Origin of the sequence: Flavobacterium ovatum, from assembly GCF_040703125.1 — a bacterium.
Classification (GTDB): Bacteria; Bacteroidota; Bacteroidia; order Flavobacteriales; family Flavobacteriaceae; genus Flavobacterium; species Flavobacterium ovatum.
Genome location: NZ_CP160035.1, coordinates 3,844,385 through 4,075,070 on the forward strand (window position 1 = coordinate 3,844,385; position 230,686 = coordinate 4,075,070).

The following is a 230,686-nucleotide window of genomic DNA, read 5'->3' on the forward strand; positions in this document are numbered from 1 at the left end:
ATCCAAATAGACACCCGTAATCTTTTATCTTTCTCATCAGTGCTGAGACACACAGGATGATCACTACCTATTATTGGAATCCCTTGAGAGGTTCCTGTTCCTAAAAAATATACTTTCAAATCTCTTTATTTTTTTTACAAAAATAACATTAAATCTCTTTCATTAGTTATCAAATTCATTAACTTTGTGACATATTCGCCAATTTTACACAAAAAAAATGGGTACTGACATTAAATTAAAAGGTGACAAAGTCATCGAACAAATACCTTCCATCAAGGACAAGGCTCTTCGCATCAACTTAAACGAAAACATTTACGGAACTTTTGCCGAAATTGGTGCCGGACAAGAAACAGTGCGTCACTTTTTTAGAGCTGGAGGCTCCTCTGGAACGATTGCAAAAGCGATGTCCGCTTACGACAAAGACTTTAGTGATGCCGTTTATGGAGATGAAAAGGATGGCCGTTATGTAACTGAAAGTCGCCTTAAGAAAATGCTTTCTCACGAAGTAAGCTTAATAGAACATAGACTAAACCGTGACAAACATCCAAATAAAATGTTCTTTAGCTATGCGAATACTGTTGCTACTATTGATTTTGCTAAACAATTCAAAGGTCACGGCTGGGTAGGTATCAGCTATCAAATAGAACCTGATGAAGCGTATAATGAAATCATACTTCACATTCGTTTTAAGGAAACAGATGTTCGATTGCAACAAGAAACGCTAGGTACTCTGGGCGTAAATTTAATTTATGGTGCCTATTATAAATACAATGACCCTAAAAAATTATTGCGTTATTTGTATGACCATCTGGACAAAGACCAACTAGAAATTGATACTATCAATTTTTCTGGTCCTCGATTTGCAGATGTTGACAACCGCTTAATGAGTTTACAACTCGTTAAAAACGGAATGACAGATGCCGTTATCTTTAATCCTAATGGTAAAAACATACTACCCGCTGCCATCTTATACAAGAAAAACATCCTTGCTTTAAGGGGAAGTTTCCGTCCCGTTACTAAAGTGAATATGGACATGTACAAGAAATCATTGAATATGTTCCTTAAGGAAAAAAAAGTAGACGAAAAAAACACCTTGGTGATTTTTGAAATCACACTTTCTAACTTGCGTTCTGATGGTGAAATTGACGAACGTGACTTTATGGATCGTGCCGAATTGCTTTGCTCCCTAGGACAAACAGTAATGATTTCCAATTTCCAAGAATATTACAAAGTCGTAGAATATTTCTCTAATTATACCAAAGCTCGTATGGGACTTGCTATGGGAGTAAACAATCTAATCGATATTTTTGACGAGAAATACTACCGCCATTTGAGTGGTGGAATTCTCGAGGCCTTCGGGAAATTATTCTTCCGTGATATGAAAGTATTTTTATACCCTATGCTGGATGAAAATGGAGAAATAGGTACATCACAAAACCTAAAAGTACACCCCAGAATGAAAGAACTGTACAAGTTCTTTAAATTCAACGGAAAAGTAATCGATATTGAAGATTATGATCCCGAAAACCTTACTGTTTTTTCTAGAGAAGTTTTAAAAATGATTCACACCGGAAAACCAGGTTGGGAACAAATGTTACCTGAAGGGGTAGCTGAACTAATCAAAAAAGATCATTTATTTGGATATCAATCAAGTAAATTCTTAGAAGAAAACCACTAATAGACTCCTAAAAGCAAGAATATATTAAATTCTTGCTTTTATATTTAGTTACCTTTTTGGATAAAAATTAATTTAAATATCCAAAACCAAAAATAATCGTTCTGAAAACCTACAGCATAACACATTTTTCAATAATTACCATTACCCTATTGATGTCTTCCTTGCACACTCCTGCAATAAGCAAGTCATTTTCTTACGATAGTCGCTCTATAAACACTCTAAACTCAAGCAAATTATTGATTGAATTAGCAGATATTGAAATCGACACCATTTTTAGTACAAAGAGGGACACTATTAAATCCAAGATAAAAAACAAAATCGATCCACTAAAAAGCAATACTGTTGTTACTTACCAAATTCATCATAATGGAAAAATTGAAAAAATAATTCCTAAAAAAATAACTAAAGAATTCAAAAATAAATACAGGTATATTTACTTTGATAAAAAAGGCAAGAAATATAATTTAGGAGATTTTACGATCTACAAAACGCACAAATTTAAAGGTACTGAAGGAGAAACGGTAAATCTTGTCAACCTTGAAGAAGTCCCTAAAACTTATAAAAAAGGAAAACTTCAATATCATTTTAACATCGACTCGCCAAGATCTTATGTCAACGAAAAAACGTTAGCCAGTTTTTTTGGAGCGATGCTAGAGGTCAACTATTTGGACATTGGTTGCAATGGGTTTAGCCACAAAGATGGCTCATCCAAACCTAGTAAAAGTCACATCAATGGTAATAACGGAGATTTTAAGTACCTTAGAAAGAATAAATCTTTAGAATGTGGAGCAGGAACAAGCTTAAACATCAGTAGTTCCCCGGATTCATTAGACTACCCTAGGCAAAATAAATGGAATGATGCCTTATATAAATTTGGATGGAAAAACATGCTAGGTTGGACTTATACAGTCCGAAAAAAGACAAAATACCTCCATCATATTACACACAAGACGACCAATCATCACCACCATCTACATGTTCAAAATTATGAACCTCAATTTAAAGAAATAAAAGAATGAAAAAAATAACCTTCCTTATTTTGATACTAGTATTTTTTTCATGTAAAAAAGATGCTAAAAATCCTGATAGCGTAACCACTAAAGCTATTATTACTGACTCTACTATTTATAGCTCTACGGCTATACAAAACTATTTAAAACTCAATCCTAAGTTTAGCGAATACCAAATAATTGGCCTTCATAACCCCAAAGAATTTACAGTAAAAGAACTCACCTTTCCTGTGAAAGAAAATGACTTTGATTACAATAAATCAGCTGATTTTAAATATTTTATTGCTACCACTTTTGACTTAAACAAAACAAACTACAAAGTAATTACTTATATCTCTTATGGCGAAAATGGATCTAAAGTATTGAACATCCAGTTAAACAGTTATCTGTCTGGAGCTCAGGTTGACGCTTTACTACTCGATTGTAGGTTTACCTTTGAAACTGAATATTACCGTAATTTTTCAATAAATAGCAATGGTACTATTACCTTGAAAAAATCAGCAATAGACAGCCTACTGTTTAACGAAGAGGGTGATATTATTGGTCAAAAAGCCGTAAAAGACACTACTACTGAAGTAGTTCTATACAAAATGAATAGTATGGGACATTTTATAAAATCTTAGCCCTTAATTGACAGTGATACTTCTAAAAAGTCAAAAATAATGAAGTATAAAAAAAGTTCTAAAATCTATTTTAGAACTTTTTTTATACTTCATACGCTACAACACTTATTTCAAAATTTGAGCGGCGTGTTCTTTCGTTTTTACTTTTTCAATAACTTCATCTATTATTCCTCCTTCGTTGATTATAAAAGTAGTTCTATAAATTCCATCATACTCTTTACCCATGAATTTTTTTGGCCCCCAAACTCCAAAAGCCTCAATAACCGATTTCGATTCATCAGCCAACAACGGAAAAGGAAGGTTGTATTTTTCCTTGAATTTAGTTTGCCTACCCGCTGAATCAGGACTTACCCCCAAAAGCGCATAATTATTAGCCTGAAAACGTTCAAAGTTATCTCTTAAGTCGCAAGCTTCTGCCGTACAACCTGGGGTACTAGCTTTTGGATAAAAGAAAACTACCAATTTTTTACCTGCGTAATCAGATAGTGTATGTGTTTTTCCATCTTGATCCATTCCTGAAAAGGCTGGAGCTTTATCTCCTTGTTTTAATGTCGTCATTTTTATGAGTTATGAATTAATGAATTATGAGTTATGAATTATAAGGTATTAGCTATGACTTATAGGTTTTCCAATTCAATTTTGACTTTTGATTTTTGTCTTTCTTCTTTTCTCTTTTACTTTGCCCCAGATGGTAATGAAAAGCCCGGACTGAAAAAACTTATTTTTTTCTTGTTTATAAAGAGCGACCAGCAGGAAGCTCCTTTATAAACTTAGAAAAAAAGTTTTTGAAGGAGGACTTGTAATGGACAGCTGGATTAGGCACAAAGTAAAATTTATATTATTTTTACAAAATATAAATTTACAATAATGAATAAGCAAGAGCGAGTAACATTTGTTATAAATACGTTAAAAGAATTATATCCTACGATTCCTATTCCGTTAGACCATAAAGATCCATATACACTACTGATTGCAGTTTTGCTCTCAGCTCAATGTACAGATGTACGTGTAAACAAAATCACACCTTTATTATTTGCTAAAGCTGATAATCCATATGATATGATTAAAATGACTGTGGAAGAAATTAAGGAAATCATTCGTCCTTGTGGGCTTTCGCCGATGAAATCAAAAGGAATTCATGGATTGTCTCACATTTTGATTGATAAACATAGTGGTGAAGTTCCACAAAGTTTTGAATATCTAGAAGAATTACCTGCCGTAGGGCACAAAACCGCTAGTGTGGTCATGTCACAGGCTTTTGGAGTTCCTGCTTTTCCTGTAGATACCCATATTCATCGATTGATGTACCGCTGGAATTTGACAAACGGAAAGAATGTACAACAAACAGAAAAAGATGCCAAACGAATTTTCCCTGAGGACACTTGGAACGACTTGCATTTGCAAATGATATGGTATGGTAGAGAATATTCTCCTGCACGTGGTTGGCATTTAGAGAAGGACATTATTACCAAAACAATCGGTAGAAAAACAGTACTTGAAAATTATTATAAAAAATAAAGACTCACTTAGTTTAATCATCAAACAAGTGAATATCAATAGTTTAAAGAAAATTAAAATACTTAGTTTGAAATAATTTCAAAATATTTATTGTCAATCTTGATTACATTCATCGCTTTAGAATAATTCAACAAAAAAGAAATGACTTCTTTTTTAGGTTTTATTGCTTTTGGGGCAACATTTTGTTTAGAGTAAATTTTTGCCATATCAGGGTATAATTATTTTATACTAGAACGGAGTATTTATCTAAATATTGTTAATTCGTTAGTACAATTTGATGTTTGTCTATCACTTTTCGCAAATTCATAAGCGCATATCGCATTCTACCTAAAGATGTATTGATACTTACTCCTGTAATTTCGGATATTTCCTTGAAACTCATGTCCTGATACATACGCATCATCAATACCTCTTTTTGATCATCAGGAAGTTCTTCTAGCAACTTACGGACGTCATTTTCTACTTGGTCAGTGATAATTTGTGTTTCAATATTAGGCGATTCATCGGACATAATCGAAAAGATAGAGAAAGCTTCAGTTTCACGAAACATCGGCATTTTTTTATTTCTTCTAAAATGATCGATCATTAAATTGTGAGCAATACGCATCACCCATGGAAGAAATTTACCTTCTTCATTATAGGAATTAGATTTCAATGTTTTTATTACCTTGATGAAAGTATCTTGAAAAATATCATTAGAGATATCCCTATCTGAAATCTTTGAGAAGATAAAACCGTATATTCTGGATTGGTGTCGCTTAATTAATATTTCCAAGGCTTTTTCATTCCCTGTCACATAATCCTTAACCAATAAAGCATCTGAGAGTTCTGTAGTAGCCATAATTTACCTTTTAGTTTTGTTAAAATTTTGGAGTAATTTTTCTAAAAAAGTAATTTTATCAAATAGGCTTTGGTTGTTCAGTGTTAATAGATTTAACAAATTTAACAAATATTAATTTTAATATGCAAATTAATGACAATAAATATTTGTTTCACTCATTAATACCTCCTGAAAAACAATAACATAGGTTGATATTATACCAAAATAAAATACGAACTTCTCGAAAAAATATTTTTCACAGATACAATCCTATGAATACTTTTTATTAGAAGTAAAAAAAAGAGAAACATTCAGATGCTTCTCTTTTTCTTATTTTATTGATAAACCTTGATGTAATCAATTATAAACTCTTGAGGAAAAATCATATCATTGACTTTTGGACCTCCAAAGTCACCTCCTATTGCCATATTGACTAAAAAAAAGAAAGGTTGGTTATAAGGCCAAATATCCTCGGTTTTGGTCACTGGACTAAAGGTGTAAACCAATTTATTGTCTACAAAAAAATCGATTTTATCCTTTGTCCAATCTATGGCATACAGATGAAAACCTTGTTCGATAGTTTCAATTTTTGTTTTCTTGGTGTTAATCGTATTTCCGTGACTGTCTTGAGTATGTAATGACGTAAAAACAACATGAGGTTCTTTACCTACATATTCAAGTATATCAATTTCTCCACATTTGGGCCAACCTACTTTGTCAATATTTGCCCCGAGCATCCAGAAAGCAGGCCAAACACCATAACCAACAGGTAATTTAGCTTTAGTTTCAAAATAGCCATATTGAAATTCTTTTTTCCCTTTTGTGTTGATTCGGGTAGAAGTGTATTTGTCAGCTTCTTTTTTGGCGGTAATAACCAATTTACCATCTATTAATTGATGATTGTCATTGGTGTACAACTGGCGTTCATTATTGCCCCAACCACAGTTGGGGCATCCATCTCCTAGTTCAACGTTCCAATTATTTTTGTTTAATTCTTTTCCCTTAAACTGTTCTTCCCATACTAATTTCTTTCCTTTTGGTTGTGCAAAAGAAAGCGTACTAATGAGTAGTAATACTAAAAATTTATGCATCTTTTAGTTATTTTGATATTGAAAATCAGCTGTCAAAGTCTTGTCCGAACTTCCACCAACAAAAACTTTGAAATCTCCAGCTTCGGCTTCCCATTTAGAATTAGCTGTGAAAAATTCAATCGTTTTTTTATTGATTATAAAAGTCACTTTTTTAGATTCATTAGGTTGTAATTCAATCATTTCAAATCCTTTTAGCTCTTTTACGGGACGAGTTATAGAGGCAAATAAATCTCTAACATACAACTGAACGACTTCTTTACCTGCATATTTTCCTGTATTCTTTAGGGTTACAGAAACTTCAATTTGCCCATTGTCTGCAAATGATTTTTGGTTTAAAACCAAGTTCGAATATTCGAATTTAGTATAGCTTAATCCATATCCAAAAGGATACAAAGGCGTGTTTTTTTCATCACTATAATGGGACCAAAAAACACTTTCTGGCTCATTCATCTCTGGACGACCCGTATTTTTGTAATTGTAATAAATAGGTACTTGACCTACATTTCTAGGGAATGTCATTGGTAATTTCCCACTTGGATTATAATCGCCATACAATACTTGCGCAATGGCATTACCACTTTGTGTTCCTAGTTGCCAAGCTTCAACAATCGCTGGAATATGAGCATCGGCCCAAGGAATTGCGAGAGGTCTTCCGTTGTTTAAAACCAAAACAATATTTGGATTCACTTTATACACTTCTTCCAATAATTCTTGTTGTACTCCAGGCAAACCAATATCTGTTCTACTCCTACCCTCACCAGATTGTAAACCGTGCTCTCCTAAGGACATAATCACTACATCAGCTCCTTTGGCAGCTTTGATTGCTTCAGCAAAACCACTTTTGTCGGTAGTATTAATTTTGGTTTCCCAAACAAATTGTGTACGCCCTACAGAAACATCAGCTCCTTTTACATAAGACAGGTTATTTCCTTTATATTTTTGCAATCCTTCCAACAATGAAACTGCAGTTTCATCATCAGCGGCAATACGCCAGCTACCTAAAGGACTCGTTTTATCATTGGCCAAAGCACCAATAACAACAATTTTTTGTCCTGATTTTTTAAGTGGCAAAAGCTCTCTTTCATTTTTCAACAATACGATTGATTTTTTGGCCATTTCCAAAACGGCTTCCTGAAACGCTGGTTTTCCTACTGTTTCTTTCTCATAGTTTTCGTCGCAGTACAAATAAGGATTATCAAATAGACCTAGTTCAAATTTTACTTTCAAAATTCTTCTAGCAGCATCATCAATCAAGCTTTCTTTGACCTTTCCTTCTTTAACCAATTCGGATAAATGAGCAACATAAGCACTGGATTCCATATCCATGTCTGAACCTGCATTGATCGCAATTTCGGCAGCATGTTTATTGTCTTTTGCATAACCATGTGCAATCATTTCGTTAATTGAACCCCAATCAGAAACTACAAAACCATCAAATTTCCATTCGTCTTTTAAGATTTGTCTTTGCAAGTATTTGTTTCCGGTTGCTGGAATTCCGTTCAGTTCATTAAAAGAATTCATAAACGTGCGCACACCTGCATCCAAAGCAGCTTTAAACGGAGGGAAAACAATATTTTGCAAAGTAGATTCCCCTACATCAACGGTATTATAATCACGCCCTGATTCGGCAAAAGCATACCCTGCAAAATGTTTGGCGCAAGCCAAAATAGTATTTTTTGCTTTTAAATTATCGCCTTGAAAACCTTGTACACGAGCAATTGCGATTTGACTACCTAGATAAGGATCTTCTCCGGCTCCTTCCATCACACGGCCCCAACGGGCATCACGAGCAATATCTACCATGGGTGCAAATGTCCAGTTGAGTCCAACTGAAGCAGCTTCTTCAGCCGCCACAGCTGCAGATTTTTTGATTTCAATCATATCCCAACTCGCCGCTTCGGCTAATGGAATGGGGCTTATCGTTTTATACCCATGAATAACGTCAAACCCAAAGAGTAATGGGATTCCCATACGGGTTTCTTCCACCGCAATTTTTTGCAATGCTCTAACGTCTTTTACACCTTTAACATTTAACATCGAACCTACCAATCCGTTTTTTAAATCGGCATATTTTTTAGCAGCTTGTCCTTCCTTTGGAGTTGGTCCGGTAATTTCCCAAAAACCATTGTATTGATTGAGTTGTCCTATTTTCTCTTCTAATGTCATCAACTTCAAAACTGAATCTACTTTGGTCTCCAAACTATTCATTGGAGAAAAAGCAACTTTTGGCTGAATGATTTTTTGGCTACAACTGATTACAACAATAGTAGAAAAGACAAATGATACTATTTTTAATTTTCTCATTTTCTATTTTTTTAATTTAAAAGGCCGAAATAAATCCGACCTTTTGATTTCATTTTTAATTCGATTATTGATACACTCTTACATAATCAATCTCCATAGAAGATTGAGTGAAAGCAGTATCAATAGTACCACCAAAACTTCCTCCCATGGCTACATTTAGAATCATAAAAAAGTCTTTATTGAATGGTAAGCTATTGTTATTTGCAACGGTATGAAACAACACATCATCTACATAAATTTTTACTGATGCTGGACTCCAAATGGTTTTATACACATGAAATTCAGTCGAAGCATTTGCAATAGTCGTTGTTTTACCATTACCATTCCCTCCAGAATTCCCTGGATAATGTAAGGTTCCGTGAATAACATTTTGTTCATTTCCTTTGTGTTCCATTATATCAATTTCTCCACAACCTGGCCATGTATTGGTTGCATAATCTGAACCTAACATCCAGATTGCTGGCCAAGTACCTCCACCAGAAGGTAATTTAGCTCTTACCTCTACTTTACCATAAGTGAACTTGTATTTTCCTTCGGATTTTAAACGAGCCGAAGTATAATCACTACCTGATTTTTTGGCAGTAATTTTTAAATTTCCACCAGAAACAACCACATTCTCTGAATTACTAGTATACGTTTGTTTTTCGTTGTTTCCCCAACCATTATTACCTGTTCCTAAATCATAGGTCCATTTTGCAGTATCTGGAGCACCATCAGTATTGAACTCGTCAGACCATACTAAATTAGTGTAATCAACAGCAGCCACAACTTGTGTTGGTTTTGTAGTCGTAAAAGTATGGTACCAAGCAACACCAGCATTTCCTCCCATTACTGCTCTTACGACCATTCTGTTATCAGTAATAGATAATATTTCATAGCTGCTTTGTCCAATATAATACCCCATAAATCCACCACCAGAGAAAGTCATTAAAGTACCTCTTGTTTGAGTTGCAGCATCTGGATTTTTCGTCACTACTGACTCCGAAGGACTTAAAACAACCGATTTAGTACCTGAAACAGCATAATCTAGACAGGCGTCTTCTGTACCTGATCCACCACCAACACTTAAATAGTCAGCATTAAAGAAAGTTCTTCCTCCATTGTCTAAACTATATTTTAATTGATCCCCTACCATTGAGAAGGTAAGTACATTGTCATACAAACAACTACTGCTTGATGCACCCGCTTTTTCAAAAGCAGTTGCTTGGTACCAATGTGGATAGTAATTTTCAGCAGTATTAGCACTATTCGGTCCAACTCCTAAATGTCCTTTTTCGGAAGCAGAAAAATACCATTTTTTGGAAGTTCCACCTGATAAAAAAGCCACTGCTTGATCGTCACTGAAGGTACTTAATACAGTAACTTCCGCAGTTGTAGTAGAGGTAATACCACCTTTACCTGATGCTATCACAGTAACAGTATACGTATTCAATCCAACTTTTGTAAATAGTTTTTGATAAATACCACTTGGAGCATTTTCTGACGAACCATCAGGGAAAATCAATTTATATGAAATAGCATCATCAGCTTTCACAATAAGTTTTACTTTTCCTGAACCGTCACCATTAGGCGTCTCTGTCGTTTTTCCTATTATTTCATAAGTTACCGATAAGTTACTAGGGGCAGCTATAGATCCAAAAGAATAATCATCTTTGGAACAATTAACCATCAACAGCAATGTTAAAATGGCAATTGTATTTATAAATATATTTTTCATCTTGTATGTTTTAGTTAGATTGTTTGATATCATCAAAATAGTAGATCGCTCCTGTACCGTTTACGCCAAAATCAGGAAACAAAATCACTGTATCGTATTTATTAGCTGTGCTAAATGTACCAGCAGTTGGATTTGTAAGATCAAAAGTGAGTACTTGCCAAGAATTGGCAACTGTAGTAGTTGCTTCGACCTCAACAAAAACGGTTGGGTTACCATTTCCATCTTTTGGTGAACCTGATACTTCGGTTTTAAACAAAATCTTAGCGCCTACTTTTGGTGACCAAACAGTAACTTTAACTTTGGTCCCTTTACTGAAATCAATTGTTGAATCAAGACCTAAACTAGCTCCAGCCCAAACTTGTGCTCCAGATGGTTTTTCAATTTTTACTACTTTATTCGATGTGTTATTTCCTGTTTTATCAGGATTAGCAACTACAGATACAGGAATCCCACTAAAATCAGCCGCTCCAAAACCTGACCACGGATAAGTAAGTGTCGTGCTTTCAAAATCAAGTGGCAATGCAACTAACGCAGAAGGCGTTTTATAAAAATAAATATTATCTATAAATACACTTCCAGTTGCCCAGGGAGTTCCAACAAATTTCAATTGAAAAATATCAGCAACAGTTAAACCTTGGCTTGTGAAAGCTGCCATTGGAATGTCAATTGATGTCCATTGATTAGCCACTAAACTTTTGATAACAGGCTTTTCACCACTTGTTTTACTGATTAAAAACGTCTCTATTTTCTCTAAATCAGCAGTCCAAACATCCATGTGAATGAATTCCATTCCCGATACATCAATTGAAGTATTATCAGCTAAGGCAATACCTTGGTAACTTAATTTGATATAATTCAACATTTTGTCTCCATTCAAATCAAATTCTGCCCAACTACTACCTTGACCACCTTGTCCCCAATCTGGGAAGAAATTTGTACCTGCGACATTGGTGTATTTTGAACTATAAATAGAAATCACATCTGCTGATTGTCTGTTAGGAGGTGTTGGTGCTGAAGCAAATGGTTTATTTACTACAGTAACAGTAAACTGTTTTGTAAATTCAGTTGTTTTAATTGCTGCACTTTTAGAAACAACTCTAATAGTGTACACCCCTGCATTTTGGTATGTATAGGAAACTGATTCACCATTATTAGCGCTTACTGGATCTGGTTTCCCAGCTTCTCCAAAATAAACATCATAAAACAACGCAAAATCAGCAGTAGCTTTTACATTTACTTTTTTAGAAACTTGCAAATCATTTTCGATAGTCACAACTAAATTTTCTGGTGCTTTAAAAGAGACCATTACGCGTTGAATGGTTTCTGTTTTTTTACCATTCAGGGTAGTTCCTATGATTTTGGCATCATAAACACCTTCTTTGTAAGTATGATCTATTGTGCCTCCTGGACCTACATATACAGGAGCCGTAGTATCATCTCCAAAATAAATCTCAAATTGAGCAACTCCTTCTCCTAGTGGTGAAAAAGTTACTTTTCCAGTATTATCTTGTGTTACAGTGGTCAAAGCCGAAATATTAGTTGGAGCTCCTAGTGCATCTAAATTAATTAGATCGTTCTCTGTAGAGCAACTAAAAATAATAGCCGCCACAATAAGACTTGTTATATATTTTATGTTTTTTATATTTTTCATAGTACTAATTATTATAGTTAGGATTTTGTTTCCAGTTTCCTTTAGCAAACTGTATTTCTTCTATTGGAATTGGAAACAATTCGTTTTTGCCAACAGTAAAGCCTGGTATTTCTTGACCTGCTTTACCCGTACGAACTAAATCAAAGAAACGAATACCTTCACCTGCTAGCTCTACTCTTCTTTCCTCTAAAATCTTATCATATAAAGCGGGACCTGAAGATGTAATTTCATGATTATTATCACCAAAAGCCCTTGCTCTAACTTCGTTTAAATAGATCCTAGCTTTAGCATCATTCACTATTTTACTTTTATTATGAGCCTCTGCAGCCATCAACAGTACATCAGCATAACGAATCGCTCTATAGTTATTTGGACTCGTCAATTTAACATCTCCAGCAGCTTCTGCTCTTCTAGTTCTAGGGATGTATTTCCTATTAAAAAACCCTGTATCTTGATTTTGCTTAGTATACTTAGTCCCTGGGTTTTGAGCTATCCATGCTACCATATCCAAAATTGTGACTGGTTTTCTAGAATCACCTACTTCAAATGCATTCACTATTTTAGGAGTTGGAAGATTAAAATTGTTACCATCAGCAAAAACAGGGCCTTCGTATCCAAAAGGACCGGCAAAACCAACAGCTACATTCCCTTCAATGGCTTGCATGTAGCCATAAGAACCACCTTCAACATCAGTGTACTGAATTTCAAAAACAGATTCAGGTCCATTTTCACCTTCCGCTTCAAAAATGCTTCCGTAAGGAGTTAATCCTGCCGTTATTTGTTGTGTTGTTAAATCTGTAGTTTTTACAAGATGATAATTTCCTGTTAGTATCAATTTATCAAATGTAGCAGCTGCTTCATCGTATTTTTTATCATACAAATAAGCTTTTCCAAGCAAAGCTAGAGCTGATCCACTTGTCGCTCTCCCTTTTTGAGAGGGAACAGCCGATAAATTATCTGCTGCATAAATTAAATCTTTCTGAATTTCAGCATACACTTCAGCCGTTGTAGCACGAGGAACTGACTTTTCATCACCAGGAACAAATCGAACATCTCCGTTCAATGGAATTCCTCCAAACCATTTAACTAATTCAAAATGATAATAAGCTCTTAAAAAACGGGCTTCAGCAATAATTTGTTCTTTACCTACAAAATTAGTTTTGTCTTTAAATTCGAGAATGTAATTGCATCTTTGAACACCTGCAAACATCCACTCCCATATTTTTTTGGTTTCAGCATTTACGGGTGAATGTATCATCTGATCTATCTGTTGGTATCCAATTACATCGGTTGGACTGTTTCCTCCAGCAAAGGTGTTGTCAGAGGCTATTTCTCCCAAAAGCACATTTACAAAAGTGGTTTGTAGAGCGTCATAAGCTCCAATTAAAGCATTGTCATAATCTGTTTTAGAATTAAAATAATTCTCAGAATCTATAGAATAAGCTACAGGACGATCAACAAAATCATCGCTACATGAAGTGACCACTGTTGAGAAAAGTGCTACGCTTGCGATTGTAATAAATATATATATTTTCATTTTATTTCAAATTAAAAATTAATGTTTAAACCCACCAAATAGGTTCTTGGAATAGGATAGAAACCATCATCGATTCCACCACCTATTGGAGCACCACTAGAGGCACCTGGATCAAATCCTTTGTATTTTGTGAACGTATAAAGATTATTTACACCTGCATACAATCTTAATTTAGTGATACCCGCTTTTTCTGAAAAACGAGAGTTCAAAGTGTATCCTAATTGCAAACTTTGGATTCTCACATAAGAAGCATCTTCAACAAAATAATCAGAAAACAATTTATTGGTAGTTGCAGCGGTAGTCACTCTTGGTACTGAATTACTAGTCCCTTCACCAGTCCATCTATCCAAAACATAAGTCAAACGATTGGCATCAGGTGAAATACTTTCGTAGTTGCGCACCATATTGTTTCCTATTGAAGCAAAAGTGTACATTGAAAAATCAAGTGCTTTGTAGTTTAATTGAAGATTGAATCCCATTGTTGCCTCTGGTATTGGATCACCAATATTCGTTCTATCATCAGTAGTAATTTTACCATCCCCATTTGTATCCACAAAACGAATATCTCCAGGAGATGCTTTTGTTCCTAAATCAGTTTGATCTGGAGCATCATCTATTTCTTTTTGGTTTTGAAATATCCCATTAGTTTTCAAACCATAAAAATAACCTATTGGCTGACCTGCCTGCATTCTTGATGGCGCCAATTGACCAACACCAAAAGTACCGCCTTCGATAAAATCAGCTCCAATAATTTCGGTCACATTGTTCTTAAGAAAAGTAACGTTGTATCCAAGACTCATTTTAAAATTATCTGAAAACTTATTACTATAGTTTACAGCAAATTCAAGACCTGTATTCTTTACTGTTCCAGCATTAATAGTAGGATTAGAAGCTCCAGGAGCTTGCCCACCTAATATTCCTGAAACAGGGATCCCTGGAATCAATAAATCAGCTCTTGTGTCAATAAAATAATCCGCTACAATTGTTATTTTATTGTTGAATAAATTCATGTCCAAACCAACATCAAATTTCTTAGCCTCTTCCCATTTAAGATTTGGATTTAGAATTTGACCTGTAGCACGACCATTTACTAAAGCTCCATCAAACACATAAGTAGCTTCACCAGTTAGTTGAGAAAGATACCCATTCGTTGGGATTGCATCATTACCTACTACGCCATAACTTCCTCTTAATTTCAAGAAATTTACTCTAGCGGACTCTCCAAAAAATCCTTCGTCCGAAATTATCCAACCTGCAGTAAGAGAAGGAAAATAACCTACTTTATTACCAGGTCCAAATTTAGTTGACGCATCACGACGCATCATTGCTGACAAAAGGTATTTCCCTTTGTAATCATATTGTAATCTTCCAAAATAAGAAAGTCTTCTTTCATCATAAACATACGACCCTACTGGAATTGTACCCGCAGCAGGCGCTCCATTTGCCAAAGCGATATCTGCAAAATCCCATGAATTATTAGGAACGTCATAACCTGTTGCAAACAATCCGTTTCCGTATTCTTTATAAATTGTATTACCAACAACCCCTACTAACTTGTGATTTTCGGCAATTGTTTTGGTATAAGTTGCGTATAAATCGAAAGAATAATTATTATCATTCACCGCATTTTGTGAAACAGAACTTCTTGTCGTATTGAATACTTTACCACTTCCGTAATTAAGTAATTTTGAAAATGACTTAGACTCACTATTAGCAGATTTAAATCCAATGGTACTACTTACAACAAAGGCTGGTGTGAATTTGTAGTCCAATCCAAAGTTTCCACTGATTTGTTTGAAATTAAAATCATTGTATGAATTGGCAATTTGAGCCAATGGGTTAATCATTTCGTTACCCAAAGAACCTCCTGGAAAAACAGTAAAGTCCCCATTGGTATCATAAGGAGTAAGAGTAGACGGTGAATTTACCGCATTCAAAAGAACAGAAGCATTACCGTTTTCTGGTAAAGTCTTTCTATTGAAATAAGTATAAATGACATTCGTTTTTAATTTTAATTTATCCGTAACATCAGCTCCTAAGGATACTCTAGCAGTGTTTCTTAAAAATCCTGATTTAGCACCACCAACGATACCTTCTTGGTCCAAATGCGATCCACTTACAGAATAAGTAATTTTGTCTGATCCACCAGAAAAGTTAATATCATGACTAATAAGCGGCACCCCTTTAGTAAGGATTTGATCTTGCCATTTGGTCCCTTTACTAAGACCGCTTAAATTTGTAAATGGTAATGCATTTCCACTGTTTGCATAACTCTCATTAAGTAGTAAAGCGTATTCTGTAGCATTAAGAGTTGGTAAAGTGCGAGATGCTTCTTGAAAACCAACATACGAATTGAAAGTGATTTTTGCCTTAGAATTCTTTTTACCCATTTTGGTAGTTACTAAAATAACTCCATTTGCAGCAGCAGAACCATAAATAGCCGCTTGTGCATCTTTCAATACAGTAATTGTTTCTACATCATTTGGATTTAATAATCCCAATTCACCAATGTATCCGTCTATAATAGTCAATGGTGCATTGTTACCATTAGTAGCAATACCCCTGATACGGATATCTAATCCTGCACCAGGTGATCCAGAAGTAGTAGTTACATTTACTCCCGAAACAGTTCCTTGTAAGGCTTGCTCAATTTTAACAGGTTTTAAAATTTCCAATGTTTTACTATCTACTACAGATACTGCACCGGTAATTTCCTTTTTTTTCTGAGCACCATACCCAATTACAATAACCTCCTCTAAACTTTTTGCGTCTTCTTGTAATGACACAGTCATGCTTTTATTAGAAGAAGTAACTTTATATTCAAAAGTTTTATACCCAATAAAACTAAAGATAACAACTGATCCTGATGGAATTCCTTTTAAAGTATACTTCCCATCAAAATCGGTCGAGGTACCTATATTGGTATTCTTTATTTGAATGTTAACTCCAGGTATTGATAAACCCGAACTTTTTTCTTTTACAACCCCTCCGATGTCAAAGCCTTGAGAAAAACCCAAAACAGAAAACATTAGAAAGACAATTAATAGATAATTTGATTTCATAATTAGTTAAGTTTTTGTGAATTATAAAATTAGTCAAGCAAAGTCCTAAATCCTTAAAAATAACCTTTACAAAAAACATACAGTGTAAAAAAAACAATAATTCACTAACAATATCACAACAAAAGAGCTAAAACACTAGACAAACAGAACTTTTTACAGTTGTTAATGAAAATAAAAAAACCACAACGTTTTGTTAATGTTGTGGTGATGTATAGTTTTTTATGTCTTTTTTGTACTACCTATACAGTCAAAACATACTCTACGAGTCCTTGTTCATGCGATAAATCCATTTTTTTACGCAAACGGTACCTTTTTATCTCCACAGATCGAACGGAAATATTTAACAAAGGGGCAATTTCTTTTGATGATAAATTCAATCGCAGGTACGCACATAATCGCAAATCATTAGCCGTTAATGAAGGATGAGCTTCCTTCATTTTTTTCAAAAAATCTTTGTCCGTATTATCAAAAGCTTCTTGGAAAACACTCCAGGAATCTTTGCCTGTTATGTTTTTATTAATAGTAGAAATTACCGACTTGATACTTCTACTTTCACTTTCAGTGGTGTTCTTTAAATCTTCTTGTATAAACGCTAGCAATTCATTTTTGCTATTCAAACTCATCGTGGAAGCAGCTAATTCTTTATTGATATCATCAACATCTTGAGACAACTGTTCGTTTTTAATACGCATTAATTGTTGTTCGTTTTCTAATTCTTTTATTTCTAACAATACATTATTCTCTTCAATTAGCTTTTCTTTTTGCCTTTGATAATACTGGTTGTATTCTTTATGAAACAATCGAACTAGTATAACACTCAATAGAAAATAGATTATAATGGCTAAATTAGTACCATACCATGGTTTTAAAATCTTAAAAGCATACACGACAGCATTGTCTAAATTAGAATTGGCAAATTTTGCTTTAACCTTAAAGATATAATCTCCAGAGGGCAAGTTCTTAAAATTAACAGATGATTTCACATTCCAATCACTCCATTTGTCTTGATATCCTTCAAGGATATACTGGTATTCTGCATTTATGTATTTATCATATTCTGGAACAGTATAAAACAAAGAAATATTATTTTCATCATGAGAAAACCTACCTTCCACTTTTATTGCATTGGTATTCATGGGTTCATTCAATGCATAGCTACTAATATTAGTAATCGATACTTTATAATTCTCAAAAGCCAATTCATTAATATTCATTGTATAATACCCATCGGTAGTACCAAAAAAATAAGTCGATGGCGACAATTGCGTAATATTTTCATACCCCAACATCGAATTAGTCAGTGATACTGGAATAGGAATACTATTTTGTTTGAGCTGATTACTCAATTTATTTTCCGTATAATAATTAATATAATTCTTAGAAAACAACCATATTTTATTAGAACGATCTACAATCATTTTACCAGAAGTATATTCGTCTTTTTCAAAAACCGAACTCAACAAAGGTTCTTTTTCGAATTCTTTTGTTTTGTTATTGAGTTTAAAAACCCCCTCTTTATAAGCGTAATAGATCGTATTATTGAATTGTACCAAACTAGCATTTTTACCTTTTGTTGGATTTTCATAAGTGATTGTCTTCTTTATTTTTTGAAGTTTTTCATCTGTTTCCAACCTAAAAACACCTTTGTATTCATGGCTTACGTAAATCTCAAAGTTTTTGGTAATCTCAAAATACTTAGTCGAATAATCAAAACCAGCGATTTTATTTCGAAAATGCCACTGATTATTCTGTTTTTCTAAAACAGTCAAACCATAATAATTCCCTTGTATCAAAAGATTTTTATTTCCTGGAACGGGTGCAAACTTCCAAGTACCCGATTTAGAAAAAATATATTGTGCAAGTCCGTTTTCTAATATAAAAGTTCCTCTATCATGTCCACAAAACAAAGTATTATCGTTTATAAACAAGCTCCAAACCTGTCCTTTAGTCCCTTTTATAAACTGAAATTCTTCGTTACTTTGATAGGTTTTATAGAATAATCCTTGATTCGTACCCACATATAGCTTTCCTTTATATAATTGTGACGCATAAACGGTACCCAAAACTCCCGAATCATCTACAAAACTTTGAATAGGCGATTTTAAATTAATACAATTGATTCCGTTATCAAGACCCACCCAAAGATCTTTCCCACTATCTTCAAATAATGACAAAGCAGTATTATTGCTTAATCCTTTGCGTTGTGAAATATGGTATTTCAACTTCCCTTCATTCGATAAAATAAAAATCCCGTTGGATACCGTTCCTACTGCGATACCGCTTGAAAGTAACTCACAGCTATATACACTACCTTGATCTAAACTAACATCAATATCAGTTGTATATTTGGATAAAACGGAGCCCGATAATTTATAAAAACCATTCGTTTGGGTAGCTAATAAAAGTCCGTTTTCTTTTGAGAAAATATTGATGATCATATTATTTTTCAAGCGTGATTGACTGGCTATTAACTTGCTTTTACCTGCTTCTATTTCATACAATCCTTCGTTATGTGTTTGATAATAAATAGCAGAATCTGTTCGAAATGATTTAATTATATTTGAACTTGGAGCTATAATCTTGAAACTTCCTTTTTTTGTATCGAAAATATAAATCCTGTTCAAGGATTGAAAAATCACCCAGTGATCATAATTTAAGATATTCCAGAACTGTTCATCATCTAATATTTTTGATTTTATATACTTACTCAAAGAATAATATTGTAATAAACCATCTGTTTTTCGTGTCCAAAAACCAAATTCCATATAGCTACCAGTATAAATTTTATCACCAATAACTTTTACAGATCTAATGATGGTTTCATTCGGTGATGGATACAATCGCCAATTGGCACCATTAAATTCTAATAATCCTTCATTATTAGCAAAAAAAACAAATTGGTTTTGATCTTGGGAAATCATCCAATTTTGGTTTCCTGCTCCATAACTATTAGGAGCGTACTGTACAATTGGTGGTAAGTCTTGAGAGAAAACCGTTGAAAAAAGGATAAAAAATAAAAGTGTGATTTTTGTTTTCAAAGGATCATATTTTTGGGTTAGTGTAAATTTATAACTTAATCATATTAGTTGATAAAAATCCCGAACATAAAAACTATACAAAACCAAAGTCGCCATAATATAGTCAAAAACTGTGAATTTTAACCAAATTTAGGATTTGTTCAACCCTCATTCTCTGTTCAAAAATGCTTACTTTTGTGAAAATTTCCTTTTTTTATGCAAGTTGACCTTTCTACATTAGACCCAAAGAAAAATATCATTATCAAAGGTGCTCAAGTACACAACCTTAAAAATGTTGATGTGGCCATTCCACGGAACAAATTGGTGGTGATTACAGGGCTTTCAGGTTCTGGGAAATCCAGTTTGGCTTTTGATACTTTGTATGCCGAAGGACAACGTCGTTATGTAGAAAGTCTGTCGTCTTATGCACGTCAATTTTTGGGACGATTAGACAAACCCAAAGTTGAATATATTAAAGGTATCGCACCTGCTATTGCCATTGAGCAAAAAGTAAACACGACAAATGCACGTTCTACCGTAGGAACCTCAACTGAAATTTACGATTATATCAAATTATTGTTTGCCCGTATTGGACGTACCTACTCTCCTGTTTCTGGGCTGGAAGTGAAGAAAAATACCGTGACCGATGTGGTCAATGCCGTAAAAAATTTTGAACCCAATAGCAAATGGTTACTCGTTGCTCCAATTTTTCTAGAAAAAAATCGAAAATTAGAAGATAAGCTAAATGCCTTGTTGCAACAAGGTTTTGCTCGTGTTTTGATTGATAACGAAATGGTGCGTTTGGACGAATTACCAGCTAAATTAGCCAAAAAAGAAATTCTACTGATTATTGATAGAATTGTTGTCAAGGACGAAGAAGAATTCTACAATCGACTATCTGACGCGGTGCAAACGGCATTTTTTGAAGGGAAAGGCTTTTGTTATTTACAAGAAGTGAAAACTAAAGAACGATTTAGTTATTCTAATAATTTCGAGCTAGATGGTATCCCATTTCTAGAACCTAATGTTCATTTATTCAGTTTCAATAACCCATACGGAGCTTGTCCTGTATGCGAAGGCTACGGAAACATCATCGGGATTGATGCTGATTTGGTTGTTCCTAATACTTCATTATCTGTTTACGAAAGTGCCATTTATCCTTGGAGAGGAGAAAGCATGAGTTGGTACAAAGATGAACTAGTCAAACACGCTTATAAATTTGATTTCCCGATTCACAAGCCTCATTTTGAACTTTCAAACGAACAAAAAGAACTGATTTGGACCGGAAATAGCTTTTTTCAAGGGCTAAACGATTTCTTTAAAGAATTAGAAGCCAAAAATTATAAAATCCAAAATCGTGTGATGCTTTCGCGTTACCGTGGCAAAACAAAATGTACGGCCTGCAAAGGGAAACGTTTAAGAGAAGAAGCCAATTATGTCAAAATAAACGGTAAAACAGTATCAGAGTTAGTGGATTTACCGATTAAGCATTTGGTTGCTTTTTTCGAAAAAATAGACCTTGATATTTACGAAAAACAAATCGCCAAACGATTACTTATCGAAATAAACAATCGCTTGTCCTTCTTGACCGAAGTAGGATTGAGTTACCTAACATTAAACCGAAATTCAGCTACCCTTTCCGGTGGAGAATCACAACGTATCAACTTGGCCACTTCATTAGGAAGTAGTTTAGTAGGTTCGATGTATATTTTGGATGAACCTAGTATTGGTTTACACCCAAAAGATTCGGAACGATTGATTAAGGTGTTGTTGTCTCTACGAGATTTGGGGAATACGGTTATTGTCGTAGAGCACGACGAGGATATTATGAAAGCCGCTGATATGATTATCGACATTGGTCCTGAAGCGGGAACTTTTGGTGGACATTTAGTGGCTCAAGGCACTTATGATGAAATATTAAAATCGACTTCACTTACGGCTAAATACCTCAACGGTGATTTAGCGATTGAAATTCCAAAAAAACGTCGTCCATTTAAGAATTTTATCGAAATTATTGGTGCTCGTGAAAATAATTTGCAAAATATTAATGTCAAATTCCCACTCGATGTTTTAACCGTGATTACGGGAGTTTCAGGAAGTGGAAAAAGTACGTTAGTAAAGAAAATTCTTTTTCCAGCGATGCAAAAGAAACTGGATAACGCAGGCGAAAAAGCAGGACAATTTACCGATATTACTGGTTCTTTTTCACATATCAAACATATTGAATACGTAGATCAAAACCCTATTGGACGGAGTTCCCGTTCCAATCCAGTGACCTATATCAAAGCGTATGATGATATTCGGGATTTGTATTCCAAGGAAAAGTTATCCAAATTAAGAGGGTATTTGCCTAAACATTTCTCTTTTAACGTAGATGCTGGTCGTTGTGAAACTTGTAGCGGTGAAGGTTCGATTAATGTCGAAATGGTTTTTATGGCCGATGTACAATTGCCATGTGAAACATGCAGTGGAAAACGTTTTAAGAAAGAGGTCTTAGAAGTGCAATTTGAAGGTAAGAACATTCATGATATTTTGACCCTAACAATCGACGATGCAGTTGCTTTTTTTGAAAAAAACAAACAAGCAAAAATCACTCAAAAACTAAAACCACTTCAAGATGTGGGATTAGGTTATGTGCAATTAGGACAATCCTCTTCTACTTTATCTGGTGGTGAAGCTCAACGAATCAAACTCGCTTCTTTCTTGGTTAAAGGCGCCACAAAAGAGAAAGCACTATTCGTGTTTGACGAACCTACAACAGGTCTGCATTTTCATGATATTAAGAAACTCATGGCTTCTTTTGATGCCTTAATCGAAAAAGGACATTCGATTTTAGTGATTGAACATAACCTCGACCTAATCAAATGTGCCGATTATATTATTGATTTAGGCCCTGAAGGTGGTGAAAACGGTGGTCAATTATTGGCTGAAGGAACTCCAGAAGAAATCATAAAAAATAAAAAATCAGTCACTGCAAAGTATTTGAAAGAAAAATTAATATCGAAATAATGAACTACAAAGCAGTAATTTTTGACTTGGACGGAACCTTAGTTAATTCTCTAGAAGATATCGGTAATGCGGCCAACATCGTATTAAAAAATAGTAATTACCCTACCCATGATTACGAGGCTTATAATTTTTTCATTGGCAGTGGACTAAGAACTACCGTTGCTAGAGCACTGCCCGAACTTGCCAAAAATGAGGCCGAGATTGATCGTTGCTATAACGAAATGATGGCTATTTATAGTCGTGATTGCACGCTGTCAACAAAGCCATTTGACGGAATTACTCAAATGCTTGACCAATTGAAAGCCCGCGGTTTAAAGTTGGCAGTGCTTTCAAATAAATCAGATGATTTGACAAAAAAAATTGCAACTGCTATATTCCCGAACTACTTTGAAATTATTCAAGGACTAAGCGTAGAAGAATTTAAAAAACCAAACCCAACAGTAGCCTTACAAATGGCTGAAAAACTGGGTGCTCATCCAAACGAAGTTGTGTATGTTGGCGATAGCGGAGTTGATATGGAAACGGCGGTCAATGCACAATTCTATGCCGTGGGAGTGCTTTGGGGATTTAGACCTAAAGAAGAATTAGTGGCGACTGGAGCGCAATCACTGATTGAACATCCACAAGAATTAATGAAGTTGTTCTAATCCTATAGTACCTTAAAAACATTTATTTTTTTCTAACTAAACCTCGTTACTCTTATAGTGCAGGGATTTGTTGTACTAGGAACTGACAGTCTGGATGGATCAATTGCGAATAAAACTGCCATTGATTAAATTCTTCAAAATCATCTTAATCTAGCAACAAACTCTTTGAGGTGCAACCGAAATCCAAATAGAGTCCCTAGTCTATAACTCTATTGGAGTTCAACAAAGTACTTTTTACCACTTACTACTTTAGCTACAAAATATCTTTCAAAAAACTACAAAATTGGTTCATCACTACAAATCAAAATAATATTTATTTTTTTAATAAAGAAAAAAGAATACTTTAGTACGAATAATCATAAAATATTTTAATTCATCATTTCCTTTATTATGAAAAAATGGTTTGTTTTAAGCTTTTCACTACTCTTCGCTACTCATCTTCAATCACAAGTCCTTCTTGAAAATCAAGATGTAGAAGAAATAAAAGAAGAAGAAAATAATTCTTCATTTTATACCGCCGGAGAATTATCAAAATTTAAAGTTATCGATATCCAAGGAACACCATTACTTTCTAAAAAAACCAGCCATATAGAATCTTTTTATCCTACGGGAGAAAAAAAAACAGATTGTTCTTATAAAAATGGTGTTTTAGATGGTATTTCAAGACAATTTTATAAAAGTGGAAAAACAGAAGTAGAATGGGTTAACAAAAATGGCGTTTTATTAAGTAACACTGGTTTTTATGAAAGTGGTGAATTAAAATATGATAGTAAGTACGTAAATGGTATCACCGATGGTTTTTCTAATCAATACTACGTAAATGGTCAAATAGAGATGGAACGCCTTTTCGAAAAAGGCAAACAAGTAAATGCAATTAGCTATTATGATACAGGGGAGAAGAAAAATGAATACTTGTTTGAAAATGGAAAAAAAAATGGCCTAACAAGAAAATATTATAAAAGCGGAAAAATCGAACAAGAATGGCTCTATGAAAATGATTTGATTGTAAATTTCAAAGCATATTATGAAACTGGAGAAAAGAAAACTGAATACTTCTACAAAAACGGACGTGTTAACGGAATTGCAAAACAATATAACCAAACCGGAAAAACAACCTACAATTCAATCTATGACAATGGTATACTAATTTCCACAAATGGTTTTTACGATACTGGTGAAATTAAAATCCAACATCCATATAGCGAGGGAAAAAGACACGGCACCAGTAAGCAATTTTATAAAAATGGAAAAAAAGAATATGAGTGGACCTATGAAAATGGAATTTTAATTTCTGGAATAGGCCTTTATGATACTGGTGAAAAAAGAATTCAGCATGCATATACTGACGGAAAAAGAAATGGAAGCAGTAAGCAATATTATAAAAGTGGAAAATTAGAATATGATTGGATGTACCAAACCGGCATAATAGTCGGGTTAAAAACTTATTATGAAACAGGAGAACTAAAATGCAAATACCCCTATCAAAATGGTATAAAAGAAGGTGTTGCTGAACAGTATTATAAAAATGGGAAACTAGAATTAGAGAAAAACTATTCTAAAGGAAAATTAGAAAGAACCATCGGTTTTTATGAAACTGGAGAAAAAAAGCTAGAATCTAATAATGAGGAAGGAATCGGCAAACGTTTTAGTAAAAGCGGTCGATTAGAAAGCGAATTATTTATTGTAGATGCTCAAACTCAAATTGTAAAATCATACTACGAAAATGGGAAAGTAAATTATTTACATAATTTAGAAGACCATAAAAAAAACGGACTATCGTATAAATATTATCGAAACGGAAAAAAAGAAACGGATTTACTTTATGAAAAAGGAGTTTTACTACGTTCAACTGATTTTTACGAAACAGGTCAAAAAAGTTCTCAAAAAATATATAAAAACAATAAATTAATTGATGTTACATTTTTCTATCAAAATGGAACAAAAATCATGACGAAATAACAAGATAACATTACTTATTAGCTTCAAATCAATCCTGTCCTAAATAAAATTGAAGCATACTAAAGCCGACCATTTCATTGAGTTTAGGTAATGAAATCGTAGTTTTTTAAAACAGAACCCCTTGTATGTAATCAGGAGGAGGTTCTATATGCTCTTCAAATGGTTTATCTAACCATTTTTGCAAGTCAATTTTAACAAAAAGATTCAATCTGATGAAAGCTACTAGATTGGACAAGTACCAATCAAATTTTGATTGTGCTTTTAAAGCTTTTAGAATTAAAATGGTAATCAAAGCTGTCCATATTTGAATCATAACTGCATTTTCAGATGTTCCTATAAATGATTTGATATGCAGTAACTGTTTAATGTCTCTAAAAAAGATTTCCACTTGCCATCTACTCTTGTATAATTCACCAATAGTATTGGGGGACCAATGAAATTGATTAGTAATCAGCTCGATTACTTGTCCATTTTCATCATTCCATACAGATACTCTTCTTAACTTATTTGGGGCTTTTAATTTTGAAGGGGCTTTTTTTAATTCGATAATTTCATCTTTGATAATATGGTGATGACGATTTTCGGGTAACTCATTTTCTTTGACTGTTGTGAATTGCAAATTTTCCTTATGTCTAATTACAAAAAACACCTCATTGCTGTCCCAAATATTTAATAGTGAGAAATCATTATAAAATCTATCAGCAACAATCACACTGCCCTTTAATAGAAGAATCTCGTAAGCCCCTTTGTTATCTGTCGTTTTACCATTAGTGATGTTAATATAAGCTGGGAGATTACCATCAAAATCAAGTAGTGTGTGCATTTTTACAGCTCCTTTGGCTCTCTTATATTTTGCCCAATCAAACAAACTTAGACACAAACTTATTGTAGTTGAATCTAGTAAAAAAATCTTTGACTTAATTCTAAATTTAACTTGCTTAAATCTAGGATGCTGTCCTAAACTTTGCAGCAGTTCAAAATAATAATCTCTAAAAAGTTCGTGAGAGCGATTTTTGTTTTGATAACTTATCGAAGACTTTGATGGAGCTTTATTTATTCCAAGATGATTTAGGTTCCCTGATGCCGATCGAAGTCCATTGCTAATATCTCGAACAGACTGACTCTTTGCAAATTGACAAAAAAGCATGGAAACTAAGTGATTCCAGCTGTTGAATCCTTTATTATGCTTGTCTGTTTCTTTCTTGGAAACTATTTTATTGAATTTCGAACGGTCTAACTTTGAGATTATTTGAGAAAACAGCGTTATATTTGCCATAAGAGGGCGGGTTTTTGTTGTGCAACTCAAAGATAATTTGAGGTACAAAATTCAACCCTCTTTTTTGTACTTATTTTTTAAACGTTTAGGACGCTATTGATATTTTATCTAGAAAAACCCATTTCCTGCTCTTGATTGCTTAAATTTATAAGTCTCACTATTCTAAATGCAATAATCTATGAAGATACTACTAACTGGAGCCACGGGATACATTGGAAAAAGAATATTACCCACATTGATTGAAGCAGGTCATGAAGTGGTTTGCTGTGTGCGTGACACTAAAAGGTTTCATCCTCCAACTTCTATTCAGGATAAAATTACTATTATAGAAATCGACCTTTTAGACAAAAAATCATTAGAACGAATTCCAACAGACATAGATGGAGCTTATTATCTAGTACATTCTATGGCTGCTTCTTCAGATTATGAAGAAATGGAGCAGGAATCAGCAATCAACTTCCGCAATGCTTTAGCCAATACTAATGTTCAACATTTGGTTTATTTGAGTGGTATTGTAAACGAATCCGAATTGTCTTCTCATTTAACTTCTCGAAAAAATGTGGAGGAATTACTTTCTAAAGGAAATTATCATTTTACCGCTTTACGAGCAGGTATAATTATTGGTTCTGGAAGTGCTTCATTTGAAATTATCCGTGATTTGGTAGAAAAACTTCCAATAATGATTGCTCCAAAATGGTTAAAAACTAAATGCCAACCCATTGGTGTAACTGATGTAATCTCATTTTTGACCCAAACTATATTCCATCCTAAAACCTTCGACAAAAATTTTGATATCGGTGGACCTGATATTCTTACGTACAAAGAGATGTTATTGGAATTTGCCCATGTTCGCCATTTAAAACGAACTATTATAATTGTCCCTGTAATGACGCCTAAGCTTTCGTCCTATTGGCTGTATTTTGTAACCTCTACAACTTATAAATTAGCTGCCGCCTTAGTGGATAGTATGAAAGTGGAAGTAATTTGCCGAAATCACGACCTCAATACCATTTTAGAAATAAAACCACTTGGCTATCGAGAATCTTTAGAGAAAGCATTCCTTAAAATTGATAGCAACTCCATTGTTTCTAGTTGGAAAGATGCTTATATCAGTAGTGGAATTAACATTACAATTTCCGATTTCATCAATGTTCCTTCTCATGGATGTTTTATAGATAACCGAGAAAAAGTAATTAAAAACAGAGACGCCTGCATTGAAAAGATCTGGAGTATCGGCGGCACAAACGGCTGGTATTATGGTAATTGGCTCTGGAAATCAAGAGGTTTTATGGATAAATTAGTTGGAGGTGTAGGACTGCGCCGTGGTCGTACCAATAAAAACTCACTCAATGTAGGAGATGCATTGGACTTTTGGCGAATATTATATGCCAATAAGACTGAAGGTCGACTATTGCTATATGCCGAAATGAAATTACCTGGTGAAGCTTGGCTTGAATTCAAAATCAAAGAAAACAAACTGGTTCAAACAGCTACTTTCAGACCTTTAGGACTGTTGGGAAGATTGTATTGGTACGCTGTTCTTCCCTTTCATGGATTTATTTTCAAAGGCATGCTCGATGCACTTACAGAAGACGTTTAAATACTATGTAAGATCCTTAATTACAGGATATTACAAAAAAAAACTTAATCCAATAACTACTATTTTTTGATTTTTTTCAAAAGTCCATCAATCACCCCATTAATTTCGGGTGAAATGGTGAATTTATAGTTAAGATAAAGATAAACCACGGTTACAATCATAGATTTCAATGCAATTGCAATCAATGGATACATTGGGAATTCCCAAAAATAAAACGCCATAAAAACCATTGTTGTTAATACAATTGAATAAATAGTTTGTTTTGTAAAAGGATACAAATGCATGCGTTTGACCACAAATAATAATTTAGCCAAACTATATAACGTAATTGATAATAAGGTCGCAAAAGCAGATCCAATGATCCCATAACGTGGAATAAAAAACATATTAAGTGCTATTGTCAAGAATACTAAGAGCAATCCTAAAAACAACACCATGCGGTAATATTTAGAATTGAAAATAATAGCATTATTATTCCCTAAAATCAAATCAAAATACTTAGAAAGTCCAATCATAAATACTACGATTATACCTCCACTATATTCTTTAGGTACCAACTCATATAGTTGATCGATATTGACAAAAATGCATAGCATCACAAAACCACCAACTACCTGAAGGTTTATCGACGTTTTTTTATACAAATCATTTAACTGATCATGTTTGTCTTCGTGCATTAATTTGGCCGTAATGGGATATACAATTTGGTGCATCGCACGGCTAGGAACTGAGATAACTAAAGCAATATAAGTCGCGACAGAGTAATAAGCAATGTTATCAATCAGCATGTATTGATTCAACATAATTTTGTCTCCATCCAAAAGTAGATTAGCCACACTCCCCGACAGAATAATATAAAACGTATATTCTAAAATTTCTTTTACATTTTGAGGAATAGAAAACTGAAAATTAGGCTGTTTGATTCGGAAGGCATACCACATGGTTACAATTAGTGCAAGAAAATAAATAGCACCTGTAATATAAACAAAGTCAACCACCGTCAACCAATTAAAATAAACGCCAATCAATGCTAAAAGCGAAAAAATACGCAAACCTACTTCTTTGATAAAATTCCCAAAAACCGAATGCATATGCACTCTTGCCCAAGCATAAAAAATTTCGAAATAAGCCATACAAAGACCTATAAATGGAATTAACCAGATGAATTCTTTGACTACTGGATTTTTCTTGGAAACAAAATAAATAATATCATCATAATAATACAAGCCTATTAGCCCTAGTGGAATACATAATAGTATGGGGAATAAAACAGTAAAGGACAAAAATCGTTCTCTCTCTTCTTCTGTTTTATATTGTGAATAATATTTAACAAGGGTGTTTTGCATCCCAATGGCAAATAACGGCATAATCACATTCGCCGCCGAAAGAATATAATTAGCAACAGCATAATAAGTAGCACCCAGAAAAACCGGGTACAAATACAAAGTATTAATAGCGCCTACACCAAAACCTAAATAGGTAATTACAGTGTTCTTTAATGATTGATTTAATACTATTCCCATTCTTTATTGTTACGAGACACGAAACTATCTCTTTATATTATTGATTTAGAATTGCAACCAAATCCTTGGTTAGATTCTTCCTAGAATACTTTTGTAATCCAATACCGTGTGATTGTAGCTTCCCTTCTAAAAACTGATTATAATAGGCTGAAATTTGGTTTTTCAACTTTTCTTTTTCGGTATAGGTAAAGAATACTCCAGTATTAGTTCCGGTAATAATTTCTGAAAAATCAGAATCATGAGGGCCTATTGCAAGTATCGGACGATTAGAAACCATGTACTCAAACAATTTTCCTGGAATAATACTTTTGGTATCTTCTGAGTCAATTTCGACGAGCAACAAAACTTGTGATTTTTTTTGATGAGCAATTGCTTCTTCATGAGAAACATAGCCTAAATTATTCAAATAATTATTCAATCCAAATTGCGAAATGGTTTCCAAAACTTCTTGACTAACCGCACCAATCAACTTGATTTCAAGGTTCTCTTTAAAACTTGAAATTTCTGTAATCAGTTCCACCAAACTTTCCCATAAAATAGCTGGATTCCTTTCTGATAAAAAAGAACCAATGTGCGCCAAACTAAATTTGTTATCTAAAACTTGATTCCCAACTGGTTCCACATCATAGCCATTTGTAATTACTTGAATTGGTTTTGAAGTAATGGCTTGAAATTCGATTTTAGTCGTTTTACTGGTTACAATAATTGTATCGGCCGAGTTCAAAACTTTATATTCTAATTTTTTGTGCTTATTTGCAGCAAAATCAGACAATCGTAGGGATTTATGATATCCTATGGTTGTCCAAGGATCACGGAAATCAGCAAACCATTTTACGCTTAATTTTTGCTTCAAAGCCAAACCTATTAAATGCAAACTATGTGGTGGCCCCGAAGTGATTATTATATCAATATTATTTTCCTGAATATATTTTTCTAAATAAGCCACAGAAGGTTTAACCCAATATTTACGAGCATCAGGAATGAAAAGATTCCCGCGAATCCAAAGAAATACTTTATCTAAAGTACTTTGTTTCTTCTTATTAGGAATAATTCCCGAACTGATCTTTTTGGTTTTGTTTTTAGAAAAAAAAGAAGCCAATTGATAAGGTTCAAAAATAGGTTGTTTTAAGACTATAGCCTTTTCTGAAACTTCGTTAACTAACTTTTGGTCAACAATAGGATACGTTGGGTTTTCAGGAACATACACAACAGGCTGTATTCCAAATTCCGGTAAATACTTCACAAACTTTAACCAACGTTGTACGCCTGGTCCTCCCGCTGGTGGCCAATAATAAGTAATGATAAGTACCTTTTTAAGTCCATTATCCTCCAAAATTATTTTATCCAAAGAGGTGTTTTCCATCTTATTCATTTCCCTCTTTCGGAGTTATGAGTCGTTTTCGTTCCAAATAAATTCCGCCAATCAATAACCCAAAAATAAACACATAACTAATTAAGGTAATAACACTTCCTGTTTTGATGACTTGCGGCTCAAATTTAAATTCGATAGTATGTTTTCCTGGTGGAACCATCATTGCTCTAAGCACATAATTCACTGGAAAATGCTCGGTTAATTCACCATCAACATATGCATTCCAGCCTTTTTCATAATATATTTCAGAGAAAACAGCTAAACCTTCTTTTTTTGTATCCGTAGTATATTTTAAATAATTGGGTTTATAGATATTCAATTGAATAGTTCCCGTGGTATCCAAATTTCTTTTTAAACGAGCATTTTTAAATTTATCCCCGTAGATTTGAATATTAAAAATAGCAGCCGATTTGGTGTTAAACTTCTCTAATGATTTCATTTCGTCATTTGCTTTATTCACTAGTATCACATCGTGAACAAACCAGGCGTTTCCATTGGCATTAGGGTTAATCGTTGGAAATTCCTTCCCTTCTTTATCGGTTTGAATAATGTATTTTACATTCAACATATCCAAAACCTCCATATTATTTTTGGAAATTTGGTAGTCAAATAATTGCTGTACCCTTCTTGGTTTAGCAGCATGATACCCGCCAATCGATTTATGAAAATAGGACGCTCTAGCGCTAGAGAAATTCCCATTAACTTCAAACACTCTGAAGTGTGTAGTATCTTTTAGAATTTCAGTATCCGAAGGCGTTTCTTGAAAAGGAACAGCCACTTCTCTACCGCTAACGAAATCATTTCCATCGACATATCTTTTGTCTACAAAAAACAAATCAGAGACCATAAATAGACCTACTAAAATAATAGCGGTATTTTGAGCTAATTTGTTTTTGATAAAGAACCACAAAACAGCTGAAACTGCCACGATAAAGAAACCTGAACGCAATAAATCAGCACTATACATACTCATTCTGTCCGCTTTTAAGGCATCCACAAATTCGGGTCCATAAGATTGCATAAAATAAGCATCGCTACCTCCTGAAAAATGGAACATCTCTTTGCATAAAAACAAAATAACAACAAGGCCTAATGACAAAGCTCCCGCCTTAATCAATGCTTTTTGTTGTTCCGGTTTTTCCAAACCAAAAAACGATTGTAATCCCATAATAGCTAAAACAGGAAAACACAATTCTAAAATTACTTGAATAGAAGATACGGCTCTAAATTTATTGTACATAGGTACAAAGTCAATAAAAAAGTCCGTTAAAAGGGGGAAGTTTTTACCCCAAGAAAGTATCAAAGCTACTATAGCTCCAGAGAGGAAAACGTATTTAATTTTTCGTTCATCAATAAATAAAGCTAAAATAGCCAAAAAGAAAACCACTATTCCAATATATGCTGGAGCAGCCACAATCGGTTGATCTCCCCAATAAGTAGGCATACCTGAAACAAAATCAGCTGCTTGATTTTCAGGAACTCCTTTAGAAAGCATAAAATCATACATCTTGCTAGATGTCCCTACGTTTTCATTATTAGAACCTCCAAAAAGGCGTGGTGCAATCAAGTTAAAACTTTCTGACAAACCATAACTGTATTCTGTAATGTATTCTCTTGTAAGTGCACTTGAACCTGTATGAGCTGAACCGTCAGGATTGTACGTCAATTCGCTTTTTCCTCTAGTACTAAAACTTGCATATTCAGCTGTAGCTAACAAATTCGTGGCATTAGCCCCAATTCCTAAAACACCTGCAATTAACAATATTCCAAAGGATTGAAACAAGGTATTGGTTTCTTTATTTTTAATAGCCTGATAAGTAAAATAGCCTGACAATATCAGTAAGAAAATTAGAAGATAATAGGTCATTTGGAAGTGATTCGCATTAATTTCTAATGCGGTCGCAAACAAAGTAAGCAATCCACCAACAATATATTTATGACGGTAAACCAATAAAACCCCAGCAATAACTAGCGGCATATAGCCTATTGCATGTGCTTTAGCATTGTGTCCAACGCCCAAAATAATAATCAGGTAAGTTGAAAAACCAAAAGCTATGGATCCTATAAAAGCTTTTAACGGGTCTATTTTTAAAACTAATAACAAGCCATAAAAACCTAAAAAGTATAGAAATAAATAATCCGCAGGACGCGGTAAAAAACGAATTGCATCGTCAAGAGCTCCTATGTAGTCATGGGGGTATTTAGCCCCTAATTGATAGGTAGGCATCCCACCAAAAGCTGCGTCAGTCCAATAAGGTTCATGATGTTCTATTGCTCTAAAATCATTTTGCTCCTTGGCCATACCAGTATATTGAGCAATATCCGATTGAAAAATTTGTTTGCCTTGTAAAACAGGGTAAAAGTAAATGAGTGAAACAAGGACAAAACCAAAAACAGCAAGAGCGTGAGGGTAAAACTTATTAATAACTTTCAATTTTTAAGCGTTTTATAAAGGGTTAAATAGGACGTATTTGAGAGCAAATTTAATCTATTTCTTCATAATCCACATAATCCCCTACTTTTTTAGTTTCTTTAGGTTTTTTTGAGTCAGTAGGTTGATAGTAAATATCGCCACTAGATTGTGTTTTATTCCAAGAAGAGTCCTGCGCTTTTTGTTGGTTTTGTTCAAAGTTAGCACCTGCTTTTTCTACTACTTTTTTTAATACTAAAGGCAAAAATAATTTTACCAAAAATTTAAAAACATAGTAAAAAGCTATTATATAAAATAGTGTTCTTATAAAACCTATAAAAGAAGCTGTTTCCATAATCGATTATTTTTTTACAAAATTAACAAATCCTACGGTCAAAATTAAACTATGATTCTTAAATTAATAATAAAATATAGTACATTTGAAAAGCACAACGCTTGTAAATCCTAAAAAACAACATTATGTACCATTTCAAAACTGCAATCCTGATTGCTTTTCTACTGGCTCCATTTGTTCAGTACGCACAACATACTGATGAAATAAACTCCAATAGACCGGGTGAAACCATGTCCGCTTTTGCTGTTGGGAAGTCTGTCTTTCAAGTAGAATCTGGAATTTTCGGTATAAAAGAAAACCATAGTTTACTCAACTATGACACCAATGGTTTTGGACTAGACTTGACTTTTCGAATGGGTCTGTTTCACGAACAACTTGAATTCATTGCTGATTTACAATACCAATACCAAAATGTTGTAGATCATACCATTCAGTATAATAAATCTGCTTTAAAGCAAACTATTTTGGGAGCTAAGTTCTTAATTTATGATCCTTTCAAGGGGTATGATGAGAAAGTCAATGTATATAGCTGGAAAGCCAATCATTCTTTTAATTGGCACCAATTAATTCCGGCAGTCTCCCTTTTTGCAGGAGCCAATATTATATCTTCCAATAATCCCTATTATTTTTCACCTGATGCAGCCATTTCACCTAAAATAATGCTGATTACCCAAAACCATTTAGGAGACGGAAGATGGGTTTTAGTATCTAATATTATTTCTGATTATATTTTGACCGATTATCCTAGTTATGGTTATGTTTTAACGCTAACTAGAGGATTTAACGAAAAATGGTCGGGATTTATTGAAAATCAAGGCTACAAAAGCGACTTTTATAGTGACGCTATCGTACGTGGTGGAGCAGCTTATCTAGTTAATAAAAGCCTGCAAATCGATGCTTCCATAAGCAGCAGTTTAAAAACAACTCCTTCCATTTTATACGGCGGAATTGGTTTTTCTTGGAGATATGATGCCAACTATAAAGATGTTATAATTGATTTAGACAACGGCGATTCAAAAAAAGCAGTTCGAAAAGCAAAAAAAGTTAAGAAAGGATAATTCAAAATTTACTACATATACCAATGATTACCATACAAGAAGCAAAAACTAAAAAAGAATTAACCGCTTATATTAAATTTCCGTTTGAACTTTACAAAGACAATGATTTTTGGGTTCCGCCCATCATTGCAGACGAATTAGATACTTTTGACAAAACCACAAACCCCGCATTTGATAATGCCGAGGCTTATTTTTATGTGGCATATCAAAATAACAAAATAGTTGGTCGTATTGCAGCCATCATCAATTGGGAAGAAGTCAACAACCAACAAAAAAAGAAAGTCCGTTTTGGTTGGTTTGACGTCATTGATGATATCGAAATCACCAAAGCTTTACTCGAAAAGGTGTATGAACTCGGTCGCAAAAACGATCTAGAATACGCTGAAGGCCCAATGGGATTTTCTAACCTTGACAAAGTAGGCGTACTTACCGAAGGTTTTGACCAATTGGGAACCATGGTTACTTGGTACAATCACCCTTACTACCCTACTCATTTTGAAAAATTGGGCTACGTAATGGAAAAGGAATATATAGAAAGTAAATTCCCTTTCAAAAACGTAAAACTAGAGTATTTTGACAAAGCACAAGAATTAATCAAAAGAAGGTACCAACTCAAAGAGTTGAATTTTAAGAGAACCAAAGATGTCTTACCGTATGTCGATAAGATGTTTGATTTATTCAATGCTTCTTACGCTAATTTGTCTTCTTTTGTTCCCATCACTGATGTTCAAAAAGAATATTTCAAGAAAAAATACCTCAACTTCATTAATCCAGAATACATCAAATTTGTAGAAGATAAAGACCAGAATTTAGTAGCCTTTGCAATTGTGATGCCCAGCTTTTCTAAAGCTTTACAGAAAGCCAATGGTAAACTATTCCCTTTTGGATTTTATCATTTATTGAATGCGAGAAACAACAGTAAAGACGTGACTTTTTACTTGATTGGCGTACATCCAGATTATCAAAGTAAAGGAGCACACGCAATTATTTTCAAAGAATACCATACCACTTTTACAGAAAAAGGCATTCAAAACTGCATCCGAACTCCTGAATTAGCAGACAATCACGCCATTCACGCTATTTGGAAAAACTTCGACCCAAAAATCACTTGCCGAAGAAAAACCTTTAGAAAAGACCTTTAGAAAAGGTAGCAGTGTTCCGTTTTTAGCATTAAGTATAAAAAAATCCATTAGCAAAAGCTAATGGATTTTCTATTTACGTTTATTTTGAAAATTATTCTTTGCAATCAATTTTAGTGTAAATTACATTTCCGTCAAACTTAAGTTTGCTTTTATCTTTAAACGCTACTTTTCCGTTCATTTCTACAAAATCACCGTGACCTTCAACAAGCGTATTCGAATCTTTTTTAAGAAAAGCCAATTCTCTTATTGAAGTTTTCCCTTCGGACTGAAAAGTATAATCAGCAAAAATAGTATCGCCTTTTACATTTCCTAAAATAGTTCCAAAACTTTTATCTTTTTGAGCATAAGAATAATCTAATTCACCCGTAAATTCGTTTATGCTATTCACATCAACTGTTAGCGTAATGGTGTCTTTTTCTATTATAGCTTGGTAACATTCTTTGGTGGTTGTTTCCATGGGAGCTGCTACTACAGGAACAACTACATCCTCTTTTTTATTTTTCATACAAGAGGACAAAACAGCTATTATAATAACATTACAAAACAAGTATACAGTTTTCATAGTTCTTTTATTTATGATTTATATACTGGCAAAGTTATTTATAAACTACAAAAGCCATTCATACAATGAATGGCTTTTGTTATAAAATTCCCATTAAGAGAATCTAAGATCTTAGAATACTAAGCGTCTAAATCAACTTTAGTTTTGCTAGCAATCTCTTTATAAGTACCGTTTACTAATTTCTCACGAATCGCTTCAAAAGCAGTCAATGTTTCGTCAATATCAGACAAAGAGTGAGATGATGTTGGAATAACACGCAATAAGATAATTCCTTTTGGAATCACTGGATAGATTACAATCGAAAGAAAGATACCGTAGTTCTCTCTCAAATCATTCACCATTACCATTGCTTCAGGAACACTACCTTCAAGGTAAACTGGTGTAACACAAGTGTTAGTATCACCAATATTGAATCCTTTAGTTTTCAATCCGTTTTGCAAAGCATTTACGTTTTCCCAAAGTTTGTCTTTCAATTCTGGGTGGTTACGCAATAACTCCAAACGTTTCAAAGAACCGATTGTTTGAATCATTGGCAAAGCTTTTGCAAACATTTGCGAACGCAAATTGTATTTTAGGTAATCAATAATTTCTTTATCGGCAGCAACAAAAGCACCAATATTAGCCATCGATTTTGCAAACGTAGAGAAGTAAACATCAATTTCATCTTGAACACCTTGCTCCTCACCTGCTCCAGCACCTGTTTCACCAAGTGTACCAAAACCGTGTGCATCATCAACCAATAAACGGAAATTGTATTTTTGCTTCATCGCAACAATTTCTTTCAACTTTCCTTGTTGACCACGCATTCCAAAAACACCTTCCGTAATAAAAAGAATTCCACCACCTGTTTCCTTGGCTATTTTAGTAGCACGTTGCAAGTTTTTCTCCATACTTTCAATGTCATTGTGTTTGTATGTAAAACGTTTTCCGCTATGTAAACGAACCCCATCAATAATACAAGCATGACCATCAACATCATACACAATTACGTCATTTCTAGTCACCAAAGCGTCAATAATAGACACCATTCCTTGGTACCCAAAATTCAACAAATAAGCCGATTCTTTCATTACAAAAGCAGCCAATTCATTCTCCAATTGCTCATGATATTTAGTGTGACCACTCATCATACGAGCTCCCATTGGGGCAGCTGCACCATATTCCAAAGCTGCATCTGCATCCGCTTTACGAACTTCAGGATGATTTGCAAGACCTAAATAGTCATTCAAACTCCAGTTCAAAACCTCTTTCCCTTGAAACTTCATTCTCGGTCCTAAATCACCTTCTAATTTTGGAAATACAAAGTAACCCTCTGCTTGAGAAGCCCATTTTCCTAAAGGACCTTTATTGTTTTGAATTCTTTCGAATAAATCTTTTACCATAATATATCTAGTAATAATTTTAATTTTAAGCGTTTGCAAAAATAATTATTTATATTTTATAAAGGTATCCAAATCAAAATTATTTTTCAGGAGCTATTCCCAGCTATCCGCTCTATCTTTTATTATCCTGAATTTAGTTCAAAATCCTGAACTAAATTCAGGATAAAAAAGGATGCCACTCCTATCTGGGCTAGGGCTTTTTGGGGCTGAAAGATGAGTTGTTATAAAAAAGACCTCATAAAATAATTTTGAGTATTTATCAGCTGTACTTTACTAGTAACACAATTCAATGTATTAAGGAAAGGACTTAAAAACTCTAGAATTTTACAATTTTTTACTTAACAGTAATGACTTCACATCTGAACTTGGAAAAAAATCCATGTTAGCAGGTCGATTAGAAACTGAATTAATTAGTTATCTTATTCGGCAAAATGTTCGAAGAAATTTTTCATTCTCTTCTTAGGCACCCTTATTAAGATTGGGAGACGAAATAGCTTATTTTACAACAATCTGTAAATATCGTTTATGATGATTTACAAACAAAGGAATTAATTAACTCATAATTTATATGCTCTATTTGTAGATAAGATAAATAAAACTATTCTTCCTAATATATAATTTATTAGACACTGACTTAATTACACATTGTGATTATGCATATCAATTAAATACAAATCTGATCAATATAGCTAATATAATAAAAGTAAAAACTTGACTCGATCTAGTGCTTACTTCGTATCAATCTACCTGGTGCTCGCTTGCATCGAGTACCTGCTTACCTATAAAAAAAAGAGCATAAAACACAACTCATTTACAAATAAGTAATGATGTAGCTTGTGTGATTGCTTCGTTCCTCGCAAAGACTTTATCGATTTTGCTTGCATACAACTTATTATGAGTTTACATTTCTTACTATGGATTAAAAAAATCAGTTACAGAATTTCTTTTGTGACTTTGTAAGCAATCACAAGTTTTTGTACCTTTTGTGTTAAAAATATTCAGTGTATTTCCGTAAAAAAACTAACTCTACTTTTATTTACCAAACATATATATGCCTTAAATGTTTAAAACACTCAGGAATATCTACAAAACCAAATCATCAAACAATCGCTGAGCCGTTTGTTCCAAATCATCACATAAACCAGGATGTGGTCTTGATGTTTGAATTACAGAACTACGCAAAGCCGTCAACCAACGAAAGCGCGACGGAATATCCATCAAAGCAATTGGCCCACCATCTTTGGTTCCTTGTCCTACTTTTTCAAAGGCAAAAATATTTGCTTGAATTTGATCCACATCAGCTTCTGCAGATAAGGACAGAATTTTTTCAACAGGAACTTTGTGCAACACTTTTATAAATTTGGCTTTTTTACAAAAAAGAATAATCCCTACATTGAGGAATTCTTCGCGTTCTACCCTAGGCACAACCCGAATTACGGCGTACTCATATAAGTTTTTCTCTTGCATCTTGGGCTTCCTTAATAAAAATTTCTGAGTGTTTTAATCGGATCAATAAGAACTTTAAATATACAGCACGTAATTCCTCGGGGGTAGCATCTACATCTTCCCACTGCAACCATTCCAGCGGAATAAGGTTTACAATTTCTATCAATACTTCATCTGTCAATATTGCTTTGAAAGCAACATCAACTTCTGTCAATTGACTTGCTTGAGGCAGCAGTACATGATCTTTGATAAGTGCAAACGGACTCTGAGCATGTTTTTCCCAATTGGTCCAAGAATGATGAAAATACAAACAAGCCCCGTGATCGATCAACCACAATTCTTTATGCCAAATCAACATATTGGTATTGCGAAATGTGCGATCTACATTGGTTATAAAAGCATCTAACCAAACAATTTGAGAGGAAGCAACAGAATCAACTGTAGTGACTACAGGGTCAAAATTAATAGCACCTGATAAAAAATGTAAAGCAAGATTCATTCCCTGGCTACCTTGAAGTAAGTCCTGAATTTCTTCATCTCCTTCTGATCGTCCAAAAGCTTCATCAAGATTAGCATACACCAACTCGGGCATTCTAAGTTTTAAAGCACGCGCTATTTCGCCACCAATCAATTCGGCAATCAAGGCTTTCACACCATGACCAGCGCCTTTAAATTTGAGAACATATTTAAAATCATCATCGGCTTCTGCCAAAGCTGGCAAGGAACCGCCTTCCCGCAAAGGTGTGATGTACCGCGTTACATTTACGGTGCGAAGATTGAATTTGCTTTTCATATTCGGAATTTACTGAGCTACAAACTTACAAATAAGAAAGATGTTTTTTTAGACTTCTTTCTTCATTTTTTTACATTAAAAAATCATTATGATTGATGAAATGCAAAACAAAATCGCTGATTTACTAAGAAATAATTAACTTTTATACTAGAAAATATTCCTTTATCTTTGGTCAACATACTATAATTTAAACAATGTCACAAAACGTCCCAGAATTAAAACTAGCAGTACTTATTGATGCCGATAACGTTCCTTACAGCAATGTAAAAGGAATGATGGAAGAAATCACCAAATTTGGCACACCTACAACCAAACGTATTTATGCCGATTGGACTAAACCAAATGCCAATGGATGGAAAAGTGTTTTACTAGAACACGCCATCACCCCCATTCAGCAATACAGTTATACGGTGGGAAAAAACTCTTCGGATTCGGCAATGATTATCGATGCCATGGATTTATTGTATTCCGATAAAGTGGATGGTTTTTGTATTGTTTCTAGCGATAGTGATTTCACCAGATTGGCTATTAGATTAAGAGAATCCGGAATGAAAGTCATTGGAATTGGAGAGAAAAAAACACCTAATTCTTTCATTGTAGCCTGCGACAGGTTTATCTACATTGAAGTATTGGATGGCGCCATCAAAAAGAAAATAAAGAAACCAAGTACTACCACTAATACCACATCCGTTGGCACCAAAAAGCAAGCTCCTAAAACGTTAAATACAATTGACGTTCAGACCATCGACCTTATTGAAGATACGATTGAAGATATTGCAGATGATAGTGGCTGGGCATTTTTGGGCGATGTAGGGAATCTCATTGTGAAGAAAAAACCAGAATTCGACCCTAGAAATTATGGTTTTATAAAACTAACACCTATGCTTAAATCGCTAACCGATATTCTAGAAATAGACGAAAGAGACTCCGACAAAAAAGGAATTAAACACGTGTATGTACGACTAAAAATGAATTAAGTTTCGTTTACCACAAAATCCCACCTTAATCATGAGAAAGCAATTTTTTATTTACGGTACGATACTTTTCGTACTCACCGCTCTTGTTTATTATTATTTAAAACTTGGTTTTTTACTACTTATTTTATTACCCGTCATTCTGCTTATTGGTTGCTATAATACGTTCCAAAAAAAACATTCTATATTAAGAAACTTTCCTGTAATAGGTTATGCTCGATATTTGTTTGAAATGATTGCACCTGAAATTCAACAATACTTTATTGAACGTTCTACGGATGGAAAACCATTTTCTAGAAATCAACGTTCTCTAGTGTACCAAAGAGCCAAAAACATTGATGCAAATACTCCTTTTGGCACACAATTGGATTTAAACCAAAATAATTATGAGGGTATCAAACATTCCATTTTTCCAGCAAAAGTAAATACTGATTTGCCTCGCGTATGGGTTGGTGGTGCTGATTGTAAGCAACGCTATCATGCCTCTTTATTAAATATTTCGGCAATGAGCTTTGGTTCTTTGAGCGAAAATGCCATTTGTGCCCTAAATAAAGGAGCACATAAAGGACAGTTTTACCACAACACGGGAGAAGGTGGATTAACCGAATTTCATCTACAAGGAGGAGATGTTACTTGGCAAATTGGTACCGGTTATTTTGGATGTAGAACTCCTGAAGGTAATTTTGATGCTGAAAAATTCAAAGAAAAATCAAATTTACCTACTGTAAAAATGATTGAAATTAAATTATCTCAAGGGGCAAAACCAGGTCACGGTGGCGTATTACCCGCGGCTAAAAATACCGAGCAAATCGCTAAGATTAGAGGTGTATTACCACATACTACTATTTACTCACCACCTTCACATACCGCATTTACAGATGCAAAAGGACTGGTGTCATTTATAGCTGAACTACGAGAATTATCCAATGAAAAACCAATAGGCTTTAAATTATGTATTGGTAACCCGACAGAATTTGAAGATCTTTGCCATGAAATGATTGTAGCAGATTGCTTTCCCGACTTTATTACAGTAGACGGCGCCGAAGGCGGTACTGGAGCGGCTCCTCTCGAATTTTCTGACGGCGTAGGAATGCCTTTTGAACCTGCTTTAATTTTTGTCAATAGAACTTTAATCGATTTAAATATTCGAGAAAAAATTCGAATTATAGGCAGTGGAAAAATAATTTCAGGATACTCAATTTTACACGCTTTAGCTTTAGGAGCTGATATTTGTAACAGCGCTAGGGGCTTCTTGTTTTCTTTGGGTTGTATTCAGGCATTACGTTGCCATACCAACCAGTGTCCGACTGGAGTAGCGACTCAAGATAAAATGCTTATGAAAGGGCTTGTTATTACAGACAAATCCGAAAGAGTTTATCATTTTCATAAAAACACACTTCATGCCGCTAATGAACTACTAGCTGCAACTGGGAAAACCAGCTTTGATGATGTTGACATTAGTATCTTCATGCGTGGGGATGAATTTGCACATTTGTCTGATTTGTATTTCCCAAATAACTTAACGAAATATACAAACTAATAAAATTACCCGAATTAATTTTTTCTTACTTAGTTGAGATTTCAAAATGAAACTTCTCTTGATGGATAATAAGTACTAAACGGACATTTCAAAAAGAGTACCCGACAAAAAAGGGTGCTAAACAACTGTGTTTTCAATTAAAGATGAATTAAAACATTTTTGAACCGTTTGGTATAGCAGTTCTTTTTTCACAGGTTTAGTCAAGTAATCATTCATTCCTATTTCAAATACGCGTTCCTTAGTTGTTTCCATGACATCTGCTGTTACTGCGATGATTGGAACATTAGCGTTCTCTAGTCCTGCTTCTCCATTTCGGATAGCAATGGTGGCTTCATATCCATCCATGACCGGCATTTGTAAATCCATCAAAACAATATCAATAGCATGACTTTTGAAAGCATCTAAACCTTCTTGACCGTCATTGGCGAAAATAATTTGGGTGTTTTTCCACTTTTTCAAAATCATTTTAATCACCATCTGGTTAATAGAATTATCTTCGACAACTAAAATAGTTTTCCCTTTTAAATCATAAACTTCTGGTAACAAAGCCACCACTTCCACTTTGTGTTGCTCAACAATTTCATAATCTAAGGTAATTACGCAACTTGTACCTTTATTAGGATAACTATTCATTACAATAGTTCCATCTTGCATATCTACTAATGTTTTCACTATATATAATCCTAATCCTAACCCCCCAAATTTTCTTTTGTTATCAATATTGTGCTGGCTAAAAGAATCAAAAATACTATCTATTTTATCCTTGGAAATCCCAACACCTGAATCAGAAACAGTTACAACCAAGCTCCTCACAGTATCAGATCTCACAATTGACTCGATTTCAAATTTCACAAATCCTTCCGAAGTAAATTTAATTGCATTACTCACTACATTATTAATAACTTGAACCAAACGCATTTCGTCACCTGAAACCATATCAGGAAACACCCCTCTTTTAGTATATATAAATTCTAAACCTTTATCTAAAACTCTTATTTCACTATTGTTTTTCACCTCTTCAATAACGGACAAAAGATTAAAATTCACTTTATCTAGTTTTATTTCTTTTTTTTCAATTTTTGAAAAATCTAAAATATCATTTACAGAACTCAATAAACTGTGGGAAGAATATTTAATAACTTGACAATTCTTTTTAATCTTTTCATCTTCTACTTCACTAGAAACCGCATCAATCAAATTCATAATCGCATTCAATGGTGTTCTTAACTCGTGACTGATATTGGATAAAAAATAAGATTTCAAATCATTCATTTCTTCAGACCGAATTAAAGCCAAACGGTTCAATTCATTTTTCTCGTTTTTAAGATTTCTAATCAAATTTGCCATTGAAAGTGAAAGAAATATAATTTCTAAACCTGTCCCCAATTTGGAACTATTTTGCACTAAAAAAGTATTAGGTAATAATCCAAAATTATTAAGTATAAACACTCCAAAACCCAATATTAAAAATAAAATACCCGTTACAAAGAAAGCATCTACTTTTACACTTTTACGAATTAAAGACACAATCATACTTATAATTAATGATAAAATTATTAGTCCTAAAATATTGGCGATTGGGTAACAATAAGGCAAGGCGACTGGTACAAAAAGGATACATAGAATTAGCACAAAAGCTAAAAAATAAGTAAACTGAAAAATTTTACAAATCAACTTATTATAATAATTTACCCTTAAAAACACCTCACTATATTTCCCTAACATAACACCCGTTATCATGGCGAAAATCAAAACAGCATGTTGGGATACCCATCCTCCACTAGGATCAACGTATTTATAAAAATAGCCATCTAAAGATAATTGCATCATTCCCACAAAGAAAACGTAAATACTATAATATAAAAAAGTACGTTCTTTGAGCGCAAAAAAGAAAAAGAAATAAATAATAGCTGCAATGGTCAATATCCCATAAAAAATTCCAAAAATAAACTGCTCAAATGACTCTGAATCATTAAAGCTGTCTGATGAACTTAACAACAAAGGCATTTTTATTACTTCACCATCACTTTTAAGATGTAAAAATATATCAACACTAGAATTCGGCTGGATATTTAGTTTAAAAATTGTTTTTCTACTGGTATAAGCTCTTTCGTGAAATGGCATTTTATCACCACTCACCGACTTTATGATTTTCCCAGTACTTTTATTCACTATATATAGTTCGACTCTATCCGTAATAGGACGAGCGGTTTCAAGATAATACTGCAAATTTAGATCCGAAGTATTTTGAAGTGCTATTTTCCCCCACCAATAATGATCGGTGAATCCTAAATCATCGGTATTAAACTTTAAGCTTACAGGATTCAAAGATTCGTAGTTCTTAATCACCTGCTGAATATTTAACTTTTGTTGGTCTACATCAGCTACTGAAGCATAAGGTTGTAACGAAATCTGTTCAGGGATTGACTCTTTTTGAAACACATATTGTCCATGAGAGGAAGTAAAAAACATCATCACAATAAACAGTAGGATAGTATTACAATTAGTCTTGGGGCTAAGTAATTGCATATTTATATTTTTGGATTAATTAAATATACGAAAAACGAGTACTTATGGTTTTAAAAAAACTCGATTTATCCAAAAAAAGGATTACTTAATAATAAAAGGGTTCTTGATCCAATAAAAGCACTACCTAAATTAAAGTAAGGCACAAAAAAAAAGGAGCGTTTTTACACGCTCCCATTTTAGGTTTTGGTTTACCATCTTCAACTTATACTTCCAAAAATATTCCATCTTATAGTTGAACATTGAGTCATCAACCTTATGTGAAGTTTGACAGAAACAAAATAATTAATCAAAACCTTATATCAAATATACAACGAATAAAAACATAAAACACTACAAAACAATCAATTAACTATAAATTAACAGCAATACATAATGGATTTATTGAATAGTCAGCGGAAAGTGCCAATCAACAATTATTAATCAATAAGATTTTGTTCCAAAAAAAGCACTAACAGAATACAATGAACTCATTTTGAATATATTACATTATATACATTTTGGATTTACGTGAGAAACAACAGTGGTAAGTCCACTAAATTGGTTTTTAAAAATAATGTACCTTTGAATCCTTATCACTTTAAAACTTAGAATATGCAACTTGTTTTTGCCTCCAATAATAAAAATAAAATCAGAGAAATTCAGCAACTACTTCCTGAAAACATTCAGATTCTCAGCTTAACCGATATAGGTTGCCACGAAGAAATTCCAGAAACTGCAGAAACAATTGAAGGCAATGCAATTCTAAAAGCTAACTACGTGACCGACAAATATGGCTACGATTGTTTTGCTGACGATACTGGCCTTGAAGTAACCGCTCTTGATGGCGCGCCAGGAGTTTATTCGGCTCGTTATGCAGGCGAACCTTCCGATTCGAATGCTAATATGGACAAATTACTTGATGCTTTGAATGAAGAGACGAATAGATCTGCCCAATTTAAAACGGTAATCACTCTCAATCTAAAAGGAAAACAACAGCTTTTTACAGGAATTGCTAAAGGTGTTATTTCTTCCAAAAAAATTGGAAAGGAAGGATTTGGTTACGATCCAATCTTTCAACCAGAAAGCTATTCAGAAACCTTTGCGGATATGTCTTCTGAGCTTAAAAACAAAATTAGTCACCGAGGAAAAGCAACCCGACTATTGATTGCCTTTTTAAACAGTTTGAAATAATTGATTAATTAGACAACATTTAGCAAAAGTTTTAGCTCACACGACTATTTTAATCATCCAAAAAAAGAAAAACATCTAAAAAACCCTCCTAACAAATGATAACTTTCTGATTATCAAATACCAATAAATTATCAAAACTTAATCCTTCATTAGTTTATATCAATTATTAACGGTACTTTTGCACCCTATTTAAAATTACATATGAATAAATTTGAACAATTAGGATTGAGTGAATCGTTACTGAAGGCGATTTTAGATCTAGGATTTGAAAATCCGACGGACGTACAGGAGAAAGCGATTCCCCTATTATTGGAAAAAGACACAGATTTAGTTGCGTTGGCTCAGACAGGGACAGGGAAAACGGCAGCTTTTGGTTTTCCAGTTATTCAGAAAATTGATGCCGACAATAGAAATACACAGGCGTTAATTTTATCTCCAACACGCGAATTGTGTTTACAGATTACCAACGAACTTAAAAACTACTCTAAATACGAAAAAGGTATTAATGTGGTAGCAGTTTACGGCGGGGCTAGTATTACAGAACAAGCAAGAGACATCAAAAGAGGAGCGCAAATTATTGTAGCAACTCCAGGTAGAATGCAAGACATGATTAATAGAGGATTGGTTAACATTACTCAAATTAACTATTGTATTCTTGACGAAGCAGATGAAATGTTGAACATGGGTTTCTACGAAGATATCGTAAACATCTTATCAACTACACCTGATAGTAAAAGTACATGGTTGTTCTCTGCAACTATGCCAGCTGAGGTAGCTAGAATTGGTAAACAATTTATGACTGACCCAGTTGAAATTACAGTAGGAGCCAAAAACTCTGGTTCTGCAACGGTTTCTCACGAATTTTACCTAGTAAATGCACGTGACCGTTACGAAGCGTTGAAACGTTTAGCGGATGCTAACCCTGACATTTTCTCTGTAGTTTTTTGTAGAACAAAACGTGATACTCAAGCTGTAGCTGAAAAATTAGTAGAAGATGGATACAGTGCTGCTGCATTGCACGGAGATTTATCTCAAGCGCAACGTGATGGGGTAATGAAATCTTTTAGAGGAAGACAAATCCAAATGCTTGTTGCGACTGATGTTGCTGCTCGTGGAATTGACGTTGATAACATTACTCACGTAGTAAACTACCAATTACCTGACGAAATTGAAACTTACAATCACCGTTCTGGCCGTACTGGTCGTGCAGGTAAATTAGGTACTTCTATCGTTATTGTAACTAAAAGTGAATTGCGTAAAATTTCGTCTATCGAAAGAATCATCAAACAAAAGTTTGAAGAAAAAACTATTCCTTCTGGAATCGAGATCTGCGAAATTCAATTGTTGCACTTAGCAAACAAAATTAAAGACACTGAAGTTGATCACGAAATTGACAACTACTTGCCAGCGATTAACAATGTTCTTGAAGATTTATCTAAAGAAGAATTGATTAAGAAAATGGTTTCAGTAGAATTCAACCGTTTCATCAACTACTACAAGAAAAATAGAGATATTTCTTCTCAATCTGGCGACAGACGTGAAAGAGATAGCGCTCCAAGAGAAAACAATAATGATGGTGGCGGTGCTACTAGATATTTTGTAAACATTGGATCTAGAGATAACTTTGACTGGATGTCATTAAAAGATTACTTGAAAGAAACATTGGACTTAGGTCGTGATGATGTTTTCAAAGTAGATGTAAAAGAAGGTTTCTCTTTCTTTAACACTGATCCAGAACATACTGATAAAGTAATGGAAGTATTGAACAACGTACAATTAGAAGGACGTCGTATCAATGTTGAAATTTCTAAAAATGATGGTGGCGGAAGACGTGACCATAATGGCAGAAGTTCAGGTGGTGGTTTTGGTGGTGGAAGAAGTTCTGCACCAAGAAGAGAAGGAAGTTTTGCGCCAAGACGTGAAGGTTCTGGTGGTGGCGGATTCAGATCTGACAGAAATTCAGCTCCTAGAGAAGGTGGTTTTGGAGGTAGAAGTTCTGCTCCAAGAGAAGGTGGATTTGGAGGAAGAAGCTCTTCAAGAGGAGAAGGTTCTTCAGACAGAGCACCAAGACGTTCTGAAAACTCAGGTGATTCACCAAGACCAAGAAGACCAAGAAGAGACTAATACTCTTTTCTGTTAATTTTCTTGTAATTATACAATGAAACTACAAAATATTTAAAGCTGATTTATTACTTTTAAAGTCTTAAAACAGTTTATGAAATATTTTGTAGTTTTCTTTTTTTTAACCCTATCCATGGCGACCCGTGCTCAGGAAGCTCTCATTTCTCAAAAAGTTACAGGTTACATCTATAACGACAATACTAAACTCCCCCTGAATGACGCTAATGTCATCAATATCAATAAAGTTAGAGGTGCACAAACCGATCCTAAAGGTTATTTTGAAATTGATGTGCATCCCAATGATACCCTACATATTTCTCTTTTAGGTTTTCAATCCCTTCGTGTGAAGGTTACTAATGACTGGTTAAAAAACAAAGTAGCAAAAATATTCTTGACCGAAAGAGCCATAGCCCTTGAGGAAGTTGTAATCAAACCATTTAACTTAACAGGCTATCTTGAAGTCGATTCTAAAACTATTCCACTTAAAGAAAACTATCGCTATAGTATCTCCGGATTAACCAGTGGTTATGAAACAGGGGAATATGCTCCTAATGCTTTCAATAAAATCTTAGGTTCTATTTTCAATCCTGCAGACATGCTCTACAACACCTTTAGCAATAAGGCAAAAGAGTTCCGAAAACTGAAGGACATGAAAAAAGATGATACCGTTCGAAACCTATTAGCATCTAAATTTGACCGTGAAACACTAGCAATACTTTTAGGTCTTGACAAAAAAGACATTCCTGAAATCTTACAACGTTGCAACTATTCGGAATCGTTTATACAAACCGCCAATGACCTTCAAATCATGGACGCCATCAGTGGTTGTTATGAAGAATATAAAATTCTAAAAAAGGTTAAGTAACTTTTTAACAGTATAAAACGAATCCTCAATTTGCCATTTACTTTGATGCTTTTTTTGGTAACTGAATAAAAGGATTAAATCTGTGGTTAATTATTGTAACATATACCGTAGTAAAAATATCATCTAAAACAGTAGTTATTTATCATTATTAATTACTTTTACATAAAACCCACTAATCCAACCATTATTATGTCAAAAGGTCAAGACACGAAAAAAACAGTCAAAAAAGAGCCCGCTAAAACAGCTAAAGAAAAAAAGGAAGAGAAACGCGATAAAAAGAATGCTCCTAAAAGAGACTAAGTATTAGTGTTCATTCGCAGTTTTCAGTTTGGAAACACGAATCTCTACAAATTAATTCTATAAAAAAACTCGCTTATTGCTAAGCGAGTTTTTTGTTGCTTTATAATTTTAAAAATATTCAAAGTCGAATCACTATATTCATTTACTAAACACTGAAAGTGAATACTCCCACTGATTCCTGAGGCAGCAAACTGCGACTGTAAACTGACTACTTTTTCACTGGGATTTCCGCCAAAACAGCCACCAAAAACTTCCAGAATTTCTGTGATGACGAAATACTCGCTCTCTCATCAGGGCTATGCGCTCCTAAAATCGTAGGACCAAACGAAATCATGTCCATATCAGGGTAGTTAACTCCTAGAATCCCACATTCTAAGCCAGCATGGCAAGCAGCAACATTAGGCTTATCATCGTGCAATCTTTCATAAATCGGCAACAAAACCGCAAGAATTGCTGATTCTGGATTAGGTGTCCATCCTGGATAAGCACCACCCACTTCCACTTCACAACCCATCAACTCAAAAGCCGACTGTAAGCTCATTCCCAAATCATATTTAGCCGTTTCTACCGAAGAACGTGTCAAGCATTTAACTTCCAGTTTTCCCTCACCTACGGTGACAATCGCAATATTATTCGATGTTTCTACCAAGTTATCAAAATCGGCACTCATGCTATACACACCATTGTGCGCTGCGTACATTGAACGAACAAAATAATGTTGCGCCATAGATGGCATCACGCTTTTTGGCGTTTTCTTCATTTTCTCGAAAACCACTTCTAGGTTTGGCTCCATGGTTTTCAACTCATTTTTCACCTCGTTCACCACCTGTTGCATGTCAAACACAAAAGCCTCATCATAAACCGAAGCAATAATCACCTCCGCCACACTCTCTCTCGGAATTGCATTGCGTAAACTCCCCCCTTTTATCGTAGCTATTTGCAAACCAAAATCATCAAAAGCGTCAAACAATATGCGGTTCATAATCTTATTGGCATTCCCCAAACCTCTATGAATGTCCATACCAGAATGCCCACCTTTCAAACCTTTTACCGTAATCGTATATCCTACAGAACCTTCTGAAGTAGGCTCCTCATCGTATTCCGCAATAGCCGTAACATCGATTCCACCTGCGCATCCAATTCCGATTTCGTTATCTTCCTCTGTATCCAAATTCAACAAAATTTCACCTTGCAAAATATCCGCTTCCAAATGAAAAGCACCCGTCATTCCGGTTTCCTCATCAATCGTAAACAAAGCCTCAATTGCAGGATGCGGAATATCGGTACTTTCCAAAATCGCCATAATCGCTGCAACCCCAAGACCATTGTCAGCGCCTAGAGTCGTCCCTTTCGCACGCACCCAGTCACCATCCACATACATATCGATTCCCTGCGTATCAAAATCAAATACCGTATCATTATTCTTTTGGTGCACCATATCAAGATGTCCTTGCAATGTCACCATTTTGCGATTTTCCATCCCCGCAGTAGCAGGCTTACGAATAATCACATTTCTAATTTCGTCTTCAAAAGTTTCCAGACCCAATTTCGATCCAAAATCTTTCATGAAAGCAATCACTCGATCCTCTTTTTTAGACGGACGAGGAACGGCATTCAAATCAGCAAATTTATTCCACAAAGCCTGTGGTTCTAGGTTTCTTATTTCTTGACTCATAGTATAGTTTCGTTTAAAAAACCAAAGTTACAAAGTTCAAAAAACAATGCCTCGAATAATATCAATTATTTGGGCGCCCCGACGCTTCGGGGCCAGTATAAAAAGGGGCTAAAGTTTCATTGCGCATACAAAGCCCCTTTCTATACTGCTGTCAGGTGATCCGCGTCCGCCGCGGCGGACTAGCTCCTCCCCTTCACGCAAACGAGACAATTGACGTACTAAAGCATATCAACTAAATCCTTGACCTGATGCAGTAGCCGTGATTACTTCCTTAGTCGCAATGACTTTGTTGAGCCTGTTTGCGCAACAGCTGTTATAAAAAATTTCATCCTTATATGCTCTAGATAAAAAACTTAGCGAATCTTTGTATCTGCTCTGCGTATCTTTGCGTAACCTAGCAACTTAATCGTAACTCTAATGATAACTACCAAATCATCCTTTGCACCAATCTCAAATCCGGATATAGAAATTTTAATTCTAGGTTCTTTACCGGGAGACAAATCCATTGAAGTCAACGAATATTATGGTCACCCGCAAAATCGCTTTTGGAAAATAATTGCTGCAATTTCTAATAATGAACTACCGCAAAACTATAAGGATAAAGTAGCCCTTTTGCAGAAACTCAAAATTGGCGTTTGGGATGTGGCTCAAAAAGCCCTTAGAAGCGGAAGCCTTGACAGCGCCATAAAATCTGAAGAACCCAACGATATTGAAACCTTTATATCCAACCATCCCAAGTTAAAAATTATCGCTTTCAACGGAAAAACGGCTGAAGCGCTCTTCAACAAGTATTTCGATAAAAAAAGTAACATCAAATACGTTTCGCTACCCAGCACCAGTCCTGCCAACGCTCGTTTCGACTTTGACACATTACGAGAATCATGGCAACAACTCTTAAATTAATGATTGAAAAAATTATCGCATTACTTTATCTTTCTTCTGTACCTTTCTACACTATCTACTGCTTTTGTATTTTAACAACCGCTACAACAAACCAAAACTTATACACGCTTATAGTTTCTTATATGTTTAAGAAAAGACTCTGTGTGTCTCTGTGTTTTCCCTTTGCGAATCTCTGCGAAACAACAAATATTTAATCTCTTTCATATTAAAAAAAAGATTAGTTTTATTTCCTTAGAAAAATCCAAAATAATGAAGGTTAAAATAATTGATCGTTATATTGAAGTCATTAATCAAGAAGTCCCGTTATGGCTAAAATTAATGAATGGAATTATTTTACTTCCCATAATCGCTTGGCCATTGGTTTGTCTGTTTTCGATTTTTCTTTTAACCGTCCCTAATATTCTAATTGGTGTAGGTGCTTTTTTTCTAGCAATCCATTACCCTTGGCCTTTAGTAGAATCTGTAAATCTGAGTTTTAATCTTTACCTAAAAAATAAAACCCTCTTGGCGATATTAGTACCAATAAGCATAGCTTCGATATTAATTACTTTTTTGGTCCATAACTGGCCTCAATTGGCGTAGATTATACCTGCTTCTTAAATAACGCTATTATAACAACATCCAAGACTCAAACTTTGCGGCATGTATGATTTCACTTACTTGATGTCTCGAAATGACGATTTTTGTATTTTTTTTTGTAAACTTAATATATATCTTCAAACCTTATATGTCCCTCTATTTTTTCTATGATTTAAAAAACTTGACCGGTAGTATTTACGATATTTTTGAGACAACCTACAAATCAATTCTTCCCGCATAGTTTCTATCCATTTCTCAAAAGTTAAATAAATAACAAAGTATTTAGTCTGTCAAATATTACAATTCAAATTTCATTAGATTTGAGATAGGCAATTAAACATTCTTTATACAATGTAAAATGGCTTAAAACAGTACAATACCCTATTGTTAAAAGAATTACAATACAGTTTATTATATGGAAAAGCTAAACAAAGTAGCCCAAGTAACATTGATTTTTTGGGTTATGAAAATCGTTGCCACAACTCTGGGGGAAACCCTAGGCGATTTTATTTCTATGACATTAAATTTAGGATATACGATAGGAATTGGGATTACACTTTTATTTTTCCTCATAATACTAGCTGCCCAATTATCTGCAAAAAAATATATTCCTTCAGTCTATTGGCTTGTTATTATTGGAACCACAACCCTAGGAACTGAAATTTCGGATTTTATAGACCGTACTTTGCACTTAGGCTACACTTGGGGAAGTTTGTTATTAGTAAGCTGTTTGATTGTGACCTTAATTCTTTGGTATAGAAAATATAAAAACCTTGAAGTATTCCCTATTACAGAAAAATCAAAAGAAATGTATTATTGGGTGGCTATTTTATTTTCGAACAGTCTAGGAACGGCGTTTGGTGACTATTTAAGTGATAACATCGGATTGAGTTATTTACATGGAGCAATGATTACAGGAGCAATTATTTTAATGGTAATTGCGTTACATTATTATACAAAAATTAACCACATTCTGCTATTTTGGATTGCATTTGTATTCACTAGACCCTTTGGAGCCACTTTTGGAGATTTCCTTACCAAGCCACTTTCTAAAGGAGGCTTAGACTTAGGTACATTACCTGCATCACTGGTATCAATAGTTTTGATGGGAATTCTAATTTATATCTCACATAATCAGCACAAGAAAATGTTGTTAAAAGCATAAAGAACAGCAATAGCCGTCAACTACAAGAAAAACTCTTTAGTCACTTGCACTAACTCTTTAGTGTGTTCTGGTAATTCTGCTCCCAAATAAGGATGCGAACCTCCAAAAACATGATTAGCATCAGTTATAATATGATTTTTGGCTTTGGTAAAATATTTCTTTAACAAATTGAATTCCTCCATTTTTACCGCTGCATCATTTGTTCCTTGAATGATCAAATACGGAATTTGGAGTTTCTGACCTGCATTAACCAGACTGTATTTTTCATTATTAGCTTCCATATCCTCCAAAACTTCCAAGTTCAAAGGCATCATCTGATTAGTTCTCGCATTTTTAATATACTGAACCCCATCAGTTCTCCATTTATCAATAAATTTTGAATTCCAACTGCGATGAAAATCAAACGGGCTCGCCCAAGTAGCTATTTTTTCAATTTTAGTTTGATAATGAGTACAATACAATAAAGCAGAAACACCTCCTTTGCTATGACCTATGATTAAAATTTTATCCGTGTTGATTATTGGTAAAATAGTAGGAATTTCATTCAATAAAAATTGTTCCACACTCTGAATATCTTCCATTTCCTTGTTCAAAGTGTTGGTCGAAAATTTATCTAAAGCCGTAAATTCAACGGAATCGTCCAATCCCATTCCGTTATGTGAAAAATTAAGTTTCAAGAACGCAAAACCATTTTCGACAAAATAATTAGCTATCATTTGCCAACATCCCCAGTCTTTAAAACCTTTAAAACCATGACAAAAGATAATGGTTCCCTTCGAATTATTCGAGTCAGAATAACGGATATCAATAGCAAATTTTTGATTGGAAGCACCTTGTAATATGAAATTTTTATTTTGTATCATTACTTTAAATAATTTAGAACATGAATTATCAGCAAAAATTTACTGGCTTAAAATTACACTTTTAAAAAAGAAAAAGAAATGACTTTGAACAATAAGACTTAGAAAAAAATAAGTCTTCGTACCTATAAATCTAACTATTTTACTAGATTTGTTTCACTACCTAAACTTTATCAAATGAAAAAACTGTACTTTCTTATACTAATGGTACTACTCGCAATTCTACCTGTCTCCTCTCAAAACAGCACCACTCAAATTACCACACAAAATCAAAATCACTTGCTTACCACTACTATAGGCTTCCCTATAAATGGCACCTATTTATATGACGGACTTGCAGAACCTATAGTCTTGTTAAATCCCAATGGAACTGGAATATTTCAATCAAAGGATTTGTCTAAACAGAATATAAGCTGGGGAATAGAAACCACCTCCGAAGGAAAACCGAAATTTGAAGAGGGCTTTAATAGCGCCGCCTACACACTTTGGTACAAAGATGATTTAGATTCCGATGAAAAATGGACTTCAGTACAATTGTCTATTCATTATGACAAAAAGAAAATATTTATTGCTGGTGAACGAAGCAAAGAATATGTATCAGATGTGAAGTAATTATTATTAGAATATATTAATCAAAATCAAAAAAGAATCACTTTTTTTTTCTAATTTGCAGTACAATCCACCAACTCTATGACAACCATAACCAGACTTTTCGACTTTCCCTATTACCAACAAGATAAGTTCAAAAACATTCCAGACGCACTTGTTAGCAAACAGAATGGAACTTGGGTCAAAACCTCAACTCAGGAATACATAGCGCAAGCCAATGCTATTTCGAGGGCTTTGTTGCGCATGGGAATTCAAAAAGACGATAAAATTGCTGTGATCTCTTCTAGCAATAGAACAGAATGGAATATAATGGATATTGGAATTCTACAAACTGGAGCCCAAAATGTTCCTGTCTATCCTACTATTTCGGCAGAAGATTATGAATATATTTTAAATCATTCTGGAGCTAGTTATTGTTTCATTTCGGATGCAGAATTATTTGATAAACTAGATAAAATTAAAGGAAATGTTCCATTATTAAAAGATATCTATTCTTTTGAGACTATTCCGAATTGTAAAAACTGGAATGAACTCTTGGATTTAGGCGCAGACACCAGCAACCAAGACGAAGTAGAAGCAAGGAAAAACAATGTCAAAGCAGATGATTTGGCTACTATTATTTATACATCGGGAACTACTGGAAGGCCAAAAGGCGTGATGTTGTCTCATAACAATATTGTTTCGAATGTATTAGATAGCGCTCCTAGAATTCCTTTTGCTGAAGGAAAAAGTCGTTCTTTAAGCTTCTTGCCTGTTTGTCATATTTTTGAGCGAATGCTACTGTACCTATACCAATATTATGGTGTATCAATCTATTTTGGAGAATCTATTGAAAAAATAAGCGATAACATAAAGGAAGTTCAACCAACTGTTATGACCGTTGTTCCAAGACTTGTGGAAAAAGTATATGATAAAATATATGCCAAAGGAAACGATCTTACTGGTATCAAACGAAAATTATTTTTTTGGGCCAATGACTTAGGGTTACGTTATGAACCTTATGGAGCCAACGGATGGTGGTATGAATTTCAACTTAAAATTGCACAGAAACTTATTTTCAGCAAATGGAAAGAAGGATTAGGAGGCAAAATTGAATTAATGGTTTCTGGTAGTGCGGCTTTACAACCAAGACTATCCCGTGTTTTTGCAGCTGCCCAAATTCCGATAATGGAAGGCTACGGATTATCCGAGACTTCGCCTGTGATTTCGGTAAACGATACGAGAAACAAAGGTTTTAAAGTAGGAACTGTAGGGAAACCTATTCGAAACGTAGAAATAAAAATCGCAGCCGATGGCGAAATTCTTTGCAAAGGTCCAAACGTTATGTTGGGCTATTACAAAGACGATGCAAAAACTGCCGAAGTTATTGAGAATGGTTATTTCCATACGGGCGATATCGGTGAAATTGACACCGAAGGCTTTCTTAAAATTACCGATCGTAAAAAAGAGATGTTCAAAACCTCAGGGGGGAAATACATTGCTCCTCAAATCCTTGAAAATGCGATGAAACAATCTCGTTTCATTGACCAAATTATGGTGATAGGTGACGGACAAAAAATGCCAGCTGCTTTTATTCAGCCTAATTTTGAATTTGTAAAAGAATGGGCAGTTATTCATAAAATTGATATTGGATCAACTAATGAATCTCTTGTTAGTAACCCAAAAGTGATAGAACGCATTCAAGAAGAAATCAACGAAATCAATTCCAAATTTGGACATTGGGAACAAATCAAACGTTTTGAATTGACACCTGAAATTTGGTCTGCAGATAGCGGACACCTTACTCCTACTATGAAACTTAAACGTAAAGTTGTAATGGAGAAGCACAAGGATTTATTTGATAAAATTTATAAATGATTTTTTATGCTAATGTCTAAGCTATTGGAATTAGTACTTTAATTATAAAGGCAGTACGAGTACAAAGTGTTTAAATTAAGATTTGTACTGTACTTATTTAAGTTTTTTGATTAACTATTTCTGATTGAAGAATACCTCTAAGGGAAAATTTATAGTAATAGTATCGTTTTAATAACTGCGTGCAATTAGTTTTACTCTCAATAACCTTATAACTAAATTCCTTTGAATAAGTAGAAAAGAATACGGTAAGTTATGACAAACGATTAAATTGACTATACGGTTATTCCCCCTACTATTCATGTTTTTATAAGTTTTGACTTTTGAGAAAATTGTAGTTCTTAATCGAATTTATGCGAAGGTGGTAGCGACATCCTGCCTCGTCCCCGATAGCTATCGGGGTTACGGAGGGACACTCCAAAAAAACACAGAACAAAGCCATTTCATCTCTACTCGATGACTTACTATAATTTACAAATAGCCTTAGTTGTGATTACTTCATTCACGGAATCAAAGTCACTTTTTAATTTTTCTTTATAAAAAGTATATCCATTTTAAACATTCGGCTGTTTTAACAAAAAAATAATACCAATTTATTATGCGTGCATAGTATTTTTTTCTTATATTTGAAAGACTTACTACCCTTATGAAAGATAAAACGATAGATTATATCCTTAGAGCCACCTGGCAGGCCATTTCTAGAATGTACAATGAAGAGGCTTTAAAGTATGGTGGCACCATGGCAACAGGGTTTGCCTTGTTAAGCATGGATAAAGAAAAAGGAACTCCCTCAACTTCCTTGGGGCCTAAAATGGGTATGGAAGCAACAAGCTTAACCCGAACGCTAAAATCCATGCAAGAAAAAGGACTCATCGAGCGAAAAAAAAATCCTGATGATGGTCGTGGCGTACTGATTTTTCTAACCGAAGATGGAAAAGAAAAAAGAGCTATTTCAAGGGAAAACGTAATGAAATTTAACGATACAATAAGACAACATATTCCAGCAGAAAAACTTCAACATTTTATTGAAGTGGCGGAAACTATCAACGAATTAATTCAAAATAAAACTATTTTTAATCAAACCGAAAAAACTGAAAATGAAACGCACAATTAAAAAAGTTGCAGTAATAGGATCAGGAATTATGGGTTCTGGCATTGCCTGTCATTTTGCCAACATTGGTATCGAAGTCTTACTTCTGGACATCCTTCCTAGAGAACTTACTGAAAGTGAAACAAAAAAAGGACTAACATTAGAGTCGCAATCAGTACGCAATCGCGTGGTCAATGAACATTTGGCAAACGCATTGAAATCTAAACCGTCTCCTATTTATAGTTCAAAATTTGCAAGTCGCATTACCACTGGAAATACCACCGACGATATGGCTAAAATTGCCAAAGTCGACTGGATTATTGAAGTGGTGGTTGAACGATTGGACATCAAGAAATTAGTTTTTGAACAAATTGAAAAATTTAGAAAACCTGGAACTTTGGTAACATCCAATACGTCTGGGATTCCGATTCACTTTATGAGTGAAGGACGTTCAGACGATTTTCAAAAGCATTTCTGTGGAACTCACTTTTTTAACCCAGCGCGTTATTTAAAGTTATTCGAAATCATTCCTGGACCGCTAACGTCTCCAGAAGTTTTGGACTTCCTTACTATATATGGAGAGAAATTCTTGGGAAAAACTTCGGTTTTGGCTAAAGACACTCCTGCTTTTATTGGAAACCGAATTGGAATATTCGGAATTCAGAGTTTATTCCATTTGGTAAAAGAAATGGATTTGACGGTAGAAGAAATTGATAAACTAACAGGTCCTGTGATTGGTCGTCCTAAGTCGGCTACTTTTAGAACCGTAGATGTTGTTGGACTAGATACTTTGGTACACGTTGCCAACGGAATCTACGAAAACTGCCCTGATGACGAGCAACACGCTTTGTTTCAACTGCCAGATTTCATCAATACCATGATGGAAAAAAAATGGTTGGGAAGCAAAACAGGACAAGGATTTTACAAAAAAGAAGGGAAAGAGATTTTAACACTTGACCTTAACACTTTAGAATACAGAGCTGCCAAAAGAGCTTCTTTTGCGACACTCGAATTGACAAAAACAATTGACAAACCTATAAATCGCTTCAAAGTACTTGTAAAAGGTACAGACAAAGCAGGAACTTTTTACCGCAAAAGTTTTGCGGGCCTTTTTGCCTATGTTTCTAATCGTGTCCCGGAAATTTCAAACGAACTATTTAAAATCGACGATGCTATGAAGGCTGGTTTCGGTTGGGAAAATGGTCCTTTTGAGATTTGGGACACCATTGGAGTAGAAAAAGGAATCGAAATGATGAAAGCCGAAGGTCTTGAACCTGCAGCTTGGGTTACAGATATGATTGCATCTGGAAACACAAGTTTTTATACTATTAAAGAAGGAGCCACTTATTTTTACAACCTTCCGACTAAAAAACAAGAAAAAGTACCTGGACAAGATGCATTTATCATCCTGAATAACATTCGCGAAAGCAAAAAAGTTTGGAGCAATAGCGGTGCCATCATCCAAGATTTGGGTGACGGAATCTTAAATATTGAGTTCCAATCGAAAATGAATACCATTGGCGGTGATGTTTTACAAGCCATCAATAAAGGAATTGACCTTGCCGAAAAAGAATATTCTGGCTTAGTTATCGGAAACCAAGCCGCTAATTTCTCTGTAGGTGCGAATATCGGAATGATATTTATGATGGCAGTTGAACAAGAATACGAAGAATTGAATATGGCAATCAAAACGTTCCAAGATACGATGATGCGAGTGCGTTATTCTAGTATTCCTGTTGTAGTAGCACCACACGGAATGACGTTTGGTGGTGGATGCGAAATGAGTTTACACGCTGACAAGGTGGTAGCGGCAGCTGAAACCTATATGGGATTGGTTGAATTTGGTGTTGGAGTCCTTCCTGGTGGAGGTGGTTCGAAAGAAATGGCGTTGCGAGCATCTGATTTATTTCATAAAAATGATGTGGAGTTGAATGTATTGCAAGAATATTTCTTGACGATTGCTATGGCAAAAGTTTCGACTTCTGGATATGAAGCTTTTGATACTGGATTGCTGCAAAAAGGAAAAGATAGTATTGTAGTTAACAAAGACCGTCAAATTGCAGAAGCTAAAAAACACGCCTTAATCATGGCGGAAGCAGGTTACACACAACCGATTCGCCGTACAGATGTAAAAGTTTTAGGTAAACAAGCTTTAGGAATGTTCTTAGTTGGAACAGACCAAATGGCAGCCGGAAGTTACATCTCTGAACACGATAAAAAAATTGCTAATAAACTTGCCTATGTTATGGCGGGTGGTGATTTATCTGAAGCTACAATGGTATCCGAACAATATCTTTTGGATTTAGAAAGAGAAGCGTTCCTTTCCCTATGTACCGAAAGAAAAACATTGGAACGTATACAGCATATGTTGAAAACAGGGAAACCGTTGCGTAATTAAAAAAAGAACCAAGAAGCTAGAGCAAAGAACCAAGATTTAGTCAAACTAAACTCTTTTTTCTTTATTCTTTCCTCTATTATCTAAAATCAAATGAAAACAGCCTATATAGTAAAAGCATACAGAACCGCAGTGGGGAAAGCTCCAAAGGGCGTGTTCCGATTTAAAAGACCAGATGAGCTGGCAGCAGAAACCATCGAGTACATGATGAATGAGTTGCCTGATTTTGACAAAACTCGTATTGACGATGTCATGGTAGGAAATGCCATGCCTGAAGCAGAACAAGGATTGAATGTTGCACGTTTAATTTCGTTAATGGCATTGAAAATTGAGGATGTTCCTGGTGTAACCGTAAACAGATATTGCGCCTCTGGAATTGAAACTATCGGAATGGCGACTGCCAAAATCCAATCGGGAATGGCAGATTGCATAATTGCAGGTGGTGCCGAAAGCATGAGTTACATTCCAATGGGAGGTTACAAACCAACTCCAGATTACGCAGTTGCCAAAGCAGGAAACGAAGATTACTACTGGGGAATGGGATTAACAGCCGAAGCGGTAGCCAAACAATTCAATGTATCACGAGAAGACCAAGATTTATTTGCCTTTAATTCCCACCAAAAAGCTCTAAAAGCACAGGCTGAGGGAAAATTTGACAAACAGATCGTTCCTATTACTGTTGATGAAACGTTTATTAATGGGAATGGAAAAAAAGAAACTAGATCTTATACTGTTACTAAAGACGAAGGACCAAGAGCCGATACTTCGGTTGAAGCACTAGCAAGATTAAGACCTGTTTTTGCTGCTGATGGTAGCGTAACCGCAGGAACCTCATCACAAATGAGTGATGGTGCCGCTTTTGTCTTAATCATGAGCGAAGAAATGGTCAAAGAATTAAATCTTGAACCGATAGCTCGATTAGTAAGCTATGCCTCGGCAGGTGTAGAACCTAAAATCATGGGAATCGGACCTGTAAAAGCGATTCCAAAAGCCTTGAAGCAAGCTGGATTACAACAGAAAGATATTGATTTAATTGAACTAAACGAAGCATTTGCTTCACAGTCATTGGCCGTAATTCGCGAATTAGGATTGAATCCAGACATCGTCAATGTCAACGGAGGTGCGATTGCGCTTGGACATCCACTTGGTTGTACAGGAGCTAAACTTTCTGTTCAATTGTTTGACGAAATGAAACGCCGTGGTAACAAGTACGGAATGGTAACCATGTGCGTAGGAACAGGACAAGGAGCTGCAGGGATTTATGAGTTGTTGTAGAATAAGAAAATAGAGAAGAGAAAATAGAGAAGAGATTAGACAGAATAGTAAATAGACATCAAAACATGACTCGACATAATTATAAAAACTTAAAAATATGGCAATTGGGAATCCAAATTGCAAATGATATTTCGGATGTATTATTAGAATTTCCAGTTCATGAAAGATATGATTTGAGTTCCCAAATTAGCCGTTGTTCAGTTTCTGTACCGAGTAATATTGCAGAAGGTTCTTCTAGAACTGACAAATCATTTAGTCACTTTATTGACATTTCTCTTGGTTCTTCTTTTGAATTAAACACACAACTTATCATAGCTAAGTATAGACAATATATTAACGAAATAACCTTTAACCATTTAGAAACTAAAATAGAAGAATTCCAAAGAATGACCATGTCATTTCAAAATAACCTCAAGTAGGCTCTATTTTCTATTCTCTTTATTCTATTTTCTTTAATAAAAAATTACCCAATGAGCGACATAACCAGAGGAGGACAATTTATTGTAAAAGAAACCAAGTGTGAATCTATTTTTACACCCGAAGATTTTAATGAAGAGCAAATTATGATGCGGGACACCGTAAAAGAGTTTGTTGACAAAGAACTATGGGCACACAAAGCCCGTTTTGAACAAAAAGATTACGCCTATACCGAAGAATGTATGAAAAAAGCGGGAGACTTAGGTTTCTTGAGTATTTCGGTGCCTGAAGCCTATGGTGGAATGGGAATGTCATTTGTGAATACCGTTTTGGTATGTGATTATATTTCTGGAGCAACAGGTTCGTTTTCTACTGCTTTTGGAGCACATACAGGAATTGGAACGATGCCAATCACCCTTTACGGAACCGAAGAACAAAAGCAAAAATACGTTCCTAAACTAGCTACTGGAGAATGGTTTGGCGCTTACTGCTTAACTGAACCAGGCGCAGGATCGGATGCAAATTCAGGAAAAACAAAGGCTGTTCTTTCTGAGGACGGTACCCATTATAAAATCACAGGACAAAAAATGTGGATTTCCAATGCGGGATTCTGTAGCTTGTTTATTCTTTTTGCTCGAATAGGAGATGATAAAAACATTACTGGTTTTATTGTCGAAAATGATGCATCCAATGGTATTACGATGAATGAAGAAGAACATAAATTGGGAATTCGTGCCTCTTCTACTCGACAAGTTTTCTTTAATGAAACAGTAGTACCTGTGGGAAATATGTTATCTGAAAGAGGAAACGGTTTTAAAATTGCCATGAATGCACTGAATGTAGGACGTATCAAACTGGCTGCCGCTTGCTTGGATGCGCAACGAAGAGTGATTTCGGGTTCTGTAAAATATTCAAATGAAAGAGAACAGTTTAATACTCCTATTTCTAAGTTTGGGGCTATTCGATATAAACTAGCCGAAATTGCAACCTCTTGTTATGCGGGAGAAAGTGCCACTTATAGAGCTGCCAAAGACATTGAAGATCGTATTGCTGCTCGTGAAGCCGAAGGTATATCGCATCAAGAAGCCGAATTGAAAGGGGTTGAGGAATATGCAATTGAATGTTCCATCTTGAAAGTAGCCGTTTCTGAAGACATTCAAAATTGTGCTGATGAGGGAATCCAAATCTTTGGTGGAATGGGATTTTCTGAAGATACCCCAATGGAATCTGCTTGGCGTGATGCTCGCATTGCTCGTATCTATGAAGGGACAAACGAAATCAACCGAATGCTGTCTGTAGGTATGTTGATCAAAAAAGCCATGAAAGGTCACGTTGACTTACTAGGTCCTGCTACCAAAGTAGGAGAAGAATTACTGGGAATTCCATCCTTTGATGCTCCAGACTATTCAGAGTTATTCTCGGAAGAGAAAGAAATGATTGCCAAATTGAAAAAAGTATTCTTAATGGTCGCTGGTAGTGCCGTTCAAAAATACGGACCCGATTTAGATTCTCATCAACAACTTTTAATGGCTGCTGCTGATATCTTGATCGAAGTCTATATGGCTGAAAGTACTATTTTGAGAACAGAAAAAATGGCTAAAAAAGAAGGTAACGACAAAGTCAAAGAACAAATCGCTATGGCGCAGTTGTACTTGTACAAAGCCGTAGATATTATTGCTCAAAGAGGTAAGGAAAGTATCATTTCGTTTGCTGAAGGCGATGAACAACGCATGATGCTTATGGGATTGAAACGATTTACAAAATACACTAATATGCCTAATATTGTAGCATTAAGACACACTATTGCATCTAAGCTAATTGACGAAAACCAATATTGTTTTTAGGCAAATATATTCGCTAAAATAAGTTATAAAAAAACCGCAATCATTAAGTTGATTGCGGTTTTCAATTTTATATCTTGTCCCGTCCTGAAATAGCGATACACAAAAAGTATCCTTATGGAAAAACATGAAGAAACACGCTATGTTAAGCGAACGCAAAAAGATTACTCAATGTCTGTCCCATCCTGAAATAGCGATACACAAAAGCAACTTTTAAAAGATACCTCAAAATCTTTTAAATCCTTACTTTACAATCCATAAAGGCACTTCTAGATCCTGATTGAAAAGCTCATCTGTAACACTTCCAACAAGCAATGAAGAGAAGGTATTTCTTCCTTTATCTCCAATGATAATAAGATCTACTTTCGCTGACTGTGCTTTGTTTCTCAATTTTTCGGCTATCCCAGTATCTCTTCCGGGAATAATTTCTGTTGTTAACTCTCCTTTGTATCCGATCTTTTTTATGAATTTCACATATTTTTCCTTTAAATGATTTTCTATTTTCAAATCAAGATGTTCTTTCGGAATATAAATAGAAAATTGTAACGGCACATTATAGACATGGACTGCTTTTACTTTGGCATTTGTAACGTTCTGTAGATTTTCAGCTACTCTAAAAACCTTATTGGAAGCACTTGAAAAGTCTGTTCCGGCCCAAATATTGCTAATAACTGGTTTCGCATTTTTAGGGATCGATAAAATATTACATTTAAGCATGTGGAGTAATTTTCCGCTAACAACTCCTGTCCCTTTAATTTTGTTTTTATTCCCTAATAAGGCAAGCTGAATCTCATATTTATTGACAATATAATCAATCAGTGACTCTGAATAAGGATCTTCTGAAATAAGCACTTCCCATTCTGTTGAAGATGTAAATTTTTCTTCCACCTTTTCATTTAACTCATCACCAATTATTTCGTCAAGATTGATATCTTTCAGCTGCTCTTCAAATAATTCAGAGATCTCATATTTTTTGATATTATGTACAAAGTACACTTTTTTGACCTTTAGTGTTTCAGCAATAAATGATGCATACTCAATTAAAGTGTTGTCTATATCCGAAAGGTCTAAGGCGACCAATATGTTTTTTATTTCAGCCATTATTATTTAATTTTATTTAACTGATTACTATTTTGTTTTTTAACGATGTCTGAAACTATTTCCTCATAATTTTCGAGTTCTTTTTGAGATTCCCGTTTTTGTAATTTCCTAAGATCCTCGCTTAACCCCTTATAAAGCGAAAAGCACATCACTATTAAAATTATAGCAAAAGGTAATCCCGTGACAATCGTAGCTGTTTGAAGAGCCTGCAGTCCCCCTCCTATTAAAAGAACAGCAGCAACACCACCTTCGGCAAGGGCCCAAAAAATTCTTTGACCTACTGGCGCATCTATTTTACCACCCGAAGTTAAATTATCAACCACTAAAGATCCTGAATCTGAGGAAGTAATAAAGAATCCTGCAATTAAAATTATAGCTATAATATTAAGGTAAAATGACAAAGGATAATCTTCTAAAAATACAAATAAAGCAGTGGCAACATTATCATTCACCGCTTTTACAATAGTATCATCTCCAAGAAGTGCTTGATGTAAAGCAGTACTTCCAAAAGCAGTAATCCAGAAAAAAGTCACAATAGAAGGTACCAATAAAACGCCCAAAATAAACTCGCGCACCGTACGTCCTTTAGAAATTCGGGCAATAAACATCCCTACAAATGGTGACCATGCAATCCACCATCCCCAGTAAAAAACAGTCCAAGCATTTTGCCAGTTCGAACCCGTGTAGCTTTCTGTCCAAGTTGCAATTTCAAGAAAACCAGATAAGTAATTCCCTGTATTTTGAACAAAAGATTTAAAAATAAAGATGGTTGGTCCAAGTATCAAAACGATTAAGAGAAATAACACTGCTATTCGCATGTTCCACTCACTCAATACTCTAACTCCTTTATCGACTCCTAATACAACTGAAACAGTAGCAATAGAGGTTACGACGGCAATTAGAATAATTTGAGTTTGCACACCGCTGTCGATTCCGAAAAGGTGATTTAAGCCCGCTGCAATTTGTTGCACTCCCATTCCTAAAGAAGTAGCAAGACCAAACAAAGTAGCCAAAACCGCAAAAATATCTATAGCATCACCGATTTTTCCATAAATTCTATCTCCTAAATAAGGATAAAAAATCGACCGAATAGTTAATGGTAAACCTCTTGAATAAGTAAAATACGCTAACGATAATCCTACCAACGCATACACCGCCCAAGCGTGAAAACCCCAGTGTAAAAAAGTGAATTTCATTGCTTCTTTGGCTGCCTCAGCAGTTCCGCCTTCGGCCATTGGTGGACTCAGAAAATGGAAAATAGGTTCTGAAATGCTCCAGAACAACAACCCTATTCCCATTCCTGCACTAAAAAGCATTGCAAACCAAGAAAGGGTTTTAAATTCGGGTTTTGCATTTTGTCCCCCAATCCGTAAGTGTCCAAATTTGCTGAATGCCAGATAAATCATGAATATTAGAAAAATATTTACGCTTAATATAAAAAACCAACCTGCTTTATTTGCAACAAACTCTTGGGTTTCTGTAAAAAATTGTTCTGCCCCATCTTTAAACATCAGGGTTAATGTGATGATCAGGATGATCGTAATCGCTGAGGTAAAAAACACAGGTCCATTCACTTCCAATCCAAAAATGGATTTCCTCTCATCACTTCTTATAATTTTCTTAGCCATAAATCATTTTATTTTTATTGTAATTTAAATCCTTCAACCTTATCAAATCCTCTATATTAAACCAAAAGTCTAAAAATAGTAACCAATATTAATATTAAACCTAGCTTCCCATTTGGCATCGGGATTCCCTTTAGAGAAATCGTCTACAAAATTTCCGCCTAACCAAGAATGATTGTATCCTGCCGCATAATCAACATACGTATATACATTTCCGGCAGTAATTAAAAACCCAGTCACATTCATATAAGAATCTGTAAATCCAGCTGTTTTTTTCTGCATGAAGCCAAAATCGTTGTAAAACTGTAAGTTGGTTACAGGTCCCCAGGTTACAGGAACATTTCTGGAGATCCCCAAAGTATACATATTAAAATCGGCAGCCACTTCATAAGGCGCTCCATAAGCAGCCATGGTTACAACATCATTAGATTCACCAATAGCGTTTTCAGTATTATTTGTTGCAGCGATAAATTGTGCTTTTCCATTCCATTTCCCTTTCGTTATTTCATAATGAGCGGCAAAAGCAGCATGATTCCCTATTTCTTGAGTATCCAGATTATACAAACCACCATATTCTACAGAAACACCTAACTTACTACTAGACTCTTTTCCGAATTTGTAAATGATTTTTCCGTTGAACTGATTGACTTCTTTGTTTCTACCCGTGACATCATAAGAATAACGGCTTGCAGAATTTTCAGAATTGTTACCAAATCTCATTTCTTCCGAATTTTTAAAAAATGCCAGTTGATATTCAAATTTTTCTCCAGCATGCATGTATTTTATTCCCATATCATGGTCATCCTCTAACCCAACATAATATGCTAAGTTGAAAAACCAGTTATGAGAGTTATATTGTTGAATACCAAAGGGAACTTGAGTCAAACCAACCTGGATTTGATCTTGTTCATTAAAATTATATCCCAACCAACCCTGTTTCAGCATTCCTCCGCCAAAACCATCAGAATACAGTCTGTATTCGGCATTCATTAATATTCCTTTATAAGCACCCTTAGCATTTATTCTGAATACATCATATCCAAAATCTCCTCCACGCTTTTTCTGACCTTCTTTCCATGACGATAAATTATAATTGTAACGCAAAGCTCCCCCAATGCTGAGTTCTGGTTTATCTTGAGCCATTATGGGTATTGTCATTAGAAAGCCTAGGAATAGGAGGTAATTTTTCTTTGAGAACTGTAAACGAGTAATTTTTTCTAACATATATTGATTCTAAAATTAATTTGTGATTAAAATAAAAGATCCCTGAAGATTATTAATTGTTATTTCAGTAGTCCAGTAGGCAATTTGAATACCTCTTACTATGTTTCTTTTACAAATACATAGTATGCAATTGCATAGTTCTTATCTATGGCAAAATGCCAGAGTAAGGAATTCAAAAAAAACTTAAATGAGTAAATGATTTATAATCAATGTCAACCTGTTTGAATAGAAACAGTCTTAAGAAAGTAAAATATTGGACTGCAAATTTAGTCAAAAAAGAGGGCTAACCAGTCACAAATACAGGATTAAGCGGTATTACAGAGAATATGATAATGATAAGTACTTTATTTTACATCATCCGCAATTATAATATTAAATAAAGATATGAAAAATGGTCTGAAAAATTAAACAATAGGCATTCTTGCTAAAAAATCTGTTCTCTAATTTTAGTATTACATGATAATTAGGCTTAAAACTGGTTGTTACTTGCTATTTGTTTATTCTGTTCCAAGAAAGCCCCATACCTCTATGACCATACAAATCAGAAAGTAAAATCACTACATCATCACATGTAAATTTATGTAAGATTTTAAATTATTTATTACTTCGTGTAGTAGATTTAATTTGTAATTTTATGCATCATTAAAAAACACTTAAAATCATGAAAAAAATAATATTTACAACTCTAATTATCTTAGCCATTGTAATAGGATGCAAAACCAATAGTAATTCAAATAATGCTAAAAAGTTGAATTTGACTTTTGAAGCCAAAAGCAATAGTAATGTCGCTGGGACAGCTACTTTTGTTGAAAAAGACGGGAAAGTTACACTAGAAGCACATTTTACAGGACTTACTCCTGGAATCCATGCCATACATATACACGAAAAATCAGATTGTTCCTCTCCAGACGGAAAATCTACTGGAGGGCACTGGAATCCAACTTTTAAAAATCACGGAAAATGGGGTGTTGGCCAATACCACAAAGGAGATATTGGGAATTTTACAGCTGATAAAAACGGAAATGGTTCTGTCAAATTCACTACAGACGAGTGGAATATTGGTTCCGGAGATCCAACTAAAGATATTCTTGACCACGCCATCATCGTACACCAAGGAACAGACGATTTCAAAACGCAACCTACAGGTGATGCCGGTGGACGCGTAGCTTGTACTGCAATTATTAAACAATAATTAGCTTTGAAAGAACCCTTAGAATTATATTTTAAAAATACTACTGAATGGCGTGAATGGTTGCATAACCATCACGCCATTTCGGTTGGGGTGAACTTGATACTTTACAAAGTAAGCAGCGAACACGAAAGCATGCGTTGGGAAGAAGCTGTTCAAGTAGCACTTTGTTATGGTTGGATTGACTCAACGGCTAAAAGAATTGATGATGTTAAACGTCGTCAAAAGTTCACCCCGCGAAAACCCAAAAGCGTTTGGAGTAAAGTCAATAAAACCCACCTCATTCAACTGGAAAAAGACAATCTTATTCACGAAAGTGGCTACGCAACCATTAAAAGTGCCAAAGAAAACGGTTCTTGGGAAGCTTTGGATGCAGTAGAAGCATATGAAATTCCAACTGACTTGGAGAAAGCTTTTATCGAAAATCCAATTGCGTTTACCAATTACCAAGCCTTTGCTCCTTCTTATCGAAAAGCCTACCTCCATTGGCTCAACCAAGCCAAACGGGAAGCCACTAGAACGGCTAGAATTGCAGAAATTATTAGTTTGTGTGTGCAGAATAAGAAGTCTAGGTGATTTTTGACATCTAATTTTAATAGCTTTTCAGCCTTAACAGCAAAATGGAGCACTCTCGTACGGATTGTAATTTTATCAAGTAAAAATTTTCAATCAAGATATTTTCATTTTATAGCTTGTGCTCCTACTTCCTTTATCTTCCTTGTGTAGAATGTCTTTCAGAATCAAATCATTAATATCTCTTAAAGCGGTATCATCGGAACATTTGGTGATTTTAGCCCACTTCTTTGTAGTCAGATTACCTTCAAAATCATTCCAAAGTAGTTGAATCATTTTTAGTTGACGGTCATTCAAAATCGTCTTTTGATGTGTCTTCCAAAATTCGGCCTTTTGTAAACTTCGGCTAATCACTGTTTCTGAGTGGATTATTGCTTTTTTCAAAATATCAATAAACCACAGCAACCAATTAGTACAATCTAAATTCCCTTTTTGAGCTGCCTCTAATAAATCATAATAGCTTTTTCTATTACTTAAAATCTGAGACGACAAGCTATAACAGCGCATCGCATTATTTTCTGATTTTGCCAAAAGGCTTTCTGAAATTGAACGAGCGATTCGACCATTTCCATCATCAAAAGGATGAATTGTCAAAAACCATAAATGTGCAACCGCTGCTTTTATAACTAAATCTTGACCAGTATCTTCAGCAAGCCATTTCATAAAGTCATCCATTAAAGTCGGAACTAAAGCAGCAGCTGGCGCTTCAAAATGTATATTTTCGTTTCCAATTCCACCCGAAACCACTTGCATCGGCCCTCGTTTATCTTGCCGCCAATCCCCTACTGTTATAGGATACAATCCACTATTACCAGTTGGGAACAGAGCAGCGTGCCAACTGAAAATACGCTCTGTAGTTAGTTCGTCCTTGTAGTTTTGGAAAGCATCCAGCAATAACGCCACAAAGCCATCAATATTTTGATTTGTAGGTTGGTTGTCGTAAAATGGATCTCCGATCTGTTTTGCGATAGAGGAACGTACCGCTGCTGGTTTATAAATTTCGCCCTCTATCTCGCCCGAAGAAAGTACTTCTGTTTCTAACAATAACAAATTGGACTCATATTGCGTACTAAAACCCAATGACTCCATTTTGCCCAGAATGCGTCCTTGCAAAAAACGTACTTCGCTTAAAGGAGTCAATAATTGCTCATTATCCCAATAAAACTGAGGGAAATCTGGTCGTTCGTGGATGTATTTTGTCATTGTCCTTAAATTATGCGGTAAATATACAATTATTTACCGCATAATTTGCAGAGAATATTAAGTTATTCACCGCAGGATTGATTACTTTATACTTAGAACAAGCTTAGTTTTTGGTACTTTTCGTCATTGCGACGGAGAGCAGGTCCCGTTTTCGGGAAAGCAATCACGTACTGCATATAACAGCCTAATCATCCACTACGACAATTCAAGTTTCATTGTACGATGGATCGTTAATCGCGGAGATAAGATAGAGACTACTACTTTTTTGGCACGCAGATTTATTTGATTTTAGCAGATTTTTGTCACTATTCGTCATTGCGACGAAGGAAGCAATCACGTACTGCTCTTAAAAGCTTGATTAGTTAACAGCATCAGTATTTTTATCATGTACATCCTAATTATTTTCTACTCTGCGGTCGGCACTTTAATTAATTCATCAAGAGATATTACATTTTTTTCTCCAAACCATTCTTTCGCTTTGTCAATTACATTTTGACTAGGGTTGCTATAATAAACTGCTAAGTTTTCTTTTGCTCGTGTGCAACAAACGTAGAATATTTTTTGAGTTCGAGGTAAAGTTTTATAAAATGATTCTAATTTAGATTTTGTTTTAGATTTTCCATCTTTCAAAATTTCTTCTTGATTGATACTATCAAAAAGATATTCAAAATTATAATCATTCCAATTACCATTATCTAGTACAACAAGCACATTATCAAATTCATCACCTTTAACTTTATGTTGAGTTGAAAAAGGGGTTTTTCCTTCTAAATAATCGTATAAGAATTGGAATTCTTTATATTTAACAGCTTTTACTCGATCATAAATATATTCATTTTCAATCATAAATTTATTTAGATTACTATCTATCAGACATATTCTTGAATCATTTGCAAGATTAATAATATCTTCTATTGACTTATCACCAACATTAATTAAATCTTGAATACTTTCACTTAATATTTTTTTATCGCTTAGTCTTGTTATTTTGTATTCGGTATGTTTTAGAAATTCATTATAAAGATTACTTTGATATAAATAAATATTTGTTTGGATTTTAAATAGATGTTTAATTAATTTATCTCTTTTTGAACCTTTCTTACTTTCTTCTTCATTATCCTGTTTTTTGTCATCAATTAAAGAGTCTTTATCTAAGTATATCTTTCTAATCTCGGAAAAAGGTTTGTCTTTTAAGTTGTTATATAAAAGTAAATTATTTGAATCTCTTAGTACAATGTTTATTTTAGAAACTTTTGTAGTGAAATTTAAAGCTTCAACAAAATCCTCAAATGAAGAATATAGATTGTAATTTTTTTTGGGAATTTTCTTTTGTACTCTAACTTTGTCTAATAATTCAATCATTAATGGAGTGTTAACTTTTGAACTAATAGCTTTTTCTATTGAATGTCCTTTAATTGCATTGAATGAGGATAACTCTTCTTCATTTAATTCAATCTCCCTTATTAAATATGGTGTTGAGTTTAAGTCAAATTTACCTATAACATTTTCAAAAGTATCTTCAACGGAAATTTCTACTTCAGGTTTATTGTATTTTTGATTATCTTTAATTTTTTCAAGTATATTATTCTTAAATCCAATAATTTGATCCTTATCATAAATGTCCATAAGGCTTTGAAAACCCGCTTTAGTTGCAATTAGATTATGTGTAAGGTTTAACTCTTTGGTTTCTTTGGTGTTGTCGAAATCCCAATAAAGATTCAATTTCAAATAATCTTTAACGCTATCGGTTTCTTCGTCAGTTGAATATAAAAAAAGTATTTTCCCTAATTTTACTGCTCCACATGGATTCATATTAGGAGCAGTAATATCGTTCGACTGTTCTTGTGTTATTCCATCTGTTCTAAGTCTATTTGCTAAGTCTATAACAAACTTTGGATTTCTTCTATTTTGAACTTTTAATACTTCATGAACAATACCACTTTCTGTATATTGGTTTAAATCACCAATACCCTTATTATAAATTGATTGCATTGAATCTCCAAAACAACCAATAATGTTTTTTTTATTACTTTTAGTTAAATATTCTAAGAAAATTTCAACTACATCAGGATGAGAATCTTGATATTCATCAATAAATATAAAATTAAACTTATCTTTTACTATATCACATAATAATTTATGATTTTTAAACATTCTATTAGATATAATGAGTAACTCATCATGCGAAATAATCCCTTTAAATAATTGTGTTCGCTGATAAGAGTATTTAATTTCTTCTACTTCATTAAAAAAGTTAAAATCAACTTTTTCATTATTTATAAGTTTGATTTTATCAATTTCATCGTCATTAATTAACTCGATTAAAACGTTTTTAAGTTCCTTTTGATAATTCTTTATGTTGTCCCATAAAAAATCATGTATAGTTGTAACCTTTAGGTTTTCATGATTTACTCTTTCTTCAATTTCTTTAACAGCAGAATTTGTATAAGTCATACAAGCCACTTTTGCAGTAGGAAACTCGTCAATTACTTTTTTAATTACTTGAACTAATGAATATGTTTTTCCGCTACCAGCACCCCCACTCAAAAGGAAATTATTTCCTTTTCTAATGAGTTCCATTATTTGCTGAAACTCATCTTTTTCTTCAATTGTATTTAATCCTGCTTCAACCATAACAATCCTTCTTTTATGTAGGCAGGTATTTGCCAATTACTAAATTCATTATCATTATCATCAGTCTTACTATTCATTAGGATTTCTATTGCTAATGAAGGTTTGCTTCCTACTCCATGCTCAGCTAATTCAAACGGATTATTATTTATTTTAAATTTTTTAAGCCATTTCTTTGTTATAGATTTAAATGAATTTTCTTCATCGGAAATAAAATCTTGATTGATATGAAAGAAAGCATCTTCAAAACTCCTAGCGTGATAATCTAATTCTTTCGTTTGATATGTTATTAACAAATTACCTATTTCATCAGTTTTCCATTTCCTGTTTTCATCTTTAATTAAAGTTTTAGATTCTAATAAAAGCTCTTTAAAATAACTTAATTCATCTCTGGTCTTATCGTAGAAAAACAGTAATGAATTATTCGATGTTCTACTAGCTTTCTCATCACTTGCAGGACATTTTTCTTCTTTTAATTCAGGTGTTCCGTCATCTTTTAACTTAGGAGTAATTTTATCTTTTTTCATGACGGGAGCTAAATAACAACTGTCTATATCGGTTATAATTAAGGATTTCATTCCTATAAAATCAATAAATTTTTCAAATATCTGTGAATACGCTCCTACTTCAACAATCGATATATTTTGTGATAATAATTTATTTTCTTGAAATTCATTGTCAATTTTTTTCATCATTGCTGGTAGCAAAATCCTTTCAGTATCTCCTTCAATGAAAATAGCCTTATCTGTAAAAAATAATTCTGCTCTGTTTAATGTTAGATATTGTTTAAGGAATCTATAATTTTGGTCTTCCCCATTATCAATATATTCTTTTTCAAGGTCTTTCATATTTTTAGAAATGACTTGATTTTTATTTAACTTTTTAAGGTACTTAATATCGTCAAATTTACTTTCAGCCACAATATGAGATGAATGTGTGCTTACAATATATTGCAATTCTCTACTTACTACAATATCATTTCCTTCGTCATTTTTTAATTTCTTTTTAATTCCATCCTTTAGTAAATCTTTAATATTTTTTATAAAAACATATTGCATTTGCGGATGCGTATGAGCTTCAGGCTCTTCAATGAAAAGCAAATTAATATCAGATGGTCTTTCTAATTTTCCTTTTTTAAACTCTTCAACTTGTATTTTTATTTCAAAGATTAAACTAATCAAATTCATGTATCCTAAGCCATTGTGATGCTCAGGAAGTTTATCGTTATTTTCATGTGTGTACATTACTGTTGTATTACCTTCCAACAACTCACGATGCTGTAAAGTTGAAAATATTTCGATATTAGTTTCTTCTTGTTTTAAACCTCCAAACTTTTTTACGTCATCAATGACTCCTTTAAAAAGGTCAGCATAAATTTCGCTTAAAGTGTTGTCCGTACTCGAAAGTTCATCAGTAAATTTTTCAATCTTTTCTTTTTGTTCATCACTTGTTTCTTCTTTTTTATATATTTCAGAAGTTTGTCTAGATAATGTTTTATCGGTTTCTTTATTATTTACGTCCCGTTTTGCTTTTATCGATTTAAAATTAATTATCTCCTTAAAGTTTTCATTTCCAACGACAGTTGATTCAATAACACAGTGATCAATAATACTCCATTCTAGAGGAGCTTTAAACAGTTTAAAATATTCTGCGAAATTTTGCTTGAAAAATTCATTAAAATCACGTTCTACATAAGTACTTTTGATTTCTTCTGATGCTTCTGTTTCTTCTTCATTTTCAATAGGTTTTATTATACCCTTATCAAATTTTGTTTTTTCTTTTGATTTAAATTCAGAATAATCTTTTCTAATTTTTTTGTACCTATCATAATTAATTACAAAATCAAAACCTAAAACAACAAAATTATTATCTGGATCTAAATTCATCATTACATTACAAATATTTGATAAATCGTCTTTTTCAAAATATTCAATAACTATTCGTAATTTAATTCCTATATCTTTCCCTAAATTCTCAAACTCCTTTTCTGTTTTTTGATTAGTATCTTCAATAAGTTGATTTAATTGATTTTTAAAAAATAAATTAAAATCTTCAGAAGTAAATTTGCTTTTTTCAGAATTAATAAACTTGTCTAAAACTGCTAAAATTGATGTTTTACCAGAATTATTTTTCCCTAGAACTAAAGATAATTCATCTTCTAAATCAAGTTTAAAATCTTGTAGAAGTCTAAAGTTCTTAATTTGTATTTGTTTTATTTTCATATTAAGTTGATATGGCTTAGTTGTATACTTTACAAATATCTTTTAAATAAATAGAAAAACCTTACGGTTTCCCGTACCAACTTTAATATAATAACTATTTATAAAGATACTAAGCCAAATTTACCAATTAAACTTCCCCAGCCGCTAAAAACCACTCAGATCTTATCAACAATATCTTACACTTATGTACAAATACCAATATATACTCTCTCTCCCCAACTCCCCGCATTAGGGATCGCAGCGGCATCCTTTTTTGGGGCTTTTTCTGCCCCAAAAAAGATACAGCGTAGAGCCCGACCGTAGGGAATGCCCAAATAATTATTCTGACTAGTCGAACATTCTATAAAATGTCGTTAAAAACCATTTTTAAACCTGCTTGGATGCCCGCTAAATGATAACAAATAAATATCTTTGCACCACTTAAAATGTAAAGATGGATATCAATCAGGAAATACTGAATGCTTACGAGGTGATTAAGGAGGGCGGAATTATTCTATACCCTACCGATACGGTTTGGGGAATTGGCTGTGATGCCTCGAATCCTGAGGCGGTGGCCAAGATTTATAAACTGAAACAACGTGCCGAAACGCAGTCGATGATTTGCTTGATGAATGGCGAGAAGATGATGTATAATGTCTTTAAGGAGATTCCAGAAGTGGCATGGCAAATTTTAGATTTGTCTGAGAACCCAACGACTTTGATTTTGGATAATCCGAGAAATGTGGCTGCAAACATCATTGCAACTGATAAAACACTCGGAATAAGACTGGTTAAGGAACCGTTTTGTTTTAAGTTGATGGAGCGCATGAAGAAGCCTTTGGTGTCGACTTCGGCAAATATTTCAGGACAACCTACTCCTAAAAGTTTTAAGGAAATTAGTCCTGCAATTATTAATGGTGTGGACTATGTGGTGAATCTGAACAAGGATAAGGTTTCGGGTAAGCCGTCTACGATTATTAAGTTGGGGAATGACCACCAAGTGAAGATAATTAGAAAGTAAAAAAAGTTTAAGCGCTTGATTGTCTAAGCGTTTAATCCTAAACACAAAATGTTTAAAAGTTTAAGGTTTTAAAGTGGTTTAAGTCGACTTAGAATCTTAAATCTGAAATAACAATATGAATTATACCAAAGCATTAGAGAATCCTATTTTTAAAATTGTGGCGCAAGCGAGTGCCGAACTGCAAATTGACAGCTATGTTATTGGCGGGTTTGTACGCGATTACTTACTAGAGAGACCGTTGAAGAAAGATATTGATATTGTAGCTGTGGGTAGCGGTATTGAACTGGCATTGAAGGTGTCGGAACTACTGCCTAACAAGCCCAAAGTGCAGGTTTTTAAAAATTACGGAACAGCAATGTTGCGTTATAAGGATACCGATATTGAGTTTGTGGGCGCTCGTAAAGAGAGCTACCAAACGGAAAGCCGTAATCCAAAAGTCGAAATCGGCACGTTGCAAGACGACCAAGATCGCAGGGATTTTACGATTAATGCGTTGGCTTTTTCATTGAACGAAAGCAATTACGGGGATTTAATTGACCCTTTTGGTGGCGTGGCAGCTTTGGAGGCTAAGTCCATCAAAACACCTTTGAACCCTGATATTACCTACTCTGACGATCCTTTGCGCATGATGCGTGCCATCAGATTTGCAACCCAATTGGGGTTTGAAATTGAGGCTGAGTCCTTGGAAGCGATTTCGAGAAACAAAGACCGCATCAATATTATCTCTGGTGAGCGTATTGTGGACGAGTTGAATAAGATACTATCGACACCCAAACCTTCTATAGGCTTTTTGTTGCTATACAAAACAGGTTTATTAGACATTATCTTACCCGAATTGACGGCTTTGAATAATGTGGAAGAAATTGAAGGTCAGACGCATAAAAACAACTTTTACCACTCGCTTGAAGTGGTGGATAATATATGCCCTAATACTGATGATGTGTGGTTGCGTTGGTCGGCTTTGCTACACGATATTGGTAAAGCACCAACTAAGAGATTCAACAAAAAACAAGGTTGGACGTTTCACGGACATGAGTTTTTGGGTGGAAAAATGGTCAAGCGAATCTTTGAGCGTTTGCACATGCCATTGAACCAGAAAATGAAATTTGTACAGAAAATGGTGGTGATGAGTTCACGCCCAATCGTGCTTTCGCAAGATTTGGTGACCGATTCGGCCGTACGTAGATTGGTTTTTGATGCGGGTGAGGAAGTGGAAGATTTGATGACCCTTTGCGAAGCGGATATTACGACCAAAAACCCTGGGAAGTTCAAGAAATACCATAATAATTTTGTGATTGTACGTCAGAAAATTGTGGAAGTAGAGGAGAAAGATTCTGTTCGAAATTTTCAGCCTCCGATTACAGGAGAACAAATTATGGAAATTTTTGATTTGAAGCCTTCGAGAGAAATCGGTACCCTAAAAGAAGCGGTTAAAGAAGCTATTTTGGAAGGTGAGATTCCGAATGAATACCAAGCTGCTTATGATTTTGTTTTGAAAAGAGCCGAAAAAATGGGTTTGAAGGCAATAAAATAGAATATTCTAGTTATAAACTAGGATGACAAGTGTTTGAATAAAACTAACCGTTATGAAATTAAGAATCATTGAGACTTAAGTTCATAATGGTTCAAACTATAATATTAGAATGAATAAAGCAGATAAATCAGTAATTTACTGGTTACTTACAGGATGTTTTCTTTTGTTTTTGATGGTTACCATAGGTGGTATCACACGTTTAACCAATAGTGGTTTATCAATGACCGACTGGCATTTGGTAACCGATACCTTCCCTCCTTTGACGGATGAAAAGTGGAATACGGCTTTTGAAGAATACAAGAAATTCCCAGAGTACCAGAAAATCAATATTCATAACGACTTTCAACTGTCAGACTATAAATTCATTTATTTCTGGGAATGGTTTCACCGTTTTATTGGACGTATTATTGGGTTGGTATTCATCGTCCCGTTTGCTTATTTTTTAATCAAAAATAAATTAAGTCGTGCCACCATCAAAAAATGCTTTGTATTACTCTTTATGGGTGGTTTTCAAGGTTTTTTGGGCTGGTTTATGGTTCGAAGCGGACTAATTGACAATCCAGATGTGAGTCATTTTAGACTTTCCTTACACCTTACTTTTGCCTTTACCACCTTTGCTTATACTTTATGGGTAGCGCTAGATTTGATTTATCCGCACCGCAATCCTGTGCAAATAGAATTGCGAAAAATTGCTCGCTATGCCCTGGCTTTTTTACTCCTTCAAATCATTTATGGTGGTTTTGTAGCAGGATTGAATGCCGGATTGATTCACAACCACTGGCCGTTGATGAGTGATGGACAATTTATACACGATAGCGTTTTTATCGAACAACCAAGTTTACTACTAAACTTAACCGAAGGAAAAAGTGGAGTTCAATTTGTACACCGAACACTCGCCTATGTTGTGGTTTTCTTTATAGGTTGGTTGTTTTTCAAAAGTAAAAAAAGCATGTTACTCCAAGATCAGAAGAAAGGCATCAACGGTTTGATGTTCTTAGTATTGGTACAATTTGCTTTAGGAGTATTTACGTTGTTATTGGCCGTTCCTTTATGGTTGGGGTTGGCACATCAAATCAACGCTTTCTTTTTGTTGGCGACCATGACGTATACCTTGCATAGGCTTTCTAAATAAGCTCTAAAAGTTATGAATTATGAGTTATAAATTAACGAATTGATATTACGAAAAGTCAACTTACATAAATACTAATTCTCTAAAACTTAATTTTTTTAATTTATTTATCCTCAATTCCTTAAATTTACATTTGACTATATTGTCACATTTCTTTGTATTCCTACAAAAATGTCAAAACTTACTACTCAAGACCAGTTCCTCGATTTATCAGATTACGGCAGACCTTTTGGGAGGTGGCTAGCAAATTCCTTAAAAAATACCCGCTTTACACCTATAGACGTCACTTTATTATTCGGTTTCTCTGGACTCACAGCTATTTATTGCATCTTAGAAGGTTACTTGTATTGGGCGGCTTTCTTTATCATTCTAAAATCTATAATTGATGCGGCTGATGGGGAACTAGCCCGAATTAAAAACACACCCTCATACACAGGACGTTATCTGGACAGTGTATTTGACATTATATTGAATTTCTTGATATTATCAGCTATTTGTTATGTTTCCAACACGTCATTTTGGGTCACATTGATTGCTTTTGCAGCGATCCAAATACAAGGAACTTTATACAATTATTACTATGTGATCTTGCGTCACAAATCTACTGGTGGAGATGCTACTAGCAAGATATTTGAATACAAAGCACCTCGTGCATTGCCTGGCGAAAAACAGAAAACCGTAAACATTATGTTCCAAATTTATACGATTGTTTACGGGAAGTTTGACACCATCATACACGCATTAGATCCAAATGCTTACAAAGTTAAAACCTTCCCTAACTGGTTTATGACTATGGTTTCTTTGTACGGATTAGGCTTTCAATTATTATTAATTGCCATTATGCTTCCGCTCGGTTGGATGGAGTGGATTGTACCTTTTTTTATTGGATATTCGTTTTTGATTGGGGTGTTAATTCCGGTTAGACGTATGTATATTGTGTAAAATGACACGCGAATAAAACGGATTTTTACATAAAAAAAAGAGCAAAAACTAAGTGTTTTGCTCTTTTTTTTATGATTCTAAACCAGATAGCATTGAAAAAATTAGTGAAATTCTATTTCAAAAACCTACAATTAGTGCGATTCGGGTTAAATAAAACTATCTCTTTACCTTAATTCCACAGCCAATTGCTTTGGTTGTTTCTGGTGAAGGTATTTTTCCGCTTTCTACTGCAGCGATTGCATTTTCTAGGTATTTTTCTTTTACTTCTGTCGCACTGTCTACGTTATCATCAATAGCTCCAATGTATTTTACCACTTTATTTTTGTCCAACAAGAATACGTGTGGTGTTTTTGTTGCTCCATATTGAGGAAATATTTTTTGCCCATCATCAAACAAATACGGGAAAACAAATCCTTTTTCCTTAGCTCTTACTTTCATCAATTCAAAGCTATCCTCTGGTTGTGCTTCAGGATCATTAGGATTGATTGCTAATAAAATATAGCCTTTAGACTTATACTTTTTTGCCAAATCATTAATTCGGTCTTCATACTTTTTAGCAAAGGGACAGTGGTTGCAAGTGAACACAATAATGAAGCCTTTTGCGCTCTTATAATCAGCCATACTATACATTTTTTCATCTACAGATTTTAGACTAAAATCAGTGGCCGTATCACCTATTTTATAGCCAGCTGGAGGAATTGGATTGGCTACGCCAATAAAAAAAGTAAATAGCAATAATAAAGAAGTGATGATTTTCATAGGATAATGTGTTAGTTAATATTAGAATTTACGTATTGATTAAGCTCTTCAAAAGTCGCAAAATCACGTTCTGCAAATACCCTTTTTTCACCTTTAATAATCAAAGTAGCGGGTATAGATCCAGACCAACTTTTGTCCACTTTGGAGAGCCAATTATTATAGTTTTTATCGGTCAAAACCACTACCTCAGACTGGATGTTTTTTCGCTTCAAAAACGGAATCAATTTCGCCTGAATCTGGTCTTTAAAATCCAAACTTATTAAGACCAATTTCACCTTTTTATTCTCTGCATTTAGCTTTTCAAAATAAGGTAATTCTTTGACACATGGAGCACACCAAGTCGCCCAAAAGTTGACAACATAAGTGGTGTTTTTATCACTCAAAATCACTTTCTCCAAAGCCGTATAATTATCAAAAACAACTGGAGTTTGTGCGTTCATTTGGAAGGAGAAAAAACCACATAAAATCAAAAAAGAAATATACTTCATATTGACGGGAATTATTTTTAAAAGAGTCACGAATTTACAATCTAAATCTGGTTATCTGATTCCACTTAACAAAACATTATCATTAAAAAGTCATTCTTTTTTTCAGTCAAAAAAAACAGTCAAAATGTCTCAAAACGGAGTCTAAACAAGCTTTATTTTGAACTAAAAAAAGTAGTTATTTTTTAATCTTAAGCCAAATATTCCTCTTACTTAAATAAGAAACAATCAATCAGGTTTTCACTTAAACTTTTACTTTATATAAAATAGAACAATATAAAACATTAAACCATCTACAAAACTCCTAATTAGACAGATAAAAAACACTTATACTTGTCATTAATAAAAAATAAAGAAACTCATTACTACATAGTACAGCGCAACAAATTGTCAAAGTAAAATAGTAAGTAGCATATAAAAAACCTACGAAAACTCAATATAGACAAAATCTATACCTGTTGTTTAAACACTTATTTACCAAATACATATGCCAATCAACTTAAACTATTAAATAATATAAACTAAAAAACAGTTCAAAACACATATTCTAAGTGAATCCTCGACCAAAGTACTCTGTTTTTCCCAATAAAACAGCATTATAACTTGATATTTTTCCTTTTCGAAATTTCGCAAAATACTACTTATTTTTCCTGACTACGAAATACATTAAGAAAAACAAAACTCCCCTCCTACTTCTTCCTTCCCTGATTCTAAAATACCCAAAACCGAAGACTAAAAAAAACTTGAAATTGACCTCAAAAAAAAGAGCTTTTTAAACTTTAAAAACAGAGCTCCCACAACCCTATTATTCAAACACAAAAAGCCAACAAATAAAGGTCCGTTACTTGTGTTTTTCCTTGAATAAAAAACAAAAAAAGTATGGATTGTAATTAGATTTCCATGAAAATTTTTGGGGAAATTATTTAAAAAAAATAATATCTCTAAAAAATTAAGAGTTCAAAAACGACAACTTAATTTCCAAAAAGCTCCTATTTAGACTTGCAATTTGTCCGTTAAAAATGACTATTTTAGCCAATAGAAAAAACCTTCTATTTTATGAAAACAGAGAAAGAAAAAATGATTGACGGCGAGTATTATTTGGCTGGAGATTTCACCTTAGTAAAAGACCGAAGAAGAGCCAAAAATTTATTACATCGATTAAATATCACGGAATATAGAATAACTAAAAAAGCGCGAGAAATCATCGCAGAACTCATTCCAAATTCCGGTAAAAATTTATACATCGAACCACCATTTTTTTGTGACTACGGATACAATATTTTCTGTGGTGATAATGTGTTTTTCAATGTCAATTGTGTGGTGCTTGATGGCGCCAAAGTTTCTATTGGTTCCAACGTTCTTTTTGCACCCGGAGTTCAATTATACACCGCGGCTCACCCACTTGATGCCGAAGCTCGAAAAACAGTAGAGTTCTCAAAACCGATTACCATTGGTGACGATTGTTGGATCGGTGGTAATGCTATCATTTGTCCAGGCATCACCATAGGAAACGGTTGCGTTATTGGAGCAGGTTCTGTCGTTACCAAAGACATTCCAGATAACAGCATGGCGGTTGGCAACCCAGCGAAAATCATTAAGAAATTAAACACAGACAATACCCCAACTCAATAAGGTTCATCGTATCGCCATTATTTGTTCTGATTTCCAAAAGTAAAAACATTTCTATACTCAAATCCCAGGACTAAAAGTTATTCGCGAATAATATCGTGAGCAGCGGGATTAATACAAACTTGATTTAGGCTTGAATGGAAATTACATTATCGAACTTTTTTCGTTTCCAAACCCGCCAAAGCAAACTTCTCGTCCAGAGAGATCTGGTTTGCTTCATTTAGCTTTCAAAGTCAATCATAGAAAAAACTAGAGTACACTTGACTTTTAAAAATATAAATTGTGAAACGATTCGGGTAGATGACTTTACAGGAAACTGTTTTTTCTTCATTGCTGATCCTGACGAACTACCGATTGAATTTTACGAGAAATAACACAAAATGTTAAAAAAACAATATTTTCGTATTTGATTTATACCTTTGCACTCCTTAAAAAAGAGAATCTCGATGACAAAAACGGCTAAAATCAAGAAAAATCATCCTTATATCATTTTTAGAAAACTAGTTCTAGTTTCTATTTTAATTGGACTTCTTTCTGGTTTTTTAGGAATTTTATTAAAAAAAGTAACAGAATATTACGAACAAATATTCTTTGAAAGAGCAAACACTAATACCCTATTCTACCTGCTCTTTCCATTTATTGGCTTGTCCTTAATTTATTTTTTACGACAGTATTTATTCAAAAAAAAGGAAAACAAAGGCATCAAAGAAGTTTTTGAAAGTACTGAGTCCAAAACCAAGAATCTTCCTAATTACAAAATTCCATCCCACTTTATCAACGGATTCTTGACTGTGATTTTTGGAGGTTCTACGGGAATCGAAATTTCGACTGTGGTGGCTGCCGCGACTATTGGCTCGGTAGCACAACAAAAGAAAAACATTTTTAGACAATACAAAACCGAATTGATTTGCGCTGGAGTTGCGGCTGGTGTTACAGCATTGTTCGGTAGCCCAATTGCAGGATTATTATTTTCTTACGAAGTCATTTCGAAAAAGATATCTCAAGCATTCATTCTAACCACTGGGATCGCTGTAGGAATCGTTTATGCGTTATTACTTTTAATTAACGAACCTCCGCTGTTTGCCATCAACATCAGCACTTGGAATTTTAGAGCTATTCCTTATTTTATCCTACTTGGAATTTTAGGAGGACTGAATGCAGTATATCTAACCAAAATGGTGCTTTTTATCAAAAGTCAATTTGTAAAAATAAATACTCATTTTTACAAAATCATCTTAGGTTCTATAATCCTAAGTGCTTCCTTGATTTTATTTCCTCAATTGTACGGCGAAGGATATCATTCGATAAAAACCATTATCAACGAACCGAACCAAAATTTACTCACCATTTCAATTGGACTAAGTCTTCTTGCAATTTTGATTTTAAAACCAATTGTCACTTCCATCACACTAGCCTCTGGCGGTGACGGTGGCGTTTTTGCACCAAGCTTGTTTATTGGAGCTTTTTTAGGATTGCTTACCGCTTTGAGTTTGAATCATTTTTTCAACAGCGATGTGATCGTTTTGAACTTTATGGTTCTTGGAATGGCAGCCGTTTTGAGCGCTAGCATCAATGCCCCTTTCACAGCGTTGTTTTTAACACTTGGTTTGACCGATAATTACATTTTGTTTATTCCTGTTCTCATTGTGTGTTTTGTTTCTAAATACACCGCTAAAATGATCTTCCCACATACCGTTTACACTTTTATCCCTAATACTTCTAAATAAAATGCCTACTAAATATATCAAACAAGGTTTCCATAAGACAAAATACATCATTTACAAAGAAACCTTAATTGATTTCCGAGAACAGTTTTGGTCGTTTATTGGTTCTTTTATTGGGATTGCTTTTATTGCTTATTTTCATGCAGAACATTTCCCTGGTTCAGACGGAATATACTTGATTGGTTCATTTGGTGCATCTAGCGTATTGATTTATGGGATTATCCAAAGTCCGTTTTCACAACCTCGTAACCTTATTGGCGGTCACGTTATTTCGGCTATAATTGGAGTTACTATTCAGATATTGCTACCAGAGCCTATTTGGTTATCGGCACCATTGGCCGTTTCCTTGTCTACTATAGCCATGCAGATTACTAAAACATTGCATCCTCCAGGAGGTGCAACCGCTTTGATTGCCATCATTGGAACCGAAAAGATAAAAACTTTAGGGTATTGGTACGTCCTCTCTCCTGTTCTTGCGGGATCTTTGATCTTACTTGTAATTGCACTTATTGTAAACAATGTCACCGAGAATAGAAGTTATCCTACCGACAATAGATTCCACAGGAACTACCACACTTTTAGAAAACGAATGATCAAAAAGGATTAAAGATTACAGAAGATACATTTTGTAAATTTTATTAACAATTCACGATTCGTAAAATGTATTCTAAAATTTAATTTTACCTTTGACCTTTCATTAAAACAAAGATTATGGTTTACAAATTCAGAGCAATTCTAGATGCAGAAGAAGATATCTTTAGAGATATTGCAATATTGGAAGATGATACTTTAGAGGATTTACACAATGCTATTTTTAACTCCTTTGGGTTTGATGGTTTGGAAGTCGCTTCTTTTTACACTTGTGACGAAACATGGAATCAAGAAGATGAAATCCCTCTTTTTGACACTGGAGATATTCCTGGTGAACAAAAAACCATGAGCGATTATAAACTCTCAGACCTCCTAGACGATGAGAATACCAAAATCATCTATGTGTATGATTTTATCAATATGTGGACATTCTTAGTAGAGCTTGCTGCCATCGAAGAACAAGAAGCGGGTACTCATTATCCTGAAACCTTATTCTCTCATGGCGAAATGCCTGATGAAGCTATTGAAAAAAACTTTGAAGCAGATAATGCCGATGATTATGCAAATGATTATGAAGACGGTTTAGACGAAGACGATTTAGACATGTTTGAAGGAGATAGTAATTTTGAAGATTTTGGATTTGAAGAGAATTGGAATTAAGTCTTTTTGAGTTACTAAGTTGCAGAGATTCTAAGTAGCTAAGTTTTTTTCTGTGTTTTCATTTTTTATAATTTGTGTACTTAAAAACATACAAATTAAAAATAATGAGCAACTTTAGAAAACTACTCGTTTGGCAAAAAGCCATGTCCTTAACAACTAAGATTTATACTAGTACAAAGAATTTCCCAAAAGAAGAGATTTTTGGATTAACGTCACAATTAAGGCTATGTGCAATTTCAATCCCTAGTAATATTGCAGAAGGCCTTGGAAGAGACAGCAACAACGAACTCATCAGATTTATTAATATTGCAGTAGGCTCTTTATTCGAACTACAAACACAGTTAGAAATTGCAAAAAACATTTGCTATTTAAATACCGAAGAATTTAACAACTTATACGAGGATAATCGAGAAGTAGAAAGAATGTTAATTGCTTTCCTTAAAAAGTTAAAGGAAGACAAGTAACATGTCAGAAACTTAGAAACTTAGCCTCTAAGAAACTCTAAAACAAAATGATCAACTTATTTAACACGCACATCGACTCCCTTTCTATTCACCGTGTAGGAAACAAAAGTCGTAACGAAGCTCTCTTTTTATCGGAACAACCTTTTAACCTTTCGGATGAGATTGTACCACTTATTAAAGAGTTTTTCTTAAAGCCTTTTAGAGAAAAAGAAGAAAACTATTATCAGTTTGCTCATGAAGTTGATTTAGATTACAACGACATGTACAAATTAGCTTGTGAAATTTTTGACAATCCTGCCAATATACATGAATGTTCAAAAAAAATAACAACACATTTATTTGAACAGTCCAATCATCCACACATTAAAAACGGAGAAGTTTATGTGACGTATTTGACTAATGTAAATATTGACAATACGCCCGTAGATGCTATTGGAATTTTTAAGAGTGAATTGCAAGCGGACTTTTTACAGTTTGAGGAAAAAGGAACACACTTAGAGATGATTCTACAACACGGAATCAATTTGAATAAATTAGACAAAGGTTGCATCATCTTTAACCACAAAAAAGAAGAAGGCTTCAAAATATTGACTGTGGATAGCAACCGCTATGACGCACGTTACTGGCTAGAGCATTTCTTATCTGTAGATGCATTTGAAGATGAAAACTTTATCACAAAAAAATATTTGAAGTTTTGCCAAGGTTTTGCTAAAGACGTAGTCTTCCCTGCAGAGGACAAAAAAGAAGAAGTCATGTTCATGAACCGTTCTGTGAATTATTTTGCTAAAAACGATCAATTTGAAGAAACTAATTTCCTGAATGAAGTCCTTGACAACCCAGATTTGATTCCTGAATTCAAAAACTATAAAGTTGACAAAGGCGAAAAATACAGCATAGAAGATGTTACTTCTTTCCCAATTGCAAATGCTGCAGTTAGTGATGCTCGTAAATCAATCAAAAATGTCATTAACTTGGATACCAATATCCAAATCAAAATGGACTTTATCAATCCTGAAAGTGCTGAGAAGTATGTAGAAAAAGGTTGGGACGAAGAAAAACAAATGTATTATTACCTAGTTTACTTCAACAAAGAACAAAAATCATAAGTAGCTTTTATTACTATCACAAAAATATCCTTAGCGCTCTTTTCTGTTAAGGATATTTTTTTAAAAAAACCCTGTAAAAAAAAATAAAAAACCTACATAAACACATATAACATGTATTTAAACGGTTTTTTTAACCATTTTAAAAACTTGTGTCTTATATTTATAATCCCAAATCTACCATAAATTAAATTTCTAATTTATACGACTAAAACACCTGAAAAATTTTCAACTATAATAGTTTTAAGTTTCCTAATTCAAAAACAAAATACCATCCTAGAACAATTCTAATCTCCAGTTACTATCGTAATTGGAGATTTTTTTTTACTTTTATATGAACTACTCGTATCTGCAATAAATACCATTATTTAGTGCCTTTTACTAAAGAAAATAAAAATGAATCATCCTATATTTACTGAAAGTCCATTTAAAACTCAAATTTCATTTCACAAATTAATTGAGTCCTTAGAAGAAATTGCATTGACCGATGTAGATTACCGTTCTAATTATGCCAAAGCTTTACTCAAAGAAATTGAGCAAGTTCCCGAATTAAGAACTGGAATTGAACATTACAATATCATTAAAAAAAATGAAAAGTTAATCAAAAACCTATTAGCTGATTTATTCCCAACTGCATTATCTAAAAACGAAATTAAGGCGATAACAGTTCCTTTCCAGAACTTAACTTTTAATTATACGGAACGTTTCACGAAAATTTTAGCCAATGCGGGAACTACGTTTGACATGACTATTCGAAATTATGATGACAACCAACTCTACATCATGAGTTGCATCTTAATTCTCAATAGTTATTATAGTCAAAAATTAGATTACAACAAACCACTATTTTATGACATTCCTGATGTAAACGGAATTTTGAAACATTATCGTATTTTGTATAATGCCGATTTTATTGAAATACTCCCTACTTCAAATTCCGTACTTTTAAGTCCAGAAGACATTGACTTATTAATGGACAACTATGAAGATCTTAATTTATGGAAAAGTAAATTCCCAGCAAATAGTTGGATTTTAAAAGGATTTGGAATTGTATCTTTATTTGATGCTTCTGTAGAAAGTGCCATCTCGAACTTAAAAACTAGTTTACTAAAATCAGATACTCAAGAAAATAAAAACGATGAGGAAATTCAAACCATTTTCAGGACTATTTTCAAAATTCCTGATTTGAAATTAGGATTCGTATTATTTAACGAAGAAGAGAATAAATTCACCACACCTCCTTTCAGCAGTAATACCGAAAAAAACAGCTATATTCTTTTAGAAAAGGAAGAAGAAGAATTGTGTAAAAACTCCATATTTGGCTGTACTTTAAAATCATTAATAGAAGAAAAAAAACCTTTCATTATATCTGACGTTGATCGTTTTTCGACAACAAATACACTATTTGCAAATCATTTATCCAAACAAAACATCAAGAGCTGTATTCTAGCTCCTGTTATAAAAAACGATAAATTATTAGGCGTTATTGAACTCATATCTTCTCAGCCAAAAATACTCAATAGCATCAATGCCAACAATCTTGATTTATTGTTGCCTTATGTTGTTGAAACTATAGAACGCTATAATATTGACTTGCAAAACCAAATTGAAGCCATTATCCAGAGGGAATATACTTCTATTCACCCAAGTGTATATTGGAAATTCAGAAAAGAAGCTCAGAAATATTTTCAGATTCAAGCTCCCAACAAAGACTATATTTTTAAAGCAATTGTTTTCAAAGAAGTATATCCTTTGTACGGTCAGATTGATATCAAAAGCTCTTCGAATCACAGAAACGAAACAGTAAAACAGGATTTAAAAAACCAAATTAGTCATTTGATTAGGATTTTGGATCATTTGACAACTAACAGCAAATTAGAATTATTAGAACAACGCAAGTTTGAGCTCCATTCTTTTTCGAAAGAGCTATTGATTGAACTCAAAGCCGATACCGAACAGCAAATTCAATTATACATTCAAAAGGAGATTCACCCTATTTTGACCAATTCTAAAAATAATGCTGAACTACAGCTGTTAATTGACAATTACTTTAGTGAATTAGATGAAAAAACAGAACTCTTTTACCATGCCCGAAGAAAGTTTGACGAAGCAATGTCTATCATCAATAAAAAAATGGCTTCGGTATTAGATAAAGAACAAATAGAAGCTCAGAATAATTATCCACATTACTTTGAACGTTTTAAAACTGACGGTGTCGAACATAATTTATATATAGGACAAAGCATCAATCCAAACTTACCGTTTGACATGATGTATCTTAATAATCTACGTTTATGGCAATTGCAAACTTTGTGTAAAATGGAACTAGAGCACCACCGTTTGAAGCCGTTATTACCTTATGAATTGGATGTTACGTCTTTGATTCTCGTATTTAGTTCGCCACTTTCTATTCGATTTAGAATGGATGAAAAACGTTTTGACGTAGATGGCACTTACAATGCCCGCTACGAAGTAGTCAAAAAGCGAATCGATAAAGCGAATATCAAAGGGACGCAAGAACGCATTACACAAAAAGAAAAAATCACTATTGTATATTCACATCAAAGTGAAGAAACAGAATACCTAAAATACATTCAGTATTTACAATTCAAAAAAATAATTGAACCTGAAATAGAACAGTTTGATGTAGAAGAGCTACAAGGTGTTTCAGGTTTAAAAGCGTTGCGCATCAAAGTCATAAACACTGATATAAATCAACCTAACGATTATACCTATCAAGAATTACTAGACGAATTAAACTAAAACTGAATTAAAAGCAATTACAAAAGCAATAACCGAAACAATAATTCCGATCATAAAAATATTATAGGTAATCCTAAGTAATCTATATTTTTTTTCAAGTACGATTCCTAAAAAATACAAATCTTTAATCATCGAATTATACAAATAATCTCGGTCTTTCATTAATTCATTTACTGCCCATTGGTATTCGTCGAGGGGCATTTTATAAAAATTACCAAAAAACAGTAAGTTTACTTTTTGTGCTTCAATATCTTCTCGAGTAAAAGTTCCTGTAGTTACTTTTGGTCGAGTAGATAAAATTGCAAAAATAATAGACACCACACTAAACATTAGCAGTACAAAGGTCGGCATGATTAAATGAGCATTTCCAGGACTATCTAGTTTGGGAATTATTGAAGACAGCGCTATCGAAATAATAATTGCATTTACAGACAGTAATATATTTGCCTTACTATCTGCAATGCCGCTTAATCGTGTATGATTACTTAAAGTGATTCGGAATAAGGTATCAATACCACGATCTGGTTTTTCTTTTTTACTTTTTGTTTTTTTTACTTTTTTAAGAACCTCACCTTCTTGCATATCCTTTTCAATCATTTCTTTAATCCTTTTTATATTTTTCTCTTTTATGGGTTGCCAGTTTTGAAGTGCATAATCCGTTTGATACTGATGCCATTGTTCCATAATATAAATATTCTCCCTGGCCCATTCTACATTGGTATAAACTTTTTTCATAGTTATTTCCCACTCATCTCTTAATTGCTCACAAATTGTCGGATAATTAGAATTCCCAAAATGAGAATAATCAGCATCTCTTATTATATTTTCTAAACTGTTTTTTGGTTGGTAGTCATAGACTGTTGCTTCAATAAGCGCACTTACTTTGGCTATAAAATCTTGAGATTGCTGTTGCGCTATCAAAAAATCAGTAGCTATTTCAACACTCGAAAGCTCATGTTTTTGGCATCCTCTAATATATCCCGTATCGTGAAACCAGGCTGCCATCAATAGCGCTTCGGTATCCTTAGTACTAACATTTTCATGCTTTACAATATCGCCCACCGCTTTTACCACATCCTTAGTATGTCCTAAATTATGGTAAGTAAATGATTTAGAAAGTTTATCTTTGAGTAATTCTGAGACAAAAGCTTCGGCTTGCTGGAGGATATTCATAATAAAAAAATTATACTACTAAAATATGAAATTGTTTTTGGAAAAACGGTTGATTCTTGTTTTTATATCAGTTCTTTTATACGCTTGCGCTACAAAAAAAGAACAATACGGTTCTAATGTAAATGATTCAAATCTTTCAAACGAGAAAGACAGCTCAAAAATTGCACATACTTTTTATTTAATTGGTGATGCTGGAAATATTTCAGAAGAAAACCCTAAGTCTATTTTATTTGCTTTAAGCGAAAAACTGAAAACCGCCGATAAAAACTCGACTCTACTATTTTTGGGGGACAATGTTTATCCCAAAGGAATCCCGAGTAAAAAATCAGCCCCTTCATACCGATCTGCAGAACAGAAATTACTCAATCAATTAGAAATTACAAAAAACTTCAAAGGACAAACCATTTTTATCCCCGGAAATCACGACTGGTACAGTGGAATTAAAGGGTTAAAAGAACAAGAAGACTTAGTCCAAGCATATCTTAAGGACAAAAAAGCTTTCTCTCCTAGAAAAGGTTGTGCGATTGATGACGTAAAAATCAACGACAAGGTACTATTGATCACTATTGATAGCCAGTGGTATTTGGAAGACTGGAACAAAACACCAACTATTAATGAAGATTGTGACATCAAAACCCGTGACGCTTTTTTTGAAGAAATAGAAAATCTTTTGAATAAAAACAAAGATAAGACGATTATTCTTGCCATGCACCATCCTTTAATAACTAATGGCAGTCATGGCGGACAGTTTTCGTGGAAAAAACAACTTTTCCCATTGGAGCAAAAAATCCCATTGCCTATTATTGGTTCATTCCTAAATCTAATTCGCAAAACATCAGGCGTTAGTCCGCAAGACATTCAAAACAAGCAATATTCAAAACTCGTAAACCGAATCAAAACTTTGATTCAGGGACAAGATAACATGGTTGTGGTTTCTGGACACGATCACAATTTGCAATACATTGATCACCAAAACATCAAGCAAATTATCAGTGGTGCAGGATCCAAAGAAGAAGCTGCAAAAGCAGTTTACCCCAATGATTTTTCATATGGTCAAAAAGGATTTGCAATTCTTACCGTTTACACGAATGGAAAAACAACTGTTTCTTTTTATGACGAAAGTAAAATACTTTTTAACCAAACTATTCTGAACGTTACATCCAATTCTAATTCTCAATTCCCAACAACGTTTGCTCCAACAACTTCTGCTTCTGTCTATACCAAAGAGCGAACTCAAAAATCAGGAACTTATAATTTTATTTTAGGAAAACATTATAGACCCTATTACAGTATTCCAGTACAAGCTCAAACTGTAAATCTAGATAGTTTATATGGTGGTTTATCACCAAAAAGAGCAGGTGGTGGTCATCAATCCAAATCGCTTCGATTGGTCGATACCAAAGGAAAAGAATATGCCATGCGTGCCTTAAAAAAGAGTGCTTCTCGATTTTTACAGTCCGTTGCCTTTAAGGATCAATTTGTTGAAGATGCTTTTAAAAACACGTATGCTGAAGATTTTTTACTGGATTTCTATACTAGTTCTCATCCTTATATATCCCTTGCCGTAGGACATCTGGCAGACCAAATTAGGGTGAGTCATACCAATCCAAAATTATTTTATGTCCCAAAGCAAAATGGATTGAAGGAATTCAATGCAGACTTTGGTGACGAATTATATTTTATCGAAGAACATGTTTCTGAGGGGCAAAAGGATTTAGCAAGTTTTGATACCCCAGAAGATATTATTAGTACTGAAGAAGTTTTAGAAAAAATTCACAAAGACGAAAAATATAGTATTGATGAAAAGGCTTACATCAAAGCACGATTGTTTGATATGTTTCTTGGCGACTGGGACAGACATCACGACCAATGGCGTTGGGGGGAACATCATGAAGGAGAAAAAATCATCTTCAAACCAATCCCGAGAGATCGTGATCAGGCTTTCACTAAATACGACGGTGCTTTATTGTCTATCCTGATGAATATTCCTGACTTGCGACATATGCAAACTTTCAAGAACGAAATAAAAAATGTGAAATGGTTTAATAGAGAACCTTATCCTCTTGATTTGGCAGTTTTGAAAACGGCTACCACAAACGACTGGATTGCTCAAGCAAAATTTATTCAAGAAAATTTATCTGACAAAGCCATTGAAGAAGCTTTTCTATCTTTACCGAAAGAAGTACAGAACGAAACGATCCAATCCATTCAAGACAAATTAAAGTCACGAAAAAAGCAACTTGTACAATATGCTATTGATTATGCTAAAACCCTAGAAAAAAGAGTTCTGGTTGTGGGTACGAATAAAAAAGACCAATTTATCATCGAGAAAAAATCAGGTGATATTCTTCAAGTTACGGTCAATCGAATTAAAAAAGATGGAATCGAATTGTCCTACACCAAAGAGATTTTTGGTAAAAAAACAAAACATCTGTGGGTTTATGGATTGGATGATGATGATGTTTTTGAAGTGAAAGGCAATGCTAAAACAAGTGTCAAAATTATCTTATTAGGCGGTCTAAACCATGACAATTATACAGTTGAAAACGGAAAAGGAATTCGTATTATTGATTTTAATTCTAAGAACAATAGTTATAGTTTAGATTCCAAAACCTCCAAAAAACTAACTGACGATTACACGGTCAACAATTACAATTATTCGTTACCTAAATACAATGCCTTTTCGGGCTTGCCTATTATTGGCTTCAACCCTGATGATGGGGTAAAACTTGGGATTATTGCAAATTACACAGTTAATAATTTCAAGCAAAATCCGTATTCGAGCAAACATATCCTAAAAGCCAATTACTATTTTGCCACTAGTGGTTTTGAATTGCTTTACACCTTTAGAGCGCCAAAAATAACGAATAACTGGGATTTCAATCTCGAAACTCGTTTTACCAGTCCTAATTTTTCAATTAACTTTTTTGGTTATGGAAACCAAACTATCAATACGGACGAACTTTATGGAATGAATAACAATAGGGTAAAAATCAGTATTTTTAAGATCGCACCACAATTTGAAAAATCAGGAAGAAATGGTAGCAGTTTACAATTACAGCCAACATTTGAAAACATAGAAGTTGAAAAAACAACGGGACGTTTTATTGCAACTCCTTCCATTGTAGATCCGATTATTTTTGACAACCAACAATTTGCAGGTTTGACGGTAGGATATCATTTTGAGAATTATAATAACCCTTCCTTACCTACACTCGGAATGGGGTTTTCATTAATCGGGAGTTGGAAAACAAATCTAAATGAAACTCGTAAAAACTTTCCAACTATTGAATCGAAGCTAAATTTTAATCATAAAATTGATGCTGAAGGTAAATGGGTTCTTGCATCACTAGTGAAAGCCAAAGCTATTTTGAATAACAATTATGAGTTTTATCAAGGAGCTGTTTTGGGTGGCGATGCGAGTTTAAGAGGTTTTAGAAATGAACGTTTTTTGGGTAAAAGTTCGTTTTATCAAAGTAGTGATTTACGATTCAGCATTGGTAAGATCAAAGAAAGTATTATTCCTATGACTTATGGTATTCTGGGTGGTTTTGATTATGGTCGTGTTTGGCTCGATGGTGAAAACAGTTCCAAATGGCATCAAGCTGTTGGAGGCGGTTTGTGGTTGAACGGTATTAATACGCTTACTGCAAGGCTAACTTATTTTAAAAGCAAAGCAGAAGAAGCTCGAATTAGTTTTGGTTTGGGTTTTGGATTTTAAACTCATAGAGTTTACCGCCTGATTTTTTCACTTTTTCATCGGCGATAAATAGGGTCGTATTATCTTTGAAACAAACACCTTCTTTCTGTGAAAAATGCTCCAAGTCAATTTCCGTCCTTTTTCCGGAAAGGAAATCATCGGCTTTGAAATTTTCGAAAAGGATAATTTTACTGTGTGTCAGAATGGCTAACTTCTTTTGGTCAGGGCTTAATGCTACGCTGGTTATGGCATAATTCTCATAGTCTGGGCCGGTTTTGAATTCCCCTATTTTTTTGGCTGGATGGTTCCCGGGTGCATTGGGTACTTTGTAAATAAAAGCGGTTCCGTTAAAATTGGAAGAACGGTTTTTGGTAAACAAGTAAAAATTATTTTGAAAAGCAATAAAACCTTCTACATCAAAATACCTGCTTTTCTTTTTGGATGGAAAATCTTTTTGCTCTGGGTATGCAAACTGAATAATGGATGTAGGTTTAGTTTCGGAACTTGAAAGTTTGTTTTTATCAATTTTGTAAATGGCTAAATCTTTTCGATCATTATCATTATTACCAAAATCCCCTATGTACAAATTGCCATGGATATCTTTGGTGATGTCTTCCCAATCGTTGTTTTCGACTTGGTTAATTTTAATGGTATTTTGAATTTTACCTTTAGAATCCAGAAGATAGATTTCATTTTTATTGCCACTATCTTCGATACATGCTATTAGCTTTGAATCTTGTACTGTGATAATTCCTGAAACTTCTTTTAAGGATTTTGGGAAAGAAAACAATTCGACTAGATTACTTGACTTTTGCTGGCAAGCCAAAACAAAAAATATAACTATGATATTAAAATACTTTTTCATTTTTCTTTTTTTTGATTCTAATACAAATTGAGCTGGGTTTTATTTCTAGTCGCAAAGACTCTAAGCCACTAAGTTATAATTAGATTTTGTGGGTAATTAAAACTTTCTGTTTTTCATCTCATACAATTCCGTAGTGTTTTTTTTTGAGGAATTGCCTAGTCTGCTATTTGAGTCTTGTCGTGATTTTGTGTGAGGGATAGTCCCGAAGTTTCGGGAGAAAAGCCCACAAACAAGTGTAGCGATAGCGGAACCAGCTAAGGACTTCAATGTCCCGACCCTTCAGGATTTCAGCGGGGTGCGCTCAAAAAAGAAGCATTGCTATTTAAATACTAAAAGCCTGATTTGAAAATATTGGCATTTTTATAATTTCTAGAAACAAAACCGAAAGCAGCTTCTAAAACTTTTCCCATTGAAGTTGCTTTTTTGAAATTCAAATCATGGGTATAACGGTATAATTCTAGTTTTAACTTTTTGACATGTTCTGGTGGTGCAATTGTGTCTCTGCGCATAATTTGCAACAATTTACTCACTCGTTTAGCGGCAGAATGTAACCTTTTGGCTAATGCAGCTCGCTCTTCATTTTTATATTGTTCTATAGATGATTCTTGCAATTTATTTTTGACTAATTGAACCATTGGTCCATTTTCTTTAAAAAACTGGGGTCTATAAATTTTAAAATTCCCTTCATAACATTGCTGATCAAAATCGATTGGTCTAATTCTATACACTACTTGATCAAAATCGTGAATGGGTAGTACTACATAGTTATAGGCTCTCATATCTCCCAAAAGTCGAATCATGCAACGTTCATTGAATTTCACAAACTCTTTTGCAATTTGAGATTTCTCAGTTTCGGTACAGTTTTTCAATAAGGTCTCCATGAAAACATCGCCTGGAATTCCAATAATATGTTCTTCAATTAAGGTGTCTTTATAAACCAGAAAATTAATCTTATCTGGAGAAAGAATATCTTCTAATTCTAAACCATAGATTCTAGAAGCATCTGCTTTTTTGATATAAAAATGTACATAATTATCATTGAGAATGTTTCTTACTTTGATACGGAAAGGCTTTGAGTTTCCAAACGTACAATAATCAATAGCATCAATATTCAAAAACTTAACAATCTCTACATTTCCGTCTGAGTGAAGGAGTGTATATATTTTCTTTAAATTTAAATCAATTTCGTTTCTTTCAAATTCATTGTAATAGACACGTGCCCATAAAGTATCTTGATCATTTTTGTCAAATACACATATAGATCCTGAAAAACGCAGTAAATCATCATAACAGATGGAAACACTAGAGATACGATCAAACCGTTCTAAATATCCGAACAAAGCATCATTAATAGGGTAAGTAGGTTTTTTAAATAAAACAGAAGAATCACTCATAGTTTTGGTGGCTTTAATGCAAATTTACATCAAATTATTATCTATAAGTTACTCTTTAATTCTAAAAAAAACTAAATAAGTATTATTTTTAACAAACTAACAAAATTTTAACTAATTATATTGTGTTTTGTTATTATTTTTAGCAAATGAAAAACACTTTATTGGCATTATTTATATTAATCACATTTAACGGTTTTGCACAATTTAGTAGGACTCATTACATACCACCTATTGCTTGTAGTAATGGTATGGCAAATGATCATTATTTTTATATATCGACACCCAGTACAACCAATGTAAATTTCAAAATAATAGAAATTGGTGGCAATATAGTAAATGGAGTAGTAAGCAATACAGCGCCTTATGTTTACTACATAGGAACAGGAACTTCTACTCAATTAGTGACACTTAAAACTACTATTGGAAAATTATCCAACAAAGGCTATATCATTGAAGCTGAAGATCAAGTCTATGTGAGTATGAGAATTAATTCGGCTCAAAACACCAACGGAACTTTCAATCATGCAGGAGGGATTGTCTCCAAAGGAAATAGTGCCTTAGGAACAACCTTTAGATTAGGAGCTATGCTTAATCCTGTTAATACAGATGGCTCATTACTGAATTTCGGTTCCATTTTGGCTACTGAAAATAATACTACTGCTACAATTTCTAATATTCCGGTGGGAACTATACTTACTGACGGAACGATCATAAACGGTCCCATTGTTGTTACTTTAAATAAAAATGAAAGCTATGTTTTATCTCTAGAAAATAGTACGAGCACTATATCAAACAGTTCAAAAATGATTGGGGCATTAGTACAAACAGACAAACCAGTTGCTGTAAATTCAGGTTCTTTTGGAGGGAGCAACAGTACCATTACAACTGCAAGGGATGTTGGTTTTGACCAAATTGTATCGTATGAAAAAACAGGAAAAGAGTATATTTTTGTAAAAGGACTAGGAACCAATGAGATTGAGAGAATCCAATTAATAGCTCATGTAAACAACACTATTGTCTATCTTAACGGTAGTACAACTCCATCTTTCACACTTGCCGCCGGACAATATGCAGATATTGATGGTAGTTCTTTCACCAATGGTAATTTATATGTTACTACTTCAGAACCCGTTTTTGCTTATCAAAGCATCGGAGGTGCTACAAGTGCAGCCAATCAAAATATGTTTTTTGTTCCGCCATTAAACTGTACAACTCCTAGAGTCGTTGACAACATACCACTTGTTGAGTCGATTGGAAGCACCTCTTTTTCTGCAAATTTTTTAAATATCGTAACAGAAAAAGGTGCAACTGTATCTATCAACAATAGCGCTTTAACTTCAAGCCCAGTTGCCATTGCCGGAAATCTTGGATTTGAAAGATATACCGTCAACAATCTCTCTGGAAACATTTCTATAAAATCAACCAAGCAAGTATATGTTTCCTATTTTGGTAAAAATGGGGCCGCTACTTACGGTGGCTATTATTCTGGATTTGATACCAAACCAGAAGTAATTTCTAGTAAAATTGCAACTACAACTTCGGCATGCATTCCTAATGTTGTACTAAAAGTAAGCACCATTTCCTCCTATGATGCTTTTCAGTGGTTTTTTAATGGAGGTGCTTTAGCAGGAGAGACAACTAATAGCTACACTCCTACCGCACCAGGATATTACAATGTAAGAGGTACCATCTCTGGTTGTCCAACTGCTATTCCTTTATTTTCAGATAAAACTCCAGTAAGTGAATGTCCTACGGATCTAGATGGTGATGGAGTCAATGACAATATAGACATTGACAACGACAATGATGGAATAACAAACTGCACAGAATCTTATGGTAATCAATCTATAAACATTTCTAACAGCAATAGCGGGACAGTATATTCTAATTCATTTACAGGAGTAACAACCACTTCTACCACAGCCAGCACAAACCCTTTTATAGGTAATGCAGATGGTAGTTTTGTAACTGAAATCCCCGCAGGAACAGAAAGCTTTGTCACGCAGAAACTAACTTTCGCACAATCTATTTCGATTGCCATGGAATACGTTTCTACTGCCAATAGCAACGATTTACTAAATGCAAGCGCAGAATACATTGTCAATTCAGACACCAATAAAACAATTACAGTAACTAATCCTTCAAACCAATTATTAATAGACACAGACTATGATGGCATTTATGAAAGTGGGGTGACTCAATATTCTTCTTTTGAAATTCGATTTAGATTAAACAACGTCGTTCCCTTAGCTGCAGGTACAGGAGATTTTAAATTCTCGACTTACCTAACCAATAGTGTTAGCATCACCCACAAAAATCTATCTGAAACTAACGGCAACAAATCAACTTTTAAACTTATTGCTACTTGCGTTCCTAAAGATACTGATGGAGATGGTAAAGCTGACCAAATTGATGATGATAGCGACAATGATGGAATTCTAGACCGTATAGAAGCCCAAGGAAATACAGCCTTAGTACTTACCAATACTGACACTAACAAAGACGGAATTGACAATGCCTTTGGAACTGGTTTAACCCCTATAGATACAGATAGCGATGGCATTCCAGACTATATAGACTGGGATAGTGATAACGATGGAATCAATGACATCGATGAATCTGGAACTAATGCTACCAATACAGATATTGACAATGATGGCATTAAAAATTATCGTGAATTAGATAGTGACAATGATCTGTGTTTAGACGTTATTGAAGCTGGATTTCTAGACCCAAATAATGACGGTATCTTAGGGAATAGTCCAATAACTGTAAACTCAAAAGGACAAGTTACAAGTGCAGCAGGTTATACATCCCCAAGCAACAATTACATAATCGCTGCTCCAATTGTAATTACAAATCAACCCATTGTACCGCCCACCTGCGAATTACAACCTGCAACAATAACAGTTACAGATAATGGAGAAAGTTACCAATGGCAGATATCGACCAATGGAAGCACTTGGAATCCTATTACAAATAATGCTACTTATAATGGGGCAACTACAAACAGTTTGCTTATTTCGGCTGTTACTAATAGTATGAACAACTATAAATATCAAGTTTTTATAAATAAAACAGGAAATAGCTGTGGTTTACTTTCATCAGAGACCATATTGAAAGTTTATATATTACCAACGGTAAGCAACATTACAATTGTACAATGTGATGATGATTTAGATGGATTCACTACCTTTAACCTGACTGTAAAAAATGATAACATTTCTGCGAATGCATCAAATGAAACTTTTAGCTACTATACTTCACTATCAGGCGCTAATACTGCCAATACCACAGAATTAATATCAAATCCAATACGATTCACCAATACGATTCCTAATACTATGTCTGTTTGGGCAAGAGTTGTTAACTCTAATAATTGTTACCGAGTATCACAATTAACCCTTAAAGTAGTAGCGACTCAAATACCTTTAACTTTCAATAGAACATTTGAGGCCTGTGATGATTTACTAGATATAAATGGCAATAACAATATAAACAATAACAAAAGAGATGGAATTGCTACATTTGATTTTAGCAGTGCTGAAACAGATATAAAAGCACTTTTACTAGCTGGTAATTACACTGTACGTTTTTACAAAAATCAAAATGATGCATTAGCTGAAATTAATAATATTACAAACATTAACAATTATAGAAATATTGGCTACCCTAACTCACAACAAATATGGGGACGCGTTGATAGTGACTCAGACAATGCTTGTTTTGGACTTGGTCCCTATGTCACATTAAACGTAGAAAAACTACCTTTTGCAAATACAGTAACAATACCTAGACAATGTGACGACAATCAAGATGGTGTTTTAAATTTCAATACCTCTACATTACAATCTACTTTATTGAATGGACAAACTAATGTAAGCGTTTCTTATTTTGATAATTTAAACAACCCTCTTAAAGATTCTAACGGAACTTTGATTACAAGTCCCTTTCCTACTGCTTTTTCAACAAAATCACAAATCATTAAAGCAATTGTCACAAATAATTCAACTCTAAAATGTCTCGAAGAAACGAATATTGAATTTATCGTTGACAAATTACCCCAAGTATTTCCTATTCCAAATTCTCTAACAACAGTTTGTGATGACGAAGCTGACCCACTTAATCAAGATGGTAAATTTCCATTTAACAGTTCAACATTTGAATCAACATTACTAGGTTCACAAACTGGAATGACGGTAACATATTATGATCAAATTGGAAATATGCTACCAAGTCCACTTCCAAACCCATTCCTCACTAGTACTCAAAGTATAACCGTAAAAATTGAAAATCCAATAAACAATAGTTGTCCTGCAACTACCACAATTCCATTTACCATTAATCCGTTGCCTTATATTAACATCAATAAAGACGGTAATGAGAATGAGTTAATTTGCTCTAATATCCCCACCTTTTATATTCAACTTAACGCGGGTATTAAAGATAATTCTCCATCTTCGGATTACAGCTATAAATGGTTTAAAAATAGCTCACTAATTACAAATCAAACAAATCCTACTTTGGACGTGAATTCAGAAGGAATATACACTGTTGATGTCACAACAAAAACAACGGGATGTAGTAGAACTCGTAGTATCTCAGTTACTCCATCAGACATTGCTAAAATATCTTACATTGAAATTAATGATTTAGCAGATACAAATTCAATAACAGTTGACGCAATTGGTTTAGGTGATTACGAATATAGTATTGACGACCCTAACAACTCTTTCCAAGACTCAAATATTTTCAACGATATTTCATCGGGAATACACACCGTTTATGTTCGAGACACTAATGGATGTGGTACCGTTTCCCAAGTTATTTCAGTAATTGGAGCTCCTAAATTTTTCACACCAAATGGAGATGGGCACAATGACTATTGGAATTTAAAAGGAATAAGTACTTCTTTTAATTCTAAATCTATTGTTTACATATACGATCGTTACGGAAAACTATTAAGTCAAATAAATCCATTAGGTCAAGGCTGGGACGGTACCTATAACAACAACCAACTTCCCGCAGACGATTATTGGTTCACCGTAAAGCTTGAAGATGGTAGAGAAACAAAAGGACATTTTAGTTTAAAGAGATAGAAAGTAAAAATTTATTATTTTGGGCGTGACCCGCAGAAATCCCGAAGTGTCGGGAGCGGGTTGGGCTCCCAACGCTTCGGGAGGTTTCAATCTTTTATTCTATTCCGCTATCGCTCCATTCAATAAAAGGATTTCCACTTCTATCCCTCACGCAAAACAGAACCAATCACATAAATTATAACAAACGAAAGTATATTTAGTACTAAGCTTGCTTGTATAATACTGATACCCGTGCCGCTTTTTTAGCATAATAGAACGCCAAGTATCTATATTGAATACATCCACAATAAAAATAATTTCCGCTACTAGTAGAACCAAAAAAAGCCATTTCTTTCGAAATGGCTTTTTAATATACTTGTGATAGTATTAGATTTTAAATCTTTTTCTATCAGTTTCTGTCAAATAAATTTTTCTTAAACGAATAGATTTAGGTGTAACCTCTACATATTCATCTTTTTGAATATACTCTAACGCTTCCTCTAAAGAGAAAATGATTGGAGGAATAATTCTTGCTTTCTCATCATTTCCAGAAGAACGAACGTTAGACTGTTTTTTAGCCTTAGTTACGTTAACACACATATCATCGCTACGTGAGTTTTCTCCAATTACTTGACCTTCATAAATTTCATCATTAGGATTAACGAAGAATTTACCACGATCTTGTAATTTATCGATAGAATAAGGAATTGCTTTTCCATTTTCCATAGAGATCAAAGAACCATTGTTACGTCCAGGAATAGCACCTTTGAAAGGCTCATATCCAATATAACGGTGTGACATAATTGCCTCACCTGCAGTAGCAGTCAACAATTGATTACGCAATCCAATAATTCCACGAGATGGAATATTAAATTTAACTATCATACGCTCTCCTTTACCTTCCATAGAAAGCATTTCACCTTTACGAATAGAAACAAACTCTACCGCTCTACCAGAAAGATTTTCAGGTAAGTCGATTGTTAATTCCTCAATTGGCTCACATTTTTTACCATCAATTTCTTTGATAATAACTTGTGGTTGACCGATTTGTAATTCGTATCCTTCTCTTCTCATTGTTTCAATAAGAACAGATAAGTGAAGTACACCACGACCAAAAACCATAAACTTATCAGCTGAATCAGTTTCACCCAATTTCATTGCTAAGTTTTTCTCAAGCTCTTTTGTCAAACGATCTCTAATATGACGAGAAGTTACAAATTTACCCTCTTTTCCAAAGAAAGGAGAATCATTAATTGTAAACAACATACTCATAGTAGGCTCATCAATAGCAATAGAAGCAAGTCCTTCAGGATTTTCAAAATCAGCAATAGTATCACCAATTTCAAAACCTTCAACACCTACAATTGCACAAATATCTCCAGCAATTACTTCTTGTACTTTTTTACGTCCTAGACCTTCAAAAGTATGTAATTCTTTAATACGTGATTTAGATATAGTACCATCTCTTTTTACTAATGAGATTGGCATACCTTCTCTCAATACTCCTCTTTCAAGACGACCAATAGCGATACGACCTGTAAAAGCAGAAAAATCTAAAGAAGTAATCAACATTTGTGGAGTTCCTTCAGAAACTCTTGGAGCTGGTACATTTTCGATAACCATATCCAATAATGCTTCTACATTATCAGTTACGTTTTCCCAATGGTCAGACATCCAGTTATTCTTAGCAGAACCATAAACTGTTGGAAAATCCAACTGCTCTTCTGTACCTCCTAATTCAAACATTAAGTCAAAAACTTTCTCATGAACTTCTTCAGGAGTACAGTTTTCTTTATCAACTTTATTAATAACAACGCAAGGTTTCAAACCAAGGTCTAATGCTTTTTGTAATACAAAACGCGTTTGAGGCATAGGGCCTTCAAAAGCATCTACCAATAAACAAACTCCATCAGCCATATTCAATACACGCTCTACCTCACCACCAAAATCGGCGTGACCAGGAGTGTCAATAATGTTGATTTTTGTTCCTTTGTATTGAACAGAAACATTTTTAGAAGTAATAGTAATACCTCTTTCACGCTCTAAGTCGTTGTTATCAAGGATTAAGTCACCTGTGTTTTCGTTGTCACGAAATAACTGACAGTGATACATAATTTTATCAACCAAAGTTGTTTTACCGTGATCGACGTGGGCAATAATTGCAATATTTCTAATAGATTCCATCTGTGATTTTTAATGGGTGCAAAGGTACACTTTATTTTGAAATAAAAAACATTTTGCCAATAGTTTACGTTGACATAACTCTAAATAACAATTAAAAATCTTTTAAACAAACTTTTAAATTAATTTATTAGAAATTTTCTAATTGACAATAATTAATTACATTTGGGTAATGAAAAACAAAATAAACCAAATAACCGTAGTATATCTGCTGATTGCATTGTTTGCAGTTATTGTTTTTCACAAACTCTCCCTACGCTATTTATTAGACGGAAACTACCCCATTTTCAACTTTTCCAAAGATATTCTATTAGTAACCTTTACAGGACTAATATTCAGGTATATTCTAACTGAAAATGAAAATAAAAGCAAAGCTATTTTTGAAAAATTAAAAAAAACAAATAACGAAATAAAAGAATCTAACGAAAAATACGATATCGTTGCAAAAGCTACTAGTGACACTATTTGGGATTGGAACATTGCAGAAGATAAACTATACTGGAACAAAGGAATCAAAGGTATTTATGGCTACAATCAAGAAGAAGTAGGAGAAAGCTCAAATTGGTGGTTTCAAAACATTCACCCAGAAGACAGCATAAAGATGTCAATTAAACTCTATTCTTTCATCGAACAAAAGACAGAAAACTGGCAAGACGAATACCGCTTCAAATGCGCAGATAACACTTATAAATATGTTCTTGACAGAGGATTTCTTTTAAAAGATGAAAACGGCAAAGCCATACGAATGATTGGAGCAATACAAGACATCACCAAAAGAAAAGAAGAAGAACTAAGACTTAAATTACTTGAAACAGTAATTCTACAAACAAAAGATTCCATAATCATCACCGAAGCCCATTTCAACAAAACAAAACTCCCCAAAATAGTTTACGTAAACCCTGCATTCACAACAATGACTGGTTATGAATCAGATGAAATCCTTCATAAATCTCCCGACTTTTTAAGCGGCCCAAATACTAATTTCAAAATCATTAAAAAAGTCATTTTAGCAATTAAAAATTACGAAGAATGCGTAATCGAAATGATTAGCTACAAGAAAAACGGAGAAGAGTTTTGGCTTCACTTTTCAATGATACCTATTTATAACTCTGAAAAAGAAATCTCTCACTGGATTTCAATACAGCGAGACATTACAGAAGAAAAAAGACAAGAAAAAGAAAGAGAACAATTAATCCTTGAACTAACAAGAAACAACAAAGATCTCAAACAGTTTTCATACATTACCTCCCATAACTTAAGAGCTCCAATCTCAAACCTAACCGGACTTTTAACACTAATTGAAGACATTACAATTGAAGATATTGAATTAAAAGAAATATTATACGGATTTAACAAATCTACACATTTACTAAATGAAACTATCAATGACTTAACAAAAGTCATGATTATCAAAGACAATACTTCCATCTTAAAAGAATCAATTTCTTTAAAAGACGTATTTGAAAATGTTTTCAATCAATTATCTTTCCAAATCGACCTACAAAGACCTATATTAAAAATAGATTTTGACAAAGTCCCTACTCTGATAGCCAACAAATCATACATTGAAAGTATACTACTCAATTTACTTTCCAATGCATTAAAATATAAATCGGACAACAGAAATTTAAAAATCACCATTACTGCAGATCAAACCAATGACCTTGTAACCTTACAGTTCAAAGACAACGGAATCGGAATTGACCTAAACAGAAACAGAGACAAAATTTTTGGCCTCTACCAACGATTTCATGATTATCCTGACAGCAAAGGTTTAGGCCTCTACCTTGTAAAATCACAAGTTAATGCCATGGAAGGAACTATAAGCGTAAATAGCGAAGTTGACAAAGGAACAACATTCACTTTAACTTTTAAAAACAAATAATAATGTTAAATAAAATATTGTGCATTGATGATGATCCAATCACACTAATGTTGTGCAAAAAAGTAATTTCAAAAACTGGTTTTTCAAAAGAAACTGCTACAGCACAGAATGGAGAAGAAGCACTTAAATATTTTAACCACATCAAAAAAACTGGGATAGAAAACCAAATACTTCCTCAATTAATTTTCCTAGACCTAAACATGCCTGTAATGGGAGGATGGGAATTCCTAGACTGCTTTAGCTCCAACGATTTCAATGACTTTAATCAAACTAAAATAGTCGTACTCTCTTCCACTATAGACCCAGAAGACTTAGAAAAAACAAAAAAATACCCAATGGTAATTGACTTTCTACCAAAGCCAATATCAACCTCAATGCTTGAATACCTAGCTGCTAAATTATAACATACTCACACAATGACTATCCAAAAAGAATCTAGAGACACCTTATTCTAACCAATACAAAACCAACCAACAAGCTAATCTAGATAAAATCAAATATATCGCTCAAGATTTCACTAATAGAGACACAGCTAAACAATCACTAACAAGAAGACGTTTTTCACCTTACAAAAGCCAATATAAACGGAGTGAAAGCCAAAAAGAAAGAACTTCAATTCTCTTTAATAAATATCCAAAAACACAGGAAGCATAATTACTAAGCCAAGAATCAAGAAACATCTACAATAAAAATACAGACAAATCAGGGGTCAATCTCAAATGTTGGGGAGGAATCGAAGATTTCATAACTTAGCGCCAAAAAAATCAAGCTTCCTGAATTAATAGTAGAACACTTTGATTTAGTAAGTACTAAAATCGAACAAGAGAAAATGCACTTGTTTTTTGAAGAGAAAAATACTCCTCCCAAAGAGTTTAACAATCGTCAACTAGTCTCTAAAGGATTCTTAAACGAGATCACCATCCAAGATTTCCCTTTGAGAGGTAAGTTGGTTTATTTATATATTAAACGACGAAGATGGACAGATAAAGAATCTCAAGCAATAATTCAACGTGATTGGAATATTATAGCACAAGGAACCCGCATGACTCAAGAGTTTGCGGATTTTTTAAAAGAGATTAATAGATACTAAAGCAAATGATTGTCACACTATAGGCTTCTTCTTTGGAGTCGACGGAAAGAAACTACAACGACAATATAAAAAACATCTCAGTAATTTTACTACCTGGAACCAAAGAGAGCACTCTAGTGAATGGTTATTGTTTCCCGAAAATATGGGACAATATTTATCTATTGATGAAGTTAATTTATCAATGGGCGAACTCTATACTGTGGTAACAAATAAAGCTGCCAAAGGTAAAAAAGGAGCAATAGTAGCTATTATAGCAGGGACAAAAGCCGAAATAGTGATTAATCACCTCCAAAAGATAAGTCCTGTTAAACGTAACCAAGTTGTAGAAATTACACTTGACATGGCCAATAGCATGAAGTTAATTGCTAAAAAATCCTTTCCAAAAGCCAAGCAAGTAACTGATAGGTTCCATGTTCAAAAGCTAGCATTAGAAGCTGTGCAAGAAGTTCGAATTAGGCTAAAATGGGAAGCATTAGATAAAGAAAATTTAGAAATAGCTGAAGCTAAGCTCAACAAAACACCTTTTGTTTCCAAAGAATTCTATAACGGAGATACAGCTAAACAATTACTTACCAGAAGTAGATTTCTACTATATAAAAGTCCAAATAAATGGAGTGAGAGTCAAAAAGAAAGAGCTAAAATACTATTTCAAGAATATCCCAAAATTGAAACTGTTTATTACCTAAGTCTAAAATTACGTAATATTTACAATAAAAACACAGACAAATCAGTTGCTATTACAAAATTAGCGCACTGGTATAATGATGTAGAAAAATTAGAAATCAAAAGCTTTAATACAATTATGAATACCATTAAAATCAACTATGATTCGATTTTAAACTACTTTGATAATAGAAGTACAAATGCTTCGGCAGAATCTTTTAATGCTAAAATAAAAGCATTCAGAAATCAATTTAGAGGAGTACGAAAAGTGGATTTCTTTCTCTTTAGATTAACTAAATTATTTGCCTAATCCCCAGCTTTTGTTCTTGATCCGATTCCTTTCTCTTTAGATTAACTAAATTATTTACCTAGCCCCCAAGTTTTACTCTTGATCCATTTATACCCTATAGATATATGGCATGCGTAGCGCACACAAAAAAAGCCTCTTTAAAAAAAGAGGCTTTTTGTATAAGATGTAAAAAAACAATTATTACAATTTCGCAACAAATTTAGTTAACTTAGATTTTAAGTTTGACGCTTTATTGTCATGAATAATATTCTTTTTAGCCAATTTATCAATCATAGAAATAACGTTTGATAACTTAGAAGAGGCATCAACTTTATCAGTAGCTATTCTTAATGCTTTGATCGCATTACGAGTAGTTTTGTGCTGATATCTGTTTAACACTCTTTTCTTTTCGTTGCTTCTAATTCTTTTTAATGCTGACTTATGATTTGCCATTTTATTATATTTTTATCTTTTATTATTTCTTTTATTGTAGTCCGTAAGGGAATCGAACCCCTGTTACCAAGACGAAATCTTGGCGTCCTAACCCCTAGACGAACGGACCATTATCACCTAGTTAGTTTATTAATCTAAAAGATTAATTTTGTAGCCCGTAGCGGAATCGAACCGCTCTTACATGGATGAAAACCATGCGTCCTAACCGATAGACGAACGGGCCATTTTTCCTTTTTAAGTCAAGGAAAACTTTCTTTGCAAAATAAAAATAGTAGCCCGTAGCGGAATCGAACCGCTCTTACATGGATGAAAACCATGCGTCCTAACCGATAGACGAACGGGCCTTACTTCTTTATTGCGGTTGCAAAGATACACCTATTTTTCAAACGTACAATAGCACAAGTAAAAAAAAATAAAAAAATTAATAAGCTTTTGCAAAAAGCACTCTCTTTGAAGACGGATTCCCTGTAAACACACAGGCTCCCAGCTCCTCTTTACCATCCAAAGGAATACATCTAATGGTTGCTTTTGTTAAATCTTTTATCTTCTCTTCTGTCTCTATTGTTCCGTCCCAATGAGCTGATAAAAAGCCTCCTTTTTCTTCTAAAACTTGCTTAAATTCTTCAAAATCATTCACTTCAGTAATATGTGTATTTCTATATTTCAAAGATTTCTCAAATAAATCGATCTGAATTTGCTCTAAAAGCTCTTTAATATAAATTGCAATTCCATCTTTAGATTTTGTCTCTTTTGTCAAGGTATCACGTCTTGCTACCTCAAAAGTTCCATTTCCCAAATCTTTTGGACCAACAGCAATTCGAACCGGAACCCCTTTTAATTCCCACTCGGCAAATTTAAACCCTGGTTTCTGAGTCGTTCTATCATCAAACTTAACCGTAACACCCAATTTCCTCAAATCAGCTGTTAAAACTGCAACAGTACCTGATATCGCAGTCAATTGTTCGTCTGTTTTGTAAATAGGCACAATCACAACATGTATTGGTGCCAAATTAGGAGGCAATACCAATCCTTGATCGTCGGAATGCGTCATCACTAAGGCTCCCATTAACCGTGTAGAAACTCCCCAAGAGGTACCCCACACATATTCTTGTTTTCCTTCGGCATTCGCAAACTTCACATCAAACGCTTCTGCAAAATTTTGCCCTAAGAAATGCGATGTTCCCGCTTGCAATGCTTTTCCATCTTGCATCAAAGCTTCGATACAATAAGTTTCTACAGCACCTGCAAAACGTTCTGATTCTGTTTTCAACCCTTTCACAACTGGAATTGCCATGAAATTTTGAGCAAAATCAGCATATACATTCATCATTTTTTCTGACTCTTCAATAGCTTCTTGGCGAGTCGCATGAGCAGTATGACCTTCCTGCCATAAGAACTCTGCTGTTCTTAAAAATAAACGGGTACGCATTTCCCAACGAACGACATTTGCCCATTGATTAATTAACAATGGCAAGTCTCTATACGATTGCACCCATCCTTTATAGGTTGACCAAATAATAGCTTCAGATGTTGGACGAACAATTAGCTCTTCCTCTAACTTTGCATTTGGATCAACCATTAATTTCCCAGGTCTATCGGGATCATTTTTCAATCTATAGTGCGTCACTACAGCACATTCTTTCGCAAATCCTTCTGCATTTTTCTCCTCAGCCTCAAACATGCTTTTGGGTACAAACAAAGGAAAATAAGCATTTTGATGTCCTGTTTCTTTAAACATTCGGTCTAATTCTGCTTGCATTTTTTCCCAGATCGCGTAACCATATGGTTTGATAACCATACAGCCTCTAACTCCTGAATTTTCAGCTAAATCAGCTTTTACAACCAGCTCGTTATACCATTTTGAATAATCTTCGGCTCGTGTAGTAAGGTTCTTGCTCATATTGAATAGTTTGGCACAAATATTGTTTTATTATTTTAACTAAATAGTTCCGCAAAACTAACTATTTTTGTAATGTGCAACAATAAAAAACCATACAGATATGAAAACTTCTATTTTTTCACTTAAAAAAACTTCACTATATATGCTATTTGGCCTAGGTAGCGTTTTATTATCATCTTGTGGTTCTTACCAAAACAGCTCCTATTATGACAATGACGGTATATATGGAGACTCTAACGTACAACGAACTGAAGCAACTCAGAGAGCCAATCAAAATAATCCCTATAAAGAGTATTTCAATTCACTACAAACCGAACCACAGTCTGACCAAGTATTTACTGATGTTGAAAGCTACAACAGTTACGACAACACACAAAACTCAAACAATCAATATGCTGGTTGGGGTAATAACCATCCAACTACCGATATTAATGTTTACTCCAACAATTGGGGATTAGGAATGTATGGTGGTGGATGGGGATATGGTGGCTACAGCGGTTACGGCTGGAATTCACCTTACTATGGATACAATAATTTTGGATGGAATTCACCTTATTCTAATTGGGGTTATGGAGGTTATGGATATGGTTATAACAATTTTGGATGGAACTCCCCTTATTATGGCTGGGGATACGGAGGTTATGGATACGGTTACAACACCCCTTATTACTACAATAACAACAACTCTTATAACAGAGTACGATCAAGTAGTTACAATGGAAGAGACACTTACAACTCTGTAAACTCTAGAAATTACGGCAATGACACTTACTCAAGAAGCTCGTCAAATAGTAGCACAAGCAGACGAACTTACGACTCAAATACCGCACCTGTGTTTTCTAGAAATAGTAGCTCAACATCTAATCGAACCTACACTCCATCTACCAACAGTAGAGAAAGCAGCGCACCAAGCCGTACCTATAACTCTGAAAGCAATAACAATTCTAGAAGAGAGTACAGCACCCCTTCCCCTACTTATAACAACGACACTTACTCAAGACCGAGTAGTTCTGGTTCCTCAAGCGGAGGTAGTAGCAGCGGTAGAAGTTCTGGTGGAAGTAGCGGAGGTAGAGGTAGATAAAACCTTTATTTATCCCAAAAAACTTTAAAACGATATTAAAATGAAAAAAATCATATACCTTATAATTGCAGGATTATCCTTTGGGACTATCCAGTCTCAAGAAGTGAGAGACGCAGTTCGTTACGCGCAAGACAACATTAATGGAACAGCTCGCTACAAAGCTATGAGCGGTGCGTTTGGAGCATTGGGAGGTGACTTATCTTCTTTAAATGTAAATCCTGCCGGTTCTTCTGTCTTTTCAAATAATCAAATGACATTAACATTTAGTAATTTAACTACTAATAATGCCTCGGAATATTTTGGGACTAAACACAACGAGAAATTAAGTGATTTTAATTTGAATCAAGCTGGTGCTGTTTTTGTTTTCAGAAATGGAGATCAAAAATCGAAATGGACAAAGTTTGCTATTGGGATTAACTACGAAAACACCAACAATTTCAATAATACTATTGGTGCTTATGGAACAAATCCAACCAATTCTGTTGGAGATTATTTTTTGAGTTATGCTAATGCTAATCCGATTAAACAGCAAGCTGGAATACCGTTAGGTGTAATTTTGGACAATTCTTATTCCAAACTAAACTACGCTGACCAACAAGCATATTTAGGGTATTGGGGGTTTTTGATTAATCCGAATAATGATGTTGACAGTAATACCATCTATAACAGCAATGTACCTGCTGGCGGAAAATATTATCAAGAAAACACGATAACATCTACTGGTTACAATGGAAAACTAGCCTTTAATGCCTCTGCGGATTACAATGATAAAATTCATTTTGGATTGAATTTAAATTCTCATTTTACTGATTTTAGACAAAAAACGCTTTTTTATGAAGATAATAAAAATGCAAACTCAAATACAATAGACTTAGTTAACACTTCTTTTGAAAATGAGATTTACACTTATGGTTCAGGATTCTCATTCCAACTAGGAACTATCATTAAAGCTACAAAAGAATTCAGAATTGGACTTGCCTATGAATCTTCAACTTGGTATCAACTTAATGACGAATTAAGGCAAAAGCTAACTTCAGGTATTTATGATTATAGAAACAATGCTTCTCCTTCTTTCGAAAACAAAACACCAGATTCAAACAAATTTGTTGTTTATGATACTTACAAACTGAAAACGCCAAGCAAAATCACAGGTAGTTTGGCTTATATTTTTGGCAAAAAAGGTTTAATTAGTTTTGACTACAGCCGTAAAGATTATAGCAAAACAGAATATTCTATTATAAGAGATACTAGAGACACTAACATTAACACCGAAATTGGACAGACATTGAAAGCTAGTTCTGAATTTAGAGTTGGTGGTGAATACAAAATTCAAGCGTTGAGTCTGCGTGCTGGATATCGTTTTGAAGAAAGCCCATACAAAGACAATACGACTATTGGTGATTTAACAGGTTATTCTGCAGGTATTGGTTATAATTTTGGTTCTACCAAATTGGATATATCTTATGCTAATGCACAAAGAACGACACAACAAGGTTTTTTCTCCCAAGGATTTACTGATGGAGCAAAAAACAACACTAAGACTGATACGGTTTCGTTAACTTTATTATTCGAATTGTAATATTTTAAGTATATCATTTAGAATCCGTTTCATGAATTTGAGGCGGATTTTTTTTAGCCCTGATGGAAGCGACATCCTCTTGTGAAGCGATAGCGGAACAAGAGATATAGCGGACAGCAGGAAATAGCTCCTAAAAAACATCCTAAAACATAGCAAAATTAATGCGGTTTGGATAAAAAAGCGTAATTTTGCACTCCAATTTACAAAACTATGAGAACCAAGTCTTTAAAAAAGAATAAAATCAACGTAATCACATTAGGATGTTCAAAAAACATATACGATAGTGAAGTCCTAATGGGCCAACTCCGTGCTAATGGAAAAGAGGTAGAACACGAAGCTCCTGCTGAAAGCGAAGGAAATATTATCGTGATTAACACTTGTGGTTTTATTGATAATGCTAAAGCAGAATCTGTAAACATGATTCTTGAATATGCTGATAAGAAAGAAAAAGGTTTGGTAGACAAGGTTTTTGTAACTGGATGTTTGTCTGAGCGTTACAGACCTGATTTGGAGAAGGAAATTCCGAATGTAGATCAGTTTTTTGGAACGACCGAATTGCCTCAATTGTTGAAAGCTTTGGGAGCCGATTACAAACACGAATTACTAGGAGAGCGTTTGACGACTACTCCAAAAAACTACGCATACTTGAAAATTGCTGAAGGTTGTGATAGACCTTGTAGTTTTTGTGCTATTCCAATCATGAGAGGAAAACACGTTTCACAACCTATTGAAAAACTGGTAAAAGAAGCGCAAGGATTAGCAAGAGATGGTGTAAAAGAATTGATTTTGATTGCTCAAGATTTGACTTATTATGGTCTTGATATTTATAAAAAACGAAATCTTGCTGAATTACTAGAAGCTTTGGCAGCTGTAGAAGGAATCGAATGGATTCGTTTGCACTACGCCTTCCCTACTGGTTTCCCGATGGATGTTTTGGACTTAATGAAACGTGAACCTAAGATTTGTAATTATATTGATATTCCGTTGCAACACATTTCGGATTCTATTTTGAAATCGATGCGTCGCGGAACTACACAAGCAAAAACGACTCAATTATTAAAAGACTTTAGAGCGGCTGTTCCTGGAATGGCAATTCGTACGACTTTGATTGTTGGCTACCCTGGAGAAACTCAAGAAGATTTCAACATCTTAAAAGACTGGGTTCAAGAAATGAAATTTGACAGAATGGGATGTTTTGCTTATTCTCACGAAGAAAATACGCATGCTTACCTATTGGAAGATGATGTTCCTGATAACGTTAAACAAGACCGTGCCAATGAAATCATGGAATTGCAATCACAAATTTCATGGGATTTGAATCAAGTAAAAATTGGCCAAGTATTCAAATGTATTATTGATCGAAAAGAAGGACAGCATTTTGTAGGTAGAACTGAATTTGACAGTCCGGATGTTGATAACGAAGTATTGATTGATGCTTCACTGCATTATTTAAAAACAGGGGATTTTGCTATGATTAAAATTACGGATGCAACCGAATTTGATCTTTACGGAGAGCCTGCCTAATTATTCTTTATTTTTTTGGATAACTTTATTTAAAAAACATCATGATAAAACTAAATCTCATAGTATTTTTTATAATTTTCTTTTTAACCATTAGTACAGCACATGCTCAGTACGGAAATGGTTACGGAAATAACAGTGGTTATGGAAGTAGTCGAATGGACAGATCTAATCAAGTTCAAGATACTCCTGAAAAACCAAAAGAAATCCCTGTAGAAGTTACTGTGGGGGAAATCATGAAAAAAATGACTCCCGAGCTAAAATTGGATGTACTACAGGAAATTGCTATTGGGAATGTATTAAAAGAAAGTATCCGTGAGCAAGGAATCATTATCAAGGATGAAAAAGTAGGTCAAGAACAAAAAGGTAAAGAGATTCAAGCTTTGTCAGAAACAACAACTCGAAAAATCAATGAATTTTTGAATCCTGACCAAAAAGAGCTCTATAAAAAATGGATTGAACAAAAGCCTGACCACAAAAAAAAATCAAAACGCAATAAATAATCAATACTTTAGTTCTATTTAAGAAGTCCCTAAAAAAAAATGAAAAACTACTTTTATTTATTGATTACAGCGCTCATAATTTCATCATGCGCACCAAAACCTTATAAGACGTCTGAAAAAATTTATAATGAAAAATTAAAAACGTTCAAAGAAGACATTTCCATTAAGGAGCCTAAACCATTACCTGTAGTCACTACAACTACATTAATAATAGATTCATCCTATACCCACCGATTATATAAATTTAGTGATGCTATTACAAAAATAGAGGAAAAATCATTAAATAACGGGATTCAAACTGAATGGATAGGAACGGTTAATTTTAACTTACGCAAACCCAACTTTATAATTCTTCACCATACGGCTCAAGATTCTATTGAACAAACTATTAGAACATTCACACTCACCAGAACACAAGTAAGCGCCCATTATGTAATAGGTGACGATGGTAGAGTGGTACAAATGCTGAATGACTATTTACGCGCATGGCATGCTGGCAGTGGTTCATGGGGAAAAAATAAAGACATCAACTCCTGCTCTATTGGAATTGAACTTGACAACAACGGGAACGAACCTTTTTCAGAAGCGCAATTAACAAGTTTAATGGCATTATTGAACAAACTCAAAAAAGACTACGACATCCCAAAGGAAAATATTATAGGCCATGCCGATATTGCCCCTTCACGAAAAAAAGACCCAAGCCCTCTATTCCCATGGAAAACCTTGGCTGAAAATGGTTTTGGTTTATGGAAAGACGATATATTAGCATCTGCTCCGGCTAACTTCAATGTAGAACAGGCTTTGCGCATCATAGGTTATGACACCAAAAACCTTAATGCTGCCATCACTGCTTTTAAACTACACTTTATTCAAACTGAAGTTGATAGTGTATTAGATGAAAAAACTATTAATACCATCTACAATATCTACAAAAAGAGCTAATTCAAAGATCAATTTCAAGAATTAATGACCGTTTTCAAAGGTCAATTTGTATTACAATATCAAAACTTTGTGAACTTAGCGACTTTAATTAAACCAACTTAAAGGTCAACTATCCAATTAAATATTTCAAAATCTTGAGTCTCATTATCTTTTTGACTCAACTTATAAAGTCTATAACTTATTTTAAAACATTAGGAACCTTATACCTTCTTGGTGTCTTTGCGGTTAAACCATTTACAAAGAGCAATTGTAAAATCATTATTCGTTAATTTACAATCATTAATCAAAAAACTTAGAAAACCTTGTGCTTTCTTTGTGGATCTTTTCGGTTAAACTTCTTTTAAACAAAAAACTGTCAAAACATCTATTGAAGAATGTCTTGACAGTAAAAAAATGTTTTTATATAAATTCTAGCAAATGAATACCAAACTATTTATTTGATTTAGAATCCGTAAACGCAAGCTAAAGAAAATTGAGAAGCCGATTTAGTATTTGGTATAGAAGTAAGAGCTGCTGCTGGTGAATCATAAAATATGTTATTTTTACCACTATCTAATCTAAACTCAGGGATAAATGTCAATCCTCCAGCTTTTAAATTAGCCGATAATGTTAACGCTGTTACTGAATCTCCACCAGAACCAGATTTAAACTTGAAGTATTCTCCACGTAAACCTAGACCAAAGTTTTCAGATACAGCTACAGCTGGATATAAAGCTGCTCCTGTATATCCTGTACTACCTGTGTTTGAAAAATCAGCCGTATTTAATCCTAACGTGAATTTTTCAGATAATTGGAATGACGCTGTTAAGTCGATAATAGTTCCACTAACTGAACCATCCATGAAGTTAATATAAGCACTAACTCCTTCAGCAGGTGTCAATGATAATTGAGCTCCAACCGCATTCAATCCTTTGATTGGATCTGCACTATATGAATTCCAAGTATCATTAAAAGCCCCTACCATAAATCCAACTTTATCAGATATTGCATAGTTTGCTTTAATTCCAGCATTTTGAAATGGACCATTCGTAAACAAATAAGAAGTAGAATAATGGAAGTTTGCCAAAGGCGAAATTACCTCATACCCTACAAATGTTCCCATATAACCTGCTGTTAAAGTCAATTTATCAGTTGCAGCATAAGCTACATATAAATTTTGAATATGAAAAGATTGACCAGCTACATCTGGAATAGATTGTTTTTCTCCTCTAGGTCCAAAAGAAATCTCACCTACAAATGAAGTTTTACCAGTTGTTTTCTTCAAAGCAATATCTAACATCCCTAATGATACAGAGTTTTGATCAGTTGCAAAACTTGTTGGTATATTAGCTGTTTTAGAAAAATCATACTTGTAGTATGCATCTGCAGAACCAGAAATTTCTAGTGGTGTGTCTTGAGCAAATGTCATGTTTCCTGTTAGCGCTAATGCTAAAATAATAATTACTTTCTTCATGTTTAATCTTGTTTTGGTTTAATAATTAATTAATGCATTTGGTTTTTTCCTATTCTTTATTATTAAAGTTCAATAGAACTCTAACTTTTATTTTGTTTCAAAAAACACAAATGCACTTCATTTTTTCATTGTTCTACGGCGAATATATTAAGTTAATATTAACTAAAATAAGAATAACTTTGTTTTTTGACCATTTTTTGGTCGTTTTATTAATACAATAAATCAAATTCAAATAAATAGACTATCCTCATAAATAATGAATAAAAAATACAGTATTCATAATCTGTATTTTCACATAAACCCCTATTATTTTAGATTAAAAATAAAAAATATTATAAAAATAACACATAAAGAACCAAAAAATCACATTTAAAAACACAAACCCCTATAAAAATAGGGGTCGTAAATAACTGAATACTATTTTCAAAACAACCAAATAACAGCTTTATAATAATTCGCTTCAAACAAAACCTTATTTCTAAACATAAAAAAGGCCTCAAAATATATTTTGAGACCTTTTTAACCATTACCAATAATATGTTAATTCGAACTTTTCAATATTTTTTCAATAGTATTAATTTCGTCTTTCGTAAAATCTACATTTTGCAAACTATCTAGATTATTATTCAATTGTCCCACAGAACTCGCACCAATCAAAACAGAAGTAATTCTATTATCCTTCATTAACCAGGTCAATGCCATTTGTGCCAAAGATTGATTTCTGTTTTTGGCAATCTCGTTCAGTTGAATAAGTTTTTGAACTTTCTCTTCCGTTACCTCGTCAAGTCTCAAATGCCCATTTGGATTAGATGCTCTTGAATTTTCTGGAATCCCTTTCAAATACTTGTCGGTTAACAATCCTTGTGCCAAAGGCGAAAAAGCAATACAACCTACTCCTTTTTCTTCTAACACATCTAGCAAACCATCTTCAACCCAACGTTGCAACATAGAATACTTAGCTTGATGAATTAAACAAGGCGTTCCTAATTCTTTCAAGACCTCCACCGCTACCTTTGTTTGCTCTGCAGAGTAATTACTAATCCCTACATATAATGCTTTCCCGCTACGAACTGCATAATCCAAAGCCATCATCGTTTCTTCAATAGGTGTATCTGGATCTGGTCGATGCGAATAGAATATATCCACATAATCCAAATTCATTCGTTTCAAACTTTGATCTAAACTGGACAACAAATATTTTCTAGAACCCCAATCTCCATAAGGTCCATCCCACATAGTATAGCCAGCTTTTGTCGAAATTACCATTTGGTCACGTAGATCTCCTTGAAAATTATTTTTTAGAATTTTTCCAAAATTAGTTTCGGCCGATCCTGGGACTGGCCCGTAATTATTAGCCAAATCAAAATGAGTGATTCCTTTATCAAAAGCTTCTTTGACAATGTTTTCTCCATTTTCAAAATTATCGACAGAACCAAAGTTGTGCCATAAACCTAAAGAAATTTGCGGCAATAACAATCCACTCTTTCCACATCTATTATATTTCATATCCTTTTATAATGTTAATAATCCATAATTCCTTAATATATGTATCGGTTTTGAATACCAAAATAACTCAAAATCTTCGAGCTGGCTTTCAAAATCATTTTTTAATTCTTGAAAAGTGTATACCTTATTATTAATGACTGCTAATTTAGTTAAAATAGCGACCAACCATTCCCCTTGCTCTTTACTAGTTTGAACATCAAAACTTTCTTGTTTATCATGAAAAGTCAAACGCATCATTTCCCAACTATTGCCTTTTTTCGATTTTGTAAAATGCTCCACTTCTGGCTTTCCACCCAACCAAACTATTTTTGCCGTAGGCTTAGTAGTCAAAATAGCATCCTTTTCCAATGCCTTTTGAATAAAATTAGCTGGAATTTTGGTTTTAGGGATTTTAAAATCAAACCAATCTTGCAATTCGTAATCAAAACATATTCCATGCATAAAATTGAACAAGGATTTTTTCAATCCAAAACTAAATTGTTCGTGATCAATTCCTGTCTTATCTTTAAAATCAACATCATTATTAGCAAAAAGCCCTTTCTCAAAACCTTTCAAAAGTGGAGATACGGGAATAACACCAAATGCTTCTGGGTCTAATCCTACTGGACTATGTGCTGTCATTGCAAATTGATGCCAAAAACCAGATTGCAACACACCTACTTCAAACAATTGACGCACCATTTCTAAACTATCAACTGTTTCTTGAATCGTTTGCGTCGGATAACCATACATCAAATAAGAATGTACCATGATCCCAGCTTGGGTAAAATGCTGAGTCACGTTGGCAACTTGCTCAACCGTTACACCTTTGTCTATCAGTTTTAATAATCGATCTGAAGCTACTTCCAGCCCTCCCGAAATGGCTATACAACCTGATGCTTTCAATAACAAACACAAATCAGCTGTAAAACTTTTTTCGAATCGAATATTCGTCCACCAAGTGATTGAAATTTTTCTTCTCAAAATTTCGAGTGCCAAAGCACGCATCAATGCCGGCGGTGCAGCTTCATCTACAAAATGAAAACCAGTTTGCCCAGTTTGAATCACTAATTCTTCAATACGATCACAAAGTAAGTTGGCAGCAACGGGTTCATAAATCTTAATATAATCTAAAGAAATATCACAAAAGGTACATTTCCCCCAATAGCAACCATGCGCCATAGTGAGTTTATTCCAGCGTCCGTCACTCCACATACGGTGCATGGGATTGACAATCTCGATAACCGAAATGTATTTATCCAATAACAAATCTGAATAGTCAGGTGTTCCTACTTGTGCTTGCTTATAATCCGGCTTAGTAGAATTATTTTTGTAAACGACTTTTCCGTTTTCTAGAAGAAAAGTTCGCTTTAAAGACAGCTCTACTTCGCTCGATCTGACAGCTTCAATCAACAACTCTACAGGAGCTTCTCCATCATCCAAAGTTATAAAATCAAAAAACTCAAAAACACGAGCGTCTGATAAGGAACGTAATTCGGTATTAGGGAAACCACCACCCATTGAAATTTTAATTTCGGGATAATTCCTTTTCACCCATTGTGCAGATCGAAAAGCACTGTATAAATTCCCTGGAAAAGGAACAGATATTAAAAACAAATCGGGTTGAACAGTTTCAATTCTTTCTTTTAAAATTGAAAGTAAAACTCCATCAATATAAGTCGGTTCTTGCTGTAAAGCTTCGTATAGCTCATCAAACGAATTCGCAGAACGACCTAAACGTTCTGCATACCGACTGAAACCAAAATTGGCATCCACACATTCGACAATAAAATCGGAAATATCTTCAAGATATAAAGTCGCCAAATGTTTACCTTTATCCTGAGTACCCATGGAACCAAAAGCCCAATCTAATTCTTCCAATTGCGCAAAACGAGACGCTTCTGGCAAATAACCTTCTTGGCAAATTTGAAGAGCCAATGTTGGATTCTTACCTTGTAAAAATGAAATTACGGAGTCAATTGTTTTTATGTATTCGTCTTGAAGCGCAATAATTCGTTTCGAATTACCTGAAACTTCTCCAACTTGAAACTTTGAACTTTGAACCTGAAACAAATTTAAAAGTCCTTCTTTCGAAAATAATTCCAAAATAACTTCAATCCCTAAATCTGCTTGAACGGACGATACATTTATGGTATTCAAAAAACCTTTGATGTATGCCGTTGCTGGATAGGGCGTATTCAGTTGCGTGAAAGGCGGGGTAATGAGTAAGAGTTTTGATTTCAAAGTCTGTCGTTTTATGCAAAAATAAGTGATAAATAATTAATAGTTCAATTGAGACCGTATATCATTTCCTAAACATTTCTTAATCACTAAAAATATCATTTTAGTTTTCTTATTTTAGCAGTAAATTTAGACCTTCAAACATGCCTACCGACTGTATTAGCTATCAAGAATCAGGATATTTCAGCCCTTTGATGAAAGATTATTTGAACCAGGAATCAAATCTTCAATCATTGTACAATCATTTTCCTGTTTTAGAAAATTTCGAGAAGCAACTAGTCGAAAAACAGGCTAGTTATGACTCAAATTCGAGAGCCACTTTAGTTTCCGTTTTACACCAACAATATAAAAAAAGTACTATTTCAAGCCTAACACATCAAAACATTGAAGCGTTAGGCACCTCCAATACATTCACTGTTACTACAGGACATCAACTCAATTTATTTAGTGGGCCATTATATTTTTTATACAAAATCATCTCGACCATTAATTTGACTAACGAATTAAAAGCCAACTATCCTGCTTACAACTTTGTTCCTATTTATTGGATGGCAACGGAAGATCATGATTTTGACGAAATCAACTATTTTAATTTTAAAGGAAAAAAGTTCCGCTGGAATACCGAAAGCACTGGACCCGTTGGAAGATTAAGTACGAATGGACTTGATGAGTTTTTTGAAATATTTAAACTAGAATTAGGACACACAACTAATGCCGACAAATTAAAAATATATTTCCAAGATGCTTATTTACAACATTCGAACTTAGCCGATGCCACAAGACATTTAGCCAATGCTTTATTTGGCGAATATGGTCTAGTTATTATTGATGCGGATAATAAAGATTTAAAGCAACTTTTTACTTCATTTATCAAAGAAGAACTAACGCAGCAAACTGCCCATAAAGCAGTTTCTGAAACGATAAAAAAAATAAGCGATTATAATATTCAGGTGAATCCTCGTGAAATTAATCTATTTTATATTGAAGACAATTTACGAGAACGCATCGTTTTCGAAAACGGAAAATACCTTGTTAACAATACCACTATTGAATTTTCAGAAAAAGAAATACTAGCTTTAGTCGATGCTAATCCAGAGAAATTCAGCCCTAATGTGATTATGCGTCCGCTGTATCAAGAAGTAATTTTACCTAATCTTTGTTATATTGGTGGTGGTGGTGAAATTGCGTATTGGCTTGAACTTAAATCTTTTTTTGACACTGTAAAAGTTACTTTTCCAATGTTATTAGTTCGTAATTCTGTACTATTAGCAACTAGAAAGCAAGTTTCCAAAGCCGAAAAACTAGGCCTTTCCTGGTCCGATCTATTTGCAAATCAAACTTATTTAGAAAATCAGCTTACGCAAAAGTTATCTTCATTTTCAATTGATTTAACCCCACAAAAAGAACAACTACAAAAACAATTCAAAGCGCTTTTTGAGATCGCTTTACAAACTGACAAATCTTTTGTAGGAGCTGTAAAAGCACAAGAAACCAAGCAAATAAAAGGACTAGAAAACCTTGAAAAACGTTTACTGAAAGCTCAAAAAAGAAAATTAAAAGACGAATTGGAACGAACAACAGATTTACAAAATGAATTATTTCCAAACAAAAGCTTACAAGAACGACAAAATAATTTTTCTGAATTTTACCTCGATCAAGGACAACAGTTGATTCCAAAATTAATAGACAGCTTAAAGCCTCTAGAGCAGCAATTCAATATCGTTATTTTATAAAACCCATGAAAAATTAACACTATTCCGCTTTTTTTAACAAAATAGACTTTCAATAAGTTTAAAAAAAAGCTAAGTTTGCAAAAAAATAAAAAAAATGACTACTAACAGAACTTTCACCATGATCAAGCCAGATGCAGTGGCTAATGGTCATATCGGGAACATGCTCGCTATGATTACCAATGCAGGTTTCAAGATCGTATCTTTAAAACTAACACAACTTACTGTAGCAGATGCACAAGCATTTTATGCAGTTCACGCTGAAAGACCTTTTTACGGAGAGTTAGTTAACTTTATGTCTAGTGGCCCAATTGTAGCTGCAATTCTAGAAAAAGACAACGCTGTTTCAGATTTCAGAACTTTAATTGGAGCTACAAATCCTGCTGAAGCTGCCGAAGGAACCATCCGCAAAGCATATGCTACTTCACTAGGAGAAAATGCAATACATGGTTCTGACAGTGATGAAAATGCTTTTATCGAAGGTACTTTTCATTTTCCTGGAAGAGAAATTTTCTAGCACACAGTATTCAGTCACAGTACTTAAAAACAAAAAAATCCATTTGCTTACACAAATGGATTTTTTTGTTTTAATACTTACTCACTAGTTACTTTATTACCGTAAACTGAGACTAAAAACTGAATACTGCGACTCTTTAACTAAAAACTACCGTAGCACAACATTAGTAACCACTTCACGTCCCAGTTCTTCATTAATCATTTTAATGATTTTAGATTTCCCAAGACTCAATTCTTCCCTCAATACTGACGAAGTAAGCTCAACATACAATGTACTGTTTTTCAATGCTACATTTTGCGTATAACTGTTCACACCATTCCCCATCAAACTCGCCCAAGCCTCTTTCACATTAACCTGGTCCATCCCTGGCTGCAACTTATTTCCTTGAATAATCTGCTTCAATACATCCCCAACCGTACTTTGATTATTTAATCTTTTCGCCATTTCCTGTTAAGTTTATCGGTCCCGTTCTTTTATAATGATACTCTTTTTTCTCTTCATTCTTCACCACCAACTCATCATCCGTCAATGTTATCAACTCCTCAGTCCATTTAGCAAAATCCGTTGAATAGTCCAAATATGCTTTTTCATCCTCAAAACGCACTAGCACATTTTCATAGCTATCATTTACAATAAAAGTACCGTCCAATTGTGGCATCACTTTTTTACGAATTCCTTCGTTATTTTTCATTGCAAAAAAATCATAACTTTCGTTTATTTTGAAATTTTTATCCTCACCATCTGGCAAATCCACTTTTTCAATTTCCCAATAACCGTTTAATTTAGCCACATCAGCAGGCTCAATCTTGTTCTTGCACCCCACAATCAATAAGGCAATTAATGCCATTTTAAAAACATTCTTCATACAATATTAGTTTTTTGGAGCTATATCCTGCTGTCCGCTATATCTTTTTATTTTGCCCAAAAAAAAGGCAAAATAAAAAGGATACCGCTTCCATCAGGGCTAGGCCATCAGGAAAAAATAGCTTTTCTATTCCCTACAAAGTTACTCTTTAATAATCCATTCAAAAGAAAAAAACCAAAACAGATTAAACTTTTTAGATTACTTTTAGTCAAAACTACCTCAAACAATTCTGCTCCAAATGAGTAAACTTAGTATTAAAAACTTAAAACTATTTCAAATGAAAACCTTACAAAAAAGTTTAATAATACTACTTATCACCATCCTAGCAAGTTGTAACAAAGACGATCCAAAAATCACCGAAATCATTTATTTTCCACCACTTATAGGAAACACTTGGGAAACAAAACCAATAACCAACTTAGGTTGGAACCCAGCAGCAGCAAAACCATTATTAGATTATTTAGCCCTCAAAAACTCCAAATCCTTTATTATTCTGGTCGATGGGCGTATTGTAATGGAAAATTATTTCAACGGACATGATGCCTCAAAAGGTTGGTATTGGGCAAGCGCCGGAAAAACCTTAACCACAACAGTTACTGGAATTGCAGAACAAGAAGGCTCAATAAACATCAACAATAAAGTATCTGATTATTTAGGAACAGGATGGACCAGTTTACCACTTATTAAAGAAAACCTCATTACCAACAAACACCTACTTACCATGACATCAGGATTAGATGATACTGCTGATTGCGTCATGCCAAATTGCCTAACCTACAAAGCCGATGCTGGAACTAGATGGGCGTATCATAATGTGTATGTAAAATTACAAGATGTAGTAGCTAAAGCCAGTAAACAAACATGGAGCAACTATTTCAACAGCAAACTAAGAGACAAAATAGGAATGGAAGGCACTTGGTTCCAAGTTGACAATAATTCTGTTTATTACAGTACTACTAGAAGCATGGCGCGTTTTGGCTTGCTTATTTCTAACAAAGGAAAATGGGATCACAATCAAGTTCTCAATGAAAACTACTGCAATAGCGCCACCAATACTTCGCAAAACATCAACCTTAGTTACGGATATTTGTGGTGGCTTAATGGTAAAAGCAGTTATCATTTGCCACAATCACAATTACAAGTCCCCGGAAGTCTTATTCCTTCTGCCCCAAATGATATGTATATGGCATTGGGCAAAAATGACCAAAAAATTTACATTATTCCAAGCAAGAAAATGGTCGTAATCCGTATGGGAGATCCAGCTGATGAAACTAATTTCGCTCTATCTGATTTTGACGATGCACTTTGGAAAAAGATTAATGCTTTGTACCAATAAATCATCTTCATTTCAACCCAACAAAAAAACCGTTAACAAAATCAACTGAATACATCAAACTAAATTTCTTAACGGTTTTAAAATATTGATTACTGATTTACTGTTTTTTAATCCTTTTGGTCAGGCCAAAAACAAAAAGCATAACTCCTAAAACTAACAAAGTATAATAAATGGCAATACTTTGACTTCTTAGTACATTAGCACCTACAAAACAAAGAACACTGATTAAATACAGGTTCAATGAACTTAACTTTTTAAAAAAATCCATTATTTTTATTTAAAGAAACTATCTACAAATTCATACTTATTAAAGACTTGTAAATCTTCGATACCTTCACCTACCCCAATATACTTAACTGGAATCTGGAACTGGTCTGAGATACCTATCACAACGCCACCTTTGGCAGTTCCATCAAGTTTGGTTACCGCAAGCGAAGTTACTTCAGTAGCTGCTGTAAACTGTTTGGCTTGCTCAAAAGCATTTTGACCAGTTGAACCATCCAAAACTAATAATACATCATGAGGTGCATCAGCAACCACTTTTTGCATTACACGTTTTACTTTAGAAAGCTCGTTCATTAAATTCACTTTATTATGCAAACGTCCGGCTGTATCAATAATAACTATATCAGCATTTTGAGCTACTGCAGATTGTAAAGTATCAAAAGCTACTGAGGCTGGATCACTCCCCATATCTTGACGTACAATGGGAACTCCCACTCTATCCGCCCAAATTTGCAATTGGTCAATAGCAGCTGCTCTAAAAGTATCTGCAGCTCCTAAAACCACATTGTATCCTGCTTTCTTAAATTGATACGCTAATTTACCTATCGTTGTAGTTTTACCTACTCCATTCACTCCTACCACCATCAAAACATAAGGCTTGGCTTGAACAGGAACCACAAACTCTGTTGCTTCACCAGAATTAGTTTCAGACAACAAACCTGCAATTTCTTCTTGTAAAATGCGGTTCAATTCATCCGTTCCTAAATATTTATCTTCTGCTACTCGCTTTTCAATTCGAGTAATAATTTTCAAAGTAGTATTAACTCCCACATCCGAAGAAACTAAAATTTCTTCTAAATTATCCAATACATCATCATCCACTTTTGCTTTACCCGCAACAGCTTTGGTCAACTTTGTAAAAAAAGATGCTTTTGACTTTTCTAAGCCTTTGTCTAACACCCCTTTTTCTTGCTCGGTAAGACTCTGTTCTTTTTTGTCAGATGAAAATATTTTTTTAAAAAAACTCATAATCGGAATTGTGCTAAATTCGTACGTAATAACAGGATAAAGATAAAAATAAAAAAGCTACTTCCGTTAGAAAGTAGCTTTTTTATATAATGTCTTTTAATTACTTCTTTTTCAAGAATTCATCAACTAACTCAGGAGCTAAAATAGTTTCTACGAAAGTATAAGCGCCAGTTTTTGGAGATTTCACCATTTTGATGGCTTTTGATAATCTCTTAGAAGCTGTTTGCAATGATGCTACTGTTTTCTTTGCCATGTCTAATTATTTGTTTATTTGAAATTTTTATAAAACTCTAATGGAAAACCATTTGAGATTTTATAAATCTCTAATTATTACTTAATTTCTTTGTGAACAGTTACTCTTTTCAAAACTGGATTAAATTTCTTAATCTCTAATCTGTCTGGAGTATTTTTTTTGTTCTTAGTTGTAATATATCTTGAAGTTCCTGCAACACCTGTTGTTTTGTGCTCAGTACACTCTAATATCACTTGAATTCTATTACCTTTCTTTGCCATCTTGCTCTATGTTTAGTATTGGAAAAAGATTATTTGATAAATCCTTGTGCCTGTGCTTTTTTCAAAACAGCAGAAATTCCATTTTTATTAATTGTTTTTACCGTAGATGCTGCTACTCTAAGAGTAATCCATCTATCTTCTTCTGGAAGATAAAAACGCTTCTTAACTAAGTTTACAGAAAATTTTCTCTTAGTTTTATTCATAGCGTGAGAAACGTTATTTCCTACCATCGCTCTTTTACCTGTAAGGTCACAAACTCTTGACATTATATATATCTTTTAATCGTTATTCAAAATCAGGGTGCAAAGAAAAGAAAAATAAACGTATCAAACAAAATTTTACTACACAAATTTCATAATTTCTTTTTGCAATATCTCTAAACTTTTATATACAGCTCTATCTATCACTTTCTCACGGGGTTGACCAAAATTAAACTCTTCAACAATGACTTCATTAGGAGTTGCCAAAGCAATAAAAACGGATCCAATTTCAGCATCACCCTCGCCTTTTGTTGGTCCAGCGTTCCCAGTTGTCGCTATCGCATAATCAGTTTTCATTAACTTTTTCACGTTCAAAGCCATTGCAGAAGCAACCTCGGCACTCACCACCGAAAACTCCTCGATTAAGGCGTTTGGAATCGACAATACCTCTATTTTGGCTAGTGTTGCATAAGAAACTACACTTCCTTTAAAATAATTTGAAGCACCCGCAACTGACGTTAACAAAGAAGCAATAGAGCCTCCTGTACAACTTTCGGCTGTAGCAATTGTAGCATTTTGTTTTTCCAACAGTCTCCCTACAATTACCTCAATAGTTTCATCTTCCTCATAACCAACGATAATATCATTGATAATTGCCTTCAACAATACTACTTGATTTGCAATCTCTTTTTCTAATTTTCCTTTATCAATACCTCTAGCAGTCAATCGCAAACGTACTCTTCCCGGACTTGGTAAATACGCCAATTTCACAAATTCTGGCAAATTATCTTCCCATTCCTCAAGACGTTCTGCCACCATACTTTCTCCTTGTCCGTATGTAAGTATTGTTTTATGTAAAATATACGGACGTTTATACTCTTTAACAACTTTTGGGATGATTTCGTTTTCTACCAAATACTTCATTTCATAGGGCACTCCTGGCAAGGAAACAAAAACAGTATTTTCTTTTTTCATCCACATCCCTGGAGCCGTACCTACTTGATTATGAAGTACTATACAACGAGAAGGAACCAAGGCTTGATCTTTATTTATCTGTGTTATAGCTCGCTTATAAAAACCTTCAATCAATTCCGTTACATGAGCCAGAACAGTAGCATCCACCACCAATTCATCATCAAAATAATCACAAAATGTCTTTTTAGTTACATCATCTTTTGTAGGCCCTAAACCCCCCGTTACAATAACCAAATCAACCTTGTTTTGAAGCTTTTTGAACGTATCCAAAATGTGTTGTTTATCATCACTTATAGACAACATTTCGTGCGTCTCAACTCCTATCCTATCCAAAGATTTAGAGATAAACGCCGAATTTGTATCCACAATTTGACCAATTAAAATTTCATCTCCAATAGTAACTATAGTCGCTTTCATGCTGTTTTATTTATTTGACTTCATTATATACAGAAAATTCAACACCTAATTTTTAATTAAATGTTGAATTTCTTTATTTATTTATCTGTTTTAGGCTCCCCTTATGACAAATCAAAATCTTTATTAATTTCCTTAATAGCGTCTTCCACTTGTTTTCTAACGCTTTTAAAAGTATCAATAATATCTTTTTTCTTTCCTTCCGTTTTGGTCCATGCTTCGATCTGAAGAATTTCCTCAAATGCTACATTTAAACCTAGTAAATCTAAGGTTGGCTTGATTTTATGCGCATAAGCATACGCATGCTTATGATCTTTCTTTTTTATTCCTTCTTTAATTTGGGATAAATCCTCAGGAACTTCGCTCACAAACAATGTCAACACATCGTTCACAAAATCTTGATCGTTATCTGAAAGTTCGTAAACTTTGGAAAGGTTGTAATGTAGTGCCATTATTTTACTTGTATTCTAAATAGTTTCTGTCCTTCTAAAAATCCTTCTAATATATCTTCTGACTTCACAGCCGCTACTCCTTCTGGAGTTCCTGTAAAAATAATATCTCCTATTTTTAAAGTGAAAAATTGTGATACATAAGCAATGATTTCATCAATTTTCCACAACATAAAAGCCGAATTCCCTTTTTGAACTGAACTATTATTGTTAGTTAATTCAAATGTAATATTTTCTAGTGAACTAAATTTACTTTTGGGTAAAAATTCTCCAATGACTGCAGAACCGTCAAATGCCTTGGCAATCTCCCAAGGCAATCCTTTTTCTTTTAATTTAGATTGTAAATCTCTAGCCGTAAAATCTATACCTACACTAATTTCGTCATAATACTTATGCGCAAACTTGGCGTCTATATATTTCCCTACTTTATTAATCTTTACAATTAACTCTACTTCATGGTGAATTTCTTCAGAAAACTCTGGAAGCACAAAAGGATGTTGCTTTAACAAAACTGCTGAATCTGGTTTCATAAAAATCACCGGCTCTGACGGTCGTTCATTTTGCAACTCCTCAATGTGTTTGGCATAATTACGGCCAATACAGATTATCTTCATGTTTATAGTATTCAGTTTTCGATCTCAATTTTCAGTTGGATACTGCTAACTGAGACTGAAAACTTATTTAGTATTTAACTTCCTAAGCTTAATTGCTGTCAAAACTTTCTTGGTATATAAAGGAAAATCAGCGTTCTGAATCCAACTAAAATAACCAGGTTCTGTTTCTAAAATTTTATCAACTTTTACTCCTTTATGTTTTCCAAAAGAAAAAACCTCTTCACCGTCTTTATCGAAAGCAATCATTCCAGCAAAATCGGCTATTTTCTTTCTAGTTGAAAACTCAGATAATGATTTGATATCGTTCTCTAAATCCTCGTAACGCTCTAGTTGTGCTTTTAGTATTTCGTAAGTTGCCATCGTGTCTGCTTCTGCCGAATGGGCATTTTCTAGACTTTGACCACAATAAAATTTGTACGCAGCACTCAACGTACGTTCCTCTTTTTTATGAAAAATAGTTTGAACATCTACTGACACTCGGTTTTTCATATCAAAGTCAACTCCAGCTCGTAACAACTCTTCGGCTAATAAAGGAATATCAAAACGGTCGGAATTAAATCCACCCAAATCGCTGTCCTTTATCATTGTATAAACTTGCAATGCTAGCTCGTTGAAAGTAGGTTCGTTCGCTACCTTCTCATCTGTAATTCCATGAACTGCTGTTGTTTCAGCGGGAATTGGAATAGTTGGATTAACCAACCAAGTTTTACTTTCTTTATTTCCGTTTGGAAATACTTTAAAAATTGAAATTTCTACTATTCTATCTTTTCCTATATCTATTCCTGTAGTTTCAAGGTCGAAAAAGCAAATTGGTCTATTGAGTTTTAATTCCATTATAATTTTTTGTATGAACTACAAATATAATTTTTTAAGTCTAAAATAGAAACCTTAAAGCCGTGTTTAATTATTTTATTCTTGAAAGGGTAAAAAATTAAGGCTCGATTTTGAAAGATATTTCAGAATGTGATGAAATGTATTTTACGGAGTTATGATCGGAATTGCGTAAGGGATAGCAGTGGAAATCCTTTTTTGGGGCTTTTTCTGCCCCAAAAAAGATTGTAACGTATAGCCCGACCGGCTTTTTCTGCCGGTTACGCCCAAAAAACAGCTAAAGACTTAACACAAAAAAACCCTCAAAATCAAAATGGTTTTGAGGGTTTGTATATTGCTCTAAAGTCTTTTAAAAATCTCTACTCACATCAAAAGACTCTAGATATTCAGCCACTCTTTTGACGAACATTCCGCCCAGTGCACCGTCAATAATACGATGGTCATAACTGTGGGTCAAGAACATTTTTTGTCGAATGCCGATAAAGTCACCTTCGGGAGTTTCAATAACCGCAGGTACTTTACGAATCGCACCAAGAGCTAAAATCCCTACTTCGGGTTGGTTGATAATTGGAGTACCAAAAATACTTCCAAATGAACCTACGTTCGTCACTGTGTAAGTTCCACCTTTAGTATCATCTGGCTTTAGTTTACCTTGTTTTGCACGGTTTCCTAAATCGTTTACCGCTTTGGCCATACCAACTAAGTTCAATTGGTCTGCGTTTTTAATCACAGGCACAATTAAATTTCCATTTGGCAAAGCTGCTGCCATACCTAAGTTGATATTTTTCTTTTTAATGATATAATCACCATCAATTGAAATATTCATCCCTGGATAATCTTTCAATGCTTTGGCAACCGCCTCCATAAAAATAGGGGTAAAAGTTAATTTCGCACCTTCTCTTCTTTCAAATTCCGTTTTATGTTGGTCACGCCATTTTACAATATTGGTTACATCCACCTCAATGAAGGACTGTACGTGAACAGACGTTTGGATAGAAGCTTTCATATAACCCGAAATCAATTTGCGCATTCTGTCCATCTCTACTATTTCATCGCCTCCATTAATGGAAACGGGAACTATTTGAGGTGTGATTATAGGAGTTGCAATTGGAGCGGCTTTTGAAATTACAGTTGCTGCCACTGGCATTACACCATTGGAACTACGATTTTGAACATAGGTCAAAATATCATCTTTAGTAACACGATTGTCTTTTCCTGTTCCTACTATTAAATCCAATTCCTGAAGAGAAACCCCTTCAGTAGAGGCTATATTTTTTACTAATGGAGAATAAAATTTATCCGAGCTAGAAAAATCAACTGGAGCAGCAACCATCTCTTTGGCTACTTCCACTGCCTTGGCTATCTGATCAATAACTTCAGAATCAATAATTTCTTCCTCTTTGACATCTGTAACATCACTAGTCTCAATGATTGCAATAGTTTGACCTACTTGCACCAAATCGTCTTTAGAAAAAAGTTGTTCTACCAAAACTCCAGATACTTCACTAGGAACTTCATTATCTACTTTGTCTGTCGCAACTTCAACTATGACATCATCAGCATTGATAGTATCACCAACGGATTTTAACCAGTTTGTAATAGTTGCTTCTGCGACGCTTTCTCCCATTCTTGGAAGTTTTAATTCAAATCTTGCCATATCATTTACCCTAAAAAGGTGTCGTTTTATTATCTGTTTGCGAAATTAGTGATTTTTTGAAACATTCATTTCATATGTAGCTATTTATTGCTTTTTTTATCTGAGATATGTAATTTATACTCCAATTTTTATAACAGTTCCTCTTTCAATAGAATTATCACTCCCAATTAAGAAATCGGTGTTTTTGGGTATAATTTTAAAGGTACAATTGTTGTTTTTTTGTAATTCCATAAAACCGATACATTCTTTAAAGGTAACAAAATGAGCATCTAATATAATTTCAACTGGAGAATTATTCGCATTAGACTCCAAAAAAACTAATTTTTCGGCATTCAAATCTCGAAAATCTAAATTCTTTTTAATAACTGTGTTTAACCTATTCGCTAAGTTTTTGTCTTTTGAAAAAAGGACAAAATGCTCTATCTCATTTTTAATTTTACTTTTTCCTTGAAACATTTTCACGAAAGAAAAAAATAAGATTCCAAGCTTCATAAAGATAGAAAACAGCATCGAAACTTTGAAATGTTTTTTATAAAAAAAGTTCATCGCTTCCTGAAAACGTTTCATATAAGTTTCATCCTTAATGGTACTTTCTCCTTTAAAATGAATCACGGTAGTTTCGTGGAAATAAAAATTGTTTTTCCCTTTTTTTAAAGCCATAAAGGACAAATCAATATCATCTGAATACATGAAACAATCCTCGTCAAATCCGCCAATATCCTTATATAATTGTCGTTGCACAACCATAAAAGCCCCAACTAGGATTTCGACTTGACCGGTTTGATTTTTAGTCAAATGACTAGCATAATATTTCCCAAAACAGACGACTTTTGGAAACAGTTTATACAAAGCTGTGATTTTTGTAAAAGCTACCCAAGGCGTTGGAACGCCACGTTTGCTTTCGGGCAAAAAGTTTCCTGCTCCATCAATCAGTTTGACACCAATAATCCCGAGGTTTTTTTGTTTTTTGGCGAAAGCCAAAACTTTAATAAATGTATCTTCTGCAACTACTGTATCAGGATTTAAAATACAGATATATTCACCTATAGCTTCAGCAACTCCGATATTATTGCCTTTGGGAAAACCTGAGTTTTGTTTGTTTTCGATGAGTTTTACATGTGGAAAACGCTCTCTGACCATGGCGCAACTCCCATCTGGCGAATTGTTATCGACTACAATAATCTCAGCGTCTATATTCTCTACAGCGCTTTGCACACTTAATAGGCAAAGCTCTAGAAAGTATTGAACGTTATAATTGAGTATGATTACGGATAACTGCATGACGCAAATATACAGTGTTAAACCTTCTGCGGAAATATTTTTGAATTACTTTTGGTATCTAAACCCATAAAATTGAAAGTCACTTTTTTCTTTTTCCTAATTTTCACGATTACGACTTGGAGTCAAATTTCGGGTTGTACAGATCCTTTGTCTAAAAAATTCAACCCTAAAGCAACCGTAAACGATGGCAGTTGCTGTTATAAAAAAGTAAAGATTAAACCTGATTTTTCTGTTCAATTGAGTGACTCTTTGACTGAGACTTCCAGTTTACTTTACTTTGATTCTCTTTTATGGACTATCAATGATGATACTGATGCTACAATTTACGGCATGAACACAAAAGGAATAATTGAGAAAAAGATAAACATCAACGGATTAAAAAACAAAGAATGGGAAGAAATAAGCCAAGACAATGACTATCTATATTTAGGTGACTTTGGTAATAATTATCAAGGAAATCGGACCGATTTACGTATTTTGAGATTGGCTAAAAATGAGTACTACAACAATTTAGCAAAAATTGATACTATTGCATTTTCCTACGATGACCAAACGGACTTAAGCGCTCAAAAACCTAACAAAACGAATTTTGATTGTGAAGCGTTTGTCGTTTTGCAAGACAGTATTTATTTATTTACCAAACGTTTTAAAGATTTAAAAACCACAGTTTATTCTTTACCCAAACAGCCTGGAAAATATATAGCAAAGGCCAAAGAAACTTTTAAGACAAAAGGATTGGTTACAGGAGCCACTTATTTTGAAGCCACAAAAACTATTGCTTTAACAGGTTATTCTAAACTTTTGAAACCATTTATTTATTTGTTATCTGATTTCAATGGTACTGATTTTTTCTCGGGCAATAAACGTAAAATCAAACTCAAATTGCCTTTTCACCAGGTGGAAGGAATCGCTACACCTGATGGATTTAATTATTATATTACCAATGAGAAAATGGTTCGAAAGCCTATCTTCAATGTACATCAGCAATTGCATCGTGTTGATTTGAGTCCTTTTTAAAATAGAAATAAAAACCTCTGATTATCAGCTCACTAATTTAAAAAAATTAAGGATAAAATTCAGTTAGTAAAAGATAAAAAAAACTCATTTTAGAAATTTAGTTAGTTCTACATTGTACTGTTATTTTAGAGTCAGAAAAACACTTCTTCAAGACTTCTAAAAAACCAACCAAACAGAACTAAAATGAAACTAACTTTTAAAAACCAATTGGCCTTATTAGCGGTTTTTACGCTTATTCTTGGACAATTAAAAACCTGGAGTCAAACACGCCCTAATATTATTGTTATCCTAACGGATGACATGGGCTATGCTGATATAGGCTTCAATAATGGTGCTGCTGACATTGCAAGTCCAAACATTGATGCCTTGGCTAATGCGGGAACTATATTTACTTCTGCTTATGTAGCACATCCTTTTTGTGGCCCTAGCCGAACAGCTTTACTTACCGGTCGTTATCCTCACAAAATAGGCGCGCAATACAATTTAAGCGATACCGAATACAATAAAGGAGTGGACTTAAACGAAACCTTTTTCTCCAATGTAATAAAAACATCTGGTTATAAAACTGGAGCGTTTGGAAAATGGCATTTAGGACAATCGACAGCACACCAACCCAATTCCCGTGGCTTTGATTATTTCTACGGAATGTTAACCGGAGGACATAATTATTTTACAACTTCAGGGGGAACTGCCGCTTATGCACTTCCGTTACGAAAAAATTATGGTCTTGCCAATGAAGCCATAGGAGCTTACATCACCGACTTATTTTCGGACGAAGCGGTTACCTTTATTCAGAATGCTGAGAGCAATGATGGAGCTCCATTTTTTATGTATGTAGCTTACAATGCGCCTCATGAACCTATGCAAGCTTTACAATCCGACATGGATATATTAGCAGCAGCCCCATATAACTTCACCTATACAACTTCCAATCGTCAAAAATATGCCGCTATGGTTTATTCCGTTGACAGAGGAGTAAAAAAAATTGTGGATGCATTAAAAGCTAATGGTGAATATAATGATACCTTAATTGTATTTTTGAGTGATAATGGCGGAATAGTCAGTGGTGGAAATGCAAATAACGGCCCTCTTAAAGGAAACAAAGGTGACACATACGAAGGTGGTTATCGAGTTCCTATGATGATGCATTGGCCTAACCACATACCAGCCGGTGTAAAATACGATTATGTAGTTTCCTCTTTAGACTTCTACCCTACTTTTGTAAATCTTGCAGGGGCTACGATTCCCACAGGTAAAAAACTGGACGGTAAAGACATTTACAACAACATCGTTAACAATACCAACCCAAGAGCAGGAGAATCTATTTTTGTGTTGAGACACCGAGCGCTCAATAATGTAGGTATCCGAAGAGATCAATGGAAGGCGTATTCTTCTGGTGATGGCACTTGGCAACTATACAACCTAAACACTGACATTGGTGAAACAACTAACTTGGCAGACTCTAACCAATCACTACTCAATACTATGGTAAGCGGCGGTTATCAATGGTCCAGAACCAATATTGACGCACTGTTTTTTGATAGTACAGCCGCAGAGAACACATGGAATAGCAACAATTTACCAGATTACCCTAAAACTTTTACAGGGTACACTGTAGATTTGTCTGTACCTAAATTTTTGTCAAACCAATTGCCTTTTGTATATCTATATCCCAATCCTGCAGCTTACTCTAATTTGAGCATTGGATTGAATTTTGAACCAACAGATGCCATTGATATTTATATCTATGATGTTTTAGGTCGTCCCGTTCAAATTCACAACAACGCCAAGATTGAAGTCAATAATGAAGTACAATTGCAACTAAATTCTAATATTCAAAACGGAACCTATTTTGTTCGGGTTGTTTCTGGCGAAAATTCCTTTAGCCAAACATTGATTGTTAAAAGATAAAAAGTACTCTAAATAAAAACATTCTATACCCTAGTATACAAAAAAAAAGCACAGAGTAGTAGGAGGGCACTGAAAAAGTCCCTCTTTTCAAAAAATCATTAAAATATCGATTAAATAAGGGGTTGATTTTATTTGATTTCTTTTTTTTTACACAAATTTGATTTTCTGACATCACAGGGGTTTACAATAATGAAAAAGAGCATAAACACTACTGTTTATGCTCTTTTTTAGTTTTTATCGTTTTTTACTTTTAAAGGACTTTTTCAGTGCCCTCGAGTAGTAGTCTCTGCTTTTTTTTTATGGTTTATAGCTAAAGGTCAACGAAAACAAAACAATAGAATCTGCAATCAAATAATTTATACCGATGATGTATTACTTCGCTTGTTTGCACTTTTAGGCTTAGGTCAATATAGTCCAATTACCCCAATCTCTTCCCGAAGCGTTGTACAGGCATGGCAGTACTATTATATACTTTATCGGCATTATACCACTTTATATTTGAAAAAACAGGAATAGGATGGGCATGAAATATTCGAAATTGACAGAATTTTTAAAAAATTCAAGCAATGCACATTCTACCTAAGCAAAAAAAACTCGCAAATTGCGAGTTTTTAAAGTATTACATAAATTGAAATTTATTGTTTTACTATTTTCTTAGTAGTAGAACCTTTAGCAGTCTCAATCTTTAAAAAGTAAACACCCGCTGAAAGCGATGATAAATCAATAGTAGTTGCACTTGAAGAAAGAACAATTGCACCTGAAACATTAGTCAAACTAGCTTTTGTTAATTCATTACCACCTAAATTAATAGAAACATAATTTGCAGTAGGATTAGGATATACGCTAATTGCATTGTCCAATTCAAAATTCCTAACAGCTAAAGTACCTGATTTACCAATTTGTCCGAAATCGGTACCATTTGTTTCTGCATAACTCCAAAGTTTATATACACCTGATAATGTTCCAGAATTATCAAGATTAGTAGTCCAGTTAGCTGCTAAATTAGTCTTTGCTCTAATATTTGAGGCGCTACCTAAAATCTCACCATTGTAAGCACCATTATTAGCATCACCAATATATAAATTGAATCCAGCCCCGCTCAAAGCAGTAGGTAAAGCACTAAATGAATTTGCTGTACCCGATACAATAGCTCCCCATGGAATACCAGTTTTCAACCCAGCAATCCAAGCAGTAGAATCTCCAGAGGTAGGGTAAGCAAAAGTCCCACCAGAATATTGAAAAATCAATACAGAATCCCCAGCCTTAGTAATTCCAGGAGCATTACTAGCATCGTTTATAGTAGTATTACTTGACACCAAGTTAAATCCAGCTGTTGCTCCAGTACCAGTCTCAGCTACAGTAGTCCCTACAGTTGTTGCAGCTCCTCCAGTCACTAATTTTACTGTATTATCTGATTCTAACCTAAGAATAGTACCTTTAGCAAAAGCACCTCCAGCAGTCCAAGTATAGGTATCATCTACACCGTAAGCCCCAGTAAATCCAGTTTGGTCACTCAACCAAGAACGATTGGTAATAGTGATTTTTGTACCAGATGTAATATCTTTCAACAATATAAAAGCTACGGCTCCAACATTAGTATTAACTTCTTTGAATCCCACAATAGCGATATCGCCAGCAGTTAAAGTAGTTTGTGCAGATAATTGCGAAGTACACAATCCTAAAACGGCTATTAATAGCCCTGTTTTTTTAAGTAATTTTTTTTTCATTGTTTTTATTTTATAAATAATATTTTAAATAAAATTACCTCATTACCAACCATCTACATAAGCATTAATTATCCTAATTCAGTACAATTTTACCCCAAAAATAAGGGACTTGAATGCTCATTAATGTAATTCTGCACTAACCGATTATCAATCATTAGACTAACAAATACCTTATCGCTTTGCTCTAAACCCTCCTTTTTATCTCTTTCCATAGTCATCTACTCTCTCTATTCCTCATTCCATTCTCTTATTACAACTGAATAGCTTACTTTTGCAAAAAAAATTACTCTAGTGAACTACTTATCAGTTGAAAATATCTCGAAATCTTTTGGAGAGAGAACGCTTTTTGAAAATATTTCTTTTGGGATTAACAAAGACCAAAAAATTGCCTTTATAGCCAAAAACGGCTCCGGAAAAACAACCATTATGAGCATCATCAATGGTCTTGATGAACCGGATACTGGACAAGTAGTTTTGAGAAAAGGTATCAAAATGGCTTTCTTGTCGCAAAACAATAATTTACAGGAAGAATTAACTATCGAAGAAAGCATTTTTGCTTCGGATAACGAAACTTTGAAAGTTATTGAAGCTTACGAAAAAGCATTGGAAAACCCAGAAGACGAAGAAGCCTACCAAAAAGCTTTTGACGGAATGGACCAACACAATGCTTGGGATTTTGAAACCCAATACAAGCAAATTTTGTTCAAACTGAAATTGGAAGACTTCAAATTGAAAGTAAAAAATCTTTCAGGTGGACAGAAAAAACGTTTGTCTCTTGCCATTATTTTGATTAATCGTCCCGATTTATTGATTCTGGATGAACCTACAAATCACTTGGATTTGGAGATGATCGAATGGTTGGAAACTTATTTTGCCAAAGAAAACATTACCTTGTTTATGGTGACGCACGACCGCTTCTTTCTAGAACGTGTTTGTAATGAAATCATCGAATTGGACAATGGAAAATTATACTCTTATAAAGGAAATTACTCCTATTATTTAGAGAAAAAAGAAGAACGCATTGCCTCTGAAAATTCGAGTGTGGACAAAGCACAGAATCTTTTTGTAAAAGAATTAGAATGGATGCGTCGTCAGCCTAAAGCGAGAACGACTAAATCCAAATCACGTCAAGATGATTTTTACGACATTAAGGAAAAAGCGCAAAGTCGCCGTCGTGAAAACAAAGTGGAATTGGAGATCAACATGGAGCGCATGGGGAACAAGATTGTTGAACTTCATAAAATCTCTAAGAAATTCAAGGATCATGTCATCATGGACAATTACAGTTTTGATTTTCAACCAGGAGAACGCATCGGAATCATTGGAAAAAACGGGACTGGAAAATCTACTTTTTTGAATTTATTGACCGGAACTTTACCGCTTGATGGTGGAAAAGTAGTCATTGGAGAAACAATAAAACTAGGATATTATACCCAAAGCGGAATCAACCCTAAACCGGGACAACGTGTAATTGACGTTATAAAGGAATACGGAGAATTTATTCCGTTAATGAAAGGAAGAATGATTTCGGCTTCACAATTATTGGAACGTTTCCTTTTTGATGCCAAAAAACAATATGATTTTGTAGACAGATTGAGTGGTGGTGAATTGAAACGTTTGTATTTATGTACCGTTTTGATTCAGAACCCTAACTTTTTGATTCTGGATGAACCAACAAATGATTTGGACATTGTAACCTTAAATGTATTAGAAAGCTTCTTGCTTGATTACCCTGGTTGTTTACTAGTGGTTTCTCACGATAGATATTTCATGGACAAAATTGTAGATCACTTATTTATCTTTAGAGGTCAAGGTGTGGTTGAAAATTTCCCTGGAAATTATTCCGACTTTAGAGCGTATGAAGACAGTACTGATGTGGCTCAGAAAGAAGACAACAAAGTGGAAAAGAAGGAATGGAAACAAAAAAATCCTACTGGAAATCTAACTTTTAACGAGCAAAAAGAATTTCAAAAGTTAGAAAAGGAAATCAAAGATCTCGAAGAACAAAAAGTGAAAATCGAACAATTATTCTCTGATGGAAAAGTAGTTGAAACTGATATTGAGAAAAAAGGAAAAGAATTGCAGAACCTCATTAACAAAATGGAAACCAAAGAAGAACGTTGGTTTGAATTGAGTGCAAAGATGGAGGGATAGATATCCCAATAGTACCGAAAAGGGAATTGAAAAACATATTATTCAAAAAATCCGATTTACATTTATTTGTAAATCGGATTTTTAGTTTATCATTTTTTGGGCGTGCCTCACTTCCACTATCGTTACAGCGAGTCGGGCTATACACTATATCTTTTGTTCCGCTATCGCTTCACAAAAGGATGTCGTTTCTATCCCTCACGCAAGGATATTACACACAAAAAAAGCTGTATTCGTAAAAAATGCAGCTTTTTCTATATTCCAAAAAATATCTATTTACTTTTCAAAGCTGGTAAATCAAAAGCTTTTGATTCGTGCTCAAAACCATTGCGGTGGGAACCATCACAAAAAGGTTTATTGGATGACAATCCACAACGGCAAAGACCCAAAGCTATTCTTCCTTCCAATCCATAAGTGTTGCCCGTAGCATCTACTATTTCGAAATCACCCTCAATTTTTATAGAACCATTACTATTGATGGTTAATTTTGTCTTACTCATACTTTTATTTTTTTTGAATTCAAAGGTTGTAAATTATATTCCGAAAGCTTGTTAATAATCGATTTTTAAAAATGTAATAAGCTAATTTATACTAATTATATTTTAGTACAATTGTACCACACTAAGTCCTAAAATAAAATAGAGACAAACTTATTTTTAAAAAAATATCTGTTTCCTACCAAGCTATCGGGTTGTAGTCTTTCAAGAATTTTCCGCACCAATGTTTTCCAGAGTTTATTCCGTCAAATAGGGGATCCATCACTCTTGCTGCTCCATCTACAATATCTAAAGGTGGTTGAAAATCTTGTTGTTCTTGTTTCTTTTTGGCCAATTCTGCTGGATCTTCATCTGTTACCCATCCAGTATCAACTGCATTCATAAAGATTCCGTCTTTGGCTAACGTTCGTGCTGCTGTATGTGTTAACATATTCAAAGCGGCCTTGGCCATATTGGTATGCGGATGGCGGTCTTCTTTGAAATCGCGATAAAACTTCCCTTCCATCGCCGAAACATTTATAACGTGTTTTTGTCCGGTATTGTCTTTTTTCATCAATTCAGAAAGACGGTTGCATAATACAAATGGCGCTACAGAATTCACCAACTGGACTTCAATCATTTCAGTAGTTTCTATCTGACCTAATTTCAAACGCCAACTGTTTGTTTTCCTTAAATCGACTTGCTGTAAATCGGCATCCAATTCTCCTTCTGGAAAAACTTCATTCGTTACTAATGCTTTATCAAACGAATACGGAATTTGAGATAATTGTGCCGAAGCTCTCAAGCCTATTCCAGGTTCAGGTCCGTGCCAAGTAACAGGCATATTATCATTCGAAGAAGCTCCCGAAGTCAATACTTTTAGTTCCGCCAAACAATGCGTGTGATCAGACAATAAAGTTTGCGCTTGTGTAGGCAAAGAAGCTACTGGACGACCTTCATTTTTCATTAAATGAGTATAAAATCCCGAAGGACGGCGCACCGTTTGAGCCGCATTGTTGATTAAAATATCCAAACGACCGTATTGTTGTTCGATGTAATTACAAAAAATTTCCACACTCGGAATATGGCGTAAATCCAAACCATGGATTTTCAAGCGATGTTCCCAATCCATAAAATCACTTTCTTGTGCAAAACGCAATGCAGAATCTATCGGAAAACGAGTGGTTGCCACTACAGTTGCCCCACCACGCAATAACATTAATGTAATATGATAGCCAATCTTCAATCGAGAACCTGTAACGACCGCTATTTGTCCTTTGACATTTGCGGTTTGAAAACGTTTGGCGTAATTATAATCCCCACAATCAGTGCACATGCTATCATAAAAATGGTGCATTTTGGTAAAATCCGTTTTGCACACATAACATTGTCTTGGCGTTTCGAGTTCCAAGGTTTCTTTGTTTTCTAATTCTGCTGCAGCCAATAATTTAGGCGCCATAAAAATAGCCGATTCACGAGCTGAACGAATTCCAGTTTCTTTCCTAGCGGTTCTATCGCGTTTTTCCATTTTGCGTTTGGCGGCTTTGGCTCCGTCTTTTTTACGGCGCGAAAGCTCGTCACGATCAGGTCTAGCAAACTGACCTGCTGCTTTAATTAGCGCAGTTCGTTGTTCTTTTGGAATATCAAATATTTGGTCAGTATCATTTGTAAGTTGCGAAAGAATGGCAATACAGCGCTCTATTTCAGCTGTATCTATAGCAACTATTTCTTCAATTTCATCTTGGTGTATCATAAAAAAAGCATCAATCTTGGTTAAAATTCCAAGGCTGCAAAGATAGTTTTTAAATCTTTCTTTTTAAGTGAGTTGAAAAACAATAATAAAACCAGAATACATTCTTTTCAGGGCAAACGCACCAGTTATTTTGGCCACGACTCGAGCGATAGCGAACTGACGTAGTAATTTCACGAATTTTCACAAATTACTATAACTCTAAAAAAATAATTACACCAACTTTTTAGTAATTTGATGATTTGTGCAATTATTCAAAATTCAAATTCGTGTATTTCGTGTAATTCGTGTAATTCGTGGCTGTTCTATTTTATTTTTAACTCATGCGTTTGCCTTGATAGAAGCACAAAGTTAACACAGAGCTTCACAAAGTTTAGTTTTTATTATTAAAGAAAAAAAACTCTGAGTATCTTCGTCACTTCTATGTGAAACTCCGCGCACTATTATGTTATTCCCTATCAAATCTTATTTACAATTTCTTTGGCTTTCAAAAAACGAACATGCGGTACATTCTCCTTTTGTGTTCACTTTGATTACAAAATGTTTTTATGATAGAAAGCTAAAAACCGATTATACTATTCTAAAGCAATTTCGACAAGAATTATTAGACAATAATAGTAGTATCGAAATAACCGATTTTGGTGCAGGTTCGAAAGTCTTTAAATCCAATCATCGTGTCATTTCACAAATGGCAAAAACGGCTGGAATTGGTACCAAAAGAGCAGAATTACTGTACCGTATCAGCACTTATTTCCAATCAAAAAACATACTCGAATTAGGAACTTCATTAGGGTTAGCTACTTCTGCTTTATCTTTAGGATCCCGTACTGTCGAGACAAAAGCAACTATTACAACTCTAGAAGGCTGCCCTCAAACTGCGAATCAAGCACAATTGCAATTTCAAAAATTTGGCTTCAAAAACATTGACATTGTTGTTGGCGAATTTGATACGTCATTTGAAAAATTATCAATAGAAAATTCGAAATACGACCTTATTTATTTTGATGGCAATCATTCAAAAAAAGCTACTTTAGATTATTTTGAACGCTTAGTACCCACAATTACTAATGATACTGTCTGGATTTTTGACGATATTCATTGGTCGGCAGAAATGGAAGCGGCTTGGGAAATTATAAAGAAGCACCCTAAAGTAAAAGTTACGATCGATACCTATCAATGGGGATTAGTATTCTTTAGGTACGAACAACCCAAACAGCATTTTATCATTCGAACATAAATTCAAATTTTCATTATGGATATCAAACAAATTTTCGAAAACAATAGAAAATGGATTGCTAAACAACTTCAAACGGATGAAAATTATTTTGAAGAATTAGGTAAAGGGCAATCTCCGGAGTTTCTGTATATTGGTTGTTCCGACAGTCGCGTTTCTGCCGAAGAGTTGATGGGATTACAACCGGGAGAAGTCTTTGTGCATCGCAACATCGCTAATATGGTTCCCAATACTGATCTCAATTCGATGTCTGTAATCAATTATGCTGTGATGCATCTCAAAGTAAATCATATTGTTGTTTGTGGGCACTATGGCTGTGGTGGCGTGCATGCGGCAATGCAACAATCCGATTTAGGTATTTTAAATCCTTGGTTGCGAAACATTCGTGATGTGTATCGAATACATCGAAAAGAATTGGATGCTATTTTAAATGAAAAAGAAAAATATAAAAGATTGGTTGAGTTAAACGTTCAAGAGCAATGTATCAACATTATCAAAACCGCCGAAGTACAAAAAGCAAACAGAGAACGAAGTCTAAAAGTGTACGGTTGGATTTTTGACATTCATAGTGGAAAATTAATTGACCTTAATATCGATTTTGACGCTATACTAAAAGACATAATGGCTATTTATAAAATAGAAGACTAGTTGATTGTTTTTTTATCTAGAAAAAATGCAACATAATGTATTTCTACCAACATCTCATTAATTCAAAAGTCTTTTGTACTTTTAAAAAAGAGAAAATATAATCTATCAATTGCAGCAATAAATGGCAAATCCATTAATAAAAATTACAAATATTAAACGCAATTTTGCGTTAGGCGACGAAACCGTTTATGTACTCAAAGGCATTGATCTAGAAATCAAAAAAGGGGAATATGTCGCTTTGATGGGGCCATCGGGTTCTGGGAAATCAACTTTAATGAATCTTTTAGGCTGTTTAGACACGCCTACATCTGGAAATTACATACTAAATGGCAAAGATGTTAGTAAGATGAAAGATGATGAATTAGCTGGCATTCGCAACAAAGAAATAGGTTTTGTATTTCAAACCTTCAATCTCTTGCCTCGAATGAATGCTTTAGATAATGTCGCACTACCGATGATTTATGCAGGCTATACCAAACCCGAACGACGAAAAAGAGCCGAAGAAGTACTAACACAAGTGGGGTTAGCTGACCGAATGGATCATCAATCCAACCAACTTTCTGGAGGACAAAGGCAACGTGTAGCTATTGCGAGAGCATTAGTCAATAAACCCTCCATTATTCTTGCCGATGAACCTACAGGGAATTTAGATAGTAAAACATCCCTTGAAATCATGGCGCTTTTTAACGAAATTCATTCCAATGGCAACACCGTCATCCTAATCACACACGAAGAAGAAATTGCCGCTTATGCAAATAGAATCATTCGGTTGAGAGATGGAATGATTGAAAGTGACACCCTAAAAAGTTAGAAGTTATATGATAGAAGTCTATTCCTTTTCAAAATCCTAATTCCTAAATAAAAAATCCTTAATTAAAAAACGTGAAAATATATACAAAAACAGGCGATAAAGGAACAACTGCGCTTTTTGGAGGGACTAGAGTATCAAAAGACCACATCCGAATTGACAGCTACGGTACTGTTGACGAACTCAATTCCTATATTGGATTGATTCGGGACCAAGAAATGGATACACACTATAAAAGTATATTGATCGAAATTCAAGACCGTCTTTTTACCGTGGGCGCTATCTTAGCCACACCGCCAGAAAAAGAAATTTTGAAAAATGGTCAACCTCGTTTAAAAAATCTTGGAATCACTAAAGCCGATATTCAATTATTAGAAAATGAAATCGATTCTATGGAACTGGCATTGCCTCCCATGACGCATTTCGTATTGCCAGGTGGACATACAACTGTGTCATATTGTCATATAGCACGTTGTGTCTGTCGTAGAGCTGAACGTCTTGCCGTACATTTAAACCATGAAGAACCCATTGAAGAACTGACGATTCAATACCTAAACCGACTTTCTGACTATCTTTTTGTCTTGGCACGAAAGTTGACTTTTGACTTGAACGCTGAAGAAGTGAAGTGGATACCTAGAAAGTAATTATGAGTGATAAATTATGAGTTATGAGTTTAACTTTCACATAATTTATGCCTTAAAATTCATAACTCAAAAACGACGTTCTTAATTTTATTATAAAAAAAACTTTTTTTACTTGTATTTTTCAGTAAAAAATTTATTTTTGCACAAAACTAAATCGATAAAAAGATGTATTGGACATTAGAATTAGCATCCTACCTAAGTGATGCACCGTGGCCTGCTAACAAAGACGAACTTATTGACTACGCTATACGTGCAGGTGCACCGTTAGAGGTAGTAGAAAACCTTCAGTCTATTGAAGACGAAGGCGAGATATATGAATCAATGGAAGAAATTTGGCCTGATTATCCTACTGACGAAGACTATCTTTGGAATGAGGACGAATATTAAAAAATAAATCAAGAAAAAAGTCTCAATCTGAGGCTTTTTTTTTGGTTAAACATAAAGAAGAAAATAATTTAGCAACAAAAACTATTATGAGTTTTATAAATAGCATTTTAAAAGCCTTTGTTGGAAATAAATCCGAGAAAGACGTTAAGGAATTACAACCTTACCTAAAAAAAATAAAATCGTTTGAGAGCACTTTGATCACCTTATCACATGATGATCTAAGAGCAAGAACGTATTACTTCAAAAATCAAATCAAAGAAGCACGTACTGCTGTTGACGAAAAAATAAATTCGTTAAAAGAAGAAGTAGAAGCTACTGAGGATATTGATCAAAGAGAAGATCTTTACGAAAAAATCGATGCTCTAGAAAAAGAAGCTTACGATATTTCGGAAAAAACATTATTGGAAATTCTTCCCGAAGCTTTTGCAGTGGTAAAAGAAACAGCAAGACGTTTCAAAGACAATGCTCAAATCGCTGTTACAGCAACAGAACAAGACCGATTATTTGCTGCTGCAAAACCTTACGTTTCTATTGAAGGAGACCAATCTGTATGGCAAAACCAATGGAATGCTGCTGGTAAAGCCATCACATGGGACATGATTCACTACGACGTTCAGTTGATTGGTGGAATGGTATTGCACCAAGGTAAAGTTGCTGAGATGCAAACTGGAGAGGGAAAAACATTAGTAGCAACCTTGCCTATGTACTTGAATGCTTTGACAGGAAACGGAGTACACTTAGTAACCGTGAATGATTACTTAGCCAAACGTGATAGTACTTGGAAAGCTCCTTTATTTGAATTCCACGGAATGACTGTTGATTGTATTGACAATCACCAACCAAGTTCTGAAGGAAGAAAAGCCGCTTACAACGCTGATATTACTTATGGTACCAACAACGAGTTTGGTTTTGACTACCTAAGAGACAACATGACCCATTCACCAGATGATTTGGTACAACGCAAACACAACTTTGCAATTGTCGATGAGGTCGATTCGGTATTGATTGATGACGCTAGAACGCCATTGATTATCTCTGGTCCAGTTCCTCAAGGAGACCGTCATGAGTTTAACGAATTGAAGCCAAAAATCGAAAACCTAGTTACCTTACAACGTCAACTAGCAAATGGATTTTTGTCAGAAGCTAAAAAATTAATCAAAGAGGGGAATACCAAAGAAGGTGGTGTCCTATTGTTAAGAGCATACAGAAGTTTGCCAAGAAACAAAGCCTTGATTAAATTCTTGAGTGAAGAAGGAATCAAACAATTACTTCAAAAAACGGAGAACTCCTATATGCAGGATAACAACCGTGAAATGCATAAGATTGATGAAGCTTTGTACTTTGTCATCGAAGAAAAAAACAATCAAGTAGAATTGACTGACAACGGTATCAAATACCTTTCTGGAGATACAGATGCTGATTTCTTTATACTTCCAGATATCGGAACAGAGATTGCTGCCATAGAAAAGAAAAATCTAGACAAAGACGCTGAAGCAGAAGAGAAAGAACTTTTGTTCCAAGATTTCAGTATCAAAAGCGAACGTATTCATACTTTAACTCAACTGTTAAAGGCCTACTCTTTGTTCGAAAAAGATGTAGAATACGTGATCATGGACAACAAAATTATGATTGTCGATGAGCAAACAGGTCGTATCATGGACGGTCGCCGTTATTCTGACGGATTACACCAAGCGATTGAAGCCAAAGAAAACGTAAAAATTGAAGCCGCTACTCAAACATTTGCAACGGTAACTTTGCAAAACTATTTCAGAATGTACAGCAAATTAGGCGGTATGACTGGAACTGCAGTTACTGAAGCTGGAGAACTTTGGGAAATTTATAAATTGGACGTTGTTGAAATCCCAACAAACAGACCAATGGCAAGACATGATAAAGAAGATTTTATATACAAAACGACTCGTGAAAAATTCAATGCAGTTATTGAAGACGTAACGGAATTATCAAAAGCAGGTCGTCCGGTATTAATTGGAACAACTTCTGTTGAAATCTCAGAATTATTAAGCCGTATGCTTAAAATGAGAGGGGTTACTCACAATGTATTGAATGCCAAAATGCACAAGCAAGAGGCGCAAATTGTTGAAGATGCAGGAAAACCAGGCGTAGTTACTATTGCAACCAATATGGCTGGTCGTGGAACGGATATCAAATTATCCGCAGAGGTTAAAGCTGCAGGAGGATTAGCAATCGTAGGTACAGAGCGTCACGATTCACGTCGTGTCGATCGCCAGTTGCGTGGTCGTGCAGGACGTCAAGGAGATGTGGGAAGTTCACAATTCTACGTTTCGCTAGAAGACAACTTGATGCGTTTGTTTGGTTCTGAAAGAGTAGCCAAAGTAATGGACAGAATGGGACTAGAAGAAGGAGAAGTTATCCAACATTCTATGATGACTAAATCTATCGAGCGTGCTCAGAAAAAAGTAGAAGAAAACAACTTTGGTGTTCGTAAACGTTTATTAGAATATGATGATGTTATGAACGCACAACGTGAAGTAATTTACAAGCGTCGTCGTCATGCTTTGTTTGGTGAACGTTTGAAATTAGACATCGCTAATATGTTGTATGACACTTGCGAAGTTGTGGTTCAAAATAGTAAAGCTATGAATGATTTCAAAGCATTTGAATTTGATACTATTCGTTATTTCTCTATCACTTCACCAGTTACAGAAGGAGATTTTGTAAAATTAACAGAAGCTGAATTAACAGGGAAAATTTACAAAGAAGCTTTAAAATATTATACCGAGAAAACAGAACGTAGCGCTAGAGAAGCTTTCCCTATCATTGCAGGAGTTTATGAAGATAAAAACAACCAATACGAACGCATCGTAGTACCATTTACTGATGGTGTAAAATCATTGAACGTAGTAACCGACTTAAAAAGAGCCTACGATTCACACGGAAAACAGTTAGTGGCTGATTTTGAGAAAAACATCACTCTTGCGATTGTTGATGAAGCTTGGAAAAAACATTTACGCAAAATGGACGAATTGAAACAATCAGTTCAATTGGCGGTTCATGAGCAAAAAGACCCATTGCTTATCTACAAATTTGAAGCTTTCAACTTGTTCAGCGGCATGCTTAACGGAATCAACAAAGAGGTTATATCTTTCTTATTCAAAGGAGATTTACCACAACAATCGGCTCCAGAAATCATACACGAAGCAAGAGAAATTCCACGTCCAAAAGAGAATTATCAAACTCAAAAAGACGAAATCGTTTCTAGCGAAGCAGCAAACCGTGAAGCGGGCGAAACACAGCAACGTCAAGTAACAGAAACGATCGTTCGCGATATGCCAAAAATCAATCGCAACGACACCGTAACCATTCAAAATGTGGCCAACGGACAAACGCAAGAAATGAAATTCAAAAAAGCCGAAGCCTTAATAGGTACAGGTCAATGGGTTGTTGTAAACAAATAATCCTATTTTATAAAATTCCAAATCCCCAATTACGAAAGTAGTTGGGGATTTTTTTTTAGGAGCAGTAGAATTGGTTTTCATAACAACTTCCCTCCCGCTTCGGGACGTTGCAATCTCTTGTATTTGCTATCGCAATACAAGAGCATTTTCACTACTATCGGGGCTGATTATGGCGTTTGTATTTTCATAATTACGATTTAAAAAGTATCTTACAAATAGAAAGTTACTTTGATGTATTATAAGTTTATTTTTATATATTTGAAAGAACCTAAAGAAAAATATTCCTTCGCTTTTATACCCAAATTTGAATATATATGTGCTACTTTGTAGCGAGTATATACTAGTTATTAACAATATTATTGCAAAATTACATATATGAAACAAATTTTAGATTTTTTTTCAAATAACTATGAATGGTTATTTTCAGGAATAGGAGTGTTCATAATTTCAATTTTCTTTATTAATAAGTCAAAAGGACAAACACAAAAAGTAGGTAAAAATTCTATTGGAATTCAATCAGGTAGAGATGTGAAGATTAAAAAATTAAATGACAAGAAAAATGTTTGAAAAACAAAAGCAAGCAACTGGAGAAGGCGGAACTTCTTTACAAGCTGGAAATGACATCAAAGTTATCCAGAATATAGGTCTACAGTTTTCAGAGGTGAAAGAAATCTTTCATTTACTACTAAGTGAAAATTTTCCAAAACTTAGAGAAATTGCCTGTCAAACTGCAACTCAAAACATTGAGAATTACTTGGAGAAATTCGAACATAAATTTGCGCAGAATTTTAACCGAATAGATGTTGAAAAAATTAAAGACCCTGACATTCAATTTAGTTTTAATGAAGTCGTTGAAGCAAGCGCTAGAAAAGGTGAAAAAACAGATTCAGATGTACTATCTGAACTATTAATTGAACGTATGAGTAAAACGTCAAATGATTTCATCTCAATAGTATCTAGTGAAGGAATTAAAATTGTTCCTAAATTAACAGCAGAACACATTAGTTTTATATCTCTAGTGCATTATTTATCTTCTGTTCAACATACTGGATTAACAGACCCTATAGGATTAGAAGAATATGCTTCAATGATTGTTGGTCTTACTGACAATAGCTTTAATTTAAGTCGGTCAAACAAACAATATCTACAATTTACAGGTGTCTTAACTTCATTAAATTTTTCAGCGGATGATTTTAAAGATATTACAAAAAACAGATATGATTTTCTAAAAAATATTGGAAATGAAGAGCTTGAGAGAACCTTAGAACAGAAGGCTCCATCTTACAAAAAACTTATGGATATCTATATTTCATGTGAAATTTATAATATCAGATTGACTGCTGTGGGACAAATGATTGCTCTTGCTAATTTGAAAAGAGTGTTAGGAAACCTAGATTATAGTATTTGGATAAATTAAAATCCCGATCGCTCGGACTTATAATCTAAAGGTTAGCGCAGGTATTTACCTGTTTCCACAAAGAGAGTAAATACAAATTGCCATAAACAAAATATCGAAAACTATTTCCTTGAGATTCTTTCAAAAGGGCAAGATTGTAATAATACCTGCACGCATAAACGCTTTAACTCAAAAAAGAGTCTCGACTTCGCTCAACTTGACAAAACGTTTTTTAGATAGCATGATGCTTTTTGTCAAATGAGGAGTAATTTTTATTCTAAAAAAAGCAATATAAAATGACGTTATTTGAATGTTAGCACTTCTAATTCCCCTCTTGAGAGGGGCTAGGGGTGTGTTTTTTTTTAAGTACATGTAAGTCAGGTATTTAAACTAAAACGTCATAGGTAGCGCAGTCGAGATTGTCTGTTTTACGGAGTCTTAATACATCAACAAAAACTTCTTAGAACCGCTAAATATCTCCTGACATTGCACACACAACAGTAGCAAGTCTTGTATTGGTATTAAGAAACTGTTGAAAATCGTTGCTTGAGATACTTTCAGAAGGACAAGATAGCAACAATACTATCCGTACCTGTTAGGCAGGAGCTTTCTCTGGTCGCTCTGCCACCACCAGAAAAAAGTGGCTTTCAACCGGCATAGGCTTTCCACTTCTGTCAGGGCTAGGGATTTGGCAATCAATTCAACTAACCAGTACCCTATTTAAGAATATACCCAAGCAGATTTATCTTTTACTTAGAAGAAAAACAACAAAGACTTTCCGCAAAGAAGGTAGAAATTGCAATGCCATATCTTATAAAATCGGAATTAGCTTTTCATTCGATACAAATTAGAATAATTCCATAAAAGTTGATACATTAAAACAATGTTAAATCTATTTCCCATCATTCTTAACCCAACTATTTTCGTTATTTTTGAGAGAAGTAACACAGTGGTTTTTAGCAAATTAATTTTACTAGTCATTCAAACAAAACCTAGCCTAAACTACCATTCCCATTTTTATCAAAGAAAATCGCTTTTTAAAATATAACGAATAGTCCTAATCCATTATTCACTTCTAACCAAGCTACATGTTATATTTAAAATTTATATTATTAAACGTTTTAATAAATTTTACTTATGACAGAATAAAATATGAAGATTAATGATTGTAATTTATAGCAGACAATAATCCTAAATTTGGTAAAGAAGAAAAATACTAAATCTATAAAAATTTTAAATATGGAAAATAACAACAATGCAGATCAAGGTAAATGCCCGGTAAATCATGGACAACTTCCAGAAAATGATACACCATCTAATATTGAAAGCAATCACGATGCTTCAGCAGGTAAATGCCCTGTAATGCACGGCGGAAATACAGCTTCCAAATCAAATGTTATGTCATGGTGGCCTAATGCACTTAACCTTGATATATTAAGTCAACATGATACTAAAACAAATCCTTTAGGGCAAGAGTTTAATTATCATGAAGAACTTAAGAAACTAGATATTGAAGCCTTAAAAAAAGATATGCATGCCTTAATGACGGATAGCCAAGACTGGTGGCCGGCAGATTGGGGTCACTACGGAGGTTTAATGATACGTCTGTCTTGGCACTCTACTGGATCATACCGTACATCTGATGGTCGCGGTGGTGGTGGTGCAGGAAATCAGCGTTTTGCACCTCTAAATTCATGGCCAGATAACGTTAGTTTAGACAAAGCAAGAAGATTGCTATGGCCTATTAAGAAAAAATACGGGAACAAAGTGAGTTGGGCCGATTTAATTGCTTTGGCAGGTACAATTGCTTATGCTGATATGGGATTAACAACCTTTGGATTTGCATTTGGACGTGAAGATATCTGGCATCCAGAAATAGATACGTATTGGGGAGCTGAAAAAGAATGGCTAGCACCAAGCGACGAACGTTATGCAAATGTTGAAGATCCTAAAACAATGGAAAATCCTTTAGCAGCCGTGCAAATGGGGCTAATTTATGTTAATCCAGAAGGAGTAAACGGAAAACAAGATCCTTTGAAAACTGCTGCACAAATACGTGAAACGTTTGCTCGTATGGCAATGAATGACGAAGAAACTGTTGCATTAACTGCTGGTGGACATACAGTAGGTAAAACACATGGTAACGGTGATGCTAGTATTCTAGGACCAGATCCTGAATCAGCTGGAGTAGAAGAACAAGGATTAGGTTGGAAAAACCCAACTAATACAGGAAAAGGGCGTTACACTGTAACCAGCGGACTTGAAGGTGCTTGGACTACGAATCCAACGAAATGGGACGGTGGATTTTTCCAAATGTTATTCAATCACGAATGGGAACCTCGCAAAAGTCCTGCTGGAGCATGGCAATGGGAACCTGTGAGTATTAAAGACGAAGATAGACCCGTAGATGTTGAAGATCCAACTATACGTTGTAACCCAATGATGACCGATGCGGATATGGCGATGAAGATGGATCCAATATACAAAGAGATCTCATTGAAATTCATGAACGATCAGGAGTATTTCTCAGAAACTTTTGCACGTGCTTGGTTCAAATTAACACATAGAGATATGGGACCAAAAGCAAACTACTTTGGTACAGACGTGCCTCAAGAAGATTTGATTTGGCAAGACCCTATTCCAGCTGGGACTACAGGTTATGATGTTGCTGCTGTAAAAAGCAAAATTGCTGCATCAGGATTATCTATTTCAGAAATGGTAAACACCGCTTGGGATAGTGCACGTACGTATCGTGGATCTGATATGCGTGGTGGTGCTAATGGTGCACGCATCCGTTTAGCACCTCAAAAAAATTGGGAAGGAAATGAACCGCAACGTTTGGCACATGTTCTATCTGTTCTAGAGCCTATTGCAACTGAGTTTGGTATTAGTATCGCTGATACTATTGTTCTGGCAGGTAATCTTGGTGTAGAACAAGCGGCAAAAGCTGCAGGTGTTTCCGTTACTGTTCCATTTTCAGCTGGTCGTGGAGACGCTACGGATGAAATGACAGATGCAGAATCTTTTGAACCTTTAGAGCCTTTAGCTGATGGTTACCGTAATTACAGTAAAAAGGATTACATAGTAAGTTCAGAAGAATTAATGCTCGACCGTACCCAATTAATGGGCTTAACAGCACCAGAAATGACCGTCCTTGTTGGTGGAATGAGAATGCTAGGCACCAATTATGGCAATACAAAACATGGCGTTTTCACCAATACCATTGGCGCATTGACAAACGATTTCTTTGTTAACCTAACTGATATGGGGAACAGTTGGAAACCAACATCAAAAGGACTTTACGATATTTGCGACCGTAAAACAGGAGTTGTAAAATGGACCGCTACCCGTATGGATTTAGTATTTGGATCCAATTCTATTTTACGTTCGTATTCTGAAGTTTATGCACAAGACGACAATAAAGAAAAATTTGTTGCCGATTTTGTAAAAGCTTGGGCAAAAGTAATGAATGCCGATCGTTTTGATATAAATAAATCCTAGAACTAAGGATAACATTAGATAATACCAATACTATTTTTAAAAGCTCCGTTTACAATCCGTAAATGGAGCTTTTTTTAGTTTGAGAAAATACCTTTTACACCAAAAACCTGTACAAAATAGTCAAATGTAATAACGGTTCTCGACAGCGATACCTATGACATTTTGGTTCAAGTACCTGATTTACATGTACTTAAAAAACACACCCCTAGCCCCTCTCAAGAGGGGAATTAGAAGTGCTAACATTCAAATAACGTCATTTTATATTGCTTTTTTTAGAATAAAAATTACTCCTCGAACTGACAATTGAACTATTTTATAAATATTATTGGTATTACTTCTATAATGTACCTAATCTAGCTATTCGCTAAGACCTTCCCTCAAAAATTATTTTAAAAATCATCCGTTACTACAATTTTAACCTATATTTGCAGAAATTCAAAAGGCATAGTCTTGAAACTTTTTTTTGCTACTTTATTATCACTAATACTTTTACTTCCTTCGCTGGGAAGTGTTGTGATTTATACGCAATTTAAATTAGCGCAGGACGAAATCGCTCAAACAATTTGCGTTCAAAGAGCCAACATCAATAACAATTGTAACGGGCGTTGTGAACTGCAAAAAAGCCTTAAAAAATACGACGATAACGAAAAGAGAATGAACAACACCAATCTGAAAGAAAAAACAGAATTGGTTTACACAACTGCTCCTTTCGAATTCAACATCAATACTGCTACTGTTCCACAAAAAAAAGAAAGTACTTTTTCTGATTTTTGTGAAAAACCAAAAATGGTTTCTTTCACCATTTTTCATCCTCCTCTTGTTTAAATTATAATAATCTTTTTTCTGTATTTGACACAGAATAAATCCCTTTTGGTTCAAACCAAGAGCAACTTATTATATTATAATTTATTCCCATTCCAATGAGAAAATTACTCGTTATCCTACTATTAGTAGGACAATTGATCCATGCCCAAAATAAAAAAGTTAAAGACACTAGCTGTAATGAGCTTGACAATATTTTTGTAACAGCCAACAGAACGGAAACTTTACGTAAAGAAACGCCGGTTGCCATCAGTAAAATCACGGCTAAAACAATAGACGAATCAAAAGCTTCGGCCTTATATGAAATCGCTAATAAAACTCCGGGAGTAGTCATGATTAACTTAGGCAATGAGCAACATGCCATGTCTATCCGTCAACCTATTTCCTACTCTAGTTATTATTTATACCTAGAAGATGGTTTGCCCATTCGACCGTTGGGGATTTTCAACCACAATGCTTTATTAGAAATCAATCAATTCAACCTTCAGTCAATTGAGATCGTCAAAGGTCCTGTTTCATCTTTATACGGCCCCGAAGCCGTTGGCGGAACCATCAATTTAATTTCACAAAAACCTTCTTATTACCCCGAGTTTAAATTTGGCGTTCAAGCTGATCAATGGGGGTATAAAAGAGTTCAAGCTGCAGGTGGAGCTACTATTGGAAAAATTGGTTTTCATATCTCAGGTATTTCTAGTATTCAAGAAAGTTCTTGGATGGAACAATCAGATTACAAAAAAGACAATTTGAATGTTCGATTGGATTACGCTATTAATGACAAAACACGTTTGACAAGCAACACAATGGTTGGGAAATATTTCTCAGACATGAGTGGTAGTGTAAATGAAAATGATTTTAATAACAGAACATACACAAGTACCTCTGATTTCACTTATAGAAAATCTGAAGCTTTACGCACGCGATTGACAGTTGAACACGATTGGAACTCAAAAGCTAGTACAGGAATGACTATTTACCATAGAGATAATAAATTAGGTCAAAATCCATCCTATGGAATACGTTGGAGTCCTACTACAAATCCAACTACTGCCACTGGTGAAGTAAATTCAAACAATTTTAAAAGCTATGGAGCGATTGGCCAACACACTCAAAAATTTAATTTTTGGAATACAACAATGGTCAGTGGTGCTTCATTTGATTTTTCTCCTGTAACCTATTGGTCGTATTTACTAGACATCAAAGCTAATTTGAATCCTGGAGAAACAGGTAAACAAACGGTAAACAAATACGAAATTGTAGCAGAACATCCTGAAACCAAATTAGCCGATTATACCGCCGACATTTACAACACAGCGATTTTTAAACAAATCAACTTCAGTCCTATACAAGAATTAATAGTTACGGTTGGCGGTCGTTATGATGCTATGAAGTTAAAATACAACAATGCCTTAGATAATTCTTCAGGGGACAAAACCTACGACAAATTCACTTTCAAAGCGGGTGCAAACTTCAATCCTATCAAAGAAGCAGGTTTTTACGGGAATTATTCTCAGGGATTTGCTCCTCCAGGAGTCACTTCTATTTTTAGAGCAAAATCTGGCACAGGTGGATCAACAGGAAAAACGGCGGAGTTTTATTATAATTTAGAACCGGCAACATTTGAAAATTTTGAAGTTGGTGGTTGGGTTTCTTTATTCGAAAATAAATTGACCTTTGATTACGCCCTTTATTATATGGAAGGAACAAACGAACTTTTGAGTATCAAATTAGAAGATAATTCAACGGATTATCGTTCTGCGGGAAAAACAAGTCACAAAGGAATTGAGTTTGGTTTCAACTACAAACCTAACACACAATGGAACATTCGAGTAGGCGGAACCGTTGCAGAACACCGGTATATTGACTTTACGATTTCGGACAAATCAACTGATGTTTTACAAAATTTAGGAGGTTATGAAATGCCACAAGCGCCAAGATGGGCAGGGAATTCAGAGGTTAGTTATTATCCCAATTGGTTGCCGAATTTCAGAGCTTCGGTAGAATGGCAATTAATCAGTAGCTACTATCAAGATCAAGTGAACACAGTAAAATATGCGGGTTACAATTTGTTCAATGGTCGTATTGGTTATAAATATAAAAGCATTGAGATTTACGGAAACGTGATGAATCTTACTGACAAACTATATGCCTACAATGTGAGTAGAGGGAATTTAACCACTTCGCAAGCTAGTTATACAGCAGCTGCACCTAGAACATTCTTAATTGGTTTACAATATAATCTTTGTTTGAAAAAATAATCTAATATGAAAAAGTCGAACAGTAAAAAGTGGATTAAAAAGCTAAAGAAAAACGGATACAAATATCATAGAGTCCTAGGAATTATCACGATAATCCCAGTGATTTTTTGGTGCCTATCCGGACTAATGCATCCTGTAATGGCACATTGGTTTAAACCAACTATTGCCCATGAAAAAATAGAAACAAAATCCATTGACACCACGCAAATCAAAGTTTCAATACATTCTATTTTAGAAAAAAACAAAATTGAAAAGTTCAAAAACTTTCGCTTGGTCAATTTTAATAATGTTTCTTATTACCAAATTAAAACAACCAAAACCAATGAGGTTTTGTATTTCAACGCTTTCAATGGCACCGAATTAAAAAACGGAGATACCCATTATGCCGAATGGTTGTCACGTTATTTTATTGACGATCAAAAAAGTAAAATTGCTAATATCGAATTGCAAACTGAATTTGACGGACAATACAAATACGTCAATCGCTATTTACCGGTTTGGAAATTGACTTTTGACCGCGATGACCATATGGATGTTTATGTCGAAACCACTTCTAGCAAATTGGCGACCTACAACCCAACTTCTCGAAAAGTGCAGCTTTGGGTGTTCGATACGTTTCATAATTGGAATTTCTTAGAAAGTATCACCAACAAAACACTACAAGTTATTGTGATGTTGTTTTTACTCGGCATCATTTGTTTTTCAGCCTTAAGCGGCATCGTTATTTATGGTTTCTTTTGGAAAGTTTTCAAGAAAACGCCTGTTACGGATAACCAAAGTAAATTCAGAAAACACCACCGAAAAATCGGCATTGCAGTTTCTATTGTTACTTTGACTTTTGCTTTTAGCGGTGGTTATCATGCCACCAAAAAACTGGAGCCTTATACCCTAGACAAAATGATCTACGTTCCTGACTTCAAAACGGCAGATTTTTGTATTCCAAATTTAGAAATTAATCCAGATTCAACATGGACAGATTATTCCTTGATTCAGTTCAAAAATAAATCTTTTTTACAAGTTCGATTAATGCCAAATGAAGACGGGGAAGTAAAAAACAAATACATCGATTACCAAACTGGAATTGAAAACAAAACCATTGAAACTGAATACGCGGTTTTCCTAGCTGATAAATTTGCCAAAATGATGGTAGTCGGCAATGAAGAAACTCCTGCAGATTGTTGCGATGTGGAGAATACACAATCGTGTATCAAAAACGCAAAATTGATGGACACTAATTATCTATACCAATTTGATAATCGCGAATATGGTTTTGTGAACAAACGCTTGCCTGTGATTAAATTGAGTTACGATACGCCAGACAAAACTGCCATTTATATCGAACCGTCAACTTCAAGATTGGCGGCTTTTGTAACCAATGCCGATCGTATCGAAGGATACAGCTTTGCCATTTTACATAAATTTTTATTTATGGATTGGGCTGGAAAAAATATTCGAGATTTGGTGACGGCAATTTCTGCTTTGGGAGTTCTGGTTGTGAGTTTACTAGGATTGTATTTGTTCGTACGTAAGTAAGTTAGGAGTTATGAAGTATGAGTTATAAGTTATTGTTCAGCAACTTATAACTCATAACTTTTAATTTATAATTTATAATTTTATAACCCGTAATACCTCGCTTCAATACGCTTAATGTCCTTGATAGAACTTTTGGCCCAAGCCAATCTTTTAACCAACATTTCCTCTTCTGATAAATGCCAATCAATGTTGGATTTCCGTAATCTATTGGTTAGATTTTGAATAATAATCGCTGCCGAAACGGAAATATTCAAACTCTCCGTAAAACCTACCATGGGGATTTTCAAGAAACCATCAGCACGTTGCAGAATTTCTTCAGACAATCCGTCTCTTTCTGTTCCAAAAAACAAAGCACTTGGCTTAGAAATATCAAAATCTTCTAACATACAATCATTATCATGTGGCGTGGTAGCAATAATTTGGAAGCCTTTATTTTTCATTGCATCAACACACCCTGTAATACTATCATAAGTATTAATGTCAACCCATTTTTGGGCACCCATAGCAATTTCTTTATCGATACTTTTGCCATACCGTTGCTCAATGACATTCAGTTCTTGAATTCCAAAAACCTCACAACTGCGCATCACCGCGCTCGTATTGTGCATCTGAAAAATATCTTCAACAGCAATAGTAAAATGATTAGTCCTATTTTCGAGTACTTTCAAAAAGCGTTCTTTGCGGTTATCAGTTAGGATATTTTCAAGGAAATTTAAGTAATCAATGTCAATCATTGCAATTTTATTTTTCACAAAAGTAGTAAAACAAAGAGAGTTATTTACTTTACAACCGCATCAAGAACCCCAAAAAATATTGCTTTCCCTAAACTTTCTTTTTTATAAACTGGAAAAACAGGCTCTTTCTTTAAGTCTTTCAACTCTTTCCCTAACAAATAATTTGTATTGTCCAACGAATAGTATTGTGGTGAAGTTATTACAAAAGAGGTTAAACCTGGCTTGGGATTATAAATCGAATATTGATTGATAATTTCAAAATTATTATTTCTTAAGATATTATTTTGAAAAAAAAACCATCCAATTCTAAGGAACTATCCTTAAAATTTACGATTTTTGAAAAAGGAATAATTTGCTGACCAAAGCAAATTAAATAACCGAAAAACATAAATAACACGTATAAAGACTTCATCAAATTCATTTTAATTTTCAAATCAAAATTAAGAATTTCATTTCAACAATGACAAGTAAAATAGTTTAAACCTATAATATGAAAAAGAAACTAGTAATATTATCTGGAGCTGGAATGAGTGCCGAGAGCGGTATCAAAACATTTCGCGACAGCGACGGACTTTGGGAAGGTCACAATGTATTGGACGTGGCTACACCTGAAGGTTGGAATAAGAATACAGAATTGGTTTTGGATTTTTACAATCAAAGGCGTAAACAATTGCTGGAAGTAGAACCCAATTTGGGACACCTTACTTTGGCAGAATTAGAAAAGGATTATGATGTGAAGATTATTACTCAAAATGTAGATGATTTACATGAAAGAGCAGGAAGCACCGCTGTCTTACATTTGCATGGCGAATTATTGAAAGTTCGAAGCGTTAAAAACGAAAATGATATCCAAGACTGGAGAGGAGATTTGATTTTAGGCGATTTGGATGCGAAAGGGAATCAGCTGAGACCTCATATTGTTTGGTTTGGAGAGGCTGTACCTGCTCTGGAGGAAGCAATTGAAATTGTAGAAAATGCCGATTATTTGGTGGTTATTGGTACTTCTTTGCAAGTATATCCCGCGGCAGGATTAATCGATTTCACGAAACCGAATTGCCTATTGTTTTATATAGACCCAAAACCGGCTAGTATTCCGAATTTGAGAAACCGCTTAGAATTGATTCCGATGAATGCTTCGGATGGGGTTTTGATTTTGAGGAGAAAATTACAAATAGTACATTAATATATTGATTCGTTTTAGACGCTAAAATAGGATATTTTAACAGAACTTAACATTACTTTTCATAAGATTTAACATCAATCAACACACAGTCCTGCCCAGATAAAACACGAAGTTCGACTAATTATGTTTAAATTTACACTAAACTTTTAAAAAGAATAATATAATGAAAAATTTAAAATTGATTGCTCTAGGAATGATCCTAATTACGGCAATTGGCTGTAAAGATTCTAAAAAATCTTCCGAAAATGAAGCTACAGAATTACAAGCTACAGAAGCGACATATAGTGTAGTAAATGATTCTACAAAAGTGAGTTTTACTGCTTATAAGACAACTGACAAAGCGGCTGTAGGTGGTGTTTTTAAAGAAATAACGTTGACAAATACCAATCCTGGTAAAACAGCACTTGAAGCTTTGAACGGAACTAAATTTAGTATTTCGGTAAGTAGTTTATTTACAAATGACGCAACCGGAACTAGAGATCCAAAAATTTTAAAATTCTTTTTTGGTGTGATGAGCAATACCGAACTTATTTCTGGTGAGTTTAAAGTTTCTCCTGAAAACAGCTGTTCGATAGATGTAATATTGAACGGAAAAACAGCAAATATTCCTTTGAAACATAGTGTCAATAGTGATACTAGTTTTTCTTTTGATGGGGTGATGAATTTAGAAAACTGGGATGCTTTAGCAGCAGTAGCATCAATCAATAAAGCATGCGAGGCATTACATACAGGTAAAGATGGAGTAAGTAAAACATGGAGTGAAGTGGCTGTACATGCTGATGTTTTATTCAATAAAAATTAAACATTGATTTAAAGGAAAGTAAAAATTACAATTTAAAAAAAAACCTTTTATAAATCTATTTTAGAATTAAACAAGTAGGGTGTAATTATTTTTGATAATTACACCCTAATTGTTTAAAATAATAACTCTATTAAAAGAACAGCTAATTGAACTCCATACGTTTATTTCTTATTACAATAGTTCCCTCTCACTTAATGGAACTACGTTAAAAATAGAGAATAGTAAATAGCTTCTCAAAAAATCAATCTTCATTTTTAAAAAACTTCTAATTTCTAACTCCTAACTTCTAACTTCTCTGTATATTTGTGCCTTTCAAAAAAACACTCAAAAATGACGACTTTAAACGAATTGAATGCTATTTCGCCAATTGACGGAAGATATAGAAGTAAGACTCAAAATTTGGCTCCTTTTTTCTCTGAGGAGGCCTTGATAAAATACCGCGTTTTAATTGAAGTTGAATATTTTATTGCTTTGTGCGAACTGCCTTTACCTCAATTAAAAGGGGTTAACGCAGATTTATTTGATAGTTTACGTAACATTTATAAAAATTTCACAACTGCAGATGCGCAATGGATTAAGGACACTGAAAAAGTGACCAACCATGACGTTAAAGCAGTGGAATACTTCATCAAAGATGCCTTTGAGAAATTAGGTTTATCAGAATATAAAGAGTTTATCCACTTTGGATTGACATCCCAAGATATTAACAATACAGCGATTCCATTATCGACTAAAGAAGCTTTTGAGCAAGTTTACTTGCCTTCTTTGATTGGTTTGGTGGCTAAATTGAAAGATTTAAGCGTGGAATGGGCTGCTATTCCTATGCTTGCTCGTACGCACGGACAACCGGCTTCACCTACTCGTTTGGGTAAAGAAATCGGGGTTTTTGTAGAGCGTTTAGAAGAGCAAATGCGTTTGTTGTTTAATGTTCCGTTTGCAGCTAAATTTGGAGGTGCTACTGGAAACTACAATGCTCACCATGTAGCATATCCACAAATCGATTGGAAACAATTTGGAAACAAATTTGTAGAGCAAACTCTTGGTCTACACCACTCTTTCCCAACGACTCAAATTGAACATTACGATCATTTTGCTGCATTTTTTGATGCTTTAAAAAGAATCAACAACATCGTTATTGATTTAGACCGTGACATTTGGACGTACGTTTCAATGGAATACTTCAAACAAAAAATAAAAGCAGGTGAAATTGGATCATCGGCTATGCCACATAAAGTAAACCCAATTGATTTTGAAAACTCAGAAGGGAATTTAGGAATAGCAAATGCGATATTCGAACACCTTTCAGCTAAATTACCAATCTCAAGATTACAACGTGATTTGACTGATAGTACGGTTTTGAGAAATATAGGAGTTCCTTTGGGGCATACTATTATTTCGTTTGAAGCGACTATGAAAGGCTTGAACAAACTGTTGTTGAATGAGTCAAAATTCCACGAAGATTTAGAAAAAAACTGGGCAGTAGTAGCAGAAGCGATTCAAACTATTTTACGTCGTGAGGCATATCCAAATCCTTACGAAGCTTTGAAAGGGTTAACCAGAACAAATGAAGCGATTACTAAAAAATCAATTCACGAGTTTATTGGTACTTTAGAAGTATCGGATGCTATTAAAGCCGAATTACTACAAATCACCCCAAGTAACTTCTTAGGAATCTAGTAGTAAAAATATATCATAATTTTTAAAGCTATCCTAACCGATAGCTTTTTTTATGAATTTACAATAAATCAGTCCATACTCTGGTATAGATTGCACATAACCAATGCTTTTGTTATATTTAGCCCTTAATTTACAGTCGCATTGTAATATAAAAATCAATTTATGAGTGCCGCAGCAACAATAGCCGAAACGACTAGCCATTTAAAACCCTTAATTAGCGATTTAGGACTTATCCTGATGACTGCTGGAATTGCAGTTTTAATATTTAAAAAGCTTAAACAACCCTTGGTTTTAGGGTATTTAATTGCGGGATTTTTGGCAGGAAATCATTTTGATTTTTTCCCTTCGGTAAAAGACATCCAAAGTGTGGAAGTCTGGGCAGAAATAGGTGTGATCATCTTATTGTTCAGTTTGGGACTCGAATTTAGTTTTAAAAAATTGATGAAAGTGGGTGGAACCGCCTCCATTACTGCCGTCACCCAAATCATAACCATGGTACTCGTCGGTTTTATGGCTGGAAAATGGATGGGCTGGAAACTGATGGATAGCATTTTCTTAGGTGTCATCCTCTCCGTTTCATCGACAACGATTATTTTAAAAACTTTTGAAGAACTAGGTGTAAAAGCACAAAAATTTGCAGGAATTGTAATTGGTTCGCTTATCGTACAAGATATTGTAGCCATTTTGATGATGGTCTTATTATCGACTGTGGCGGCTACTCAAAATTTTTCTGGAAGTGAATTGCTGTTTTCGGTTTTAAAACTGGCCTTTTTCTTGACTGCTTGGTTTGTAGCTGGAATATTTTTCATTCCTACTTTACTCAAAAAAGCCAAACATTTACTGACTGATGAAATGCTCTTGATTATCTCCTTGGCCTTGTGTTTAATGATGGTCATTCTGGCTGCTGATGTTGGGTTCTCCCCTGCTCTTGGTGCTTTTATCATGGGTTCCATTATTGCGGAAACCACTCAAGCGGAACATATTGAACATTTGATAAAACCCGTAAAAGATTTATTTGGCGCGGTATTCTTTGTGTCAGTTGGTATGTTGATTAATCCAACAACTTTGTATGAACACGCAGCTCCAGTGATGATTCTGACGTTTATCACCATTTTTGGACAGTCAATCAGTTCAACAATTGGCGCATTAATTTCTGGGCAACCTTTGAAGCAGTCAGTTCAAACCGGGATGAGTTTAGCACAAATTGGGGAATTCTCTTTTATAATCGCTACGCTTGGAACAACAATGCATGTTACCAGTTCTTTCCTCTACCCTATTGTGGTAGCAGTATCGGCTATAACAACTTTTACGACTCCATTTATGGTCAAGGCAGCAGTACCTTTTTCTGAGTTTCTAGAAAAAAAATTACCTCGCAGAATAACTAAAAAAATCAATCGATACAGCACCAATGCACAAGCGATTCGCGCAGTGAGTACTTGGCAGGTCGTCATCAGAACGCACTTGATTCATATTGTTATCCATACCATTATTATCACCTCAATTATTTTACTTTGTTCCAAATTTGTGGTGCCCTTGGTGGAACATTCTAAATTTGGAAATGCTATTGCCGCCTTGATTACGATTGTTATTATTTCGCCTTTTTTATATGCGCTATCATTGCGAAAAATAGCCGTTAAGGAAGTAGCTTCTTTGTTTAAAGAGCGAAAATATAAAGGTCCTATCTTGATGCTGTTTTTTCTAAGAATGGGACTGGCGGTATTTTATATCGGATTCTTGTTAAATATCTTTTTCTCTCCTATTATTGCTTTTATTGCATTAGTTTGTGCCTTAATTATTTACTTTTTATTCCCTAAAAAACTACATGCTCAGTATCATAAAATTGAAGGTCATTTTCTGAAAAACTTGAATGATAGAACTGAAGGTGAAGCAGGGAAAATAAACCGTCAACACGCTAATTTAACTCCTTGGGATGGCCACATGACCAGTTTTACAATTGCCAAAGAATCCAATCTTGCAGGTAAAACGTTACGTGAAATCAAGATTAGAGAATTACTAGGCATTAATATTGCTTATATCAATCGTGGTGATATCACGATTCAGGTACCAAACAAAATGGAGCGTTTGTTTCCGGGTGACGAAATTGGAGTTATTGGAACGGATGATCAAGTAAAAGTATTTGCCGACTATCTGCGTCAAAATGAGATTGAGATTCCAGAAAAAGTAAATAATGACGTGGTTCTACGTCAAATAGAACTTAACAATGAAGAATTCATTGGTAAAGCTATTGGTCGCTCAAAACTACGAGAACTAACCCAAGGATTAATTGTAGGTATTGAACGTAATGGGGTACGTATGCTCAACCCTGAGTCTAACATCATTCTAGAACGTGATGACATTGTTTGGATTGTAGGAAACAAAAAACTATTGAATGCTTTATTTGTGGAATAAAATTATTACTTTTTTCTCAAAATTATTTAATGATTCTTGTAAATCTAAAGTATTTTAAAGTGAAATGACACTAAACACTTTTACTAATAAAAAAACTATATTCTATTTAACCAATGAAAAGAAAACTACTTTTTATTATATTTTTTATATTGATTTCGTGTAATTCAGAAGATTACAATCCCCGTAAAAATATTGAACCTCAACCAGATGTAAAAACACCAACATCTGAAATTGAAATTCCAACTATAGAAAATAGTTTTCCTGCAGGAAGTTTAAATAGTTATTTTTCGAATGCTTTAATCTCTGATCAACTCAATAATATTGACAGAGCTAATCCTATAAAAATAACTGAATTTGATGCCATAAATAACCGAATAAAAACCAACTATACGAACTTAGATAATTTATTAATTAAAGCTACAGACAATCAAAGCTGGTTTATTACCCAAAATAGTGAAGCTTCTACTGTTGTAGAAATAGTAAGTATTAATAAAAATGATGGTTGGATTACCCTCGGAAACACCTATACAGGAATTCTGAACACTACTATTGGAGCTAAAGTAGAATTTTTCAATCCATTTATTAATTACGAAATAATTAAAAACAAACCTTTATTTGATCCTTATCCAATTTCAGTCATAGAAGGTGAATTCAATTACATTCAACCAGGAGGGATTTTCGAAAAATCCGATGGAACTTACATATTATTAACTCCTATTGTATTTGGATCACATACAAAAAGGAGTATCTACTATGCCACTAGTACTAACTTAGAAAATTGGGTTTTTCACAATAAAAAAATATTGGGTACAAGTACAATTCCTTTTGCGAAAACGGATGGCAATGTATTTACTACTGGAAACCCTCTTAAATTAGACAATGGCAACCTACTTTTTTTATTAGGAATAGAACAACCTAATAAAAACTATACCTCTGCATATATGATAATGGATGAAAATCTCAATATTATCCAACAACCAAAAAAAATAATGATTCCGCAATGGAATGAATTAGATCAAAATAGCTTCCCGTTATCCATAACTAAATTCAACAATCAATATAGATTATTACTACATAAAAGAAAACCAAGTTTCATTGACAGGGAAATTCATGAACTCATTTTCACTGATTTATTCGATGCTTTAGACCTAAACAAAAACATTATTTCTTCAAAAATAGTGCATGTAGGAAATCTTAGCAATGGTTATTTAAAAGGAAAAGCGGATGATGCTACCTATGTTACATTTAATTCCCAATTATATATCATTATTGGAGGAGAAGAAACATATTCTAACTATTTAACTTCAAACAATAGAGAATATGGTTTAATGCGATTGGACAATGGAAAATGGTACCATGATGCTCGAAGTCCACTAATTGTAAATCCTGTACAACTGTTTAATAAATATCCTATTTATAGTTGGGCTTGGGATCATTCTGGTGGGTTTATTTCGCCTATAATTAAAAACAACACTATGTATCTCTATATGGCATTAGGAACTGATAATCCTGATTACTTTATTGCAGGGATCAAAATAACATTGTAATTAATTTCCATATATTAATGTTGATTTGAAAATCGGTCATCCGTAAGCAAGATAAATCATATAAAAAAAACGTTATGCCAAAAAAAGTATAATATATTCCAATCTGATTTTTGTCAAATCGAGGAGTAATTTTTATTCTAAAAAAAGCAATATAAAATGACGTTATTTGAATGTTAGCACTTCTAATTCCCCTCTTGAGAGGGGCTAGGGGTGTGTTTTTTTAAGTGTTTGCAAATCACACATTTAAATCAAAACGTCATAGGTAGCGCAGTCGAGATGTAATAGCGGTTCTCGACTGCGCTCGAACTGACAATTGTACTATTTTACAAACATTACTGGTGTTAATTTGAATGTTAAGCCTATATTTAAGCAATAAATATAATTTTAAACTAAAAAAGCGGTCTAAAACTAATTAGACCGCTTTTGTATTTTATAAAAACTATAAATTATCTAGAATAATTAGGAGCTTCTTTTGTAATTGTAACATTATGTGGATGACTTTCGTTGATACCACTTGCGGTGATACGTACAAAACGTCCAGTAGCTTTCAAAGTTGGAATATCCTTAGCACCACAGTATCCCATACCTGCTCTAAGTCCACCAATGAATTGCAACATACTTTCGTTTAATTCTCCTTTGTAAGGCACACGACCTACAATTCCTTCTGGAACTAATTTTTTCACATCATCTTCAACATCTTGAAAATAACGGTCTTTTGAACCTGTTTGCATCGCTTCAACAGAACCCATCCCACGGTATGATTTGAATTTTCTACCTTCAAAAATAATTGTTTCTCCTGGAGATTCTTTTGTTCCTGCTAATAATGATCCTAACATCACACAGTCAGCACCTGCGGCCAAAGCCTTAGGGATATCTCCTGTATAACGAATTCCACCATCAGCAATAACTGGCACTCCAGTTCCTTCTAAGGCAGCTGCTACTTCTAGCACTGCAGAAAACTGAGGAAAACCAACACCAGCAACGATACGAGTCGTACAGATTGAACCAGGTCCAATTCCGACTTTCACACCATCTGCTCCGTTTTCAACTAAAAACTTAGCCGCTTCTGGTGTGGCAATGTTTCCAACGATTACGTCGATTTGCGGGAATTTAGCTTTTACTTCTTTCAAAGTGTTCACTACTCCTTGTGTATGTCCGTGAGCAGTGTCAATGATAATAGCATCAACACCTGCATTTACTAATGCTTCTGCTCTTTCTACCGCATCTCCTGTTACTCCAATCGCTGCTGCTACGCGCAAACGTCCGTAAACATCTTTGTTTGCAATTGGTTTTTGAGTTAATTTGGTAATATCTCTAAAGGTAATTAAACCTACTAGTTTATTGTCTTTACTTACAACTGGTAATTTTTCAATTTTGTGACCTTGTAAAACTACTTCAGCTTGTTCTAATGAAGTACCTTCGGCAACAGTGATTAAGTTTTCACTGGTCATTACCTCAATAATTGGTCTTGCGTTGTTTTTTTCAAAACGTAAATCACGATTGGTAACAATTCCTCTTAAAGTTTGGTTTTCATCCACAATTGGAATTCCGCCAATACCGTATTCTTTCATGGCCGCTTTTGCGTCAGCCACTACAGAGGTCATTGGTAAAGTAACTGGATCGATAATCATTCCTGATTCAGCACGCTTTACTTTACGTACTTTGGCAGCTTGTTGCTCGATAGTCATGTTTTTATGTAAAACTCCTATACCGCCTTCTTGTGCCATAGCAATTGCCATTGCACTTTCAGTAACGGTATCCATTGCAGCGGATACAATTGGAACGTTTAGGGTAATATTTCTTGAAAATTTTGATTGGATACTCACTTCTCTTGGAAGCACATTGGAGTAATTTGGAACTAATAATACATCATCGTATGTTAAACCTTCACCGATAATCTTTGTGCTGTGTGCTATCATGTTGCAATTTCTAGTTGAATTGCGTGCAAATATAGTCAATTTATTTGAATTAAAAATTGATTTTCAAAAACGATTTGATATGTAATTGTTTACGCATGAACTTTAATTAAAATAAATGTGGCTCCAAATTAATCAAAAAAGGAAGTCAACACCCTTACCTAATTTTAAGTTTCCTTATTCTGATCCAATCTAAATTCTCCATAATTTTTGAAAAATTTAATAAATGATGAACATCTAATTGTACACGTATTGATTACCTTTCCTTACTTTAAAGTAGCTAAATGAATAACCAAACAGAAATAGGAATAATTGGTGCTGGACTAGCCGGCATGACAGCAGCTATTCATTTGTTGAAACAAGGTTTCTCAGTCACATTATTTGAGAAAAATAGTTTCCCCAAACATAAAGTCTGTGGCGAATTTATTTCGAATGAAATATGGGATTATTTACAAACTTTAGACCTTGACATCAACTCTCTTCAGCCGACAAAAATTGACACTACTCTTTTATCAACCTTAGATGGAAAAACTATTGAATCAAAATTACCACTGGGAGGTTTTGGCGTAAGTCGTTATACTCTCGATTACTATTTGTATCAAAAAGCACAAGAATTAGGAGGTACCATAATTCAAGCCAATGTGATTGATGTGGTTTTTTCAAATGATCAATTCACGATTTCAACCGATGATAACAAACAGTTCAAGTCAAAAGTCGTTTTAGGTAGTTTTGGAAAACGCTCCAATATGGATCTACAATTGAAACGAAAGTTCTTCCAGGAAAAATCCCCTTGGCTGGCGGTAAAAGCACATTATGATTTCCCGTTCCCAGACAATGTTGTGGCTTTACATAATTTTGATGGTGGTTATTGTGGTGTTTCAAAAGTAGAAAACAACGCTATAAATGTTTGTTACTTAGTTCGGTACAATTCTTTTAAAAAACACAAAGACATAAGCGAATTTCAGCAAAAAGTAATGTCGAAAAATCCTTATTTAGATATCGTTTTTAAAGAAGGTAAAATGCTCTTTGAAAAACCTATAACGATCAGCCAAATTTCTTTTGAAGACAAACCCAAAATAGAAAACCACATGATTATGATTGGTGATGCGGCTGGCATGATTCATCCTCTTTGCGGTAACGGAATGGCAATGGCGATTCACGGTGCCAAAATTGCAGCGGAACTCGTCAGCGAATATCTAGAAAACAACATAACGCGAAACCAACTCGAACACAAATACGAAACTCAATGGAACGGCGCTTTTAAAAAACGAGTACAATTTGGAAAAATTTTATCAAAAATTTTATTGAATACTACTTTGTCTAAAATAGTAATGAAAAGTGTTTTATATTTTCCTTTCTTACTGCCTTTCATTATTAAAAAAACCCACGGAAAACCAATCTAAATGGCTATTAATACTAAATATAGATCTACAGAAGATGAGATCATGGATGATTTTCTACTAGAAGGAGAAGAATTGCGAGATGCCTTAGATAAAATAGCCAGTATCAATCAGTTTTTAGGCGGCAATCAGTTAACTTTACAAGGAGTGCAGCAATTAATTGGTTCGAAAAATCAAAAATTGACAATTGTAGATGTCGGATGCGGAAATGGTGATATGTTGCGAACTTTAGCCAATTTTGGTGCGAAAAATAAATTAGAATTCGATTTAATTGGTATTGATGCGAATGCTTTCACTGTGAATCATGCCGTTGCTTTATCCAAAGAATACCCGAATATAAGTTACCAATGCATCGATATTTTTGAGGAGAAATTCAAAGAACTAAAGTATGATTTGGTTTTGTGCACCCTAACATTGCACCACTTCCAAACGGACCAAATCAATTATTTACTTCAACTATTTTCGAAACAAGCTACAATCGGAATTGTGATTAATGATTTGCATCGAAGTAGTATTGCTTATCGATTATTTCAGTTGGTTTGTTTGGTCTTCAGACTGAATAGAATGTCAAAAGATGATGGATTAATCTCCATTTTAAGAGGTTTCAAAAAGGAAGAGCTAGTTGCTTTTTCGAAAAAAAATAATTTACAAAACTATACGATTCAATGGAAATGGGCTTTCCGTTACCAATGGATTATTAAAACCGAAAAATGAGCGTAAAAATTATAAATGTTGCCACAGAATTGCCTAGATTTTCTAGAGAAACAGTAGACATACTGCCTTTTTTGGACTTATGGTTAGTCAACCAAGAAGAGCGTTTTCAACGAAAAGTAAAAAAAATATTTGAGGGAGCTAAAGTAGACAAACGCTATTCTATTATGGATCCTGCGGCAGTTTTTTCTCTACAGTCTTTTGAAGAACGCAATGCTATTTATGCTCGTGAAATGATTGTTTTGGGCGAAAAAGTATTGCAAAAAGCACTAGACAAAGCCGACTGGAAACCAGATACTATCGATTTTATCATCACTGTAAGCTGCACCGGAATCATGATTCCGTCTCTTGATGCTTATTTGATAAATAAACTGGGATTAAAGCAAGATGTCGTTCGGCTACCCGTAACCGAAATGGGTTGCGTAGGTGGCGTATCTGGAATTATTTATGCCAAAAATTTCTTGAAAGCAAATCCCAACAAACGTGCTGCTGTGATTACGGTCGAAAGTCCGACTGCCACTTTTCAGTTAGACGATTATTCGATGGCAAATATTGTGAGTGCGGCAATTTTTGGCGATGGTGCTGCTTGTGTTTTACTGTCGTCTTATGACACGGAAGTTGGTCCAAAAGTAGTAGACGAATCTATGTATCACTTCTATAACAACGAACAAATGATGGGCTTTGAACTGACTAATAAAGGATTAAAAATGATTTTGGACGTGGCTGTTCCTGATACCATCGAAGAGCATTTCCCAGCCATCATCCATCCTTTTTTGGAAAGAAATCAACTCGAAATTGGGGATATTGACCATTTAATTTTTCATCCGGGTGGAAAAAAAATCGTTAACTTAGTCGAAAGCTTATTCTCTGAATTAGGAAAAAACATTGACGATACGAAAGAAGTATTACGCTTATATGGAAATATGTCGAGCGCAACCGTCTTATATGTTTTAGAACGCATTCTAGACAAAAAACCGAAAGCAGGAGAAAAAGGAGTTATGTTAAGTTTTGGCCCTGGATTTACAGCGCAACGCGTTTTATTAGAATGGTAACATGAGGAAATCTGACATTATATCCCAATTACCATATTCGAAACCGTTTTTGTTTGTGGATGACATTCAATCTGTAAATGAAAACGGAATTGAAGGCTGTTTTACTTTCGATCAAAATTTAGATTTCTATAAAGGGCATTTCAAAGATAATCCTGTAACGCCGGGAGTAATTTTGATTGAAACGATGGCTCAAATTGGATTGGTCTGTTTGGGAATTTATCTCAACGAAGGAAAGACTATTACTAATATTGCTTTTACCTCATCGGAGGTTGAATTTTTGAAACCTGTTTATCCAAATGAAAAAGTGACGGTCATTTCAGAAAAAATATATTTTCGTTTTGGGAAACTAAAATGCAAAGTAAAAATGTTTAATCAAGCTAAGGAAGTCGTTTGCATGGGAACGCTTGCGGGGATTATTGTTTAATGTTTTTTTTAGACATCTAAGCTTTTAGTTTTTATTGTGTGACCAAGTTTTAAGATAAACCTTAAATTAAGACCATATAAGTCGTTAGAATATTTAAATGTAGTTATTCATATCAAGGAAAAACATGATTTTTTATAAAAATATTTCTGTCAGCCTGAGCGCAGTCGAAAGCACACAAGTGGTACGCTTCGACTGCGCTCAGCGAGACAAAACAAAGCATTAAATCATTTTCAATACTTATGAGGTATCACTAAATAGTAAAAATGTATTACACCAATAAAATTGTACTCTAACCGAAATTGACTGCGACAGTTAGTTATCGAAAATAATATTGAAAATTGAAAAAAAGAGTTGTCATTACCGGATTAGGAATCGTTGCTCCGAATGGAGTTGGACTCGATGCGTTTACGCATGCTATAAAAAACGGCATTTCGGGCATCGAGCTCAATCCAGAATTGGAACGACTACAGTTTTCCTGTCAGATATCAGGTACACCGAAAATCTCAGAAGAATTAAAACGAAATTACTTTTCGGACTTAGAATTACGAAATTTCAATTCGACAGGTATTTTATACGGCGTTATTGCTGGACTTGATGCATGGAAAGATGCAGGATTAACCATTGAAAATAATGAAAACCCTGATTGGGATTCGGGAACTATTTTTGGAACAGGAACCAGTGGAATTGAAAAATTCCGGGAATCAATTTATAAAATTGATGATTTTCAAACCAGAAGATTAGGGAGTACGGCTGTGGCTCAAACAATGAATAGCGGTATTTCAGCTTATCTAGGAGGGAAATTGGGATTAGGAAATCAAGTGACTACGAATTCCTCCGCTTGTACTACTGGGACAGAAAGTATTATGATGGGATTTGAAAGAATCCAACAAGGGAAAGCCAAACGAATGTTGGTGGGAAGCACCAGCGATTCTGGTCCTTATATTTGGGGTGGTTTTGACGCCATGAAAGTATGTACTTTTAAACACAATGAATCACACGAAAAAGGTTCTAGACCGATGAGTGCCTCTGCCTCAGGATTTGTACCTAGTAGTGGCGCTGGAGCATTGGTTATTGAGGATTTAGAATCTGCCTTGGCACGAGGCGCTCGCATTTATGCTGAAATTCTTGGCGGTAATATCAATTCTGGTGGACAAAGAGGGGAGGGAACGATGACTGCACCTAATTCGATTGCTGTTCAAAAATGTATTATAGATGCTTTAGTCGATGCTAATGTGAATGCTGATGAAGTCGATTACATTAACGGGCATTTGACAGCGACATCAAAAGACGCATTAGAAATCAAGAATTGGAGTGAAGCTTTGAATCGAAAAGGAATCGGTTTTCCTTATATCAACTCACTAAAATCAATGATTGGCCATTGTTTGTCTGCTGCAGGAAGCGTTGAAAGTGTCGCCACCATACTCCAACTTTACAATGGATTTATTTTCCCGAATATAAACTGCGAAGACCTACATCCTGAAATCAATAATTACATAGACGCTGAAAAAACACCGCAGCAATTAATCGAAAAAGAACTGAATATTGCAATCAAAGCCAGTTTTGGATTTGGTGATGTGAATGGATGCCTAATTTTCCAGAAGTTCAAAATATAAAAAACATATAATTACTACCCTAAAAAATGAGCAAAGAAGAAATAATTGAAAGATTAAAACCTATAGTAAAGCCTTTCGTTAATGATGAAGAAGCTTTTGTAAACCTAACGGATAAAACCAATTTTATTACCGATTTGAATATCAATTCGGCAAATTTGGTCGACATCATTTTGGATGTAGAAGATGCTTTTGATATTGTAATAGACAATGAATCGATGGAAAAAATGACCGATATCGAAAACACAATTACTATCATTCAAACCAAATTAGCCGAAAAATGATTGGTAATGATGTTGTAGATTTAGTTTTGGCAAAAACAGAAAGTGATTGGAAACGTAAAGGCTTCCTAGACAAACTATATACGGCATCGGAGCAAACTCTTATTCAAAATGCAGCTAACCAAGATGAAATGGTTTGGTTGCTTTGGAGCATCAAAGAAAGTGTGTATAAAGCCAATCAAAGAATCTATTACAATCAAGGATTTTATCCTATCAAAATAAAAATTCAATCGTTGGAATTAGAACATGGGGAATACCAGTCCATAATCGAATTGTTTGGGATTCCGTTTTACGGGAAGAGTCGTATAGTCGATCAAATCATACGTACTGTCGCAGTACAACAAAAAAGTGATTTCGAAAAAGTAATGACTTTATATATTGTTGCTTATATCAAAAACGAGAACGGATTGCCCATAGAAGAGACTTCTGGAAAACCCATTTCTGTAAGTCATCATGGACGTAGTAAAGTAATTGTAGGTTTTCGATAGGATTAATTCCCAGAGAACATTTTCTCCATTCTTTTTTGCATTTCTTCTGGGCTGACTTCTTCAATATGAGTGGCAATCATCCATTTGTATCCAAAAGGGTCCATAACCTGACCTGTTCTGTCACCATAAAATTCATCTTTGATTGGCATAACAACAGTTGCTCCAGCGTCTATTGCTTGTTGGAATACTTTGTCTGTATCTTCGACATAAATACTTAAAGCTACAGAACTTCCTCCTAATGTTGTTGGACTGATAGCGCCCCAATCTGGATTTTCGTCAGATAACATTAGTAATGAACCTTCAATTTCGATTTCCGCATGTGCTACTGAACCGTTTGGCATGAGCAGTCGGAACCTTTCTTTGGCTCCAAAGGCTTTTTTATAGAATTCTATAGCCTCATTACAACCTTTGATGATGATATAAGGATTAAGAGAATGAGCTCCTGGATAAATGTGTTTTGGTTTCATGATGCTGATTTTTAAGTAAATTGATATTTTAACTATATCCTAAAATTACAAAAATTCATTTAAAAAACCAGTTATCGAATGTTCTTATGAGAACCATCACAACGTGGCCATTTTTTGGTCAAACCGCAAGTACAGTCGTTGATTCCTTTACCGTCTAGGATTTGCTGGAGGTATTTTTCGATTCGAGTAACGCGGGTTTGAGATTGTTTGGCAGCAGTAAAAAACAAATTATAACCGCGTTGTCTTCCCGGAGTTAAGGATTCGAATGCTTTTTGGAAAGTTGGGTTTTCTTTAAATATTTGAAGTAACTCTTCTGGGAATTCTAAATCCGTGCTTTCTTTTAATTCTACTTTCAAACCTGCTTTTTCTACTTCGATAGCTTCGTAGATATACGATTTCAAAATCGTTTCTTTTTCAAGGATTTCCTGAATATTTACAAACTTAATTATTCGCACCGATTGTGAATTTTCGCCGGGTGCTTCTAGCAAATTATCCGTATCCTTTAGCAATATACCTTTGAAAAAACTCAACGTGCAATAGTCTTTAAACCCACCGATTAAAATGATATTGGTATTTTGAAAGGTATAACAGGGTTGTCGCCACTTCAATTCTTCAGTCAATTGACAATCCAAGAGAATATTCCTTAATTGCTCCATTTCTTGCTGCCATTTTTTGGCTTTACTTAAAAATTCATCAATTTTTGGATTCATTGGTAGAATGGATTGAAATTATTAATTATTTCCACAAAATCTTGAAGGTGCAAATTTTAACTAAAAGTAATAACTCTGCTGCAATTAATGCACTTATTATTTTAACTTTTTACTTTTTATGGAAATCAAATAATCTTCATAATCCTCAGATATCCATTTCTTTTTATTTTCTAATGCAATTTGTTTTTCCTCTGGATATAAGGCAGCAAGTCTATCTGAATAAATTGAAATTTGAATCGTGTAATTGTAAAATGCTTCTTTGGTCAGTACTATATTTGGATTGTTTTTATTTTCGAAAAACTCAAAAAAAAGTGCGTCAAACTGTTTTTTAGAATAATTCATTACTTTCTTTTTATTGGCAGCATAAATTGTTTCTTTGAGCTGTTTGTCTTTGTCGCTAGTTGGAATTTCTTGCGCTACTAAAGTTGTAACGAAAAGTACCATAAGAAGTATTAAGTATTTTTTCATGCTGATTTCATTTATTAAATATACTTTAGAATTACCCTATAATCCTACCAATTCCCTAGTCCAGATGGCAATGGAAAGCCCGGAGCAACTAGCACCTCTATTTTCTTGCCCAAAAAGAGCGACTGAAAGAAGCTCCTTTTTGGGCTTAGAAAAAGGGTGCTAGTTGTGAGGACTTGTAATGTACAGCTGGAAATAACTCCTGAAAATTATTCGTCGTCGTAACCTTTGAAAACAAAATTAATTCCAAATTGAAAGGAGATACTTTTGGCTTTAGAAAGGTCTCGGTAAGCCAATAAATTATCGCCCATCAAGTAGATATTGAATGCTCCTATATTGCCTGCAAGTCCTAAACCTATGTTAGTATAGGAAAAGGAATCCAAGGTATAAGTGGCCTTCAGGTGTAGGTTGTCAAAAATATTTCTTTGGTAAAACCCCGTTAATGCCAACATAGGTGTTTTGGGAGTGGTCATCATAAACAACTGTGCTCCTAAAGCGTTTTTGTAGTCATGATTGTCGCTACCGTAACAATTGCAATCAGAACCACCACGACCATCATTAAAGGAATATTGATAGGAAGCATTCATTTTTATGGGGCGCCATGTATTGTACTTGGTACGTGTGGTATCTAACGATATAGCCTCTTGAAACTCATTGAAACTATTTGTTGAATTATTAAAATTGATAAAATCAGGATTGACTCCTTTGTATTCATAATAACCGTTATAATTATATGTCTTCGCATCTTTACTATGGCTAATAAAACCTACATCTAAAATACTCCCGGTCCACTGAATATTTTTTTCAGGATAATAGGTAAAACCTACGTCCAAACCTAATCCTAAATCAGGGCCTAAAAAGGCTTTTTTCACTACGTTATCATCATTACTATTTTGACTATTACCATCTATGTAATTTGCAATTCCTGATGTCTGTAATTTCAAATTAGAATACACCACTTGCTCATAGACTGTGGAGTTAGAAGGAACCGTATAGATATAACCGGAATTCTTAGTAGTGTTTGCATTGAACCCACTCATATAAATTTTACCTCTTGCTCCAAAAATAAAATTATCTTTGATCTTTTTATGAAAACCAAGATGTAAGACAGTAACTGCCTCAGCTTTTGCACTTAAATCACCTAGATTGAAAGATTTTCCAATATAATTTAGATTTCCATCTAAAGCTAAAATAACAGGATCTTTAGGCACATATACCAAGGCATCAAATTCTTGATACATTCCGAAAGAAATATAGGTAGGATTGTCCCAATCTCCAACTCTAAACCCTCCATTGAAAATCTCCAACTGTTCATTTACAACCAATTTATCATTACTGGTAGTTGAATAAACAACGTCCCTGAGTTTGGTATTAAAATCCACTCCGTTGTCTGCAAATAAATCATAAGCAGAAAAACCCGTAGAGCCTACATGTGTAGAAATACCAGAAAGGAAAGGCAGTCCGAAATAAAATTTATACGATACATCAGCTCCAGGATTAGTCATCATAGACTGAGGTACTGATGTGAAATTATAGAGAATTTGTTTATTTTGAGCTAAACTACAAAGAGAAGTCAATAATAGAAGCCAATAGAATATAGTTAACTTCTTCATTTTATTTCCATATATACGTTTGCACTTGACCTCAATTTCAAATTCCCAGGACTATTTTCAGTCAATGGAGTTCCAGGTAACATCTCTACCCCAATACCCTCCTTTTTAGCTTGTTTTAACAAATCTAAATTCGCGTCTTTAAAAATTTCAGTTTTAGTAATCACTTGTGGAGTTCCGTTAGATGCAGGTATATTAAAACTAATAGTATAGATTGGCTGATTTGTTTCATTATAAAAAATGAAATCAACTATGTACGCTCTGTTTATGGTATTAGTCACTTCAAAAAAGAAATCAGTACGCACTAAATTATCTCGGAAAAAAGAATCATTAAAAGCATCAAATTTTAGAGTTGCGAAAGCTGTTTTAGTTTCACCTCCACTAGTAACAAACTGACTAGCTGGAACATCAAAATAAGTTAAATTAAGGACTTCAATAGGAGTCAATATTAAATCATTGGTTTGGTTAAAGTCCAAATTACTGGAACAAGACCAAGACACAAACACCAACAAGAAGATGCTTATTATTTTTTTCATTGTAGATTTATTTTTCATTTAAAAATTATTATATTTACTTAAACTTACTAAACAACCTCGAGGCTTCATTGTAGGCAGATTCAAAACTTAACGGATTTAGATTGGTATTTATTTTATTCGAGGTAAAATAGGATAATAATTTTTCGGTTGGCATATTACCAGTGAGTTCATCTTTTGCCATTGGACAACCTCCAAAACCCTGAATAGCACCATCAAAACGACTACAACCTGATTGAAAGGCAGAATCAATTTTTTCAAACCATTTATCATAAGTCGTATGAAAATGAGCTCCAAATTCAATTTGGGGATATTGCTGAACCAAATTAGAGTATAAATACTGAATAATTTCAGGTGTAGAACTACCTACAGTATCAGATAAAGAAAGTGTTTTCACTCCCATTCTCGCTAATTTTTCAGTCCAATTTCCAACAATTTCTATACTCCAAGGATCTCCATAAGGATTCCCAAAACCCATCGAAAGATAAACTACTACTTCTTTATTGCTTTTGTAGGCAATGTTTAGAATTTCTTCCAAGGTGATTAAGGATTCGGCAATGGTTTTATGGGTGTTTCTCATTTGAAAATTCTCCGAAATCGAGAAGGGAAAACCTAAATAATCTATTTGCGGATGCTTTGAAGCAATTTCTGCTCCTTTGGTATTGGCAATTATAGCTAATAGTTTGCTTGTTGTTTTGGACAAATCCAATAAATCCAAAACTGCAGCTGTATCTTGCATTTGTGGAATGGCACGGGGCGAAACAAAGCTCCCAAAATCAATCGTATCAAAACCCACACGTAACAGGGCCTGAATATAAGCTGCTTTTTGTATTGCAGGAATAAATGTTTTAATGCCTTGCATGGCATCTCTAGGACATTCTATGATTTTGACTGAACTCATTATAATCAAAGATATAAAAACTTAGTTTGAATCATCTTTTCTTTTAAAAACATTTGTTTTTTTTGTTTTATTCTAAAGTAAAAATCCCGATTACCAAAGGGTAATCGGGGTTTAAAAATATTTTTAAAATTTGCTTTTCAGCTTATTTCACTTCCATTAATTCTACATCAAAAATCAAAGTAGCGTTTGGAGGAATCACACCTCCAGCTCCTGCTGGTCCATACCCTAAATCAGAAGGAATAACAAAACGAGCTTTATCACCTACTTTCAATAAAGCGACACCTTCGTCCCATCCTTCGATCACTTGTCCTTGACCTAAACGGAATTCGATTGGTTTTTTTCTTGGGTAAGAAGAGTCAAAAACTTTTCCAGATTCTAATGAACCTTCATAGTGTACAGAAACTGTTTTCCCAGCTTCTGCTTGTTTCCCATCCCCTCTTTGGATGAATTGGTAACGCAAACCACTCTCCGTTTTTTCAAAACCTGCCGCTAATGTTTCCATTTTTGCTTCTGATTCTGCTTTTAAAGCCTCTTGTTTTTTCAAACGAGCCCCTTTTAAACCTACAAATGCTTCGATAGCATTCCATTTTTCAGCCTCTTCACCTACTCTTATAATTTCCAAAGAGTCTAATTTATCTCCTTGAGCTACTGCATCAACAATATCTTGACCTTCAACAACGTGACCAAAAACAGTATGTTTTCCATCTAACCATGAAGTTGGTACATGTGTAATATAAAATTGAGAACCATTAGATCCTGGTCCTGAGTTAGCCATTGCTAAAATTCCTGGCTTGTCATGTTTCAAACTTGGGTGAAATTCATCATCAAATTTGTACCCTGGGTCTCCAGATCCTGATCCTTGAGGACATCCTCCTTGAATCATAAAATCAGGAATAACTCTATGAAAATTCAAACCATCATAGAATTTTTGGCCTTGAGGTTTTATTTTATTCTCCATATTTCCTTCAGCAAGAGCTACAAAGTTCCCTACTGTTCCTGGCGTTAATTCATGCTCTAATTTTACTAAAATAGCACCTTTAGCAGTGTTGAATTTAGCGTATATTCCGTTTTCCATCTTTATATTTTTTTATTGAAGTGCAAATTTACAAATTAATTTTTATCCATTCCTACTTTCTAGTACTTTCCGTTTTGATTTATAGGTAGACACATATACAGAAAACGCTAATCCAGACAATAACAAACAACCCAATGCTACCGCTTGCCATCCACCAAACTGCCATAAAAATAGTCCAAAGGCAGAACCTGCAGCAGTTCCTAAAAAACTAAAAGACATAAATACAGTATTCATGCGGTTTCTAGCTTCGGGCATTATCGAATAAACGCGTGTTTGGTTGGATATATGAACTCCTTGCATACCAATATCGATAAATATAATCCCTAGAATAATTCCGATGACACTCGACCCTGAGAAATAGAAAATTATAAAACTCAAAGAGATTAACATACAACCGTAACCTACGGCAACTCTAGAACTTCCTTTATCACCTAATTTACCAACCAATGGAGCAGCCAGTGCTCCCGAAGCACCTACTATTCCGAACAAACCAATTGTTGCGCTGTTAAAATTAAAAGGGTCAGCAGAAAGTAATAAAACCATTGTTGTCCAAAAAGCTCCAAATTGCGCAAAACTAAAAACATTAATCAAAGTCGCTTCACGTAACAACGGTTGCTCTTTGATTAAAGTAAAAAGCGAACCTATCAATTGCCCATACGATCCTTTGAAAACAGGCTTGTTGTATGGAAATTGTTTTTTTATAATAAAAAACAACAACAAACATAATCCAGAAGCAATCCAAAACATGGCACGCCAACCGAGAACTTCACCAATAAAACCGCTTAATGTACGTGACAACAAAATTCCGACTAAGAGTCCGCTCATGATAGTTCCTACGACTTTACCACGTTCTTCAGGTGCGCTTAAAGAAGCTGCCAAAGGCAAAATTAGCTGTGGAACTATTGAAGTGATTCCTATTAAAAGGGAGGCGATTTCTAAGATTAGATAACTTTGAGCCGTTGCCGCAATAATCAAAGCGATTACAGAAGCAAAAGTGGTATATAATATTTGAGTTTTACGTTCTAATTTATCCCCTAGCGGAACCATAAAAAATAGCCCAATAGCATAACCCGCTTGAGTAAGATAAGTTATTGTTCCAGCATCTGCATGTGGTATTTTAAATTCGTCGGCAATTAAAACGATTAGGGGCTGGCAATAATATAAATTAGCTACAATAAGTCCTGTAGCCACTGCCATAAACAAAACATTCTTTTTTGATAAATTCATCGCTCAAAAATAGGTTGTATTTCTAATTTATTGTTTTAAACAAAAGCTAAATTTTAACTAAACCACTATTGGACTTGAAGTCCATAGATTTGGTTGGCAGACTTAAAGTCTGCAAGGATGAATTACAAAAAAAAGAAAATTAGCCACTGATTAAATTGATTTCCAGAGATTAAATCCGTCTAATCCAAATAATCTGTGGTAAAAAGTTTTTAGAAGCTAAAGCGAAATACGCTAAAGTACATAGTTTTAACTATAATTTGAGACCAACAAATACCAAACACTATTAAGGTAATCTCTAAAAACTACTTTCAGTATTTATCATTGCTTTTTTTTTAGCAATTTTAAAAAATTTGAAAGTAGTTTTTAAGTTTACATATTTCAGAATCTTCTTGTCTAAGTTCATTTTTAGTGCGATAATTGTTGTTGTTGTTAGCAATTACCCACACGTTCTCATTAAATGGTTTGAATTTTAATTTTCCTAAACAAATTTTATGTCAAATTCATCAATCCAACAGTTTCTTCAACTCTTTTTATCCAATAGCATACAAATTCATTCCATCCATACTCCACCCAAAAACATGCTCAACTCTAGAACACACCCTTGATTTTTTCCTATTGATTGCTATATCTTGCTCAGTTAATGGATTGTTTTTATAGCCCTTTTTACAAGTTTTATCAGTCATCTCTTTTTGTGAGATACTATCTTTTTGTTTTTTACCTGTGTATGTAAAGTCTCCAAAGAAATCTTCATGCATATCTTTTTTATCTAATAAATTATCCAGAACTTGAGAATCATGTACTGAAGCATCAGTAACCACATACTTTACAATTAATTTACTCTTAGAATCTACTTTTATTTTACGTTATTTTTATATCCGTAAGCATTAATTAAAAAAAGTTTATTGAATCGAAATATTCGAAGTCAATAAACTTTCTTATTTCTCCCATTACTTCGTTTTTAGCAAGTTTAAACTTACAATAATGATCCATTGTAAACTGCAATTACCCCACATTTTTCGAAAAAACATTAACTACATTTAATTCTGTTCATAGCGTATCAACTCCTTCTCTGGTCTCAATTAATCAATGCTAGCAATTGTTTTTTAAGCTCCATTTTTATTTTAGAAAATTTTGGATCATTTGCTAAATTATCCCATTCGTTTGGATCCTTATCGTTATGATAGAGTTCTTCTTTTCCGTTTACATATAAAATATAGCGGTACTCTTTGGACCTTACGGCATAACTTTGCTTCTTTTTATCTTTACTCTTAAAGTCACCTCTTACTACTGTCAATGCTACCTCTGGCCCTTTCCAACCTTTGCCTGTAGCACTTTCGATAAAAGGATTAAGACTAAATCCGCTCAATGCAGCTCCATTTGAATTTTTCATATTAGTTTCGGTAATATTACATACATCCATTATGGTAGGATAAATATCAACCAATGAAACAGGGTTATTGACCTTCACTCCACCTTTTGCAACCGTTTTTGGAGTTCGAATCAAGAGCGGTACTCTTGTGCTTTTTTCCCATAAATTATTTTTATACAAGAAATCTTTTTCTCCATGATTATAGCCGTGATCACTAACCAAAATGACTATTGTATTATCATTAAATTTGCTTTTTTTCAAAGCATCTATCACTTTTCCCACTTGATCATCGGCGAAGGTTACACAAGCCAAATAGGCTTGCAAGTATTTTTTTAATCCCTCATCTTCCTCTTTATAGGAAGCTTTTAAATTTGTATAAAATGTAGCCCATGGTGGTGTAAAACGATCAAAAGTAGATAAGTAAAAACAATCGTCCTTATCATTCTTTTTTATCACTGGAAGCTTGAGTGTCTCTAATGGATACATATCAAAATACTTTTGAGGAGCTACCAATGGAGTGTGTGGTTTTACAAATCCAACTGCTAAGAAAAAAGGTTTTGCATCATTGGCTTTTTCTAATGACCCTATTTTCTCCACTGCCCAGTTTGCACTCAATTCATCGCTCATCAAATCCCTGTCGTCATCATTAACGTATTTGAAAAGTTTTTTATTTCTAACATCTCTCCAACCTTTATAACCAGGCGCAATAGAGGTAGCTAGTATTTCTGGAACGTCTGCCAATGAAGTGAATAAACCATCATTTTTACCCAACTCTCTAAATTTTTCTGGAACGGATGGATGACCAACAATCGTCTTTCCGTTAAATGGATAGGGTCCAAAATCATTTGGAATCCCAAATTGACCCCACATACTTTCTACTTCATCGTGCATTAATTTTCCTGTTCCAAAAGTTTGGTATCCGCTCATTCCCATGATCTCGGGCAGACTTTTACAATTTTTCAAAATAGGATTTTCAAACCATTTGTCAAACCAAAAATTACCAGAAACATGAGGATAAATCCCTGTCAATAGACTTGACCGTGAAGGACCGCAAATTGGAGCATTGGCGTGAGCGTTATAAAAAACAGCACTTTGCTCTGCTAATGCATCCATATTTGGCGTTTTTACTTGTGGATGCCCTTTCAAAAAACCTGTATTGTCATTCAAATCATCTAACATGATTAAAACAACGTTGGGAGAATTGCTCTTTTGCCCTTTGGAATTTGAAACTACAAAGAGAAAAAACACTAAGAATGGAAGAAATATATATTTTTTCATGTACATAAATAGAAATTAAAAATTAGTCTAGCCATTGTAGTTTACCTTCTTATAAATTGATTTCATCTAGAAAACCACCTTTTTTTAAAGTTTTTCTTTTAACTCAATATCCAGAAACACAAACAACCCACAAGGTACAGTGATGGTTGCTTTTTCTGCTGTGAATTTCACCTCTTCATTGGTTAACAAATTAATGATCTTCTTTACTTTTGCTGTATGAAAATTAACCGTCACCATGCGGTCACCTGGATTTACATAACCACCATCCACCAAGGTCAATCGCAAATGAGTGGGTGCTGTTTGCGCCGCTACCCAAGCCACACGACCTTCTACAGTTAGAGGCATTATTTTTGTCCCTTCTTCTATCGCTTTTTTTACTGTTGTGTAATACTCATCTGCTCTATAACTTTTTGTTTTATTTGCATCCGAATAATAATTTCTACCGTCTGTAAAAAATTCTTTTACATTATTTTTATAAATAGGGTTTAGGTGATTCTCCAACAATCCTCTTTTAGAATTTTTGTCTGTCGGAGGCGTTGTCAAAACCATTCCGTTGCTATAAGTAGGTAAAAATTCTAATCTGCGTTCCTTGGCACCTGATGCGTAGCTAGAAAAATCCCAATCTGTTACAGGAGCACCTGCAAACACGCCCGTGGTACGACCTATAACCATAGGATTTTCATTTTCGAATTTTTCATCATAAATGGTTATATCTTTTACGTGATTCCCTTCTAAATACAAAGAATCAGGATCTATAATACTTAAATGAACGGGGTTAATACTCACGATTTCTTCACGAGTAGGAACGTACAAAATTCCTTTTGCAATCATATCCCACAATACTTTTTGATAGTCTTCATTTACAGACGTATTGTGAACCACGGTAGCACCACTAGCAATTTGGTGTACAAACATTCTTAACGCATGATTTGGTACTTTTTGATAAGACAATTGTCTCAATCGATCATAACAAGCATTGTCTCTTGTAAATCGGCTTCCCCATTGATTCATCGAACCCGCAGCCCATAAACCCATTCTACCCGAAATACTCATGTCCATTGTTTTGCTATTGGATTCCTCCATAGACGACACAAATACATTGGCAAACTCCCCAGAAACCAAACGTTTCCAAGCCGGTGTATAAACCGATGATTGCCAAAATAAATTTTTATTTCTAATTGAAAAAAAACTGTTTGTTCCCTGTAAATGATTTGCTAATGGATAGATGAAATTTTCTGTCGTCCACTCAATATCTTTATCGTGTTGCTCCAATTCTGCCAAAACTGGAATCACTATTTTTGCTCCCGCATAATCAACTACTTTTTTTACAGTTGATAAGGAATAGAAATAAACATCTCTACCGTGTCCTTGCCAATACTGAATTCCTGATTTAGAATCATCTAAACCCTTTTTGAAAAGATTAAATGCCTCTGTACTAGTTAAATCGGCTTTCTTACGATCATCCCTTGTTTCTCTTGAAACTTTATTATCCAAAATAGAACGATCCCAATTTTCGACATGTGGGTATAGTTTTTTAACCTCTTCTATAATTACTGGATTTTTACTATTTATTCTAGCCAAAGCATCTATTTCTTCTCTATTCAAACCAGAAGACAAAACCTTTACAGCCACTTTTTGGTTTTCCCAATTTGGTGCTTTAAACTTTCTTAGCTTTAGACTAAAATCTTTTGTGTTTTCAAGAATTTTGAAAATTTTCCCGGGAGGATTTAATTTTTCGAAATCCTTTTTCCAGTTATTATTGGTGTAGTCAATCACATGAATACAACTACCACCACTTTGTGCGCTACCTAAAATTAGTTTTTTAGTACTCGCATCTTTACACATATCATTAAAAGCATAATTACTTTCAATAATCTCTGTTTTCTCTCCATTTTTATCAGGAGAAACTAAAAACATTCTATTTCCAAACAGCACATAATATTTGAAACTATTTGCATCTGGAATTGCCTCAGCAGATGCCAAACGGTAACCTACTGCTCCTAAATCTGATTTTTCTTTTAGTTTTAGATCTAATTTAGCATTGGTTAATTTTTCAACAGAAGCCACAGAAACTCCCAATTGATTCAATCCGTTTCCTCCTAAAATTATTTCTGTGTTTCCTGGAACCAAATCATTTACCGAAAAAGTTCCTGGACAAGAACCTCCTTTACCTTTACCATTCATCTTGTCAGAAGCATAAGGTTTGTTCTCTAAAGGATTGAAATAATACAAAACTCCTTGATCGTAATTGGTATTGAAAGCACTTAAAGCCACCAAAACATCTTTTCCTTTTTGCTGAATCGTTCTCAGGTAATTGATGGCATGATCTTTAAACTTATTTTCAACACTATAAGAAGCTGACGGAATGTATTTTAACAATTTTCCATCGGCTGTTAAATAATGAATATTCTTATCGTAACCACCACAAACAACATAATTTATTTTATCCTTAGAAACCATAGTTGCTGATAAAATAGGTGCAGAATTCTTTTTAAATTTCCACAATAACTTTCCATCATCATCAAGGCAATATAAGTTTCCGTCTGCATTTGGAGCCAAAATCTCATCTTTACCGTCATCGTCAATATCCGCACAATAAATGTCATTATTCATAAAACCAGAAAGTTCGTTCTTCCACTGTAACTTTCCATCATAATCATAACAAACGACTGTTCCCTCGTAACTGGAACCTATAATTTTTGTTGTGTTTTTATACTTCATCACCCTCACTTTCATGATGGTGTAATCAGTTTCAATACTTTTAATTCCGTCAGCAGCTTGTCCGCTTTGGATACTCAAAAAAATCACTAATAAACTTATTATTTTTTTCATATATATTTCACTACTAATCACGATCGTTATAACTATTCAACAAATCTATTCTAATAAAAAAAGGGACTAATCCGTAGACAAATCCCTATTCTATACTTTAAACGAAATAAAAAAGACAAACCTTCTAAATACTGAGGATTTAATCGTTCGAATAAAAAAATTATTGACTATACATCATTAAAACAAACTAAAATGTATTATTCTGTAATGTAAGGCTTACTGTTTTTTAAACCAGGCTCATCATATTTTACTAGCTGTTTGAACAATTCTGTTTGCATCTTTTGAGCAATCGCTTTATAATTTTTATCATTGTAGAAATTGGTCAACTCGTCTGGGTCTTTTGTTAAGTCAAACAAATAAGGATGCTCGTTTTTATCGATTACTAATTTATAGCGATCATTTACAGCCGTTACCCACCAGCCACCAGATTTGGCATAATAGGTTATTCTATCACTATCAATTACTTTTTTAGCGTTTAAAAAATCATCAGAACTATCTAAACCATGAAACTTAGCTTTGGTTTTTATTCCCATAATACTCAAGATTGTTGGTGCAAAATCGACATTGGTGTAAGCCGTATTAATTACTTTACCCGCTGGAATTTTATCTGGATAACGAATTACAAACGGAATGCGAGCAGATGCTTCGTAAGGAACGCCTTTATTTACACGATTGTGTTCAAAAAACATATCACCATGGTCTGAAGTAAAAACCACAATCGTATTTTCGGTTAAATTATTATCTTCCAAAAATTTAAGAATTCGACCTACACTATCATCGATATGGCTTACCATTCCGAAATATTGTTTTAAGGCTTCTTTGTCTTTAGCAAAAGATTTCTTCCCATTGGCTTCATTAGTATCTTCTTTATCTTCGCCGTCCTTAGCCCATGATGGTTTGATGGCGGTATATTCTGCTGCCATTGTCTTTGGAGCTTTAATGTTTAGATTTTCATACATCGTGTGATACGGAGGTTTTGCGTAATCAGGAGTATGCGGATCTGGAATAGATACCATCAAGGCAAAAGGCTTCTTTTTATCACGCTCAAGTATTTCTAGTGCTTTATCGGTAAAAAAATCGGTTAAATGAATAATTTCTTCTTTTGGGAATTTATTAATTTGGTTTTGATTGACAGCAGAAACCTTATCACCTTCTAAATGAAAATAAGGAGCATGCCCTCCATCCATCATATAGCGATTATCTTCAAAACCTCCATTATATTCAATTCCAAAAGCATAAGTTCCATTTCCAGCCAAATGCCATTTCCCTACATAGGAAGTCGAATAACCATTGTCTTTTAAAATAGAGGCAAAAGTTGGTATTCCTTTCTTCAAATGAAGTCCGTTTTTGGGTGCACCTGTAGCTTGAGGATACAAACCTGTCACCAAGGACGCTCTAGATGGCGTACATACTGGCGACGAGGCATAATAACTAGTACAAATAGCACCGCCGTCTGCCAATTTATCAATGTTGGGAGTTTTGGAATTATTGCCTTTTCCCCAAACAAAAGCTTGGTCTTCTGATAGTAATTTTTGGTAACAACTTAGCGTTCGGAAATTATGTTCATCGGTATGAATAATAATCAGGTTGGGTAGTTTTTGGCTAGCCACCTTTTTTTCTGTCAATGTATCCTTTTCTGTTTCCACTTTTGAAGCAAAACTGGTTAACATCACAAAGGAACCTAGAGAAATGGATAGTATCGTTTTTAATGTCATAATGTTATTTATATATTAGTTGTTTGACCAAATATAGTTCCAAACAAAAAAATAATTGTTTGCTGCAGTAAAAAAAATGTATTTATACGTAAAAACAGCTAAAGAAATCAAAATAGACGTATTGAAATGGATTCTAAAATAATATTTCTAAACCAATATAATATCAATATTCTGTAGCACTTTGATTTTTACCTTATTTCAAGGCTCTGTCTTGAGAAGCTTTCAACCACTCTTCCATTTCTTTTACAACCTCTTTATATTCTGGTTTCATGACTACATTTTCGTTCTCATCGGGGTCACTGAGGTGGTCGAAAAGCATGACTTCTTCTCCATGTTTTTTACCTGAATAATGGGTATAAGCATAACGATCATTGATAACGGTATCTCCATCTAAAAATCTACTATAGGCATATTCTCTAAATGGTTCCTCTTTTTTAGAAAGAAGCTCAGTGAAACTTTTCCCTTGAATTTGTTTTGGTGGAATAATTCCTGCCAGAGAACACAAGGTTGGGAAGATATCGGCACTTTCGACAATTGCAGATGTTTTATTAACGTTTTTATTAGCTGGTACTTTTATAATCAGAGGCACTTTCAAGGCTAATTTCATCATATTGTGTTTTCCCCAAAAGGTATGTTCTCCTAGATTCCACCCATGATCTCCCCATAGAACCACAATGGTATTTTCATCTAAATTCAGATTTTTAAGTTCTTGTAATACATCACCAATTAATTTATCGGTATAACTAACGCTGGCATAATAACCATGTTTCATCATTTTACGAAATTCTTCCGATTTTGGGTTTAAATTATCTAAATAATAGTTTCTGAATTCACCACTTCCGTTAAGACTTGCAGGCGCATTTTTTGGGCGGAAATTATTATTTGCTTCAGTAATGGAATCTCTATTGTATAAATCCCAATATTTTTTTGGGGCATAAAATGGTAAATGAGGACGAACAAAACCGCAAGCAATAAAAAAGGGTTGATTGTTTTTTTTCTGATTTCTCAGCTGTTCAATAGTTTTCAAGGCAGTCTGTCCGTCGTTATAGGCATCATCCTTCACATCTGGCATTTCATATATTCTTCCTCTATTAGCCTTGCTTAATGTTAAGGCTGATATAGGATCTTTCGATAGCATAAAATCATATTTCTCTCCTTGATTCAACCAAGCAGGTTCACTCCAACTCCTATCATTAGCATCATCTGGATGATGAAAAACTTTTCCAATAGAAAAGGTCTGGTATCCTGCTTCTTTAAAAACCTGAGGTAATGTTTTTGCATCTGGGACATCTTTTGATGCATAAGCATCAAATTGAACAAAACGTTCTTTTGTTGGAAGAATACCCGTTAATAGACTCGCTCTGGAAGCACCGCAAACAGGAATATTGCAATAAGCATTGTTAAATAACGTTCCTTGGGATGCTAGTTTGTCGATATTAGGAGTTTTAATTTGTGGCGAACCATAACAACCTAGTTCAGGACGCAAATCGTCAACCATAATAAATACAACATTGGGTTGCTTCTGTCCGTTACTTATACTTATATTACCTATAACTATTAGGAAAAGCATTAGAAAATCACTCCATTTTATCGTTCTTTTTTTCATCTTTATAATTTTAATAAATAGTGTAAAACTGTTTTTATAATCTTTTATCCATAGTTCGAATTATAGATTTTATTCCTTTGTTTTGCTTCTAAATTCCATTAAATCTTGTTCTTTACCAGTTATGATTAATTGAAGATTTTTGATTTCTTTATGCAATTCTTGAACATCTAAAGGTAAGTCTATCTTCGATTCTTGAATAACAAATCCTTTCTCCTTCTTCACCTTAGCCGATGTTGATAAATAATTGGCATCATAAAGTGGTTTTTTGATCATTGGTTTTGATTCCAATGTTATCGTTTCAGTATTTAATCCGCTTGCGAATCCTTTTATTTTAATAGTTCCCGCTTTTAAGGTCGAACGAACCAAAACTGTTGCCACACCCATTTCTGCTTTTACAGGATTGGTACTTATAATTTCCCCTTCTCCTTCAATTTCGAAATAAACCTCTGTAGACGCTAATACTTTTTTGATACCATCTGTATCCACAATAGTTGCTCGAACTGGAATAAAATCGGAACCGTCTGCCACTAAATCCAAGCCTTGACTATCAACAGTCAGTTTGACCCCAGCAGTACGTTCAGCATAATTTTTCACTGTTTTGACAACCACTTTTCCATCAATCATCCCTTCTGCTATTAATTCAATTTGATTGGTCTTGGAACGCCAATGGGTATTGATTTCTGCAAAGTCGAATACATTTTCGAATACAAAAGGAGCATGTGGTAAATCCTTAAATTTTGGGTCATTGGATGGTTTTTGAATGCCCACAACTTTCCCTAGCCAAGTCAATTTTATTTCGTCACAATTACTGAATATGACAATTTCTTTTGGAGAAATCTGCGTCAATTCGTTGGCTATAAATAGCATTGGACCCGTTTCTATTCCTGGTACTTTATAGTCCGCATTGTATTGACTTTTGTATAAATAATACACATATTTTGGTAAACGTAGTCCGTTCAATAATCCGCCCCAAAAAGGGTCTGGATGATAGCCTCTTTGATGGTCTATTCCTGCCCAAATTGCACCTCCTAATCTTGATTTTGGTGTTTTGAATCGGTCATTTAGGGTGGCTGCTTGTATCATAGCTTGATTGAGTAACGCTTTTTCTCCCCATTCCATTTTTACTCGAGTAGTTGCATTTTGCGAAGACCAATTGTCCACTTCGTTTCCATCACCATATTCTCGATTAAAGGAATTCACATTGGGATCGGTACCGTGATACTGCAAATCCAAGCCTGCTTTTTTGGCTTCTTGGTAATCCGTTACCGTAAACATTCCTGGAAAAGGAAATTCTTCGTGAGCAATTTTATGCATCTTGTTCATCGCTTCTGCGGGTTGCTGTGGTGTTTCGTTCAGAGCCGTTTCCCACATTAAAATAGAAGCCAAATTGCGATCACGTCGCACTAGATTATGAGTGTCTTCATACAGTCTTTTTTCGAAAATAGGCTCTTTGAAGTTAAAGAAATGCCAACCCGGATTGGCTGTTGTTGTCAACATTCCAAATTCATCACAAGCATCATAAAACGCAGGGTCTTGTGGATAATGGCCTGCTCTTATAATGCGTGAACCACCTTCTCTTAGTAATTTCACATCTCGCCATTGTCCAGAATTTGGCAATGCATTTCCAACATAAGTATAATCTTGATGACGGTTTACTCCGATTAACTTCGCTTCATACGGTTCTTTGTTTATGTATAAGCCGTCTTTTCCACGCATTTCGAACAAACGAATTCCAATACGCGTTCGCATTGCGTCTACCACTTTACCATTGACAACAATTTCTGTCTTTATATAATGAAGATAGGGATTATCAGGATGCCAAAATTGTACATTCTTAACGTCCAATTGTTGGCTCAATTGTTTGCTTTCGCCCGCTTTTAAGTCAATTTTCTGAGTTGTCTTTTTGATTGGTTTATAATTGGCATCTTCCAGCGTAGTTTGAAGGGTAATTTTATTAGCTTGTTGGCTATCATTTGCCAATTCTGTTCGAACTTCTATTTTTGCAGCCTTACCATTAATAGCAACTGTTGCCGCAAAAACACCTCCGCCAGCAACCGTAGTACTTAGCTCTGTGAGTGTAACATGCGTAGAAGGGGTTTCGATAAGATAGGTATCTCTATAAATACCGCCCATATAAGTAAAATCCAATCCAGATTGGTTTTTACCTGGTAAATAGGTTTTATCATCACTATTATCGGCTTTTACAGCCACTATATTGGGAGTTGCATCTTTGTTTATCAAATTGGTAATATCAACAGCAAAAGGCAAATATCCTCCAAAATGTTCGGTCGCAAGTTTTCCGTTTACCCAGACTTGGCATTTTCCCATTACCGCTTCAAAATAAAGATATACTTTGGCGTCAGCCGTTTTTTTACTGACTTGAAATTGTTTGCGGTACCAAGCAATACCTTGATAATTACGACCTCCACTGGCATTTTCGCCCAATATTTCTAATCCGTGCGGAAGATTTGCAGCTTCCCAAGCACTGTCGTCAAATTGTAGCTGTTCCGCATTTTTTACGTCGCCCTTAAAAAAACGCCATCCAGGGTTGAAATTAAACACTTTTCTAGAAGAGTTGGCTACTTCATAAAATCCGGCTGTAGAGAAATTTTGGGCTTTGACCGCAATGCCACTTATGGACAACAATAAGGTAAATAAGTATATTAAAATGGATTTTTTCATAGTGAATCTAATATTGAGATAATCTGATTTTTATAGTGGTTTCGTCTAATTTACTAGCCGTTGCCGGAATTCGTATTTCTATCCGTTTGAGCCCTGCAATATGTTTGTCTAATTCTAATGGCGGTGGATCCAATGACACAATTGCCACCGTTATCTTTGGATGCGAAATATTTTCTAATTTTATTTTTTTGCCTGCTTGCGAAAGAATTGCACCGCCTTTTATAATCTGCACATCAGCGGTTGTCAACATTTGCCAAGTAATCATTTTAGTTGTTTCAGACAACTTCAATTTATCTTCAATTAACAAAGAGGTATTGCTTTCTTTTACAAATTTCCGCTCTGCTTTTTTTAAGTTTTTACCAAAAACAGCAGTTAAATCGAAAGATGCTTCTGGTTGCTTCCCGTCTTTAAAATCAATTAAAGGAGCAAAAGCATTGTTTAAAAATAACTCATTATTGACCGTTAAGGTACTATGTCCGAAGTTATTTTTTGTTAGCAATTTCCACCGATCACCATCTTGTGCATTGGTCCAAAGATTAAATCCTTGTTTCTCTAATTCGTTGTAGTCTTGATAACCACCATCTGCAGACCATCGTACTCCATTTAGCTCAAAAACAAAGGAACCAGCGTCCATATTACCATGGCTAATGCTTGCTCTTCCTCCTTTGCAACCTAAATAAAATTGATGTTCATCATCGGCACCGGATTTAAAAATAACTATCGGATTGTTTCCATTGCCTTTCCAAGCCACTGGCATATCTTTGAAAAAACGTTTCTCATATTGTGCAATCCATAGCATCCCAACACCATCAAATCGTGACAATTTGTTCGTCATTTCTGTTGGTTGCAAAAAACTATTTCGCTTAAAAAAAGCTTCGTTTCCAGATTTCATGGCAAACCAAGCGAGAACTGAATTACCATTAGCATTTTGCTTGTCTTCACAATCTGAAAAATTGTAATACAAACCAGATGGACATTCGCTTAACAACCTAAAAGTAGCACTTTCTTTAAATCCTAAAATGTCATTTGCGCCAAAATCAGTTCCAAAAGCGCTTTCAAACATACTATTTGTTGTTACAGAATAGGCCGTTGCGAAATCCCAATAAGTAGCGCCTTCTGGGTAAGCTCCGTCAGGTCCGTAAGCAGCTAAAACATTAGGCAAACCATCCAAAGCTCTCGCAATTGTTTTTGAAGCTATTTCTGGATTTTCATCAGCAATTGCGATAGACGCAGCGATTAATCCACCTGCACACACTTGATTCCAATTGGTATTACCATAAGCAATTCCCCATTTTTTATCGTTGGCTCTCCATGTTTTTTGAATTGCTTTTTCGAGCAAAGATTGTTTGGCTAACCTAATGGTAGCCTCTGGCAAGTTCCCTTGTGTCCAATCAATAGCAATGGCAACTCCTAAAGCCATTTCTGCTACATCTAGAAAATGTGATGGATTCCAATTGCTAAAGTTGCAAACCGCTTGCAATTCTTCATTTATACGATTTAACGATTTATCATCTTCTTCTATTAGATATACAAATCCCAACATATTCATACGGTAAAGAAACTCCCGAGATACATCCAGCATGCGTCTGCCGATAATAACTCGTTCTAAAAGTGGTTCTTTATAAATAGCTTCCGCATTTAATTTTATAGCAGCATACCTGTTTTTGAGAACAGGATCTGAATTAATTTTTTCTCTTACTAATTTAACAGTTTCCTTGGTATAAACTAAACGTGGAAGTTCTTTTTTGATCTTATTTTGAAGATAGTCAACAGACATTGGATTATCTAATACAGGAAGTTTTTGTTGACTACATACTAAATTGGGTCTAGCGAACGTAACAACAACTATTGCGATATATACAAGTGATTTTATTTTCATTTATTTAGTTACTTTTTAATTTATCCATATGTTCTGAAACTTCCTTTTTCTGATAAAATTTATAAACTTCTGTTCCAGCGGCTAAGAACGCTCCAGTACCATACAGTTCTGTATAGTCTTTAAAACTCTCTCCTGGCGCAGCTCCTACAGGTTGCACATAACCTAACATCCCATCTTTATTGACACAATCTACTAGTGCGTTCCAAGACCTCAACATAGCAGGCTCGTAGGTTTCTTTGTCTAGAAATCCGTTGTTGATTCCCCATGCTAGACCAAAAGTAAAAAATGCAGTTCCACTTGTTTCCTTATTGGGATAGTCTTTTTCATCCGCTAAAATACTCGCAGACCAAGTACCATCCTTTCGCTGTTCCCTTTTTAAAGTTTCAGCCATTTCTTTAAAAAGGGTTATATAAAATTCTCTATTTTTCCAATCCTTAGGCAAATCGGGAATCATTAGCGCCAAGCCTCCAAAAACCCAACCGTTTCCTCTAGACCAAAATGTTTTTTGTCCGTTCTTTTCTTTAGCATCAAAATAGTTTTTATCTCTGAAAAAAAGGTGGTCGTTTTTATCCCAAAGTTTATCATAGGACATGCGATACTGTTTGTCCATAAATTCTAAATATTTTGAATCTTTGGTAACTTTTGAAAGCCTAGCCCAAACTGGTGGCGCCATAAAAAGAGCATCACTCCAAAACCAAAGGCTTTTGGTGCTTTTATCAGTTTGCAGAATAGAATCAAAACACATTTGAGTCGGTTGAATCATTTTTTCATCCTTATACACTTCATAAAGATTGGTATAAAATTGCCCCACAGCTTGGTCATCGGCATGGTATAATCTTCGGAATAATTTCCAGTCGTTTTTATCTCCCTTGCTCTTTAACCAACTGATGTATTTGGGATTATCTGTTATGGTGCTAAACTGAAACATACCAGCATACAATGCCGCACAATGCCATTCTAAATCCGGATAAACGTCCCTATTATGCCACTTTTCCCTATTTTTTGAAGGTAAAGCACGGTATTTACCCATTTCTGCAAAAGTTTCAATTTGCCAGTCGGCTACTTTTTGAGTTATGGCTTTCACCTCTTTTGAACTGGACTTTGTTTTCGAAACTTGTGCTTTTATTACAATTGGTAGTAGCAATAAAAGCAAAAGATACACTAGCTTTTTCATTCTTTTAATTTTTAAGTTCCCATTTGACCTCATCTTCCAATTTTGAAGATTTATCTGCAGAAATTATTTTTATCTCGTTTTTCCCTTTATTAAGTGTAATAGCATCAAATGTTATCACATTTATGTCTGATTCTAGTTTTTGTGTTTTTATCTTTTTGTTATTAACATATAAAGTGACCTTTATTAGATTTGTATATACTTTTATGCTGGTCATTGCAGTGGTTCTTACATTATTTCGTCGTTCCGCAATATAAAGTACTGGCGCTTTACTCCAATTGGCTTTGTAAAAATAAAAAGCATCTTTTTTTGTTTTTCGATCAAATGTAACCAGCCCTTTGTGGTTTAAATTTTTAATTCCTCCTCTATTCCAACCTGCTACTGAGAAATCAAACATATTCCAAACGAAAGTCCCCCAAACAAAAGGACGGTCTTTTAGGATTTTCCAAGTAATTTCATGGTATCTCGATTGCTCCATTTCAGGAAAATAATTCCCTTTGGGTTTATCTAATTTTGTTATGTCTTGATGGTTTATGTTCCCTCCCGCTCCATATTCACTTAAACCAATTTTAATTTCGGGATGTTCAAGATGTGATTTATCCAACCAAGTAGCCATTTCTTCGATAGAATTACCATACCAACCAAAATACTTGTTCCACGCTTGGAGGTCTGTAATTCCACCCATATCATCCACCATGTCTCTATCACTAGCCGAAGTGGTCATTCTTGTTTTATCTAGTTTGTGTGCCAGTTGGTTTAATTCTTTGGTCAAGACTACAGCCGGAGCTTTATCTCCATTCCAAGACCTAACCTCATTCCATAATCCCCAAACAAAAATGCTGGGGTGGTTATAGTTTTGCAGTATTAATTCTTTTAATTGTTGGTTGGCATTTCCAGCTTCTCGACTACTCCAATCATGTACAAATGGAATTTCTGACCAAACAAGTACCCCTTTTTTGTCTGCTAATTCATAGGTTTTATCCGAATGTTGATAATGCGACAATCGCAAAGATGTAGCACCAATTTCATCAATTAATTCCATATCGGCAACCAGATTTTCGTCGCTTACTGCTGGCCCCACTTGTTCCCATTCTTGATGTTTACTAACCCCATTTAAACGGTACTCTTTATTATTTAAAATAAATCCTTTATCACCGTCTATAGCAAAAGTTTTTATTCCGAATTTCTGACTGACTTTGTCAACTGAACCGTCTGTAATCAATTGAACATCTAAGGTATATTGATGTGGATTGATACGACCATTCCAAAGAATCGGTTTCGCAATTTCGAACTGACTAACGATGATTGTATCTTTACTTATTGTGTTTAAAGGTTTTGTTTTTTCGAATACAACCTTATTTTCGGCATTTTTCAAGCTGTATTTCAGAATACTATTGGACTGATTATCAATAAAACTTAAATGTGTTCGTACCTCCATTTGTGCTTTGTCAGGAGTTACTTTTGTAGCTTCTACAAAAACCCCAGAACTAGCAAAATAAGTTGGAGTTATTGCACTTTTTGGAGTAGAAAATAACTGTACAGGTCTATAGATTCCACCATAATGGTTGAATAAAGCATCATCGACAGGAATTCTTTTAAAATTGGGTGCATTGGTCACGTTTACTGCCAAAACATTTTGACCTTTACTTTTAATCAAGTTTGTAATTTCGTAACAAAAAGCAGAATAGCCTCCTATATGTGTGCCAATTTTTTTTCCGTTTAAATAAACAGTTGCTTCTTGACCAACGCCTTCAAAACGGATGTAGGTACGTTGCTCGTTCATAGACGCAGCTGCCTCAAATGTAGTTCTGTACCAAGCTTCACCTTTGTAATAGCCAATATCATTGATGGCATCCATAGAATAGGTATGCGGAACTTTCACATTTTGCCATTGAACATCATCGAAAATGGGATTTTCTGCATCATTAGTAACCCCCTTCAAAAATTTCCAATTTTCAATTTTGATTAGATTTCTATGTTGTAAAAAAGGAGCTTGAGCGTGTAATCCTATACCCACTGATAAGATTAATAATAGAATATATTTTTTCATTAATTCTTGCTATTTATTTGTTTTGCTAATAAAACTAGTTCGTACTAAAATTCCAAACTTGTCCAATAGTCATTATTAAACAAAGTACTTCGAGTGGCAAGTTGATCTAAATTGGGAGTTTTGATCTGCGGCAAAGCGTAACAACCTAATTCGGGACGCAAATCATCAATCATAATAAACAGGATATTCGACTGTTTTTGATCGGTATATAAATTTGCACTCCCAATAATAAAAAGGCAAAGCATTAAAAAATCACTTCCTTTTATCGTTCTATATCTCATTTTTATATTTTTAATAAATTAATTCTAAATTTTGTTTACAATCCTTTGTAAATAGGTAGTATTCTCAAATTTAATTCCTTATTTTACTTCTAAACTCCATTAAATATTGTTCATCACAGACAAAAAAATGAATTTGGATTAAATTAGTGATCATTAGTTAGTTTATCAAGTGTGGATCAAAGTGCTTCGTCACACTTTAATCCGTATATGATAGTCTATGTATTGTTACAATATTTTAGTTTGTCTCATTCTACTTTTATTTAATTCTTAATTCATCTTAATAATTGAATTTCATCACAAATAAAGATGATTAATTAATAACTATAGATTTTGAGCTAGTTCCAATTTTAATAAAATAAAGCCCTGCAGGAAAGCCCGAAACATTAATCTGACATAGAGACCTAGATGCTATTGATTTTTCATAAAGACGATCGCCTAGAATATTAAATATTTCAATAATTTCAGATGTATTTGTAATGTCATTTATTTTGATGTTAATAATTTCTGAAGTTGGATTTGGATAAACAACAAAATCATTTAACAATGCGTTTCCAATATTCACCATATCTACACCTAGTTTTTCTCCAACAATTACACTCGTAAATTCTTGATCATCTTCTACTGTTCCATCTATTTTAGTAACGTAAACTTTCCAAACATATTCACCATCATCAAGAGAAGACGGTACTAGTACCGTTGCCGTTTTTGTACCTTTTCCAGCTTCAACCGTTGCTTTGGTAGATGACTCAACTTTGCCTGTACTATTGTTTAATAATTGAAAATATATATCTGCATTTTTATCAGCCTGATAATTTATTGATAAGTTGACATTATCATCTTTGTTAACAGTAGGAGGAGCAACTAGCGATAGTAAATTGAATCTATCTGAAATGGTTCCTGGATTAGGATTCCAAACTGATGTGGTACAATCTTCATAATCATCACCGCTTTCATTCACGATTGTAGGAACAAAATCCATGTAACCCGAATGTCTAACATCCCAGATTTTGACCTGGTAAGTACCTTTACTTGCCAAAGGAGCCAAATCCCCAATAGGTGCAACCGAAGGTGCAGGATAAGTTCTATCTATACTTCGGTATGGCCCAATAAGGCTCCTAAGTTCGCAAGGGATATATCTTAGAACCTGCGATCTTACTGTTGCATTATCACCATAAGTGGCATTGATATTGGCAATAACAGAATTTTCATCGAAACTTCCAGGAGTATGACCTTTAGTAGCCTGGGCTGATGTAGCGTAGCCATTTTCAGTTTTAACAGCCCATTCGCAAGCGACAGTGGTAATATTTCGTATATCAACAACTCCTTGCTTCATAGTATGTGGACTTAAAAATACAGCACTTTGTCCATTATAGCAACGAACATTCCTAGCGTATATATCATCAATTCTAGCAATTGTCCCTTGTATAGCATTCCAACCTGATTCTAGTCTTAAGGGAATTCCTCCTGTGCTTGAAATATTATTGAAATAAATATGTTTCCCAGCTTGCATTTGCATTAAACCATAACCATAATCACAATCATTTGCATCACAATTTTCTACAACACCGTTTTCAGGAAAACACCAAGTTCCTTTATATTTAGCTGGTCCAATTGCTATATTTGAATATTCTGTTTTTTTATCTAATATGTTGAAATCAGATAATTTGAAATTTTTAACATTGTTTACTGTAAAAACAAAAACTTCGGGATTTTCAGTCTGCGTTAAGTCAATCGTAAACCTTCCTCCAACACCTGTTATGCTCCAGTTTTCAACAAGTGGTTCGTCATTTCCAATTAGAAACATCGAAAATTTTGTTGGACCGCCCAATGGTCTAATCACCACTCCAGCATCAATAATAATATTTATATTAGATTTCAGGTTACCAATACCTTGAAAGGTATAATTCCCTTCGGGAATGTAGATGTTTCCACCACCCACAGCGGCAACAGCATCAATAGCATCACGTAATGCTTGGGAATCATCCGTAGAAAATAGATTATCAACTCCAAAATCAGTTTTTAGATTTTTTGTAATACCACCGGTAAATGGGATATAAAAATCACTTTCATTCTGCGCAAATGTTTCGGATGTTGAAAACAGTAGTGCTATTGCCAAAAATGACAATAGTTGATTTATAGTAGTTAATTTCATGATTTTTTGATTTAATTAATGATGGATTCTTTTTCTTTATTGTATACTTCACAATCTCTCATTTTAGAGTTTTATCTAGTTGTGAAAGTATTTTCATACTTATTTTTAGGTATTAACAATGGTTTAATTTACCTAGTTCATCTAGTTAAAGGCCACTGACTTTCTTATGCTTGTTTTAAACCATACAAGAAAAGTAACCCAATAATATTACCCCCCTTAATGAAACTATATTTTTTTTAATTATCTGATAATCGTACTGGTTTTTGTAAGGTAATTTTCGAGGTCCTATATAAAAATTCTAATTTCAATTCGTCTTAAAATTCCAAACTTGTCCAATAGTCACTCCACCTTTTCCATCTTTCACAACTACTTGCCAATAATAATTTGTTGCAGCATTCAAATTCATAATTAAATTATTTATGCTTTGGTTTTCGCCAACTTTAGTTAGTGGAGGATTTGATGTTCCTAAATAAACATCATACTTTAATGCATCATTATCTACATCGCTAGCATTCCATCTCAAATTGACAGTACTGCTAGAAGTCACTAAATTTAATACCGGAAAGATTAAATCTGGAGAAAAAGGCAAATGATTTATAGCTCCAATACCTTCAGTATAAAATTTATAAACAGGAGAAAAATCGCTACTTAAATTCTTACTATCTTTTGCTTTAACTCTCCAATAGTAGGCAACACCTTTTTCTAATGTTACCGTTTTAGTAGTTCCCGAAACAGAAAATGATTGATCTATAGTTGAAAATTGATTGTTTTTTGAAACTTCCAATACATAAGAAACAGTATCTCCATCAGGGTCTGACGAAGCTTCCCATTGAAAATCTAATGTATTTGAGATGCATAATAAATTATTCGTCGGGTATGTTAACGATGACACTTTAGATGGAGCCTTATTTTCTGTTTGTCCACCAGAGTCTGCTCCATCACCTGAACAAGAACATACCAAAATACCTGCAAGTACTATATGTTTTATATTTTTCATCAGACTAATTTTTTATAATTTTAATATTGATAGGTACTTCCCCTAGTACTTTTGCAAAATAAATCCCTACAGGTTTATCTCCTACACTTAGCTCTACTGTTCCACCCATTACAGGATATACTTTTGATGATAATAATTTCGATTGAGTATTATATAGATTGATTGTAATCTCTTTACCTGGAATAGGTAGCGCAAACTGTACGGAACCAGTAGTTGGATTTGGAAATGCCTTAATATAGCCCGAGAAATCAACCGTTTCTAATAGGACTCCTTCACAGGCAATGCTCGATTTTATCTGAACCTTATCTCCTTGATTAACCCCTATTGAAAAAGCATCCGAATAGGTTTCATAAACCATTTTTCCATTTACATCAATGCTAAAAGGTGGTGTTCCTTTTTCTAATTCAACTGCAATCATATTCGAAATCAATGATGATTTACCTGTAATCGTTGTAGCTGCTTCAACCTTTAAACTGTAGCATTGCATAAAGGTTTCGCCCGCAACAGAAATACATAAATTATAAGTTCCTGGACTTACGCCTTCAAGAGTTAAATCATCTGTAAAATTGCTATCAGTACCATTGAAGGTAGCAATGTAGTTTTGTTCTACATCTGGAATAATATTGATTTTTCCATTATTTTCACCAACACAGGTTTCTCCATTAATTGTAATCGTAAATTTATTATCCTCAGCTGTTTTCTCTCTAACTTCCAACAATAAAACAGCTTCAGGCTTCATTGTGAAATCGGCATTTAATTTTTCACCTGTTAATAGATTCACACACGTTATCGCATTTGTAGCTCCTCTTAAGCCAAGTGTTACTGATGCTTGCGTTTTCCCGATGTTAACAATGGATATAATCTCCTTACCATCGATACTAGTGTAAGCTCTCCAAACGCAGCCTTTCAAGCCTAAACTATTCGTTTCTGAGAGTGTTATACTTGGAAATCGATGTTTAGTATCCGCTATATTTTTAGCTTTTACAGCAAAATCTGATAGAGTTGATACTGTAGTTAACACACCTCCTTTATCATTGTTTAAAACCAGCATATGTACTTTTCCGTATTCATCTTTTTTAAGACTCTTAGAGTCCAATATTACAGTACCTCCATTGTCTAGATACAACTGTAAAGCCTCCATTTCAGCTATGGTTGAGGATTCTGTATTATATATAAGTATAACATCCCAGTTAGAATTGGCTTGAGTTTTAATGATATTTTCAGTAGCAAAACCAATAGATAATCCTTCAAAATAAAGACTTTCATAAATATCGAAGATATCGTCCATAAAACTTCCTCTATTTATTGCAGCGCTTTCAGAATAGAATATTCTAATAGGTTGTTTCTTGTGTTGCAGTGCAGAAATATGGTCAGCATTAGCATTTAAATCCATATAAGTAGAAGCAATCTCATTGACAATTCTTGGTTGCTGAACGTTTGACCCTGCATAACCTTTACCTTCTTTAGCTCTAATAGAACCATCGCTTTCTCTAGGCCAATACCATGATTGAGAAACATTCATTCCTTGTAAAGTTGCTAACCAATACGCAGATCTGGCATAAGAAGGACTTAGAAACAAATCTCTAAATGAGCCAGCGGATAAAAAATGGCTTTCAGAGTTATAGTTTATTTTATTGGGGGCAACAGATCTTAAGAAATCATAACTTAATGAAAGTTCTCTCCAGTGATAAGAGTAACGCGCTTCCCATTTTTCTTGGCTCCCCCACATACGTGAATTATGGGTTCCAGCATCATTACCTATTGTACTTGTAATATTTGTTAATTGCTCAAAATCAATACCACTGTGTCTACTTCCTCCTGTAAAGAACCCTGGGATTATTTTAATATGAGATTTACCTTCTGGATCATTTTTCTTAATTTCATCGGCCATAAATTGGTACCCACTTGCAACGCGGTCTTGATTAAATCTGATTAAATCATACCAAACAGGAGTTCCTCTTTCAGATTCGTTAATGGGTAGTGATGGAATAATAACATCATCAAAACTTGTGAAATTTTTACCCCAACGTATATTTAAATTTTCAATGGTTTTATGTTTATCTTTTAGCCAAGTTCTTAAACTGTCCTTTGCATAATCAGAGAATTCAACAACATCCCAAGTACCAGAAATATTCCAATGAGGTTCATTTGTCAACATATACCCTAGTTTGTTGTAGTTTTTTCCTTTTATAATGGGACCAACACCAGCGAGAAGCTTTTGCATAATTTCTCTCATACCAGGACTACTTATGTCATATTTAAAAAATTCACTTCCACCTTTATTGATAGTAGGATATTTTGTTTTTAACCAGTTTGGAACGCTAGTTTGTCCTATAAAAACACCTCCAATAGTCCCTGAAGGTTTACTATTTAAGTCATTTAAAATATAAGAAGCTATGGCGCCACTTTCATTAGCAACGTGACTAGGGGCTGTGTAAAATGTACTTAAATTTCCAAGATATTCATTTAAATTATAAGTACTGGCACTTCCTGGTTTCCATGTATAATCATTTAAAAATACAGGTTTTCCATTTTCAATTAATTCGTTTTTTACTACAGAGACCTTCGACCAATCTATAATAGGTATGGATCTTCTAATGACATCCCCATTAATGATAGCTTTTACTGTGCTTATAGCTTCTTCGACCATCATAATAACCTCACTGCGTTCAAAGGTTGCGAGATGCTCTGCTAAGTTCGCTGCCGTAGTTTGATGAAATGATTGTATTGTTTTTAATAAAGGTTCATTCAATTCTTTATTATTTTCATCCCAGTTAGCATAAAGCAAAAAGATTTTAGCGGTGCTAATAGTCATTTTTTCTTTGGTGACATCAAGACCTTCAGTCTCTGCTTTTGAAATCAAGATTTCAAGCGTATCAATTTTTTTTACTGCATCTTCTTCCGTCCCTTTAAAATCTTCAATATTTATTTTGGGAACTCTCTGGGCATAAGTTATTTGCTGTACAAAAAGGCACATAAAAAAGACCGTAAAATAAGCGGTACTATTTGTTTTCATTAGTTTTTAGGATTAAATCAGTTTGTTATGTTTATTGATAAATACAACCTCTATTAAAAATCGTAACAGAGGGCATTAACCAAAATAAGGTAGAACTATAATCTTGTCTCAAGACCATCAATCATTAGGTGCAAACCCTAAATAGGGAGCTTCTTACAGGGTATTTACTACAGTTCTCAGTTTACGTGCTTGCGTAGATCTTCAGAACATTAATTCAACTCACTATTAACAGGAACTCGAAGATAAAGGTTGAGTCAATTATTTGACGCAACCCTTTCTTTACATTTCTAATTCTTAGTAGCTAGCTTTATTACTGCCAACCTTCATTTTGCCAGCTTATACCATATTTAGCATACCTAAGTTCTTCATTTCTTGGTATGGGCATTACTCTATATTTAGGTTCTGTAACATTACGTTTTTGAACAACAACACGTTCATAGCTTAGATCACTGTTAACCTTCGTAATCTTCATACCAGTAATGATACCTTCCTTTTCATTTTGGATGTTCCAACGACGCAAATCAAAGTAACGTTCTTCCTCGAAAGCAAATTCTACACGGCGTTCATTACGCAAACGTAAACGAAAATCCTCGGGACTCAATCCGGTAGGCAAAGCGGGCATATCAACACGATCACGAACGGCATCAATTGCGCTTTTAGCTTCGGAATTAACACCATTTGCCTCGAATGACGCTTCTGCAAAGTTCAAATACATCTCTGCCAAACGGAAATAAGGCCAAGTACCATCCTTATTTACGTTCTTATTTGACCCCCAATGACTGAATTTTCTTAAATAATAACCCGTATTTGTATATTGTTCATTATTTGTACTAAAGCCATTATTACCTCCAACATATGTTTCAACAGGTTTATTTCCATTTGTTAAATCAAAATTATCACCATTGCAAATGATCGTTGCATGCAAACGCGGGTCTCTATTCTGATATGGGGATTCAGGATCATATAAACCACCATTAGCTTTTAGAGCAGCCGGATTGTAGTTGGGCTGCAGATGCTCATTATCCAGATATGGAGTCTTCTGATTTAAAATAGGCACACCATCGCTTGTTTCATAGGCATCAACCAATTCTTGAGAAGGACAAAATCCAGAAGTAGTAACTCCGTTTGAAGCATTCATAGGTAAACCATATTTTTGCCAAAGATTCAACGTACCGTTCGGATTATAAATATATTCCGTATTGATTCGATTTGAACTAAGTGCGGGATGAATTAAAAACATATCCTGATAAGAATTAAGAGATCCAGCATTTTGATAAGCATTAGTAGCCACCTTATAAATTGAATAATTATGTGACTTTAGAGCAGTTAAACAATCTTTAGTAATAGTTGCAGCTTGTGACCATTCTATTGCATTATTACTAGCCCCATATAAAGCTACTTGTGATTTTAAAGCCATCGCAAAACCCTTTGTCAAAGTACCTTCATTATCGTTATTATTTACACTCCAAGGAAGGTCATCTTCAAGCATAGCCGAATCAATATCAGCTATTATACTTTCTACACAATTGGCGTAACTAGGTCGCACATCTTTAGAATAATCATGATCTAAACTATAAATCTCATTATTCATGGGTAATGGACCGTAGTGTTTCACCAAAAGCCATTTGTAAAATGCACGAGTCAAAAGTACGTTACCTTTCCATATTCCTCTAAGTTCCGGTAACTTATAATAAATATCAGGGTTATAATTAGTTAAATAAATATTACAATTACGAATGCCTTCATACATACCATCATAAATGTTCCCCATAAAATTATTTGACGACGTCATTTGACCATCGTAATATTTCCATTGAGCACTAGCCTGTTTACTAGAAGAACCATCCTGACCTTCATCTGTAAATGCAGCTAAGAAGTTTCCTCCTCTCCAGTTAGCCAATGCGGGAATATGCGACATACATGTATTCACATAATCTCCCGTTCCTCCATAATCAGAAAAAATATAATCATAACTTACACGATTGTCTTCACCATAATCAAATGTATCATTACACGAGGTGAATAAAAGCCCTATAGAAAAAGCTGTTAAGAGTTTTATTTTAAATTTCATCTTTTTAATATTTTAAAATGTTACATTAATTCCTGCAGAAAAATAACGTTGCGTAGGGAAGTTCGTTACATTATTATTTTCAATATCAACATCACCTGACTTTGAATTATCAAAAGTCAATAAATTAACTGCGCTTGCATATATTCGAAGATTACTAATTGATAATATCTTCGTTAATTCACTAGGTAAAGAATACCCAACTTCTATGTTTTTTATTCGCCAAAAGGCTTTGCTTTCGGACCAATAATCATTAGAACGATAGCTTGAACTCCCAGAAAGCGTCAAGGCTGGGCCTGCAATCATACTTCCGTCTGCATATCTTTGAGCCGTCCAGGCATTCTTATTATCAGCAAAGAATGTTCCTTTATTATAGCTACTATAATACCCGACACCATTGTTGAATTTATCAAATTTACCTAAGCCTTGTAATAACATAGAAAAATCAAAGTTTTTAAAACGAAGATTAGCTTCAAAACCCCATTCTACTTGAGGACTACCCGTATCACCCATTTTTACTTGATCAGCAGCGTCAATAGTTCCATCTCCATTCACATCTTTATAAATGAAATCTCCAGGACGAGGTGCTTGTCCTTGATAAACTAAACCTGAGTTATCAATCTCATCTTGAGAATTGAAATAGCCGTTACCATTACTGTAATCAACCTGATAAGCGAAACGCTGGCCTAATCGGTAACCTGTTTTACGATATCTATATGCGTAATCTTCTGGGTTTTGTAATTCCCCTAAATCTTTTACCTCATTTTGATAATACCCCACATGGCCTTTTAATCCAACACCAAAGTCTTTGTTAAACTCCTTGCTCCAACCTAAAGCGGCTTCGAAACCATGGCTATCTATTTTACCCGAATTTATTTTAGCACGATCGTCTGAATTCATACCTATAGTAGAAGGAATAGTTGCGTCAGAAATCAAAATATTATCTGTATTATCAATAAAATAATCGAAGTTTAAAGTAAACATGTTTAAAATTGAAGCATCAATACCAAAATTAGTTTTATATGATTTTTCCCATGTTAGTAATGGATTACCATATTGGTCTTCGATATAAGCTTTGCCTGCATTTTTAATACGTATGGATCCACCACCATGAAAATTATCTTTGTACAAGAAACGATCACCGCCAAAGTTATCATTACCAATTATACCGTAAGAAGCACGAAGCTTCAAAAAGGTAAGAGTATTGTTATCTTTCATGAAACTTAAATTAGACAATACTACTGCGGCATCTGCAGAAGGAAAGAGCCCCCAACGCTCACTTGGTGCAAACTGTTCTGATCCTACATAACTTCCTACGAAATCTGCAAAGAAGAAATTCTTATAAGAATAATTAGCCAAGAAACCATAAGTAATTTTATATTCAGGTAAATCTTCTGTAATGTTATCTCCATTGATATAATCTTCATGGAAGAAAGCATTGGCATGAATACCATGATTTCCAAATTGACGTTTATAATCAACGGCCCATTCATACTCAAAACGTAAATTATTACTTACGGATTTAGCGAATGCCAATGGATTACGAATAGAAGTACCATATTTGAAAAATTCCAAATTATCAACATCAGTTAAGTCACGAGTCCAACGTTCATAATCTGTATTACCCATCATGTTTGAATTAGAGTAAGTATGAAATTTAATCTCACCAAATGTAGACAAACCCTTTATTATACTACCCAAATCAAAATTTAGACCAGAGATCGAAGTCAGATCAAGACTTGTTGTTTTCTTGAAACCGCTTCTATTCAAACGCCCGTAAGTCGGGTTTGTCTCGTTAGTCGTGACAACTACTTTTCCACCAGGATTAGTTTCGCTGACATAGGGAGTTAACGGCCCATAAATAGTAGGAGCCAAATCAAATAAAGATGACATAACACCTGTTTCTCCTCCATTTGCATTGTTAAAGTAATTACGATCTACCGTAGCATTCAACTTTACATAAGCATGAATAAAATCAGTTACTTTTACATTAACATTAGAACGCAAGTTAATTTTATTGCGACCATAATCTTCTAATGCACTTTCTGTGTTGAACGGGCTGCCAATTTTCTGGTAGCCTATACTTGTGTAGTATTTCACATATTCACCACCACCAGTAGCAGAAGCATTAACATTAACACTGCTCAAATCTGGTTTTGTGAACCTTTCATACCAATTGTTGTCAGGATAAAGGTTTCTATCTTCTCCTGAACGAAATTTAGAAATATCCTCAGCAGTATATTTAGCAATACCACCATCGTTTAAACTTGCTTCGTTATATAATTCAGCATAATCACCTGAAGACAGAATATCAGGAGTTTTTAATGCTTGTTGTACCTGATAATCTACACTAACAACAATTTTAGGACGTCCACTCTCACCAACTTTCGTTTTAATAAGAATAATACCCCCTGTCGCATCCATACCATATTGTGCCAATGCGGGAGCATCTTTAAGCACCGTTACACTTTCTACATCTTCAGGGCGGACGGAATTTATACCTAATGCCATTCCATCAACAAGTACTTTAACACCACCACCATTAACAGTAGATTTACCACGAATATTAAATCCGTATGTCTCATTACCAGGCTCACTACTATTTGTAGTAACGTACAAACCAGGGAAACGACCTGCCAAAGCAGCAGAAACTGTACGTTGATGTGTACGACGTAATTCATCCCCGCTGATGGTAACAGCTGATGCCCCTAGTGTATAATTTTCACGACTATCACGCAAAAGAGGAATTACTTGGTTACTATTGGACACATCTCTATCCATGTTTACGTTTAAATCTGTTTGTTCGCTCAACTTTGTGATCAATGTCCTATAGCCAAGCATTTTAAAGGTAAACTCATCGGTACTTTTATATACTCCCAGTATAGTAAAGGTACCATCAGCATTACTTATTGCTCCACGTTCTTCTCCAGATACGGAAACAACTACTCCAGAAAGTGGATGATTATAAACATCCATTATCTTACCGTTCAAACTTTTTATGTTCGTTATATTGGTTGCCTGTGCGCTAACATGTTGCACAGACATAAAGCCTATGAAAATGAAGCATAAAAAACCAAATAAATATTTCTTTAGATTCATAAAATTAAATTTATTAATTTATAATAATGATAATAGATTACTCCCATCCTGGGTTTTGCCACTTTTTACCAGTAACCGATTCTAAACGAATAGCTTCCGGTTGAAGAATAGGACTTAATAGATACTTGGAATCATAAATCATACGTTCTCTCCCTGTCCCTGTCCATGTATTGTTAGTATAATCCCAACCGTCACCACAAATAACACGTTTATAGGTAAAATCATTTATCTCTGGAGTTTTGGTAGGCATCCCTTTTCCATTTACAGTACCGTTATAATCTATCCACATACCAGTAGTCCAGCGAAATTCAGAAACTTCTTCACCCGGATTATGCCAACGGCGAATATCTTCATAACGCCTTTCTTCATAAACCATTTCTATACGACGTTCATTTCTATACTTTAAGCGTAAATCATTTTGACTAGTATATGTAATGTGTGGCATATACACACGATCACGAATAGGGTTAAGTCCAAGTATAAGAGCATCATCTAAATGATTGGATTCTATAGCAGCTTCAGCATAATTCAAATACAATTCCGCTAAACGATAAATTGGGAAGGAAGCCTTCAAAGTCCATTTACCTCTCCTTAGATCTTCAGGACGATATTTATTATCATAATAACCTGTTTTAGTTCGTTTTTTATCGCTTGGATTAATACCACAATTACCGCTATAAAAAGTCCATAAATCGGTCATAACTTTCTTAGAATTTATAGTTTGACTACCATTATAACGAACCGTAGCGTAGAACCGTGGATCTCTGTTTACGTAGGGGTTCTGTTCATCATAGGAAGAAGTAGTGTTGAAATTGGGTTGCAAATGTTTCTCATCTGAATAAGGGTTTTCTAGATCCAAAACATAAGAACCATCAGCCATAGGATAACTATCAACTAACTCCTGCGTTGGGTTTAATCCTGAACGTTTATCACTATTAATGGGTGTACCATATAACCACTGCATGTAATTATAAGTATCGATTTCAGTCCTACTTTCATAAATATTCTCCTTATTGGTAGGATTATCACTATAATCAACCTTTTTACAAAATAATTCACGATAAGCATTTGTCCCATAAAGAGCAGGGTCACTTACCGTTTTGTACAACTCATAATTATGGCTAAGTAATTGATTTAAGCAATCTTTTGTTATCGTTTCTGCTTCTGACCAATAATTTTGACCATTGTTGAACAAGGGGCTACTCATAAAAACAGCAACTCTTGATTTTATAGCATAGGCAATTCCCTTTGTCATTCTACTTTTATCATTAGAATTATTAAAACGCCAAGGTAAATTAGGTTCTTTAACCGCTTCATCTATTTGCTTAAAAATCCATTGGGCACAATCATGGTAACTCATTGAACGATCAAGATCTGCTCCGTCATAACTAGCGGATTTCACTTCACTTATTATTGGAAGAGGTCCGTAATTTTTAATCAACTCTTCATAATAATATACACGCAGAACTTTTACTTCTGCTGTCCATTGCAAGCGTGTCTGCTCATCAGGAACTACGGTCTTTGGATCAGCCATACGGGCCAAAAAGATATTACAACGACGAATATTGCGATTATTCAAGTCCCATAACGTATGTCCTATAAACTGACTATCTGACCAAACTGGGCTTATACCCCAAGTATTTGTAAAACCATCATATTGAGTATTTCCCCAACTATCATAAAAATAACAATTATCAGCCATTGTAATAGGTGGGCCGCTTCTACTTCCACCTTTACTATACTCAAAACCGTGTTTATTCATTGAATCGTAACATGAATTGAGATATGCACCAGTAGTGTTTTCATCAGAGAAAATCTCATCAAGTGAATGTTGTCCTTCAGGCGCTACATCTAAAACATCTTGACAGCTGTTAAAGCCAAAAAGTATTAATATGGTAACGACATAATATGTTTTGTTCATCATCATTTTCTTTGTTTAAAATTAAAATCTAATATTAGCGCCAACACTTATTGTACGTTGAATGGGCATTACAGAACTTGCACTACGTTGCTCTGGATCAACTTGGTCGAAAGGTAATTTACTCCATGTCAGTAAATTTAATCCACTAGCATAGAACCTGAATTCTTGCATGCCGATTGATTTACTCCATTTCTTTGGAAGAGTGTAGCCTATTTGAAAGTTCTTTAAACGGATGAATCTACGGTTAGCTATAAAAAAATCATTTCTTGATACACTACTGTTATTATTTTTAGTAGATAATGCCGGATAAGTAATAGCACCACCTGCATAGTACAATTGACCATCAGCGTTAGTTTCTACCATATCAGGATTAAAAGCATGTTCGTGTACTTTTTGGAATGATAATGTTTGAGCTTGGTTGATACCATAACCATCATAATAATTATAACTATTACCTATACCCTGAAATAATGCACTAATATCAAAGTTTTTATAATTTACATTGAGCGATAAACTGTAATTGTAACGCGGTAGACTTGGTTTACCGATTGGAGAAACATCTTTACTATCTATTATACCGTCTGCAATAGTATTCCCGTTTGCATCAACTGCACCAGCGATATCTTTATAAACAAAGTCACCGACACGAGGCTGAACACCATTGTATTGAGCATAACTGTCTATCTCAGATTGAGAAAGGAAATAACCTTTACCCGGTGAGTTCCAATCAATATTATAACCAAAGTTTTGACCTATTGAGAAACCCTCTTGATTATAACCATAAGCAAACGTAGATCCTTTATCTAATTCATCGCTTTCAATTACTGTATTCTTGTTGTAACTGAAAGATGTTTTTGCAGAGATGTATAAATCTTTATTCAACCTATTCTTGTACCCTAATTCAATTTCATATCCATGGTTATCAACACGTCCCATGTTTACTTTTGGCATAATAGCTGTGGGAACACCTATAATCGTAGATACCGAATTTCTTCCAATCAGGATGTTCTCCCGTCTCTCTTTGTAGTAATCTAAACCCAAGGTCAATTTATTTTTAAAGAAACCTAGATCAACACCATAATTCTGCTTATAGGCTATTTCCCAAGTTAAATCAAGATTACCAATCTGTGACTCGTTCACTGTGTTGCCATTTCCTATATTATTATTTTGCCCATTACCCGCAATTTGATTCATATCCATATATAAGAAACGTTTGCCCCCAATATTATCACTACCAACTTTACCATAAGAAGCACGAAATTTCAATTTTGAAAGAAAATTAAAATTTTTCATGAATTTTTCATTTGTCACCATCCATCCAACAGAGCCCGCAGGAAAAACGCCAAAACGTCTACCTTTTGCAAACTGCTCAGAACCATTATATCCAATATTAAATTCAGCCATATACCTGTCTTCGTAAGCATAACTGGCTCGACTGGCCAAACCAATAACATTATAAGGTAATAAGAACATACTTGAGCCACTCTTAATCTCCTTATTATCACGTTGCATCAAAGCCATGAAACCAACATGGTGTTTCTTTGCAAAAATGCGTTTGTAATTAATACGCCATTGCGCATTTAGTTTATAAGAAAAAGCATAACTTTTATTGGTGTTAATTTTATGGTTACCAAAGTCTGAAGCCTGTATAAAAGTTATAATATCATGCCCTTCTCCAGTAATAGGATCAACCTCTTCATTATTTCCATACGTATATAAGTTGTAACCTGCATTAAAACCATTACCCATTTTACCAAAAACTTCGGTTTGATTATCCGTATCAAATGACACTTGTACATTAGAAGACAGTCCTTTTACCATCCAACCTAAATCAAAATCCAAGGAAGTTGTAGCGTTTAAAGTACTTTGATCACTACGATGAAAACCTTGATTGTTAATCTCACCATAAAGACTTTCTTGGCCGCCCATTAAAGTATTAGGTACTAAACCATAATCTTGTACCATTTGATCGGTAACAAAAGGACCAGGTGTAGTTGATTGTTGGTTAAATACTCGTCCAAAATAATTATAGGCACTACCATATGTGTTATTAAAACTATTAGGTTCATTTACCTTATTGATATATCCTGCTAATTTAATACCTACCTTAATCCAATCATTGGCCTTAATATCCAAGTTAGAACGGAAGTTGTAACGATTTAAGCGGAAAGAAGCATCATAACCCAAAACATCCTTGTCCTCTATTTTTACTACACTACCCTGTTGTGTAAAACCCAAATTTATAAAATACTTCACACGTTCCGTACCACCAGAAAGATTGGCGTTGTATCTACTCTGGGGTGCAAATTGTTTAAAGTACACAGCAAACCAGTCTGTATTAGGATAATAATCACTTACTTGATTTTTGTAATTATCAATTTGTCTTTGAGAATAAGGTAAAGCCAATCCATCATTCTTATAAGATTGATTTACCAAGGCTGCTTGTTCCCAAGAATTATATTTTTTATAGTCTGTAGAGAAATCTTGCCTACCAAATGAAGCAGAAAAACTTAACTGCGGTTCTCCTACGGTACCCATACGCGTTGTAATCAAAATCACACCGTTGGCCCCACGTACACCAAAGACCGCTGTTGCAGAGGCATCTTTTAAAATAGACACATCCATAATCTCATTAGGATCAAGCATTGTGATATTGTCACGAGGTACGCCATCAACTAATATTAAAGGTGATTTACCATTTAACGTACTGGCGCCGCGTAGATATATATCAAAATCCTCTTTACCTGGTTGGCCACTAGATTGCATAACAGTTAAACCGGGGAGACGACCAGTCAAAGCACCGACCAAGTTAGGGGCTGGACTTCGTTTTAGGATATCTGTTCCAACAGAGGAAATAGCTCCAGTTACGCTAACTTTGCGTTGCGTACCGTAACCTACAACTACCACCTCGTCTAAACTTGAGACGGTTTCCTTTAAATTTACTGAAATTGTTGTGCGATAATTAACTCTAATTTCTTGAGTAGCAAAACCAATATAGGAAATAACTAAAACAGCCTTTTCAGACCTAACTTTCAAAGAGAACTTTCCGTTAAAATCAGTCTGTACTGCATTGGTCGTTCCTTTTTCTAGCACTGTAGCACCAGGAATTGATTGCCCATTTTCATCATTAATAACACCACTTACTAAAAAATTCTGATCCACATTCTTTTCTGCGACTTTAATCTTCTTCTTTTTAATGACGACTTGTCTATCTGTAATGGTGTAATCTAAAACTGTATTTGAAAATGATTTATTTAAAATATCTTCGAGTTGTGTTCCTTTTAGATTCAATGAAACCTTGTGGTGATCATCTAGAACTCCATCTTTATATAAAAAGATATATTCACTTTTATTCTGAATTTCTTTAAATAACTCTTCAATGGTTAGATTTTGAACATTAATATCCAGTTTTTTATGAGCATACGGAGAATTGGCATAAACTGAGGTTAAACCACTTGCTATAAATAAAACAAAAGTTCTCATAATTATTAAAGAAACTTTGGTCAACGTCATTTTTGGTCGTTTTTTGGAACGACTAAAGGTTTTATTCATAATTTTGTCTTTTATTTGGTTAGTAATGTTAATTGGTATCGCAATAATATTGCTTTCGAACCTCCAGAAAGTGTTGTCGCACTTTCTGGTTTTTCTTTTTATTCTCTAGCTCTTGCTATGTATTTGTCCTTTCTTTTATTTCCTCCTTCCTTTTTTAATAAAATGATGATGCAGTCCTAAAAAGTGATCAAAGACTAATTTTATAAGACAAAACGGGAGATGTATAGCTTTCTTAAAATAAATCCAAAAACAAATACATGCGTTATCTACTATTTTAGATAATTAACTGTATTTATATCATCTATAAATTCACAATTATGACTTATTAATAATTTTGCTCCCATTAAAAAACTTAAAATGTTTTCTGTAAAACTAGACTACTTGTTAAAAATAACTATATTTAACCCCTACTTAACGGTACTTGTAACCGTTAAATCAACATTAAAAACACCATAAGAATGCTTTCAGACGAAAAAAAACTTATCCTTTGTGAAAATATTATTAAAACTGAATTGTTTCAAAAGGCCCCTAAAAGCTCTGCTTTACTTAAGTATTTAGTAAAGGCAACTTTGGCTGGTGATTTCTTAAAGGAAGACATTATCGATTTAGAATTTTTTGGTGACAAATCAATATCTGACAAAAACAACCCTAGAGTACGTGTTAATGTATATAATCTTAGAAAAAAAATAGAGTTATATTACAAAACAGATGGTCAAGACATTCAATGGAGATTGATTATTGACAAAGGTCAATACAGTGTACGATTTGAAAAGCTAACCCCAAATACTTCAACTTTAGAAAAAATTAAGTTAAAGAATGTCATTCCATATTTACTCCTAGTGGCTCTTAGTATAATTTTTATTTTTAGTAATTTAAAACCAGAACCACCTGTAGTATGGGAATCATTTTTTAAAAATAAAAAAGCAACGACCCTCATCGTAGGGGATGTTTTTGGAATGACAGGAAAAACTATTACAAATAATGAAGGCTGGACTCGTGATTTCTCCATTAATTCAACAGAAGACTATTATGCTTTTATGGAAAATAATTCAGAATTAAAAGAAATAATTAAACCTGCAAATTACACCTATATAACTAGTATGGGAGTCATAGCAGTACAACATGTGGCAAAATTATTTTACGATCTAAATTCCAACTTTGGTATACGTTTTTCTTCCCATATCTCTGTAGATGATTTAAAAAATGGAAACTTAATATATGTTGGCCAATATATAAATAACACCAAACTAACGTCATTATTTAATAATTTTAACCCTTATTTTAAAATTACAAATCAACATCTGATTGTCAGTGGACATCCAAATTTAAAGGATACTATTTACACCACCTACTTTGGTAAAGAAAGTGAAGATTTCTCTATTGTTTCTAGGTTTAAAGGTCCTAAAAACAATGAATGTTTTATTTTCTTCTCAAATCATGATATGGGGGTAAAAGCTACAATTGAACATTTTACAGACAACGAATTCCTGAAAAAATTTAATAAAGAGCATATGGCTGAAAAGGATAATTTCACTGCTATTTATCAGGTCTATGGTAAAGACAGGACAAACTTAGGATTAAAAAGCATACTAGTTGTACCTTTTTAATTCTTTACAGATCAACTCTTTGGACACACTATATTTATTCGTAAGGTCTTGATCATAGTACTTGGTCTTTAAACTAAATAAAAAACAAGAAAGCCATCAGAAAATATTTTCTGATGGCTTTCTTGTTTTGAAAAGGAAATTATTATTCCTTAACTATAGTAAGATCGTCAATATAGAAAATTCCTGTCCCTCCCCATTTTGGATTTGCAGAAACAGTTATATTTAACTTTTCACTTGTTTCAGGTAGAACCAATTCTTGAAATAAGTCAATCCATTTTCCTTTTTCTACTTTATTCCTTTTAAAATTAGTAGTTGTCCATGGCTTTGCAACTGTTATATTAAATCCTCCTGCTTTTAGATTTTCATCTGCCAAAACTTTCAAAGAAACCATACAAGTTGCCACACTCAATTTCACGCCTTCACTACCAAGATTTTTAACATGAAAATTTTCGTTTTCATTTATTAGCATTTAGGTACAGTTGTATTTTAAGCACTTGCTTCCTGAAACAGCTTTTTCGCAGTATATTTTAAAAACTAATTTAGATTTTGTCCAAATTCCTTAGTTATCGTTTTCAAAATCAAAAACTACTTCTTGAGCAGATAATTCGAATACACTACTACGTAATAATACCATTGCTACTACTAATTTCATTTTCATCATCAGTTTGTTTTAATTGATTAGAATTAAAATATAATTACAGAAAAACAACTAGAGTTACTGGACGTTATCTAATTTTATTAATTCCTTATTTCACCACTATTTTTTTAATAGTTTGATTGCTGTCTAATTGTACTTTTACAAAATAAATTCCTGAAGCTAAATTTGAAACTTGAATTGTGTTACTACTTTGTGCGTGTTTAATGTTTTGGATAGCAATACCTAAAATATTATAAACTGTAATTACGCTTCCTTCGGGACAATTAACATTTACTAATTCTGAGGTTGGACTAGGAAAAATAGCTACCTCGTTTATATTAAAATCTTCTGTTCCCAAAACGGAAATAAATTCGATATAAAAATCATCTACATAAAAGTTGCCATAACCCGCTCCATTGTATTCGTCTTCCAAAACCTCGATACTAAAAGTTTGATTTACAACTGCACTGGGAACTGTAAACTCCTTTGATAAAGTCACCCACTGCCCTTTGGCAACATCCTTAAATTCCCAAGTGAGTACATTTTCCACTGGATTTATACTTGTTTTAAAACCTAATAAAGAGGCGCCTGTATCAATCCAAACTTTGACATACATTTTATAAATTCCTTTGTCCAAAGCTATTTTCGATTCATTGATTGTTTTCCCACAAGTGATTACAAAAGGAGTGTGTTGGGCAAAAACCTCCGTAGTTGCGGCTTGTAAAATAAACAACAAAACAAAAAACGCAGTTCGAATCGATAAAAAACGCCTTTTCGGATATTCTCTTTTAAAATTTTCCATCTTACAAATCATTTGTTAGTTCGACATCAATAAAGCGAAACATTCCACAAGGCACATCAATACTCACCGTTGAACCTGTCTGAAAAAATTGTTTCCCGTCAACTACATCCACCACTTTAACGGGACTTACGGTATTGAATTTCACTGTAGCCATGCGAGTATCAGGATTGATATAACCATTATCAACCAACGTTAATCGTAAATGTCTTGGAGCGGTTTGCGCCACTACCCAAGCCACATCGCCTGTTACGGTAATGGGTATTTTGGCAGCACCAGCTTCAATTTCTGTTTTGATCGTTTGATAGTAGGTGTTGGCATTGTATTTTGTAACACCATCTGCGGCATAGTAGAAATGTCCATCAGTATAATATTCTTTCAAAATATTTTGATACAAAGGATGTAGCTTGTTTTTCATCAAACCTCTAGGCGCTGTTAAGTCAGCCTTTGCTCCTGCTTGTGGTGGCGTGATTAGTACCATTCCATTTGGGTAATTGGGCAAAAAGTTCAATCGGCGTTCTTTCATACCGCCTGCAAATTTTGAAAAATCCCAATCGTTAATCGGTGCACCAGGCCAGCTTCCATTCATTCGACTAAAAACAAAAGGATTGGCGTCTTCAAATGTTTGGTCAAAATTAGTCAACCATTTGGCTTCTGATCCTTCTTCTAAATAGTGAGCGTCAGGTTCAAACATGCTGAGATGCACTGGAGACAAACTAACCAATTCATTACGTTTTGGGACAAAAAGAGCACCATTGGCTAATAATTTTGCAAACAATTCGGGCTTTGTAAAATTGTCATAATATTGTGCGCCGCTGGCTGCTGCATAAACTAATTGTCTTAAAAAATGATTGTCTAATGATTGGTCCGAAAATTGCCTCATTCTGTCAAAACTCGCATTATCGGGTACCGCTCTTGCTCCCCAACTATCAACCGCACCACTAGCCCAAACTCCCATTCTGGCCGCCAAACTCAACTCCATTGTTTTATCAGTTGTCTCTTCCATTGAGGGGACAAAAACATTGGCAAATTCACCCGAAAGTAACCGAGACCACATAGGTAGGTAAATACTACTTTGCCAAAATATATTTTTGGAACGAACAAACAGTTTTAAGTTTTTATTTTGTCCATAAGTTGCTAATGGATAAAACAAATCATTCAATACAAATTCAAAATCAGCACTATCATCTCCTAGTTCAGGATAAATCAAAACTGTTTTTCGACCTGCAACCGAACTGGTGTTATCAATAACTTTTTGACTCGTTTGCTTACTAAACATATAAGGATCATTGCCATGACCACCCCAATAAGCAACACCATTTGCGGTAGTTTTAGAATAAATAAAACTCAAAGCCTGAGCTTCTGTCCAATCATAGGTTCTACGGCTATCTCTGGTGTCTCTGTATTTTAAATTAGCTAAATTGGCTCTATCCCAAGTCGCTCCGTCTTGTGCATGTGAGGTTGAAAACTGAGAAACAAAAGTTGGCGTATTGTATAGTGTTGTATTTAAACCAATAGTATTTTCATATAATAAATTAATAGAAATTGGATTGCGCTCCCAACTTGGTTTTACAAAGCTGTTCATCTTTGCATTTACCGCAGCGGTATTGTCTAATATTTTTTGAATTTTCCCTGGCGAACTGATGTTTTTATAGGCCAATTTCCAATCTGGTTTAGAGGGATCAATTATGTGAATATCACTACCACCGCTTTGGCTACTGGCAAAAATAATATTCCCAGTTAGCGGATCTTTCCACATATCATTGAAAGAGTAGGGACATTCTAAAATTTCGGCATTGGCAATGGTTTGACCCAGTGACATTAAAATAATATGATTGCCAAATAATATGAAATATTGATAACTAGTTCCGTTCGGAATAATTTCGGGTTGCGATACACGATAGCCAAAACCTCCTACTTTATTACTAATACTCGAAATATCATACGCTTGTTGCGCCGTAGATGCATTTAAAGGATCGAATTCAAGAAAAGCGGAGTCATTGATGTGAGCACTATTACCCATCAAAATTTTTGAAGCACCATTTATAGTTACTACTCGCATCTCACCAACAGGTTTTCCAGAACTTACTTTGACAGAAGGTGTAATCACAGTAGTTCCTAAAACATCAAATAAATACATATTGCCGGTAACTTGCATACTGTTATTGGTACCCAAAACAGCCAAAATATCAGAACCATCGGCTTTTTTTACTTTTCGAATAAAATTTGCGATATGAACTCTGTTTGGCGCAGTCGCCCCACCAAAAGTAGTATTTACAGAATAGGTTGCCGATGCCAAGGTTTGTTTCAATGTTCCATCTGCGTTTAGGTAATAGATATTTTTATCATAACCACCGCATACCACATAAGGAATATTATTTTTACTCACTACACATACCGCGTACATGGGCGCATCATTTTGTTTAAACTGCCATTTTAATGTTCCATCATTGTTCAAGCAATATAATGTTCCGTTGGCATTTGCTGCAAAAATCTCATCGATGCCATCACCCGTGATATCTTCACACCAAAGATCATGATTCATAAAACCCGACAATTTATTCTCCCAGATTTTCTTTCCGTCATAGCGTAGTCCTACAATGGTTCCCTCATAAGAAGAGGCTACTATAAAAGATTTTCCGTTTTTAACGGCCGTTCTTATTTTCGATATGGTATAATTAACATCCTTGCTACTTAGCGTTTGGGGTTGTGAACTAAATTTCAAACTGTAACTTCCAGTTGCTGGTTTAGAAGCATCGAAAGTCCAATTGGTCGTTTGAGACGTATTCCAGCCTTGACCACCGGCTTCAAAACCGTAGTAAAGACCGTTTAATAAATTAGGACTGGTTTGTGCATTACCTACAGTTCCTAATAAAATGGAAAATAAGCATCCAACAAACAACCAAAAAAGTATTTTTATTTTCATCCTGGAAATAATTTTAATTAATAACCTTAAAAAAATAAAAAAGCCCATAAAATAAATTGATCACAATATTATTCTACAGACTTTTTTATATAAAAACTAATTCTTATTGGCAGTATCAAATTCAGTTAGAAAATGAAACCAAATTACAAAATCAATACAAATAGCTTATGGCACTACAGGTCCAACCGTTATTGTTATAATAGCCTCGGCAGTCCAAACCCCATTAACTTGTACTGCACCAATTACTTTACGACTATAAGTGTTTTTAATCTTTACTTGATGTACACCTAACGTTTGAAATAACACATACACTAATTTATCAGTAGTAACCAAACCTAAATTTGGATTTATAAAACGCTCATAATTGGCTGTATCTGCTTCAGTGAACTCCGTAGTTAGAAAACTATTTCCGGCACTGATGCTCCATTCATGAGTAAGAGCCCCTTTTGAAAGATCCTGAAAAGCGACATACTTTCCAACAGCGACAGCTCCGTTATTACTTGCATCAGGTCTAACTAATGTATTGTAAACTATTTTTGGCGAAGCCCACCATGTAAAGCTATCATAATCATTATACGGTATTTCATAGTCTTCGGTACAGCTTCCAGAAAACAAAGCCAGTACAAACATTGCAGATATAATAAAATATTTTTTCATCTTTTTATTTTTATTACAAACCCAAACAGGATTCTTTCAATCCTGTTTGAATTTATATATTAAATTATTTAATACTTGAATTATTAAGCGTTTCGTTTTGTGGTATTGGGAAATAGCCTAAATCTTTTGCTGACCAAGCCGCTGCAGATTCAACAAACTCTGTAAATTGCAAATTACCCGGACCTTTCACTAATAAACTATTGTTTCTACTTGCTGTACCACCAGTTGGCGTTTTATAAACATAACTCTTTACGCTGTAAACTTCTGTACTTAGAAAACTTAATCTTTGAGCTGTAACTCCCCAACGACGTAAATCGATAAATCTAGTATTAAAACCTTCAAAAGCCAATTCCAAAGGATATGCTTTGTACATCAAATGATTCATTATAGTAGCTTCATTATTATACGTTTGTCCATCATAGTCTTGTGTAGGAGTACTAGTAGGACCTAACAATTTCAGTCCCCAACGCTTGCGGATGTCATTGATTAATTTTACTGCACCTGCATAATCTCCCGTTTTTGCCAAACACTCGGCTTGCATCAAATAAACTCCTGATAAACGATTAACGACAAAATTTCTAGGCGATTTTTGAGGTGAACTTCCCGTTTCAAATTCAGTTGTAATACCAGGAATGGCATGACTAGTGTATTTTTTCAAATAAGAAAAGAAGGTTCCTCCAAAATTAGTCACTTGAGGTGCTTTGTATCCGTAATACAGAGATATTTCATCGTTTACAACGGCGATACTTTGGGATGCTCTTAATGGAATGGTTCTCATTGGCCCTGTTAGAAGACCATCTGTATGATTACGAACATCTTTGGTATCCATAGGTTCGTTTACATATTCCCAAGTCAACCAAGCTGCTGGCATCATCGTGTTTTGACCGCCAAGAGTCTTTTTTGTTTCTAAATTGTTTCCTTGAGGAGCAGTCCATCTTGCCATTCTATTGGTAAATCCTTCTTCATTAAAGACATTGTCTTCTGTTTGTATATTATCCGCATAATTAATTTCTAGAATAGATTCCGAATTAAAATCGGCTAAACCATTGAACATTTTAGAAACATCTTGTTGCAATGCGTATCCATAATCTCCCTTCACATTGTTGATGATATCATTAAAATATACTTTAGCAAGCAAAGGTTTTCCTTCATAAAGGTAACTAGTACCTAAAATTGTAGCTGCTGCTCCTGCATCAGCTCTTGTTTTTGGTTCCATTTTTGGAGGTAAATTAGCATAAGCATATTCTAAATCAGCTCTAAAAAAATCCATTACTTCTTGTGAAGTCGAAAGCGCCTTAGCATACTCAGCAACCGTAGTAGGTACTTTATCACGAATGATTATTTTCCCTTGATTAAACTCTGAATGCAGGTAAAAATGCATTAATCCTCTAAAGAATCTAGCTTGTCCCATTTGTTGTTTCCAACGTGGGTTTGCTTTCAATACATCAGTCATACCATTTAACCCTTCAATCACCTGATTGGATCTCCAAATCACACGGTACTTGGATTCCCAACGTCTTTGTAAATCACTGTCATCAAACTGAACAGTTTGTTGGTACCAAGGTACCCATGATAAATTTACATTTCCAGATCCTCTAGTTTGTGGATGAGAAATATCACAACGATAAGGCTCCCGTTCCAAATCCAAAATATAGCTGTCCAACATTCCTCCGTAAACCGAAGTTAAATTGGATTCAGATTCGTCCAAAGTCTTCCAGTAGGTATCTGTTGATAAATTATTTGGATTGGATTCTTCCAAATATTCAGTACACGATTGCATTGATCCAATCAACACAACTATTAGTATTAAAACTATCTTTTTCATAAGTTTCTATTTATTATTTTTTGTTGGTAACATGAAATTTGCATAGCATCACCTCTAGCGACTACCAAGTCTGGGCTATACTCTTTTCATAAAACTTTTTTTTAGTTAAAACGTAACATTTACACCTAATGAATATAGTGATGTCAATGGAAATCTTGATAAATCTAGACCTCTTTGAGCTACGTTATTTCCACCTATTTCTGGATCAAATCCACTATATTTTGTAAAAGTCAATGGGTTTTGTCCTGATACATAAAATCTTAGTTTTGAAATACCCATAGCCGTTGAAACGTCTTTTGGCAATGAATACCCTAAGGTTATTAATTTTAATCTAAGGTAAGATCCATCTTCTAAAAATAAATCTGAGATTCCACTAGCATCTCTGTGCGTTCTTACTTTAGCCAATGGAATATTAGAAGTCGGATTATCCACTGTCCACATATTTACTAAATCAGCGTGACGAAATCTTGCATAAGCATCTGCTTTGGTACCATTGATTACTTCGGCACCTACTGATGCATACCAGTTCATAGACATATCAAAGTTTTTGTAATTCCAGCTCATATTGAATCCCATCTCAAAATCAGGCAATCCACTACCAGAATACACTCTATCTTTATCATTCAAAACACCATCTCCTTTATCTGCAATACCGTCTCCATCGCTGTCAACTGTTAACTGATCAATAAATCTTAAATCTCCTTTTTGAGAGGGTGCCCCTCCAGTCAAATTATTATAAGCAGTTACTTCTGCATCAGTTTTTAAAGTACCATCTGTTTGATACAACCAAAAAGCAGCTGCTTCACGACCTACCTTAAAGACAGTAGCAGGATCACCTAACACTTGTGAATTAGGATTATATATAATATCAACCCCATCAACAATTTTTGTGATTTCATTAGTATTTCTGGTAACAGTAAGTCCTAAGTTGAATCTACTTTTTCCGATTTTTTCACGGTAATTTGCACCTATCTCCAAACCTTTATTGACCATATTACCAATATTCAGAATTACATTTTGTGGCTGCCCATTTACTACACCAGTAGAACCAGATAAACGCACAGGAAACAACATATCTTCTTTTTTGGTTACATAATAATCTGCAGTAAGTGTAAATTTGTTCTTGAAAAACGCAAGATCAATACCTACATTATTAGAAATAGAGGTCTCCCATTTTACTTCTGGATTTGCATAAGATACTACAGCAGATCCTAAAGTTAGAGTAACATCATTTGGATCAAAAACATAATTTCTACGACCTGTTATTACAGAAGAATATTGATAAGGATCAAAACTTTCATTCCCTACAGTACCTCGACTCAACCTAACTTTAAAATTATTAACCGTTCCGATCAAAGGTTGCCAAAATTTTTCATCAGATACATTCCAAGCGACAGAAATAGATGGAAATGTCGCCCAACGATTCTCACTACCAAACTTACTAGAACCATCTCTACGAGCCAAAACTGACAATAAATATTTACCATCATAGTTGTATTGAACTCTCCCAAGAAAACTTGCTGTTTTATTCACATAATTAGTACCTGAGTAGGCTCCTGGATCTTGACCTGCATTATTAAGTACCTCAATTTCATTGGAGATAACCCCGTTTCTATTAGCATAAAATTCTTGGTAAGCACGTTGCTCAAAAGCAGAAGTTGCAATAGCATCAATGGCATGTTTCCCTAATTTCTTTTTATAATTTAAAGTACCATCCCAACTAAAAACACTTAATCTAGACGCTTGTGCTTCAACTCCGCTTTTTAAAGGGTCTACAGATGATGAGCCAGTTGTCAAATCGACCAAAGTATATTTCGGTCTAAATATATTTCTAATTTGACTAGAGGTATTTGCACCTACTCTTGAGGTAAAACTCAATTCTTTGGTAAGTTCTCTAGTAACACTTAAACTAGCATTAATTTTATCTGTTCTTTCATTATCTCTACGTTTAAGATCTTGTGCCAAGGTATTCAAAGGTGTTTCTACTCCACCTGCTCCTTCTTCTGTATAAAAAGTATCCGAACTTCCATCTATAAGAGGAAAATAAGGCTTGTAACGAATAGCGTCAGTAATTAAATTATTGGTCGCTCTATCTCTATCCTCCATAATAAAACCAATACTGGTATTAATTTTCCAATGGTCTGTAGTATAAGAAGTACTTGCTCTACCATTATATCTTTTAAAAGAAGAACCTACCAACACTCCATCTGCACTAAAAAGACCACCTACAACATTGTAAGTGAAATTTTTTGTACCCCCAGAAACATTCAAATTATAGGTTTTGCTCTCTGCATCATTTACTAAGATTACATTTCTAAGATCATTATCATTAGTCAACCATTCTGGTCGAGTTGGTCCTGGATCAAATGCTGCACTGTAATTCTTTTTTTGTTGTACTTCAAAATACATTTGTTGAGAAGAATCCATCAAAGCTATCCCTTGTCCAAGATGTTGTACACCGTAGGTAGTTCCAAAATCAACTTTCATTGCCCCTTCTTTACCTTTCTTAGTAGTAATCAAGATAACACCTCCTGCTCCACGTGTTCCGTAAACGGCTATAGAAGCTCCATCCTTCAAAACATCAATCGTTTCAATCTCATTGGTACTCAAACGAGGATCTCCCTCTTGCGGGATCCCGTCAACTACAAACAGTGGTGTATTTGAACCCGATAGCGAAGTGATACCTCTAATTTGAATACTCGATTGCTCTCCTGGCTCTCCAGAGTTTGCAGTAATATTTACCCCTGCAATTTGCCCTTGCATTGCAGAACCTAAATCGGGAGTAATGAAGCGTTCAATATCATCTGCTTTCAATTGTGATACTGCACCTGTTAATTCTTTTTTCTTAACGGTACCATATCCTATGACCACTACTTCTTCAAGATCCAAAGTACTTGATTTCAAAATAACGTTTAAAAACTTACCTGTAACAGGGACATTTTTAGTTATCATTCCAATATAACTTACAGAAATCATATCACCCATTTTTGCTTTTACAGCATATTCACCATCAAAATTGGTAACAGTTCCTTTTGTAGTACCCTTAACAATTACTGTGGCGCCAGGGATTGGCATCCCATCATCGGCGCTTTTAACGGTACCTTGTACTGTTATTTCTTGTGCTTGAGCTGTATTTGTACAGAAAAACGCAAGCATAACAATCATTAGAAAACCCGAAGTTTTTCTATTTGACTTAATTTTTTCTTTTATTCTCATTTGGTTGGTTTTTGATTAATGGCCTTGTACTTATTTCTATTTGTAAAAAATGTAGTCGTATTTTTTTTTAACAAATACAGGTCCATTCTAATTTTAAAAATCACTTAAAGAGTTCTGGAATACAAATCCTTTCCTCTTATATCACATATCGTTCTACCTAATTCACTTTAGGTCGAGTTTAAGAAACTCTTCTTTAATTGCTTTGATTCCATTGTTTAGTTTTAGTTTAGTTTTATTCTTAGTTCATTGATTTCAATCTAATAGCTATTTATTATCCTTTTTCAATACTAACAAATAGTCTTTAATACGAATACTTAATTTATTTTAGATATTAATTTTATAGCTTATAATAAATAACCTTAAATAGTACTGTATTCTCAACTATTCCGACAATGTAAAGGTTAAAATAAACTTAATGTTTTTTGTACCTAAGCGTACACAATATGTATCTGTGGGTAAATTTATCAAGCACAAGCCACTTCCTATGATAAATAAAACGACTAAACAATTTACACACAGTGACTTACGTAAAAGTACAACTTTCCACACACATATTAAATAATATCTCTTAATTTATGTTAAAAAATAAAATCTTCATTACATTTTCTTACCAAAGTTACTCCTAGCAAAAAAGAGATTGTTTCACATCATGTAAAACAATCTCTTTTTTGTATTTTAATCTATATCATACTATTCCGGAATTCATCAAAATAGCTAGTTAGAATAGTCCTTTTATGTTTTTAACTTACACAGCAATTCTTATTCAACAACCGCATTTGGAGGCAAAGGAACATGGTTTGAATGACGCCATTTGACCAACTCTGCCAATAGTTTTTGCGTTACCTTTTTATTAGATTCAGCAATATTATTAGCTTCTAATGGATCTTTGGATAGATCATACAACTCTAATTTTCCATCAGCCAAGAACTCAATTAATTTGAACTCTTTTTTTCTAATAACTGAACAAGCTCCGTGTTTGTACTGACTAGATACCTGCAAAAATATGGGGCGTTTCGCAAAAAACTTAGTGTCTTTTTTAAATTCA

The 230,686-nt window shown here is 34.4% G+C and carries 170 protein-coding genes, 3 tRNA genes and 1 pseudogene (2 of these 174 cut by a window edge); 81 read left to right on the plus strand and 93 right to left on the minus strand.

Features of this window, described 5'->3' with window-relative positions:
* On the minus strand, positions 1-119 hold the start of the coding sequence (locus ABZP37_RS15845; RefSeq protein ID WP_366184069.1) for an MBL fold metallo-hydrolase. It extends 646 nt beyond the left edge of the window; 119 of the gene's 765 nt are visible here — the first part of the coding sequence; it begins with the start codon at positions 117-119; its stop codon lies beyond the left edge, outside the window.
* 98 nt (positions 120-217) lie between these two features.
* On the opposite strand from ABZP37_RS15845, the gene ABZP37_RS15850 reads away from it, so the two are divergent.
* The 3 genes from ABZP37_RS15850 (at position 218) to ABZP37_RS15860 (ending at position 3,311) form a co-directional block, all read left to right on the plus strand.
* Positions 218-1,678, plus strand: a complete 1,461-nt coding sequence (locus ABZP37_RS15850) for a TonB-dependent receptor (protein ID WP_366184070.1) — start codon at positions 218-220, stop codon at positions 1,676-1,678.
* 152 nt (positions 1,679-1,830) lie between these two features.
* Entirely contained in the window at positions 1,831-2,697 is an 867-nt protein-coding gene (locus ABZP37_RS15855) for a hypothetical protein (RefSeq protein WP_366184071.1), read from the plus strand.
* Positions 2,694-3,311: a hypothetical protein gene (locus ABZP37_RS15860; protein WP_366184072.1), complete on the plus strand. Its 618-nt coding sequence runs from the start codon at positions 2,694-2,696 to the stop codon at positions 3,309-3,311. Before ABZP37_RS15855 ends, ABZP37_RS15860 begins: the two co-directional genes overlap by 4 nt.
* Before the next feature lie 105 nt (positions 3,312-3,416).
* Here ABZP37_RS15860 and bcp read toward each other — a convergent pair whose 3' ends face one another.
* Positions 3,417-3,869, minus strand: coding sequence for a thioredoxin-dependent thiol peroxidase (bcp, locus tag ABZP37_RS15865; protein WP_366184073.1), 453 nt, complete (start codon positions 3,867-3,869; stop codon positions 3,417-3,419).
* A gap of 309 nt (positions 3,870-4,178) precedes the next feature.
* On the opposite strand from bcp, the gene nth reads away from it, so the two are divergent.
* Positions 4,179-4,829: an endonuclease III gene (gene nth, locus ABZP37_RS15870; RefSeq protein ID WP_366184074.1), complete on the plus strand. Its 651-nt coding sequence runs from the start codon at positions 4,179-4,181 to the stop codon at positions 4,827-4,829.
* 62 nt (positions 4,830-4,891) lie between these two features.
* Here the strand turns inward: nth and ABZP37_RS15875 are convergent, their stop codons facing one another.
* The 9 genes from ABZP37_RS15875 to ABZP37_RS15915 all read right to left on the minus strand — a co-directional run bounded on the left by ABZP37_RS15875 (position 4,892) and on the right by ABZP37_RS15915 (position 20,049).
* Positions 4,892-5,035, minus strand: a complete 144-nt coding sequence (locus ABZP37_RS15875; RefSeq protein ID WP_366184075.1) for a hypothetical protein — start codon at positions 5,033-5,035, stop codon at positions 4,892-4,894.
* Positions 5,036-5,085: 50 nt separating this feature from the next.
* Positions 5,086-5,670, minus strand: coding sequence for a sigma-70 family RNA polymerase sigma factor (locus tag ABZP37_RS15880; protein ID WP_366184076.1), 585 nt, complete (start codon positions 5,668-5,670; stop codon positions 5,086-5,088).
* Positions 5,671-5,984: 314 nt separating this feature from the next.
* A complete protein-coding gene (locus ABZP37_RS15885) occupies positions 5,985-6,740 on the minus strand; it encodes a glycoside hydrolase family 16 protein (RefSeq protein WP_366184077.1) in 756 nt (251 codons plus the stop codon).
* Between the two features lie 3 nt (positions 6,741-6,743).
* Positions 6,744-9,044, minus strand: a complete 2,301-nt coding sequence (gene bglX, locus ABZP37_RS15890) for a beta-glucosidase BglX (protein ID WP_366184078.1) — start codon at positions 9,042-9,044, stop codon at positions 6,744-6,746.
* Positions 9,045-9,108: 64 nt separating this feature from the next.
* The gene (locus ABZP37_RS15895) at positions 9,109-10,761 is read right to left on the minus strand and encodes a glycoside hydrolase family 16 protein (RefSeq protein ID WP_366184079.1); all 1,653 of its coding nucleotides are present in this window, start codon (positions 10,759-10,761) and stop codon (positions 9,109-9,111) included.
* A 10-nt stretch (positions 10,762-10,771) separates the two neighbouring features.
* Positions 10,772-12,412, minus strand: a complete 1,641-nt coding sequence (locus ABZP37_RS15900; protein ID WP_366184080.1) for a hypothetical protein — start codon at positions 12,410-12,412, stop codon at positions 10,772-10,774.
* A 4-nt stretch (positions 12,413-12,416) separates the two neighbouring features.
* Positions 12,417-13,949 carry a RagB/SusD family nutrient uptake outer membrane protein gene (locus tag ABZP37_RS15905; protein WP_366184081.1) on the minus strand — a complete coding sequence of 511 codons (1,533 nt, stop codon included), beginning with the start codon at positions 13,947-13,949 and terminating at the stop codon, positions 12,417-12,419.
* An 11-nt stretch (positions 13,950-13,960) separates the two neighbouring features.
* Positions 13,961-17,011 (minus strand): TonB-dependent receptor, encoded by a 3,051-nt coding sequence (locus ABZP37_RS15910; protein ID WP_366184082.1) that lies wholly within the window; start codon positions 17,009-17,011, stop codon positions 13,961-13,963.
* Positions 17,012-17,250: 239 nt separating this feature from the next.
* Entirely contained in the window at positions 17,251-20,049 is a 2,799-nt protein-coding gene (locus tag ABZP37_RS15915) for a triple tyrosine motif-containing protein (RefSeq protein WP_366184083.1), read from the minus strand.
* 195 nt (positions 20,050-20,244) lie between these two features.
* Here ABZP37_RS15915 and uvrA point away from each other — a divergent pair, with 195 nt between their 5' ends.
* From uvrA to ABZP37_RS15930, 3 genes are all read left to right on the plus strand, one after another.
* On the plus strand, positions 20,245-23,037 hold the full coding sequence (gene uvrA / locus ABZP37_RS15920) for an excinuclease ABC subunit UvrA (protein WP_366184084.1): 2,793 nt from the start codon (positions 20,245-20,247) through the stop codon (positions 23,035-23,037).
* Positions 23,037-23,684 carry an HAD family hydrolase gene (locus ABZP37_RS15925; RefSeq protein WP_366184085.1) on the plus strand — a complete coding sequence of 216 codons (648 nt, stop codon included), beginning with the start codon at positions 23,037-23,039 and terminating at the stop codon, positions 23,682-23,684. Before uvrA ends, ABZP37_RS15925 begins: the two co-directional genes overlap by 1 nt.
* A 390-nt stretch (positions 23,685-24,074) precedes the next feature.
* The gene (locus ABZP37_RS15930) at positions 24,075-25,643 is read left to right on the plus strand and encodes a hypothetical protein (RefSeq protein ID WP_366184086.1); all 1,569 of its coding nucleotides are present in this window, start codon (positions 24,075-24,077) and stop codon (positions 25,641-25,643) included.
* A gap of 106 nt (positions 25,644-25,749) precedes the next feature.
* Here the strand turns inward: ABZP37_RS15930 and ABZP37_RS15935 are convergent, their stop codons facing one another.
* Complete coding sequence (locus tag ABZP37_RS15935; RefSeq protein ID WP_366184088.1) at positions 25,750-26,919, minus strand: IS4 family transposase; 1,170 nt, start codon at positions 26,917-26,919, stop codon at positions 25,750-25,752.
* Positions 26,920-27,097: 178 nt separating this feature from the next.
* On the opposite strand from ABZP37_RS15935, the gene ABZP37_RS15940 reads away from it, so the two are divergent.
* A complete protein-coding gene (locus tag ABZP37_RS15940; RefSeq protein ID WP_366184090.1) occupies positions 27,098-28,519 on the plus strand; it encodes an SDR family oxidoreductase in 1,422 nt (473 codons plus the stop codon).
* A 59-nt stretch (positions 28,520-28,578) separates the two neighbouring features.
* Here ABZP37_RS15940 and ABZP37_RS15945 read toward each other — a convergent pair whose 3' ends face one another.
* The 4 genes from ABZP37_RS15945 to ABZP37_RS15960 are packed head-to-tail and all read right to left on the minus strand — an operon-like array spanning position 28,579 to position 34,179.
* Positions 28,579-30,042, minus strand: a complete 1,464-nt coding sequence (locus ABZP37_RS15945) for an oligosaccharide flippase family protein (protein ID WP_366184092.1) — start codon at positions 30,040-30,042, stop codon at positions 28,579-28,581.
* A 37-nt stretch (positions 30,043-30,079) separates the two neighbouring features.
* A complete protein-coding gene (locus ABZP37_RS15950; RefSeq protein ID WP_366184094.1) occupies positions 30,080-31,414 on the minus strand; it encodes a glycosyltransferase family 4 protein in 1,335 nt (444 codons plus the stop codon).
* Positions 31,407-33,848, minus strand: coding sequence for a YfhO family protein (locus ABZP37_RS15955; RefSeq protein WP_366184096.1), 2,442 nt, complete (start codon positions 33,846-33,848; stop codon positions 31,407-31,409). Before ABZP37_RS15955 ends, ABZP37_RS15950 begins: the two co-directional genes overlap by 8 nt.
* Positions 33,849-33,897: 49 nt before the next feature.
* Positions 33,898-34,179 carry a DUF4834 family protein gene (locus tag ABZP37_RS15960; RefSeq protein WP_366184098.1) on the minus strand — a complete coding sequence of 94 codons (282 nt, stop codon included), beginning with the start codon at positions 34,177-34,179 and terminating at the stop codon, positions 33,898-33,900.
* A 125-nt stretch (positions 34,180-34,304) separates the two neighbouring features.
* Here ABZP37_RS15960 and ABZP37_RS15965 point away from each other — a divergent pair, with 125 nt between their 5' ends.
* Both ABZP37_RS15965 and ABZP37_RS15970 read left to right on the plus strand, forming a co-directional pair.
* The gene (locus ABZP37_RS15965) at positions 34,305-35,237 is read left to right on the plus strand and encodes a transporter (RefSeq protein WP_366184099.1); all 933 of its coding nucleotides are present in this window, start codon (positions 34,305-34,307) and stop codon (positions 35,235-35,237) included.
* 23 nt (positions 35,238-35,260) lie between these two features.
* A complete protein-coding gene (locus ABZP37_RS15970) occupies positions 35,261-36,379 on the plus strand; it encodes a GTP cyclohydrolase (protein WP_366184101.1) in 1,119 nt (372 codons plus the stop codon).
* 91 nt (positions 36,380-36,470) lie between these two features.
* Here ABZP37_RS15970 and ABZP37_RS15975 read toward each other — a convergent pair whose 3' ends face one another.
* The 4 genes from ABZP37_RS15975 to ABZP37_RS15990 all read right to left on the minus strand — a co-directional run bounded on the left by ABZP37_RS15975 (position 36,471) and on the right by ABZP37_RS15990 (position 40,562).
* Entirely contained in the window at positions 36,471-36,941 is a 471-nt protein-coding gene (locus ABZP37_RS15975) for a hypothetical protein (protein WP_366184103.1), read from the minus strand.
* Between the two features lie 119 nt (positions 36,942-37,060).
* On the minus strand, positions 37,061-38,323 hold the full coding sequence (locus ABZP37_RS15980) for a pyridoxal phosphate-dependent aminotransferase family protein (protein WP_366184105.1): 1,263 nt from the start codon (positions 38,321-38,323) through the stop codon (positions 37,061-37,063).
* A gap of 1,083 nt (positions 38,324-39,406) precedes the next feature.
* Entirely contained in the window at positions 39,407-39,790 is a 384-nt protein-coding gene (locus ABZP37_RS15985; protein ID WP_366184107.1) for a DUF3037 domain-containing protein, read from the minus strand.
* On the minus strand, positions 39,768-40,562 hold the full coding sequence (locus ABZP37_RS15990; protein WP_366184109.1) for a HipA family kinase: 795 nt from the start codon (positions 40,560-40,562) through the stop codon (positions 39,768-39,770). Before ABZP37_RS15990 ends, ABZP37_RS15985 begins: the two co-directional genes overlap by 23 nt.
* Before the next feature lie 194 nt (positions 40,563-40,756).
* Here ABZP37_RS15990 and ABZP37_RS15995 point away from each other — a divergent pair, with 194 nt between their 5' ends.
* Positions 40,757-41,539: an NYN domain-containing protein gene (locus tag ABZP37_RS15995; RefSeq protein WP_366184111.1), complete on the plus strand. Its 783-nt coding sequence runs from the start codon at positions 40,757-40,759 to the stop codon at positions 41,537-41,539.
* Between the two features lie 31 nt (positions 41,540-41,570).
* Positions 41,571-43,076 (plus strand): FMN-binding glutamate synthase family protein, encoded by a 1,506-nt coding sequence (locus ABZP37_RS16000; RefSeq protein ID WP_366184113.1) that lies wholly within the window; start codon positions 41,571-41,573, stop codon positions 43,074-43,076.
* A 117-nt stretch (positions 43,077-43,193) separates the two neighbouring features.
* Here the strand turns inward: ABZP37_RS16000 and ABZP37_RS16005 are convergent, their stop codons facing one another.
* On the minus strand, positions 43,194-45,605 hold the full coding sequence (locus ABZP37_RS16005; RefSeq protein WP_366184115.1) for a 7TM diverse intracellular signaling domain-containing protein: 2,412 nt from the start codon (positions 45,603-45,605) through the stop codon (positions 43,194-43,196).
* Positions 45,606-46,196: 591 nt separating this feature from the next.
* Here ABZP37_RS16005 and ABZP37_RS16010 point away from each other — a divergent pair.
* The 3 genes from ABZP37_RS16010 (at position 46,197) to ABZP37_RS16020 (ending at position 49,761) form a co-directional block, all read left to right on the plus strand.
* Positions 46,197-46,775, plus strand: a complete 579-nt coding sequence (locus ABZP37_RS16010) for a non-canonical purine NTP diphosphatase (RefSeq protein WP_366184117.1) — start codon at positions 46,197-46,199, stop codon at positions 46,773-46,775.
* A 201-nt stretch (positions 46,776-46,976) separates the two neighbouring features.
* Complete coding sequence (locus ABZP37_RS16015; protein ID WP_366184119.1) at positions 46,977-48,899, plus strand: DEAD/DEAH box helicase; 1,923 nt, start codon at positions 46,977-46,979, stop codon at positions 48,897-48,899.
* A gap of 91 nt (positions 48,900-48,990) precedes the next feature.
* Entirely contained in the window at positions 48,991-49,761 is a 771-nt protein-coding gene (locus ABZP37_RS16020) for a carboxypeptidase-like regulatory domain-containing protein (RefSeq protein ID WP_366184120.1), read from the plus strand.
* Between the two features lie 508 nt (positions 49,762-50,269).
* Here ABZP37_RS16020 and ABZP37_RS16025 read toward each other — a convergent pair.
* Positions 50,270-51,736 carry an aminoacyl-histidine dipeptidase gene (locus ABZP37_RS16025; protein ID WP_366184122.1) on the minus strand — a complete coding sequence of 489 codons (1,467 nt, stop codon included), beginning with the start codon at positions 51,734-51,736 and terminating at the stop codon, positions 50,270-50,272.
* A 417-nt stretch (positions 51,737-52,153) separates the two neighbouring features.
* Here ABZP37_RS16025 and ABZP37_RS16030 point away from each other — a divergent pair, with 417 nt between their 5' ends.
* From ABZP37_RS16030 to ABZP37_RS16040, 3 genes are all read left to right on the plus strand, one after another.
* Positions 52,154-52,639, plus strand: coding sequence for a DNA-deoxyinosine glycosylase (locus ABZP37_RS16030; RefSeq protein WP_366184124.1), 486 nt, complete (start codon positions 52,154-52,156; stop codon positions 52,637-52,639).
* A gap of 249 nt (positions 52,640-52,888) precedes the next feature.
* Complete coding sequence (locus ABZP37_RS16035; protein WP_366184126.1) at positions 52,889-53,221, plus strand: hypothetical protein; 333 nt, start codon at positions 52,889-52,891, stop codon at positions 53,219-53,221.
* A gap of 412 nt (positions 53,222-53,633) precedes the next feature.
* Positions 53,634-54,383, plus strand: coding sequence for a hypothetical protein (locus tag ABZP37_RS16040; protein WP_366184128.1), 750 nt, complete (start codon positions 53,634-53,636; stop codon positions 54,381-54,383).
* Between the two features lie 20 nt (positions 54,384-54,403).
* Here ABZP37_RS16040 and ABZP37_RS16045 read toward each other — a convergent pair whose 3' ends face one another.
* Positions 54,404-55,246: an alpha/beta hydrolase gene (locus ABZP37_RS16045; protein ID WP_366184129.1), complete on the minus strand. Its 843-nt coding sequence runs from the start codon at positions 55,244-55,246 to the stop codon at positions 54,404-54,406.
* Positions 55,247-55,420: 174 nt separating this feature from the next.
* Here ABZP37_RS16045 and ABZP37_RS16050 point away from each other — a divergent pair, with 174 nt between their 5' ends.
* From ABZP37_RS16050 to ABZP37_RS16080, 7 genes are all read left to right on the plus strand, one after another.
* Positions 55,421-55,855, plus strand: coding sequence for a hypothetical protein (locus ABZP37_RS16050; protein WP_366184131.1), 435 nt, complete (start codon positions 55,421-55,423; stop codon positions 55,853-55,855).
* A 78-nt stretch (positions 55,856-55,933) separates the two neighbouring features.
* Positions 55,934-57,709, plus strand: coding sequence for a long-chain fatty acid--CoA ligase (locus ABZP37_RS16055; protein ID WP_366184133.1), 1,776 nt, complete (start codon positions 55,934-55,936; stop codon positions 57,707-57,709).
* A gap of 643 nt (positions 57,710-58,352) precedes the next feature.
* The gene (locus ABZP37_RS16060) at positions 58,353-58,820 is read left to right on the plus strand and encodes a MarR family transcriptional regulator (protein ID WP_366184135.1); all 468 of its coding nucleotides are present in this window, start codon (positions 58,353-58,355) and stop codon (positions 58,818-58,820) included.
* On the plus strand, positions 58,804-61,194 hold the full coding sequence (locus tag ABZP37_RS16065) for a 3-hydroxyacyl-CoA dehydrogenase/enoyl-CoA hydratase family protein (RefSeq protein WP_366184137.1): 2,391 nt from the start codon (positions 58,804-58,806) through the stop codon (positions 61,192-61,194). The genes ABZP37_RS16060 and ABZP37_RS16065 overlap by 17 nt, the downstream gene beginning before the upstream one ends.
* Before the next feature lie 90 nt (positions 61,195-61,284).
* Entirely contained in the window at positions 61,285-62,466 is a 1,182-nt protein-coding gene (locus ABZP37_RS16070) for an acetyl-CoA C-acyltransferase (protein WP_366184139.1), read from the plus strand.
* 65 nt (positions 62,467-62,531) lie between these two features.
* Positions 62,532-62,885, plus strand: coding sequence for a four helix bundle protein (locus ABZP37_RS16075; RefSeq protein ID WP_366184141.1), 354 nt, complete (start codon positions 62,532-62,534; stop codon positions 62,883-62,885).
* 51 nt (positions 62,886-62,936) lie between these two features.
* Positions 62,937-64,727 (plus strand): acyl-CoA dehydrogenase family protein, encoded by a 1,791-nt coding sequence (locus ABZP37_RS16080; protein ID WP_366184143.1) that lies wholly within the window; start codon positions 62,937-62,939, stop codon positions 64,725-64,727.
* Between the two features lie 240 nt (positions 64,728-64,967).
* Here ABZP37_RS16080 and ABZP37_RS16085 read toward each other — a convergent pair whose 3' ends face one another.
* The 3 genes from ABZP37_RS16085 to ABZP37_RS16095 all read right to left on the minus strand — a co-directional run bounded on the left by ABZP37_RS16085 (position 64,968) and on the right by ABZP37_RS16095 (position 68,674).
* Positions 64,968-65,825: a universal stress protein gene (locus ABZP37_RS16085; protein ID WP_366184145.1), complete on the minus strand. Its 858-nt coding sequence runs from the start codon at positions 65,823-65,825 to the stop codon at positions 64,968-64,970.
* Positions 65,826-65,827: 2 nt separating this feature from the next.
* A complete protein-coding gene (locus ABZP37_RS16090) occupies positions 65,828-67,453 on the minus strand; it encodes a BCCT family transporter (RefSeq protein WP_366184147.1) in 1,626 nt (541 codons plus the stop codon).
* Between the two features lie 69 nt (positions 67,454-67,522).
* Complete coding sequence (locus ABZP37_RS16095) at positions 67,523-68,674, minus strand: hypothetical protein (RefSeq protein ID WP_366184149.1); 1,152 nt, start codon at positions 68,672-68,674, stop codon at positions 67,523-67,525.
* A gap of 661 nt (positions 68,675-69,335) precedes the next feature.
* On the opposite strand from ABZP37_RS16095, the gene ABZP37_RS16100 reads away from it, so the two are divergent.
* Positions 69,336-69,866 carry a superoxide dismutase family protein gene (locus ABZP37_RS16100; protein ID WP_366184150.1) on the plus strand — a complete coding sequence of 177 codons (531 nt, stop codon included), beginning with the start codon at positions 69,336-69,338 and terminating at the stop codon, positions 69,864-69,866.
* A gap of 6 nt (positions 69,867-69,872) precedes the next feature.
* Positions 69,873-70,439, plus strand: coding sequence for a YdeI/OmpD-associated family protein (locus ABZP37_RS16105; protein WP_366184152.1), 567 nt, complete (start codon positions 69,873-69,875; stop codon positions 70,437-70,439).
* 93 nt (positions 70,440-70,532) lie between these two features.
* On the opposite strand, the gene ABZP37_RS16110 is transcribed toward ABZP37_RS16105, so the two are convergent.
* The 3 genes from ABZP37_RS16110 to ABZP37_RS16120 all read right to left on the minus strand — a co-directional run bounded on the left by ABZP37_RS16110 (position 70,533) and on the right by ABZP37_RS16120 (position 76,492).
* A complete protein-coding gene (locus ABZP37_RS16110; protein ID WP_366184154.1) occupies positions 70,533-71,639 on the minus strand; it encodes a Fic family protein in 1,107 nt (368 codons plus the stop codon).
* Between the two features lie 405 nt (positions 71,640-72,044).
* Complete coding sequence (locus ABZP37_RS16115) at positions 72,045-74,273, minus strand: UvrD-helicase domain-containing protein (RefSeq protein WP_366184156.1); 2,229 nt, start codon at positions 74,271-74,273, stop codon at positions 72,045-72,047.
* Positions 74,255-76,492, minus strand: a complete 2,238-nt coding sequence (locus tag ABZP37_RS16120; protein ID WP_366184158.1) for an ATP-dependent endonuclease — start codon at positions 76,490-76,492, stop codon at positions 74,255-74,257. The genes ABZP37_RS16115 and ABZP37_RS16120 overlap by 19 nt, the downstream gene beginning before the upstream one ends.
* A gap of 433 nt (positions 76,493-76,925) precedes the next feature.
* Between ABZP37_RS16120 and ABZP37_RS16125 the strand changes: the two genes are divergently transcribed.
* From ABZP37_RS16125 to ABZP37_RS16140, 4 genes are all read left to right on the plus strand, one after another.
* Positions 76,926-77,492, plus strand: coding sequence for an L-threonylcarbamoyladenylate synthase (locus ABZP37_RS16125; RefSeq protein WP_366184160.1), 567 nt, complete (start codon positions 76,926-76,928; stop codon positions 77,490-77,492).
* Between the two features lie 115 nt (positions 77,493-77,607).
* A complete protein-coding gene (locus ABZP37_RS16130; RefSeq protein WP_366184162.1) occupies positions 77,608-79,026 on the plus strand; it encodes an HD domain-containing protein in 1,419 nt (472 codons plus the stop codon).
* Between the two features lie 109 nt (positions 79,027-79,135).
* Positions 79,136-80,158 carry a COX15/CtaA family protein gene (locus tag ABZP37_RS16135; RefSeq protein ID WP_366184164.1) on the plus strand — a complete coding sequence of 341 codons (1,023 nt, stop codon included), beginning with the start codon at positions 79,136-79,138 and terminating at the stop codon, positions 80,156-80,158.
* A gap of 168 nt (positions 80,159-80,326) precedes the next feature.
* Positions 80,327-81,097 carry a CDP-alcohol phosphatidyltransferase family protein gene (locus ABZP37_RS16140; protein WP_366184166.1) on the plus strand — a complete coding sequence of 257 codons (771 nt, stop codon included), beginning with the start codon at positions 80,327-80,329 and terminating at the stop codon, positions 81,095-81,097.
* Positions 81,098-81,253: 156 nt separating this feature from the next.
* On the opposite strand, the gene ABZP37_RS16145 is transcribed toward ABZP37_RS16140, so the two are convergent.
* Both ABZP37_RS16145 and ABZP37_RS16150 read right to left on the minus strand, forming a co-directional pair.
* Positions 81,254-81,856 carry a thioredoxin family protein gene (locus ABZP37_RS16145; protein ID WP_366184168.1) on the minus strand — a complete coding sequence of 201 codons (603 nt, stop codon included), beginning with the start codon at positions 81,854-81,856 and terminating at the stop codon, positions 81,254-81,256.
* A gap of 11 nt (positions 81,857-81,867) precedes the next feature.
* Positions 81,868-82,344 carry a TlpA disulfide reductase family protein gene (locus ABZP37_RS16150; RefSeq protein ID WP_366184170.1) on the minus strand — a complete coding sequence of 159 codons (477 nt, stop codon included), beginning with the start codon at positions 82,342-82,344 and terminating at the stop codon, positions 81,868-81,870.
* A gap of 1,053 nt (positions 82,345-83,397) precedes the next feature.
* Here ABZP37_RS16150 and ABZP37_RS16155 point away from each other — a divergent pair.
* The 8 genes and pseudogenes from ABZP37_RS16155 to ABZP37_RS16190 all read left to right on the plus strand — a co-directional run bounded on the left by ABZP37_RS16155 (position 83,398) and on the right by ABZP37_RS16190 (position 91,275).
* Complete coding sequence (locus ABZP37_RS16155; RefSeq protein ID WP_366184172.1) at positions 83,398-83,973, plus strand: sugar O-acetyltransferase; 576 nt, start codon at positions 83,398-83,400, stop codon at positions 83,971-83,973.
* Positions 83,957-84,344: pseudogene (locus tag ABZP37_RS16160) on the plus strand (VOC family protein). Before ABZP37_RS16155 ends, ABZP37_RS16160 begins: the two are co-directional and overlap by 17 nt.
* Positions 84,345-84,416: 72 nt before the next feature.
* Complete coding sequence (locus tag ABZP37_RS16165; protein ID WP_366184174.1) at positions 84,417-85,697, plus strand: chloride channel protein; 1,281 nt, start codon at positions 84,417-84,419, stop codon at positions 85,695-85,697.
* A 1-nt stretch (position 85,698) separates the two neighbouring features.
* Complete coding sequence (locus ABZP37_RS16170) at positions 85,699-86,301, plus strand: HPP family protein (RefSeq protein ID WP_366184176.1); 603 nt, start codon at positions 85,699-85,701, stop codon at positions 86,299-86,301.
* Positions 86,302-86,405: 104 nt separating this feature from the next.
* Positions 86,406-86,945 carry a hypothetical protein gene (locus ABZP37_RS16175; RefSeq protein ID WP_366184178.1) on the plus strand — a complete coding sequence of 180 codons (540 nt, stop codon included), beginning with the start codon at positions 86,406-86,408 and terminating at the stop codon, positions 86,943-86,945.
* A gap of 104 nt (positions 86,946-87,049) precedes the next feature.
* A complete protein-coding gene (locus ABZP37_RS16180; RefSeq protein ID WP_366184180.1) occupies positions 87,050-87,409 on the plus strand; it encodes a four helix bundle protein in 360 nt (119 codons plus the stop codon).
* Between the two features lie 47 nt (positions 87,410-87,456).
* On the plus strand, positions 87,457-88,515 hold the full coding sequence (locus ABZP37_RS16185) for a nucleoid-associated protein (protein ID WP_366184181.1): 1,059 nt from the start codon (positions 87,457-87,459) through the stop codon (positions 88,513-88,515).
* A 393-nt stretch (positions 88,516-88,908) separates the two neighbouring features.
* Positions 88,909-91,275, plus strand: coding sequence for a GAF domain-containing protein (locus ABZP37_RS16190; RefSeq protein WP_366184183.1), 2,367 nt, complete (start codon positions 88,909-88,911; stop codon positions 91,273-91,275).
* On the opposite strand, the gene ABZP37_RS16195 is transcribed toward ABZP37_RS16190, so the two are convergent.
* Positions 91,267-92,448 (minus strand): Pycsar system effector family protein, encoded by a 1,182-nt coding sequence (locus ABZP37_RS16195; RefSeq protein WP_366184185.1) that lies wholly within the window; start codon positions 92,446-92,448, stop codon positions 91,267-91,269. The genes ABZP37_RS16190 and ABZP37_RS16195 overlap by 9 nt on opposite strands.
* Before the next feature lie 25 nt (positions 92,449-92,473).
* On the opposite strand from ABZP37_RS16195, the gene ABZP37_RS16200 reads away from it, so the two are divergent.
* Positions 92,474-96,169, plus strand: coding sequence for a metallophosphoesterase (locus tag ABZP37_RS16200; RefSeq protein ID WP_366184186.1), 3,696 nt, complete (start codon positions 92,474-92,476; stop codon positions 96,167-96,169).
* On the opposite strand, the gene ABZP37_RS16205 is transcribed toward ABZP37_RS16200, so the two are convergent.
* Positions 96,141-97,013, minus strand: a complete 873-nt coding sequence (locus ABZP37_RS16205; RefSeq protein WP_366184187.1) for a hypothetical protein — start codon at positions 97,011-97,013, stop codon at positions 96,141-96,143. The genes ABZP37_RS16200 and ABZP37_RS16205 overlap by 29 nt on opposite strands.
* A gap of 329 nt (positions 97,014-97,342) precedes the next feature.
* On the minus strand, positions 97,343-98,407 hold the full coding sequence (locus ABZP37_RS16210; protein WP_366184189.1) for a hypothetical protein: 1,065 nt from the start codon (positions 98,405-98,407) through the stop codon (positions 97,343-97,345).
* A gap of 146 nt (positions 98,408-98,553) precedes the next feature.
* On the opposite strand from ABZP37_RS16210, the gene ABZP37_RS16215 reads away from it, so the two are divergent.
* A complete protein-coding gene (locus ABZP37_RS16215) occupies positions 98,554-103,506 on the plus strand; it encodes a T9SS type B sorting domain-containing protein (RefSeq protein ID WP_366184190.1) in 4,953 nt (1,650 codons plus the stop codon).
* A 366-nt stretch (positions 103,507-103,872) separates the two neighbouring features.
* Here ABZP37_RS16215 and typA read toward each other — a convergent pair whose 3' ends face one another.
* The gene (gene typA, locus ABZP37_RS16220; RefSeq protein WP_366184192.1) at positions 103,873-105,669 is read right to left on the minus strand and encodes a translational GTPase TypA; all 1,797 of its coding nucleotides are present in this window, start codon (positions 105,667-105,669) and stop codon (positions 103,873-103,875) included.
* 169 nt (positions 105,670-105,838) lie between these two features.
* Between typA and ABZP37_RS16225 the strand changes: the two genes are divergently transcribed.
* From ABZP37_RS16225 to ABZP37_RS16240, 4 genes are all read left to right on the plus strand, one after another.
* Entirely contained in the window at positions 105,839-107,551 is a 1,713-nt protein-coding gene (locus tag ABZP37_RS16225) for a PAS domain-containing protein (RefSeq protein WP_366184194.1), read from the plus strand.
* A 2-nt stretch (positions 107,552-107,553) separates the two neighbouring features.
* Entirely contained in the window at positions 107,554-107,955 is a 402-nt protein-coding gene (locus ABZP37_RS16230; RefSeq protein WP_366184195.1) for a response regulator, read from the plus strand.
* A 359-nt stretch (positions 107,956-108,314) separates the two neighbouring features.
* The gene (locus tag ABZP37_RS16235; RefSeq protein WP_366187551.1) at positions 108,315-108,641 is read left to right on the plus strand and encodes a transposase; all 327 of its coding nucleotides are present in this window, start codon (positions 108,315-108,317) and stop codon (positions 108,639-108,641) included.
* Between the two features lie 142 nt (positions 108,642-108,783).
* Complete coding sequence (locus ABZP37_RS16240; protein WP_366184197.1) at positions 108,784-109,614, plus strand: transposase; 831 nt, start codon at positions 108,784-108,786, stop codon at positions 109,612-109,614.
* A 180-nt stretch (positions 109,615-109,794) separates the two neighbouring features.
* On the opposite strand, the gene rpsT is transcribed toward ABZP37_RS16240, so the two are convergent.
* From rpsT to proS, 5 genes are all read right to left on the minus strand, one after another.
* Complete coding sequence (gene rpsT / locus ABZP37_RS16245; protein WP_366184199.1) at positions 109,795-110,046, minus strand: 30S ribosomal protein S20; 252 nt, start codon at positions 110,044-110,046, stop codon at positions 109,795-109,797.
* Between the two features lie 37 nt (positions 110,047-110,083).
* Positions 110,084-110,155 (minus strand) — tRNA-Glu (locus tag ABZP37_RS16250).
* Between the two features lie 42 nt (positions 110,156-110,197).
* Positions 110,198-110,269 (minus strand) — tRNA-Glu (locus ABZP37_RS16255).
* A gap of 49 nt (positions 110,270-110,318) precedes the next feature.
* Positions 110,319-110,390 (minus strand) — tRNA-Glu (locus ABZP37_RS16260).
* A 77-nt stretch (positions 110,391-110,467) separates the two neighbouring features.
* Positions 110,468-111,946 (minus strand): proline--tRNA ligase, encoded by a 1,479-nt coding sequence (gene proS / locus ABZP37_RS16265; RefSeq protein ID WP_366184201.1) that lies wholly within the window; start codon positions 111,944-111,946, stop codon positions 110,468-110,470.
* A 100-nt stretch (positions 111,947-112,046) separates the two neighbouring features.
* On the opposite strand from proS, the gene ABZP37_RS16270 reads away from it, so the two are divergent.
* The 5 genes from ABZP37_RS16270 (at position 112,047) to ABZP37_RS16290 (ending at position 117,572) form a co-directional block, all read left to right on the plus strand.
* Positions 112,047-113,027, plus strand: coding sequence for a hypothetical protein (locus tag ABZP37_RS16270; protein ID WP_366184202.1), 981 nt, complete (start codon positions 112,047-112,049; stop codon positions 113,025-113,027).
* A 40-nt stretch (positions 113,028-113,067) separates the two neighbouring features.
* The gene (locus tag ABZP37_RS16275; RefSeq protein ID WP_366184204.1) at positions 113,068-114,606 is read left to right on the plus strand and encodes an outer membrane protein transport protein; all 1,539 of its coding nucleotides are present in this window, start codon (positions 113,068-113,070) and stop codon (positions 114,604-114,606) included.
* A 210-nt stretch (positions 114,607-114,816) separates the two neighbouring features.
* On the plus strand, positions 114,817-116,130 hold the full coding sequence (rimO, locus tag ABZP37_RS16280) for a 30S ribosomal protein S12 methylthiotransferase RimO (RefSeq protein WP_366184206.1): 1,314 nt from the start codon (positions 114,817-114,819) through the stop codon (positions 116,128-116,130).
* Positions 116,131-116,171: 41 nt separating this feature from the next.
* A complete protein-coding gene (locus ABZP37_RS16285) occupies positions 116,172-116,630 on the plus strand; it encodes a hypothetical protein (RefSeq protein WP_366184208.1) in 459 nt (152 codons plus the stop codon).
* A 39-nt stretch (positions 116,631-116,669) separates the two neighbouring features.
* Positions 116,670-117,572, plus strand: coding sequence for an N-acetylmuramoyl-L-alanine amidase (locus ABZP37_RS16290; RefSeq protein ID WP_366184210.1), 903 nt, complete (start codon positions 116,670-116,672; stop codon positions 117,570-117,572).
* Between the two features lie 442 nt (positions 117,573-118,014).
* Here ABZP37_RS16290 and ABZP37_RS16295 read toward each other — a convergent pair whose 3' ends face one another.
* The 3 genes from ABZP37_RS16295 to ABZP37_RS16305 form a co-directional block, all read right to left on the minus strand.
* Positions 118,015-119,025 carry a porin gene (locus ABZP37_RS16295; RefSeq protein WP_366184212.1) on the minus strand — a complete coding sequence of 337 codons (1,011 nt, stop codon included), beginning with the start codon at positions 119,023-119,025 and terminating at the stop codon, positions 118,015-118,017.
* 540 nt (positions 119,026-119,565) lie between these two features.
* Complete coding sequence (locus ABZP37_RS16300) at positions 119,566-120,531, minus strand: aldo/keto reductase (protein WP_366184214.1); 966 nt, start codon at positions 120,529-120,531, stop codon at positions 119,566-119,568.
* 6 nt (positions 120,532-120,537) lie between these two features.
* Positions 120,538-122,754: a B12-binding domain-containing radical SAM protein gene (locus ABZP37_RS16305; protein ID WP_366184216.1), complete on the minus strand. Its 2,217-nt coding sequence runs from the start codon at positions 122,752-122,754 to the stop codon at positions 120,538-120,540.
* Positions 122,755-122,894: 140 nt separating this feature from the next.
* Here ABZP37_RS16305 and bshC point away from each other — a divergent pair, with 140 nt between their 5' ends.
* On the plus strand, positions 122,895-124,484 hold the full coding sequence (bshC, locus tag ABZP37_RS16310; RefSeq protein WP_366184218.1) for a bacillithiol biosynthesis cysteine-adding enzyme BshC: 1,590 nt from the start codon (positions 122,895-122,897) through the stop codon (positions 124,482-124,484).
* 94 nt (positions 124,485-124,578) lie between these two features.
* Entirely contained in the window at positions 124,579-124,998 is a 420-nt protein-coding gene (locus tag ABZP37_RS16315) for a nucleoside-diphosphate kinase (protein WP_366184219.1), read from the plus strand.
* Positions 124,999-125,145: 147 nt separating this feature from the next.
* Here ABZP37_RS16315 and ABZP37_RS16320 read toward each other — a convergent pair whose 3' ends face one another.
* The gene (locus ABZP37_RS16320) at positions 125,146-125,442 is read right to left on the minus strand and encodes a DUF721 domain-containing protein (RefSeq protein ID WP_366184221.1); all 297 of its coding nucleotides are present in this window, start codon (positions 125,440-125,442) and stop codon (positions 125,146-125,148) included.
* On the minus strand, positions 125,423-125,863 hold the full coding sequence (locus ABZP37_RS16325; RefSeq protein WP_366184223.1) for a lipocalin family protein: 441 nt from the start codon (positions 125,861-125,863) through the stop codon (positions 125,423-125,425). Before ABZP37_RS16325 ends, ABZP37_RS16320 begins: the two co-directional genes overlap by 20 nt.
* Positions 125,864-126,140: 277 nt before the next feature.
* On the opposite strand from ABZP37_RS16325, the gene ABZP37_RS16330 reads away from it, so the two are divergent.
* Positions 126,141-127,199: a serine hydrolase gene (locus ABZP37_RS16330; RefSeq protein WP_366184225.1), complete on the plus strand. Its 1,059-nt coding sequence runs from the start codon at positions 126,141-126,143 to the stop codon at positions 127,197-127,199.
* A 273-nt stretch (positions 127,200-127,472) separates the two neighbouring features.
* Here the strand turns inward: ABZP37_RS16330 and ftsY are convergent, their stop codons facing one another.
* From ftsY to ABZP37_RS16380, 10 genes are all read right to left on the minus strand, one after another.
* On the minus strand, positions 127,473-128,453 hold the full coding sequence (ftsY, locus tag ABZP37_RS16335) for a signal recognition particle-docking protein FtsY (RefSeq protein ID WP_366184226.1): 981 nt from the start codon (positions 128,451-128,453) through the stop codon (positions 127,473-127,475).
* A gap of 100 nt (positions 128,454-128,553) precedes the next feature.
* Positions 128,554-128,706: a DUF4295 domain-containing protein gene (locus ABZP37_RS16340; RefSeq protein WP_108740708.1), complete on the minus strand. Its 153-nt coding sequence runs from the start codon at positions 128,704-128,706 to the stop codon at positions 128,554-128,556.
* Between the two features lie 77 nt (positions 128,707-128,783).
* Positions 128,784-128,966 (minus strand): 50S ribosomal protein L33, encoded by a 183-nt coding sequence (rpmG, locus tag ABZP37_RS16345; RefSeq protein ID WP_108740707.1) that lies wholly within the window; start codon positions 128,964-128,966, stop codon positions 128,784-128,786.
* Between the two features lie 29 nt (positions 128,967-128,995).
* Complete coding sequence (gene rpmB, locus ABZP37_RS16350; RefSeq protein ID WP_108740706.1) at positions 128,996-129,232, minus strand: 50S ribosomal protein L28; 237 nt, start codon at positions 129,230-129,232, stop codon at positions 128,996-128,998.
* Positions 129,233-129,307: 75 nt separating this feature from the next.
* Positions 129,308-130,558, minus strand: a complete 1,251-nt coding sequence (locus ABZP37_RS16355; protein WP_366184228.1) for a CinA family nicotinamide mononucleotide deamidase-related protein — start codon at positions 130,556-130,558, stop codon at positions 129,308-129,310.
* A gap of 101 nt (positions 130,559-130,659) precedes the next feature.
* Complete coding sequence (locus ABZP37_RS16360) at positions 130,660-131,007, minus strand: Hpt domain-containing protein (protein ID WP_366184230.1); 348 nt, start codon at positions 131,005-131,007, stop codon at positions 130,660-130,662.
* A complete protein-coding gene (locus ABZP37_RS16365) occupies positions 131,007-131,618 on the minus strand; it encodes a fumarylacetoacetate hydrolase family protein (protein WP_366184231.1) in 612 nt (203 codons plus the stop codon). Before ABZP37_RS16365 ends, ABZP37_RS16360 begins: the two co-directional genes overlap by 1 nt.
* Positions 131,619-131,681: 63 nt before the next feature.
* Positions 131,682-132,452 (minus strand): 3'-5' exonuclease, encoded by a 771-nt coding sequence (locus ABZP37_RS16370; RefSeq protein ID WP_366184233.1) that lies wholly within the window; start codon positions 132,450-132,452, stop codon positions 131,682-131,684.
* 346 nt (positions 132,453-132,798) lie between these two features.
* Positions 132,799-134,106, minus strand: a complete 1,308-nt coding sequence (locus tag ABZP37_RS16375; protein WP_366184234.1) for a dihydrolipoamide acetyltransferase family protein — start codon at positions 134,104-134,106, stop codon at positions 132,799-132,801.
* A 114-nt stretch (positions 134,107-134,220) separates the two neighbouring features.
* On the minus strand, positions 134,221-135,387 hold the full coding sequence (locus ABZP37_RS16380; protein WP_366184236.1) for a glycosyltransferase family 2 protein: 1,167 nt from the start codon (positions 135,385-135,387) through the stop codon (positions 134,221-134,223).
* Positions 135,388-135,459: 72 nt separating this feature from the next.
* Here ABZP37_RS16380 and ABZP37_RS16385 point away from each other — a divergent pair, with 72 nt between their 5' ends.
* Both ABZP37_RS16385 and ABZP37_RS16390 read left to right on the plus strand, forming a co-directional pair.
* Positions 135,460-136,404: a T9SS C-terminal target domain-containing protein gene (locus tag ABZP37_RS16385; RefSeq protein ID WP_366184238.1), complete on the plus strand. Its 945-nt coding sequence runs from the start codon at positions 135,460-135,462 to the stop codon at positions 136,402-136,404.
* A gap of 183 nt (positions 136,405-136,587) precedes the next feature.
* On the plus strand, positions 136,588-138,315 hold the full coding sequence (locus ABZP37_RS16390) for a sulfatase-like hydrolase/transferase (protein ID WP_366184240.1): 1,728 nt from the start codon (positions 136,588-136,590) through the stop codon (positions 138,313-138,315).
* A gap of 635 nt (positions 138,316-138,950) precedes the next feature.
* On the opposite strand, the gene ABZP37_RS16395 is transcribed toward ABZP37_RS16390, so the two are convergent.
* Complete coding sequence (locus ABZP37_RS16395; RefSeq protein ID WP_366184242.1) at positions 138,951-140,042, minus strand: T9SS type A sorting domain-containing protein; 1,092 nt, start codon at positions 140,040-140,042, stop codon at positions 138,951-138,953.
* A gap of 291 nt (positions 140,043-140,333) precedes the next feature.
* On the opposite strand from ABZP37_RS16395, the gene ABZP37_RS16400 reads away from it, so the two are divergent.
* Positions 140,334-142,196 (plus strand): ABC-F family ATP-binding cassette domain-containing protein, encoded by a 1,863-nt coding sequence (locus ABZP37_RS16400; protein WP_366184244.1) that lies wholly within the window; start codon positions 140,334-140,336, stop codon positions 142,194-142,196.
* A gap of 269 nt (positions 142,197-142,465) precedes the next feature.
* Here ABZP37_RS16400 and ABZP37_RS16405 read toward each other — a convergent pair whose 3' ends face one another.
* Positions 142,466-142,693, minus strand: a complete 228-nt coding sequence (locus ABZP37_RS16405) for a CDGSH iron-sulfur domain-containing protein (RefSeq protein ID WP_366184246.1) — start codon at positions 142,691-142,693, stop codon at positions 142,466-142,468.
* Positions 142,694-142,868: 175 nt separating this feature from the next.
* Positions 142,869-144,422, minus strand: coding sequence for an SDR family oxidoreductase (locus ABZP37_RS16410; RefSeq protein WP_366184247.1), 1,554 nt, complete (start codon positions 144,420-144,422; stop codon positions 142,869-142,871).
* A 442-nt stretch (positions 144,423-144,864) separates the two neighbouring features.
* Between ABZP37_RS16410 and ABZP37_RS16415 the strand changes: the two genes are divergently transcribed.
* From ABZP37_RS16415 to ABZP37_RS16470, 12 genes are all read left to right on the plus strand, one after another.
* Positions 144,865-145,656, plus strand: coding sequence for a class I SAM-dependent methyltransferase (locus ABZP37_RS16415; protein WP_366184249.1), 792 nt, complete (start codon positions 144,865-144,867; stop codon positions 145,654-145,656).
* Between the two features lie 15 nt (positions 145,657-145,671).
* On the plus strand, positions 145,672-146,301 hold the full coding sequence (locus ABZP37_RS16420; protein WP_366184250.1) for a carbonic anhydrase: 630 nt from the start codon (positions 145,672-145,674) through the stop codon (positions 146,299-146,301).
* Between the two features lie 121 nt (positions 146,302-146,422).
* Positions 146,423-147,112 (plus strand): ABC transporter ATP-binding protein, encoded by a 690-nt coding sequence (locus ABZP37_RS16425; protein ID WP_366184252.1) that lies wholly within the window; start codon positions 146,423-146,425, stop codon positions 147,110-147,112.
* A gap of 71 nt (positions 147,113-147,183) precedes the next feature.
* Positions 147,184-147,753, plus strand: coding sequence for a cob(I)yrinic acid a,c-diamide adenosyltransferase (locus tag ABZP37_RS16430; RefSeq protein ID WP_366184254.1), 570 nt, complete (start codon positions 147,184-147,186; stop codon positions 147,751-147,753).
* Between the two features lie 165 nt (positions 147,754-147,918).
* Positions 147,919-148,140, plus strand: a complete 222-nt coding sequence (locus ABZP37_RS16435; protein ID WP_007138072.1) for a DUF2795 domain-containing protein — start codon at positions 147,919-147,921, stop codon at positions 148,138-148,140.
* Positions 148,141-148,226: 86 nt separating this feature from the next.
* Positions 148,227-151,577 (plus strand): preprotein translocase subunit SecA, encoded by a 3,351-nt coding sequence (gene secA, locus ABZP37_RS16440; protein WP_366184256.1) that lies wholly within the window; start codon positions 148,227-148,229, stop codon positions 151,575-151,577.
* A gap of 375 nt (positions 151,578-151,952) precedes the next feature.
* The gene (locus tag ABZP37_RS16445; protein WP_366184258.1) at positions 151,953-152,144 is read left to right on the plus strand and encodes a hypothetical protein; all 192 of its coding nucleotides are present in this window, start codon (positions 151,953-151,955) and stop codon (positions 152,142-152,144) included.
* Positions 152,125-152,994 (plus strand): LPO_1073/Vpar_1526 family protein, encoded by an 870-nt coding sequence (locus ABZP37_RS16450; RefSeq protein WP_366184260.1) that lies wholly within the window; start codon positions 152,125-152,127, stop codon positions 152,992-152,994. Before ABZP37_RS16445 ends, ABZP37_RS16450 begins: the two co-directional genes overlap by 20 nt.
* A gap of 1,218 nt (positions 152,995-154,212) precedes the next feature.
* The gene (gene katG / locus ABZP37_RS16455) at positions 154,213-156,474 is read left to right on the plus strand and encodes a catalase/peroxidase HPI (RefSeq protein WP_366184261.1); all 2,262 of its coding nucleotides are present in this window, start codon (positions 154,213-154,215) and stop codon (positions 156,472-156,474) included.
* 450 nt (positions 156,475-156,924) lie between these two features.
* Positions 156,925-157,299: a hypothetical protein gene (locus ABZP37_RS16460; RefSeq protein ID WP_366184263.1), complete on the plus strand. Its 375-nt coding sequence runs from the start codon at positions 156,925-156,927 to the stop codon at positions 157,297-157,299.
* A 95-nt stretch (positions 157,300-157,394) separates the two neighbouring features.
* Positions 157,395-159,551, plus strand: coding sequence for a TonB-dependent receptor (locus tag ABZP37_RS16465; protein ID WP_366184265.1), 2,157 nt, complete (start codon positions 157,395-157,397; stop codon positions 159,549-159,551).
* 6 nt (positions 159,552-159,557) lie between these two features.
* Positions 159,558-161,084 carry a PepSY domain-containing protein gene (locus tag ABZP37_RS16470; protein ID WP_366184267.1) on the plus strand — a complete coding sequence of 509 codons (1,527 nt, stop codon included), beginning with the start codon at positions 159,558-159,560 and terminating at the stop codon, positions 161,082-161,084.
* An 80-nt stretch (positions 161,085-161,164) separates the two neighbouring features.
* Here the strand turns inward: ABZP37_RS16470 and ABZP37_RS16475 are convergent, their stop codons facing one another.
* Complete coding sequence (locus ABZP37_RS16475) at positions 161,165-161,818, minus strand: RNA methyltransferase (protein WP_366184268.1); 654 nt, start codon at positions 161,816-161,818, stop codon at positions 161,165-161,167.
* Between the two features lie 44 nt (positions 161,819-161,862).
* Complete coding sequence (locus tag ABZP37_RS16480) at positions 161,863-161,994, minus strand: hypothetical protein (protein WP_366184269.1); 132 nt, start codon at positions 161,992-161,994, stop codon at positions 161,863-161,865.
* Between the two features lie 314 nt (positions 161,995-162,308).
* Here ABZP37_RS16480 and ABZP37_RS16485 point away from each other — a divergent pair, with 314 nt between their 5' ends.
* From ABZP37_RS16485 to ABZP37_RS16505, 5 genes are all read left to right on the plus strand, one after another.
* Entirely contained in the window at positions 162,309-163,001 is a 693-nt protein-coding gene (locus tag ABZP37_RS16485) for an NAD-dependent deacylase (RefSeq protein WP_366184271.1), read from the plus strand.
* 163 nt (positions 163,002-163,164) lie between these two features.
* A complete protein-coding gene (locus tag ABZP37_RS16490; protein WP_366184272.1) occupies positions 163,165-163,803 on the plus strand; it encodes a hypothetical protein in 639 nt (212 codons plus the stop codon).
* Positions 163,804-164,133: 330 nt separating this feature from the next.
* Positions 164,134-165,480 carry an adenylosuccinate lyase gene (gene purB, locus ABZP37_RS16495; protein WP_366184274.1) on the plus strand — a complete coding sequence of 449 codons (1,347 nt, stop codon included), beginning with the start codon at positions 164,134-164,136 and terminating at the stop codon, positions 165,478-165,480.
* A 162-nt stretch (positions 165,481-165,642) separates the two neighbouring features.
* Positions 165,643-167,889, plus strand: a complete 2,247-nt coding sequence (locus ABZP37_RS16500) for a cation:proton antiporter (protein ID WP_366184276.1) — start codon at positions 165,643-165,645, stop codon at positions 167,887-167,889.
* Positions 167,890-168,002: 113 nt separating this feature from the next.
* Positions 168,003-169,436, plus strand: coding sequence for a hypothetical protein (locus ABZP37_RS16505; protein ID WP_366184277.1), 1,434 nt, complete (start codon positions 168,003-168,005; stop codon positions 169,434-169,436).
* A gap of 446 nt (positions 169,437-169,882) precedes the next feature.
* Here the strand turns inward: ABZP37_RS16505 and guaB are convergent, their stop codons facing one another.
* On the minus strand, positions 169,883-171,355 hold the full coding sequence (gene guaB, locus ABZP37_RS16510; protein WP_366184279.1) for an IMP dehydrogenase: 1,473 nt from the start codon (positions 171,353-171,355) through the stop codon (positions 169,883-169,885).
* Positions 171,356-171,636: 281 nt separating this feature from the next.
* Here guaB and ABZP37_RS16515 point away from each other — a divergent pair, with 281 nt between their 5' ends.
* The 7 genes from ABZP37_RS16515 (at position 171,637) to ABZP37_RS16545 (ending at position 177,318) form a co-directional block, all read left to right on the plus strand.
* Positions 171,637-172,755 carry an NAD(P)/FAD-dependent oxidoreductase gene (locus ABZP37_RS16515; RefSeq protein ID WP_366184281.1) on the plus strand — a complete coding sequence of 373 codons (1,119 nt, stop codon included), beginning with the start codon at positions 171,637-171,639 and terminating at the stop codon, positions 172,753-172,755.
* Entirely contained in the window at positions 172,756-173,466 is a 711-nt protein-coding gene (locus tag ABZP37_RS16520) for a methyltransferase domain-containing protein (RefSeq protein ID WP_366184283.1), read from the plus strand. It abuts the gene before it with no gap.
* Positions 173,463-174,515, plus strand: a complete 1,053-nt coding sequence (locus ABZP37_RS16525; protein WP_366184285.1) for a type III polyketide synthase — start codon at positions 173,463-173,465, stop codon at positions 174,513-174,515. Before ABZP37_RS16520 ends, ABZP37_RS16525 begins: the two co-directional genes overlap by 4 nt.
* 1 nt (position 174,516) lies before the next feature.
* The gene (locus ABZP37_RS16530; RefSeq protein ID WP_366184287.1) at positions 174,517-174,939 is read left to right on the plus strand and encodes a FabA/FabZ family ACP-dehydratase; all 423 of its coding nucleotides are present in this window, start codon (positions 174,517-174,519) and stop codon (positions 174,937-174,939) included.
* Positions 174,940-175,277: 338 nt separating this feature from the next.
* A complete protein-coding gene (locus ABZP37_RS16535; RefSeq protein ID WP_366184288.1) occupies positions 175,278-176,552 on the plus strand; it encodes a beta-ketoacyl-[acyl-carrier-protein] synthase family protein in 1,275 nt (424 codons plus the stop codon).
* A gap of 26 nt (positions 176,553-176,578) precedes the next feature.
* Positions 176,579-176,833: an acyl carrier protein gene (locus tag ABZP37_RS16540; protein ID WP_366184290.1), complete on the plus strand. Its 255-nt coding sequence runs from the start codon at positions 176,579-176,581 to the stop codon at positions 176,831-176,833.
* Entirely contained in the window at positions 176,830-177,318 is a 489-nt protein-coding gene (locus tag ABZP37_RS16545; RefSeq protein WP_366184291.1) for a 4'-phosphopantetheinyl transferase superfamily protein, read from the plus strand. Before ABZP37_RS16540 ends, ABZP37_RS16545 begins: the two co-directional genes overlap by 4 nt.
* Positions 177,319-177,320: 2 nt before the next feature.
* Here ABZP37_RS16545 and ABZP37_RS16550 read toward each other — a convergent pair whose 3' ends face one another.
* The 25 genes from ABZP37_RS16550 to ABZP37_RS16670 all read right to left on the minus strand — a co-directional run bounded on the left by ABZP37_RS16550 (position 177,321) and on the right by ABZP37_RS16670 (position 217,974).
* The gene (locus ABZP37_RS16550; RefSeq protein WP_366184293.1) at positions 177,321-177,785 is read right to left on the minus strand and encodes a VOC family protein; all 465 of its coding nucleotides are present in this window, start codon (positions 177,783-177,785) and stop codon (positions 177,321-177,323) included.
* Between the two features lie 71 nt (positions 177,786-177,856).
* Positions 177,857-178,495: a DUF1801 domain-containing protein gene (locus ABZP37_RS16555; RefSeq protein WP_366184295.1), complete on the minus strand. Its 639-nt coding sequence runs from the start codon at positions 178,493-178,495 to the stop codon at positions 177,857-177,859.
* A 96-nt stretch (positions 178,496-178,591) separates the two neighbouring features.
* Positions 178,592-178,963, minus strand: a complete 372-nt coding sequence (locus ABZP37_RS16560; protein ID WP_366184296.1) for a hypothetical protein — start codon at positions 178,961-178,963, stop codon at positions 178,592-178,594.
* A 206-nt stretch (positions 178,964-179,169) separates the two neighbouring features.
* Complete coding sequence (locus tag ABZP37_RS16565; RefSeq protein WP_366184298.1) at positions 179,170-180,573, minus strand: DUF5723 family protein; 1,404 nt, start codon at positions 180,571-180,573, stop codon at positions 179,170-179,172.
* Positions 180,570-181,106, minus strand: coding sequence for a hypothetical protein (locus tag ABZP37_RS16570; RefSeq protein WP_366184300.1), 537 nt, complete (start codon positions 181,104-181,106; stop codon positions 180,570-180,572). The genes ABZP37_RS16565 and ABZP37_RS16570 overlap by 4 nt, the downstream gene beginning before the upstream one ends.
* Before the next feature lie 34 nt (positions 181,107-181,140).
* Entirely contained in the window at positions 181,141-182,004 is an 864-nt protein-coding gene (locus ABZP37_RS16575) for a hydroxymethylglutaryl-CoA lyase (protein WP_366184302.1), read from the minus strand.
* 142 nt (positions 182,005-182,146) lie between these two features.
* Entirely contained in the window at positions 182,147-183,079 is a 933-nt protein-coding gene (locus tag ABZP37_RS16580; protein ID WP_366184303.1) for a peptidylprolyl isomerase, read from the minus strand.
* Between the two features lie 42 nt (positions 183,080-183,121).
* Positions 183,122-184,306 (minus strand): MFS transporter, encoded by a 1,185-nt coding sequence (locus tag ABZP37_RS16585; protein WP_366184305.1) that lies wholly within the window; start codon positions 184,304-184,306, stop codon positions 183,122-183,124.
* 530 nt (positions 184,307-184,836) lie between these two features.
* Positions 184,837-185,124, minus strand: coding sequence for a transposase (locus ABZP37_RS16590; RefSeq protein ID WP_366184306.1), 288 nt, complete (start codon positions 185,122-185,124; stop codon positions 184,837-184,839).
* 257 nt (positions 185,125-185,381) lie between these two features.
* Positions 185,382-186,953, minus strand: coding sequence for a sulfatase (locus tag ABZP37_RS16595; protein ID WP_366184307.1), 1,572 nt, complete (start codon positions 186,951-186,953; stop codon positions 185,382-185,384).
* A gap of 84 nt (positions 186,954-187,037) precedes the next feature.
* Positions 187,038-189,785: a hypothetical protein gene (locus ABZP37_RS16600; RefSeq protein WP_366184309.1), complete on the minus strand. Its 2,748-nt coding sequence runs from the start codon at positions 189,783-189,785 to the stop codon at positions 187,038-187,040.
* A gap of 197 nt (positions 189,786-189,982) precedes the next feature.
* Positions 189,983-191,500 carry a sulfatase gene (locus ABZP37_RS16605; RefSeq protein WP_366184311.1) on the minus strand — a complete coding sequence of 506 codons (1,518 nt, stop codon included), beginning with the start codon at positions 191,498-191,500 and terminating at the stop codon, positions 189,983-189,985.
* A gap of 193 nt (positions 191,501-191,693) precedes the next feature.
* Positions 191,694-193,106 carry a sulfatase gene (locus ABZP37_RS16610; RefSeq protein ID WP_366184313.1) on the minus strand — a complete coding sequence of 471 codons (1,413 nt, stop codon included), beginning with the start codon at positions 193,104-193,106 and terminating at the stop codon, positions 191,694-191,696.
* Positions 193,107-193,175: 69 nt separating this feature from the next.
* The gene (locus tag ABZP37_RS16615) at positions 193,176-195,788 is read right to left on the minus strand and encodes a sugar-binding domain-containing protein (protein WP_366184315.1); all 2,613 of its coding nucleotides are present in this window, start codon (positions 195,786-195,788) and stop codon (positions 193,176-193,178) included.
* Between the two features lie 7 nt (positions 195,789-195,795).
* Positions 195,796-197,667, minus strand: a complete 1,872-nt coding sequence (locus tag ABZP37_RS16620) for a heparinase II/III family protein (protein WP_366184317.1) — start codon at positions 197,665-197,667, stop codon at positions 195,796-195,798.
* Between the two features lie 4 nt (positions 197,668-197,671).
* Complete coding sequence (locus ABZP37_RS16625; protein ID WP_366184319.1) at positions 197,672-198,841, minus strand: glycoside hydrolase family 88 protein; 1,170 nt, start codon at positions 198,839-198,841, stop codon at positions 197,672-197,674.
* A 4-nt stretch (positions 198,842-198,845) separates the two neighbouring features.
* Positions 198,846-200,888 (minus strand): glycoside hydrolase family 2 TIM barrel-domain containing protein, encoded by a 2,043-nt coding sequence (locus ABZP37_RS16630; protein ID WP_366184321.1) that lies wholly within the window; start codon positions 200,886-200,888, stop codon positions 198,846-198,848.
* A 44-nt stretch (positions 200,889-200,932) separates the two neighbouring features.
* The gene (locus ABZP37_RS16635) at positions 200,933-201,169 is read right to left on the minus strand and encodes a sulfatase-like hydrolase/transferase (protein WP_264618538.1); all 237 of its coding nucleotides are present in this window, start codon (positions 201,167-201,169) and stop codon (positions 200,933-200,935) included.
* A gap of 310 nt (positions 201,170-201,479) precedes the next feature.
* Positions 201,480-203,321 carry a T9SS type A sorting domain-containing protein gene (locus ABZP37_RS16640; protein WP_366184322.1) on the minus strand — a complete coding sequence of 614 codons (1,842 nt, stop codon included), beginning with the start codon at positions 203,319-203,321 and terminating at the stop codon, positions 201,480-201,482.
* Between the two features lie 304 nt (positions 203,322-203,625).
* Entirely contained in the window at positions 203,626-204,318 is a 693-nt protein-coding gene (locus ABZP37_RS16645; RefSeq protein ID WP_264618536.1) for a hypothetical protein, read from the minus strand.
* A gap of 4 nt (positions 204,319-204,322) precedes the next feature.
* Positions 204,323-207,334, minus strand: a complete 3,012-nt coding sequence (locus ABZP37_RS16650) for a beta-galactosidase (protein WP_366184324.1) — start codon at positions 207,332-207,334, stop codon at positions 204,323-204,325.
* Between the two features lie 310 nt (positions 207,335-207,644).
* Positions 207,645-209,405 carry a RagB/SusD family nutrient uptake outer membrane protein gene (locus ABZP37_RS16655; RefSeq protein ID WP_366184325.1) on the minus strand — a complete coding sequence of 587 codons (1,761 nt, stop codon included), beginning with the start codon at positions 209,403-209,405 and terminating at the stop codon, positions 207,645-207,647.
* 12 nt (positions 209,406-209,417) lie between these two features.
* On the minus strand, positions 209,418-212,501 hold the full coding sequence (locus ABZP37_RS16660; RefSeq protein WP_366184327.1) for a SusC/RagA family TonB-linked outer membrane protein: 3,084 nt from the start codon (positions 212,499-212,501) through the stop codon (positions 209,418-209,420).
* Positions 212,502-212,538: 37 nt separating this feature from the next.
* On the minus strand, positions 212,539-214,425 hold the full coding sequence (locus tag ABZP37_RS16665; protein WP_366184329.1) for a RagB/SusD family nutrient uptake outer membrane protein: 1,887 nt from the start codon (positions 214,423-214,425) through the stop codon (positions 212,539-212,541).
* Between the two features lie 18 nt (positions 214,426-214,443).
* Positions 214,444-217,974, minus strand: coding sequence for a TonB-dependent receptor (locus ABZP37_RS16670; protein WP_366184331.1), 3,531 nt, complete (start codon positions 217,972-217,974; stop codon positions 214,444-214,446).
* 458 nt (positions 217,975-218,432) lie between these two features.
* On the opposite strand from ABZP37_RS16670, the gene ABZP37_RS16675 reads away from it, so the two are divergent.
* On the plus strand, positions 218,433-219,581 hold the full coding sequence (locus tag ABZP37_RS16675; protein ID WP_366184333.1) for a helix-turn-helix domain-containing protein: 1,149 nt from the start codon (positions 218,433-218,435) through the stop codon (positions 219,579-219,581).
* Between the two features lie 142 nt (positions 219,582-219,723).
* Here the strand turns inward: ABZP37_RS16675 and ABZP37_RS16680 are convergent, their stop codons facing one another.
* The 7 genes from ABZP37_RS16680 to ABZP37_RS16710 all read right to left on the minus strand — a co-directional run.
* On the minus strand, positions 219,724-220,050 hold the full coding sequence (locus ABZP37_RS16680) for a hypothetical protein (protein WP_366184335.1): 327 nt from the start codon (positions 220,048-220,050) through the stop codon (positions 219,724-219,726).
* Between the two features lie 277 nt (positions 220,051-220,327).
* A complete protein-coding gene (locus ABZP37_RS16685; protein WP_366184337.1) occupies positions 220,328-221,020 on the minus strand; it encodes a T9SS type A sorting domain-containing protein in 693 nt (230 codons plus the stop codon).
* Position 221,021: 1 nt separating this feature from the next.
* The gene (locus tag ABZP37_RS16690; protein WP_366184338.1) at positions 221,022-223,943 is read right to left on the minus strand and encodes a PQQ-binding-like beta-propeller repeat protein; all 2,922 of its coding nucleotides are present in this window, start codon (positions 223,941-223,943) and stop codon (positions 221,022-221,024) included.
* 165 nt (positions 223,944-224,108) lie between these two features.
* Positions 224,109-224,600: a hypothetical protein gene (locus ABZP37_RS16695; protein ID WP_366184340.1), complete on the minus strand. Its 492-nt coding sequence runs from the start codon at positions 224,598-224,600 to the stop codon at positions 224,109-224,111.
* Positions 224,601-224,664: 64 nt separating this feature from the next.
* Entirely contained in the window at positions 224,665-226,425 is a 1,761-nt protein-coding gene (locus ABZP37_RS16700; RefSeq protein ID WP_366184341.1) for a RagB/SusD family nutrient uptake outer membrane protein, read from the minus strand.
* Between the two features lie 105 nt (positions 226,426-226,530).
* On the minus strand, positions 226,531-229,641 hold the full coding sequence (locus ABZP37_RS16705; RefSeq protein WP_366184342.1) for a TonB-dependent receptor: 3,111 nt from the start codon (positions 229,639-229,641) through the stop codon (positions 226,531-226,533).
* Between the two features lie 759 nt (positions 229,642-230,400).
* A protein-coding gene (locus ABZP37_RS16710) for a sulfatase (protein ID WP_366184344.1) crosses the window boundary here: on the minus strand, positions 230,401-230,686 show its end. The gene runs 1,211 nt beyond the window's last position; 286 of the gene's 1,497 nt are visible here — the last part of the coding sequence; its start codon lies off the right edge, out of view; the stop codon is at positions 230,401-230,403.

Excerpts from the sequence above, each read along its gene's own strand:
- ABZP37_RS16150 (WP_366184170.1), bottom strand. The coding sequence starts at position 82,344 with ATGAAGTATATTTCTTTTTTGATTTTATGTGGTTTTTTCTCCTTCCAA.
- ABZP37_RS16115 (WP_366184156.1), bottom strand. The coding sequence starts at position 74,273 with ATGGTTGAAGCAGGATTAAATACAATTGAAGAAAAAGATGAGTTTCAG.
- ABZP37_RS16295 (WP_366184212.1), bottom strand. The coding sequence starts at position 119,025 with ATGAAGAAAGTAATTATTATTTTAGCATTAGCGCTAACAGGAAACATG.
- ABZP37_RS16210 (WP_366184189.1), bottom strand. The coding sequence starts at position 98,407 with ATGAGTGATTCTTCTGTTTTATTTAAAAAACCTACTTACCCTATTAAT.
- ABZP37_RS16080 (WP_366184143.1), top strand. The coding sequence starts at position 62,937 with ATGAGCGACATAACCAGAGGAGGACAATTTATTGTAAAAGAAACCAAG.
- ABZP37_RS16500 (WP_366184276.1), top strand. The coding sequence starts at position 165,643 with ATGAGTGCCGCAGCAACAATAGCCGAAACGACTAGCCATTTAAAACCC.
- ABZP37_RS16520 (WP_366184283.1), top strand. The coding sequence starts at position 172,756 with ATGGCTATTAATACTAAATATAGATCTACAGAAGATGAGATCATGGAT.
- ABZP37_RS16675 (WP_366184333.1), top strand. The coding sequence starts at position 218,433 with ATGCTTTCAGACGAAAAAAAACTTATCCTTTGTGAAAATATTATTAAA.
- ABZP37_RS16545 (WP_366184291.1), top strand. The coding sequence starts at position 176,830 with ATGATTGGTAATGATGTTGTAGATTTAGTTTTGGCAAAAACAGAAAGT.
- ABZP37_RS16575 (WP_366184302.1), bottom strand. The coding sequence starts at position 182,004 with ATGAGTTCAGTCAAAATCATAGAATGTCCTAGAGATGCCATGCAAGGC.
- ABZP37_RS16670 (WP_366184331.1), bottom strand. The coding sequence starts at position 217,974 with ATGAATAAAACCTTTAGTCGTTCCAAAAAACGACCAAAAATGACGTTG.
- guaB (WP_366184279.1), bottom strand. The coding sequence starts at position 171,355 with ATGATAGCACACAGCACAAAGATTATCGGTGAAGGTTTAACATACGAT.
- ABZP37_RS15860 (WP_366184072.1), top strand. The coding sequence starts at position 2,694 with ATGAAAAAAATAACCTTCCTTATTTTGATACTAGTATTTTTTTCATGT.
- ABZP37_RS16190 (WP_366184183.1), top strand. The coding sequence starts at position 88,909 with ATGAATCATCCTATATTTACTGAAAGTCCATTTAAAACTCAAATTTCA.
- ABZP37_RS16100 (WP_366184150.1), top strand. The coding sequence starts at position 69,336 with ATGAAAAAAATAATATTTACAACTCTAATTATCTTAGCCATTGTAATA.
- ABZP37_RS16195 (WP_366184185.1), bottom strand. The coding sequence starts at position 92,448 with ATGAATATCCTCCAGCAAGCCGAAGCTTTTGTCTCAGAATTACTCAAA.
- ABZP37_RS16065 (WP_366184137.1), top strand. The coding sequence starts at position 58,804 with ATGAAACGCACAATTAAAAAAGTTGCAGTAATAGGATCAGGAATTATG.
- ABZP37_RS16300 (WP_366184214.1), bottom strand. The coding sequence starts at position 120,531 with ATGAAATATAATAGATGTGGAAAGAGTGGATTGTTATTGCCGCAAATT.
- ABZP37_RS16060 (WP_366184135.1), top strand. The coding sequence starts at position 58,353 with ATGAAAGATAAAACGATAGATTATATCCTTAGAGCCACCTGGCAGGCC.
- ABZP37_RS16145 (WP_366184168.1), bottom strand. The coding sequence starts at position 81,856 with ATGAAAATCATCACTTCTTTATTATTGCTATTTACTTTTTTTATTGGC.
- ABZP37_RS16705 (WP_366184342.1), bottom strand. The coding sequence starts at position 229,641 with ATGAGAATAAAAGAAAAAATTAAGTCAAATAGAAAAACTTCGGGTTTT.
- ABZP37_RS16420 (WP_366184250.1), top strand. The coding sequence starts at position 145,672 with ATGGATATCAAACAAATTTTCGAAAACAATAGAAAATGGATTGCTAAA.
- ABZP37_RS16555 (WP_366184295.1), bottom strand. The coding sequence starts at position 178,495 with ATGAATCCAAAAATTGATGAATTTTTAAGTAAAGCCAAAAAATGGCAG.
- ABZP37_RS16565 (WP_366184298.1), bottom strand. The coding sequence starts at position 180,573 with ATGAAGAAGTTAACTATATTCTATTGGCTTCTATTATTGACTTCTCTT.
- ABZP37_RS15895 (WP_366184079.1), bottom strand. The coding sequence starts at position 10,761 with ATGAAAAATATATTTATAAATACAATTGCCATTTTAACATTGCTGTTG.
- ABZP37_RS16010 (WP_366184117.1), top strand. The coding sequence starts at position 46,197 with ATGCAACTTGTTTTTGCCTCCAATAATAAAAATAAAATCAGAGAAATT.
- ABZP37_RS16585 (WP_366184305.1), bottom strand. The coding sequence starts at position 184,306 with ATGAATTTATCAAAAAAGAATGTTTTGTTTATGGCAGTGGCTACAGGA.
- ABZP37_RS16230 (WP_366184195.1), top strand. The coding sequence starts at position 107,554 with ATGTTAAATAAAATATTGTGCATTGATGATGATCCAATCACACTAATG.
- ABZP37_RS16475 (WP_366184268.1), bottom strand. The coding sequence starts at position 161,818 with ATGATTGACATTGATTACTTAAATTTCCTTGAAAATATCCTAACTGAT.
- ABZP37_RS15850 (WP_366184070.1), top strand. The coding sequence starts at position 218 with ATGGGTACTGACATTAAATTAAAAGGTGACAAAGTCATCGAACAAATA.
- ABZP37_RS16465 (WP_366184265.1), top strand. The coding sequence starts at position 157,395 with ATGAGAAAATTACTCGTTATCCTACTATTAGTAGGACAATTGATCCAT.
- bshC (WP_366184218.1), top strand. The coding sequence starts at position 122,895 with ATGCCTACCGACTGTATTAGCTATCAAGAATCAGGATATTTCAGCCCT.
- ABZP37_RS16030 (WP_366184124.1), top strand. The coding sequence starts at position 52,154 with ATGATAACTACCAAATCATCCTTTGCACCAATCTCAAATCCGGATATA.
- ABZP37_RS16020 (WP_366184120.1), top strand. The coding sequence starts at position 48,991 with ATGAAATATTTTGTAGTTTTCTTTTTTTTAACCCTATCCATGGCGACC.
- rimO (WP_366184206.1), top strand. The coding sequence starts at position 114,817 with ATGAGAACCAAGTCTTTAAAAAAGAATAAAATCAACGTAATCACATTA.
- ABZP37_RS15940 (WP_366184090.1), top strand. The coding sequence starts at position 27,098 with ATGAAGATACTACTAACTGGAGCCACGGGATACATTGGAAAAAGAATA.
- ABZP37_RS15875 (WP_366184075.1), bottom strand. The coding sequence starts at position 5,035 with ATGGCAAAAATTTACTCTAAACAAAATGTTGCCCCAAAAGCAATAAAA.
- ABZP37_RS16000 (WP_366184113.1), top strand. The coding sequence starts at position 41,571 with ATGAGAAAGCAATTTTTTATTTACGGTACGATACTTTTCGTACTCACC.
- rpsT (WP_366184199.1), bottom strand. The coding sequence starts at position 110,046 with ATGGCAAATCATAAGTCAGCATTAAAAAGAATTAGAAGCAACGAAAAG.
- secA (WP_366184256.1), top strand. The coding sequence starts at position 148,227 with ATGAGTTTTATAAATAGCATTTTAAAAGCCTTTGTTGGAAATAAATCC.
- ABZP37_RS16635 (WP_264618538.1), bottom strand. The coding sequence starts at position 201,169 with ATGAGATATAGAACGATAAAAGGAAGTGATTTTTTAATGCTTTGCCTT.
- ABZP37_RS15950 (WP_366184094.1), bottom strand. The coding sequence starts at position 31,414 with ATGAATAAGATGGAAAACACCTCTTTGGATAAAATAATTTTGGAGGAT.
- ABZP37_RS16040 (WP_366184128.1), top strand. The coding sequence starts at position 53,634 with ATGGAAAAGCTAAACAAAGTAGCCCAAGTAACATTGATTTTTTGGGTT.
- ABZP37_RS16525 (WP_366184285.1), top strand. The coding sequence starts at position 173,463 with ATGAGCGTAAAAATTATAAATGTTGCCACAGAATTGCCTAGATTTTCT.
- ABZP37_RS16275 (WP_366184204.1), top strand. The coding sequence starts at position 113,068 with ATGAAAAAAATCATATACCTTATAATTGCAGGATTATCCTTTGGGACT.
- ABZP37_RS15995 (WP_366184111.1), top strand. The coding sequence starts at position 40,757 with ATGTCACAAAACGTCCCAGAATTAAAACTAGCAGTACTTATTGATGCC.
- ABZP37_RS16380 (WP_366184236.1), bottom strand. The coding sequence starts at position 135,387 with ATGCAGTTATCCGTAATCATACTCAATTATAACGTTCAATACTTTCTA.
- ABZP37_RS16660 (WP_366184327.1), bottom strand. The coding sequence starts at position 212,501 with ATGAATCTAAAGAAATATTTATTTGGTTTTTTATGCTTCATTTTCATA.
- ABZP37_RS16025 (WP_366184122.1), bottom strand. The coding sequence starts at position 51,736 with ATGAGTCAAGAAATAAGAAACCTAGAACCACAGGCTTTGTGGAATAAA.
- ABZP37_RS16200 (WP_366184186.1), top strand. The coding sequence starts at position 92,474 with ATGAAATTGTTTTTGGAAAAACGGTTGATTCTTGTTTTTATATCAGTT.
- ABZP37_RS16315 (WP_366184219.1), top strand. The coding sequence starts at position 124,579 with ATGACTACTAACAGAACTTTCACCATGATCAAGCCAGATGCAGTGGCT.
- ABZP37_RS16185 (WP_366184181.1), top strand. The coding sequence starts at position 87,457 with ATGATCAACTTATTTAACACGCACATCGACTCCCTTTCTATTCACCGT.
- ABZP37_RS16205 (WP_366184187.1), bottom strand. The coding sequence starts at position 97,013 with ATGAAAAAGTATTTTAATATCATAGTTATATTTTTTGTTTTGGCTTGC.
- ABZP37_RS16700 (WP_366184341.1), bottom strand. The coding sequence starts at position 226,425 with ATGAAAAAGATAGTTTTAATACTAATAGTTGTGTTGATTGGATCAATG.
- ABZP37_RS16035 (WP_366184126.1), top strand. The coding sequence starts at position 52,889 with ATGAAGGTTAAAATAATTGATCGTTATATTGAAGTCATTAATCAAGAA.
- ABZP37_RS16330 (WP_366184225.1), top strand. The coding sequence starts at position 126,141 with ATGAAAACCTTACAAAAAAGTTTAATAATACTACTTATCACCATCCTA.
- ABZP37_RS15980 (WP_366184105.1), bottom strand. The coding sequence starts at position 38,323 with ATGGTAAAAGATTTATTCGAAAGAATTCAAAACAATAAAGGTCCTTTA.
- katG (WP_366184261.1), top strand. The coding sequence starts at position 154,213 with ATGGAAAATAACAACAATGCAGATCAAGGTAAATGCCCGGTAAATCAT.
- ABZP37_RS16560 (WP_366184296.1), bottom strand. The coding sequence starts at position 178,963 with ATGAAAAAATACTTAATACTTCTTATGGTACTTTTCGTTACAACTTTA.
- rpmG (WP_108740707.1), bottom strand. The coding sequence starts at position 128,966 with ATGGCAAAGAAAGGTAATAGAATTCAAGTGATATTAGAGTGTACTGAG.
- ABZP37_RS16285 (WP_366184208.1), top strand. The coding sequence starts at position 116,172 with ATGATAAAACTAAATCTCATAGTATTTTTTATAATTTTCTTTTTAACC.
- ABZP37_RS16270 (WP_366184202.1), top strand. The coding sequence starts at position 112,047 with ATGAAAACTTCTATTTTTTCACTTAAAAAAACTTCACTATATATGCTA.
- ABZP37_RS16130 (WP_366184162.1), top strand. The coding sequence starts at position 77,608 with ATGAATTATACCAAAGCATTAGAGAATCCTATTTTTAAAATTGTGGCG.
- ABZP37_RS15985 (WP_366184107.1), bottom strand. The coding sequence starts at position 39,790 with ATGCAAGAGAAAAACTTATATGAGTACGCCGTAATTCGGGTTGTGCCT.
- ABZP37_RS15990 (WP_366184109.1), bottom strand. The coding sequence starts at position 40,562 with ATGAAAAGCAAATTCAATCTTCGCACCGTAAATGTAACGCGGTACATC.
- ABZP37_RS16340 (WP_108740708.1), bottom strand. The coding sequence starts at position 128,706 with ATGGCAAAGAAAACAGTAGCATCATTGCAAACAGCTTCTAAGAGATTA.
- ABZP37_RS15960 (WP_366184098.1), bottom strand. The coding sequence starts at position 34,179 with ATGGAAACAGCTTCTTTTATAGGTTTTATAAGAACACTATTTTATATA.
- ABZP37_RS16365 (WP_366184231.1), bottom strand. The coding sequence starts at position 131,618 with ATGAAGATAATCTGTATTGGCCGTAATTATGCCAAACACATTGAGGAG.
- ABZP37_RS16175 (WP_366184178.1), top strand. The coding sequence starts at position 86,406 with ATGGTTTACAAATTCAGAGCAATTCTAGATGCAGAAGAAGATATCTTT.
- ABZP37_RS16685 (WP_366184337.1), bottom strand. The coding sequence starts at position 221,020 with ATGGAAAATTTTAAAAGAGAATATCCGAAAAGGCGTTTTTTATCGATT.
- ABZP37_RS16695 (WP_366184340.1), bottom strand. The coding sequence starts at position 224,600 with ATGAAAAAATATTTTATTATATCTGCAATGTTTGTACTGGCTTTGTTT.
- ABZP37_RS16625 (WP_366184319.1), bottom strand. The coding sequence starts at position 198,841 with ATGAAAAAGCTAGTGTATCTTTTGCTTTTATTGCTACTACCAATTGTA.
- ABZP37_RS16615 (WP_366184315.1), bottom strand. The coding sequence starts at position 195,788 with ATGAAAAAATCCATTTTAATATACTTATTTACCTTATTGTTGTCCATA.
- ABZP37_RS16515 (WP_366184281.1), top strand. The coding sequence starts at position 171,637 with ATGAATAACCAAACAGAAATAGGAATAATTGGTGCTGGACTAGCCGGC.
- ABZP37_RS15965 (WP_366184099.1), top strand. The coding sequence starts at position 34,305 with ATGTACCATTTCAAAACTGCAATCCTGATTGCTTTTCTACTGGCTCCA.
- ABZP37_RS16600 (WP_366184309.1), bottom strand. The coding sequence starts at position 189,785 with ATGAAAAAAATAATAAGTTTATTAGTGATTTTTTTGAGTATCCAAAGC.
- ABZP37_RS16415 (WP_366184249.1), top strand. The coding sequence starts at position 144,865 with ATGTTATTCCCTATCAAATCTTATTTACAATTTCTTTGGCTTTCAAAA.
- ABZP37_RS16215 (WP_366184190.1), top strand. The coding sequence starts at position 98,554 with ATGAAAAACACTTTATTGGCATTATTTATATTAATCACATTTAACGGT.
- ABZP37_RS16620 (WP_366184317.1), bottom strand. The coding sequence starts at position 197,667 with ATGAAAATAAAATCACTTGTATATATCGCAATAGTTGTTGTTACGTTC.
- ABZP37_RS16655 (WP_366184325.1), bottom strand. The coding sequence starts at position 209,405 with ATGAAATTTAAAATAAAACTCTTAACAGCTTTTTCTATAGGGCTTTTA.
- ABZP37_RS16290 (WP_366184210.1), top strand. The coding sequence starts at position 116,670 with ATGAAAAACTACTTTTATTTATTGATTACAGCGCTCATAATTTCATCA.
- ABZP37_RS16355 (WP_366184228.1), bottom strand. The coding sequence starts at position 130,558 with ATGAAAGCGACTATAGTTACTATTGGAGATGAAATTTTAATTGGTCAA.
- typA (WP_366184192.1), bottom strand. The coding sequence starts at position 105,669 with ATGGAATCTATTAGAAATATTGCAATTATTGCCCACGTCGATCACGGT.
- ABZP37_RS16470 (WP_366184267.1), top strand. The coding sequence starts at position 159,558 with ATGAAAAAGTCGAACAGTAAAAAGTGGATTAAAAAGCTAAAGAAAAAC.
- ABZP37_RS16485 (WP_366184271.1), top strand. The coding sequence starts at position 162,309 with ATGAAAAAGAAACTAGTAATATTATCTGGAGCTGGAATGAGTGCCGAG.
- ABZP37_RS16120 (WP_366184158.1), bottom strand. The coding sequence starts at position 76,492 with ATGAAAATAAAACAAATACAAATTAAGAACTTTAGACTTCTACAAGAT.
- ABZP37_RS16665 (WP_366184329.1), bottom strand. The coding sequence starts at position 214,425 with ATGATGAACAAAACATATTATGTCGTTACCATATTAATACTTTTTGGC.
- ABZP37_RS16550 (WP_366184293.1), bottom strand. The coding sequence starts at position 177,785 with ATGAAACCAAAACACATTTATCCAGGAGCTCATTCTCTTAATCCTTAT.
- ABZP37_RS16005 (WP_366184115.1), bottom strand. The coding sequence starts at position 45,605 with ATGCAATTACTTAGCCCCAAGACTAATTGTAATACTATCCTACTGTTT.
- ABZP37_RS16325 (WP_366184223.1), bottom strand. The coding sequence starts at position 125,863 with ATGAAGAATGTTTTTAAAATGGCATTAATTGCCTTATTGATTGTGGGG.
- ABZP37_RS16140 (WP_366184166.1), top strand. The coding sequence starts at position 80,327 with ATGTCAAAACTTACTACTCAAGACCAGTTCCTCGATTTATCAGATTAC.
- ABZP37_RS16645 (WP_264618536.1), bottom strand. The coding sequence starts at position 204,318 with ATGAAAAATATAAAACATATAGTACTTGCAGGTATTTTGGTATGTTCT.
- ABZP37_RS15925 (WP_366184085.1), top strand. The coding sequence starts at position 23,037 with ATGAACTACAAAGCAGTAATTTTTGACTTGGACGGAACCTTAGTTAAT.
- ABZP37_RS16085 (WP_366184145.1), bottom strand. The coding sequence starts at position 65,825 with ATGGCTGAAATAAAAAACATATTGGTCGCCTTAGACCTTTCGGATATA.
- ABZP37_RS15970 (WP_366184101.1), top strand. The coding sequence starts at position 35,261 with ATGATTACCATACAAGAAGCAAAAACTAAAAAAGAATTAACCGCTTAT.
- ABZP37_RS16170 (WP_366184176.1), top strand. The coding sequence starts at position 85,699 with ATGCCTACTAAATATATCAAACAAGGTTTCCATAAGACAAAATACATC.
- ABZP37_RS15885 (WP_366184077.1), bottom strand. The coding sequence starts at position 6,740 with ATGCATAAATTTTTAGTATTACTACTCATTAGTACGCTTTCTTTTGCA.
- ABZP37_RS16435 (WP_007138072.1), top strand. The coding sequence starts at position 147,919 with ATGTATTGGACATTAGAATTAGCATCCTACCTAAGTGATGCACCGTGG.
- ABZP37_RS16070 (WP_366184139.1), top strand. The coding sequence starts at position 61,285 with ATGAAAACAGCCTATATAGTAAAAGCATACAGAACCGCAGTGGGGAAA.
- ABZP37_RS16240 (WP_366184197.1), top strand. The coding sequence starts at position 108,784 with ATGGGACAATATTTATCTATTGATGAAGTTAATTTATCAATGGGCGAA.
- ABZP37_RS15905 (WP_366184081.1), bottom strand. The coding sequence starts at position 13,949 with ATGAAAATATATATATTTATTACAATCGCAAGCGTAGCACTTTTCTCA.
- ABZP37_RS16530 (WP_366184287.1), top strand. The coding sequence starts at position 174,517 with ATGAGGAAATCTGACATTATATCCCAATTACCATATTCGAAACCGTTT.
- ABZP37_RS16450 (WP_366184260.1), top strand. The coding sequence starts at position 152,125 with ATGACAAGAAAAATGTTTGAAAAACAAAAGCAAGCAACTGGAGAAGGC.
- rpmB (WP_108740706.1), bottom strand. The coding sequence starts at position 129,232 with ATGTCAAGAGTTTGTGACCTTACAGGTAAAAGAGCGATGGTAGGAAAT.
- uvrA (WP_366184084.1), top strand. The coding sequence starts at position 20,245 with ATGCAAGTTGACCTTTCTACATTAGACCCAAAGAAAAATATCATTATC.
- ABZP37_RS16055 (WP_366184133.1), top strand. The coding sequence starts at position 55,934 with ATGACAACCATAACCAGACTTTTCGACTTTCCCTATTACCAACAAGAT.
- ABZP37_RS16360 (WP_366184230.1), bottom strand. The coding sequence starts at position 131,007 with ATGGCACTACATTACAACCTTTCCAAAGTTTACGAACTTTCAGATAAC.
- ABZP37_RS16050 (WP_366184131.1), top strand. The coding sequence starts at position 55,421 with ATGAAAAAACTGTACTTTCTTATACTAATGGTACTACTCGCAATTCTA.
- ABZP37_RS16135 (WP_366184164.1), top strand. The coding sequence starts at position 79,136 with ATGAATAAAGCAGATAAATCAGTAATTTACTGGTTACTTACAGGATGT.
- ABZP37_RS16640 (WP_366184322.1), bottom strand. The coding sequence starts at position 203,321 with ATGAAATTAACTACTATAAATCAACTATTGTCATTTTTGGCAATAGCA.
- proS (WP_366184201.1), bottom strand. The coding sequence starts at position 111,946 with ATGAGCAAGAACCTTACTACACGAGCCGAAGATTATTCAAAATGGTAT.
- ABZP37_RS15855 (WP_366184071.1), top strand. The coding sequence starts at position 1,831 with ATGTCTTCCTTGCACACTCCTGCAATAAGCAAGTCATTTTCTTACGAT.
- ABZP37_RS16095 (WP_366184149.1), bottom strand. The coding sequence starts at position 68,674 with ATGTTAGAAAAAATTACTCGTTTACAGTTCTCAAAGAAAAATTACCTC.
- ABZP37_RS16425 (WP_366184252.1), top strand. The coding sequence starts at position 146,423 with ATGGCAAATCCATTAATAAAAATTACAAATATTAAACGCAATTTTGCG.
- ABZP37_RS16680 (WP_366184335.1), bottom strand. The coding sequence starts at position 220,050 with ATGCTAATAAATGAAAACGAAAATTTTCATGTTAAAAATCTTGGTAGT.
- ABZP37_RS16650 (WP_366184324.1), bottom strand. The coding sequence starts at position 207,334 with ATGAAAACAAATAGTACCGCTTATTTTACGGTCTTTTTTATGTGCCTT.
- ABZP37_RS16225 (WP_366184194.1), top strand. The coding sequence starts at position 105,839 with ATGAAAAACAAAATAAACCAAATAACCGTAGTATATCTGCTGATTGCA.
- ABZP37_RS16570 (WP_366184300.1), bottom strand. The coding sequence starts at position 181,106 with ATGAAAAAAATAATAAGCATCTTCTTGTTGGTGTTTGTGTCTTGGTCT.
- ABZP37_RS15935 (WP_366184088.1), bottom strand. The coding sequence starts at position 26,919 with ATGGCAAATATAACGCTGTTTTCTCAAATAATCTCAAAGTTAGACCGT.
- ABZP37_RS16075 (WP_366184141.1), top strand. The coding sequence starts at position 62,532 with ATGACTCGACATAATTATAAAAACTTAAAAATATGGCAATTGGGAATC.
- ABZP37_RS16165 (WP_366184174.1), top strand. The coding sequence starts at position 84,417 with ATGACAAAAACGGCTAAAATCAAGAAAAATCATCCTTATATCATTTTT.
- ABZP37_RS16445 (WP_366184258.1), top strand. The coding sequence starts at position 151,953 with ATGAAACAAATTTTAGATTTTTTTTCAAATAACTATGAATGGTTATTT.
- bcp (WP_366184073.1), bottom strand. The coding sequence starts at position 3,869 with ATGACGACATTAAAACAAGGAGATAAAGCTCCAGCCTTTTCAGGAATG.
- ABZP37_RS16610 (WP_366184313.1), bottom strand. The coding sequence starts at position 193,106 with ATGAAAAAAAGAACGATAAAATGGAGTGATTTTCTAATGCTTTTCCTA.
- purB (WP_366184274.1), top strand. The coding sequence starts at position 164,134 with ATGACGACTTTAAACGAATTGAATGCTATTTCGCCAATTGACGGAAGA.
- nth (WP_366184074.1), top strand. The coding sequence starts at position 4,179 with ATGAATAAGCAAGAGCGAGTAACATTTGTTATAAATACGTTAAAAGAA.
- ABZP37_RS16320 (WP_366184221.1), bottom strand. The coding sequence starts at position 125,442 with ATGGCGAAAAGATTAAATAATCAAAGTACGGTTGGGGATGTATTGAAG.
- ABZP37_RS16125 (WP_366184160.1), top strand. The coding sequence starts at position 76,926 with ATGGATATCAATCAGGAAATACTGAATGCTTACGAGGTGATTAAGGAG.
- ABZP37_RS16505 (WP_366184277.1), top strand. The coding sequence starts at position 168,003 with ATGAAAAGAAAACTACTTTTTATTATATTTTTTATATTGATTTCGTGT.
- ABZP37_RS16630 (WP_366184321.1), bottom strand. The coding sequence starts at position 200,888 with ATGAAAAAATATATTCTATTATTAATCTTATCAGTGGGTATAGGATTA.
- ABZP37_RS16395 (WP_366184242.1), bottom strand. The coding sequence starts at position 140,042 with ATGAAAAAAAAATTACTTAAAAAAACAGGGCTATTAATAGCCGTTTTA.
- ABZP37_RS16605 (WP_366184311.1), bottom strand. The coding sequence starts at position 191,500 with ATGACATTAAAAACGATACTATCCATTTCTCTAGGTTCCTTTGTGATG.
- ABZP37_RS16370 (WP_366184233.1), bottom strand. The coding sequence starts at position 132,452 with ATGGAATTAAAACTCAATAGACCAATTTGCTTTTTCGACCTTGAAACT.
- ABZP37_RS16595 (WP_366184307.1), bottom strand. The coding sequence starts at position 186,953 with ATGAAAAAATATATATTTCTTCCATTCTTAGTGTTTTTTCTCTTTGTA.
- ABZP37_RS16155 (WP_366184172.1), top strand. The coding sequence starts at position 83,398 with ATGAAAACAGAGAAAGAAAAAATGATTGACGGCGAGTATTATTTGGCT.
- ABZP37_RS15910 (WP_366184082.1), bottom strand. The coding sequence starts at position 17,011 with ATGAAATCAAATTATCTATTAATTGTCTTTCTAATGTTTTCTGTTTTG.
- ABZP37_RS15945 (WP_366184092.1), bottom strand. The coding sequence starts at position 30,042 with ATGGGAATAGTATTAAATCAATCATTAAAGAACACTGTAATTACCTAT.
- ABZP37_RS16390 (WP_366184240.1), top strand. The coding sequence starts at position 136,588 with ATGAAACTAACTTTTAAAAACCAATTGGCCTTATTAGCGGTTTTTACG.
- ABZP37_RS16180 (WP_366184180.1), top strand. The coding sequence starts at position 87,050 with ATGAGCAACTTTAGAAAACTACTCGTTTGGCAAAAAGCCATGTCCTTA.
- ABZP37_RS15930 (WP_366184086.1), top strand. The coding sequence starts at position 24,075 with ATGAAAAAATGGTTTGTTTTAAGCTTTTCACTACTCTTCGCTACTCAT.
- ABZP37_RS16410 (WP_366184247.1), bottom strand. The coding sequence starts at position 144,422 with ATGATACACCAAGATGAAATTGAAGAAATAGTTGCTATAGATACAGCT.
- ABZP37_RS16405 (WP_366184246.1), bottom strand. The coding sequence starts at position 142,693 with ATGAGTAAGACAAAATTAACCATCAATAGTAATGGTTCTATAAAAATT.
- ABZP37_RS16540 (WP_366184290.1), top strand. The coding sequence starts at position 176,579 with ATGAGCAAAGAAGAAATAATTGAAAGATTAAAACCTATAGTAAAGCCT.
- ABZP37_RS16090 (WP_366184147.1), bottom strand. The coding sequence starts at position 67,453 with ATGGCTAAGAAAATTATAAGAAGTGATGAGAGGAAATCCATTTTTGGA.
- ABZP37_RS15880 (WP_366184076.1), bottom strand. The coding sequence starts at position 5,670 with ATGGCTACTACAGAACTCTCAGATGCTTTATTGGTTAAGGATTATGTG.
- bglX (WP_366184078.1), bottom strand. The coding sequence starts at position 9,044 with ATGAGAAAATTAAAAATAGTATCATTTGTCTTTTCTACTATTGTTGTA.
- ABZP37_RS15900 (WP_366184080.1), bottom strand. The coding sequence starts at position 12,412 with ATGAAAAATATAAAAAACATAAAATATATAACAAGTCTTATTGTGGCG.
- ABZP37_RS16375 (WP_366184234.1), bottom strand. The coding sequence starts at position 134,106 with ATGGCAAGATTTGAATTAAAACTTCCAAGAATGGGAGAAAGCGTCGCA.
- ABZP37_RS15975 (WP_366184103.1), bottom strand. The coding sequence starts at position 36,941 with ATGAAAACTGTATACTTGTTTTGTAATGTTATTATAATAGCTGTTTTG.
- ABZP37_RS16580 (WP_366184303.1), bottom strand. The coding sequence starts at position 183,079 with ATGGAAAACGGAATATACGCTAAATTCAACACTGCTAAAGGTGCTATT.
- ABZP37_RS16110 (WP_366184154.1), bottom strand. The coding sequence starts at position 71,639 with ATGACAAAATACATCCACGAACGACCAGATTTCCCTCAGTTTTATTGG.
- ftsY (WP_366184226.1), bottom strand. The coding sequence starts at position 128,453 with ATGAGTTTTTTTAAAAAAATATTTTCATCTGACAAAAAAGAACAGAGT.
- ABZP37_RS16490 (WP_366184272.1), top strand. The coding sequence starts at position 163,165 with ATGAAAAATTTAAAATTGATTGCTCTAGGAATGATCCTAATTACGGCA.
- ABZP37_RS16690 (WP_366184338.1), bottom strand. The coding sequence starts at position 223,943 with ATGAAAATAAAAATACTTTTTTGGTTGTTTGTTGGATGCTTATTTTCC.
- ABZP37_RS16015 (WP_366184119.1), top strand. The coding sequence starts at position 46,977 with ATGAATAAATTTGAACAATTAGGATTGAGTGAATCGTTACTGAAGGCG.
- ABZP37_RS16045 (WP_366184129.1), bottom strand. The coding sequence starts at position 55,246 with ATGATACAAAATAAAAATTTCATATTACAAGGTGCTTCCAATCAAAAA.